Raw genomic sequence first — 230,686 nt, 5'->3', positions numbered from 1 at the left:
ACGCAGCATGTGGTCCACCGTAGCCCATCGGAACACCAAAGCGCTGAGAGGAACCAAACACCACATCAGCCCCCATAGTGGCCGGAGACTCCAGCAACACCAGCGACATAATATCTGCGGCCATACAGGTAATAACGCCACGCTGTTTTAACTGCTGCAATAACGCACTGTCATCATGTAACTCACCGGTAGTGCCGGTCAGTTGAACTAAAGCACCAAACAGATCGCTATGGTTTAACACATGGCTGGCAGGTCCAACGATCACATTAAAGCCAAAAGCCTCTGCGCGAGTTTTAACGACATCAATAGTTTGCGGATGAACATCCTCAGCCACAAAGAAACTGTTGGCCAGTTTTAATTTACTGGCTCGTTTAGCCATTGCCATGGCTTCTGCCGCGGCGGTTGCTTCATCCAGCAATGATGCTGAAGCTAAATCTAAACCGGTGAGGTCTTGAGTCATCTGCTGGAAATTGAGTAACGCCTCCAGACGCCCCTGAGAGACTTCCGGTTGATACGGAGTATAAGCGGTATACCAACCCGGATTTTCCAGCATATTACGCAAAATCACCGGTGGCGTCAGGACTGCGTTGTAGCCCATACCAATATACGATTTATAGCGTTGGTTTTGTTCTGCTATGGCTTTGAGCTCCGCCAGTGCCTGATGCTCCGTCTGGGCATCGCCCGTTGCCGGAGGATGTGGTAATTGAATATCGGCAGGAACAATAAACTGAGTTAACTCATCAAGACTTTTTGCCCCAATAATTTCCAGCATTTGCTGACGCTGCTCTGCGGATGGACCAATATGGCGCTCGATAAAAGATTCGCCGTACTCAAGCTGCTTAATTGTTCGATTCATTGGATAACCTTCCTGAATTTATTCGATAAGGCCGCCATGCCTGATATGGACTGATACCTGTGAAGGAATACGGATAGCGGAAATAAAAGCAAAACGCCCTGTATCTTAAGTACAGGGCGTTTTATCAGTTACTCATCATCCAGCGTTGCCAGGTAACCTGCCGCATCCAATAAACTATTGAGCTCATTAATATCATTGGCTCTGATTTTAAACAGCCATCCTTCAGCGTATGGCTCACCGTTAACTAATTCTGGAGCATCACTTAGTTGCTCATTTACCGCGATGATTTCACCGCTGAGAGGTGAATAAATATCTGAAGCAGCTTTTACTGACTCAGCAACCGCACACTCTTCACCAACAGAAACATTATCACCAACGTCCGGGAGTTCAACAAACACCATATCACCCAGCAAATGTTGAGCATGGTCAGTAATTCCAACGGTATACACACCCTCTTGCTCTTCACGCACCCATTCGTGTGACGTCGCATATTTCAAATCAGCAGGTACATTACTCATGTCGTTCTCCATTTTTATGGCTATTTTCAACTGACTCTGTTTAATTCAGTGGTTCAGGATAATTAATCTGGCTTATTCAGTAGGTGCCAACAGCGATTTGCCGTTACGCACAAATCCGGGTTTAACCACCCGTACCGGCATTTCACGATTACGAATTGGCACGATGGCTACATCACCAATACCTTGTGGAACACGCGCCAGTGCAATACTGCAACCTAATGTAGGGGAAAATGAACCGCTGGTGATCACGCCCTGATGCTCTTTACCTGCCGCATCGCAAAACATCACCGGTAGTTCATTGCGCAATACACCTTTCTCAGTCATGACCAGACCAACCAGTTTATCGGTGCCCTGTTTACGCAAAACTTCTAATCTTGCACGACCAATAAAATCACGATCTGCTGGCTCCCAGGCAATGGTCCAACCCATATTGGCGGCCAGAGGAGAAACCCCTTCATCCATCTCCTGACCATACAGGTTCATTCCCGCTTCCAGCCGCAATGTGTCGCGAGCCCCTAAACCACAAGATTTCACACCGGCGGCCATCAGTTTCTGCCACCAGTCATCCAGTTGGCTTGCGGGCATCATCAGTTCATAGCCCTCTTCCCCGGTATATCCGGTGGTAGCAATAAACAGATCGCCGGACTGAATGCCGAAGAAGGGTTTCATCTGGCTAACCGCCTGACGTTGTTCGTCCGTCAGTAAGGTGGCTACTTTTTGCTTTGCCTCTGGCCCTTGCACTGCAATCAAGCCCAGGTCTTCACGTACACGAATTTCAACGGCAAAGGGTTTGGCATGCTCGTTGATCCACGCCAGATCTTTTTCTCGCGTCGCGGAGTTCACAATCAAGCGGAAGAAATCTTCTGCCAGAAAATAAACAATCAGATCGTCAATCACCCCTGCTGAAGCATTTAGCATCGCGCTGTACAACGCTTTACCGGGCTGAGTTAATTTGACGACATCGTTTGCTAACAGGTAACGAAGAAATTCACGGGTATTAACACCGTGCAAATCCACGATGGTCATATGGGAAACATCAAACATGCCCGCATGTTGGCGTACGGCATTATGTTCATCGATTTGTGAACCGTAATTGAGTGGCATCATCCAGCCATGGAAATCAACCATGCGGGCGCCACAGGCGAGGTGTCTATCGTACAGAGGGGTCTTATTGGTCATTGCGTCCTCTTTAAATACTTCAGGGTGAATCCCGTAATAGATAAATCGGGTGCCAAAAACGGCATCTGACTTCATGTGATAATAAGTTAACGTAATTGTTAATAATTATCGCAACATGTGAACAATTGCTATGATGCAGCAGTTTTGATTCATAAACTGCGTTTTTCTGCACAGAAATCAGTATTGGTTTTATTAAAGTTGGATAGGGATTAGAGAGAGATATTTAACAACTATTTAATTAACAACTAGTTGAATCAATATTCGGATTAGATAAAGTAATGCTGAAACATTCAGAAGATTAGAATTTTTCATACCTGAACCACAATTTACCCTCTCAGCTTTTCTAAATTTTTACTGCATGCATCATGACCAAATGTCCAACTGCGCTTACCCCCAGCATAAGGCTCAATATCTTCTGCTTTTTAGTATATGATTACGGCTATTAAACGCACCACTTTCAGCCATACATGCATCGTTCTATCGCCATGTTGGCGGCGGTTCATCAGGGAAGTGTTCGCCTCGTCATAAACGAAGATATGGGAAGTTACAGTACGTTTTATGAAGAAAAAAGCTAAGGTTAGCAGCTCAGCTGCCACGCCACAGTCTCTGCAGCAGACGGTGACAGAACTAATTAACGCCGGAAAAATTGAAGAGGCCTTGAAAAAAATTCAGGTCCGGTTGATGTTTGCCCCTAAGGACACCTGGTTTTTACATGAAGCCGCACGTCTTTACCGTCGTAGTGAAAAACTGGATGAGGCTGAACGTTATTACTTACGAGTGCTGGCCGTGAACCCACACGACCTTGGCTCATTAAACGGACTCGGTCTTACCTACTACGACCGCGAAGACTTTGCCAATGCAGAAAAATACTATCAGATGGCGTTGTCGGTATTACCTTCTTATGCCGGTTGTCGCAATAACTACGGTATTATGCTGCATAAAATGGACCGCTATCAGGAGGCAGCTGAACAGTATCAGTTAGCCTTAGAAGCAGACCCAAACCATCTGGAAGCACGCTTCGGACTAAGTTCAGTATTGGCCCATATGCAGCAGTTGAAACCCGCAGCTGAACATATGCGCCGCCTTTTAGAACTCTCGCCGCAAGATGCCCGAACCCAATGCACCTTAGGCATGGTTTTAATGCAACAAGGAAATTTTGAACCGGGTTGGGCGCTATACCGCAGTCGTTATAGTAAAAATAACCCTCGCCGTTTTGTGAATCTGCCATCAATTAACCGCCCCTATTGGGAAGGTGAAGATCTGACCGGCAAAGCCATTTTGGTCCATACGGAACAGGGGATGGGGGATGAAATACAATTTTGTCGCTTCGTCACTCGCCTGAAGCAGGAAAAAGGGGCATCCGCAGTTTATCTAATGTGCCGCCCGGTGTTGCATACTCTGATGCAATCTCTACCTAATATCGACGGTGTTATCATATTAGATAAAGACAATCCTGCCACATTGCCGGAATTTGACGTCTGGAGTTTGCTGCTGGACTTACCGCGACACTTTGTTAACAGTCAGGACCCTTTCGCCCTGCAACCACCTTATGTGTTTGCTCCCCCTCAAATACCAGAACAATGGCGTTTGCCTTCGGCAAGTTTCCGTCGTTTACGTGTAGGCTTGGTATGGAAAGGTTCATCTCAGCACGCTAACGATCGCAACCGCTCTTTAGCCAGTTTGTCAGTACTGCACCCGCTATGGTCAGTGCCTGATATTGAATGGGTCAGTTTGCAGAAGGGAGAAGGCGAAGACGAAGCCCTTAATGCACCGGCAGAGTTCCCTATTCTGGCCTTAGGCCATCAGGTAACCAGCTATGCAGATACCACAGCAATTATCGATCAGTTGGATCTGGTGATTACCGTTGATACTTCTGTTGCTCACCTTGCCGGAGCCATGAACAAACCATGTTGGGTAATGCTCCCGGCCTTTGCCATTGACTGGCGATGGATTAAGGGGCAGGAAACCTCCCCCTGGTATCCGGCGATGCGTCTATTCCGTCACAGCGACGAAAAATCATGGACAGAAGTCATTGGCCGAGTTCGCGATGCCTTAGCCCAGTGGCATGACCAACAGACTAAGGCCTAATCACCAAAGATAACGCTGGCAGTGCTCTATAACGGGCTTGCCAGCCAGTCTGGTAAATCGCGCAGCCCCATGGCCTGATGAACCAGATGAGGTTTTACCCCCGGTAGGGTATCCGCCAGCTTTAACCCGACATCCCTGAGCAGTTTTTTAGCCGGATTATCACCATCGAACAGATCCCGGAACCCCTGCATTGCTGCCAGCATCATCGCTGCACTCTGCTTACGGCTGCGTTCATACTTTCGTAAATAGAGATAATTGCCTAAATCTTTGCCCTGCTTCTGTAAGCGACGAATCTCTTCTGTCAGGCAGGCTGCATCCATAAAACCAAGGTTAACACCCTGCCCGGCCAGCGGATGAATAGTATGCGCCGCATCACCAACCAGTGCCAATCGATGAGCAGCAAAGCTGCGCGCATAGCGAGCCGTTAAAGGAAATATTGCTCTGTCACTCACAACATGGCAGCGCCCCAGACGGTTATCAAATGCGATACCTAACTGGTGATTAAAATGTTGCTCATCCATTTGCTTCATTTGCTCAGCTTTTTCCGGTGGTAATGACCAGACAATTGAGCACAGATCTGTTTGCCATAGCGGCAGGAAAGCTAAAATGCCATCGCCATGAAATACCTGACGGGCACAGCGTTGGTGAGGCTCATCAGTGCGAATGGTGGCAACCAAAGCATGATGACCATAATCGCGAAACGTCAGCGGGATATCTGCATGCTGACGCACCCATGAGTTAGCACCATCGGCACCGACCACCAGACGACCACTTAACATTCGGCCATCCTCCAGCGTGATAAAGGCTTCGTTTTCACCTCTGATCACTTGCTTAAGTCGGGCGGGTGCCAGCAAAGTTATATCGCCACTGCTGTTAGCTTTATCCCACAATGCTTTATGAATCACATCATTTTCAATGATATGCCCCAGATGGGTATAACCGTAATCTTCTGCTTTAAAAGCAATACGCCCAAAGCTGTCCCGATCCCAGACATCCATGCCGGAATAAGGGCTTAGGCGTAAAGCCTCAATACCTTTCCATACACCCAGGTAATCAAGAAAACGCTCGCTGGCGGCATTAATTGCCGAAACCCTCAGACTTGGGTCGGTAGACAGGGATTCATCCGGCAATTGATTTTCAATAATAGCAATACGCAGGCCGCTGCCCTGTAATCCACAGGCCAGAGAGAGTCCAACCATACCGCCACCGGCAATTATTACATCATAAGAGTGCATGAACGATTGTCCTATCGTTTAACCCAGCCAAGGGTTCTGTGCGCTAAAGGCAGCCGGAGTAACTCACAGCTGTCCATGGCCATTAATCCAAGATTTCTTGCCACTACCAGTGGCCCATAACGATTAGCAAACAGGTGAATCAAGCCGTCCGTCAGGCCAATCGTTGCCTGCTGATCCGGCCGGCGGCGTTGATTATAACGACGCAATACACCATAACTACCCGGATCTTCCTGCTGTTCAACCGCCTGAGATAATGTCTCGGCAAGCGACATCACATCCCGTAGCCCTAGATTAAACCCCTGCCCGGCAATAGGATGCACCGTTTGCGAAGCATTGCCAACCAGAACCAAACGATGGCTCACCGACTGACGCGCAGTACGTAAACGTAGCGGATAGCTGGTCCGCTGCCCTGCCGAAACAATTTCTCCCAGACGCCAGCCAAAAACCTGCTGGAGTTGTTTAACAAAGGTTTGATCGTCCCATGCCATGGCCTGCTGCTGTTGAGCCGGTTCCATACACCATACCAGCGACATACGTCCTTTTGACATAGGCAGCAATGCCACTGGCCCCTGAGGTGTAAAACGCTCAAAGGCTTTTCCCTGATGGGGTAAGGCGGTAGTGACATTCGCAATCAGTGCGATTTGCTGATAATTCTCTTCGCTCCACTCCATACCCAGCGAGGTAGCCACCGAGGAGAAAGAGCCATCGGCTGCCACTAAAAGCGCCGCCGACAGGTTCTGACCATTATCTAATGTTACCTGAACCCGGGAAGTGTCACGTTGGGTTTCGACCACTTTAGCCGGGCAATGCAGTGTCACATTGGGTGCTTTTTTCAGCAGTGAAAACAGTCGATTACCAACATCGTGCAGTTCCACCACTTGCCCCAGCGCGGGTAAAGCATAATCGTCAGATCGTAATGTTACCATGCCGCTATGGCCGCGTTCGGTCACTAACACCGTTTTAATTGCCGTCGCACAATCCGCCAGTGCAGGCCAGATCCCAGCGCGAGCCAGTTGCTGACAGGTTCCCTGAGCTAGCGCAATGGCGCGAGCGTCAAATCCCGGGTGTTCTGCATTCTCGGGCAGTACGGCCTCCACTAAATCAATATGGATTCGGCCTTTACTCAGCGTTGACAGCGCTAAAGCCAGCGTTGCTCCCGCCATGCCGCCGCCAACAATAATCACTGAGTTCATTGCTGTGCTCCCGCCATCAGGGCTTCGATATCATCCGGATCTTTCACCACGCCCGCGGTTAAAATTTCACAACCCTGTTCGGTAATCAGAATATTATCTTCAATACGAATTCCAATACCACGGAACTTAGCCGGTACATCCGCATCGGGAGCAATATACAGCCCCGGTTCGACGGTCAGGACCATCCCCGGTTCTAACAGGCGATCGCGAGTGGAAGAGCCATAATTACCGACATCATGAACATCCAGTCCTAGCCAGTGGCTCAGACCGTGCATATAAAAGCGCTGATGAACTTTATCTGCCATCAGTTGTTCCACATCACCTTCCAGTACGCCAGCTTCCACCAGACCCTGTAACATAATGCGGATCACTTGCTCATTGGCGTCGCGAATACTGCGTCCTGAGGTAAGCAATGAAATGGCTTTATATTGAGAGGCTAATACAATGTCATAAATAGTGCGCTGTGCCGGACTAAACTTACCGTTAATCGGGAAGGTACGAGTGATGTCACCGGCATAACCGTAGTATTCACATCCGGCATCGATCAGTACTAAATCGCCCTCTTTTAGCGGTGATTCATTTTCGGTGTAGTGAAGAATGCAGCCATTTTCCCCTCCGCCAACAATGGTGTTATAAGCCGGATAGCGAGCACCATGGCGAGTAAATTCGTGGTGAATTTCAACCTCAAGGTGATATTCAAACATACCGGGACGGCATCGTTCCATGGCTCTGGTATGAGCTTTAGCGGTAATCTCACCGGCTTTGCGCATGACGACAATTTCTTCCGGTGATTTAAACAAACGCATCTCATGCAGCCATGGGCGCCAATCCGTCATGGTTGCCGGTGCGCGTAAGTTCTGGCGGCTGCCGCTGCGTAAAATATCCAGCGCCATAAATACGATGCTATCCGCATAGTCATACTGCCCCTGCGCGTGGTACACCACATCAAGGCCATTAAACAGTAAATGAAGCTGCTGATGGATATCATCATAAGGCAGTGCGCGATCGACCCCCAGCTTTTGCGGAGCCGCGTCCTGCCCCAGACGGCGACCAAACCAGGTTTCTGCATTTAAATCACGTACCCGATTAAACAGCACGCTGTGGCTGTGGGTTTCATCACTTTTAATCAACACCAGCGCGGCTTCTGGCTCATTAAAACCAGTGAGATACCAGAAGTCGCTATTCTGACGGAAAGGATACTCTGAATCAGCACTGCGGGTTCTTTCCGGCGCAGCAAAAATAATCGCCGCACTCCCCGAAACCATCTTCGAGAGCAGAGCCTGACGGCGGCGCTGGAATTCAGATAACGTAATCATAGTTGCTGTCCTTTCGCGGTTTGGATTGATGAAAATTTTATTGGACTGTTGCAAATTGCCACGGAGCCCAGCCGAAAGACCGGTTGTACTTTAGATCAGAGAACGTCGGGCCTAGCCCGCCGATGAACTTCTTTTACTGTTAGCTACTGTGGATATTCCGGCCGTAAAAACGGTGTTGCTCATATCGCCTTTGTGCCCGGCCGGAAGACCATCTGTATTCTGGTTCGGAGAGCGTCGGGACTGGCCCTCCGATGAACTTCTTTTACTGTTGGCTACGGTGGATATTCCGGCCGTAAAGATAATATTGCGCATATCGCCTTTGTGCCCGGCCGGAAGACCATCTGTACTTTAGTTCGGAGAGCGTCGGGACTGGCCCTCCGATGGATATCTTTTGCTGTTAGCTGCTGTGGATATTCCGGCCGTAAAAATAGTATTGCTCATATAAGCATGGTGCTCGGCCGGAAGACCGTCTGTACTTTAGTTTGGAGAGCGTCGGGCCTAGTCAGCCTAGGGGCGCTCCGGCAGCTAAAGCTGCTACGACCCCAACGGCAGCCTCTCCCTCCGATTAGCAATGCTAACTGCCAACCAAACATTTCATTCGGGCATTTAATATTTATATTTTGCCCTTTGCCCTTTGCCCTTTGCCCTTTGCCCTTTGCCCTTTGCCCTTTGCCCTTTGCCCTTTGCCCTTTGCCCTTTGCCCTTTGCCCTTCAGGTTAAAGCATCCGAATGTTGCCTCAGCCAATAAAAAAGTAGCACGACCAACATGGATGTTGGTCGAGGCGCAGCGACGTCGGGAGCGGCTCTGCGCCGGTGCGTCAGCTTTTTTATTGGCTGAGGTTGCCGCCGCAATGCGGCGGTCAACAGTCGGCTGCGCAGGCGCGGGGAGTGCAGAGGGGCGTTCGCCCCAACGCCCCTTTGCTCGACGCAAACTCCGCTGTCGAGACAAACACAGCTCTTAAAGCGGCGAAACCTACACTGAACCAAACAGCATCAGCTTTTTTATTGGCTGAGGTTGCCGCCGCAACGCAGCGGTCAACAGTCGGCTGCGCAGGCGCGGGGTGTGCAGAGGGGCGTTCGCCCTAACGCCCCTTTGCTCGACGCGAGCACCGCTGCCGAGACAAACACAGCACGTAAAGCGGCGAAACTTACACTGAACCAAACATTCAAACAACGACGTCGGGGCGGCTCTACGCTACTGTGTCAGCTCTTAAAGCAGCAAAATTCACACCGAGCCAAACATCAAAACATTAATGTAATACCGGCTTCTCCACCCCAGCCGTCCCCGGCTTAACAAACTCGTTATGACACAACATCGCTGCCATTCTCACATACTCATGAATCTCTGCCAGTGAGCGTTCCAGCTCATCCTGGTCTTCATCTTCTTCATACCCTAGCTGAGCAATATTACGCAGATCGTCAATCGCTTCGCCGGTTTCCCCTTTTACTTGTGCCAACTTAGGCTGCATCATTCCCAGCCCGAGTAAAAAGTGGTTAACCCAGCCTGACAGGGCGTCAATACGTTCAAAAACTGAACTTTCGTCATCGGGTACCAGCAGGTCGAAGTCAAAACCTTCATCTTCCAAATCCTGCTTGGTCACATCATACAGCTGCGTCACCATATCCTTTAGCGGATAACCAAACGCGATACCTTCATTGGTCAAATCATGGACCATCACTGTCCAGCTACTATCATTGCTACCACCGCACAGTAAACCACTAATCAGGCCGTGCATTTCTGATGCAGTCATCCCGATATGATGCTGTGTCAATGTTGTATTCAGTGTTTGATAAGAGGGAAGCGTGTTCTCGGCCATCATGAATGATTCACCACCATAGGTAAGGTCAGATAAGATAATGCTATGCTACCACCAACCGCAGATCCGATTCCATAAAAGGCATAAACCTTAAGTACTTTCTCCCTGTATTTGTCAGGGGAATATCTGTCTTTTAATCATAGTCTGAAGGTTGCGTCCCACACAAAGCGATAGTTTGGTATAATGGCCGTAGTTTGTTAGATTAGTGATATCTGTTTTATTTATTCGTCTCTTAGTTGATTGGGTCCTCCGGGTTTTCCATACAAAGAGCACAGGTCGAAATTCGGCAGGAAGGTGACATGTCAGCACAACCGGTAGATTTACAAATTTTCGGCAGATCGTTACGGGTAAACTGCCCACCAGAGCAAAAAGAGGCTCTGAATAAGGCCGCAGAAGACTTGAGTCAACGCCTACAGGACCTGAAGGTTCGTACTCGCGTGACCAATACAGAACAGTTGGTTTTTATTGCTGCGCTAAATATCAGCTATGAGCTGGCTCAGGAAAAAAATAAAACTGATGATTATGCTAAAAATATGGAAGAGCGAATCCGCACCTTACAGCATACAATTGAACAAGCTTTAGTCGAACAGAACCTGATATCGAAACGTCAGGGTGCAAAATTTGAATAAAACCCATATACTCTTTTATAAATGTTGTTATAGTTAATGTGTGGTTGGTCGAACAGATTAACTAACCAAGAATCATAGAAAACGTCATGTACGGTTTCTGAAAAAATTCTCTGAGGTGTGCGTTATCGGGCCAGTCCCCTGAGCCGATATTTCAAACCAACAGAATGTGGATTCCTACAATTTGTGTGCATGCCCGGTCCGTCCGGGAAGCCTGATAACTGTAAATTCATGTTCACCTTGAACCAAGGGTTCAAGGGTTACAGCCCGGGACGGCACCTCGGAGTCCTATCTTCTCTGTTCATCCTTTGATATAAGCGTATCCGGTATGACCTTTGAGATTTCCGCTCGTCAGGTACTCAGAAAAAAAGTACGCCAACTGCGCAACAGCTTAACCCCGGACCAACAACACTCAGCCGCTCAGATACTGTGCCAAAAGCTGTGCGATCATCCTAAAATTAAATCAGCTCAGCACATCTCCCTGTTTCTCTCTTTTGACGGTGAAATCGATACCCGCCCATTGATTCAGGCGCTCTGGCAACAAAAGAAATCGCTTTACCTGCCGGTTCTACATCCTTTTAGCCCAGGTCATTTGCTGTTTTTACACTACACGCCAGAAACGCCAATGATTTCACACCCTTTTGGCATTCAGGAGCCGCGGCTTAACGTTCAGTCGGTTTTACCCGTGTCACAGTTGGATGTCATTATTACGCCGTTGGTTGCTTTTGATGCACAGGGAAATCGTTTGGGAATGGGTGGGGGTTACTATGACCGAACGTTGAAAAACTGGCGTAATCATGGTTTCTGGCCCATCGGAATTGCCCACGACTGCCAACAGGTCGAGGCTTTATCTTGTGAGGACTGGGATATTTCTCTACCGGAAATTATCACTCCTTCTCGCGACTGGCGTTGGTAAAAATCATCTCAGGCAAAACGGCAAAATAAAGGCGGCTAATCAGCCGCCTTATTCACAATCAATCCCGATTAGAACAACAGTCTTGCACGAATGGTGCCCTGAATCGATTTCATGTGCTCCAATGCTTCATCTGAACGATCGGTTTCCACATCGATAACCACATAACCAATATCATTATTGGTTTGCAGGAACTGAGCTGCAATGTTGATACCCTCTTCCGCAAAGATATGGTTAATCTGATTCAGAACCCCTGGGCGGTTTTCATGAATATGCAGTAAGCGGCTGACATTTTCACTTGGTGCCGGCAGGGAAACTTCCGGGAAGTTAACCGCAGAAAGCGTTGAGCCGTTATCAGAATATTTTGCCAGTTTGCCAGCCACTTCATTACCAATGTTGGCTTGTGCTTCCTGAGTCGAACCACCGATATGCGGTGTAATCAACACATTATCAAAAGCAGTTAATGGCGATTCAAACGGATCCTGATTGGTTGCCGGTTCGGTTGGGAATACGTCCAGAGCGGCCCCTGCGATATGATTACTTTCCAATGCGCTACACAATGCCGGAATATCTACTACCGTACCGCGTGAAGCGTTGATCAGCACAGACCCAGGCTTCATCAGCGCCAGCTCTTTATGTCCCATCATATTCTTAGTACTGGCGGTTTCCGGTACGTGTAACGTCACCACATCGCTCATATTTAGCAGATCGGATAAGTGGCGTACCTGAGTAGCATTTCCCAACGGTAGTTTGTTCTCGATATCGTAGAACATCACGTTCATACCGATAGATTCTGCCAGAATACCCAGTTGGGTTCCGATATGGCCGTAACCGATGATCCCCAGGTTTTTACCCCGGGCTTCAAAACAGCCGACCGCCAGCTTGCACCACTCACCGCGGTGAGCTTTGGCGTTAGCTTCAGGAATACGGCGCAGTAACAATAGGATTTCCCCTAACACCATCTCTGCAACGGAACGAGTATTGGAGAATGGTGCGTTAAACACAGGGATACCACGTTTAGCGGCTGCATGCAGATCCACCTGATTGGTACCAATACAGAAACAACCAATGGCTACCAGCTTCTCTGCGGCGGCCAGAATGTCTGCACTTAAGTGGGTGCGGGAACGAATACCAACAAAATGCGCATCACGAATAGCGACTTTCAGCTCTTCATCATCCAGTGCACCTTTATGGTATTCAATGTTGGTATAACCCGCTGCACGCAGGTTATCCACCGTACTTTGATGAACACCTTCCACCAGGAGAAACTTAATTCTCTCTTTTTCTAACGATACTTTTACCATCTGCTGAACCTTGCCCTAGTGATTATTATATAGACCCTGTCTAACCAACATATCAAAAATAGAAGTTACGGCAATACAATCGATTGCTTATATATCAGTAGAAGGCGTAAGTGAATGTTTTAATTTAGGTGGTTTATTCTGCCGCTGATAGAGAAGAGCAGCGTCTTAACGTTAAGATAATGCTAAGTGTGATATATATCACCAAATTAATATTTTTTTAATTATATGTAATAATTTTTGAACATTTCCCCGAATTTTATAGGGTTATATAAAATTCGGGGAATCACATCATTACGACTCAATAACTTTTACACCATCAGCGGTACCAATCAACGCCACATCGGCGCCGCGGTTCGCAAACAATCCTACGGTTACTACACCAGCGATACTATTTATCTTATTTTCCATCGCCACGGCATCCATAATTTTCAGGTTATGCACATCCAGAATGATGTTTCCATTATCGGTAACCACACCCTGACGGTACTCCGGCATTCCTCCCAGTTTTACCAGCTCTCTGGCAACATAGGCTCTGGCCATAGGGATCACTTCTACCGGCAGAGGAAAAGCCCCCAGAATATCGACCTGTTTAGAACTGTCGGCAATACAGATAAATTTGCGGGAAATCGCTGCAATGATCTTTTCTCTGGTCAGCGCTGCCCCGCCACCCTTGATCATTTGCATATGGCCGTTAATTTCATCGGCGCCATCAACATAGATATCCAGTGAATCCACTTCGTTGCAGTCAAAAATCTGGATTCCTAACTTCTTCAGTTTTGCCGTGGAGTCGTTGGAGCTGGAAACAGCCCCTTCTATTTGATCTTTTATTGAACCTAACGCATCAATAAAATGCGCAGCAGTTGAGCCAGTTCCTACGCCTACAATGGTTCCCGGACGCACATATTTCAGTGCCGCCCAGCCTACTGCCTTTTTCAGTTCATCTTGAGTCATGGTGAAATCTACCTAAGCTGTCAAAAATGTGATTATTATAGAGTAACCCACGAGACGAAACAGTTAAACCTGTCAGAAACATACGATAATCTAAAAAGTATGGCATAGTGATAGAGAGACGGTCTGATTAAAACGGAGAATACTTAGGAATGAAACGCCCAGATTATCGCGTACTTCAGGCGCTGGATGCGGTTATCCGTGAGCGCGGGTTTGAACGTGCAGCGCAAAAATTATGTATTACACAATCAGCCGTATCTCAACGCATTAAACAGCTTGAATACCTGTATGGTCAGCCACTGCTGATCCGTACCGTTCCCCCACGTCCTACCGAACAAGGGCAAAAGTTACTGGCTCTCTTACATCAGGTAGAATTACTGGAAGATGAATGGCTAAGCGATGAAGGCAGTGCTGACTCTCCGTTACAGCTCTCCCTTGCCGTTAACGCCGACAGTCTGGCAACCTGGCTATTACCAGCGCTAAAGCCGGTATTATCTGATTCTCCGATTCGTTTAAATCTACAGGTTGAAGATGAAACCCGAACTCAGGAACGCTTACGTTTAGGGGAAGTAGTGGGTGCAGTGAGTATTCAACCTCAGGCGCTGCCGCGCTGTCTGGTGGATCAACTGGGAGCATTAGACTATATTTTCGTGGCATCACCTGACTTTGCTGAACGCTATTTTCCTAACGGCGTAACTCGCTCCGCATTACTTAAAGCGCCTGCGGTTGCGTTTGACCATCTGGATGATATGCATCAGGCATTCTTACAGCAGAACTTTGACCTGCCGCCAGGCAGCGTACCCTGCCATATTGTTAGCTCTTCAGAAGCCTTTGTACAGTTGGCAAAACAGGGAACCACCTGCTGCATGATCCCACATCTGCAAATTGAGCGAGAGCTGGCTAACGGTGAGTTAATGGATTTGACACCGGGCCTGTGCCAGCGCCGGATGCTTTACTGGCATCGTTTCTCGCCAGAAAGTAAAATTATGCGGGGAGTCACTGACGCCCTGTTAAGCTACGGGCGTCAGGTATTAAGACAAATCTGATTACGCGATTAACGTTGAATATCAAATACGACGTCAACCTGATCGTTAAAGCTGATGCTCTGCTGCTGGTATGTTTGATCAATACCGCTGGCAGAGACAGCATCAGATTTATAAGCACGCATCATCGGCACCGGCATTGGGTTAGCGGCACGATAGCGAATGCTAAACACCGGCCCCAACTTAACGCCAAAGTCTTTTGCTAACTCTTCTGCCTGCACTTTGGCATTCTCAACCGCTTTTTTGCGGACTTCATTACGATAAGTATCATCTTTAGCTACGCCCAGCGTCACATCGCGGATCTCATTCAGACCTGCGCTTAATGCGCCATCCAGCAAAGTGTTTAGCTTGTCCAGTTGACGAACGGTAACTTTTACCTGACGAACCGCCGCATAGTCTTTTACCACTTTGCTGCTGTCGCTACTGTTTGGATAGTTGTATTCCAGCCGGGTCTGGATATTAGCGGCATCAATATCCGCTTTGGCAATGCCATTTTTCTCCAGAAACTCCATATATTTAGCAACACGCTCATCGTTTTGCTTTTTCGCTACCGCAGCATCTTTATCAGATACTTTTACCTCGATCAGCAAGGTTGCCATATCCGGCTGAACTTCAATGGTTCCGGTACCTGAAGTTACAATATGCGGACCATCGGGCACTTCTGCTGCCTGCATCGTCATCGGTAACATGGCAACCACAGCTGCCATCGCCAGCGCTTTTAATTTCATGAACTCTCCTCGGAAAGAATAACCTGACGGCACAAAATCTGTGCCGTCAATGTATAACCGAACCAATGATAGAATTATCCGGCACAATGGCAACAGAATTTACAACATCCTGACGTTCCGTTTACTCAGGATGAATATTGGCTCAGGCAAGCAGCCCTGAAAACGCATGTCTGGCCAACTGTATGGCGATCACCCACATCACCGAGCCAACCACCAGATTGATACCACGCTGAGCCTGACTCTTCTGCAACCAGGGTGCCATCCATGCTGCCAGCAGTGCCAATGAGAAAAACCAGATAATTGAGGCCGTTACCGCACCGATGACAAACCACAATCTCAGGTCACCAAACTGCTCTCCCAAACTGCCTAATACCACCACCGTGTCCAGATAAACATGTGGATTTAGCCAGGTGACCGCCAGAACCGTGGCGATAATACGATAGCGCGTCTGCAAGGTCTGGTTATCCATACTGAAGGTATCAGAATTGGGTTTCAATGCCTCGCGAAAAGCCCCCCATCCGTACCAAATTAGAAAGGCGACGCCAGCCCAGGTTACCAGTTGCAGCAACAGCGGTGACTGAGCCAATAACGCCCCACCGCCAAACACGCCCAGAGAAATTAAAATGGCATCACTGATGGCACAGAGTGCTGCCACCATCACCGGATATTGACGACGAATTCCCTGGGACAACACAAAGGCATTCTGCGGCCCAATAGGCAGAATCATTGCCATCCCTAATATAATTCCCTGAAAATAGGCTACCAGCACGTTATTCCTCGCTTTAACTCTTCACAAATTACATCGGGCGATAGACTAACGGGTGACGATGATAATGAGAAATGGATAATTCTTATTACTCATTAGGTGAGGCTAATAATCAAATAAGAATGGTTTTAATGAATGCAAAAAAAACACCGGCTGTTTCCAACCGGTGTTGATTAATCAATTAAAGCAATAACGATTACAGTACGTTTTCGCAATTCAGTTCTTTGAATGCTTTTTCTAAACGAGAAATCATCGTTACCTGACCGGCACGTAACCACGCGCGTGGGTCATAGTATTTTTTGTTTGGTTTATCTGCGCCTTCCGGGTTACCCAGTTGGCCTTGCAGGTAGCCTTCATTTTTCTTGTAGTATTCCAGAATACCTTCCCATGTTGCCCATTGGGTATCGGTATCGATATTCATTTTTACTACACCATAGCTAACTGCTTCTTTAATTTCTGCTGCAGTTGAGCCAGAACCGCCGTGGAATACGAAATCCAGGCTGTTGTGCGGCAGGTTATGTTTCTTGGAAACATATTCCTGAGAGTTGTGCAGAATTTTTGGCGTCAACTGTACGTTACCTGGCTTATAAACACCGTGAACGTTACCAAATGAAGCAGCAATGGTGAAACGTGGGCTAATAGCACTTAACTTCTCGTAAGCGTAATCCACGTCTTCTGGCTGAGTATAGAGCGCAGAGTTATCCAGATGGCTGTTATCCACGCCATCTTCTTCACCACCGGTACAACCCAGTTCGATCTCCAGCGTCATGCCAATCTTAGCCATACGCTTCAGATATTTACTACAAATCTCAATGTTTTCTTCCAGCGACTCTTCTGACAAGTCGATCATATGGGAAGAGAACAGCGGCTTACCGGTTTCTGCAAAGTGTTTTTCACCCGCATCTAACAGACCATCTAACCATGGCAGTAATTTTTTAGCACAGTGGTCAGTATGCAGAATCACTGGCACACCATAATGTTCAGCAACCAGATGCACATGTTTAGCACCGGAGATTGAACCAACGATAGCATTGCCCTGACCTTCCAGTTTCATCCCCTTACCGGCCATGAATTGAGCACCGCCGTTAGAAAACTGAACAATGACCGGAGCACGAACTTTTGCAGCTGCTTCAATAACCGCGTTGATAGAATCAGTACCTACGCAGTTAACTGCAGGTAATGCGAAATTATTCTCTTTAGCAATTTTGAATACTTTCTGAACATCATCACCAGTGATAACACCCGGTTTTACGAAATCAAAAATTTTAGACATGATACTTGTCCTATTTTTCATTGGTTATTGATGGATAAAATAATTTTACCCTATAAATAATAGAAGAAACGGGAGGCAAGCCTCCCGTCTTATCGAATTAACCCTTTGCACGCTCTTCTAACATCACCACTGCTGGCAGTTTTTTACCTTCAACGAACTCAAGGAAAGCACCACCACCGGTTGAGATATAAGAAATTTTATCTGCGATACCAAACAGATCGATCGCAGCTAACGTATCACCACCACCTGCGATAGAGAATGCATCACTCTCAGCAATAGCCTGAGCAACGATTTCAGTTCCTTTACGGAAGTTAGGGAACTCAAATACGCCTACCGGGCCATTCCACAGGATAGTTTTTGCTTTTCTCAGGATTGCTGCCAGCTCTTCCGCTGAAGCATCACCTAAGTCCAGAACTTGTTCATCATCTTTAATGTCAGCAACAGATTTCATGGTTGCTGGCGCAGTTTCAGAAAACTCAGTTGCCACACGCACATCGGTAGGAACCGGAATATGGCAGGTTTCCATCAGTTTTTTCGCTTCAGGAATCAGATCGGCTTCATACAGTGATTTGCCCACATTGTGGCCTTGAGCCGCGATAAAGGTATTCGCGATACCACCGCCAACCACCAGTTGGTCAGCAATCTTAGACAGAGAACCTAATACCGTCAGTTTGGTTGATACTTTAGAACCACCAACGATAGCGACCATTGGACGAGCCGGATTACCCAGCGCTTTACCCAATGCTTCCAGTTCATCAGAAAGCAACGGACCCGCACAGGCAACCGGTGCATATTTTGCGACACCATGAGTTGACGCCTGAGCACGGTGAGCAGTACCAAAAGCATCCATTACAAACACATCACACAGCGCAGCATATTTCTTAGATAACGTCTCTTCGTCTTTCTTTTCGCCTTTATTGAAGCGAACGTTTTCCAGAACCACTAACTCGCCTTGTGCAACGTCAACACCATCCAGATAATCTTTAGCCAGACGAACCGGAGATTTGATGGCATCTTTCAGATAATTCACAACCGGTAACAGAGAAAACTCTTCGTTATATTCACCTTCAGTTGGACGACCCAGGTGAGAAGTTACCATAACACGAGCGCCTTGTTTTAAGGCTAATTCGATAGTTGGCAGAGATGCACGAATACGGGCATCAGAGGTTACTTTGCCATCTTTTACTGGTACGTTGAGATCTGCACGGATAAGTACACGTTTACCCGCTAAATCCAGATCGCTCATCTTAATTACAGTCATTGTGAATCCTCTTGTTAATTCTCTCAAAGTTACCTGAGCCCGGCACGCATTGCCGATACTCATATATTCCGATGGTTGACGCTTTCCGGCAGTATCCGGCTCTGTCTCACCAAAGATTGCTACTTTTAACAAAAATCACTTATCACACAGGACATTCGCGGTAGGTAAAACACGCGCACAAGCCCTATATATCAAAATATTTAACATACCGGACAAATCGTTGCAGCAAATGATAACACGAAAAGTATAGTTGAGATTAACCCGTCTATTCTAATCATAACAGTGCTGTCTGTCTGTGATACCGCTATCGGATTGATAGCCTTAAACCACGGGCCTTGCTCCAATATTACCGTTATTCTATACCTGAAACCATAAAAAACTGAAACGCTTCAGCACGTATCTACAGATTACGAAAATCCTGCCGCAATTACTACCGATTATATGCAGTTAAACTAAAAAACTTTGGCTTTGGGATGAGATATATGCTGTGAGATACAACGCCTCACGCCTGCTGGAAGGGAAATTAAAAAGCCCTGATATCGCTATCAGGGCTTTAGGTTTAACTAACAACTAAGAATAGTTAAACTTATTTCAATAACTCACGGCTATTCGCCACTACGTTATCAACCGTAAAGCCAAACTCGGCAAACAGTTGTTCTGCCGGGGCAGATTCACCGAAGCTGCGCATGCCTACAATACGACCGTTCAGACCGGTGTATTTGAACCAGAAGTCCGCAATACCCGCTTCCACGGCCACGCGTGCACTCACACCGGATGGCAGTACGGATTCACGGTAAGCCGCATCCTGACGGTCAAACACTTCGGTACAAGGCATCGATACCACGCGAACTTTACGGCCTTCCGCACTCAGTTTATCTGCCGCATCCACCGCCAGGCTCACTTCTGAACCAGTGGCAATCAGAATTAACTCCGGTGTACCGGTGCAGTCTTTCAGCACATAACCACCACGGGCCACGTTAGCCAGTTGCTCTGCGCTACGCGGCTGTTGGGTCAGGTTCTGGCGGGAGAAAATCAGCGCACTCGGACCATCCAGACGCTCAATCGCTGCTTTCCACGCTATCGCGGATTCAACCTGGTCACACGGACGCCAGGTACTCATGTTTGGCGTCAGACGCAGGCTGGCCATCTGCTCTACCGGCTGGTGAGTCGGACCGTCTTCACCCAGACCAATCGAGTCATGGGTATACACAAATACGCTGCGAATTTTCATCAATGCAGCCATACGTACCGCGTTACGGGCATATTCCATAAACATCAGGAAGGTGGCACCATAAGGCACAAAACCACCGTGCAGGGCGATACCGTTCATCATCGCCGACATACCAAACTCGCGCACACCGTAATGAATGTAGTTACCCGCCAGGTCATCCACAATGGATTTCGAACCGGACCACATGGTCAGGTTGCTTGGGGCCAGGTCAGCAGAGCCCCCCAGGAACTCCGGCAGCACTTTACCAAAGGCTTCCAGTGCGTTTTGTGATGCCTTACGGCTGGCAATATTGGCCGGATTAGCCTGTAAATTCTCGATAAACTTCTGAGATTCTGCCTGCCACTGCGCCGGTAACTCACCGCTGACACGACGGCTAAACTCTGCCGCCAGTTCAGGATGCGCAGCACGGTAGGCAGCAAACTGCTTGTCCCACTCGGCTTCAGCCGACTGACCGGCAGATTTGGCATCCCACGCGCTGTAGATTTCCTGAGGAATAACAAACGGCTCATATTTCCAGCCCAGCGCTTCACGGGTGGCGGCCACTTCTGCATCACCTAATGGTGCACCGTGGCTGTCGTGCGTACCCGCTTTATTAGGTGAACCAAAACCGATAATGGTTTTACACATCAGCAGTGAAGGCTTACCGGTCTCTTTCTGTGCCTGCTCTACTGCCTTGCGAATGGCGTCGGCATCATGACCATCAATACCGCGAATAACGTGCCAGCCATAGGCTTCAAAACGCATGGCGGTGTCATCGGTGAACCAGCCTTCAACGTGACCGTCAATGGAGATACCGTTGTCATCATAAAAAGCAATCAGTTTGCCCAGTTTCAGGGTACCGGCCAGTGAACAGGCTTCGTGAGAAACCCCTTCCATCATGCAGCCGTCACCCATAAAGGTGTAAGTGTAGTGGTCAACGATATCGTGACCCGGGCGGTTAAACTGGGCCGCCAGCGTACGCTCGGCAATCGCCATCCCCACGGCGTTACAGATACCCTGACCCAGTGGACCGGTGGTGGTTTCCACGCCCGGCGCATAACCATATTCCGGGTGACCCGGGGTGCGGGAATGCAGCTGACGGAATTGTTTTAAATCATCGATAGTCAGGTCATAACCGCTCAGGTGCAGCAGGCTGTAAATCAGCATGGAGCCATGGCCGTTAGACAGCACGAAACGGTCGCGGTTAGCCCACTGAGGATTGGTTGGATTATGTTTGAGGAAACCGCGCCACAGAACTTCCGCGATATCGGCCATGCCCATCGGGGCTCCGGGATGGCCAGATTTGGCCTTTTGAACAGCGTCCATACTGAGGGCGCGAATAGCGTTAGCGAGTTCTTTATGAGAAGGCATTATTAACTCCATTTTAGGCTTAGGATTCGAGGTTCAGATCCAGAATAGGAAAAACTTCCTTATCTTCTCAAGTCAGCGCTAAAACGGCAACCCCGATTGACGATACAAATGGTTGCAATAAAGGTGGGATTTTGTGTCACAGATCTTTTCAATTCCTCATGACACACTCTTTGATTATTGATATTATCGTCCAACTGGATAGGACCAGTCTTGAAGGCTAATAATCATATAATCACAGGAAGATAGTTTTATGAAAATGCGTTCTACTTTAATCGCTGTAACCTTAGCATCGGCTACTATGTTAGCAGGTTGTCAGAGCGGTAGTTTTGGTGACACCCTTCTGTCTGCTGTAACCGTTAGTGATGCAGAAGTTAAAGCGCTGTCAGATCAATCTTGTAAAGAAATGGATCAAACTAACAAAGTTGCAGGCAAGAGCAGCAAGTACACCAAACGTCTGAACAACATCTCCAAGAAGTTAGGCACCAACATCAATGGTCAACCTCTGAACTACAAAGTTTACTTAACTGATGACATCAACGCATGGGCAATGGCTAACGGCTGTATCCGTGTGTATAGCGGTCTGATGGATAAGATGACTGACGATGAAGTAATCGGCGTACTGGGCCACGAAATTGGTCACGTTGATTTAGGCCACACTAAGAAAGCATTCCAGGTTGCTTATGCAGCTCAGTTCGCTACCCAGGCAGCACTTCAGTACGGCGGCAAAACTGCAGCAGTTCTGAACGACGCTCAGGTTCTGGATTTCGCTAACGCACTGATCAACGCTCAGTTCTCTCAGTCTCAAGAATCAGAAGCTGATACCTTCTCTTACGACCTGCTGAAGCAGAAGAAACTGAAAACAGCTGCTCTGGCAACTGCGTTTGACAAACTGGCTCAGTTAGACGGTGGCGCAAGTGCTGGTATGATGAGCTCTCACCCGGGTTCTAAAGACCGTGCTGATGCAATCAGAGCTCGTATCGCTGCTGAAGGCAAATAATCTATTTATATAGAATTGGGCGGTAATTCGCTTATCTATGTATCTAAAACCGAGGTCATGACCTCGGTTTTTTTATTGCCTGAAGAAAACCACTCCGGCGAATATTTGGCACGAAATCATTAACACTCCAATATTAAGTGGCGTACAGTAAGAAGATTATTGGCAAAAAATAGAGATAATCTTTTCATTTATCAGGATTATTTTTTGCCAGTGCAGTGATTATCAACTATCTTTTATATCAATGCCGCACTTATGCGGAGTGTTCCGTTTTATCACTTATTCAGGTTGTAGTATTGAATGAATCGTCAATAAAATTCACCAAGGAGTCGTCTTATGAGTCAAGTGAAACACGTAGCCGTTTTGGTCGGTAGCCTGCGTAAAGAGTCAATTAATAGAAAAATTGCCCTGGCATTGACTAAATTAGCGCCTTCTTCAATCAAGCTGGACATCGTGGAAATTGGCGATTTACCTCTGTATAGCGAAGATATTGACGTCACTCCACCTGCCGCTTACACCACATTCCGTAATCAAATTAAAGCCGCTGATGCCGTGCTGTTTGTCACTCCTGAATACAACCGTTCTGTACCTGCAGCCTTAAAAAATGCACTGGATGTAGGTTCCCGTCCTTACGGACAAAGCGCCTGGTCAGGCAAACCTGGAGCGGTTGTTAGTGCATCACCGGGTGCAATTGGCGGTTTTGGGGCTAATCACCATCTGCGTCAGTCACTGGTATTTCTGAATATTCCATGCATGCAGCAGCCAGAAGCCTATATCAGTAACGCCGGTGCCATTTTTGAAGAGAACGGTGAACTGACTGAAAGAACCAAAACCTTCCTGCAAAGCTTTGTTGATGCTTATGCTGACTGGGTTCTGTTCCAGACCCGCCCACAAAAATAAGCGGTTGTAGTCAATATCTGAATGCAAAAACGGCTGATAAATATCAGCCGTTTTAATGTAATGACAACGTTTGATAGTTAATTTTTGTGTTTCAAAATAGTCAATTGTCGGGAGGGGCTCCCGTGGGGGTCGACTTGGCGTCAGCCAACGAAGTGCCCGTAGGGAGACCAGGCCCGACATACACTGAAGTTAAGTACTAACGGTCTTCCGGTCGAGTATAAAGCCAATATAAGCATTTTTGATTTTACGACCGGAATATCCATTGAGGCCAATTTATCAAGTTGGTCATCATTTTAAAACGACCGATATTTATCAGCCGTTTTTTATTAGTTTTATATTTGGATTAAATTACTTTTTCGCCGCCTGCATATACAGCATATCCAGTGCAACCGTCGCTGCTGCCAGCGCCGTCATTTCTGCATGATCGTAAGAAGGTGCCACTTCCACCACATCCATTCCCACAATATCCAATGACTGTAATCCGCGTAGAATTTTTAGTGCGCGGTCAGATGTTAATCCACCACACACCGGCGTACCAGTACCCGGAGCAAAAGCAGGATCCAGACAGTCAATATCAAACGTCAGATAAACCGGCATGTCCCCTACAATCTTTTTAACCTGAGCAACAACATCATCCACAGTGCGGTCGTTTACCTGAGCGGCATCCAGCACGGTAAAACCGTTGTCAGTGTCATGCTCAGTACGAATACCAATCTGTACTGAACGAGTTGGGTCAATTAAACCTTCATTTGGCGCATGATAAAACATAGTGCCATGGTCAAATTTACTACCGTTAGAGTAAGTATCGGTATGGGCATCAAAATGAACCAAAGCCATTTTGCCAAAATGCTTAGCGTGAGCTCTTAATAAAGGCAGCGTCACAAAGTGATCACCACCAAAGGTCAAACAACGCTTACCAGCAGCCAGTAAACGTTCGGTGTGAGCCTGAAGCTGTTCACTCATGTCCTGAGCATCGCCAAAATTAAACACCACATCACCACAATCAACAACCTTCAGCTTGCTTTGCAGTTTAAATGTCCATGGCCAACGGCAGGATTCCCAGGCCAGATTAGTCGATACCTGACGGATAGCTGCTGGTCCATGACGAGCGCCCGAACGACCAGAGGTTGCCATATCGAAAGGTACACCGGTGATAACCCAGTCAGCATCACTTTCATACGGTTGAAAATTGAGTGGTAAACGTAAAAAACCAAAAGCATTGGAGACCAGTGAATTATCAGGCTTATTGCCAAGCGTGCTATTCATTGTATTCCTCAAAATGTCTGCGTTATCTTTCCGTTATCCCATGCCATCGGCTGTGGGTCATAAACAGAAATCAACTAAGTCGCGAAAAAAAATCCCTCCGCGTCAGAATGGAGCGCCCGACGAGAAAGGGATTCATAGAATTCTTCAATTGTGCTGGGGTAAATTATGGAGTGTATTCCCCCCATCTTCAAGAAAAATCCCGAGCCGCATCGATTATCGCTACCGGGACTTTTCAGGCCTGCGAGCAGTTATAAAATTAACCCATCTTTCCGGCAGTTAAAGTTAGTATATAGTTAAACTAAATGCGCTAATCGGATTTACATATGGCAGAAATGACATCGGCAATAATTCTCCTTTTTCTTATTCTGGATCCGCTAGGAAACCTGCCGATATTTATGTCGATCCTTAAACATATCGATCCCAAACGCCGTCGCATTATTGTTATCAGAGAGATGCTCATCGCGTTGGTGCTGATGATGATCTTTTTGTTTACCGGCGAGAAAATTCTGGAAGTGCTGAATTTACGTACCGAGACAGTTTCTATCTCCGGAGGGATTATTCTGTTTCTGATTGCCATCAGAATGATTTTCCCTTCTTCTGAGAACGGGAGTACTTCAGGTTTACCTGCCGGGGAAGAGCCTTTTCTGGTGCCAATGGCCATTCCATTAGTCGCCGGACCTTCTATTCTGGCGTCATTAATGATGCTGTCACACCAGTATCCAAACAAAATGGGCTATCTGGCGATTGCACTGTTTATCGCCTGGGCACTTTCCGCCATGATTTTAATGATGTCTGATTTGTTTTTACGTCTGCTGGGAGAGAAAGGCGTTAATGCACTGGAACGGCTGATGGGATTAATACTGGTCATGATATCAACCCAAATGTTTTTGGACGGGATTCGTAGCTATTTATCGCATTAGAGATGCAGAAACAAAACAGGTGGTCAAATGACCACCTGTTTATCGTTTAATTACTCATCTTCAAGATAAGTATAACCATATAGTCCGGCTTCAAACTCTTCCAGGAACTGCTCTTCAAGTTCAGGGCTTAAATTGGCACTCTTGATTTGTTCGCGATAGCGAGTCATCAACGTTTCCGGGTTAAGCTGCACATACTCCAGCATTTCCGCAACCGTGTTGCCCTCTTCAGACTGCTCAACTTCAACACTACCATCGTTAAATACGAACACATCAACCGATGCGGTATCACCAAACAGGTTATGCATATTGCCCAGAATTTCCTGATAGGCGCCAACCATAAAGAAACCTAACAGCGGAGGATTTTCTGGATCGTAAGGCGGCATTGGCATGGTGGTTGCCATACCGTCACCGTCGATATAGTGATCAATAGCACCATCAGAATCACAGGTAATATCCAGTAATACCACACGACGCTCGGGATCTTTATCCAACCCACTCAGTGGCAATACAGGAAACAGCTGATCGATACCCCACGCATCCGGCATTGACTGGAACAGCGAGAAGTTAACGTACAGCTTATCCGCCATACGTTCATCCAGCTCATCAATGATTGGAAGGTGAGCACGATTGCTGGGCTCAAGCTGTAGCTGAATATGATGGCAAATGGTCAGATAGAGCTGCTCAGCATAAGCGCGATCGGTCAAATCCAGCATGCCGTGTGCATATTGAGTATGCACATCATTTAGATCCAGCTGGCTATCGTGCAGCCATTCACGCAGTGAGCGACGATTTTCCGGCTCTTGCATCTCCAGCCAAGTATCCCACAGGCTACATAACGCGCGGGGAGCATCTTCATTAGGTGGTTGCGGCACTTCAAATTCATTGCGCTCCACACCAATCACGTTTGAGACCAATACTGTATGATGCGCAGTCACCGCACGGCCTGATTCTGTAATTACCGTTGGATGCGGTAAACCATATTCATTACAGGCTTCACCGATGCCCCAGATAACGTTATTAGCGTACTCATTCAGGCCGTAGTTCACCGAACAATCAGACTGAGAGCGAGTACCTTCATAGTCCACGCCCAAGCCACCGCCAACGTCGAAGCACTGAATGTTCACACCCAGTTTATGCAGTTCCACGTAGAAACGCGCTGACTCACGTACGCCAGTGGCAATATCACGAATGTTAGATAGCTGGGATCCCAGATGGAAGTGCAGCAGTTGCAGGCTGTCTAAACGCCCGGCATCACGCAAAGTATCCACCAGCGTCAGTACCTGAGAAGCAGATAAACCAAATTTAGACTTATCACCACCGCTGGCCTGCCATTTGCCTGACCCCTGAGAAGCCAGACGAGCGCGAACGCCAAGGCGAGGAATAACATCCAGACGTTTAGCCTCTTCCAGAACGACCTTTATCTCGGACATTTTCTCAATGACCAGATAAACCTTATGGCCCAGTTTTTCACCGGTTAGCGCCAGGCGAATATATTCACGATCTTTATAACCGTTACAGACGATCACTGAACGGGTAAACCCGGCATGGCCTAATACCGCCATTAATTCAGCTTTGGAACCGGCTTCCAGTCCCAAAGGTTCACCGGAATTAACCAGCGACTCAATGACCCGACGCTGCTGATTAACCTTAATCGGATAAACTAAAAAATAGTTGCCTTCATAACCAAACGACTCACGTGCACGTTTAAACGCAGCGTTAATAGAACGCAAACGATGCTGAAGTATTTGAGGAAAACAAAACAACGATGGCAGGCGTTGCCCCTGTGCTTGCATTCCCTGAACTAACGTTGCCAGATCCACGTGTGCATCAGGTAAGTCAGGATCCGGGCAGACAGTAATATGGCCAAGTTCATTCACGCCATAATAACCACCACCCCAGTGAGCGACATTATAAGTACGCATCATTTTGCTTGCGGAACCGTTTGTCATAACAACATAAGCCTCTTAGAGCCCGGAACGGAAACAAACCGATCTGAGCAACTCAACAGTAAAAACTACCCGATTAGTTCGTATTTCACCATGCAGCACTGGAGGGTAACTACCCGGACCATACGACCGCATAAGAATAGACGATAATATTGCTATTTCATATTGTTAATGACGCATTCTGACAGTAGAAAACAAAATTTTTGTTTATAAATATGTCCGCAGGATAGTTAGGTATTACGGGGTTTAAAATTACTTAAAAATCAATCAATAAAGAAGATAAGTTCCATTTAGGGTACGGTGATAATTATCCGGATATATAACCAGATCAAAAACCTGATTATCTGCGGTAAAAAATCATTTTTTTCAGAACTAAATGATAATTAAACAGTTAATATTTTTACCTGAGATTGTCTGACCATTATTTATATTTCAACTTGGTATATCGGTACTTTACATGCGCCAGGCCACAGTCAAAACCACCCTCTGATTCCAGTTATAAAAAAAATGTAACTTATAACAATAGGTTGAATATTTTCAGATAAAAAACAACTGGCAATATTGTAGTAAATCTTTAGAATAGCCATCCAGATGTTAATCCGTCTATACTGATTAATGCACGTATTCATGAACTCCTTAATCTGCACATGCGTTGTCTCATGCCCAAACAAGCGGAGACATTGAACGATCTCCCCAATAGTAGAGATAACGCCGCTTTGCAGTTAAACCGTCTTAGAGGTAAGAGAAGAAATGGCCCAACACCTGTTTACTTCCGAATCCGTATCCGAAGGGCATCCTGACAAGATTGCCGACCAAATTTCTGACGCCGTACTTGATGCAATCCTTGAACAGGATCCTAAAGCGCGCGTAGCCTGTGAAACCTACATTAAAACCGGTATGGTTTTAGTGGGTGGTGAAATCACAACGTCCGCCTGGGTAGATATTGAGGAACTGACGCGTCGTACCGTATGTGACATTGGTTACACCCACTCAGATATGGGATTTGATGCTAATTCTTGTGCGGTACTAAGCGCTATCGGCAAACAATCACGGGATATTAACCAGGGTGTTGACCGCAGCGACCCGCTAGAACAAGGTGCCGGCGATCAGGGCATTATGTTTGGTTATGCGACTAACGAAACCGAAGTTTTGATGCCAGCGCCAATTACTTATGCCCACCGCTTAATGGAGCGTCAGGCAGAAGTGCGTAAAAATGGTACTCTGCCTTGGTTGCGTCCGGACGCCAAAAGCCAGGTCACCTTTATGTACGACAATGGCAAGATCAGCGGTATTGATGCAGTAGTATTATCAACCCAGCACTCAGACCATATCGGCCAAAAAGATCTGCAGGAAGCGGTAATGGAACACATCATTAAGCCGGTTCTGCCTGCTGAATGGTTATCTGCCAATACCAAATACTTCATTAACCCAACCGGCCGCTTCGTTATCGGTGGACCAATGGGTGACTGTGGATTAACCGGTCGTAAAATTATCGTTGATACCTACGGCGGTGCCGCTCGTCACGGTGGCGGGGCATTCTCCGGTAAAGATCCGTCTAAAGTTGACCGTTCCGCAGCCTATGCTGCCCGCTATGTAGCTAAAAATATCGTTGCTGCTGGCTTGGCGGATCGCTGTGAAATTCAGGTTTCTTACGCCATTGGTGTGGCTGAACCAACTTCAATCATGCTGGAAACCTTCGGCACGGAAAAAATTCCACACGACCGTTTAATTCAATTGGTTCGCGAGTTCTTTGACCTGCGCCCTTATGGATTAATCAAAATGTTGGATTTGATCAGACCTATTTATCAGCAAACCGCGGCCTATGGCCATTTTGGTCGTGAACATTTCCCATGGGAAAAAACCGACAAAGCGGCAATGCTGCGCGAAGCTGCCGGACTTAAATAATTTCCAGTAAGCACCGTAGATAATTTTAACGGCGTGATGGCACCAGCCTCGCGCCGTTTTTTATTGCTCATTTTATGGCGCCTCGCTATGCTAGCATCCATGACCACACTTCGCCTTCCTATCGCTACTCAGCAGGCCGTTATGCGCTGCCTACGCCATTATCTGGTATTAGCTAATCGTCATTTAGAAACGGAGTATTCAGAGCCCAAAGTCACCTATCGCCAGCGTGGTACTACAGCAGGAACCGCTCATCTTACCCAGTGGGAAATTCGTCTTAATGCCGTCTTATTGATAGAGAACGGCCAGCAGTTTATTGATGATGTGATTCCTCATGAGCTGGCTCATTTACTGGTTTATCGCCAGTTTGGCCGGGGATCTCCACACGGTAGCGAATGGCAATGGATGATGGAAAAGGTTCTGGGAGTTAGTGCAACCCGAACACACTGTTTTGATGTGATGTCGGTGCAGGGAAAAACTTTTACCTATAGCTGTAATTGCCAAACGCATCAGTTAACCGTACGCCGCCACAACAAGATCGTGCGAAAAGAGAGTGAATATCGCTGTAAACGCTGTGGTAGTCTACTAAAGCCAGCGGAACCTTAAACCACCAACATGCCCGATTCACTGAACTTTTCCTGCTTTTAATCGTGATAAAAACAACGCAGGGTTGAACAGTCTGTTCTACAATATTAAGCTTATCCGGTTCAGTTAACATATTTACGACTTCTTTGGCCATTTAGCCGGAAAAGAATACCCCTTGAATGCCTGTTAATTCAGGAAGATACCGGAAAACAGAATATAACTATGCGCATTCCCCGCATCTATCATCCCCAACCTCTTGCTATCGCTAATGATATCGCCCTGAGTGACGATGCGGCGAATCATGTTGGTCGCGTGCTGCGTATGCAGCCGAACCATCAGTTGACGCTGTTTGATGGTAGCAATCACGTTTTTGATGCTGTTATTACTCGGGTTGATAAAAAACAGGTACTGGTCAATATCGTTGACCAGCGGGAAGAGAACCTTGAATCACCGCTTAATTTTCACCTTGGTCAGGTGATTTCTCGCGGCGAGAAGATGGAGTTTACTATCCAGAAATCTATCGAGTTGGGAGTGAATGTAATTACCCCGCTGATTTCAGAACGCTGCGGCGTAAAACTGGATAAAGAGAGACTGGAAAAGAAAGTCCAGCAGTGGCAGAAGATTGCCATTGCGGCCTGCGAACAGTGCGGGCGTAACCGAATTCCCGAAATCCGCCCGGTAATGAACCTCGAAGATTGGTGTTCAGAGTCTGATGGTGGGATTAAATTGAATCTACATCCAAGAGCCAGCCAGAGCATTAATACGCTCACCATGCCGGTACAAAACATCCGTCTGTTAATTGGTCCTGAAGGGGGATTATCCCAGGACGAGATCGATATGACAGCGAATTACGATTTTACAGATATTCTACTCGGCCCCCGGATTCTGCGTACAGAAACCGCGGCGCTTACCGCGATTGCTGCACTACAGGTACGCTTCGGCGATCTGGGATAAGGAGAAAAAGATGATCAAACTCGGCATCGTGATGGACCCTATTACATCCATCAACATTAAGAAAGATTCCAGCTTTGCTATGCTGCAAGAAGCACAAAAACGCGGCTGGGAACTGCACTACATGGAAATGAACGATCTTTATCTGCATACCGGAGAAGCCCGCGCCCGGACGCGTACGCTAACGGTTCAGTATGACAAAGAGCACTGGTTCGATTTCCATCAGGAACAAGAGATCCCACTGCACGATCTTGATGTTATTCTGATGCGTAAAGATCCTCCGTTTGATACCGAATATATCTACGCAACCTACATTCTGGAACGTGCTGAAGCAAAAGGCACCCTGATCGTCAACAAACCTCAAAGCCTGCGCGACTGCAATGAAAAACTGTTTACCGCCTGGTTCCCGGAGCTGACACCATCTACCCTGGTTTCCCGCAGTGCAGAGCATATCCGCCGTTTCTATGGAGAGCATGGTGACATTATCCTCAAACCATTAGATGGTATGGGCGGGTCCTCTATTTTTCGCGTTAAGCCAAACGACCCTAACCTGTCAGTAATCATTGAAACCCTGACTGAATTGGGTACGCGTTACTGTATGGCACAAAACTTTGTTCCACAGATTTCTGATGGTGATAAACGCGTTCTGGTAGTGGATGGTGAGCCCGTTCCTTATTGTCTGGCTCGTATTCCAAAACAGGGAGAAACTCGTGGCAATCTGGCGGCTGGCGGACGCGGTGAAGCACGTCCTTTAAGCGAAAGTGACTGGAAAATTGCGCGTAGCGTAGCACCAATTTTGAAAGAAAAAGGATTAGTGTTTGTTGGTCTGGATATCATTGGCGATAAACTTACGGAAATTAATGTCACCAGCCCAACCTGTATCCGTGAAATTGAAGCAGCCTTCCCTGATGTTTCAATCACCGGTATGTTAATGGATGCCATTGAGCGCCGCCTTAAATAAGCTGCTAAGCTCAAACAAATAGGTCTGTTTAACTAAAATGACTCTGTCACCTGTAATTTAAGGGACAGAGTCAATTTTTTTACTACCAATAGTTATCATGCTAAGCATCGGTAGGCTAAATTTGTTATAATAATCAATGGGTGACAGCACCTACACTTCACATTTCCATTCAGCCAACGGTTTAATACCATGAACTTACAACACCATTTTCTTATTGCGATGCCTACCCTGGAAGATCCCTGCTTTAACCATTCGGTTGTGTACATTTGCGAACACAACCGGAATGGCACAATGGGATTGGTTATTAACAAACCTCTCGGAGAACTAACCGTCGAAGAAGTACTCACTAAGCTGGATATCTACCCCACACCAAAGGTATCCAGTATTCATTTAAACAACCCGGTCCTGGACGGCGGACCGCTGGCTGACGATCGGGGATTCATTTTGCATACTCCCCGCCAGAAATTTTCATCCAGTATTCAGATTAATGAACATGTTATGATTACCTCCTCAAAAGATGTCTTAGAAACCTTGGGTACTGCTTCTCAACCGTCCGAAGCACTGGTTGCTTTAGGCTATGCCGGGTGGGATGCTGGCCAACTGGAACGGGAACTGCTGGAAAATAGCTGGCTAACCGTTGAGGCCGATACCGATATTTTATTTCATGTTCCGGTCAATCAGCGCTGGCAAACAGCGGCGAGGAAGCTGGGTGTAAATATTCATACTATTGCAACACAAGTAGGTCATGCATAAATGTCTAACCGTACTGTATTAGGATTTGATTTTGGCACCAAGAGTATTGGCGCAGCTATCGGCCAGGAAGTAACCGGTACTGCTCGTCCTCTTGCTTCATTTAAGGCCAGGGATGGCAGCCCTGACTGGCAACAAATCGAAAAATTGCTGAAAGAATGGCAACCTGATTTAGTGGTAGTTGGGCTTCCGTTAAATATGGATGGGACTGAGCAACCGGTTACCGCTCAGGCAAAAAAGTTTGCCAATCGCCTACACGGTCGATTTGGAGTGCAAATCCAATTACACGACGAACGTTTAAGTACGGTAGAAGCTAAAGCTGACCTGTTTTCCCGTGGCGGTTTTCGCGCACTGGACAAAGGCAGCGTTGACGCTGCCTCTGCGGTAATCATTCTGGAAAGCTGGTTTGAACAGCAGCTTGGTTAACTTAATGCAACAGGTTATCCAACGTACTACCCCAGTTAATACTCATTTTAATATTGCAGGCCTGATTTGCCGCATAGTAAACGGTGTATCCCTGCCGGTTTGATGTGCCTTTATACTCCGGAATATCTCCGCATCCGGTAATCACATACTCAGTATTTGGCAATGGAATGGTATTACCCGTTCCCAGCAGAGCAAAATACTTGCCATACTCGCCCTAACCTACTTTTTGCACCAGCACATAATCGTTAGCATTCAACTGAGTTTTACTGACGATCTTTGCCGCACGGCCAGCTGAATCAGTAACGCCAAATAGCGGTTTCTTAAATGCGGGATCGGTTTCGGTATCCTTGGTGACGACCAGATAGAATGGGGTATCGACCATTGGCTGATTGGTTTTTGGCTCTAACAAACCCACGGTAATCTCAAACGCCCCTTCGGAACCATAGGTTGGCAAGGTATTTTTATAATACCAATAACCACCGCCACCAATGATTACCAGAAAAATAACCACTACAAGCCATTTAAATGCGTTCAAGATTCAATTTTCCTTTCTGTTTATAATACAAGTCGTTAAGCAAAAGGCAGTTCATCATACTTGGGAAGAATAGAAAAGAGGTTTAGCAAAACCTTTACGTTTACCATCCGGGAATCAGTCCATCTGCCAATAAACGACTTTTGCATTGCTCCATGGTCTGCATTCCGTTAATCGCCCCGGTCTGTAACAGCGTTAATAGCTGATGATGTTTGCCTTCCCTAATCATATTGCTCACCGCAGGGGTATTTACCAGTACTTCATAAGCAGCGATACGTCCACCTTTAGTGCAGGGTAAAAGCTGCTGACAAACTACCGCCTGCAAACTATTCGCTAATTGAGTGCTAACAAAGCGTTTCTCTTCTGCCGGAAACACATCAATAATGCGTTCAATTGATTGCACTGCTGAACGGGTATGTAAGGTGGCGAATACCAGATGTCCGGTCTCCGCTGCGGTTAAGGCCATATGGATGGTTTCCGCATCTCTCAATTCCCCCAATAAAATAATATCCGGATCCTGACGTAATGCCGCACGTAACCCCTGAGAGAAACTTTCCACATGCCTGCCAACCTCTCGCTGCTGAATCAGGCAACGATTACTGTGATGTATAAATTCGATGGGATCTTCCAGAGTAATAATATGACGATCCGACTGTTGATTAATCAGGCTTATCAGAGCCGCCAGAGTGGTTGATTTTCCACTCCCCGTTGCTCCCGCAACGATAACTAAGCCATCAAGACAGTTGCTCATGGCTATCAACGAATCCGGAATACCTAATGCCTTCGGCGGGGGGATATCATTTCGAATAAAGCGAAAAGCGGCAGAGATACCATCACACTGCTGAAAAAGGTTCACCCGCAGGCGTATGTCTTCAATCGCTAAAGCGAAATCTAGCTGCCCCTGTTGCTGAAATTGTATTTGTTGTTCACGGGTTAACAGCGCTAACAGCCGATCTGACAGCCATTCGGGCTCCAGTAAACTTTCGCCAAAGTAGTGTAAATCCCCGTTCACGCGCAATACTGGCAAATGGCCGGCAGAAAGGTGCAGATCCGAAGCATTTTGCTTTACACTATCAGTTATTAATTGGCATACACTCATAGCAGACTCCCTGAATAGACTTATGACAACTATCCAACAGAATCTAGAAGCCGTCAGGCACCGTATCGCTGAAGCAGCGCAACAATGCGACCGTTCTCCCAAAGAAGTTCAGTTACTTGCAGTCAGTAAAACAAAACCTGTGGAGGCGATTCAGGAAGCGATTGATGCAGGTCAGCGGCTGTTTGGTGAAAACTATGTGCAGGAAGGCGTCGATAAAATTCAGCACTTTAACAACACCTCTGAATCAGGACAGTTAGAGTGGCACTTTATTGGTCCATTACAATCGAATAAAAGCCGACTGGTTGCTGAGCACTTCCACTGGATGCATACTCTGGACAGAGAGAAGATTGCCCGCCGTTTAAGCGAACAGAGGCCAGCAACCATGCCGCCACTGAATGTACTTATTCAAATTAATATCAGTGACGAACAGAGTAAGTCGGGTATTAAGCTGGAAGCGCTGTCAGAACTGGCAGCCCAAATTCACGATCTCCCTCACCTGACGTTGCGTGGGCTGATGACCATTCCGGCGCCGGAAAGTGACCCGGCTCGTCAACTGGCAGTATTTCAAAAAATGACGCAGGCTTTTCATCAGTTGAAAAGTGCCTATCCGCAAATTGATACCCTCTCAATGGGAATGACTGACGATATGGATAATGCTATTCGTGCAGGCAGTACCATGGTACGCATTGGTACCGCGATATTTGGCGCTCGCGACTACACCCTGTAATCCGCCAGATAATCCGGGCTACTTACAATTATCTGAGCTTTAAACTGACAAAGTGAGATTTATCATGCAACACCGTAAAATTGCGTTTATTGGCGCCGGTAATATGGCAAAAGCGATTATTGCCGGATTGGTCAACGGTGGTTATCCGGCAGATTTAATTACCGCGACCTCACCATCAATGAAACAGGATGGCCCGCTGCACAGTCAATATGGTATTCACTGTAGTAATGATAATATTGAAAGCGCTCGTCAGGCCGATGCTATCGTGCTGGCGGTTAAACCTCAGATGATGGCCGACGTTTGCGCGCCGTTACATCAACAGGTGGATCTCAGCGGAAAATTAGTTTTATCCATCGCTGCCGGAGTTAGCATTTCCCGTTTCACCCAATTACTGGGGCCGGTTGATCTTATCCGCATTATGCCCAATACCCCCTCATTGATTGGTTTAGGCATGAGCGGTCTGTATGCACCGCCACAGGTCAGTGCTCAGGATAGAGAATTTACCGCCCAGCTAATGCAATCCGTTGGCGAAATCTGCTGGGTAAATGAGGAAAGTGGCATAAACAGTGTCATTGCTGCCGCCGGTAGTGCTCCAGCCTATTTCTTCCTGTTTATGGAAGCGATGCAAAAGGAGTCTGAACGCCTTGGATTTAAACCAGAAACTGCCCGTTTACTGGTTCAGCAAGCCGCTTTAGGTGCTGCACAAATGGTGGTGAATAACCCACAGCTGGATATAGGTACTCTCCGTCAGCAGGTCACCTCAAAAGGCGGTACCACCGCTGAAGCGCTTCGCGTTTTTAATGAACATGGATTAAGTGAAACGGTAGCCTCAGCCATGCAGGCCGCCATTAAGCGTGCAGATGAAATGGAAAAATCCCTTTAAAATGGCAATTCGGCAATGAATTAGCGGGTTCATTGCTATTTTTCCTTGATTTACTATATGCTAACCCCCAAATATACGGGTGTTGTTATAGCATAATACCGTTTTTCAGATTCCAGTCTGGCTAAGCCAGGGCAGACAATAACCAAGGGTTAACCATGCAATTTTTATCTTTTCTTATTGTAACCGTGCTCGATCTTTATGTATCGGTGCTACTGCTACGGGTATGGATGCAATGGGCAAGAGCCGATTTCTACAATCCATTCTCTCAGTTTGTGGTGAAAATCACCCAGCCGGTAATTGGGCCATTGCGTCGTGTTATTCCGTCTATTGGTCCCCTTGATACCGCTTCACTACTGGCTGCCTATGTCCTTATTCTGGTGAAGTATGTTGTTGGACTGTGGTTGATTAATCAGGTTCTACTCTTCCTTCCGGTCTATCTGCCACTTTCCTTGCTGGAACTGTTAACTGCTGCCGGTAAACTGGTGTTCTGGATTATTATTATCCGTGCGCTGATGAGTTGGATTAGTCAGGGCCGTAATCCAGTGGATCAATTACTTATCCAGTTAACTGAGCCACTACTCTCTCCGATTCGTCGCTTACTGCCTTCAATGGGAGGAATCGATCTGTCGCCAATGGTGTTGATCCTGATCCTTTATGCATTGAATTACCTGAAAGCTGATGTTCTGGCTCTGATTCTGTAATGAGCGCCGTAGAGCAACAGTCTGATGCGGTTATCCTTCGGCTATATATTCAGCCGAAGGCCAGCCGCGATCAAATTGTTGGCCTGCATGGTGAAGAGTTAAAAGTCGCTATTACCGCCCCGCCGGTTGACGGTCAGGCGAACGCCCATCTGGTCAAGTTTCTGGCTAAACAGTTTCGCGTTGCCAAAGGTATGGTAACCATTGAAAAAGGGGAACTGGGGCGTCACAAGCAGGTAAGAATTGATAATCCGCAGCAAATTCCTGCTGAAATAAAACTTCTGTTACCGGATGCCTGATGGCTCAGGCATCCTTCAATATCTGTTGATCATGAATAACTAGAATAAATTTTCAGTTTTCAGCAAGTCGCACTGATAATCTTGTATATCACCCGTATGTCCTGCATTCAGGCCAAAAACGTCCAGTCGATTTGCCAATAATAAATACATTGGCTTATTGCTATGGTCGGTATAAGCCACCAGCGCTAAACCATATTTCCCCATATTATCTGCCGCATCCGAAACTTCCATTGCCAGCCGCTGGAACGGACTGATCTCACGCAACTGAGACTCGGTTAATGTACGGGCAATATAATGATGGCCATTGATACCATAAGGCACCGATGACCATTTCTCGCTGAATTTATCTATCTGGCTTCCCAACTGCGCCTGTATTTCAGGTTTAATACAGGCGATATGAATATGCAGTTGCTCCTGACTGCGTCCATAAGCTGAATTAATCGCTAATGAGACCATTTCCCGGGAAATAGGTTTACCCGCCTGTTGAGCCAAATAGTGACGCGCTACCCAAGCCTGATAGAGATAATCGGTAGAGTCGGGCTGCTGTAATACTTTGCTCTCAATACCATCAATTTTTGCCGTAGGAATTAGCAAAAAGTGCAAAGGCCCGTTACGATCTTTAAATATGACGTATCCTCGTTGGGCATCCGGCGTCAAAACCACATTGATACAGGGAGAAGCTGCCGATGCGCTTAATTGCTGATGAGGGACACATTGCTCACTAACAATCTTCCATAATTCATTTGAGTGACTACGTACCCAGCCCCACCAGATAGCTAAAATTACCAGCGATACCATAATAATCGCGACCAGCCACTTCAGTAATTTTGGCAATCGTTTTTTTCGTTTCATTCTCATCTTCGGCGTGTTAATTGATAGTCGCTCCGGTCAATTATAACACATATGTAACAGTTGATTTTAATTCAATAAATTATGTTTCTGATTAATAAATGAGTAAAACCTATTGATAATAATGAATAAAAAACCATATCTGTTCATTAAATGTTCAAAAGAACACTCTCCCTTACCATTTTCGCTCATCTACTTACTTCAGTTTGAGTTATGCTATGCGGCTATCAGTATTGAAAAATGAAATTCTATTCTATTGCAGGTATACCCTGCCCTGATTAAAACTCGAAATAACAGGTGGACTCCACAATGCAGAAACTGGTGCTTGCAACCGGTAACCCCGGTAAAGTGCGTGAGCTGGCAAACCTTCTGGCTGATTTTGGCTTTGAAGTGATTGCTCAAACCGATCTCGGTGTCGATTCGGCTGAAGAAACCGGATTAACCTTTATTGAGAATGCCATTATTAAAGCGCGTCATGCCGCACAGATTACTGGCCTGCCTGCCATTGCGGATGATTCCGGTATTGCCGTTGATGTTCTGGGTGGTGCACCCGGCATCTATTCGGCACGCTATGCCGGAGTTGATGCCAGCGATCAGGCTAACCTGAACAAACTACTGGAAACATTGAAAGATGTGCCAAAAGAGCAGCGTCAGGCGCAGTTCCACTGTGTGCTGGTTTATATGCGCCATGCCAACGATCCTATTCCATTGGTTTTTCACGCCAGCTGGCCGGGTGAAGTGCTGTTTAGCCCGGCAGGTGAAGGTGGCTTTGGTTACGATCCTATTTTCTATCTTCCGGAACTGGGATGTACCGCCGCTGAATTAACCAGAGAACACAAAAGTAAGATTTCTCATCGCGGTCAGGCATTGACCATGCTGTTGGATGCCCTGCGTAATGCTTAATCCCCCGCCGCTGAGCCTCTATATCCATATTCCCTGGTGTGTGCAGAAGTGCCCGTATTGTGACTTCAATTCACACGCCCTGAAGGGTGATATTCCCGATATGGATTATGTGGAGCATTTGCTCACCGATCTGGATAACGATTTACCGCTTACCAGCGGCAGATCGGTCAGTACGCTGTTTATTGGCGGCGGCACCCCTAGTTTACTGGGCGCGGAAGCCATGCAAAGGCTGCTGGATGGGGTTCGTAGCCGATTAACGCTAGAAGATAACGCTGAAATTACGATGGAAGCCAATCCGGGAACGGTAGAGGCGGATCGATTTAAAGCCTATCAGCAGGCCGGAGTGAATCGCATCTCTATTGGCGTTCAGAGCTTTAGCCAGCCAAAACTGGAGCGTATGGGGCGGATACACGGCCCGGAAGAGGCAAAACGCGCAGCCCATCTCGCACAAGGTCTTGGTTTACGCAGCTTCAATCTGGACTTAATGCACGGTTTACCGGACCAGTCGCTGGACGAAGCGCTGGATGACCTGCGGCAAGCGATTGAGCTGAATCCTCCTCATTTATCCTGGTATCAACTCACCATTGAGCCAAATACCCTGTTCGGTTCACGCCCTCCGGTACTGCCGGACGACGATGCCCTGTGGGATATTTACCAGCGCGGCCATGAGTTACTCAGCGCGGCCGGTTATCAGCAGTATGAAACCTCAGCCTACGCTAAGCCCGGCTATCAGTGCCAACACAACCTGAACTATTGGCGTTTTGGTGACTATCTGGGTATTGGCTGTGGAGCCCACGGTAAGCTGAGTTTTAGCGACGGGAGAATTATACGCACTGTAAAAACCCGCCATCCCCGTGGTTATATGAACGGTAAGTATCTGGATAAGCAGTACAACGTTGAAACCGACGAACGCCCTTTTGAGTTCTTTATGAACCGCTTCCGCCTGCTGGAAGCCGCGCCAAAAGCAGACTTCAGCCGTCTTACCGGATTGGATGAGAGCGTTATCCGGCAGAATATTGATAGTGCGTTGAAGTTGGGGTACCTGACGGAGACCAGTGAGCACTGGCAAATTACAGAGAAAGGGAAATTATTCCTGAACTCATTGCTGGAACTGTTCTTGTAGTCAGAGAAAAAGGGCAATATTAAGTATTGTATCCATTTCGGCCATAAACAGTATTGTGTACAAATAGACTATTGTGCATGGCCGAGCAAGAGGCGTTAAGGCGAACGCCTCCTGCACCTCCACGCCTTCGCACACGAATCCAGGTCGCCTGCGGCGACTTCCTTCCTCCTTCGTTCGGGCTTACGCACCGGCGCAGAGCCGCTCCAGACGTCGCTGCGCCTCGACTGACATCCATGTCAGTCGTGCTACCCTCTCTCAGTCATCAGCTGAATTCCAGTGCTCAATAGAAAGGTCAAAAAGACCAAAAACATAAAGCCCGCATCAATGCGGGCTTTATTATAGAAATTGCTATGAAATTACTGCGGTAATGCCTTCAATAAATCGGCCCGCTGCTGCTCCAGCACCGTAACCTTACCGCATGCTTCTTTACCGAACTGGTTGAAGTCTTTCTCCTGCTTCTTCCATTCGTCTTTAATTTGCTGCTGTAAGCCACCCAGGCTGCCTAATACTGCCTGCAGAGGATTACTGGACTTACCAGCTTTAGCTACTTGCTGGATACCCAGCTCGTTAATGCTGTCCTGTAATACGCCACCCAGCGTATTTTGCATAATCACCTGACCATTCGCTTCAACTTGTGAAACGGCCTGATGGTGAAAAGCTAAACCTTCTGCACGGGGCTCCAGTACTTTTTCCATCTCTTTTGTCAGTTCTGAGCTCAGCGTAACTAAACGTTTACGCACATTACTCTCGGTACCCAATTGCTTAACAATCACGCTGTCCAGAGCACCCTGAGCAGTTTTCAGGCGAGAACGAACACCGTCGTTAATATAAGGCAAATCGGTACGCAAATTGGTTTGATAGCTCACTGCCTGAGCACGAGCTGCATCAGAAAGGGTTAATACTTTACCATTACGGGTCACATCACCATTCTTACCAATCACCAGCTCACCGCTGGCACCAGCAACTTTAACCGTATCCTGGTTAATAAAAATATCATCCTGTGGTTTTACATTACATTCATAAGCCGCTTGCGCCTGCCAGGCCATCAACAGCAAAAGGGCCGCGCCGGTTTTTCGTAACATAATTATTCCTCAATGGTTAATGCGAAATCGTACTTTTGTTGGTTCAACCAGACTATAGACATCAGAGTCCGTCAGGTGTTCATCACTTAAGGGGATTAACTGAAAAATAGCAGGATTAGTTAAAGCTGTTCAATAATAGGGATTATCAACCCTACCAAAAACTGAAAACAATCGGGGGAAGGCATTTCCCCCGATGTGACCATTACTCTTCGTAATAGTTAATATCCATCAGCTCACTGGCTTTCACATCCAGCATGCCTTTGTCTTCCAGCCAGTTCGTCACGATGCCACGATGCTCTTCGGTACATTTACCGATCTTTTGCAAGCATACCAGACCATCCCACTTCAGATAGCCGCCGCCCTCAAAGGAGAGGTCGTGGGCTTCAAACACGTCGTTGATAAAGTTATCAATTGTTGCGTCGATCTTCTCAACTACGGTTCCTTCAGGAAATGCCCAACTGATTAAAAATCCGATTTCCTGAAACTCATCGATACGCATTTTTTTACGTAAACGACGACTACGTTGATGTGCCATTATTCACTCCTCTCAAACATCAAATCCCATACGCCATGTCCTAAACGATGGCCACGTAACTCAAACTTAGTTAACGGGCGAGAATCAGGACGTGGCACATAAGTACCATCAACCGACAAATTACGATATGCCGGAATCGCGTTCATCACTTCTAACATATGCTCTGCATAATTTTCCCAGTCGGTGGCCATATGAAAAACACCACCCACTTTTAATTTTTTCAGTATCGCCATAGCAAACGGCGTCTGAAGAATTCGGCGCTTATGGTGGCGCGCTTTATGCCAGGGATCGGGGAAGAACAATTGAACCATATCCAGAGAAGCGTCAGGGATCATCTTATCCAGCACTTCAACCGCATCATGGCACATCACCCGTAAGTTACCGACTCCCGCTTCATGAGCGGAGGACAGACAGGCTCCAACCCCCGGACTATGAACTTCAATCCCCAGGAAATCCTGCTGCGGGTTATCCTGCGCCATTTTGACCAGTGACATCCCCATACCAAAGCCGATTTCCAGAGTGACTGGCGCTTCACGACCAAACAGTTCCGACAGGTTTAGCGCTTCTGGTTGAAACTCTACGCCCATTACTGGCCAGTAGTTATCCAGCGCATATTGCTGGCCTTTTGTCAGCCGCCCCTGACGGCGAACAAAACTACGAATGCGGCGCATCGCGCGGCCGTCTTCATTAAATTCAGGGGAAATAACATCGTTAATCATAAAAAATTCTGTTTATACCGGCCGCTGTTAATAATGAATATAAAAATTTCAGGCAGGCATCATACCCTATATTGCCTTAATCCTTAAACAATCCGCGACAAACCGTTCGGGTTATTCTGCGTGATTATCTCAGGTTAAGGTTTACTCTGGCTGATGTCTGTGCTGGAATCACGCCATCTGTTTTATTCTCCGAGAAATGTCACATTTATATGATGCAAGCAAAGCCATTTGCACAGGCCGTTTTGAACTGGTACCAAAAGTTTGGCCGTAAGACCCTCCCCTGGCAAATTGAAAAAACACCCTATCATGTCTGGCTTTCTGAAGTCATGCTGCAACAAACGCAGGTCACTACCGTTATCCCTTATTTTCAGCGTTTTATTGCTCAGTTCCCTGATATTAACTCACTGGCGGCAGCGCCAACGGACGAAGTATTACACCTCTGGACAGGTCTTGGTTATTACGCCAGAGCGCGTAATCTGCATAAAGCTGCAAAAACCATTGCCCAGCAACATCAGGGGGTTTTTCCAACGGATTTTGACACCGTACATGATTTGCCGGGCATTGGGCGCTCTACCGCCGGCGCGATACTCTCCCTCTCGCTGAATCAGCACTATCCGATTCTTGACGGTAACGTAAAACGGGTCATCGCGCGTTGTTATGCCATAGAAAGCTGGCCGGGTAAGAAAGAGGTAGAAAAACGCCTCTGGGATATCAGTACGGAAGTCACGCCTGCTGAGGGCGTGGCGCAATTCAATCAGGCGATGATGGATCTTGGTGCGCTGGTTTGCACTCGCTCTCGCCCTAAGTGTGAATTGTGCCCACTCAATTCAGGCTGTATTGCCTATGCCAATCAGAGCTGGGCGGAGTATCCGGGGAAAAAACCAAAACAAAAAATACCGGAGAAAAACACATGGTTCCTGTTACTTAAGAACAATGATAAAGTCTGGCTGGAACAACGACCGGATGTCGGGCTCTGGGGAGGTCTTTACTGCTTCCCACAGTTTAGCGATTGGAGCTCGCTGACCCACTGGCTGGAACAGCGGGAAATGTCTGTCGGTGATTTAAAACAGCAGACGGCTTTTCGCCATACTTTCAGCCATTTCCACCTGGATATTACGCCGATGTTGCTTAATATGGTGCCCGGTCAGCGCTGTCAGGAACAGAGTCAGGGTATATGGTACAACCTGAGCCAACCGCCATCCATCGGGCTGGCAACGCCAGTTGAACGATTACTTAATCAGCTTAAAAATGAACACGAGGATTAGCATGAGCAGAACCATTTTCTGTACTTACCTGCAAAAAGAAGCCGACGGGCAAGACTTCCAGCTTTATCCTGGTGAATTAGGCAAACGGATTTTTAACGAGATTTCGAAAGAAGCATGGGCGCTATGGATGAGTAAACAAACCATGCTCATCAATGAAAAGAAATTGAATATGATGGACCCGGAACACCGCAAATTACTGGAACAGGAAATGGTCAATTTCCTGTTTGAAGGTAAAGATGTCCACATCGATGGTTACACACCACCAAGCCAATAATCTTTGTTTTGAATAATGCGCCATTAAAAAATGATCATTAATTTAAAAAAAATCTGTGCGCTACTGCTGATAGCGCCGTTGCTGGTCTCGTGTGGAGGCGGCAGTAAGAAAAAACCTCAGGATGACGATAAATATATTAAAGACACCAATGCGTTCGATATTCTGATGGGCCAGTTTGCCCATAACGTCGAGAACATTTGGGGTATGCATGAAGTCCTGATCGCGGGTCCTAAAGACTATGTGAAATATACCGATCAGTATCGTACTCGTAGCCATATTAACTTCGATGCCGGTGTGATTACCGTGGAAACGCTGGCTACAGAGAACCCGGAAGCCAGTCTGCGTCAGGCGATTATTACCACTTTATTGATGGGCGAAGATCCGCAAACCACCGATCTTTATTCCGACGCTAACGATATTCAGATCAGTAAAGAACCTTTCCTGTATGGTCAGGTACTGGATCAGGATGGCAATACTATTCGCTGGCAATGGCGCGCCACGCATTTTGCCGACTATATCATCCAGACGAAGCTGAAGAAGCGTTCATCCGGACTGCGGGTAATTTGGTCGGTGGATATTCCTCTGGTTGCCAACCACCTTGATAAGCGGGCCCATAAATACCTGCCATTGGTGCGTAAAGCGGCGCGTAAATATAACGTTAAAGAGTCGCTGATTCTGGCAATTATGCAGACCGAATCCAGCTTTAACCCTTATGCCGTCAGCCGTTCCGACGCTCTGGGGCTGATGCAGGTAATGCAACATACCGCCGGTCGTGATGTCTTTAAAATGCAGGGTAAATCAGGACAGCCGAGTCGTAACTTCCTGTTCGATCCGGAAAGCAATATTGATACCGGTACGGCTTACCTGTCGATTCTGCAAAACAGCTATCTGGGTGGAATTACTAACCCTACATCGCGCCGTTATGCGGTTATTACCGCCTATAACGGTGGTGCCGGTAGCGTATTACGCGTATTCTCCAGCGATCGCAATAAAGCGCCGGATGTGATTAACCGTATGTCGCCGGGTGATGTGTATGAAACACTGACCACCAAGCATCCATCGGCGGAATCACGTAATTACCTGAATAAAGTGAATACGGCACAGAAGAACTATCGGAGATAATCCGCTCATGCCGCTGTCAGTTAAGTCTGCCAGCGGCATAAATTCAACAATAAGGAATCATGTTATGGGTGGTATCAGCTTACCGCAGATTATCGGCATCGTTGTCGCCGTTGCTATCGTTATCTTCTGGCAAAAACGTCAGCGTGAGAAAATGGCCGCACAACAACGTGAATTAGATGATAAGCAACAAAATAATCAAGAGTGATCTCAGATTTATTAATCTACTGACAAACCTAATAAATCAACATCAACGGATATTCCGTCCGTAAAAGCAAAATGGCTTATATCACCATCGAGTACGGCCGGAAGACAATCAGTACTTGGCTACGGAGTACGTTGGGCCTAGCCGGGTTAGGGGCACTTCGTTGGCTTACGCCAAGTCGACCCCAACACCCGTCTCTCCCAACGATTAGTCTCTTTAAAACATAAAACTGAACTATCTCGCCTTGTCATCAATCTGATTAATTATCAGATTGATGACAAATAAAACCGGCAAATAACAGATATTGCCGGTTTTTTTAATGGGTTTACGCCATCGTAGGCAAACGTATAAAACCTGATATTATTCTGTTTACGTTTTTCAATCACTCAACAATCACACCGTGACGTCAGAAGAGTCTCCGTCACAGCAGTATTAAAGGAATATACTGATGAATGTGGAATTAGATGTTAATGGCCTCAGCTATATCGCCACATTTCCGGATAAGGATATACGGGATCTTCATCTGCCTTTGCTGCGGATGTTGACCGAATTCCAACGACGCAAAAAACAGCGTCTGATTGTGTTTCTGGCTGCGCCTCCCGGTGTTGGTAAATCAACTCTGACCAGCTTTTGGCAAATCCTGTCCCGTCAGGATATGGCGCTAAAGGACCTGCAGGGATTGCCTATGGACGGTTTTCACCGTTATAACAGCTATCTGGATGAGCATAACCTTCGGGCCCGTAAAGGTGCACCAGAAACCTTCGATTTGGGCCTGCTGAAAGACTATCTCGCAACATTACAGCAACCGGACGCCCGTTGGCCTGCTTATGACCGTAATCTTCACGATCCGCTACAGGATGCCATTGAGGTTACATCGCCTATTCTGGTCATTGAAGGCAACTGGTTATTGCTGAAAGAACCCGGCTGGCAGGAGCTGCTCGCCCTGTGTGATTACAGTATCTTTATTACCAGCCCAATAGAAAACCTGAAGCAGCGCCTGATTGAACGAAAAATGAAAGGTGGATTAAGCCATCAGGATGCAGAAAACTTCTTTGAAACGTCAGACGCCCTGAACGTTCAACGGGTGTTAAATCATAGCCAAAGAGCAGATATGACACTAATGATGCTGCCTGATGGTTCTTATAGTACTGTCGATATCAACATCCTTGATTGATAAAAATCTGATGAGATAAGTCATTAACTCGTTGCTTTGGTAATATCAATAATCTCAGCAACGAGTTGTAAAAATATGATCAACGACAGGTATCAATCGCTTCATCCCAAAGCGTTTGTCTCATCAAGTCATATATTTTACAGATTGTTATTAGCAACGAACTATATTCTCCACCGCTAACAACCTGACGCAGCCAGTATTTTGACAGCGGCACCTGATTTTTGCTCAAATACTGAAACGTTTTTTCACTTTTATATGTTGGTTACCGGAGCAACCGCTAATGTCCCGTCCACTATTATTAAAACTATTATGCCTTTTGTCTGGCTTGATGATACCTGCCGCCAGTTTTGCTGCAGATATTGATGGTTCAACACTGAGTCTGGGATGGGGTATTCCATTTGTTGGTATTCTGTTGTCGATTGCACTCTGCCCATTGGTGATCCCGACTATCTGGCATCACCATTTTGGCAAAATCACTGCCTTATGGTCGGTACTGTTTCTGGTTCCGTTTGCCATCACATTTGGCATGAGCACCAGTATCGGATTAGTCGCTCACGCCATTCTGGCAGAATATATTCCTTTTATTATCTTGCTGTTCGCCCTGTTTACCGTATCTGGCGGCATTTTAGTTAAAGGTAACCTGCACGGTTCACCTAAATTAAATACCGCCCTGCTGGCCATTGGTGCAATTCTTGCCTCGCTGATGGGAACCACCGGAGCGGCGATGCTGCTGATTCGTCCTCTTATCAGAGCAAACGATAACCGTAAGCACCGGGTGCATGTAATTATTTTCTTCATCTTCCTGGTGGCTAATATCGGTGGTGGTCTTACACCGCTGGGAGATCCTCCCCTGTTTATTGGTTTTCTGAAAGGCGTCGACTTTTTCTGGACCGCTAAACATATGCTGCTACCGGTTTTAATCAGTACTCTGGTATTGCTTGCTCTGTTCTATCTGGTGGATAACCACTATTACAAACGTGAAGATGAGATTCTGCCGCACGATCCAACCCCCGATTCTAAATTACGCCTGTACGGTAAATTTAATTTTATTCTGCTATTGGCGGTAGTTGGCAGCGTTTTACTCTCCGGCTTCTGGAAGTCTGGCGTGGAGTTCAACGTACTGGGTGTGCATATGGAATTACAGAATATCACTCGTGACATTCTGCTACTGGTGATTGCCGCTCTGTCGATGATGTTAACCGCTAAACAGGTTCGCTCTGCCAATCAGTTCAGTTGGGAGCCAATTCTGGAAGTGGGCAAGCTGTTTGCCGGTATATTTATTACTATCGGCCCGGTACTGGCTATTCTACGGGCAGGACAAGATGGGCACATGGCGGGACTGGTTGCCATGGTTTCTGACTCAGAGGGTGCACCAATCAACGCCATGTACTTCTGGCTGTCGGGTGCGCTGTCCGGATTCCTGGATAATGCACCAACCTATCTGGTGTTCTTCAATCTGGCCGCCGGTGATGCCGCAACGCTGATGGGCCCACTACAGCAAACGCTGCTGGCAATCTCTATGGGTTCGGTATTTATGGGAGCGCTGACCTATATTGGTAATGCGCCAAACTTTATGGTGAAGAGTATTGCTACGCAAAGCGGCATCGCAATGCCAAGCTTTTTCGGCTATATGAAGTGGTCATTCGGTATTCTGATACCGCTGTTCCTGATACTGACGGTGATATTCTTTTTGATCTAACGATATTGTTACCAATAAAAATGCCGCATAAGCGGCATTTTTATTGTGGCGAAAACGGAGTTGTTTAAATCCCCATTGCCGACATCGACATAATAATAATGGCGAACAAAATACCAAACGCAACCAGTGCACCAACCAGATTTGTTCCACCTTTGGCTTTCAGTGCCGGAATGATTTCTGATTTTTGAGCAACCGCCAGCGTTTCAGCAATTTTCTTATCCATATGCTGTTTATACAGACGGTTAGCCAGGATACCGGCCCCGACTCCCATGCCGATACTGATAGCGTTGGTAATCACTTCGGATACGCCCAGCATTGACTGAATGCCGGTCAACAGGAAACCAAGCCCCAGATAAATCGCGGCATACAGATACATTTTGCGATAAATGAACCAGAATACGCCGATAAAAAATGCCGCCCAGTTCCAGCTTTTAGGAATGTCACGGCCATGGGGAAAGAAGGAGTAGTATTTGCTACCAACAAATATTTTTGAATATTCCTCTGCTTCAGGAGTAGAGGAAATATCATCGATAGGAAAACTATCGGTAACCGCAGCTGAAACTGCATAAGGATTGACGGATGCCGACTCATCACAAACAACGCACTCACCGTTGTCGTTGACCGACATATTCCCACACTTTTGACACTTCTCCATGACATCTTCCCGTATTTATCTGAGGTCTGTTTTGTCGTTCCGATCGACAAATATGATTAAAGTGAGCCTATAGTATCGTTCATGAAACGGGCTTTCAACACGCCTTTCACCGGATAAATAAATTGATTACTTATGTAACCAATTTATTCTTTGGATTGAATCGATTATGCACCCGGGTAGGTTTTAATCAGTTCAAAGACACCATTAATCATAAACTGTACTCCCATACATACCAACAGGAAGCCCATAACCCGAGAGATGGCTTCGATACCGCTTTTACCTACGCCTTTCATAATCAAATCGGAACTACGTAAGCATCCCCATAGCACCAGCGATAATATCACTGCGGTTAACACTACGGCGGTATAGACCATCCATTCACTGTAGTTTCCTACCTGATGCCAAGTTGAAGCCGCAGAGATAACCATAGCAATGGTACCCGGCCCGGCGGTACTCGGCATGGCAATAGGAACAAAAGCGATGCTTTGAGTGGTGGGTTTCAATACCTTTGTCTCTTCGCCCTCGATCTTTTCTGGTTTAGGCGGATGTGCAGGAGGAAACAGCATTCTGAAACCGATGTAGGCCACAATTAATCCACCGGCAATACGCAAACCAGGAATTGAGATGCCAAACAGCCGCATTACCAGCTCACCACAGAAAAACGCAATAACCAGAATCAGGAACACATAGAATGAGGCCATCATGGCCTGATTATGACGCTCTTCACGGCTCATATCGCCGCTCAGGCTGAGAAACAGTGCTACCGAAGTTAAATGGTTGGTCAATGGGATCAGCAGCACCAACCCAAGGCCAATCAAGTGCATAATTTGCAGTACATCATTCATACTTTAGAGAGTTCCATCTTGTATCGCGCAGGCCAAATGCCTGTGATGTTTCATTACCATTAGATTAGCGGATATTGAAGCAACATCAATTTGCCAATCAGACATTCATCATTATCAATGATAACCCTTCGTTATCATTTGAATCGCGCAGTATACAGACTAATAATGGATTTTTATTAGCAACCCGAGCCTGAAGCATGATTTATTCCGCTACTCTGCTGGTCTGAAAATCATTAAGTTAACGGCAGAACTGGTGGAAAAAAAGCCAGTTAGCTCAGTTTTATAGCCTTACTGGTTTAAAGTATTTGACCTTCGGCACGTAATCCGGTTTAATGTCGCTCCACTGCCCGGATAGCTCAGTCGGTAGAGCAGGGGATTGAAAATCCCCGTGTCCTTGGTTCGATTCCGAGTCCGGGCACCATCATTTAAGAACCCGCCTTTTGGCGGGTTTTTGCTTTTTGAGGTTTTCATCAACCATTCTTTATACGCCATACCTCTGCTTTTCCCGTACAGCAATATCACGCAAACTCAACGTACTTTCCCCACTCTCTTCTCCAGCAAGCACTAAATCTCTTAACTCACTCACCCGAGCTTCTCTTTGTTCCAACAAGCGAAGCGCCGAGCACACCACTTCATTAACCGAGCTATAACGCCCATCAGCAATCATCCGTTTCACAAAGTCGTCAAGCCTGTCATCAATATCAACACTGATAGTTCTTAGCATATACATTCCTTGCGTTATTCATTAACTACTACCACCTGACTCCAGCTTATTTTAGTATTGATAAAAAAGCAGCCTCCCCACACAAGAGACTCTAAAAATGTACTGGCAAGAAAAAATCCACCGCCTCAAACAGCAGTACCCTGCCCCTCAGTTTAATGACCCTTTCTGGCGGGGGAAAAATATCATCGCCACTATCGCTCAAACCTTCTTCCATTTTTCTCAGGAGGATATCTACTCTCATAAACTTGATGCTACGAAAATCAAAAACAGAGAACTGATAAAAACCTGTCCGACAAAAACACTCTATCAGGAAGAAATCGTTAAATTACCGGAAAATGTGAATTACTGGCTGCTACTGATGAACCCACCAATGGGTGCGGAATGTCAGATTTATGACTGCCAAAAAAACGCCTTGAGAGAACTGCTATATCTCTCCTCGGGTGCATCTGAACCTCAGTTTTATATCATTGATAAAAAATACCAATGGTTAGTCTTTTTCAACGTTAACCGGCAGCAGGATGTGGTAACCCTCTACAAAAGTGGTCAACAACCAACAATATGGGGCTGAACTGTCCGACTATTTTTAGCCATTTTTCCTCTCTCCTGTCACCATATTTTCTTGCTATATTAACCGCAACCCCATGCTGAACAGGAAATCAGTATATGAGTAGCGCTAAAAAGTTACATTTGCAGGATGTCAAAGACCTACTACCTTTTATGACGCCGTTCCCATCGGCTGAACAGGTTTTCGCGGGTGATATTAAAGCCCATCGCCGTCATCTGTTACCGCTGTTAACCCTCGACCTTGCCGCAATCAATCCTGAATGGTCTGGTAAAATTCATTTTATTAGCCCAAAAGAGCCTTATGAAGGCATGATTGGCGGTAGAACCACCGAATATCATGACTATTACAACCGGGAAAACTGGCTGGCATTTCGTCTGGAAAACGATCGCTATACCTTTCTCGGTGATTTTCGCTATTTCTATCTGGAAGGACGTGAAGACAGCGATCTTGCTGAATACTATGAAGATGGTGAACAGGGTCTTGAAAAAGCGAAAGCATTCTATCTGCAACACGGCATGCTTAACCCCTGGGACCAGACAGATAACCCACAGGCCTGGGTTGATGATATTGGCTCAGAGCCAAGCGTTGGAAACTGGTGTGATGGCTTCCCTCTGGAGTACGAGACAGGAAGCGACGGAGATGAAAATGCCTACCCACTCACTGAAGATGGCCGACGCTTTCATCTGATTGGCTGGCTGGCCTCATACTCTTACTGCGATACCGGGGCCGATGGCGTTCTGCTATTTTACGATCCGGTTGATAAGATTGTGCTGTTTACCTTTGACTGGACCTAATAGGTTTAGAAAATAACGCTGACCCTCTGATTCACATCAGACAAAAAGGCCATCCTCACGGATGGCCTTTAATTTCAATCAATAAACGACTATCAGAAGTTAATTCTAAAGCCGATATTTGCCTTCATTGGCGACTCAATATCACGGCCCTTCACGTAATCCACTTCGGCATAAACAGAGGTATGATTGTTTACCGCCAGATTCACCCCTACGCCATACTTACCCGCAGTACCGGAGTAATCATTAGTGAACTTATGGATCTCATTGATATACACATCGTTATCCGAGATAAACTCATGCTCTGCAGCCACTTTAATGTACGGGCTCAGGATAACCTTATCGTTTAAGGCAAACTCTGCACCAAACGAAACGCCGACTTCCCCTAACAGAGACTTCTGATCGTCAACTTTAGCTTTCATACCGTTATTAAAGCGGAATGATTTCCCTTCAATGGTCAGATAGCTCATACGACCGTAAGGTTCTGCAAACAGGCCATATGGCGAGTTAGCAAACTGATGCTTGTAACCCATTTCTAACGCAGCACCCAAACCGTTCTGCTTGTAGTCAGCATTGGCTTGTGAGCCGTTAGTGGTTTTCACACGCAGTTCATTATCAAAATGAGAGTACTTCACCAGACCATCAATATAGAAGTTATTCTCTGTTACATAGGTGGCATAGATACCGGCGGTATAAGCATTAATATCACTGTTACCACCGCGAGCGTGCTTCACACGGTTATCCGACATAGAGGCACTTAAACCAATCATCAGCTTATCATTGCCAATATCAAATGCTTTATCGCCTCCCAGCTCCATACCGCTACGGTAAAGCTTGTAGGCTGAATTTTCAGGACCATTCACCCGCAGGCTGCTGTTCAGAACACGGCCCCATGCGTTAGCACCTTCGCTATTGTTACGCGTGATGTCACCGCGGCGCAGACGTAAGTTATCCAACTCTTCGTTGAAAATGAACTGGGTCGCAGAAGCCATACTCAACACACCATCGGTTGATGGGCTGGTTTTAGGACGATCGGTACCCGGCTCCGGAGTTGGCTCAGGATCTGGTGTTGGTACGGGATCCGGCGTTTCGCCCGGTTCAGGATCTGGCGTCGGAGTTGGCTCAGGATCCACCACCGCGGCACTTTGCTGTGCCATAAACCAGGTATAACGATCACCGCTTTGTGCCGACTTCAGGTCGTAAACATAGGCGCCAATATCAACACCATTACCATCATTTAACAGAAACTGGCCGCTTTCGCCTTTAGCGACATAAATCAGCGCTAAACTATCCTGACTGGTTGGCTCATTCCCGCTGTCCTGAATGACCACGTTAAACTTACCCGTGGCCTGTTTAATATCCAGCAAGTCACCACTCAGGGTTGATACATCACTGTTCATAGCGATAACAGCAGTACCGTCTGAATTCATTTCATCAACGTATAAGTGCTTAAATGCCCCTACCGGAGAGAAGGCAAAGGTGGAACCACCGTTAATATTAATTTGATGAATATAGGAATCATCATAGTGTGGCGTTTTGATACCCGTTTGCTCATTCTCTTCCATGGCATAACGGTTACAGGTATCTGTACAATCACCTAAATAGTTAAAAACAGAACCGTTATTTAATGACAAAGAAGTATTGGTTAAACGCAGCCCACCGTGACGTTCGCTGTATATACCGGCAGTCACAACAGAGTTGTCTAAGTTGACCTGAAACTCATCCCGATCAAGATCGCCTTCAGTAGTATACTCTCCAACATGAGTTAACAAGTTTTTAAACTGACCGTTGCTGTTGGTTAAATTGATGGCAAAGGCGTTGTTACGATCTGTCCAGCCACTTGACTCGCCAAGCTCGATACCTGCCAGAGTCTCTGCTTTCAGCGTACTACCAACGATATTCAGGTTAGCGGTTAAGTTTTGCTGATTACGATCAAGCCAATCGTTATGCGAATTAATCGTGAATATGCTACCTAAACGTGTTGTCAAATATTCCGAATCAATAGCGCCATCATTATCTGAAATATGTTGTTTATTATTAATGATGGTTGAATCAACAATCGAATAGAGATTGATGTTATCAACGGTAACGTCTTCCTGGCTATAAGGCCTTAAAACAAAAACTGAATGCGCATCTACATTAATATTGGAGTTAACCAGAGAAATGAGTTCCGCCTTTTGAGCACTGGTATTGTTCAGATTAGACTCAAGAGAGAATAACGTGTTGATCTTTTGAGTAATATTGACATCCCAGGAATCCAGTGTAATACCGCCTGTATCAGGATTTCCATATGAATCACTGTAAACATAAATCAGCTCATTGTAGTCTCTTTCATCGTCATACCATTCCGCATTGATATTGGTATCTTTGATATTCAGATTATTAACCAGAAAGCGCTGATTAGAGTCAGAGTAATTCTCAATCCAATAGTTATTATCAATAAATATCGAGTGTCCGGTAAAATCCAGAACGTTATCGGTTTGATCATTAAACGAACAACCGTAGCTACTACAGTAGTCATCAGGTTGGCCAGCAAACACATGGCCAGAAAGAGGTGCGCTCAAGAGTGCTGTGAAAGCAAGATAATGGCGAAATTGGATCATAATAACTCCCTGAAATTATACGAAGTCCCTGGTGATAATTAAATATTTGTAAAGATGCTTCTATTAAAGACAAAATTATAATAGATCAAAAACGTGTCTTATTTAAATATCAATTGTGTTGTACATATTAATTTACAAATGCTCTAATAGCAACACTTTGGACATTCAATTAAAAATCAATTAGGTGGAAATTATAATAAATTTATTTTAATTCAATAAGTTATATATGAATTTAAAAATAGAAAATAAAAAGAAAGATATAATTGATATAATTGATATAATTAAAATAATGAATAAAAATAATATGGATAGTTAACTAATTAAATAAAAATAATTAATACAAGGTTAATTATTAGTTAATGAAATAAATTAATGTAAACATTCCCTCCCTCTACTGTCATTTTTGTAATAATTTCAATCAAAATAATTAGATATAATAATTACTGCATAGCCCTCCGCTGGCGGCTTTTAATTGACTATTAATTTCAATATAGATCTCCTCTTTTTGCTCAAAAAAGACACAAATCACAAATAAACGTCCCTATATATAAATAAAATAACTAAACCTATAACAGCAATTTTTTCCTGAAATAAAAAATTAAATAGAAATTAATTGGAAATTAAAAATAGAAACAAACTACTAAAATCATTATGATAAAAATAATAAAGAAACAAAAACCATAAATTAAAAAACAAAAAATCAACATGATTAAAAAAACAAAAAACACTAATAAAAACAATAGAAAACAATAGTTAAAATAATCAACACTATTTATTTCGCTAATTGACAATCGTCCACTTAACTATTAGCATCGCCACTGATAAGCATTCGCTTATATATTTAGTTATTTAACTTACATTCAAGCGTTATCTTATCAATTAATCATTAAGTATTTATTTATCGCTTTTAAATAAGGATTTTTACAATGCGTGAATTACATAGCCATGAAGTAGAAGAAGTATCTGGTGCTGGTTTTATTACTGATGCAGGTGCCGCTTTAGGTACTGGTATTGGTGCTGTTGTTGATGCAGCAACTAAAGGCAGCACGGCTACTGCTGCTGGTACCAAATTAGGTACAGGTATCGGTCAAGTTGTTGAAGCTAGCGTTACCGTAATCGGCGGCTTCCTGAAGAATCTTGGCAGCCTGTTCGGCCGTAAGTAATCGTTATTCTTCAATAAATAATAATGAGAGGCACCATGCCTCTCATTATTATTTATTGAAGAATAATGAGAGGCACCATGCCTCTCATTTTTGCTTTTTGTATTTTTCGCGCTAAATCACCGAGATGTCTTAATTGACAATCAGGATATACAGACATGGAAAAGCGTCGTTTATTTCGCCAGGAAGCGATTGAACATCAAAAGGCCAAGTGGTCGGGTACTGCACTGCTGATTACCGGTTATCCCGCATGGATTATTGCCTGCGCCTCTGCATTCTTTATTATCGTTTTAGTCATATCGTTAACCTTTGGTCATTATACCCGCCGTATCAACGTCGATGGTGAAATAGTCACTCAGCCCCGGGCGATTAACATCTTTGCGCCGCAACAAGGCTTTATTTCAAAGCTATTGGTTGATGCCGGCATTGAAGTCACCAAAGGCACAGCACTATATCAATTAGACGTTAGCCGTATCGCCCGTTCGGGTAATGTCACGATTCACACGACTGAAGCCATTGAAAAGCAAATTGTTCATGTTGAGAGCATTATTGCCAAGCTGGAAAAGAATAAGCAGGCAACGCAGGAAAATATAAAACAGCAAATCGCTCAATCCGAAGCCGCAAATAAAAAATCCCAGTCTCTGGTTGCTAATGCCGCAAAGGGCATGGAAGAGATGCGTCAAAGCATGAAGAATTATGAAGAGTATCAACGGCAGGGTCTGGTGAATAAAGAACAGTTTAACAACCAGCGTTATCTCTATTACCAGCAACAGAGTTCCTATCAGGCATTAAACACCCAAATCATTCAGGAAAACCTGAAGATCAGCAATCTGCAAAGCGAACTAACCACCAGTGCCGCCGATTTTGATAACCAGATAGCGCAATACCAGTATCAGCTCAATGAATTACAGCGCCAGTTAACCGAAGCCGATGCCGCCGGAATGCTGATTATTAATGCTCCCAGCGACGGCAAAATAGAGTCACTGAGTGTCACCGAGGGGCAAATGGTTAATCCGGGCGATAGTCTGGCACAGTTAATTCCCACCAGTATTAACGCCTATTATCTGGTGCTTTGGTTGCCTAACAACAGCCTGCCTTATGTATCGCCAGGCGACCGCATCAATATTCGCTATGATGCTTTCCCTTATCAGAAATTTGGTCAATTTCCGGGAACGGTTCAAACCGTTTCGGCAGTACCGGCTTCCGCTCAGGAAATGTCCACCTACAGCAGTGCACCTCGTGCAGCAAGCGGTGGGATCGATCAGTCTTACTATAAAGTCATTGTGGCGCTGGACAGCCACCACTTTATGTTAGCCAACAAAGAGCTGCGTTTAACCAGCGGCATGAGAGCACAAACCACCCTGTTTCTGGAGAAACGCCCCCTGTACCAATGGATGCTTTCGCCTTTTTACGACATCAAAAAGAGCATAACGGGGCCTGTAAATGGATAAGGTAACCTTCACTCATCTGCTAGAAAGCCTGAATTTTAGCATGCGAAAAAAAGTCCCTCAGATACTGCAAACCGAAGCAGCAGAATGCGGCCTCGCCTGTCTGGCAATGATCTGTCGCTATTATGGGATGAACGTCGATCTGTTCAATTTGCGACGTCGCTTTGGTATTTCATCCCACGGCGCCACGCTGGGTGTGGTTATCAATACGGCTTCTGAGATCAATCTGAAAAGCCGGGCATTAACGCTGGATCTCAATGAAGTAAATCAACTCAAAACCCCCTGCATTCTGCACTGGGATTTAAACCACTTTGTGGTTTTGGTGGCGGTTAAGCGCAATAAGTTTGTTCTGCACGATCCGGCGTTTGGCCGGCGGGTTGTCAGCGAGCAGGAGATGTCACAGCACTTCACCGGCGTGGCATTAGAACTCTGGCCGGGCAATGAGTTTGTTCCTTACAACCAAACCAGTCGTTTAAGCCTATGGAGCATGATGAGCCATATCGAGGGTCTGAAAGGATTCCTGATTAAGGTGTTTGCTCTTTCCATCGTTATCGAAGCGGTTAATTTGCTGATACCGGTAGGGACTCAGCTCGTCATGGACCATGTCATTCTGGCAGAGGATCACGATCTGCTGGGGTTGATTTGTCTGGGTTTACTGTTCTTTATTTTGTTCCGTACCTTTGTTGGTATGCTGCGCTCCTGGACCTCCTTAGTGATGGAGGCACTGGTTGGCGTACAGTGGAAAGCCGGTCTATTCGACCATTTAATGAAGCTTCCCCTCGCTTACTTTGAAAAACGTAAGCTGGGCGATATTCAATCCCGCTTTAGTTCGCTGGATACCATTCGCACCACGCTGACCCATAATTTAGTCAGCAGCATTATCGACAGTCTGATGGCCATTGGCGTCTTTATTATGATGCTGCTGTACGGCGGCTGGCTGGTATGGGTGGTGCTGGGCTTTACCGTGCTATATATGATCCTGCGTCTTTCCACCTATCAATACTATCGACAGGCATCAGAAGAGCAAATTATCAAAGGTGCAAAAGCTAACTCCCACTTTATGGAGACGCTGTATGGCATCAGTACCCTAAAAGCGCTGGGGCTAACCTCCACCCGGGGGCAATACTGGCTCAATCTGAATATCGATACCACCAATGCCAATATCCGTCTTACCAAGTTAGATATGGTATTTGGCGGTATGAATACGCTGCTGGGCATGGTGGATCAAGTGGTTATTTTGTGGCTGGGCGCATCCATGGTGATCGACGGACATATGACGCTGGGAATGTTCGTGGCATTTAACGCTTATCGTGGTCAGTTCTCTGAGCGTTCAGCTAACCTGATTAATCTGGCGCTGGAATTGAAAATGCTATCGCTGCACAGTGAACGTATCACCGATATTGTCTTCTCTGAGCCGGAGATTACCCAGCCCAACAATATGATATTTCCTGAGAATCAGCCGCTGGGCTTTGAAGTTCGCAATGTTGAGTTTCGTTATGACAATCTGTCGGCACCTATTTTTTCTAATCTGAATTTGGAGATAGAGCCGGGAGAAAATGTCGCTATCATTGGTCCATCAGGCATTGGTAAAACCACGCTAATGAAAGTAATGGCGGGATTACTGTCCCCCTCTCAGGGAGAAGTGCTTGCTAACGGTATTGATATCAACAAAGTCGGCGTTAACAATTACCGCAGGTATATCGCTTGCGTATTGCAGGATGACAAACTTTTCGCCGGTTCCATCGCTGATAATATTTCCAGTTTTGAAGCGCAAAAAGATGCCGACTGGGTAGTTGAGTGTGCCAAATACTGCAATATTCATGAAGAGGTCATGCGTATGCCAATGGGATATGAAACGCTGATCACCGAGCTGGGCGGCAGCCTGTCCGGCGGACAGAAACAGCGCCTGCTGATCGCTCGTGCTCTGTATCGTCGGCCAAGTTTGCTGTTTCTTGATGAAGCCACCAGCCATCTGGATACCGCCAATGAAGCGCATATTAACGCGGCAATTTCGGCGCTAAAAGTGACACGGATATTTATTGCCCATCGCCTTTCAACTATTGAGAGCGCCGATCGGGTGATTAATCTTGATCCTGTAGAAGAGTTTGTTGCTGTAACTCAGAACGAGTGAAACAACAACGGCTAAACGATAACGGCTTCCCAATCAGGAAGTCGTTATCACATCTGAAACTATCACGTCTCAAGCTGGTTAAGCGCACTGAACAAGGCTGCCATCTTTTCATGCAGAATAAACTGTAGTGACTCCTTCACAGCAGCCTGCTCACTATGAATCACCGCACTGGCAAGAGCCATACACTGCTCCGCTAGCTCCAGCGGATCCTTTGGGGCGATATCGGTAGCATCAAACATGATGACAACCTCCATTTCTCAGGCAACTTGCTGAAAACGAGGATCGTTTTTTCGATCCGGATCTGAAACTGGATCGAGGGTGAGGTATAAATTCAGGGTGAGTTTGGGTATGCTTCTCAATAGCCATGATGTTAGTCTCTGTAACGTTGTGGTCAGAAACCCCGTATGTGTTCCACCACTGCGGGGTTTCGCTATTTTAACCCGCCCGCTTTTATTCGCAGACAGTCATATTACGGTATATAGGCACCGCTAAAGGGTCAATGCCCAATCGCCGGAATTCACCAAAGAATGAAAACTTTTCGCACCGTACCGCAAAAATTTGAAAATTGCGGTGGGGTTTGCAGGGGTTTATCGACGAGTATTATTAATTATGATTAATACCATAAAAACAAAAAGCAGCACTTGCTTTAGGGCAGTGCTGCTTGTCTGGTAAACGGATAAATCAAATGGACTTATCCGCCGGATAGCTATTAAGCGACCATCATGGATGCATGGGCTAAGTAGTCATCGATAATTGAGGAGTTGCTTGCGGTTGGCATGGTTTGATTGGCCATGATGTCGGCTAAAGACTCAACTTGATTGATGGATAATGTAACACCATCCTGGGTTTTTATTTGTTCCAGTTTGGCGTTATTGGTATACCACCCCTCCACCTTCACTTGATCTGTTGTGCCAAGTACTTTTATCGTTAATGATTCTGAACCCCAAGATGTACTTTTAGTAAACCATAATTGATCAACAGAAATATCAGTAAATACTAAAACATCAGTATCTGTTACAGGTACTGACTTATTATTATATTCCCAGATAGTATCTTGCCCATCCCCTTTATTAAAAATGTAGGTATCACTACCTTTATATCCCTGTAATACATCATTTCCCTTGCCACCAACTAGAATATTATTACCAAAGTTACCGTTAATAAAATTATTCAGGCTATTTCCTTCAATATTGATATTATAGTCTAACATAGTATTCAGGCTAATATCTTCAACATTATCTGGCATAATATAGCTAATGGCTTTCATTACATTAAAATCTATTCTATCGTGCCCGCCATTTACCCCTTCAATAATAACTGGCAGCTCTGGCCCCCATATTTCATAGCGATCGTTACCATCACCACCATATAGTTTATCATTCCCAGTAGAAATCAATGTATCGTTACCGGCACCACCATACAGAATATTATTGCCTGAACCACCAGAAAGTACGTCATCGCCTTCATCGCCATACAGTATATCATCGCCATCACCACCGTTTAAGGTGTCATTACCGGCACCACCATACAGCGTGTCATTCCCTTTATTTCCATTAATAACGTTATTCAGTTCGTTACCATATATAATGTCATTACCTTGAGTACCGTTAGCATTTTCAATATTGGCACCATAAGCAATACCAATAGCATCCTTACCATTATATGCATTCATTCCTTCCTGCTTTTCTGTTAATTCTAAATAGACAGAACTCCGGGTTCCGCCATTTAAATTAATATCAGAACCATTTTTAAAAGCAGAAACATCAATCGTATCGTTACCACCACCATCCCAAATAGTTTCAAAGAAATTCAACGTTTCAGGATTATATGAATAAACTGTATCTTTAGAGTTATAGTCATAATTAGCACCATAGATATACTGTAAAGCTTGAATATCATAAATGCCATAAGTTTTAGTGTATGCATATGAGAGAAAATCTCCTTTCGCATCTCTAACTATTAGTCGCGGACCATTTTTATCATATGGATCCTCTAGTCCTGTATTATAAGACATTACTGTATCAATACGATTAAACTCAGGTCTACGAGGATCATCTACCCACTGACCATCAACTAATTTATGAGGGTGAGAAAGACCCATAACATGTGCTAATTCATGCCCCGCGGTATTCCAGTTAGGTACTGGTGAACCATCTACCCAATTTTTATATTCCAGTTCAGCATACTTCGCACCATCATTTGATACAGCAATCCCTTCATAAGATGCATTTTGGGCTGGTGAATAGACCAAAATATCTTTGGATAAACCAGTAGATGAATCTATCTCTTTAAAATTGACATTTGCTATATTACTCATTTGCTGTGTAGCATATCTCATATAGCCTTTAGATGAATCTGAAGTAATATCACCATGGAGATCTGCTGTTGCCGCCCGGCCGAAATTGGAAAAACCCCATGTATAAGTATTTGTTCCTTCTGAAGGCTCTAGCTTATTAAGCCCATATATTAAAAAATCAATATCTTTATTACCGGTAAGACTAATTGGAGTTGTATATATTGTCATTAATGTATCCTTTCTATTAAGAAAACAATCAATATAGGTAAAGCGCCAACTATATAAGTTAAATTAAATTAATTATATATCATCAAAGATAAAGTCAGGCTTTACAAATACTAATCAGATCGATTGTTATATCAAAATTATTATAATGGACTTTTTAGATACTCATTTATTAAAATAAAAGAATCGTTTCTAAATTAACTTAAATTACTTTATAAATAAAAAGTTAAATTTAAAAAACAATAATAATTTTCATAAAGAAACCAATCAGTAAGATAAAAATAAAGAAGTAATCTCATTTACAAATAATTTAATTATCTAAGATTAATATATTCATGGAAATATTAAGACATTAGTCTATTATAAAAAAATATAATAACTTAATATAACTAATTATATTTAGTAATTTTACTCACCATAAATACTATCAATAGCTATACCTGAAATATAAATTCTCAAACAAATAAAAACATCAACAACAGATTACATCAATTCCCTCGCCTCAAAAAACCACACATAATTTATAGCATAAGCCATAAACAAAGAGTAAAGTATATGGCATATGCCAATCAGGAGCCCCTATGTCGAGACCAAAAATCCCCCGAAAAATCTGCGGCCAGCCCGCTAACAGCTGTTTTAAACCCAACGGTATCCCGATGCGTTTACTGGATGAAGTACAGCTATATGACGACGAATTTGAAGCGCTTCGTCTGGTTGATTATCTCGGCATGCAACAGCAGGAAGCAGCGATACAGATGGGCGTTTCCCGACAAACGCTGGCCAACGTGCTCAAAGCCGGACGATTTAAAGTGGTGGAATGCCTGAGCCAGGGCAAGGCGCTGCTGATGAACCGAAAAATTGAAGATGAAAAAATAGAGAAGGAAAACTAACCATGATAACTGCCGTACCCATTAGCCATGACCGCATTGCCGGACACTTTACCAAAGCAGACAGCTTTATCTTTATCAACGGTGAAGGCCGTGTGATATGCCACCATATCAACCCCGCTCGTGAATCGGGCTGTGCCGGTAAAAAAGCCCTACTCAACCTGCTTGGCAAACAAAAAACAGAACGCGTCATCACCCGCAATATTGGTGAGCGCATGCTCGGCAAATTGCTGGATCGTAATCTGGAAGTGTTTCAAATCGACCATAGCCAGTTAGATACTCAGGTACCAGGTGCCTCTGAAACCCTGCCCCTAACCGCCCTGACAGACTCATCACAGGGTCGCCGTTCGGCAAACTATGAAACCAAAAAAGAGTCCGGCGGATGTGGTTGCCACCATGGCGAAGAGCATGAAACCGGCGAAAAAACCGAAGGCTGCCACCAACACGGCGGTAAACGCTGCTGCCAGCATTAGTTTTTAGTTAACAGAAAGGACGCAAAATTGCGTCCCTTAAACTGCTGACAAAGCCAGATGATTCAATTTTATGTTTTAGCATAGCCAATCGGAGGGAGAGATTGCCGTTGGGGTCGTAGCAGCTTTAGCTGCCGGAGCGCCCCTAGGGAATCTAGGCCCGGAGCACTCCTTAGCTAAATACAGATGGTCTTCCGGCCGAGCACAAAGGTGATATGAGCAATATCGTTTTTACGGCCGGAATACACACTAAAACCAATTCAAACAAACGCTACCACACTCAAAACGCAAAACAAGAACACCCTAACGCTCCCCAAAACGCCCCTTCGTCCGATACCGGAATCGATGAGCCTCTGGCAATATTGTGCTGATGCTGATGCACCTGACAAGGCCCACAACATTGATGCACCTGAGCGAACATTCCCACTTTGCTGGCGGCCGGTGGTGCCGGGCGATAATGGCCCGGAACCAGTGAAACCGGTGACCAGTCCGGCAGAATCGGTAATGCCGGTGGCGATAGCGGAGCAAAAGTACTGGTGGCATAGACTATTTTACCGTCTACCACCGTCATGACTGACTCAATACCTTTAATCTCCTCTTCTGCCACGCTAAAGTAATCTTTAGATAACACCGCCAAATCAGCCAGCTGCCCGGCCTTGATCTGCCCTTTCTTACCCTGATCGCTGGAAAACCATGAACTACCTGCGGTCCAGAGCTCTAATGCAGTATCGCGTGACAGCTTATTATTGCTGCTGTACATCTCCATACCGCCAACGGTACGGCCAGAAACCAGCCAGTAAAGCGCGGTCCATGGATTATAGCTGGCAACCCGTGTGGCATCGGTCCCCAAACCTACCGGCACGCCGGCAGCCAGCATTTTGGCTACCGGAGGCGTATGCTCCAGCGCCTCTTTACCATAGCGTTCAGCAAAATATTCTCCCTGAAACGCCATTCGATGCTGCACGGCAATACCGCCGCCTAATGCTTTCACCCTATCGATATTTCGCTCGCTGATGGTTTCAGCATGATCGAAGAACCAGTGCAGCCCGTTAAACGGAACTTCCCGGTTAACCTTCTCAAACACATCCAGCATACGACTGATTGATTCATCATAAGTGGCATGTAAACGGAACGGCCAGCGGTTCTCCACCAGATGATGAACCACGCGCTCCAGTTCATCTTCCATACCCGGCGGTAAATCAGGACGTGGCTGCAGAAAATCTTCAAAGTCCGCGGCAGAAAACACCAGCATTTCACCGGCACCGTTATGGCGGTAAAAATCACTACCGCTTCCCGGTTTCAACATATCTGTCCATTTTTCGAAATCATCCAATTCCTGTTTAGGCCGTTGGGTAAACAGGTTATAAGCGATACGCACCGTGAGTTGGTTCTCTTTTTCCAACTGCTCAATAATTTGGTAGTCCTCGGGATAGTTTTGAAAACCACCACCGGCATCAATGGCGCTGGTTAAACCAAGGCGATTAAGTTCACGCATGAACTGCCGCGTGGAATTAATTTGCGCTTCCAGCGGTAATTTTGGCCCTTTTGCCAGCGTGGCATAAAGAATGGTCGCATTAGGACGCGCAATCAACATGCCGGTCGGGTTGCCTTTATCATCACGCTGAATTTCACCGCCGGGAGGGTTTGGCGTATCTTTGGTATACCCAACTACCTGTAATGCCGCACGGTTTAGCAAGGCGCGATCGTAGAGATGCAGAACAAAAACCGGCGTATCCGGAGCCGCTTCATTAAGCTCTTCCAGCGTAGGCATACGGCGTTCCGCAAACTGAAACTCAGACCAACCGCCAACTACCCGCACCCACTGAGGTGATGGTGTTCTGGCCGCCTGATCTTTTAACATTCTTAGCGCATCCGCTAATGAAGGAACCCCTTCCCAGCGTAATTCAAGATTGTAATTCAGACCGCCGCGAATCAAATGGAGGTGAGAATCGTTTAAACCCGGAATCACCGTATGACCTTTCAGATCCACTACCGATGTTCCTTCTCCCGCATAACGCATCACTTCTGCGTCACTACCTACCGCAAGAAATTTGCCCGCTTTAATTGCAACAGCGCTGGCAAGGGGTTGAGTACGGTCAACGGTATGAAACTTACCGTTGGTTAAAATTAACGATGCATGTTCAGACATAATAATCTCCCTTAATTACTCTTATCGGGCTTTTAGCCATCGAGCTAATATTCGTGTCATCATCGGCATCCAGAAATAGACCATTAATCCGGCGACGGTGGCATCATTCAGAAAGTGACCCAGCAGGGTTCCTTTCAGTTGAGGAAAGAGAAATCCCCATACCAAAGGAACAACCAGGGTTGATGGAAAAATAACCGCAATAGAAATAATAAACTGTTTCCATTGCGCAGGTTTACTTACTCCTGCCTGAGGCGGTGTAAACCAGAATTCAGCACCCGGCCGAACCTCTAATACATCGTCTCCGGCCAAAATTGGCTTTATATCTACCACTAACTGTTTCCGCTCGGCCGATTGAGTCCAGCGGTACAGGTTATCCAGTGAGTTAAAGCGAATTAACACCGTATAGGTTTCATCATCTCCGGATGGGCGTATTACGTTAACCCCCATATGACCTTCGAAATGCTGAGCAATGGGTATAATGCGCTGTAACCACTGTTCATAATCCAGTCGGTGAGTAGCATGTATTTTATGGGTAATGACCAGCGTTGCTGGCTCGGAATTCGCCATCATAAAGAGATTTCCCCGAGAAAAGGGATGGCGCAAAGCGCCATCCGGGTGCATCACTTAGTGCGAGGCGCGGCTTTGTGTACCAGCGTATAAGCGTAGTCCACGCCCATACCATAAGCACCACTGTGCTCACGTACTAAATCCATCACCGCGTCATAAGTCTCTTTACGGGCCCAGTCACGTTGATACTCCAGCAAAACTTGTTGCCAGGTCACCGGCACGGCACCAGCCTGAACCATACGATCAATAGCGCGTTCATGGGCATCGACGGAAGTACCGCCGGAAGTGTCTGTCACGACATAGACTTCAAAACCTTCTTTTAAGGCCATCAATGCAGGGAAAGTCAGGCAAACTTCAGTCCACAGGGCTGAAATGATCAGTTTTTTACGGCCGGTAGCTTTTACCGCTTCAACAAACGCCTTATCTTCCCATGAGTTCATGGAAGTACGTTCGATTGGCTTAATTTCCGGATGTACCGCTAATAGTTCAGGCCAGATATAACCGCTGAAACTTTCAGTCTCAACTGAGGTATAAATGGTCGGTACATTAAAGATTTTTCCCGCTTTGGCTAATGCGACAGTATTATTTTTCAACTGTTGGCGGTCGATGTTGGCAACACCAAAAGACATTTGTGGCTGATGATCGATAAAAATGAGAGTCGAATTTTTTGGATCGATAAGTTCGTGAATAGACATGTTCATACCTTTTTCAAGAAACAAAAATACATGCAGCACTATTAAGAATAGTGCCAAATATTAAGTTAGCCATAAATCAAGCAACGCTTTACAAAATAATAAATAACTACTGAAAACGTTGACCAGAATACGCTTTAAAAAAGAAAAAGGAATGACAAATATCGCCTAACACATGAGTTAGAAAATGAGAAAAATAGATATAACTTATTGTATTAATAGCTAATAAAAATAACTTTTATCACATTCAATCAACAGCCCTGAACAACAACATCAGCCTGACTGATGAATATTCTAGCAGCAAATAGATCAACAAAAACAAATGTAAACAAAAGGATAGAAAGCACATACAACCCTAATCGTTAAACATGCCTCTATCCTGTCGCCAGTCACTGATTAACATACAACAGCACTGACATTCATACCAAAGAAGTCATTACTGTATTTATTCTTATTCATTTGATATTTCTTTAATGCCGCTTCTGTTCCTTCAGATAATATATGAACATTAGAGACAACAAATCCCTGATAAAGTAATGAACTAATAACTTCACCGCACTCTTTATCTTCTAAACATTGAGGAACAATAACTTCATCTTTTAATAAAAAAACATAATGTTTATTATTCATATATCCTCCGCAATAGGTTATAAATGTTCCACCTGAATCCGGCTGTCAGTGGTAAGCTTGCTACCGGGTAATGTTTTCATCGCGATAAGTGGATTACAGCAAAACCATGCTGTTATTTATAATGAATAATTATCCTTCGGTGATAACCAACAGGAATGGAATAATGGAAATACGCCAGTTGCATGCATTTGTGGTGCTTGCGGAATCCCTGAGCTTCAGAGAAGCCGCACAAAAACTGTTTATCACTCAACCTGCATTAACCAAACAGATTAAAGCGCTGGAACAATCGCTGGGTGCTCCTCTATTTACCCGTGGCCGTCATGGAGCCCAACTATCATCGTTTGGTCAACAGCTGTATGAAAAAGCCAGAGGGCTGGTTGTCCAGGCACAAGAATTTAAACAGTTTGCTCAAGATAGTGCTCGCCAAATCAAGGGAAATCTGGCCATTGGCTATGGTTTATCCGGAATAAAGCTCGTTCCTCAGTTAACCGCTCAGTTCAAAAAACGCTACGACAGCATCAGCATTAAACTGGTAGATATGACCTCTTCAAAGCAGACAGAAGCGCTACTGGAAAATCAGTTACAGATAGGCTTCTTACGCCAGCCGGTACACTCAGGTTTAGAGTGCCGCACATTGTTAACGGAAAATTTGGTACTGCTGGTTAATCCTCGCTTTTATCCTTCAACCGAGATCAACGCGCAAAACTATGTTCAGCAGCTAAATAAGCTCCCTTTTATTCAAATAGCCACCGGATTTTGTGCCGGTTTCTCCCATCTTTCTCATCAAATTGAAAAATTTCTGCAAGCCAACAGCCTGTCACCTAAAGTGATTCAATATGTTGAGGATATGCAAACCATGCTGGCGTTGGTTTCTACCGGGATGGGGGTAGGAATATTTCAGGGCAGTGCCGTTCACATCGCTCCGGCAGATGTGGATATTATTCCGCTATCCGGTGAGCACGCCAGCTGGAGTATGGGAATGTGCTGGAATGCAAAATTTGCTAATCCCGTCAGGGATATCTTTATCAATATGGTGATGGAACAACAGAAATCGATCGTAATAGCTAACAGCTAGCTACAGGTCTGTTGCACCATGTGGATAACGCCCAGTGGAAGACCTTCTGGTAATCGATAGCTAACCCGGCAAGACTGCTGATGCTCCTTGCCCCACTGAACCAGCACATCACCATCCTGCTCCAGACCGCTCAGGAAAACTTGCCCTTCTTCCCCCACCAAACCGCTTTGGGGTTGTTCACCGTTTTCCAGCGTCGCCACTGCACCAAAAGGGACCGGCCCGCCTTCAGTGCGCAGTAATGTCATCAACACCCGATAACCAGGATGGGCATCAAATTCCGTAACAGCCACTGCCCCTCTGGTCGGAACGATGGTGCGTATCTGCTCGATAGATTGGTCATTTTCCACGTCCCCTGATGAGGCGAGTGATATCTGATTTCTTCGATAAGGCTGCACGCTGGGTAATACGCTATAGCCCCGGAAATCGGTATAGACTCCCGTTTGATTATTGACGTTAACATGATTGAAACCCGGTGCTTTAATTAATGCAATTGTCTCGCCCAACGGCTGAGACAGAGTGATGCCATCCTGATGTAAAACTACTCCACCCGCTACACCATAATTAAGTTTTTGGTTATGGTCATCATAGCTATAAGTCGTATTGGCTTCGCCATATCCCCCCTTGTAGGTCATCCCCAGATTACCGGTGGTATTACGATTGTTATGGTCGTAGCCGGTTTGTGCATTCCAAATCAGCTTATTCCCCTCTAATCCACTACCACTTAAGCCGGCATTTTGAGTAACGCCACCTTTTTTACTGTTGCTGATGGAGTAATTAGCGCTGGTCCCCGTGCGCCAACGATCCAGAGGAATGCTGATATTCAGCGCAGAAATCTGGTCACTATCGGTATAGGAGGTTCCACTGCTCGCACTGGTATTGCGGCTATAGGTATAATTCAGTCCAAAACGAATGCGATCCCAACTGAAGTTGTAGCCAATTCCGGCAGAAGCAGTACTGCTATTATTCCAGTAATCTTCATTAATAAAGCTGAGGGAAAGCGCGCCTTCGCCGACTTTTTGAGAAACTAAGGCTTCCTGACGGTTACGCTGGCGATTCTGATAACTTTTACTGTTGTTGTAACTCTCCAAAACGTCTGTCAGACCATAAAATCCATCAGTAGAGTAACGATATCCCGCCACCGTAACATTGGTGCCCGTTTGTAAAATGTTCTTGTTATAACGCGCCCGAAAAGAGTGACCCGTATAGTTTTGAATAAAATGTTCACCCTGTCTGAGAACAGATTTAGCCTGAGTCGCATCAATAGATAGCGCCCCAAAAATCCCCATGCTTTTACCAAAACCCGCCTGTAGCGCATGATATTTACTACCGGCAATCTGGCTACCGCCATAGGCCGTCATTCCCCAGGGCAACCCATAACTTCCGGTCAATTGAGTAAACACCGTTGCTTCAATGCTGTTGTTGTAAGAGCGATATTGCCCGGAGGTCAGGCTATATTTCATTACCCCCTCACGTAACAACATGGCTAATGAAGCATAAGGCACGATGAGGTGCTGTTCGCTTCCGTCCGCCTCTTTGATGGTGACGTCTAAGTCCCCTGAGCTACCGGTAGGATAAATATCATTAATTTCAAATGCCCCAGGGGTAACATGTGATTGATAAATCACATAACCATTCTGGCGAACTGTCACTTCAGCATTACTACGCGCGATCCCACGGACCACCGGAACATAACCGTTTAAACTATCGGTAACCATATCCTCATCAGACATAATCTGAATGCCACGAAATGCCACGCTATCAAAAAGTTCTGAAGGCGTATTACTCTCACCAATCGTCAGCTGACTTTTCAGCGAGTGGATATCCCGCATAACGTAACTATAAATGGATTCCCAACGCTTATCCCGATCGCTGCTGTTCCAGGTTGAATAATGACGAAAGCGCCATACACCAAGATTAATACCCGGCTGTAGGCTAATAAACTGTGAGTCCGCAGCGGAGTTTGAGCTGACGATGTTATGTACTCCGGCCAGACTATAATTGAGCAAAACGGCGTTAATACCATCATCCCAGCGATCGACGGGAACGTACCCGCTGGGTACATTGGTAATAGCCTCTGTGGGTAAACTGATATTTAAACGCTGGGCGCTAAATTGTAATACCGCGTTGGCCTGAGGTATGGCCGACAGATTCATGCATTGTTCTGTATTGGTTTCGTCTGACTGCAGTTGGGGATAAATGTTAACGTTAATTCCCAATTGTTTAAGATTTTCCAGACTAAAACAGGGCTGCAGACTGCGTTCACCTTCAGAGTTTTCACGCAGTTGAAAAGGGACATACCAGGTATCAATCATTTTGTCGTTAATATAGATATCGACATAGTATGTATCACCCGGCTGAAACCGGTGATGTGCTGGTGCATCCGCCTTATTTGAACTGGTCACTCCCCTGACCAGAAAAGCAGGGTTAAAGGTATCTTCTGCAAAAGTACGGGGTATAGGGCCGGTGGTTACAATGAGTAACAAAATAAAAGCCATAGCCCAATAGCTATAACGATACCTATAATATAACCATCTATTAATCCTTATTTTTCCACTCAAGACTCATATTCCCTGTCTGATAGAATTATTATTGTGATAATAATTCTTAATAAGATGCATTATAAATACGATACAATTAAATTGTTCCAGAAAATGATTTTCGATTCAATAACCAATTAACTCATATCATTTAAATTAACAACACTGTAATAGTTATATTAAATACAACACCTGAACAATATACAAAAAACAAACACTAACTGATAAATAGCATCTATTTTAATAAATAGATAAGTAGTATATTTAAATGAAAATAAATAGGTAAGTGCCTTATATAAGACACTTACTAAAATAATGAGCTTAATATTTAGCAGGCAAATGATTTAATTCAATTAACCGCCCTTTTCTCAAGGTAATATAGCCCCCAGTTTTTAAATCTGATAATACTTTCATAATATAACTGCGAGATAAATTAGTTCGTTCCTGAATAAATTCAGCAATATTAATGCTATAACGTTTTTCCTTCGGCAGCAGATTAAGCTGCAACAGCAAGTGACGAACCACCAGATATGAGCTTTTGGTATGGGCGTAGCTATCGCGCCACAAGAAAACGGCGTGATAGTACGACAACACTGCGATAACATCCAACTAACGATGTTCTTTTTCCACCACTTGAAAAAATGCACTACGTTCAACAAGTTCAATATCGCAAATGCTATTAGTACGCAAATAACAAAACCGTTGATAGGTTTCACTCATTGGCAAACCAATAAGTTGACGATTCTCACTTGAGAATAATAATAGATCGTCAGACTTTCTTCTTAACTCAGCTTCACCTTGATAAAAAATAATAATATCAGGCCCGTCACTAGGAATTATCACCCCTGGCTTAATAAGTTCTCTTTTTCCCATTCCTTGCACTAAGGACATCAGGCCAATAATGGTCTCTTCGGGTCTTTCTGGCATAGGAAGCATCACTATTTTCCCTGAGTAATGTATTCTTATTATGGGTACAATTAATAAACATCGTTATCCGAGTATGTCCAGGATAAATTTAACTGAATTGAATAGAATATAAAAGCGCTAAAAAACAGGTTAATTACTGTTCTATTTATCATTCTGATATCTAAATAACATTCAACGCTTATTGCCTTAGATTCCTTGCTGTGCCTCATATTTATACCATTAGCTACTATTGTGTGTGGTCATTCTGAGATAACATACCGACAAGAAACAGAATGGATCCTTACTCAGAAACACCACCCCACAATATTCAGCAGTATTTAAAGGATTATCTATATGGATTTACTACGGTTTATATTGCGGCTTCCCTTCACACTTCTGCGTGCTATTTGGTGGACTATCAGTGCCATCTTTCGCCTTGTCAGTAAGATTCTGTCCCCTGTTATCGGACGAGTTCACTGGCAATTACCACGCTGGTCCAAATTCATTGGGCAACTATTTACCGCTGCGGAAACCTGGGTAAATCGCCATCCGAAAGGGATATCTCTGGCTATTGTTTTGCTTGCCGCCGTGGGAGGAGCATCTGTTTATGGCTATCACTGGAACCTTAATCGTCCTAAGCCGATAGAACCGGCGCCGATGGTTTATCAACAAACCGATATTCGTGTGATATCCCCTCGCGCTTATGACTATTCATCGACCAAGCCTTCACCTCAGCGCATAACCTTGCGTTTTTCACACTCCTCAGCACCCATTACGCTGGTTGGCAAAACGCTGTCACAGGGCATCAGCATAACACCTGCAATAGAAGGTGAATGGAAATGGGAAGATGAAAGAACCCTGGCCTTTACGGCCAGCAAAATTTTGCCCATGGGTCAGAAGTACCAGATAAAACTGGATGCCGACAAACTGGTTGCCCCGCAAATTAAGCTGAATAACACCAGTTATGATTTCACTACCGAGCCCTTTAAGTATGGCCTGAATCAGGCTGAATTTTATCGCGATCCACAAGATCCACAGAAAAAAAGCGCCATTTTTACCGTGAGTTTTAATGCTCCGGTTGATGTGGTCAGTTTCGAAAAACAGCTCTCTCTGTCTCTGTTACCTTCCCAACCGCTGAAATATTCAGTGGTTTATGATGATAAAAAAATGAAGGCCTGGGTACACTCAGAGTCGCTGTCGCTGCCGGATAATGCTGGTCAGGTAAAACTGTTGGTTGGCAAAGGGGTCAAATCCACCGTTACCGCTAATCAGGTTGAGCAGGCTCAAAGTAATTTGGTTAATGTTCCTGGTCTGTATAGCTTGCAGCTAACCGGCGTCAATGCCGTATTAGTCGATACTGATAACGGTAAAAGTGCCAAAGCGCTGATTGTTGAAACTAACGATAGCGTTAACGATAAGGCCATCAAAAAGTCAGTCACCGCCTGGTTATTACCACAGCATAATCCGGAAGATGATAATCAGAATCTGAAACCAACCGATTTTTACGGCTGGAATCTGGAAATGGTTGATGAAAAGGTCATGGCGCAATCAAAAGCTTTGGCCCTCACCCTGAATGATACCGAGCAAGAAAATCAGTCTGTATTCAGTTTTGCGTTTGATGCACCGGCTAATCGTTCGCTGCTGGTAGAAGTTGAAAACAATATAACCTCTGCCGGAGGTTATAAGTTTAAACAGAAGCAGTATCGGATTATTACCGTACCGGATTACCCTAAAACTTTGCGCTTTATGTCTGAAGGTTCTCTGCTTTCAATGCACGGGGAAAAACATATCACCGTTGCCGCGCGCAATATGCCGGGATTACAACTGGACATTAAGCGGGTTATTCCCAGCCAGTTACAACACATCGTCTCATTTAAATACCGTGAGTTTAGCTCTGTTGATTTTCGTCGTTTAGACAGTGAATATTTTACCGAGCACTTTACTCACCAAACCGCGTTGAAAAACGATCAGCCGGGTGAAATTAACTATCAGGGCATCGACCTTTCCCGTTATCTGACCAACGACCCTAACGCTAAACGCGGTATTTTCCTGCTGACGCTTTCCCAATGGGATCCGGCGAAAAAAGCCAAAAAGGCAGACGCTGAATATGACGGTAACGATCCTGATGCGATAGAAGAACAGTCAGATGAAGAGCAGGAAGAAAATCCTACTCTGGACTCGCGCTTTGTTGTGGTTACCGATCTGGGCATTATCACCAAGAAGTCTCTGGACGGCTCACGTGATGTATTCGTTCAGTCTATTTACTCTGGTAGCCCGGTTAACGGCGCTAAAGTCTCGGTGGTGGGCAAAAATGGCGTTGTGCTGCTGAGCCAGACCACCAGCAACGATGGTCATGCGCGCTTCCCGTCACTAGAAGAGTTCCGCAATGAGCGTTCCCCGGTAATGTTCCTGGTTGAAAAAGAAGGCGATGTCTCCTTCCTGCCAACTACCGCTTATTACGACCGCGAGCTGGATTTCTCCCGCTTCGATATTTATGGCGAAGAAAACCCAACGGACCCAAGAACGTTAAACAGCTATCTGTTCTCCGATCGTGGCGTATACCGTCCGGGTGATACCTTTAATATTGGTTTAATTACCCGTACCGTTGACTGGAAAACGTCGGTGGAAGGTATTCCTCTGCGGGCAGAAATTCGCGATCCGCGCGATACAGTGATGAGCACCATTCCTCTAACGCTGGACAAAGCCGGATTTAACGAACTCAGCTACACCACCAGTGAGAACTCACCAACCGGAGACTGGAGCATCTATCTGTATCTGGTTGGCAAAGATAACAGCAGTTCCCGACTGCTAGGCAGCACCACGGTTAAAGTGAAAGAGTTTGAACCAGACAAACTAAAAGTTGAACTGAAGCTAACGCCAGACCGTCGTCAGGGCTGGGTTAAGCCACAAGAGTTAAAAGCGGCCATTAACGTACAAAACCTGTTTGGGACGCCGGCTCAGGATCGTCGTGTCACCTCCAAACTGACGTTACGCCCTATTTACCCAAGCTTCGGTCAATTTCCGGACTATATGTTCTATGAAAATCGCCACAGCGATGAAGGATTTGATACCGAACTTGAAGAGCAGACTACCGATAAAGAGGGTAACGCAGAGATTCCTTTAGGCATCAATTCCTATGCCGCTGCAACCTATCAACTACAGCTGGTTTCTGAAGCATTTGAAGCCGGTAGTGGACGCTCAGTCAGTGCCGCTGCACGGGTTATCGTTTCACCTTACGATTATCTGGTGGGCGTAAAAGCCGATGGCGATCTGGACTATATCCATCATAATGCGGCGCGCCATCTGAACATCATTGCAATTGATCCTCAGTTGGCCTCTATTCCGCTAACGGATGTCAAAGTGTCGCTGGTTGAGCAAAAGTATCTGTCGGTACTCACTAAACAAGACTCCGGTGTGTACAAATATCAGTCCAAACTGAAAGAAGAGACGATCTCTGAACAGCAGATGTCCATCGCAGCGCAGGGTTCTGACTTTATCCTCGATACCAGTAAGCCAGGAAGTTTTGTTCTGGTGATTAAAGATGCCAACGATAAAGTGCTTAATCGGGTTGACTACACGGTTGCAGGTAATGCCAATATTTCCCGCTCGCTGGACCGTGATGCTGAACTGAAGATGAAGCTGGACAAAGCACAGTACCTGCCGGGTGAAGAGATAGAAATTGCTATCAATGCGCCTTATACCGGTAGCGGTATCATTACTATCGAGCGCGACAAAGTGTATAGCTGGCAGTGGTTCCATTCGTCCACCACCAGTTCTATCCAGAAGATCCGCGTGCCGGCAGAGATGGAAGGCAACGGCTATATTAACGTGCAGTTTATCCGCGACATTAACTCTGATGAGATATTTATGAGCCCGCTGAGCTATGGCGTAATGCCGTTTAAAATCAGCCATCAGGCGCGTCAGGCAAAAATGACTATCGAATCGCCGAATGTGATTAAACCGGGCGAAACGCTGGCCATCAAAGTCACCACAGATTCGCCACAGCGCGTTGCGGTGTTTGCGGTTGATGAAGGTATCTTGCAGGTTGCCCGTTATCAGTTAAAAGATCCGTTGGATTACTTTTTCCGTAAACGTGTTCTCAGCGTTGAAAGTGCCCAGATATTGGATCTGATCCTGCCAGAGTTCAGTAAGATCATGTCCCTGACCTCAGCACCGGGCGGTGATGCAGGTGAGAGTGTTGATCTGCATCTTAATCCATTTAAACGTAAAAGAGATAAGCCAGTGGCTTACTGGTCCGGTATTACCGACGTTAACGGTGAAGTGACCTTTAACTATCCGGTACCTGACTACTTCAACGGCAAGATCCGGGTAATGGCGATTTCCGTTACTCCGGAACGCATTGGCCGGGCGATGAACTACACCACCGTGCGCGATGACTTTGTACTAACGCCAAATCTTCCCATGATGGTTTCTCCGGGAGATGAGTTTGATGTCAGTCTGGGCGTAGCCAATAACCTGACCGACCTCAATGGTGCCAAAGCCGATTTGAAAGTGTCAATTACCCCACCGCCTCAGCTACAAGTGGTCGGTGAAGCAGAACGGGTATTAACACTGGCAGAGAAGCAGGAAGGGTTGGTTACTTTCCGCCTGCGCGCTCAGGATAACCTCGGTAATGCCTCCGTGGTGTTTAAAGCAGCCTATGGTGATAAGTCCGCTCAGCGCACGGTTAGTCTCTCTCTGCGCCCTGCAATGCCATACCGTACACAAACCGTTATGGGTCGTATGGATGGTTCACAACAGAGTGTGAAAGATATTCGTCAGATGTTCCCGGCATTCGCCCAGCGCGATGCCAGCGTAAGCCATTCACCGTTAGTGTTGACTAACGGCCTGGCGAAATACCTGATCGATTATCCGAATAGTTGCTCTGAGCAGATCATCAGCCGGGCAGTTCCACTGCTGTTCCAGAATAACCATCCGGAAATGAAAGGCACTTTGAGCCAGACTGAAGTACGCGACCAAATTAAGCAAACCCTGACGGTACTGCTATCACGGCAGAATAACCGGGGAGCCATTGGTGAATGGCGTTCAACGCCAAATCCTGATGCGTTTATTACTCCTTATGCTGTGCAATATATGCTGGAAGCAAAAGCGGCTGATTATCCGGTTCCTGAAGCACTACTGAAGTCAGCTAACCTTTACCTGCGCAGTCTGGCTGCAAATGACGCTTTCCGCAGTCTTAGCGAATTGCGTTTACGCGCCTTTGCCGCTTACCTGCTCACCAGACAGGGCGAGATCACCACCAATGAGTTAGCGGCAATTCAGAGCCGGTTACAAAATAACTATCCAGAACGTTGGCAGCAGGACCTGAGCGCGCTATATCTGGCGAGTGCTTATAAGATGCTGAAAATGGACCAGCAGGCTGAACAGTTACTACAACCAACCTGGAAGCTGCTCAGCAATGCTTATGATAAAGCCTGGTGGACACAAAGCTATCTGGATCCGCTGGTTCAGGACAGCACGCGTCTGTATCTGATCACCCGCCACTTCCCGGAAAAAGCGGCACAGATTCCTCCGCAACTGCTGGAGAATATGGTATTGACGCTAAAAGCAGAACGTTACACAACGCTCTCTTCTGCCATGAGTATTTTAGCTCTGGAACAATACTCGGCCTTAGTCGCGACCAATACCGATGGCGCGAATGGATTGACCATCAGTACCAGAACAGGTCAGGAGGGTACAGCACCACAAGTGGCCTCTACCCTGATGGGCTTTATTGCTAAAGCGCAGTTTGCTGAAGGTACCAAAGAGATCCTGTTTGATAACCCGGCTAAGGCACCGGCCTGGTATGTGGTTACGCAATCAGGTTATGACTTACAGGCACCAAAAGAGGCTATCACCCGTGGGTTAGAAATCACCCGCGATTATACCGATGAAAAAGGCCAGCCGGTGACTCAGATCACTCTGGGGCAAAATCTGTATGTCCACCTGAAAATTCGGTCCAACTCAGCAGAAGGCCTGGATAATCTGGCGATTGTCGATTTACTACCGGGTGGGTTTGAAGTAGTACAACAAACGCCACAGGCTTCAAACGGTGAAGAGGAGAGTGAAAGCACTAACGATGTATGGCTATCGCCAATCAGCGTAAGTGGCTCCAGCTGGCAGCCGGAATACAGCGACATCCGGGAAGATCGCGTGCTGATTTATGGTAGAGCAACCAATAAAGTACAGGAATTCATCTATCAGATTAAGCCAACCAATACCGGCGTCTTTACTGTTCCACCGGCTTATGGTGAAGCGATGTACGATCGTGAAGTTCAGGCGCTTTCCGTTGGCGGCACTACGCTGACGGTTACGCCACCGGCGGCAGAAAACGCCGTCAGTCAGCCCTCACAGTAAGAGGATTAAACGCTTACTGTGAGTCGCTTATGCAGCACAATGGGTAGCCGGATAGTCAATGCCATACGCAGGCAACTACAACCGGCTACCTTTAAGCGCAACCTGCAAAACCTTCTGATGGGCGTATTTCTGCTGGCGCTGTTTTGTATTGGTTTTCGCCTGTGGCCTCACCCACCGCTTTCTCAGGGCTTGCCCCTTTCTACTGCCTATTACGACCGTCATGGTTCGCTACTGCGTTTCTCTTTGGCTAATGATGACCGTTACCGGCTGTGGACCAAGCTGGAAGATATTTCACCGTTGGTGGTTGAAGGCATTCAACTGCATGAAGACCGCTGGTTTAATTATCATCCGGGATTTAACCCTTATAGCCTGATTCGCGGCTTCTGGGTCAGCTACATCAGCGGAGGGCGACAGCAGGGAGGTTCAACGCTGACCATGCAGCTAGCCCGAATGCACTGGCAGCTCAACACCAAAACCCCACAGGGTAAACTGGTGCAAATTGTAAGAGCGATTCAACTGGAACTCAGTTATTCAAAACGCGATATTCTGGAAGCCTATCTGAACTATGCTCCCTACGGCCGTAATATTGAGAGCATCGGTGCCGCCAGCCTCATCTACTTTGATAAACAGCCCAAGGATCTGACGCTACCGGAAGCCCTGACGCTTGCAGTTTTACCTCAGTCCCCCAGTTATCGTATTGATGTCAACACCGGCATTGTTGGAGAGGCGCTAACCAAAGCACGCAACCAGCTTTATCAACGCTGGCAGGTAGAACATCCATCAGATAACAGAATGTCAGCCCTGTTCCAATTACCGCTCTCTTTGCGTCAGCCAGAAAAACTGCCTTTTATCGCCCCCCATTTTGTTGAGCAAATACAGCAAGATAAGCAGCGTCGGGCAATAGCCAGTCAAAGAGTGACGACCACGCTGGACAGTAACTTACAGCTACTGGTTGAAAAACAGGTTAACGCCTTTATTGAACGCAATCAGAACAAAGGAATACATAACAGCGCCGTTTTACTGGTTGATACACGGGATATGGGGATCAGAGCCATGGTTGGTTCCGCGGATTACCATAACCGCAACATTCAGGGGCAGGTCAATGGAACCAACGCCAAACGCTCCCCCGGCTCTACGCTAAAACCGTTCATTTATGCCCTCGGCCTGGAGCAAGGCATACTCCATCCAATGACCATACTGAAAGATGTCCCTTCATCTTTCGGTGCTTATGCGCCGGAAAACTTCGACCGCCGCTTTCTTGGCCCTATTTCAGCCACCGATGCACTGAACTACAGCCGTAATATTCCCGCGGTTTATATCTCTTCGCACCTGAAACAGCCCAACCTTTATCAGTTTCTACAATTGGCGGGCATCTCAAATCTGGCCAGTGAAAAACACTATGGCTTATCTTTGATTTTGGGCGGTGGTGAAATTACCGTGCAGGAACTGGCGCGGCTCTATTCCATGTTGGCGAACCGCGGTGAACTAAAACCTTTGCGTCTGGAACAATCGACACCTGCCACTTCATCAGTGCGTCTGTTAAGCAATGAGGCCAGCTTTATTACGCTGGATATGTTGAGCCAACACCGCAGACCGGGAGATACTTTAGCCCAACAACCCACGTCGCTGCCGGTTTACTGGAAAACAGGCACCTCATGGGGGTTTCGCGATGCCTGGAGCGCCGGAATTTTTGGCCCTTATGTTTTGATTGTCTGGCAGGGTAATTTTGACGGTAAGGGTAATAATGCGTTTATTGGTGCGGATGCCGCAGCCCCGCTGTTTTTTAATATTATTGATAGCATACAGGCTGACTATCCGGCGTTAAAAGAGCCCAACCGTGGGTTGCCACCTGATATTAAGCAGGTAGAAATTTGTCTGGCCAGCGGCGACTTACCTACCCCCTGGTGCCAGCGTAAGGGGAAAACCTGGTTTATTCCCGGTAAGTCACCGATTAAAGTGGATACGGTTTATCGACCTGTAGTCATCGATAAAGCCAGCGGTCAGGTTGCCTGCCCGCCTTATCGGGATGAAGACGTCACTACCGAAATATTTGAATTCTGGCCTTCCGATTTAGCTAACGTATTTGCCCAAGCCGGATTACCTAAACGTACTCCCCCTTCTTCCGCCCATTGCAAAATAAGTGGAATAGTCACTACCGGACAAGCTCCACGTATTACATCGCCATTACGCAATACCACCTATACGCTGCGTAATGTTAAGCAACGCAATGACCCTATCGTTTTTAGCGCGATTACCGATGCGGATACCAAAGTTATTTACTGGTTTGTGGATGATATCTATCTGGGAAATACCGCCAGTAAACGCACCATTGAGTGGCGACCGGTCACCAGTGGACGCTATCGGGTACGCGCCATAGACGATCGGGGGCGGGCAGACAGCAGAACCCTGAACGTTGAATTGATCAACTAGATTAAGCCTCTGCGCCTTCCTGTTCAGATTGTTTAACCTTTTCAGGCCATACCAGAAAACCAGCCAATAGCAGTGCCAGTGCGGCAATATACAGTGCTGGTTCCAGCCGATGAGTTAATGTGGTGGACAACGCGGACAACACCGGACCAACCAACTGCCCCACGGCATAGCCAGTAGTGAGCAAACCCGCCATATAACGTGCATAGTCCGGCGCCAATTCCCTGCCATATTGCAGAGCAAGCTGAACCACACACAAAAATGCGCCGCCAACCAAAGTCGCACCTATCACCAACCCACTGATTCCCGGCACCAACTCAGCACAGGCAATACCGATGGCCTGTAACCAAAGGGCAATGGCTAAACGTACTGGCGTAGGGGTACTAAAATAGTGACGAGTCATAATCCCAATGGCAATCCCCACCACCGAAGCCGCGCCAAAAACCGGCCAGACAAATTGAGCAAACAAGCTGTCCGGAAAACGCTGAACCGCCATTTGAGATAAAAAAGTAGCCGGAAGAATATAACCAAACCCTGCCAGACTGTAGCTGAGAACCAGACGTTTTACCTGTCGCGTCATCACCAATGGCGATTGAACGGCTCCGCCGGCTCGATGTAACTCGCCTTTACGTGGAAAATTGACGGTGACGCAGGCAATCAAAATCAATGCGATGCAGCCATAACCAAACCAGGCCATCTGAGCGTCCCAACTAAACGTATGGAACAGTACTGCCAGCATGCCACTAAGAAAAATTCCGGCTCCCGGTCCGGCAAATACTGCCGCCGCCAGTGCCGGTTTTCCTAACGTTAATAATCGTTCATTAGTCCAGGCGGCAACCATCACCAGACCCCAGCCGCTGGCCCAGCCAATAGCAAAGCGAATCAGGCTATGCCAATAAATACCGGATACCACCCCTGATAACAGGGTCAGCAGCACCGCGCCCCAAACGCCACCCCACAAGCGATATTCCACATGGCGGGAAGAACGCATGGCATCATAAGAGCCACACAAGTATCCCAGATAGTTAAAAGCCGCGACAACACCTGCCCCAGTAAGAGAAAAATCACCTTCAGCCAACATCAAAGGAACCTGGGGCGTGAAAGCAAAACGCCCAATTCCCATCGCTACGACCAAAGCAATAAACCCACTGAAAGCAATACGCAACGCCATCGTTGTCTCCCGATATGTTTAAGGCAGCGGTATAACTATAGTTGAGATTCTAAGCAGAAATAGAAACGAAAGGCGAGCATGCGAGGAATATCACTTATTATTCATTGGGTAGTCATGCTTTCATCTTTTCATAGTACGCCAGAATTCAGCCTACAACAAAATGGGCATAACAGTACCCAAATAACAAAAAACCAGCCTTAAGCTGGTTTAGAATTTCTGGCAAAATCAATCGGAGGGAGAGACCGCCGTTGGGGTCGTAGCAGCTTTAGCTGCCAGACAAACAGGCAAAGCCTGTTTGAACAGCGCTCGCGCTGGCCCGACGCGCTCCGGACCTAAGTACTGATGGTCTTCCGGCCGGGCATAACGGCAATATGTGCAACATCGTTATTACGGCCGGAATATTCTCGAAATCAAAAACGTTCTGATTCAAAAAAATATTTTAATCCGCTGACTTCTGCGCTCTCATCGTATAAAGAATCCGCCCTTCACCTAACGAACGATACTCAATATCACGACTGGGTTTAGCAAATCCGCCTTCTTGTCCCTGATAGCTGGCGAACTGAACGTCACGAGTCTTTGAATTACCGAACGGGTTTCTGCCTGTATTGCCACTATTACTTGCAACACGGGTATTATCATAACCACCGTTAGGTAAATTGAAATTATTCACCAGAACCAAATCGCTGGAAAGTGGATCCACAGCACGATCATTGACTCTCAACTCATAGTGCAAGTGAGCACCGGTGCTGCGACCGGTATTGCCCGATAAGGCAATCTTCTGACCACGACTTACTTTTTGCCCCGGCTGCACCATCAGCTTACTCAAATGCATATAGTAAGTTTCATAGCTGTTCTTATGGCGAATTACAATGTAATTACCCGCAGACGGACTGTATTTAGCAATAACCACTTCGCCTTCACCCGTAGAGACTACGGTTGAACCAATGGGCATTGAAAAATCAATTCCTTCGTGTGGAGCACGCTTACGTGTAACCGGATTTAAACGGTAAGGATCAAACTGGGATGTCACTTTAAAAGGCTCAGCCGTTGGGTAGCGAAACATCGCGCTACTGCTAGGGCCCGTGGCTAAACTGTATGACTTAGCACCAGCAATGTTGGTCGAAGACAATCTTTCAGATGATACTTTGGTTGTTTTGGTCTTAGCCGTTTTTGTACCTGAAGATTTGGTTTTCGCCGTTTTAGTGACTGATACTTTTTTATCTGATGCTTTTTTACTTTTGGTATCTGTAGATTTAGCGGCTGATGCCGTCTTGGTACCAGAAGTTTTAGTATTCGATGTTTTAACGTTAGACGTTTTGGTTTTGCTATCAGCCGACTTAACCGAAACTTTCGCCGTTGACGCTTTATTTGATTTGCTACTTGAACTACTGCTCTGAGAAGCAAAAGAACTACTTGTTACCAATAACAGACAGCATCCAATAGCCTGACAAAATCGCTTATTAGAAACTTTCTTTATTATATTAAATCCTGCTGACATTGCACCTGTACCCCACTACAAACATCCATTTTCTATTGTGGATTCCGATTCAGTAATAAACTAAGTGTGCATTGTGCACTATTCGAACCAAGATTTGCGTATAATTTTGTAAATATCAGGGATAACCTCAACAAAAATTGAAGTTAGAAAGAGAGTGATAATAAATTTTTTATACAAATCAAAGAATAGCTTTACCCCTATTTATAATAAAAAATTTCACCCCAGAACCAGTTGTTTAGCGAAATAAGCCGCTAAACAGGTTATAAAATCGCTCAAAATTGTAGTAATTTAGTAAAATCTTAATATATCTCTACCAAACTACGATTTTCATATAATTAATCTCAATCAAAACTAATAATTAATGAATGTAATTATCTTCAGTCCGCCTCTGGATAATAGATCTTAACCGGCTCATTACCAACTTCAGCATCGTGCCATTGCTTATTCTTTGTTTTCACATTTCCCGCTCTCAGCGCCTGCTCAAAATAAGCGACATTGACCGTTGTCGGAGGGAAATAGGCATGACCAATATTCCGCCATTCTTCACGCAGCTTAGCAAAAACATGACAGCTGATATCTGAACCACGTTCAATATGGCATAGTAAGTATTCAGATATACCATCCTGATTTAAATCCAGTGAATTAACGATACACACATCGCTATCGCGCAAACATAAATCAACATCAACCTGTTGATTATTTTGTAACATGTTCCACCAACTCTCTTCCGGCATTGATGTACTTTCCGCGAGCACCAATTTTTGCTGTATAAAATCCGCTGTGAATTTTGGCTGTATCTCTTTCAACTCATCAAGCTCGCCATTAGTTTCCCAGCGGTTATGCTCCGTCATCATTTTTTCCAGTCGCTGCTTACGTTGTGTATTGCTGACAAACTCGGTGTCCTGATAGAGAAATATCAGCGCTTCCTGACCACGTTTACCGGTGTTAAAACGCAACAGGGTCAGGTCCAGATTATTTGCTGCCACTCTGCCAGATAAATAGCGCTCCATTTGATCGTTAACGCTAATACGGTAAGGGTCAATCAATGGTGTATTAACTAAAATTAACAGCACCACACAGCCAGGAAGCAAAATCCGATTAATCATGCCTAATGGATGTAACCAGCTTTTCCGACTACGTATTACCGCAATGGCATAGCCACAGGAGAAAAAGAACGATACGATGATTACCAGATATCCCCATACCCGGACCGGTGTCCAACCATACTCATTCACACGAATGGAAATAGCGTACAGCGCCAACCCCGCATACAAAGGCAAAACCAATAATGATGCATTAACCATCATTCTGACTGGGGTTGAATATGGCGGTATTTTTAATCCACTTTTATAAACGATATTGGTTGCTGTAATCAGCAGACCTACCATGATCATTAATAACGCCGAAGGTGACCAGGCTCCGGATAACGCATCCAGACCAACAAATGGCAAAGTCGTGATAAATATTAACGCCACAAAAGAGAGCACAGGCAACAGCCCCTTAACCATAAGGGTTAAAAGATTGCGTACTGCTTTCATCAAATGAGTCTGAAGGCGGCAGGTTCTAATTCCTACCCCAACCAAAAAACCATTGATGGTATAAATAAACAGATTGTTTCTGAAAAATAGATGATGGAAAAAATGAATATCTAACTGTTTAAACAGCTCAACGCATAACCACAAAATTCCCCAAAAGAGAACTATCAGCAATAGCGTGAAAATAACAGTGATGGCATTAGTACATAGGTGATCGTAAATAGTGGCATAGCTAACATGCCACTGCTTATTCTTAATACACGTCTGTAACCAGGGAAGCGCAATGAACACCAATACGCACAATGAACCGAGATAAGGCACAACAACACCGTCATATTGACTAATGTTATCTACCTCTTCCACATTCCAGTTGACCCAGGTAGTCGTGAGTAAAATGACCACTACGCAAATCGCCAGATTCTGCCATAGATAACGGTCTTTCAATCTCACAATAGTAAAAGCAAACACCAAAGGTAATACCAGCAAGAGCGCTTGCCAATATAGGATCGTGCTCTGTTGCAACAGCAACGAACTGATGCTGCCATGGTGAATCATATAGGTTAAAAAACCCTGCAGTATGCAGACAAATATGATGAAAAAGCGACTCAGTCTGGGTAAGGAATTATCACTCATAATGGCTGATTCCATCTGCCTGAAATAAAGTGAATAACGTATGGTGTTATCGATGGAGCTTATTACAACATCCCTGCCCCAAATCAATATCCGTTATTATCACGTAACAAAACTTTAAACCTATTTTAGTCGCTTCAAATTAAATAACGTACTGTACTTACGTGATATAGCAACGCAACAGAACCAAATACCCCTTAAAATATCTTAGTTATTTTGGATAACCGACCAATAGCGATCATAATGACTTGATATGGTTGAAATTTTGATCATTTATTTTGCAAAAACTACACGTTAATTATTTTGAAAGGCAATTGATCATAGAAATTCAAAATAAAATAATGTAGCCACATAAAATCGTCATATAAATCAAATGATTTAATCAGGACAGGAATTGTTTTATTGTAAAATACGATGAGTATCAGAAAAATAGCAGCAAGAATAAGATTTCACCAACAATAATTTCAAAAGTAATGATTACACATTAAGTTAACATTTATATTTTATCCATATGTGCGTTATTCCTCTGACAAAAAAAGGTCTCTCAGAGAGAGAAATCGCCTAACCTTTTGAGTTACCGGTCTCTTTAGACATAAAATTCTAGCAAGCGTCAAAATTGCCATTCATCTATCTGTAGAAAGCCCCCACATTTAATGGTAGCTTATCGATTAATTACATAAACATAAGTTATTTTTATCCTTGGACAACGATTGAAAAATTGAAAGGCACAGGATGAAGAACGCTATGGTTATTAAGATGTGTACAGGCCGTACCTGATAGCCAGCGTTATTCTCAGCCAAGCGTTACATTCCGGCTGTTTTGATTTTCAGTGAGATCGTCAACAAGTCCGCACTCTCTAATCGATATGGGATCATTTTTTAGAGGAGGTTGATTTACACCATGGCGTTTTATACTCCAGGTCATTATTTTGCCGGAATCGATGTAGGTTCAACGACGGTTAAACTGGTGCTACTCGATCAACAGCAGCAGCTTATTTATCATGACTACCAGCGTCACTTTTCTGATATCCGTCAAACACTGCTTGCTCTACTCGAACAGGTACAGCAGAAATACCCAACGATTTCCATCACGCCCGTCATTACCGGTTCCGGTGGCCTGGCGCTATCCGATTTATTAGCGATACCTTTCGAACAAGAAGTCATTGCCAGTTCTAAAACCATCACTACTCTGGTACCGCAAACTGATGTCGCAATAGAACTCGGCGGGGAAGACGCCAAAATTACCTATTTCGACCACCATAGCGTCGATCAGCGTATGAATAATAGCTGCGCTGGTGGCACCGGGGCTTTTATCGATCAAATGGCCTCACTGCTGGAAACCGATGCCGCGGGCCTGAATCAACTGGCTAACCAATATCAGACCATCCATCCTATTGCGTCCCGCTGTGGTGTTTTTGCCAAAACTGACGTTCAGCCATTAATTAATCAGGGCGCAGCAAAAGAGGATATTGCCGCATCAATTCTGCAGGCGATCGTAAACCAAACCATCAGTGGCCTGGCCTGCGGTAAACCTATTCGGGGAAAAGTGGCTTTCCTGGGCGGCCCCCTCTACTTTTTGGATAACTTACGTAAGCTGTTTATCAAGACACTACGCCTGAAAAAAGATGATGTTATTTTCCCCGAACATCCACAGTTGTTTGTGGCGATGGGCGCGGCATTACTGGCCAGACAGCAGGGAGATAGTCTGCCATTAACGCAGCTTATCGACCGCTTGCGTAGTGCACGGGAAAATACGGTTAAAGAGGTCGACCTATTACCCCCGCTATTTAATAATCAGGAAGATGTCGGGCAATTCCGTCAGCGTCATGCACAAGCTAACGTTAAACGTCTGCCGTTGGAAAGCTATTGCGGCAAAGCTTTTCTCGGTATTGATTCTGGCTCCACCACTACCAAAATTGCCATGATTGGCGAACAGGGTGAGCTGCTGTATGACTTCTACGGTAACAATAAAGGCAATCCGCTGAATATTGTCTGTGAAGTCATACAGGATATTTACCGACACCTACCGCAACAGGTCACCATCGCTAAAGTCGCCACCACTGGTTATGGTGAGCAACTGATTAAAGCCGCTTTCCGTGCCGATATTGGCGAAGTGGAAACCGTTGCCCACTATAAAGCCGCAGAACAGTTATTGCCCGGCGTAGAGTTTATTCTGGATATTGGCGGGCAGGATATGAAGTGCCTGTATATTCGCGATGGCGTTATCAACAGTATCTTACTCAATGAAGCCTGTTCTGCCGGATGTGGTTCTTTCATTGAAATGTTTGCCCGCTCGCTGAAAATTCCGGTAACGGAATTCTCGCAGCAGGCACTGCTTGCCACTCACCCCGTGGATTTAGGTACCCGCTGTACGGTATTTATGAACTCAAAGGTGAAGCAGGCGCAAAAGGAAGGCGCTACCGTTGCCGATATTTCAGCGGGCCTCTCCTACTCAGTAATTAAGAACGCCCTGTATAAAGTCATCAAACTAAAGCAGTTAGATATGCTGCCGAAAAAGATCATGGTTCAGGGTGGCACCTTCTATAACGAAGCGGTACTTCGCGCCTTCGAAAACCTGACGGAACGCCATGTTACCCGAGTCGATATCGCCGGATTAATGGGTGCTTATGGTGTCGCTTTAGTTGCCAGAGAATTGGGACAGCAAGATAGCCAACCTACGACTTTGCTACTGCCTGATGAACTGATTAATTTTGACGTTGAACAGAGCAGTGATCGCTGTCGGGAATGCAATAACCAGTGCATGCTAACCGTCAATACCTTTGATGATGGTCGGGAGTTCGTTTCCGGTAACCGTTGCGAAAAAGGGGCGCGAATTGAAATCACCCCCAGCCGATTACCTAACCTGTATGAGTATAAAGAGCATCGGGTATTTGACTATAAATCTCTGGCAAAAGAGCTGGCACCAAATGGCACGGTCGGGATCCCCCGGGTTCTCAACCAGTTTGAGAACTACCCGTTCTGGCATACCTTTTTTACCGAACTGGGCTTCCGGGTGGTATTGTCCCCCCCTTCTACCGAGCGCCTCTATCTGAAAGGAATTGAGACGATTCCATCAGAATCGGCTTGTTACCCTGCCAAACTGGTTCACGGTCATATCGAGCATCTGCTTGACCGAAAAGTTGATCGTATATTCTTTCCATCAGTGACCTATGAATGGCAAGAGGATAAGGGCAGCGATCACCACTTTAACTGCCCAGTGGTCAGTACCTACTCCGAAGTTATTCGCACCAACATGGACCCAATAAGCCATGGCGATATTCCATTCCATAATCCGTTCATCAACTTTAACCATCTGGAATCCGTGGAAAAGGTGCTATTTGATGAGCTGAAATCGCTGGGGCTTAAACGTAAAGCGGTCAAAAAAGCAGTACAGGCTGCCTGGCAAGAGCTACAGGCGGTACGTGATGATATCCGCAATAAAGGAAAGGAAGTGGTGACATGGCTGGTGGAAAATAACCTCCCGGGCATTGTGCTGGCCGGTCGCCCTTATCATGTTGACCCCGGTATTCATCACGGTATTGACCGAATTATTATTGAAGAAGGCATGGCGGTACTCACCGAGGATAGCGTGGCTCACTTAGGTGAGTCCTTGCTGCAACGTCCTTTACGGGTTGTTGACCAGTGGGCCTATCACTCTCGCCTCTATGCAGCAGGAGCCTACGTGGCAGCCAGCCCTCAGTTAGAGCTGGTACAACTTACTTCGTTTGGCTGTGGGCTGGATGCATTAACATCCGATCAGGTAGAGGAAGTGCTGAAAGCGGCCAATAAGGTTTATACCCTGATAAAAATTGATGAAGGGGCAAACCTGGGGGCGGTACGCATCCGTATTCGTTCATTAAAAGCGGCCATGACCGCTCGCCGCCTGCGTGGCGTTACCGCGACCGATACCCCTTACAAATCGAAAAGAAGCGCATTTACCGAAGAGATGCGCAGTACCCACACTATTCTGGCACCACAAATGGCGCCAATGCATTTCGATTTGATTCAGTCAGTGTTCCGCTCTGAGGGATACCGCCTGCATGTCCTGCCGACCGTCACTAAATCAGCCATTGAGCAAGGTCTGAAATATGTGAATAACGATGCCTGTTACCCCTGCGTATTAGTAACCGGCCAAATCGTTGATGCGTTGCAAAGCGGTGAATTTGATGCCGAAACCAGTGCGGCCATTATCACCCAAACCGGGGGAGCCTGTCGGGCAACTAACTATATCGCCTTTATTCGTAAGGCACTGGAAGATGCCGGTTTTCCACAGGTTCCGGTCATATCACTGAGCGCTTCAGGTCTGGAAGAGAACCCCGGTTTTCGCTACAGCTTTAGTATGATTAAAAAAGCTGTCATGGCGGTAATTTATGGCGACTTGCTGATGCGCACGCTGTTTCGTACTCGCCCTTATGAAGCTGAGGCGGGTTCTGCACAACAACTGTATGAACACTGGAACCAACGGGTTAAGCAGAATCTGGAAGGTGAAGGCAGCATGGGGCAATTTAAACAGGATGTGGCGGATATCGTCGCCGATTTTGATCAGTTACCCCTGCTGGCGGTACGCAAGCCAAAAGTAGGCGTAGTGGGTGAAATCCTGGTGAAATATCATCCTGGTGCCAATAACGATTTGGTTGGCCAGATTGAAGCCGAAGGCGGTGAAGCAGTCGTACCGGATATGCTGGACTTTTTCCTCTCCTGCACTTACGGTACCCGCTATGACCGCCAGCAGTATGGCCTGAATTTTCTGAGTATGGCGCTTAATCAGGCGGCCACGACCACCATTGAGTGGATGAGAAAATCCGTTAATAAAGCGCTAAAACGCAGTCAGCGATTCAGTGCACCTCCGGCGATTGCCGAACTGGCCTCCATGGCAGAAGAGGTAGTTTCCTTAGGTAATCAGGCCGGTGAGGGCTGGCTATTGACCGCAGAGATGTTGGAACTGCTGGAGATGGGCGTCAGTAACATTGTTTGCGTTCAGCCATTTGGCTGCTTGCCAAACCATATTACCGGCAGAGGCGTTATCAAAAGTCTGAAACAGCGTTATCCGACAGCAAATATTTTTGCCATTGATTACGATCCGGGAGCCAGTGAAGTTAACCAACTTAACCGATTAAAATTGATGATGTCTGTGGCACAAAACGCGATTGATGTTCGGGTCGCGAACAGTGAAGGTGAAAAAGGCTTAGGCTTTGGGAGTCCTACCGCCCAAAACCCTCCACCAGCTAACCATCAGTACCGGTTCAGAAATGAGCCGGTATCTTTTAGTCATAGAAGGACAAATGGTTCAAATAGCCAGATGCTGTCTGAACGCGTCTTCCCACGGAACAGGGTTATGCCCATTTAAGGACAAGATAATGAAAAAGTTTTCCCTGCTGCTGTTACCGGTATTGCTCTCCGGCTGCGTGGCTTCTGGCCCTTCATCTCCGGCAGTTGAAGCCTCTACCATTGTGCCAAACTCCATCATTCATCTGGACGATAAGATGAATGCCATGAGAAAAATAACGCTGACCAATGGCCAGGAGCATCAGCTGTGGTTTAACTACGACTGTACCAACAAGAAAATCTGGTCGCTATATCGCGATCAATATCAGAACGGCAAACTGCAACAGCGCTATTACGGTTATGGCAGTGGCACGCGTACCTCCCAATATACGGCTCCTGTCCTGATTGGTGGTGGTGCAGAAAACCCACAACAGGAAGCGGATATTGCCGCCATTTGCCAGATCAAAAGCATGAAAGTGAGCTGGGTTACGCTGTCTGAAAACAACGCATCTGATTATCGTCTGCTATTCGACCAAAAAAATAGCTCACGTAAAGGCGATCTATTTATGGCGAGATTAGGATTTCAGTTCAGCAAGAACCAATATATCTCTGCCTATAATGCGCCTTACTCACTTACCGTTGAAGACCATATATTTAATTGTAAAACTCAGGAAGATACCGTGGTCGCTACCTTTAATGTTGATCGGGAAAACTTTATTACTAATGCCGATATTGGTCGTCCATCCATTGCGGCCAGTGATACTCATCAGAACGTCGCTAAAAAACACCTGATCGCCATGTGTAAGGTGAATGATCTGAGTAACTACAAAAATAAATAAAATCAATTTATTAAATTAATAATATTTATCTCCCGGTTTAGTATGACTCTCAATACACTAAGCCGGGTGAAAAATACCTGTTAAAACTACCTGCATGAATAAATGATGTCAGCCAAATGGATTATTATTAGAATATTTGAATAACCATTTTATACGGACATCAGAATGAATCTCTTTCGAAAACTTTTCGGCAATAAAGAAAAGTCAGCCGCCCATCAAATACACCAATTTGAAGGCGAGTCAGCCTGTAAAAACCAGCAGGAATTACTGGAAAGATACGGTACCATTGCGTTAGAAAAGCAGAATACCTTGGGTAATATAGTCGAAGACTTATCCTGGGAAACAGACCTAGAAAAAGGCACCATTCAGTTCGCCGGTAAGGCGACATTTCCGATGCAAGTGCTGGGAACGTTGTCCCACTCTTCTGGAACATGGATGTGGGCATGGGCTAACGCGAAGTCGGATATTCCCCCCAATTTATTACAGCAATCACTCATCCTGAAGCAGTATGGTGAAGATAACGCTATTGATATTCTCACTAACCCGGAATTTGCCGCAGACGATCGTGATTTACATGTTATCGGCATGATTGCTTCAGGTATGTTCAATAACAGCGGTTATTATCTGGCAGACTACGGGCGTGGCATCATGTGCGTTACGATCAAATCTGAAGATATCGATCTGGATTATCACAACAGCCATCTTGATGCCTTGAGCACATTCCCCCGAATGATCTCCCTTTACGATATTAACCATCGTCGCGCTCTAATCTGTTATTTAAAGCAAAATGGTTATCAAATCACCGAGAATGGCGCACAGCTCACTGCAGTTCGCAATGATGAAACCATCACCGCATCGTTTGACGATCTTAACCGGTTATCACAGCTGAATGGGTAATTAGATAATAGCCATGGCAAAATTTAATTGTCGTTGTGGATATACCATTTCTGATGGTCTCGAATATATGAGCAACAGGGCTCACTATATTGCCAATCAGGATTATTGGGATCTGTTGGATAAATTGGAGCCAACCCAGGCATGGGAAGAAAACGCTCACCATCTGGCCCAATATTGCAGGCAAATCTATCAGTGTCCTCAGTGCAATAATTTAATATTTTTTGCTAAAGGAAGCCGTTTTGATTTTAACCCATTATCCGATAACACAAATAATTTGCTGTCTTCATATTTAGGCACACAGTGGAAAGGAATGCTAAGAGGTCACTACCGGAAGAATACGGGAGAAGTCTTCTGGCAAACCAATTTAGAAAGTGGATTTAAGCAGGGCCTGACACAAGCTGAACTTGAAGCGCTTTATTACCGTAAATTTGAACAATTAAATGCTCAACAGATATTGCGCGATGCCTTTTTAGAGATCGATGGTGAAACAGTTCATAAGTTTGATATCAATAAAATCTAACAATGATATATCTGTAGCTTTGTTCTTTATTGGTTAGTTCTGTAGAAACAGAGGGAGAAATATATCTCCCTCTGTTTCTGTAACTTGTTTAAAACGCTAGCGAAGCCTGTACAAAATAGATCCGTGGGTCGCCAACATACTTGCCAAAGTTATTATCATTGGAACGCGTGTAATAGCGCTGATCAAACAGGTTCTTCACGCCGGCGCCTACTTTCAGGTTTGATACCTGAGGGCCAAAGTCATACTCACCACGGAAATTCCATACCATGTAGCCAGGGATATCACCGAACTGACCATCGGCACTCTCCTGTGTAATGTAGTTCGGTCCGGTTCCCGGTGAACGCTGTTTCGACTGGGCGTAGCTGTCAACATTCCATACCCAGTTCCCCGTTTGATAGCGAGAGCCGACAGTCACAACAGAACGGGAGTAGAAAGGCAAATCTTTACCTGCAAAATCACCGTTATCGCTGGTCGCTTTGGTATAAGAGTAACTGCTGTAAATACTCGCGCCGTCTAAAGCACGGCTGAGATCGCTGAGATCATAAGTTAGTGCTAACTCCAGTCCCTTATGTTTTGTAGCACCCAGACTGGTCCAGCCAACGGTATTGCTGATGTACTGTAGCTGATTGTCGAAATCGATATAGAACAGAGTGAATTCGCCAGTCCAGACGGTGTCATCAAAGCGAGTACCTACTTCATAGGTATGTGCTTTTTCGGCACTCAACCCCGGAGCCGGATCGTTACCATTTCCCCCTTTAGATAACTGGAAGTACTGCATGCTACCAAAGGAAGTGCTGGCGTTAGCAAACAGCTTCCATTCGTCAGTCAGATGGTACATCGCATTCATTGAAGGCAACGGCTCGCTGTAGTGCTCTTTGCGGTGTGTATCGGCAAACGAATCATCAACATGCGTTCGGATATTCTCATAGCGAATCCCCGGAATCAGAGTCCAGTTTCCCACGTTAATGGTATCGTCCAGATAGACAGCATGCGCTTCGGTTCCACCCGAGGTGTGCTGGTAATAATCGGTAGCGTCCGGTGCCGAAGTAATAGTAGCCGGGTTATACCAACCGGAGCGGTATGCTTTCTCGTCCATTGTCTCTTTCAGATAGCGATAACCTACGGTTATCTCCTGAGTCGCATACTGGTGATGAAACACCTGTGAATAGCTTGGTTCAATGCCGTAGGTGGTGTAATTCCGAGGATAAGTCACCATACGCTTTTTACCCGCACTGGCACCACTGCCCTCAGACTCAATACCGCTCCCCCGGTAGCTATCAGTATAGTAAGAGAGCAGTTCAAACTGGCGATCGTCTTCCTGATGTTTATATTTTAATGAAACATCTTTACGACGGCCGCTAAATTCATCATAGGGTCGGGTAACCTGGAATGGGTCGTCAGCATATTGTGCACTGGTTAATCCACCGGGCATACCGGATTGTGCATCATAATAATGGAAGTTTGCCGCCAGCTGATCTTTCTCCGTCAGGGCATAGCTGGTTTTTAACATCACATCATCAATATCTGTATTGTCATTACTTGCCCGATAGCCCTGCCCGTGTAGTCCTGAGTAGAGTAATACCGCACCAAAACCGTTATCTGCCGTTCCTCCCACCGAGGTGCTGGTCAGCGTTTTTAATCCGCCCTTTCCTGCCCCCTGAGTTTGCACGCTGGCATCTCCGCCAAATTTTTTCGGAATTGATTTAGTCACAAAATTGATAACACCACCCACGTTTTGTGGCCCATAGCGTACTGAGCCGCCGCCGCGTATCACATCTACCGACTGTAAATTACCAATCGAGAGCGGAGCCATAGATAATTGAGGTTGACCATATGGCGCTACCGCCAGCGGTACTCCGTCCATCAAAATGGTGGAACGCGGTGAAAGACGAGCCGTTAACCCCCTAACCCCTACGTTTAGAGAGATATCACTACCTCCGGTACCGTTGCTATCCCGAACCTGTACCCCAGGAATCCCACGCAATACATCAGCGATGGTTTCACTGCCTTTCTCTTTCATTTTCTCTTCCGTGACAATGGTTCGGGCACCGGGATGGTTGAGCAATATGGAACTATTATCCTGGGCATCCAGCCAGTTACCAACCACGGTCATCGTCTCCTTCAGACCTGATGAGTCAGAATCAGTAGATTCTGTTACTGCATATGCAGAATGAGCCAGCAACACTGAGCCAGCCAGCAGAGATAAACGAAACATTGAGGACATTCTCGGACCTTAACGGGGAGATATTAATTGAATGCTTATAATAATCATTATCAGTTGCATGTAAAGATAATCACAAACAAAAAACGTGCTGAAACCCTTATTCCAGCACGCTTTGCAGGGTTATTTAGCATTAATCCAAAATAGCCCCTGATACTCCAGAGAAGAGAATTCGCGGTGCATCATTTTTAGATCGGCTAATGGGTCGAGATCCGGGAACAGCGTTGGATGAAGAAATTTAGCGATCGCCTCCACGGCAGCAATATTAAATGGGCTATCGTAAAACTGATGATAAAACGCCATCACTCGTCCCTCTTTCACCGCAGTGAGTACCCGCTGACTACGACGTTCCATTAATCCCTTCAGCATCTTTTGGGATATTTCCTCATCAGCACCATATCCCAAAGGAATAGAAACCGAACCTTTATGGGCGCTGCTCCAGTCTGCTGCGGTCATCAGATAAAAACGAGGCTGGCTAGTAATAAGCTGTTCTTCGTTAATCTCACCGCCCATGGTTTCAAACCACTGGCTTCCCAGGTTATTACCTCCGGCAGCCTGAATAAACTCACCAAAATTGCCTTTACCAAAAGTATGACAACAGCTTTCTGTACCTGTCATACCGGCATGGCGTTCAATAAATACCGTTGGCCGCTGCTGGGGAGCGAGTGTAGCAATCCGCTGTTGAATCAATGATAAACGCTGTTGGTAAAAAGAGATGTACTTTTCTCCATTTTTCTCTTCCCCGAATACCTTGCCCAACAATCGAATACTGGCAACGGTATTGGTCAACGGTTGCTGGCGGAAATCGATAAAAATCACCGGAACGCCTGACTTTTCCAACTGATTCAGCGTACCGCTATCCCTTAATTTACCCAGCAAACCGGTATCAAATATCACCAGGTCGGGCTTCATTTTCAACGCCCGCTCAACGCTGAAATCAGAAGCATAGGGATTGGCAAATACCGGAACCTTATCTATTGCCGGAAATTTTTTGCTGTACGCCTGTGCCATATCCGGCACTTTTACTTGTAATGCATTATCCCAGGCGATAATGCCATGCAGAGGATTTTGTGGATTCAGAATATTCAAGGCCACCAACGCCCTACTGTCTGCCAGTATGACTCGCGATACTGGCGCATTTAGCGTTACCTGCCTGTCGGCAATATCGGTCACCGTGATGGATGAAGCAAAACACGAGAAGGAAAAAGTCAGTGCGACCAGCAGCACCAACCGGTTTAAAACAGACAGTACAGGACACAGCATTGAATGACTCTTTAATCACAAGATGGTAATGAGAATGATAATTCATCTCTTTTGCTAAAACACCTAAAACAAGTCCACTGACTTATCAGGGTTTTTAGCTAAAAAATCACGATTGTGAGGCTAACATCGTCGATTATCTGAAAATCACAAAAAAGTATCGGCTATTTCTACCGATACTTTTTTCCGTCCAAAGGCGTTCAATAGATCTTTTTGTAGCACTTTATGATATTGAGTGTATCGTTACACCAAACAAAAAAACGAAACGGGTAAACATGCCATGAATAGTCAAAGCGTGTTCTGCCGACTTAACTGAAGATGAAAACAGGAAACAGACTTATGTTTAACGATCTCCAAGGTAAACGTGTTCTTATCACCGGTTCCACCGCAGGTATTGGTCTGGCAGCGGCTAAAGCATTCATCCGCAGCGGAGCAAAAGTGGGTATTAACGGCTCGCGTAATGAAAGCTGCCAGAAAGCCAGAGAAGAGCTGGCCGCATTGGGTGGAGACGTCGAATACTTTGTTGCTGACGTATCCAAATCCGAACAGTGCGAAAAGCTCGTCAGTGCGTTTGTTGAACGTTTTGGTGGAATGGATGTACTCATCAATAACGCCGGTGGCTTAGGTGGTCGCCGTGGGTTAGAAACGATCGATGATGAGTTTTACGACCACGTTATGAACCTTAATGCCCGCTCAGCTATGATGGTGACTAAGTTTGCCATTCCTCATTTGCGTGCGGCGGCAAAAGCCAGTGGAAAAACCACGTCAGTCATCAGCAGCGGTTCTATTGCCGGACGCGAAGGTGGCGGTATGGGTGCCAGCCTCTACGCCAGCTCTAAAGCCTGGTTACACAATATGCACCGCAACTGGGTAAAAGAGTTCACCAAAGACAACATTCGTTTTAACGTGGTTGCGCCGGGCAGCATTGATACCGCATTTCACAATGACAAGAGCCAGGAACTGATTGAAAAAATCAGCTCAACCATTCCAATGGGTCGCTTTGGTACCAGTGAAGAAGTCGCACCAACCTATCTCTTTCTGGCATCTCACGCCTGTAGCGGTTACATTACCGGTCAAATTATTGACGTTAATGGCGGCCAGATGGCACCTTAAGCGGTTGCTGGTTGGCAAATGAGTATCGACAGCCCGGTGTTTTCCGGGCTGTTCGCTATAAATCGGGGAAACATGGCAAACATACGTGATGTAGCACAGCGCGCTGGGGTTTCCGTCAGCACCGTATCTAACCTGCTCAATGGCCGAACTAATCGCATGAGGCCAGAAACACTGGCGCGAATTGAAGCTGCCATTATCGAATTGCAGTTTTCTCCTAATCGCGCTGCCCGCCAGCTAAAAACCGGACAGGTGAACATGCTGGGGTTACTGGTTCCCTCCATCGTGAACCCCAGTTTTGCTGAATTGGCCCATGAAATAGATATCGCTGCCAAACAACACGGCTATCGAGTCTTATTAGGTAATACATACCGTAATCAGGAAGAGGAACGTACCTTCCTTAACGATCTGCTTTCTCAGGGGATCCGAGGCATGATTGTTGTTTCTACCATGACCGAGCAATCTCATTTTCATGATGCGATTGCCCGTGGGTTAGTGATGGTCAATTACGATATGCAAACTCACCCCGACTCGCCAGAGCGCTCAGTGATTGGCGATAGTATTTCCATGGATAACTTTCAGGCGGGAAAAATTGCAGCTCAGCACCTGATAGATCGGGGCTGCAAAAATATCGCCTTCGTCACTGAAAGCGGTAAAACCGTGAGCCGAATGAACCGAATTAGCGGTTTTATCAACGCCGCCCAACAGTCTGGTTTATCAGATCATTATCGCATTATCGAAGGCAAAGCCCGCTCGGGTTATGGTGATGCCGAAATGACCGAATTGGGTAAAGCGTTGGCAAAAACCATTAGCCAGCAACCAACACCACCGGACGGTATCGTTGCGGTTAACGATGTGATGGCCATTGGCCTGATTGCCGGTTTTCGTGCTTCTGGCATTCGCGTGCCTGAAGATATCTCGGTAGTGGGTATCGACAATACCTTCCTCACCAGTCTGGTTACACCGGCGTTAACCTCTGTTGCTCCACCGCTCACCGAGATTGCGACCGTGATGGTCGACCGACTTATCGCCCGGCTGGATAATCCAGCCATTGAAGTAGAGGAATTTTTGTTTTTACCGGAGTTGGTGATTAGAGAATCAGTCGTTGGTTAGCTCTTTCAACTATAAAAAGTTACAGAGATAAATTGGGTGCTGTTGGAAAGTTTTTTATTTCAGACTCAGTGGATATTCCGGCCGTAAAAGCTAAATACCTATATCACTAATGTGCCCGGCCGGAAGACCATCTGTACTTAACATCGATGTGCGTCGGGCCTAGCCGGGCTAGGGGCACTTCGTTGGCTTACGCCAAGTCGACCCCAACGCCCGTCTCTCCCGACGATTGACTATTTAAAAACCATTACTCATCGAACAATAACAATTAACGGCATCCTCTTCCACCGTGCATACCCTGACCACTATGCATACCTTTACCACCCATGTGGTCGCCCATTCCCATACCCATGTGGCGGCCTGTCATTGGCATACCGGCTTTAGCCATTTCAATGTCCATTGCAACGCGGTTCTGGTGAAGAGCATTACGTAATTCATCGATCTCTTTACTTACCGCCTGAACCTTCTGCTCATCCAGCGGATTACTGGTTAACAGCGCTTTGTATTCATAGTTTTTAGACATCATTTTCTGACGCAGGTCAGCACTTTTAGTCTGGAACTCATTGAATATTTTCTGGCTGGTTGCTTGCTGCTCTGGCGTCAGGTTAGCCATAAAGCCACGGTGATAACCCTGACCTTGTTTCATTCCGTTATGTCCCATCATTGGCTGACCATTCATAACTGGCTGAGGTGCGGTTTCGCTTTGTGCCATAGCAACACCACCAAATCCGGTCAGGGCAGCAAGCGAAAGTACAGCAGCAATAGCAGTTTTATTCAGAGTCATAATTAATTTCCTTCTGTTGGTGTATCAATAAATAAGTGAAACGTCACTCTGTGGTTTAATCTGATATTGCAACTGGCGTGCCAGTTTTGCTCTGGCACGAAAATTGAATGGCTATAGGCACGCTTTAAGATACGTAATCTGGCCGTCAGAGCGCATTACAGCAGGCATTCACCCTAACCGCTGCGCTTTTATCGGTTAATCAATAAATTTTAGTTACCCTTGGCTTGAGGTTTGAATGATGAGATATGGTCAGGAAGATCGGGTAATTATTACCCGTTCAGTTTATAGTGTGAGTAATTATTACCCGCATGATACGTTAACCATGTCCGGTGATGATCTTCCTCACGCCAACGAAAAGGATACCTGTAGTGAAAGCGCTTAAGTGGAGACCGGGGCTACCCGCCATTTTACCCTCATGGTTCTTTATCGGCTCCGTCATTATTCTGATTGCCGTCATTATTACCGTGACGCTCAAAGATCTGAACCGGGGGCGTGATATTGAAATTCAAACGCTGCTGGAAAAAAGCACGGTATTAATACGCGCTTTCGAATCAGGTACCCGTACCGGAATGGGAATGCGTTGGCGTCACGACCAACGACAAACGCTACTGGAAGAGATGGCCTATCAACCCGGTATTCTGTATATCGCTATTACCGATACTTCCGGCAGGATCCTGGCCCACAGCGATCCGGATAAAGTAGGCTCTCAGCTTTACACCCTACAGGAAATGCAAAATCTGCATGTGGCTCAAACGGAACAGTGGCGCATTACACCTTTTGCTGACGGGCAAGACAAACATCAAAACGCCTTTGAGGTCTATCGTTTCTTTAAACCATTGAAACGTATGGCTGGCCATCGCATGCATATGGGGAACAAAAGGCCGGACACCTACTGGTCTGATGATATCGAGGATGAAGATCAGGATCGTAATGTGATCTTTACCGGCTTTGATACCTCCACATTAGAAGCCTCACAGGCAAAAGACATTCGCAATACGATAATCTTTCTGTCTATTCTTGGTCTGTTGGCCTTAGCCAGCATACTATCGCTATTTTGGGCCAAACGTTACCAGCGCTCCAGCCGTCAGTTACAGGACTCGAAAGCTTTCTCAACCGAGATCATCAGCAATTTGCCAATTGGATTAATCACCACCAACGAACACCGGCAAATTAGCGTGGTAAACCATACTGCAGAAAAAATTCTCGGACACAGCGCTATTGGGCTGTCTGGCCGTAATATCAAACAGGCGCTTCCCGACAGCTGGAACCAACTGGCTGGCAGTGAGCATAACCATCAGCCGGTGATAGAGCGCGAAATTAACTATACGCTGAGCTCGGGTCAGACCATCCCTCTTAGTATCAGCGTGGCTAACATCGTTAATAACAGCGGAAACTTTTTAGGTAACGTGTTTATCTTCCGGGATATGCGTGAAGTTCGCCAGTTGCAGGAAGAGATTCGGCGTAAAGAAAAAATGGCTGCTATCGGTAATCTGGCCGCTGGCGTTGCACATGAAATCAGAAACCCACTCTCCTCGATTAAAGGCTTTGCTAAATACTTTGAAGGTCGCTCAGAACAAGGCAGTGAAGAGCAAGAACTGGCGAAAGTCATGGCAAAAGAAGTTGACCGTTTAAACCGGGTTATAACCGAACTACTGGAACTGGTTCGCCCAACTGACTTAAGAATTCAGCGGGTGAATATTTGTGATGTGATTGAGCACTCACTTCATCTGATACGTCAGGATGCAGAAGCGAAACATATCAACATTCTGTTTAATGTTGAGCCCGATTTACCGCTGGTTGATATCGACCCGGATCGCTTTACTCAAGCGCTGCTAAACCTTTATCTGAATGCAATTCAGGCTATTGGCAGCAACGGTACCCTGGAAGTTCATCTGAATATCAATGCGGATTCAGAGCTACAGATCGTCATTAAAGATTCAGGAAAAGGTATTCCTGCTGACGATCTGACCAATATTTTTAACCCATACTTTACCACTAAAGCCTCTGGCACCGGCCTTGGCCTGACGGTGGTTCAAAAAGTGGTGGAAGAGCATCAGGGTAAAATAAGCGTTACCAGCCAACTCTCAACGGGCACCAGCTTTGAGCTGACGATTCCAGTGAAACACAGCCCATCAATACAGGAGGCATCTGACCATGACTACTCATAAAGCTCATATTCTGGTTGTTGATGACGATCTGAGTCACTGCACGATTATTCAGGCACTGATGAAGGGCTGGGGTTATCAGGTTACGCTGGCTCATAACGGCCTTGAAGCGCTGGAACAGGTCAGGCAAACGCCATTCGACCTGATTCTGACCGATGTTCGCATGTCTGAAATGGATGGTATTGAGGCATTGAAAGCCATCAAAGCCTACAATCCGGCAATTCCTATTTTGATTATGACGGCCTATTCAAATGTAGAATCCGCCGTAGAGGCCATCAAAGCCGGAGCATACGATTATCTCACCAAGCCACTGGATTTCGATATGTTGCAGCTAACGATCGAACGGGCGCTGGAGCACACGAATCTCAAAACGGAGAACCAGCAGTTACGCCAACAGCTAACGGTGGATAATCCAAATATGATCGGGCGAAGTCCGCAAATGCGACGGCTGATGGAAATGGTAGCGATGATCGCCCCCTCAGAAGCAACGGTATTGATATGTGGAGAATCAGGCACCGGTAAAGAGTTGATTGCCCGCTCAGTTCACGCCTACAGCTTACGTAAAGACCAACCGCTGGTGATCGTTAACTGTGCGGCTCTCAGTGAGTCTCTGTTGGAATCAGAGCTGTTTGGCCATGAGAAAGGTGCCTTTACCGGAGCCGATAAGCGTCGGGAAGGCCGCTTTATGGAAGCAGATAAAGGTACGCTGTTTCTGGATGAGATTGGTGAGGTCTCTCTGTTGATGCAGGCTAAGTTGCTGCGGGCCATTCAGGAACGGGAAATTCAGCGAGTTGGCAGTAACCAAACGTTGTCGGTGGATGTACGGCTGATTGCCGCTACCAACCGTGACCTCAAGGCCGATGTGGAAGCTGGAAAATTCCGTCAGGACCTCTACTATCGCCTTAATGTCGTTACCGTCGATACCCCAGCTTTAAGAGAACGACGGGAAGATATTCCTCCACTGGCGATGCATTTTCTGGAGAAGTTTGCTCAGCGTAACCGTAAGTCGGTGAAAGGCTTTACACCGCAGGCCATGGATATGCTGCTGAAATACAACTGGCCGGGTAATGTTCGCGAATTAGAAAATACGATTGAACGTGCGGTTATTCTGCTGACCGGTGACTTTATCAGTGAGAAAGAGCTACCGTTAAGTATTAACCAGTTCGCAGAAGAGCATCCTCACAGCCTTGATTTGGATAAACCTATTCAACCGCTGGAACTGGTAGAAAAAGAGGCCATTTTAACCGCGCTGGAGAAAACCGGCGGTAATAAAACCGAAGCGGCTAAACAGTTGGGTATTACCCGAAAAACGCTGTTGGCAAAACTGCAAAAGTAGCCAGCATTATCAGGATTGTCTGGGGCGTCAGGATAAGCGCCCCTACCCTATGTTTTCATTGGATTTATTCGTGCCAAATGCCACATTATCCGGTATATATAAATAAAACTGAAAAAACTCATAACGGAACCTTACTCAATGCCTCAAATTCATATCACTTATACTCCTAACCTGCCGTCACAATCACAGTTAGAGTCTTTTGTTATTCAGATCCATCAATCGGTATTACCGCTAATTTCATCTGATGCCTCTAACTTTAAAACCTACCTTACCCCAATAGAGAGATCGGTAATTGGCCTGGCAGATAGAGAAAAAGCCGTGATGCACATTGATTTCAGAATGTTTGCCGGACGCAGTGCCGCTATCAAACAGGACGTGGCAAAAACCATTCTGGCGCTGGCAAAAAGTACCTTTTCACAGCCAAATGGTGTTGAAACAGAAATTACGTTAGAAGTAGGAAATCTGGATAACGATAACTATCATAAAGTTATCGTTAATCAGTAACTATCGCTGGTTGATACAGAGTATACCGGTAACGCTCAGTCAGGGTTACCGGCATATAACTAGTTATCGTCTTTAGCAGGAAAAATAAAACTGCTCAAAATACCGATGGCTAACGCCGCTAATACCACACCAAGGCTAAGGGTTGCGCTGATCTCATACCCGTGATGCCATATATGCTCACTGGCATTCAGTGCCAGCTTAAAGCCAACAAAGAACAGTAAGAAGATTACTGCCTTTTCCAGATGAACCAGATGGTTACGTAACGCCTCCAGCACAAAGTAAAAGGTTCTCAAACCCAGTACGGCAAACATCATGGCTGAGTAGACGATTAACGGTTCACGGCTAACCGCAATCACCGCAGGAACGCTGTCAAAAGCAAACATCACGTCAGAAATTTCCACCACTGCTACGCATAAGAATAACGGGGTGGCGTAACGTACGTTTTTCTTCACGTGAAAAACAAAATCTTTATTTTCAGGACGGGCTAAATCCGCCTTTACTTCCTCAGCACTTAGCAAAAAGTGATTGCCTACCAGCTTTGGATAAACCGGAAAAAAGCGCCGTACTAGACGGTTTGCCGGGTGACGTGAATAATCTTCAATTTCGTCACCATCATGATTGGAACGTAACATCATAACCGCAGTAAAGAACACTATCACTGCAAATAACATCTCCACCCAAGGACCTAACGCCAATAAACCGGTACCAATCGCCACAAAAATACCACGGAAAACAATGGCACCCATGATGCCCCAGTAGAGCACCCGATGACGATATCCGTTCGGGATCTTAAACCAGGCAAAGATAGCCATGATGACAAACAGATTATCGACGGACAGCACCTCTTCCAGCGCATAACCCGTCAGGTACAGGCTGGCGATATCTGCACCATGCTGAACATAGAGAAAACCACCGAATCCGAGGCCGATAGACAGCCAAAACAGACACCAGATTGAGGCGTTTTTCAAGCTAATAGGCTTATCCTTGCGGTGTGCTATCAGGTCAATGGCCAGAGCAGAAACGGCAAGCACAATAAAAACCGTTACGGTTAACGGAGGAAAACCAAGGCTGGTTTGTTCCATTATGTGATGGGGCCTTTATTAAATTCGAATAAATTAAATACGATGGGATTCGTGCCACTGTCGATTATAGCACCGTTGATAAACAGGTGGGGAAAGAGTTATCGGTAAAAGAACCAACAAAAAATCGATATTAACAGGGGGAAACCTGAAGATTTCCCCCATTGTTTTTACTTCTTATAATTTCCAGCCAGTCGCATTTCCATCTTTCTGGCCCGGTGCTTAATCATCTTCTCCCTTAAGGTGTCATAAGCCAGATTGAAGATATAGGTATAAGGCAGAAAGAAAAGAAAGAAACCAATCTCCATCAGGAATGCTGTTTTAACACTCACGCCTAATATTGCCACCACTAACCCCAGACCGATGATGATAAATCCACCTTCAAAGCCCAGAGCATGGAAGGTTCGCACTTTGGCATTACGGGTAATACGGTTGGAAGGCCAGAAACGATCGAACAATGCGTTATAAATGACGTTCCAGATCATCGCGGTAGTCGAAAGCACAATTGCCAACGTTCCCATCTGCATGATGGAGCGATCCATCAACCACGAAAAAAGTGGTGCAGTAATAATAATGGCAATCACCTCAAAACAGACCGCGTGAAAAATACGCTCTGCTAATGTTTTCTTCTGCATAAATGACCTGCTTGTTACTTTAAGTTTAAAAAAGGCCGAACTATTCGGAATTGTCGATTATCATCGCTTTTTGGGATATATTAAAAATAGATACCATCTAAAAAATCGATACTTCATGAACTATTCCCCTGAAGCATTAGTCGCCTTTGTTGAAGCCGCTGCGCTGGGCTCCTTCTCTGCTGCGGCCCGTAAGCTACACAAAAGCCAGTCCACCATCAGCACTGCCATTGCGAATCTGGAAGTTGATCTCGGCCTGATGCTGTTTGATCGCAATAGTCGTCATCCGGTACTGACACCGCAAGGCCTCAGAGTGCTGAATCAGGTAAAAGAGATTTTGAACGCCAGCCAGCGTCTTGATGAACTGGCTATTCGACTTTCCACCCACATTGAGCCGCGCCTCAGTTTTGTTTTGTCTGATACCTATCAACCAACCCGTCATGAAGAGATCATGCAAAATTTTGAGCGCCGCTATCCCGATATTGAGTTCGAATGCCTGATTGCCGAAGATGAAGATGTGATTAATCTGCTGCAAACCGGCCGCGCCCATATTGGATTGATCGAAGTACAAAACAGCTATCCGCAGGACATTGGCTTCTCCCGACTGCTGGAACAGACAGAAATGAGTTTGTTCGTCGCCAGACAACACCCATTAGCCTCACTAAAGCAGGTGACTAAAGAGCAGTTAGCAAGTTCACGTCAGCTCTGTCTTAATACCTATCAGCGCACACAGGAGCGGATACCTCAGGGTCTTATCTGGTCAGCGCCCAGTTACTTAATGCTGCTGGAAATGGCAGAGCAGGGGTTTGGCTGGGCGATCCTTCCCCGCTGGCTGGTTCGTCAGTTTAGCCAGCGCCCACTGGTTGAACTCAAGGCCCGGGGTTGGCCAAAAACCATTTCGGTAGATGCCGTTTGGTCGAAAAACTCACCACCCGGCCCTGCCGGACGATGGTTTTTGGATCAATTGTTGGATCTGGATAAACAGCCCCTGTAAGGCGTTGCACAATGGCTTCACGATAAAAATAATCTCGATTAAATATTGAGAAACCATGGATTAATGCCTACTATGCTGCCGTTAATGTCAGCGGTTAAAGATTATCCACTGAACAATAATAAAACCGGTACCGACAGCAACGTTCGGTCCGAAACGAAAAATGTGGATAATAATCAATGATTAATACTTATACCTTACGAAGTGTACGTTACATGCTGGATCTCAGTGATGCACAGATGGTGCAAATCATTAAACTGGCAGACCTGGATGTCTCGGTAGCTGATATGGCTTGCTGGTTAAAAAAAGAAGACGAAGCGGGCTACAAAGCCTGTGACGATCGGGTAATGGGCCATTTTCTTAACGGTCTGATCTTCTTTAGACGCGGTAAAGATGAAAACTTCCCCGCTCCTGAAATTGAGCCCCGGATAACCAATAACATCGTATTAAAGAAATTGCGTATCGCTTTTGAGTTGAAAGATACCGATCTGTTGGATATTTATAAATCAGTAGATTTCCGCGTTTCTAAACCCGAACTCAGTGCGGTGTTCCGCAAACCGGGCCATAAGAATTACCGCGAGTGTGGCGATCAATTATTACGCTATTTCCTGAAAGGCCTTACCAAGCGCCTGCGTGGCTAATGAGATTCATTGTTAAATAATCAGGCCGGGCTCTCCCGGCCTGATGCTAATTATTGAAGTTGTAGGTAAAGGTCGCATTGAAGCGAAAGCCACGTTTATCACTGTCGCTGGGTATATCTCCGATTGGCCTTGCCCCTTCCAGAGAAAGAGAATAGTGCTTACTGTCCCCGATGGTGACACCCGCTGCATAGGATGCCAACTTTCTGTCATTCAACGCCCGTTGATTAAAGTAACTTCTGGCGCTGTCCACTAGCACATAAGGCTGAATAGTATTGAGCCAACGGCTTTCGCGACTATACATATAGCGCATTTCAAGCTGACCACCATAGCCATAATCACCGCTGGCATCACCGTCCGGATATCCCCGACCATAGCGTAAACCACCAAAACTGACGCGTTCCGGTTCGGGTAAATCGTTATCTGACCAGTCACCCTCAAGGCTGGCACTCAAGCGCCATTTTTCAGCTAACAAATAAGCTGCATCGTTATTCAACCGCCAACGGGTGAAAGCAAGATCGGTATCCGGTAAATCACTGTTAGCCATTGAGCCTTCAATACCCTGCCGTAAATTCAACCGGGTAGACCAGACTCCCTGACTATATTCCCGGTAACGCGCTAACGATAAATCAGCAGCCGGATAGCGTAGCTTAAATCCTTCCTTCGCCGAGAAAGGATCCCCCAATAGTCGGCCATGATAAGAAACGTCATACTGCTTATCCAAGTAGTCCAGGCCACCGCTTAAGGTCCACTGATTCTGTCTGGTTAACAACAGAGGATAATTAAACTGAATACCGCTGGTATATTGGGTCTCTTCTGTCTTGCTACCAATATCAACATCCAACTGGGGTAATACCAGTACCGGCGTATCCTTTTTCGGTTTCTTGTTGTAATAACTTCCTTTCAGCTGCACCTGTAAGCCATCATCATTCAAGTACTGTTGGTAGTTCATACCAACATAATTCTCTTTATTATCATTACTCCCCAGCGGTACCAGAGTAGCAATACCAAGCTGTTCACCATAAGACGTTAAACCGCTTAACGTGCCGTTAATGACTGCCTTTTGCTGGTCTTTGCGGCTATCTACCGTGGAACTCAGGTTCCAATAGTGAGGATGATCTGCTTTAACATCCAGTAGCGTAGCGCCATAAATATTATCCGGATTTTTTGCCGATGCGCTGACGGTAGTATCAGGCGTTCGGTTCATTAAAATACTGTAGCGTTCAAACCACGCTTGCGTCAGCGGCTTTTGCTCCATTATTTTACGCGACAGCCTTTCTAATCGATGGGCAACCGCCGTGTTATCACTTTGCACCCGGCTATTTGCAATATAGCCCTCTACTAACGCTACGCTTAGCGTACCCTGTTGGAAATTTTTCGATGGCAGATAGGCATAAGATAGGATATAGCCATCCTGATGGTATCTTTCAGTGATGGTTTGAGTAGCCTCAATCAGTTTCTTTAACGGAACTTTTTTACCAATAAAATCAGCATAGGGTTTCATTAATGCCTCATTGGTATAACGCGTTCCACCAATAAACTGCAGGTGTTTAACGTCGATGAGTGTTTCCAGTGTTAGCCCGGTAGTTACAGTCTGTTCATCGGAAGAAGGAACTGTGGCCTGTGCACCTCTTTCCCGTGGTGCACCAGGTTTAGCCACTTCACTGGCTAATTTTGCCGGGTTATTAGGGTCAATCAACGTGGGTAAAACGTCAGCCCACGCGCTGCCCACGCCAGATGTGAATAGACATAACAGGCCAATTTGTCTTATTTTCATAATCGATTTCTCGTGACATACCCAGATATTAAAGTGCCCCCACGAATGGGGGCACTAAGCATGATGATTAAAAATGATTATTTACCTGACTTATTTTGTGTCCCGCCGATGCTGATACCTGCACCTGCACCCGCACCCGCACCAAGACCCGCAGTAACATTACCGACCAGCCCTCCAACCGGATTAGTGTTGGTGCCACCTGCAGCATTACCAGAGGTAATACCACCAACCGTACTGGTTACACCGCTAACCAAACCACCAACCAGGCCACCAACACTGCCCGTATTACCCGCTGAAGAACCACCGGTAGAACCGGTTGCACCGGATGCCGTATTGGTCAGAGTGTTCACTACGCTACCCACTACGCCGCCACCAGATGCTGTTGAGCCCGAAGTCACCAGTCCGCCGGTATCCCCCACTTTTTGGGTGACGTTTTCCGTTGTGACAACCACCGGAGTAACAACGCCAGTTAATGCCGTCGTCACTTTAGCCGTAGTACCTGAAGTCAGATCTTTTGCCAATCCATCACCCACATCAGACACCACACCGCCAACTTTATTAACTACGCCACCCGTGGCATCCAGCACGCCGGTTTTACCAACGGTACCTAATAGTTTGGTATCACCTAAAGCAGCAACCGTATCACCTAAACCAGAAACACCATCACCCAATGAACTGACCGCTTTTGGCACACCGGCTGCGGTATCACCAAGGGCATTTGGGTTTGAACCTAACTTACCAACGCCATTTTGAATGCCGCTACCGACATCGTTAATCGCATTACCTGCTGAATCCACCAGTGAGACGGTCCCCTGAACAACAACGCCTCCGGCATCAGGCAATTTCACGTTACTGACCACATCACCCACACCTTTAACCGTGTCACCAACACCATTTACTGCACCGCCCACATCATTCAGCACATTTCCGGTAGTCGTAGAAGTCGTCTCGGTTCCGCCTCCACCGTTATTGCCACCATTATTACCACCGTTGTTTCCTCCGTTATTACCACCATTGTTTCCAGCGCCGCCATCTCCATTACCGCCGCTGCCACCACCGTTATTTGCACTACTACCATCATCACCACCAGAACTACCATCATTACCAACGTTCTGATTACCCTTATCTTTTAATGCGGAGCTAATTGATCCTCCTCCGCCCCCACTACACGCCGCAAGAGAACAGGCAAGCATAATTGCCAATGCAATGCTGCTCAGGCGGCCAATATTTGTCCGTCTCATATGAATAGCCTCTTATTAGAAAACGTCTGATGACGTAATTATAATTGTAGGAGCGGTTTTTAATTATTCCAGAATAGATTAGATATATTTACCAATATAACCCGTGCTGGTTAAAAGCAAATATTTATATTTTAAAATAACGAAAATTAGGCATGAAAATAATACATAAAAATATATTTAAAATTACTGAATGAAATAACTGTTAAATATATTTATATTTAAATATCATTATGATAGATAAAATTACTAATGATATTAATATATGCATTAATAATGAATGTTTAATGTCTTAAAAGATTCAAACAGAATGATAATTTATTATAAATATCTTGCATAAAATGAAGGGGCTTAAATATACCGGAATATCATTTGTTAATTAAAAAACGATAACTCTGTTAACAACGTCTCGATAATTTTCAGGGCCATATTGGCCCTGTTTTAACATTATTTGATTAACTAATATTTCACCCAGCTTTTCTTTATTGGCAGAATAAAAACTCGATGATATATCTTCTCTGAATTGATCAAAAAAGATCTGCCATAGAGTGACCAAATCCATTGCGTCAGGAAGCAGGAAACCAGCGCTACCATAAGGGCACCGACCATATCCATAGGCCAATGAACACCCAAATAGACTCTAGACCATGCAATACCTGATGCCCACGCCATAAAGAACAAACCAATACTTAAACGCCCCCAAAGCAGAAACGCCAGTGCAAATGTAAACGCTCCCGTGCCGTGATTACTTGGGAAAGATGGTGTATTGCCATGGCCCAGTAACTGATAGCCAACCCCCTGAATAAACGGGCGAACGTGAGGAAAGAGGGTACCTAACGTTTTAGCCAATATCACACCAAATGCTAAAGCAAGAAGTGTTTTTATCACCAACTCCCGACGAGGTACCCATAACCACGCAACCAGCAAAACAATCGGTATAATGTTTATCGCCTGTTTTGCCAAAAACTCAGCTAACTTAATAATCCAAAGAGGAGAGTCTGGCGTGACATTTATCATCATAAACAATTGATAGTTAATATTTTCCATAGAATTCTCTCGCTATTAATAACGCTGTCTGCGCCATACGGTAATACGCCCCACCAACCAATAGCACCCAAGCTGGCTTAACCACACCCACCAACCAGCCCAAAGGTTATGGGAAAGAAAATGCGCGCCTCTCATCACTTGTCCGTACCCCATCACCATTCCAAGAAAAATACCCAGTAACCAACAACACCAGGCCAACTTGGGGCGTTCCGGGTAAAACAAAAAAAACAGTGCCATCACAGCAAATCCACAGGATGAATGACCGCCGGGAAAACATTTGCCCGGTCCGGGATTCACTCCAGTAGAAACGGATTCAAACAGGTGAAGGTAAGCAGCCTGACCGCCAAATTCGCTCAGGCTCCAGGGGCATGAATGAATACTGGATGCTTTTAAAGCACCAACCACGGCAGTGCCAATACCAAGTAATACCATCGCCACAACTAAACGGGGATTTTTACGGCATATTCCCCAAAACAGGGCCACAACGGCGGATGCAATAATCGAAAACTTAAGTAGTTTGTGATTAATTAACTCCAGCCAAAAGTTGTCTTTCAGGGGAAAAGAGTGCGTTTCAACCTGATACCATTGCGCTGTGATCCAAAAATCCAGCCGGTCATACCAGGAGAGGCCCAAAAAAAGCGCGGCTGCAACCAAAAGAAATAAAACCTGACGTACATAGAAAGAGGATGGTAATACCTGAATACCACGACCAGTGATCTGAGTCTGATTGCTGCCTGTCATTAAATTACCCTGTTGAGAGTACAAAGCGATCTTTACCAATATGGCAACAAAGTATAGAGAGTAATTCTTAGTAAATTATTAAGCGCTAACTGTTTGACCTGAATTCATTGTTTATATCATTCAGGTATCGCACGTCAGGTATGTCGCGAAATGATTTTTCGATCTATTCTAAATGCCTGACACTCAATTCTCATTTCATAACATGATTAATCGTCTATCAGACTGAGGATGCTATATGCGAATTCTTATCGTAGGGGCAGGAGCCGTTGGTGGCTACTTTGGCGGCAAGTTGCTGCAATCAGGACAGGATGTGACTTTTTTAGTTCGCCCGGCCCGGGCACAAAAGTTAAAACAAAATGGATTAATCATTAAGAACCCGGGAAATCAGCTAATCTCACTGCCCTCACCTCCTTTAGTGACCACAGAGCAAATTAGCCACCCTTACGATCTGATTCTGCTTAGTTGTAAAGCTTACGATCTGGAGAACGCCATCGATTCATTCTCCCCTGCCGTAGGCCCAAACACCGCCATCCTGCCATTACTCAACGGTATGCGTCATATTCAAATCTTAGAGCAGGCTTTTGGCCGCGAAAAGGTGCTGGGTGGATTATGTAATATCGTTTCTACGGTAGAAGCCGATGGCACTATCTATCGTATGACGCCTATTCATAACATCATTTTTGGTGAACTTGACGGGGCCAAAAGCGACAGAACCAGCCGCATCGCTGACATTTTTAAACAGACTGATTTTCAGTCTGAGCATAGCGAGAATATTCTACTGGCAATGTGGGAAAAATGGCTGTTCCTTGCCTCTCTGGCAGCCAGCACCTGTCTGATGCGGGCACCAATTGGCGATATTATTGCTTCACCTGATGGAAAAACATTTATTTTAATGTTGATTGAAGAGATAAGAAGCATAGCGCTTAAAGCAGGCTATGCTCCCGGTGTAGAACGCGCACATCAGATGTTAACCGAACCAGGGTCTAAATTAACCGCATCGATGTATCGTGATTTGCAAAATGGCTCACGTATTGAAGCTGACCATATTGTTGGTGATCTACTGTTCCGCGCCGAACAATCCGGTATTGACCTTAATAGCCTGATACGGCTACGAGCAGCTTACACTCACCTGAAATCTTATGAGTTACAACGTTCCGCTGTTTAAGCTTATTGGTTAGCCTCCTTCCCGGCAATCCGGGGAGGATTATCCTTCCATCCTTAATAATTCATTTTTTGCTGCAACGGCCAAAAAATGGCTGCGGTCACGGTAATCTTCCTGAGTTTTAACGCGCGAATCAATTCGACGAATTAGCACATCCGGTAGAGAAATATTAATCCGCTGTGGCTTTCCTTCCAGCTCAGATAAATCAACCTCAATCACGAACCATTGTTGCCCGTCAAATTCAGGGTGCGTATTCTGATAAACTAACGGGCCACGATCGTTAATATGCTCCAGCGCATAATTTCCTGATTCAATCATATCTGTGATGGTTAGTAAGATGGCTTCCCGAGCCATTCCGGCGACATCTTCTATCTGGTCTGCCGCTGAAAAACATCCATAGTTTTCATTACATAATGCAGGCACCGTCAGCCCATAAGCCGTCTGTTCATCCTGTGGTACTTCAACAGCAATAGAAAATAACATATAGCCCCCTGATAAAACCTAAATTCCAGCCGCTCTTCTGATCGATCTAATCGTTCCCTCAGGCAAATTCTTTTTAGGATGAGGTACTGGAAATGTCTTTTTTGTTATTGGAGACCACCATATCTGATGACTTCCTCCATTATGGCGCCGCCATTCACACCCGGCAGCCCGAAGATCTTTAATCAAATCCGATGATTTCATTTATCACTTCCATTTCAATATACACACTAATACACACAATCGCAATAACTGTGTGTATTGATGTGTAATAAAAATTAAACACTATCGCTACAGCACAATACAATCTAATTGAATATACTGATAAATAAGAAGAAACAGATAATATGAATGGAATGCGCTCTAATTAAAAAAAGATCTGATGATGTAACTTACATTGTCTTTTTAGATATATATCGCAGCAAACAAGTTGAGATATCAATATTGGTACCATCTTGATAATGATTTAGGAGATAAGATCAGCGAAACGTATGACTCAAAACAGCATTGCTTAACAAGACAGACCGATTTAATGGAGTAATTGATTAAAGTCTCCAATTAAATCGGTCAGAAATGTTATTTCACATATCAAAAAACAGATCGCCTGTTATGACTGACCATAATAAGCATTTGGACCATGTTTTCTCAGAAAATGTTTATTTAATAAATAATTATCTATTGGTCGTAGATGAGGATTAATGCTACAGGCAATCCAGGCCATTTTTGCCACTTCTTCCATAACTACCGCATTATGTACTGCCTCATCAGCATTTATACCCCAGCTAAAAGGACCATGTTGATAAACAACGATACCCGGCGTGTATAAAGGGTTAGATTCACCTACCGTTTCAACGATCACTTTTCCTGTATTAAGCTCGTACTCGCTATTTACCTCATCGGCGGTGAGTGCCCGCGTACATGGAATATCACCGGAAAAATAGTCCGCGTGAGTGGTACCCAAGGCAGGTATTGACATTCCCGCCTGCGCCCAGGCCGTTGCATAAGTAGAATGAGTATGAACTATGCCCCCGAGTTGCTGATAACGACGATAAAGTTCGAGGTGTGTGGAAGTATCAGAAGAGGGTTTATAGTGCCCTTCTACTCTTTCTCCATCGAGATTAACCGTCACCATATCCTCAACTTTCATATCCTGATAGGCCACACCGCTGGGCTTGATGACCACCAATTGCCGCTCCCGATCGATAGCGCTAACGTTTCCCCAGGTAAAAGTCACCAAACCATGGCGCGGCAGGTCCATATTCGCTTCATATACCTGCTGTTTTAGCTGTTTCATCAGGCGATGGCCTCCATCAATAAACCCGCACTTAACATTCGTTGTTTAACCCAATCCCGTGCAGCTTTCACTTCTTTCACAGGATCGACTGCTGTTTCACTCCACATCTCGATTAAGTATGGCCCGCAGTAACCACTTTCCTTTAACGTCCTGAAGCAACGCTCAAAATCAACAACGCCAGTACCAAAAGGAACGTTTTTAAATATCCCCGGTAATGTGTCCTTAATATGTACAGCAACAATATGACCGCTCCCTGCTTTTAGCTCCATCTGCACATCATTGTCCCAGGCAGATAGATTGCCAATATCCGGATAGAGCTGAAACCATGGGTTATTCAAATAATGGGCATATCCCATCGCTTTGCTGATGGAGTTCATCAAGGGATAATCCATAATCTCCATCGCCAGTGTCACCTGAGCACGGCTGGCCATCTCGACAGCCAGCTGCAAACCATCCCGAAAGCGCTCACGGGTTTCATCATTGGCTTGTTGATAATAAACATCATAACCAGCCAGTTGAATCACTCGAATACCGACATCCTGCGCCAGCCGTATGGCTTTACGCATGATTTCTAACCCTTGATTACGTATAGCGTCATCTTCAGAACCAAGCGGAAAACGACGGTGGGCGCTTAAACACATAGAGGGAACGCGTATTCCCGTTATGGCTATGGCATTAACTAACGACAAACGCTGCTCACTGCTCCAGTCAAGCCGGGCCAGTCGGAAATCACTTTCATCTACTGACATTTCAACAAAGTCGAACTCCAGCTCTGCCGCTAACTGCAGGCGGCTTAGCCAGTCCTCACCTGCGGGTAATGCTTTTTCATAAATGCCTAAGGGCACGGCTTTTTGCAGCATAGCGTTTCCTTAACCCCAAATCAGAGCGATTGAACGTTTAAACTGGCGGGCAGCCTCTACCGGATCGGCGGCATCACGAATGCTACGACCGGCAATAAAGACATGAATTGGTATTCCTTTAAACAGAGGTAAATCTTCCAGCGCCAGTCCTCCGGTCACCGTCACTTTAAACCCCATATCTGATAACCGTTTAACAGCCTGAATATCTGCCTGTCCCCAGGCGATACCAGCCGCCTGAGCATCACGACTACGGTGATATACCACTTGCTGAATCCCTGCCTGATACCACTCCTGTGCCTGCTCCCAGGTCCAGTATCCGGTCAATTCGATTTGAACATCACCGCTGAACTCCTTTGCAACCTCCAGTGCTCCTTTCGCCGTATTAATATCCGCACAGCAAATGACCGTTACCCAATCGGCATTGGCTTCAAAACACATACGAGAAAGAATTTTGCCAGCATCAGCAATTTTGGCATCGGCTAAAACAATTTTATGAGGGTAGAGCGCTTTAAGATCGCGTACCGCACGCACCCCCTCACCCACACACAGAATGGTTCCCACCTCGATAATATCGACCTCTTCGGCAATCAGGCGGGTTGTCTGGTAGGCATGGTCTAATGTCTGGTTATCTAACGCGACCTGTAGCATAGGTAAAGGATGAGTCATATTTTTTCCTTTTAAATCAATGAAATTAATATCACCACTACGGTGAGCCTAAGCATTCACTCTGTCTATCAACGCCAGTACCTCTTCAGAAGTTCGGCAAGCCCGTAAATGCTCAAAATTGGCCTCGTCTTCAAACAGATTAACCACCTGCATGATCCCCACTTCCTGATGGGTGTGTGCATCAACAGCCGCTAAGGTGATCAAAATATCAACCGGATCGTTATCTTCATGATGAAAAACCAGCGGTTTCTTCAGCGTTACCAAAGCAAAACCCGTTTTTTTTACGCCTTCCTCAGGTCGCCCGTGAGGCATAGCTAAACCGGGCGCAATAACAAAATAGGGGCCAAAACGCTCGACTCCATCCAGAATGGCCTGATAATAGCGAGGCTCTACAACGTCAGCTTTCACCAGTAAATCAACGCCAATCTTTACCGCCTCTTTCCAGTTATTTGCCTCTGCCTGCAGGCAGATAGCGTTATTCTCAGCCAGAGAGTCACGCAGCTTCATATTCACCCCCCTATTTCATATCCTGTGGGAAATGGGTCTGAATCACTTCCATCAGTTTTGGTCCAAAATCAGCGGCTGATAGCATGTTTCGTACGCCGACCACATGCTTATTACCACTCACCGTGATTTCACTGGCTACATGGGTAGAAGCAACAATAATATCGGCTCCGCCTAACTCTGCTTTGTATTCACCTACCGCACAGCTATTGACCGAATGATTAACGCCCTGCTGCGTCAAAAACTGATCCACTTTCATTTTCATGATCATGGAACTACCCTGCCCACAACCACAGACTGCAAGAATACGTACCGTCATAATGAGTTCTCCTATCAGTTAACTGGCAGAATTTAATGAAGATTCTGTTAAGCGTTTTTCGGCGTCTTCTTCAGCCCGCAAGCTGCGTCCGGCAAAAAACATGTAAATCAAAGCAATCACAATGACTATCCCCATAAACCACAGGCCCAGCGTTAATCCCTGCATTAGAGGCGGCGCTAAAATAGACCAGTCAGCCATTCCCATCCATGCACTCAGCCCCGTTAACTTAACCGCCCATACGCAGCCAAAAATCTCAATCATGCCCATAACCAGACAGATCTTCAGTGCAGCACGCCATCCGCCAAAATGGTTGGCAAATACGCCGATAGTGGCATTAGAAAAGAACATAGGAATAAAGCCGGGAATAATCATGATGGAAGACCCGGCAGCTATCAGAATGGCTACTGCAATTAATTGACCAATGGTTCCCCACAGGAAGCCCCATACCACTGCATTAGGAGCAAAGCTATAAATTGCAGCACAATCGATGGCCAGTACGGCTCCGGGAATTAAGCGTTGAGAAATTCCATTAAACGCCTCAGACAGTTCGGCAACAAACATCCGCACGCCCTGAACGATAATAAAAATGGCTACTGCGAACTGAAAACCGGTTTGCAGAATATAGATGCTCCAGTGCACCTTTCCGGCCATTTTTTGCACGGTATCAATACCAAATGAGCAGAGAATGGCGCCGAAGAATAGCGTCATCACAATTGCCGTAGAGACGATATTGTCGTGAAAGATATTCAACCAGCCTGGAAGTTTCAGATCTTCAACGCTCTCGCCTTTTTTACCCAGATAGGGCGCTATTTTGTAGGCAATCCATGAGGCAAACTGTTGCTGATGACCAATAGAGAATCCACAGTTATCGGTCACTTCCTGGGTTGGTTTAAACATCATATTAGAGGTGATTCCCCAATACAGAGAAACCAACACGGCGGTACAAAGAATAGTGGTCCACATTGGGTAGCCGAGAATATAGAAAAATACGGCAATCAGCCCCGCCTGCTGAAACATGATATGGCCCGTCAGCATGATGGTACGAATACCCGTCACCCGACGTAGCAAGACATAGGTAATATTTAATGCCAGCGCCAACAGTACGGCATAACCAACCCAGCTGTAGGCATCCCCCATACGTTCTATTGTCGCCATCATTGAAGCGTAGGTATCAGATATCGCCCCGTTAATACCATAAACTTCTGACATCTTTGCAACGACAGGCTTAAAGGTGCTGGTCAAAATACCCGACCCAGCCTGCAATAGCATGAAGCCGATGATGGTTTTAATTGTTCCTTTGATGATCACCGTTGCGCTTTTACGCAGCAGCAAATAGCCAAGACAAGTCACAATGCCCAGTAACAACGGGGCATTAGTCATAACCTGATTAAAAAAAATGGTAAAGACGTTATAAAAGGTTTCCATAAAGCACTCCATTCGGCTTTTGGCATACTCGTCGCCCTTTAATATTTTTAAATTAAGGTGTGATATGACGAGCTGTGTTTATAATGCCCGACCACTCTAACAATCAAATTTAATCACATAAAGATTAAATTTGATTATTTGTGAATGAGATCGCAACTTAGTTTTCTGTCGTAATCATTTCATTTACCCACAACACAAAAACCAATCTTTACCCTTTAATTACAGATAAATAGAAAAAACTTCACCCAACAAATTAAGAAATAAAACAAATAGAACAGGAGAAAACATAATATAAAACACAAAAAAACATGGTTCCCATTCTCATAGGTTAATGATAGATTTCTCATAAACAATCTTAAATAATCTTTTTATGATTACTTGTGATTAAAATAAAGGCCAACATATATCAATCATTATTGGGAGTCATCGCTATGAGTAAAATTGCAAGCATCACCCGTGAATCCTGGGTTCTGAGTACTTTTCCGGAATGGGGAACCTGGCTGAATGAAGAAATAGAGCAAGAAATTGTCACTCCCGGAACCTTCGCTATGTGGTGGCTGGGCTGTACCGGTATTTGGTTGAAATCTCAGGGAGAGGCGAATATTTGTGTCGATTTCTGGTGCGGTACCGGTAAGCAAAACCATAGTAGCCCGCTGATGAAAACCGGCCATCAAATGCAACGGATGGCGGGAGTAAAAAAACTACAGCCAAACCTGCGAACGACACCATTTGTACTCGATCCTTTTGCTATCCGTAAGATTGATGCGGTTTTATCTACCCATGACCATAATGACCATATCGATGTCAACATTGCCGCCGCAGTGATACAAAATTGTGATAGCTCAGTTCCATTTATTGGCCCGCAAACCTGCGTTGATATTTGGGTGGGATGGGGAGTACCACGCGAACGCTGCATAGTGGTAAAACCAGGTGATGTTATAAAGATAAAAGATACAGAGATTCATGCGCTTGATGCTTTTGACAGAACCGCGCTAATTACTCTCCCGGCAGATGAAAAAGCCGCTGGCGTACTGCCCGACGGTATGGATAAACGAGCAGTAAACTACCTGTTTAAAACCCCCGGCGGTAATCTGTACCACAGCGGTGACTCTCATTACTCAAACTATTATGCCAAACACGGTAATGACCATCAGATCGATGTTGCTCTGGGTTCTTATGGCGAAAACCCTCGAGGTATAACGGATAAAATGACCAGCGCCGATATTCTGCGCATGGCTGAATCACTAAATGCCAAAGTGGTTATCCCCTTCCACCATGATATCTGGTCAAACTTTCAGGCCGACCCTCAAGAAATTCGCGTACTGTGGGATATGAAAAAGGATCGATTAAAGTACGGATTTAAACCCTATATCTGGCAAGTTGGCGGCAAATTTATCTGGCCACAGGATAAGGACGATTTTGAATATCACTACCCACGCGGCTTTGATGACTGCTTTACCATAGAGCCAGATTTACCGTTTAAATCATTCCTGTAATAACTTTGCTTTCAGTAGCCGGGTATTGCCCGGCTTTCATCCTGCTGGCGATAGGATAAAATGTTTTTTTCAAATATAATCATCAAATCGTCATCAGACATCTGGATTTTTCATGACAGAATCACAACGACATCAGATTTTACTGGAAATGTTGCAACAGACTGGCTTCGTTACCGTAGAGCAAGTCATCGATCGTTTAGGTATATCCCCTGCAACTGCACGCCGGGATATTAATAAACTGGGTGATAACGGCAAATTGAAGAAAGTGCGTAATGGTGCGGAAGTTATCAGCCAAAACCGCGTGGCCTGGACGCCAATGAATATTCATCAGGCACAGAACCATGAAGAGAAAGTTCGAATTGCCAAAGCCGCTTCCCGCTTAGTTCAGCCGGGAGAGAGCGTGGTGATTAACTGTGGTTCTACTGCTTTTTTACTGGGCCGTGAAATTTGTGGTAAAGATGCGCAAATCATCACTAACTATCTACCGCTGGCAAACTTTTTGATTGAGCAAGAGCACGACAGCGTAGTCATCATGGGTGGGCAGTACAATAAAAGCCAGGCCATTACCCTTGCCCCACAGGACGGCGATGCATCGCTGTATGCGGGTCACTGGATGTTTACCAGCGGTAAAGGATTAACGGCAGAAGGCCTGTATAAAACCGATATGCTAACCGCCATGGCAGAGCAAAAGATGCTGAACTATGTCGGTAAATTGGTGGTGCTGGTAGACAGCAGTAAAGTGGGCCAACGGGCAGGAATGCTGTTTAGTCGGGCAGAACAAATCGATATGGTGATCACCGGTAAAGAAGCCAACCATGAAGTTATTGAGCAACTGAAAGCTCAGGGCGTACAGGTCATATTAGTATAAATATTGATAACCTCCGGCCTGACTAATCTATGATAGTTACAGATTAGTCAGGCCGGAATCTTGGTTAAACAGATTTCCGTCCTGCTTTTCTGTATGTTGTTAAACCAGAAATAGCGTCGCCAACCCAAGAAAAATAAAAAATCCGCCGGTATCTGTAATCGCAGTGATCATCACGCTGGAACCAATGGCCGGATCTTTGCCCAGCCGGTTCATAGTAATTGGAATAATTACCCCCATTAAAGCAGCCAGCAGCAGGTTGAGCAACATCGCCAGTGTCATTACCCCCCCCATTAATGGGTTACCGTATAACAGCCAGGTAATTCCACCCATTACACCACCCCAAACCAGACCGTTAATCACCGCCACACCCAGTTCACGTAACAGCATAAATGGCATATCTTCGGAGCGAATATGGTGTAAAGCTAATGCTCGTACAATCATGGTAATCGTCTGGTTACCGGTGTTTCCCCCAATACCAGCCACAATTGGCATTAACGTCGCCAGTGCTACCAGCTCCGAGATCGTTCCTTCAAACAACCCAATGACCCGTGATGCGATAAAAGCAGTACAGAGATTAATCGCCAGCCATGCTGAACGCTGGCGAACTGAAGTCAGAATCGGGGCAAAGATATCCTCTTTCTCACTTAAGCCCCCCATACGGCGCAAATCATTATCGCTTTCTTCAATCACCACATTAACAACATCTTCTACGGTTAAACGCCCAATCAATTTGTTTTGATGATTCACTACTGCGGCGCTAATCAGGTTATAACGTTCGAAAGCACCGGCTGCCTCTTCAGCATTGTCATCGGGTAAAAAAGTAAGAGGTTCAGTATGCATCAGTGCGGAAACTTTGGTTTCCGGTGTATGCAATAAGATATCGGTAATCAGTAACTCACCCATCAGGCGGTTTTCTCTATCGATAACAAACAGTTTATCGGTAGAATCAGCGATGGTTTTACGCTTTTGCAAAAAGCGCAGTACTGTTGCCAGTGAAATATCATCACGAATGGCTATCAGTTCAAAATCCATCAGGGCACCGACTTTATCTCTCCCCAGATGAATCACTTCACTGATTCTTGCACGCTGATGTGCATCCAGAGAGGCCAATAATTGTTCAACCAGATCGCGCGGGAGATGACCAGCCAGATAGGCTTGCTCATTCAAATCCAGATGCTGCAACGCCGACAGTAACTGACGATCGCTCATATCCTCAATCAGGCTATCCCAAACGGCATCTGATGCTTCAATCAGCGTTTTACCGCGTTTTTTATCGCTCAACAGAGACCAGATAGCCTGACGTTTGCCCTTTGGCAAAGACTCCAGCAAATCCGCAAGGTCAGCAGCATGTAGCTTATTGACCAGCTGTCGAAGCTCATGCACGCCTTTCATCAGTGAAGGATCGGATAAACTGGAGGATTGTTTACCGTAATCAATCGCCGCCACCAGCAAATGGTCAGACAGTAACTGCATAATCCGCTGACGATTATGCTCCAGTTTTGAACCGGTCATTTTTTCATTATGTATCTGGTTATTGATTTCATTCTGCATCATAAAAATGGTGACTCTGTCGCTGTAAATTCATCGCCCGGAACCTTGTTACTCAGTCATTATTATCAGATTGGGCGGTCAATAGTGCCTTACCATAACGCTTTTCAATATAAATAGTAGTGAATGATTGGGATTAATCCGATTGAAAAGTCAGATTAATTTTTCTCAAACTGAAAAAAAAGCCAGCTCCACTACCTCAAAAGAGGTGAATTGAAGATTAATACGGGCAAACCCGATCTATCTCAATAAACATGCATTTATCATGCAATATTCTTTCATAACACACTCATTTCACGCCAATTAACCGGATGCCTGCATCCATTGCTGCTTGTGCCAGGTGATTATGAAAAATCTTCCCCAACACCAGTCAGAATCTGATGTTCATGCTTTATGTTCAACTGATGATATAGAGCAGGCGGCTTCCCGCTCCCGTATAAGGTTAGTTCGCCGTCCGGGTACCATCGCGGGTAAGCTGCCCTGGAATGATGTCCGCAATGGCAAACTTTGGCGACATGGCACACAGCTCATATTGGTGCTGATGAATGTTTATATCTGCACCACTTTCTACTTTTGGGTGAGATTTTATGAAACTGGCGGTGCGACCGCCTATGTCTCACGTCCGGCTGGCATTGAAGGCTGGTTACCCATAGCAGGTTTGATGAACCTCAAATACACGCTGGAGACCTGGAACATTCCCCCCATCCATGCGGCATCCATGCTGTTATTACTGGCCTTCTTGTTGATGGCACTGCTGTTGAAAAAAGCCTTTTGCTCGTGGTTATGCCCGGTGGGTACGTTATCTGAAATGTTAGGCAAACTGGGAAAAAAGCTGTTTGGTCAAACGTTCTTTCCACCGCGTTGGTTAGATATCCCTTTGCGCAGCCTGAAGTATTTATTACTGGGATTTTTCCTGTACCTGGTTGTTCCAATGCCGATTGAAGCTATTCAGGCATTTCTGATGTCCCCTTATGGTTTAATTGCTGACGTAAAAATGCTGAACTTCTTTCGTTTTATCGGGGAAACTACGCTAATTTCAGTTATTGTGCTGGCATTTGGCAGCCTGTTTATTCAAAACCTCTGGTGTCGTTATCTTTGTCCGTACGGGGCGCTGCTGGGGCTATTTTCACTACTCTCGCCGTTTAAAATTCGCCGTAACCCAGAAAGCTGTATTGACTGTGGCAAATGTGCCAAAGCTTGCCCTTCACGTATTCCCGTCGATAGATTGATTCAGGTTCGTACTGTGGAATGCACTGCCTGTATGAGCTGCGTTGAATCCTGCCCGGCAAAAGACACATTAGTATTTTCCATCGCAAAACCAACGGGAGCACCGGGTCAAACTCGCACCAGAGGAGTTTCCGGCATGGTGGTAGCACTACTGTTAACGCTTATTCTGGGGGGAACCATTGGCTATGCTAAATATGCCGGCCATTGGGAAACTAACCTGCCAGAACAGTTTTACTATCGTTTAATTCCCGGCAGCCAGATGCTGAGTCATCCTTGATAAATATAGCCCGCCAATCGGCGGGTTATATTTATTATTCGTAAAGAAATAATCCGTTTACTTCAGCCTAAAATAACGCTCTGCATTCCCATAACAGATATCTTCAATCATACTTCCCACCAGCTGATAATCATGAGGGATTTCACCGTTATGCATCCAGCCACCCACCATATCGCACAGAATGCGGCGAAAATACTCATGACGGGTATAAGAAAGGAAGCTCCTCGAATCGGTCAGCATACCGATAAATTGACTCAACAAGCCCAGCTGTGACAACTGCATCATCTGGCGCTGCATGCCATCTTTCTGATCGTTAAACCACCAGCCAGAACCAAACTGTACTTTCCCGGCAATACCACCGCCCTGGAAATTACCACACATGGTGGCCAGCACTTCGTTATCTGATGGATTCAGACAATAGAGAATAGTTTTCGGCAGGTTGTCGTCTTTATCCAGCTCATTAAGCAAGCGGGATAGCGACTCAGCAACCGGGCGATCGCCAATGGAATCAAAACCGGCATCTGCACCCAATCTGGCGAACATACGCTGGCTATTATTGCGTAACGCACCAATATGTAGCTGCATTACCCAACCGCGCTGGTGATATTGACGACCCAGCCAGACCTGAACAGCAGTGCTGAACTGTGCAATCTCTAATTCGCTTAACGTCTGGCCCGATAAACGCTGACGCAAGATACGGTCCAGTTCAGTTACTGCCGGTATTTCAGCAAAACGCACGATCTCCACACCATGATCGGCAGCAACACAGCCATGAGCAGCAAAGTGGTCCAGACGTTTTTCCAGTGCTTTCAGTAAATCAGTGAAACCATGAATACTGGTATCGGCAGCCTTCTCTAACAGCGGAAGGTAATCAGTAAATCCGGGTAAATCAATTTTGAAAGCGCGATCCGGCCGCCAGCTTGGGCATACCCGAATATCAAAAGAGTCATCCTTTGCAATACCGCGATGATATTCAAGAGTATCAACAGGATCATCAGTGGTACCGACCATTTTCACCTTCATCTGCTGCATAATTCCACGGGCAGAAAATTGAGGTTGTGCCAGTAATGTATTAGCCTGCTGCCAGACTTGCTCCGCAGTGTCAGAGCTCAGACAAATATTACTGATGCCAAACGGGCGTTTCAGTTCCAGATGAGTCCAGTGGTAGATTGGATTTCCTAAGGTTTTAGGAACCACTGATGCCCAGGCCAGATATTTCTCATAATCGCTGGCATCTCCGGTAATAAACCGCTCATCAATACCTGCGGTTCTCAGTACCCGCCACTTGTAATGATCCCCCGCCAGCCAGATTTCTGACAAGTTGCCAAAGCGACGGTCTTCCATAATATCTTTTGGCGGCAGATGACAGTGATAGTCAAAAATAGGTTGAGGTGCCGCATAGTCAAAATAGAGGCGCTGAGCCGCATCGGTGGATAATAAAAAATCATCCGCTAAAAAATCTTTCATCATTGAATACTCCCCTGACTAATCAACTGATGAACGGTATCTCTGGCCCCTTGTTCCATCAGTATTAGGTAACTATGAGTCACCGCCTCAACAAAGCGAGGTTCCTGCGGTAATACTGTGCCAAATATTTCTTCCAAGGCTAATAGGCCCTGCACTCTTTCAGTCCCATCCTTGGTTGAAGCACATATTTGTTTAAGACGCTCCACCATTGGGTCACGAACATCAATAGCGGCACCTGCATCATCAATCCCGCCAACGTAACGCATCCACCCTGCAATACCTAATGCCAGACAATCAAAACGACTGTTGTGGGCCAGATGCCAGCGAACGGAATCTAACATTCGCTGCGGCAACTTTTGGGTGCCATCCATCGCTATCTGCCAGGTGCGGTGCTTCAAAGAAGGATTGCTATAACGTTCAATCAAACGGTCAGCATAGCCAGCTAAATCAACATTCTTCAGGCTTAGCGTTGGTGCTTGCTCTTGCAGCATCAATCGGTGAGCTGCAGCACGATAAGCACTGTCAGTCATACAGTCGTTAATATGCTGATACCCTGCCAGATAGCCTAAATAGGCTAGGAAGGAGTGACTGCCGTTTAGCATTCTCAGCTTCATCTCTTCATAAGGCAGTACATTATCAACTAATTCAGCACCAATGGTTTCCCACTGGGGACGCCCGGCAATAAAGTTATCTTCCACGACCCATTGAATAAAAGGTTCACAGGCAATACCGCATGGATCGCTTACCCCTAATGCTTGTTCTATTTCTGCCAACGTTTCATCGGTAATGGCAGGAACAATTCTATCCACCATGGTACTGGGAAAAGGTACATTCTGCTTTATCCAGTCGGCCAGTTCAGCATCGCTGGCTTCGGCTAATCCAATGACTGCCTGCTTAACAATATGTCCATTCTCCGGAATGTTATCACAGGACAGCACGGTGAAAGGCACCAGCCCACGCTCACGACGACGGCGTAAAGCTTCAACAATGACCCCAATCGCAGATTTAGGTTGGTGTGGTTGCGACAAATCGGCCTTAATTAATGCGTTATTAACATCCAAACCACCTCCGCCGGGCAGTACACAATAGCCTTTCTCGGTGATAGTCATAGACACAATGGCCACCTGAGGTTCAGCCATTTTCTCAATAACGCTTTCTATACCATCCAACTCAGAGTGCAGGGATTCAGTCACTGAACCAATAATCAGCGCCTGATTACTTTCCGCTCCTTTCTCCAAGACGCTATACAAGTGATCCTGCTGACGAAGTGTTTCAATTAATGTTTCTCCCCCAAACAGATTCACTTCACAGATCCCCCAGTCACCACCAGACAGCTGCAAAACCCGGTTGGTTAACAATGCCTGATGAGCGCGATGAAATGCACCGAACCCTAAATGCACAATACGGCTTTTTAACTGATGGCGATCGTAAGTTGGCCGTTGTACCGAAGCAGGTAGCTGGCTGTTATCAATGGTTTTCATGTTACATCCCATAATTGTTCGAATAACAAATGGCGCAGAAACGGCGGTCAACCTGTTACCGGGAAACCGCCGTATCTTGTTTACTTCAGGTTAAATGTCGATAATTAACCGCCATATCCCAAAATAGTTCTTGGTAAATACAAGCTGATCTCCGGAATATAGGTCACCATCATCAGCGTAAATAACAACATGGCGAAAAACGGCAGTAACGGTTTCAGTACCTTATCAATGGGTACATCACCCACGCTACAGCCGACAAACAGCGCACTTCCCACCGGTGGAGTACAGATACCAATACACAGGTTAAAGGTCATGATGATGCCAAAGTGCACCGGGTCAATGCCCATCTGGTTGGCCATAGGCAAGAAGATTGGAGTAAAAATCAATAGTGCCGGTGTCATATCCATAAACACACCGATAATTAACAAGATAACGTTAATGATCAGCAGGATAATAATTGGATTCTCTGATACCGCATTCAGACCATCGCTGATCATATAAGGGATATCGGCATTGGCCATCGCCCATGACATCCCCATCGAAGTACCGATAAGCAGCAATACGATAGACGTTGTTACCGCAGAATCAAGAATCACTTTTGGCAAGTCCGCCAGCTTCATTTCACCGTAGATCATTGATAATCCGATGGTGTATACCACCGCCACCGCAGAGGCTTCTGTCGCGGTAAAAATACCAGCAATAATTCCCCCCATGATCACCACTATCAGGGCCAGGGAAGGCAAAGCATCTAACATACGGTAGAAGGCTTCTGAACAGGTGGCTTTCTCCGGACGACCGTATCCTTTGCGCTTGGCAATGATCCCCGCCACAATCATCAAACCAACCCCCATTAAAATACCGGGCAAATAACCGGCTAAAAACAGGGCGGAAATAGATGTACCACCAGAAATCAGGGAATAGACAATCAGAGTATTAGAAGGCGGAATCAACAAACCGGTAGGACAAGAGGTAATATTCACCGCCGCAGAGAACGCCGGATCGTACCCTTCTTTTTTCTGCATCGGAGACATCACGCCTCCGACTGCCGCCGCCGATGCTACCGCCGAGCCGGACAGTGCACCAAACATCATATTGGCTAATACGTTACAGTGAGCCAGCGGACCGGGCAAACGCCCCCCCAGCACTTTGGCAAAGTTAATCAACCGTAGCGCTATTCCGCCCCGGTTCATGATATTCCCTGCCAGAATAAAAAACGGAATGGCTAATAAAGCGAAACTATCCAATCCGGTTGCCATTTTTTGGGCAATAACGGCAATCGCCGGATCGAAAGGAAGCGACAGCATAATGGTCGCCAGCGAAGCCAGACCGATAGAGAAAGAGATCGGTACACCAATGATTAGCAGGAAAGCGAAAACGCCAAACAGCGTCAAAATAATATCCCATTCCATGATTAAGTTACCTTTTTCAATATTTAGTTATTAAACCCGTCAGCTATCCTGCCCCAGGCTACTAATGGAAAAGCACAGTTACCCTGCGGTATTGACAGAGGAATGCGGTGTAAACTTGTTCAGTAAATCGACCAGTGAATAAAAAATAATGGCGATGCCACTGAAAGGAATGGCGAAATAGATATATCCCATGGGAATACCTAAAGCCGGAGAGAGCTGTTGAGTGCTCAGGGTTTTCTGAACTAAGCCAAGGCCGCCGTACACCATAACCAGTCCTGCAAACAGGAGCGTCATTAAAATTATGACCACTTCAGAAACCAGCTTGCGTGTGCCGGTTAATTTTTGCGTCAGCAGATCGATGGCCAGATGGCGTTTCAGACTTACCGCATAGGCCGCCCCCACCAAACCAACCCACATAAACATAAAACGGGCAATCTCATCGGTAGCTACGCTGGGAGTTCCCAGACAGTAACGAGAAAATACCTGCCATAAAACACAAAGAACAAGCACGCTGGAAATAAGGATCACCGCCCACGCAAGAAATTGGTCAACCATTTTCTTAAGTGTATTCATCAAGTTTGACTCCCTACTGGTATTGCTGATTTAGCAGAGCTAACAAATTCATTCTATTTATTTAGCCACAACCACATGATTTAAATATAATTACTTTTATTAAGTCTAAATTTCACACAATATTGGTCCGTGTTATAAGACATTTTTTCTGTTTCTCGATCAATCAATTCAAGCGACCTAATTGCATTTTTGAGATATTGGTCAACCAATTCACATTATTATTGTATTTTATTTTGACTTTTTACCCCAAAGTGGTCAGCCTGCTGAGCATACCCTGCTATATCCACTCTGAAAAATACAACAACGACAGAAGGAGAGTTACATGACATTAAAGAAGGGCTTGTTGCCTCTGATTATTGGTTCCGTCATGATGGTGGCAGCACCAGCCTACGCTGCGGTAACGATGAAACTCAGCCATAACCATAACCGCAATCATCCGGTGCAAAAGGCCATGGAACAAATGGCAAGTCGGGCAAAAGAATTATCCGATGGAAATCTGGTTATCCGCATTTATCCGGATGCACAATTGGGCGACCAGCGAGAATCACTGGAACTGGTACAAAATGGCGCGCTGGCGATGGCAAAATCGAATGCTGCCGAGCTGGAAGCCTTCGCCAAAAACTATGGTGCCTTTAACATGCCTTATCTGTTCACCGATCGTGAACACTACTATCGCGCCATGTTAAGTGAATCAGGCAAATCCATTCTGCAATCTTCACGACCAAATGGTTTTATTGGTTTGACTTACTATGACGCCGGTTCTCGTAGCTTCTACGCTAAAAAAGCGATTAACTCACCGGACGATCTCAAAGGGTTAAAAGTCCGCGTTCAGCCAAGCCCAAGCGCAGTTGAAATGATTAAACTGTTAGGAGGCAACCCTACTCCTCTGGCATACGGTGAGTTATATACTGCACTGCAACAGGGTGTCGTTGACGCCGCAGAAAACAACCTGACTGCACTAACCCTGAATCGTCATGGTGAAGTGACCAAGTTCTACAGCGTTGATGAACACACCTCAATTCCTGACGTATTGGTGATTTCAGCTAAAGTCTGGGATGGCCTGTCAGAAAAAGACCAAAAAGCCTTACAGCAAGCGGCTGATGAATCCATGATGTTTATGAAAGATTTATGGGCTAAGTCTGATGCAGAAGAGAAAGTAAAAGCCGAGAAGATGGGCGTTCAGTTTATCTATCCGAAAAAGGCCAGTTTCCAGCAGGCTGTTCAACCAATGTATGACGGATTACAGAAAAGTAATCCTGAAGTTTATCAACTGGTTGATTCTATGAAAAAACTTTAATGGAACGAATCGCATAATTGGTCAACCAGTTAATTGATCTTGTGTTGGATATTGCTACAATTAGCCTGATACCTACCAAGACCATATAACGCTAAGGATATAACATGTCAGGTGCTAAACGCTCCTATCAAGAAATTGGTAAAGCGCTAAAAGCCATGTTGAGCTCAGGTAATTTTCCCGTGGGTTCACGACTACCGCCAGAAAGGGATATCGCAGCCCAGTTCAGCGTTAGCCGGGCGGTAATACGCGAAGCATTAATCATGCTGGAATTAGAAAATCTGGTTGATGTGCGTAAAGGCTCTGGGGTTTATGTGATAAACCTGCCTGACGATGTTAAGCAAGCTCCTCAGCAGAATAGTGACGATATCGGTCCTTTTGAAATGCTACAGGCGCGGCAACTGCTGGAAAGCAATATTGCCGCCTTTGCAGCCACTCAACTGGTTAAATCAGATATTGCCGAACTGCGACAGGCACTTGAGCAGGAACGTTCCGCACTGGAAAGCGGGCAAACCAATTATGACGGTGATGAGCTGTTCCATACCCTGATCGCTAAGGCCACTCAAAACTCGCTGCTGGAAGATATGGTACAAGACCTGTGGCGCCGCCGCAGAGACAGCGCCATGTGGCAAAAGCTACATACCCATATCTCTAATCAGGACTATCGGCGAGCTTGGCTTAGCGATCACAACAAGATCTTGCAAGCATTACAACGCAGAGATCCTCAGGGGGCTCGCCAGGCAATGTGGCAGCACCTTGAGAATGTGAAACAGAAGTTGATGGAACTTTCTGATTCGGATGACCCCTCTTTTGATGGTTATCTTTTTGAATCAGTTCCCGTTGAGAATCAGGATCCCTGATATCACGGGAAAAGCGAATAACTGCCGTGGCAGGTTCTTCTGTCATGGTCAGATAAGCGACATATAGCGCAACGCTGATGAGTCGATAAATATAATTTTATGTTTATACGCTATTTATGGCGGGGTTGCTGCTGTCTTTAACACCCTGATTTGAAGGTATTTATATATGGAACAAACATGGCGTTGGTATGGTCCTAATGACCCGGTTTCTTTAGATGATATTCGTCAGGCCGGAGCAACCGGTATTGTCACTGCATTGCATCATATTCCAAACGGTGACGTCTGGAGTGTCGAAGAGATCGAAAAACGCAAAAAGGTGATTGAAGAGAAAGGATTAGTCTGGTCAGTGGTAGAAAGTATTCCTGTCCACGAAGAGATCAAAACTCAGACCGGTAACTATAAGCAGCATATCGCTAATTATCAGCAATCTATTCGTAATCTGGCAGTCTGCGGTATTGATACCGTCTGCTACAACTTTATGCCGGTATTAGACTGGACGCGTACCGATCTGGAATATGTGTTACCTGATGGTTCCAAAGCCCTGCGCTTTGACCAAATCGCTTTCGCTGCCTTTGAGTTGCATATGCTAAAGCGCCCGGGAGCAGAAGCTGACTACACGGTGGAAGAAATCGCTCAGGCTAAAACCTATTATGACGCCATGAGTCAGGCTGATATTGATAAACTGGTACGCAATATTATCGCCGGTTTGCCGGGTGCTGAAGAGGGTTATACCCTAGAGCAATTCCGTAAGCACCTCGCTACCTATGATGGTATTGATAAAGCGAAGCTACGCGAGCATATGGCTTACTTCCTGAAGGCGATTGTTCCGGTAGCCGAAGCCTGTGGCTTGCGTCTGGCGGTACATCCTGACGATCCGCCGCGTCCAATTTTAGGTCTGCCACGTATTGTTTCCACCATTGAAGATATGCAATGGCTAAAAGAGACCGTCGACAGTATTCATAATGGTTTCACCATGTGTACCGGCTCTTATGGCGTACGGGCTGACAACGATTTAGTCAGAATGATCGAAACCTTTGGAGACCGTATCCACTTTACCCATTTACGCTCAACCTGCCGTGAAGGCAATCCAAAAACCTTCCATGAAGGCGCGCATTTAGATGGCGATGTAGATATGTATTCAGTAGTAAAAGCCATTCTGGAAGAAGAGTCTCGCCGTCAAAAAACCGGTGATATGCGTAAAATTCCAATGCGCCCGGACCATGGTCACCAGATGCTGGACGATCTGAAAAAGAAAACCAACCCGGGTTATTCCGCCATCGGTCGCCTGAAAGGTCTGGCAGAAATACGTGGTGTAGAGTTAGCGCTAAAGCGCACTTTCTTTAACGATCTTAAGTAATAGGTTGATTTTCTGATATCTCAAATGGCTCCGTACGGAGCCATTTCTTTTTGCTGGCAAAATCAAATGTCTTTGTTTTATGTCTTAACATAGCCAATCGGAGGGAGAAGGTGTCGTGGGGGTCGACTTGGCGTAAGCCAACGACAAACAGGCAAAGCCTGTTTGAACAGCGCCTGCGCTGGCCCGAAGGGTGAAACACCGCAAGGTGTTTCATAACTGCCGTAGGCAGCCTAAGCCCGACGCACCCCACAGCTAAGCATATGGCCCTTCCGGCCGGGCACAATAATGATATAAGTAAATTGTATTTACGACCGGAATATCCACTGTAAATGACATAGACAAGCCTATTCATAAACTAAAATGGCGCCATAAGGCGCCATTTCCATTTCAACGATCGGCAATCTTACCTCAACGACGATAGCGTTATCTCTTCAACGGCTTGACCATTGACATACAGGCTACGCTTTTCTCCCTGCGGTAATACCATCTTCAGAGTATCCCACACTGGAACATAGCTGCCTTTAGCCTCAATTTTCAGGTTAATGCGGTTTGTATCACTGGTTAACGTCCAGTTCAGCCACAGGGCTTTACCATCCCGATAACCAAAGCTTTCACCATCATCTTCGAAGATTTCACCACTAGTCTCTCCTGCAGCTACCAGAGGGTAGATATGCAGTTCGCGGACTTCTTGCTTAACCAATTGAGTAGAACCAATATGAGTCGATAGCGGTAATACTGCGCCCGCTTTCACTAACAATGGCAAACATTTCAATGGAGCTGGCAGCACAATTTTTTGTCCACCTTTATACCACTGACCTGTATAGAAACAGTACCAGCCACTCTGATTATCAGGCAAATAGACCGGACGTTCACGCTGGCCCTGCTCTACCACACTGGCCACCAGCAGGTCTTTACCAATCAGGAAATCATCGGTCTCGCTGAACGTATTGATGTCATGCTCATGGTCCAGAAAAGTAGCACGCAACATTGGCTCATCGTCACGATGGGCTTGCCACAGCAGATTATAGAAGTACGGCAGCAGGCGATACCGCAAGTTGATAGCATCACGGATAGCGGGAGTGGCTTCCGGATACATCCAGGGTTCATTAACCGTGTGGTCATCATTCCATGAATGGATGGTAAATCGTGGATGCATCACACCATTTTGTACCCAACGCACAAACAGTTCTGCATCCGGACGGTCACCGGAGAATCCTCCGACATCATGCCCCACGTTATACAATCCGGACAAGCTCATACCTACGCCCATACGCGTGTTATAGCGCAAGGTCTGCCAACTGGTGCGGTTATCTCCACTCCACGTCTGCACATAGCGTTGCATACCGGCACAGCCAGAACGGGAGATCAGATAAGGTCGTTTTTCCGGAGCAAATTTCTGCTGTGCTTCCATAGAAGAACGACACATCAGCAGCGGCATGACCGGACGAATATGCTTAATCGCAATCGGGCGACCAAAGCCGTGGCAAACCGCTTCGCCATCCCATACTTCATACTCGTTATTATCGTTCCAGGTTGAATTTATGCCCATTTCCAACAGTTGTTGAGTGACATTTCCCTGCCACCACTGAATAGCTTGTGGGTTAGTAAAATCAAGATGAGAACCCTCATCATCCCAGAAAACTGAACGCTCCGGCGAGTCGGACTCAGAGTCACGAATAAATAAACCCGCTTTCGCCACCTCCTGATATTTAGGGTGATCTTGCAGCAGACAAGGTTTGATATTCGCAGCCAGCTTCAAGCCAGCCTGATGAAATGCCTGACTCAACATTTTTGGCTGAGGTACTTTGTCGTAGTTCCAGTTAAATACGTAGCGTTTATTGTTAATGGAGGTATAGCCGGACGAAAGCTGGAAAGAGTCACAAGGGATCTGGTGCTCACTGCATAATGTGATGAACTTTTGCAGCTGTTGCTGAGCATCTGGTGCATCGGTGTAGTGCATGGTTGAGCCACTGTAACCCAGACTCCATTTGGGTCCAAAGAAGGTTTTTCCCGTTAGTTGGACAAACTTTTTAGTAACGTCCAATACCTTAGGACCAAGGAACAGATAGTAATCTAAATCTCCAGCCTCAGCCTGATAGCGGCGATATGGCAGATGATAGTTATCCAGCTCGTTCCCCAAATCCAGCCAGCAACTACTCAGGTTATCGTAAAACAAGCCAAAACTAACGTCATTACGACGAGTGATGGTAAATGGGATGTGCTTATACAGCGGATCGGTAGAGGCCGCGTTATAACCCATAGCATCAAGATTACGCATTTCAAACCGGCGACCATTGCGATTCAAGTCACCCGCCTTTTCCCCTAACCCATAAAATTGTTCATTGCCATAACGACGCTGGTAATGAGCAACACCATCGCCATGAGCGTTTAATAAATAGGCGCTGGTAGGACGGTCGGCCGCCAGCTGCTGCCAGTCGCCATTTTCAGTTTTGTATTCCCACTCCAGCCATAACGGTTGATGAATAGTAACCCGCAGTTTATCGGTACTCACGCGTAGCCATTCATCCTGTTGCTCCAACTGATAGCCGGGCAGAGAGAATCCCTCACAGCTCAGCCTGGAGCGACCTTCCCATGGGGTGTCACTATCCGGTGCTATCGTCCAGGTACGGTCCAGAGCTAATTGGTTATTTTGCTTGATCAAAACCCGAAATAGATCTGACTCCAGCACATACAGACAAAAGCAATGGCGATTATCAACATTGAGTTCGATACGATCGGGGAGCTGTTGCTGCAACGTCCAGTTCTTTAGTGTTTTCATGATGTTCGTCTTTATAGTTAGCAATAGTCACAGGTAATTGACGTTAGCTAACGATAAAAAAAGTTATGCCTCAACGGATTTTTTTGAAAAAAATTGCATAAATAAGTCATTAATCAGAAAAAAAATGAGTTACTCCTTATTCAGCTGGATATTATTTTTATGAAAATTCTTTCATTACCTTATTTGTGTGAGATCACAAAATGAGCGGAAAGTGAAAAACCAGAAAAAAACCGAATTCATCCGGTTTTATGATGACCATTTTCTGACTATCGCTAACAAACGGTCTGTAGCTCTGGCCTTGTATTGATAGATAACATTTGACGGGAATGTGACAGCAAAAACGGACAGATGGATTAGCCTGTCCTATAGTTAACAGGTGTGGTTAAGATATTTACGGGGGGATGCTATGAACTTATCCTGCTTTCGAGCCAACATGCTGGGGCTGGCAGATTTTTCGCTGCCAAGACTAACAACGCTGACCGATATCCGCTCAAATTCGGTTTCACCGAACGAAACTGACGAGCATCGACAAAAGACAAGATCGCGTTTTACATTTAAAACCGATAGCCGTTCAAAAACCTCATCGGGCAACCGATAAGTTATTCAGACTACTTTTTATTTAAGCGGGTGAATGTAATATTCACCCGCCTCACAAATTTCAGTCCTTAAAAAGACGGCTTTTTCCTGACTGAACTCTTCGATTTTCCACCTTTCGCAGAAGGTGCCGTTTCCTGCTTACCGCCTTGTGGTTTAACGCTTTTCGCTTTATTGGTTGGCTTATGCGCGGTTTCTGCGGATTGCTGCCCTTTTGCCGGATCTCTCTGGCGAGTAATATCCGTATGTTTGGTTAACGCAGGGCGCGTCTGACGCAAATTACGTTTAGCCGCTCTTTGCTCTTCAATGGTTGCCGCGGGTACCAGACAATCACGGCGGCTACCTATCAGATGTTTTAATCCCATCTCTTCCAGTGCGGTGCGAATCAATGGCCAGTTAGCCGGATCGTGATAGCGCAGCAGTGCTTTTTGTAACCGGCGTTGACGATCCCCTTTTGGAATGGTGACGTCTTCGCTTTTATAGTCCACTTTTGATAACGGGTTCTTACCGGTGTAATACATGGTGGTTGAATTGGCTAACGGCGACGGATAGAAGTTTTGTACCTGATCCAGACGAAAGCGGTTCTTCTTCAGCCACAGCGCCAGATTGACCATGTCTTCATCTTCAGTACCTGGATGAGCCGAGATGAAATAAGGAATAAGGTATTGCTCTTTACCAGCCTGTTTAGAGTAGGTATCAAACAGCTCTTTAAAACGATCGTAGCTGCCCATACCAGGCTTCATCATCTTGGATAGCGGCCCTTTTTCCGTATGTTCCGGCGCTATCTTCAAATAGCCACCAACGTGATGGGTTGCCAGTTCCTTAATATAGCGGGGATCCTGCACCGCCAAATCGTAACGAACGCCGGAAGCAATCAGGATCTTTTTGATCCCTTTTAAATCTCTGGCCCGACGATAGAGTTTGATGGTCGGCTCATGGTTAGTATCCATATGCTGACAAATTTCAGGATAAACACAGGAAGCCCGGCGACAGGTCTGCTCAGCTCTTGGCGACTGACAACGTAGCATATACATGTTGGCCGTTGGCCCGCCGAGGTCTGAAATAATACCGGTAAAGCCCGGTACGCTATCGCGGATCTCTTCGATTTCACGAATAATCGAATCTTCTGAGCGACTCTGAATGATGCGCCCTTCGTGTTCGGTAATCGAACAGAATGAGCAACCGCCATAGCAGCCGCGCATAATGTTAACGGAGAAACGGATCATCTCATACGCAGGTAGTTTCTGACCGTTATAAGCAGGATGAGGAACTCGCTGATATGGCAGCGCAAATACGCTGTCCATCTCTTCCGTCGACAGGGGAATAGCCGGTGGATTAATCCACACATAGCGATCCCCATGTTTTTGTAATAATGCCCGGGCACAACCTGGGTTAGTCTCATGATGCAAAATACGTGAGGCATGGGCATACATGATTTTATCAGCTTTCACCTTTTCATAAGACGGCAGCAAAACGTACGTTTTTTCCCATGGCTTTGGTTTAGCGGGTTGAACGATAACCGCTTTTGCCACCGGCTGTTTTTCGGGAGCAAACGGGCTGTCTTCATCAACACAAGGCAGGTCATCACCATAAGGATGAGGGATAGGATCGATACGTCCCGGCTTATCCAGTCGGGTAGAGTCTACCCCTGACCAGCCCGGCAAAGGCCCTTTACGCATTAACGCGGTGTTACGTACATCCTGAATATCGGCGATTGCTTCTCCGGCAGCCAGACGGTGAGCCAGTTCAACCATTGGTCGTTCACCATTGCCATACACCAGCATATCTGCCTTTGAATCCACCAAAACAGAACGGCGCACCGTATCAGACCAGTAGTCATAATGAGCAATACGACGCAGGCTGGCTTCAATTCCACCAAGAATTACCGGAACCTCTTTATAGGCTTCTTTACAACGTTGGGTATACACCAGCGTAGCGCGATCCGGCCGCTTACCGCCAATGTTATCCGGCGTATAGGCATCATCATGGCGCATACGTCGATCGGCGGTATAGCGGTTAATCATGGAATCCATGTTTCCTGCGGTTACCCCGAAAAACAAATTAGGTTTTCCAAGCCGCATAAAATCGTCTTTATTAGTCCAGTCGGGCTGAGCAATGATGCCTACACGAAACCCCTGAGCTTCCAGCATTCTCCCGACAATCGCCATACCAAAACTGGGATGGTCAACATAAGCATCGCCGGTCACGATAATAATGTCACAGCTATCCCAACCTAATGTGTCCATCTCCTCGCGGGACATCGGCAAAAAGGGCGCCGTGCCAAAACACTCCGCCCAGTAAGGCGTGTAGGAAAACAGGTCACGTTCAGGCTGGATCAGACTAATGCTGCTACTCATAGAAAACTCATTTAAACGTTATTAGGGGAACCGACGATACGGCAGGCCGGGAATTATACCGTTTTATTACGCTGAATCACGGACAAATAGTAATCACTTACGTAATTATTACCAATGCACTGAAATTAATAACAATAGATTTGATGAAAAAACACACTTTTTCCGATTATTTTCGCCTGAAGAATGAGCAAGTAATCAATTCCTTGTTCTTCGTCAAATAAATCGGCTTTTATTTGTGCTAGATACAATATATAGTGTACGCAATTTCGAACACGCCTATATATAGTGATTTATCCACATTCCATCCACAAGAACCCCCTCCCCGGAGGTAGTATTTCTTGTGGATAACTACGAATAAAGAAGACTAAACAGTCAGCTAGTGAAGGAGTCAATAGTGAAACCAGTTGTGATTAAACGTGATGGCTGCAAAGTGCCTTTTGATGAAGTACGAATCAAGGAAGCGATTGTACGTGCAGCCACTGCCGCCAATATCTACGACGACGACTATTGTGCCGACGTAGCAAAAGCAGTTTCAGAGCAAATGGAAGGCCGAACCGCTGTTGATATTAATGAGATCCAGCAGGCAGTAGAAAACCAGCTAATGAGCGGTAACTACAAGACGCTGGCCCGTACCTATATCGAATACCGCCACGATCGTGATATTTCACGGGAGAAACGTGGTCGTCTGAACCAAGAGATTCAAGGTCTGGTTGAGCAAAGCGATCTCGCCCTGCTCAATGAGAACGCCAACAAAGACAGTAAAGTTATCCCAACCCAACGCGATCTGTTAGCCGGTATCGTGGCTAAACATTATGCCAAACAGCATCTGTTGCCTCGCGATATTGTCATGGCCCATGAGCGTGGCGAAATCCATTATCACGATCTGGACTATTCCCCCTTCTTCCCCATGTTTAACTGCATGCTTATCGATCTGAAAGGCATGTTGACCAACGGGTTCAAGATGGGCAATGCAGAAATTGAGCCGCCAAAATCTATTTCTACCGCTACCGCAGTAACGGCTCAAATCATCGCTCAGGTCGCCAGCCATATTTATGGTGGCACCACCATTAACCGTATCGATGAAGTACTCGCGCCATTTGTCACAGAAAGCTATAACAAACATAAAAAAGTGGCGTTAGAGTGGAATATTGCGAATGCAGACGAGTACGCTCAATCCAGAACGGAAAAAGAGTGCTACGACGCCTTCCAGTCACTGGAATATGAAGTAAATACCCTTCATACCGCCAATGGTCAGACGCCATTTGTTACCTTTGGCTTTGGTCTGGGTACCAGTTGGCAATCTCGTATGATTCAACAATCTATTCTGAAAAATCGTATTGCCGGGTTAGGAAAAAACCATAAAACCGCGGTGTTCCCTAAACTGGTATTTGCAATTAAAGATGGGATTAACCATAGATTCGGTGATGCTAACTACGATATTAAACAACTAGCATTAGAATGTGCTTCTAAGCGGATGTACCCGGATATTCTTAACTACGATCAGGTGGTAAAAGTTACCGGTTCATTTAAAACCCCAATGGGCTGTCGTAGCTTCCTCGGCGTTTATGAAGAGAACGGCGAGCAAATCCACGATGGTCGTAATAACCTTGGTGTTATCAGCCTTAACCTGCCGCGTATTGCGCTGGAAGCACGTGGGGATGAATCCCGCTTCTGGCAAATTCTGGAGCAACGCCTGACGCTGGCTAAACGCGCCCTGATGACGCGTATCGAACGCCTTGACGGTATTAAAGCGCGTGTTGCACCCATTCTGTATATGGAAGGTGCCTGCGGCGTACGTTTGAAAGCTGATGACAACATTTCAGAGATTTTCAAAAATGGTCGCGCCTCTATTTCATTGGGCTACATTGGTATTCACGAAACGGTAAATGCGCTGTTTGGTAATAAAGTGCATCCTTACGATAGCCAGCAACTGCGCGACAAAGGTGTGGAAATCGTTCAACGCCTGAAAGTAGCTACCGAAGAGTGGAAAAAAGAGACCGGTTACGGTTTCAGCCTGTACAGCACACCAAGTGAAAACCTGTGCAACCGCTTCTGTCGTTTAGATACTACTGAGTTTGGCGTTATTGAAGATGTGACCGATAAAGGATATTACACCAACAGCTTCCATCTGGACGTTGAGAAAAAAGTTAATCCATATGACAAGCTCGACTTTGAAGCACCTTACCCGCCATTGGCTAACGGTGGTTTCATTTGTTATGGCGAATATCCAAACATTCAGCACAACCTGAAAGCACTGGAAGACGTATGGGATTATAGCTACAGCCGTGTTCCTTACTATGGAACTAATACGCCAATCGATGAGTGCTACGAATGTGGTTTCTCTGGTGAGTTTGAGTGCACCAGCAAAGGCTTCACCTGTCCGAAATGCGGCAACCACGACTCATCCAAAGTGTCAGTAACGCGTCGCGTTTGTGGTTACCTTGGCAGCCCGGATGCCCGTCCGTTTAATGCCGGTAAGCAGGAAGAAGTAAAACGCCGCGTGAAACATTTAGGCAATGGCCAGTTAGATCAAAGCGAGAGTCAGGCCAGCTAACAAAAACTCTGCTTTAACCTGACAAGCAGCAGAATCCAATATGTTATCGGGTTCTGCTGCAAGTTAACCGCTTCCCGGATACAGATATTTAAACTATGAATTACCACCAGTACTATCCCGTCGATATTGTTAACGGCCCCGGCACGCGCTGTACGCTGTTTGTCTCTGGCTGTGTTCATCAATGCCCTGGTTGCTACAACAAAAGCACATGGCGTTTGAACTCGGGAGTACTGTTTACCTCTGAAATGGAAGATCGCATTATTGCCGATCTCAACGATACTCGAATCTCTCGTCAAGGCCTTACCCTGTCCGGCGGCGATCCGCTACATCCGCAGAACGTTCCCGATATATTGAAACTGGTAAAACGAGTGCGACAAGAGTGCCCGGGGAAAGATATCTGGCTCTGGACCGGATACTTACTGTCTGAACTCACCCCTGAGCAGCAACAAGTAGTGGATTTAATTAATGTATTGATCGATGGTAAATTTGTTAAAGAGTTAGCCGATCCATCGCTATTGTGGCGCGGTAGCAGTAACCAGGTAGTGCATAAATTGCGATAAATATCACATCTTCAGTTTACCTTTCATTCAGTACAGAAATGTCGGTATACCTCGCAATCTGTATACTTTTACGCTCTAACCATCTGTTTCATCGTCAATCTTTCAACGAGAAAACAATAGATCTGGTGAAACACCAGTGAATTAATTTCAACCAGCATATTCAAACCATAAGTTTAGGCGGCGCGAACGCCGCCCGGAGGGAATTTATTCTTTTTGCTCTCTCACTCTATTACTTTTTACTTTTTACTTTTTACTTTTTACTTTTGCATCTTCTCTTATTTTGACGCTTCGAACATATGCTCTATTAAAACCAGCTTCAGCGGCTTGATCATAGTATTCCAGAGCTTGACGCAGGTTTTTCTTAACGCCAACGCCAGTTTCACTCATTACCCCTAAAACATATAAAGATTCAACATCATTTTGCTCAGCAGCCGCCAAAATCCACTTACGCGCTAAAGTGGCATTGGATTTAATATCTCTTGGTATCTTTTTATCAAGCATACGCCCATCAGCAGGAATATATAATAACCCTACTTGTTTCTGAGCCAGCACATAACCACCTTCGGCAGCTTTAAACATCAAGTCGATAGATTTTTGGCGATCCAGAGGTTCACCTTTCCCAAGCATATACATACGGGCTTGAAGATAAAGCGCCTCAGGACGCAACTGAATAATTGGATGATTGAGCACTTTTCGACTTTCATCATAATAACCACATTCAAAATAGAACTGGCCCAATAACGTCTGTGCTGTGGCATCGCTATTTTGAGCTCTGCTTTCTATATCATCAGGTTCGTTAAGGCTGGCCTTTCTGAAACCATCCGCATAACAGTCATAGGAAGTTAGTTTACCGTCTTTATAATTCTTTCCGGTTTGTAAGCCATTGACAGGTCTATCATCAGCATAAAGTACTTCATTCGCTAATTCGCCTGTTGTTTTATCGTATCCTTTCTGTATACCTTGACGTTTTCCCTGCTTAAAAAAACTCTCGCTAACGAGATGATTAGTTTCTTCATCCCATTGATTCCATGGACCATCAAATTTGCCATCAAGATAAGACCTTTCCTCTCTTATCTTACCGGTTTTCGCATCGTACTTTTTATATGCCCCATGGTATTCGCCGTTTTGATAGTTTTCTTCTTTAATCAGATTGCCTGTTTCTGCATCCCAACGTTTACTGCTACCGTGCTGTTTACCCTTGGCGTAGTGCTCTTCTTTGATTAGTTTCCCTGTTACGCGATCCCACTCTTTCAGTACTCCGTCTATTTCACCATCCTTATATTCAGAAAGAAAATTCTTATTACCATCTTCGTACCATTCCTGATTGGATACCGCCAGTCCCTTTGAATAAGACGTTTCTGACTTCAACTTACCATTTTCATACCACGTCTTGAAATCACCATACTTTTCACTTTCGCCTTCAGAAGTCTGCCGCCATTGTTCTTGTTCACGGCGGTTACCATTGTCATACCAAGATTTATGCGACAAATTGAAGCTATCTTTATAGATACTTTCAGTGATGAGAGTCCCTTCCTCATTAAAATTCTGTTGTTTACCGTCCCGATAGCCTTCTTCGTTATTACGCGAGATACTCCTTAATTGCCCTGACTGATAATACGCTTTGGATTCACCAACGAGTTTCCCTCCAGCATAAAATGACTCCGTTTCTATTTTCCCGTCAGGAAAATAATCAACATATTTACCATCGTATTTACCATTCAGATAAGCATGTTCACGCTCTAATTGCCCATCGGGACCATAGTGATTACACTGCCCATCAGCCGCTACACCTTGATGAAAACGCATTTTACTCTCTATGTTACCGTTTTCATGGTAAGTACTAACCACACCATCAACCTTACCGTTTTTATAAATAGCTATCTGATATAGTTTTCCATCTGCAAAGTAATTTTTCGTTTCACCATCCAGCTTCCCTTCAGAATCAAAATTGTTCTGAGATTTTATTGTGCCTGACGGGTAGTAAACGGTAAATTTAGAAACAAACTGTAGAGAACTAAAGTCTTTAGTATTGGTATAACCTTCAAATGCCTTAATTTTCTTGGCATTATTCGATGAGATGCCATTTTGAGTTTTATCCTTATCTACATACCACCCAGTCATCTTCCATATATTATTTTGCTTATCGAAAATAAATGGTTTTTCCATAAAAAAGCTGGCATTTCTCTTAACGGTCCGATCAAATGATTCATCCAGCCAAATTATGTTCTTATTAGTAATATATTTTTTTCCGCAGATTGCACTAGTACAGGGTCGAATTTTAGTGATAAATTGCCGTTTTTGGGATCTTTTAGCTCTATCGCACGAGCCTATTGTTATCTCATAATACTCATCGTTCTTCGCGGCCTGAGCGATATTTGTTAAGTGACTAACGTAAACTTCATCCTTCATACCCAACGATTTCGCATTGACAGCTATAGTAGATTCACCGCATGGTGACTCGGTACGGAAGGTTATTTTCTCGGCTGCAATAAGTTTTACATCATTATCAACAAATGTCATGACACCACGTCCAACAGAAATATCTTCGATTTGTGATATGAATTTTATTGATTTTTTATCAGATGCAACTGCATTAGATAACATTGAAGCTAGCAATAAGCTGCACAGCAGGAATTTTTTCGTGTTTAACATCTCTGTCATAAAAATTAATCCATGTTATTTATTAAAGTAACTTTTTTTTTAATACATTTTCAATTCAAATCTTAGATAAAGAGCAGAATGAATCCTTTCCCATACCAGACATTCCAAATGGTAATAAAACGCATTAAAAAAAATAAATTTATAATAAACCAATTATAAAAACAAAAAATAACACATATAAAATGAATCCAACAAAAAAACACACACATTAATAGATAAATCAAACTAAATTACGCATTATCGCGCAGCCAGTAAAACTTTTTACCAAACCCAAGCTTATTGTCAGTCATTTTGATTTCATCAAAACTCAATCGCCACAAAGGTGCACTAGTTAGCCTGGCTACAGGAAAACGTTGAACATATTTTTCCCGTGCATTTTGCTCATCTTCTCCACTCAGCAAATGAAGCTGGCCGGTATATTGAATACCCTGAATTAAGGCAATGTTTTTTGTCTGAGCCGAAATAGTACCTGCTACCTGAGGGTTTACCAGTGCCTGTTTGCCGTGTCGGGTATGAGGTTCTGACATCAAAATTAGCCCCATACTTTCCATATCAAACAGATAAAAACAGCTGGCACACCACAACTCATCGGAACTCATGGTACATAAGCTAACAACATGATTTCTTTTCAGATAGCGACAAATGGCTTTCATGCTGTATTCAGGATCGGTTGTCATCAGATTCATATCCCACGATGAAAATAAAATTCTGCCGCCAAGTTAACACAAAGGGTAATTCTGAGCACCAGCAAAGCCGTGCGCTGCTTTCAGACGATAAAATTGATAATATGCATGCTGATTTAGCAACCGAAAATGGAACTGGTGTGAAACAGAGCGACTCCCTGGCAGAAAACCGTGACTGGCATTTGTATATCTTACGTACCGCTGATAATCGCCTGTACACCGGGATCACGACCTGCATCGAGCGTCGTTTTAAACAGCATCAATCCGGTAGCGGAGCTAAAGCGCTAAGAAATGCCGGAGAGCTGATACTGGTTTATCAGATTAAAACAGCCGGGCACTCCGAGGCATTAAAAATGGAATATCGAATAAAGCAGCTGACTAAAGCCAAAAAAGAAAAGCTGGTCAAAGACCAGCCTTCCATAGAGCAGTTAACTATGTTGTTGAATCATTAAAAGCGGTCAAAGGGTGCGGAGTACTCTACCAATCCGGAAACCCCTTGTAAGGACTCTTCAGCCAAAGGATAGATTTGGAAAGCAGAAACGGTATCCGGCCACTTGCAGTGTAAGCCATACCCGGCTGCGGTTTTAAAACCTAAAGCGCCGTAATAGGCTGGTTCACCTAATACCGCAACGGCGGCATAGCCGAATTCATTAAGCGCATCTAATCCTTCGTAAACTAATGCTTTACCTAAACCTTTGCCACGGTATTTTTCAGATACGGCTAATGGCGCTAAACCAACCCACTGACGATCTTCCCCATTAACCATCACCGGGCTAAATGCCGCATAGCCAACCACACCACCGTAATCATCAGTAGCCACAATGCCCAACGTAATCAAACCATCTTCACGCAGATGATTAACCAGTTCAGCTTCACCGTCACTGGCAAAAGCTTTGCGCAACAGCTTATTTATGCCTGCCGCATCAACGGGTATTTCAACACGAATTAACACGATGCCGGTGCGCGCGAATGCTCTTCGCCGCCCTCTTTTAAACCGGCTTCAACAAAATCAGCCAGCTGCTGTAATCCGATTCGCAGGGGAGTCGGCATATTTTCCAGTTCAATTGCATCCATCAGGTTTTTTACGTACAGGCCCAGTTCAGTATCACCTTCAATCACTAAACGGCGCTGGAAGAATAGTGTATCCGGGTCCTGTTTACGGGCTGCAATCAGAATCAAATCGTTAGCATCTCCGCTAAAACTGACATCTTCCTGCTGCTCATCACTCACCAACAATACGCCTTCGCGCACAGTAACAAACCAACGCAGGCCAAGATCGCGAACTTCAACTTTCAACCAGCGTTGTTCAAGAAAATCTAAATCACCTTCTGCCAATGCATGGCGAAATTGCCAACCCAATAGCTGTTGCAAAACCTGTTTCTGTAAAGCAAACGGGGTTAACTTTATTGGTAAACGTAGAAGGGAAGGTCCCTGACGAACCAAACGGGCTCTCAGTTGTTCAAACACGGGCTGACTCCTGCAAAAAATAATTAAGCTATTTTGCCACAATGAGACATGAGATCATCGAGTCAGGTCAAAAAATTATCAAATTATCTACTGCTAAATGCCATAACCTCAGAATGAAAATACTTTTCCCTACGGCTCCTGTACTTTGGGACACCATAATTAACTGACCAATCAGCAATAAGCTGCCTCAAATCAAAAATCGTTATCAAAAGGTTAATTACAATCAGCCAACAGATTCAGGTAACGACTTCAATAGGTTATTAAGCGCTTCGCTTTAATAACCTTCTTACTTTTTGCAGGACGATAAGATGGAACTGCTGTGCCCTGCCGGTAATTTACCGGCGTTGAAAGCAGCCGTAGATAACGGCGCTGATGCCGTCTATATTGGCTTTAAAGATGATACTAATGCCCGTCATTTTGCCGGTTTGAATTTTACCGATAAAAAACTTGAGGAAGCGGTAAGTTATGTTCATCGCCATCGGCGCAAACTGCATATCGCCATCAATACTTTCGCCCATCCGGACGGTTATAGCCGCTGGCAACGGGCAGTGGATCAGGCAGCGGATATTGGTGCCGACGCCTTAATTCTGGCAGACATTGCCATGCTGGAATATGCATCAGAACGTTACCCACATCTTGAACGTCATGTCTCGGTTCAGGCATCCGCAACCAATGAAGAGGCAATTCGTTTCTACCAACGAAATTTTGATGTTGCGCGGGTCGTTTTACCACGGGTACTTTCTATGCATCAGGTTAAACAGCTGGCCCGTACCAGTCCAGTACCGCTGGAGGTTTTTGCCTTTGGCAGCTTGTGCATTATGGCTGAAGGGCGCTGCTATCTCTCTTCTTATCTTACCGGCGAATCCCCTAATACCGTCGGTGCGTGTTCGCCAGCCCGTTTTGTGCGCTGGCAGCAAACGCCACAGGGTTTAGAGTCTCGCCTGAATGATGTGCTGATCGACCGTTATAAAGACGGTGAAAATGCCGGTTATCCAACCCTGTGCAAGGGGCGTTATCAGGTGGGAGATGAGCTGTATCACGCTCTGGAAGAGCCAACCAGTTTAAATACGCTGGAGCTGTTACCAGACTTGCTAGCCGCCAATATTGCCTCAGTAAAAATTGAAGGTCGTCAGCGCAGCCCTGCTTATGTCAGTCAGGTAGCAAAAGTGTGGCGCCAGGCGATCGATCGCTGTCTGGCGGATCCACAAAACTTCAGCGTAGAGAAATCCTGGATGGAAACGCTGGGCGCAATGTCCGAAGGTACCCAAACCACTCTGGGTGCTTATCACCGTAAATGGCAATAACAGGAGGCAACAATGAAATATTCTCTGGGGCCTCTGCTCTACTACTGGCCTAAAGACCAAACCGAAGCTTTCTATCATTCGGCAATGGAAAGCAGTGCCGATATTATCTATTTAGGTGAAGCAGTTTGCAGTAAACGTCGTGAAATGAAGGTTAATGACTGGTTGGATCTGGCGAAAACGCTGGCCCAATCAGGTAAACAGGTGGTGTTATCCACACTGGCACTTATTCAGGCACCATCAGAATTAACTGAGCTAAAACGCTATATCGAAAATGGTGAATTCCTGATTGAGGCCAACGATCTGGGTGCCGTCAATATGGCATCAGAACATGGATTACCCTATGTCGCTGGCCCGGCCCTTAACTGCTATAACGCCTATACCCTACGTTCACTGCACAAACAGGGAATGATTCGTTGGTGTATGCCGGTGGAGCTTTCCCGCGACTGGTTGTCTAATTTGCTAAATCAATGCGAAGAGTTAGGTATTCGCCGTCAATTTGAAGTGGAAGTATTCAGCTATGGTCATCTACCTTTGGCCTATTCAGCCCGTTGCTTTACCGCCCGTTCAGAAAACCGTCCCAAAGATGAGTGTGAGACCTGCTGCATTAACTACCCAACAGGCCGCAACGTTATCTCTCAGGAGAACCAACAGGTATTTGTGTTAAATGGCATTCAAACACAAAGTGGCTATTGCTATAACCTCGGTAATAATCTGAAAGAGATGGATGGACTGGTGGATATCGTGCGCCTGTCACCACAGGACCACGACACTCTGAAACTGATCACCCAATTTCGCAATAACGAACAAGGTCAGTCACCGCTGCAACTGCAAAATCAGGCAGACTGTAATGGCTACTGGAAGCGTATTGCCGGACTGGAGTTGGTGGAGGAATAAGAATCTTTCCGCTCAGGTCGATGACAAAGTCTGATAGTTTAGTGTGATGGCTTAAAACAGCTCATTGTCGGGAAGGCGGTGGTTGGGGCGACCTGGCGTCAGCCAGGATGAGCACTCAAGCTGAGTATATGGCCCTTCCGGCCGAGCACGATGATGATTTTTCTCATAGCTTTTACGGCCGGAATATCTACTGAAATTGAAACAGACAAATTTGCTATCACTCTGAAGTTGGATAGATTCAAATCCCCGTAAGGGTATAGTCGACATAAATATTAACGTATATCCCACTGTAACAGGGGCTACAGGGTCGATCTTTCCTGTTTTTATGCTATGTTCAAATTAACGCTGGCTTCGTGCCTACTCAGAGTTCCGATGCTTTACCAGGCCAATCACCGGCGATAAGTTCAGGTTACAGAGAGCGTTCATCATGACAAATCCTACCATTCTTATTACCGGCGGAACGGGTAAGACCGGCCGGCGTATTGCATCCCAGTTAAAAGATGCAGGACATTCCTGCGTCATTGCTTCACGTTCTGGTTCATCGATTTATGGCCATCAGGCAATACGTTTTGACTGGAGCAACAGGCTTAATCATGCTGATGTTCTACAGGGTATTGATGCGGTTTATCTGGTAGCGCCACCCAATGTGGCCGAACCACTGACGGTGATGCGTCCCTTTATTGACCTTGCACTTAAACAGGGTATTCGCCGCTTTGTACTACTCAGTGCCTCCCTGCTAGAGGAAGGCGGCCCCATGATTGGCACTGTGCACAGCTATCTGAAACAAAATGTACCTGAATGGGCAGTTTTGCGCCCCACCTGGTTTATGCAGAATTTTTCGGAGGAGTATCATATGTCCTCCATTCTGGATGAAAGCCGTATCTACTCCGCCACCTTTGATGGACGAGTTCCATTTGTTGATACCAGTGATATTGCAGCGGTTGCCTGTTCCGCACTGTTACGCCCTGATTCATTAAACCGGGATGTGGTTATTACTGGCCCTAAAGCGCTTTCCTATTGTGAGGTGGCAAAGATTATTAGTGCCGCAATTGGACTGAAAATAGACCATATCAAACTGACCGAGGGAGGGCTGGCTAAACGTTTTGTGGCTCAGGGAATGAATGAGAATTATGCGCGTGCACTGGCTTCTCTGGATACAATGATTGCAGGCGGTGCAGAAACCCGGCTAACCAATGAAGTTGAAATACTAACGGGCAGAACACCGAAAAATCTGGAAACCTTTGCCAGAGAAATGCGCAGAGTCTGGCTGTCAGATTAGTCCGGTGAAAATCTGCCCTGATATATTTTTATTCTACTAATACCAATGAGATATCAGCGCGTTCAGTTAAACGATAAAGCGGTAACACGGGCAATGCCACTTCGGCATTAGTGGCCTGAGTTTTCGCTTTGGTTTTGGCCTTTTTCTTTTCTGTTTTTACTTTCGGTAGACTAATAATGCCATTTGCCACAAAACTGCTTTGCGTTTCTGGCTCCAGCGCCGCTATGGCCAGATTTGCCAAAGGCTGATTTAGCGGAATGTAATAGTACCCGGCAGACAAATCCAGTTCCCGATCGTCTATTCGGGTAGTGACCTGAATCATCTGATTCCCTTTTTGCCCTATGCTGCCGGTAACATCCTTTTTGGTACTTTCGTTACGATCTGCCAGAGTATATTGCTGAACCTTAACTTTTTGAGGCTGAACAATTTGGTAAACCTCTATTCCTAATGCCTGAAGGTTCTGTACCGCTTTTTTCTCCGTTGGCGCCAATAAATAAGCATAAGGACGGGTGCGGGTAATCACCGGCATAATGCTTAATGCCGAGCGCCAGTCAGCATTCACTTTGATGCCATCGGCTGTTTTGGCATCAATCATAGAAATAGTCCGTTTTTCTGGCGTCATTTCGCCTTTAACAACGATAGCGCCCTGTCCGGCCTGAGTAGCAATATCGTGGCGAATCTCTTGCCCATTATTAAGCAAATCAGCACTATTTTTAGCGCTGACTTTAACCATAGTTTGCATGGCTAAAAACTGGGTATACACCCGACGGGCAAAGTGCGCTTTCCCTAAACCCACACCCCGGTTTTCCAGCAAAAATGAAACTGAATTGCGTAGCCCGGCAATATTGCGCAACGTATCGGCTTCAATGCCCCCCATTGACAATGTTTTATCCTGCTTATCTAACTTATCCGTGGTGTAGTACCAGGAGTGGCTTAATCCATTGGTTTCAAAGGTACTGACGATACCTTCACGAAACGGTTTATCCATCATCTTGGTTAGTCGCGCTGGCAAATTATTCGTGGTCGCCTGTTGCAGCATGGCGTCATAACGTTGCACCGCACCAAATTTTTCCACCCAGCGACCAGCAACGCTATATTCATGGCTGTCTAACACTACATCCGGCTGATACTGAATAAATACCTGTGCAATGGCACGACTTTCCGGCGTACTCAACAGTAAATGGTCACGATTTAAATTGATACCGTTTGCCAAATCGCGGCTGAAACTTTCGGCACCGTCCGGATTGGCTCTGGGCATAATTAATACGTTAACCCGGGTAAGTACATCCCCTTCTTTCCCCTCAGCCAGGCTTTTTGCATAGGCCAGTGCGGCTTCTCCCGGAGCTGGCTCATTGCCATGCTGTAAAGCAATAATCAGTACCGTCGGTTTGCCATTTTTCAGCAAAACTTCCGGTGACGCCGTTTGTGAGCCAGAAAATACCAGTAGTGAAATTGATTTTCCCTGTTGGGATAATCCAATCTGCTTCACCCGCAATGTACCGGATGTCTTACTCAGGTCATTAATAAATTTTTCCATCTCCTGCTGGGAGGTGAAATCAGTTTTATCTTTATCAAAGGCGGGTGTACCCAGTTCTATCAGGCTGGGGGCCGGAAACTGTTTTACGATAGCGGGAATTTCCTGATAGTCTTTAGTGGGATCGTATTTTGCTAAACTAACTGAAGGAAAAACTAACCCGGACAACACACAGGGAAGCAGTACGGATACAACCGTGCGAGAAAAGCACTTCATTGAACTCTCCAAAATACGCTATCGATTATCAGCCTTGCTGCCGGCATGATTTTTTCTGTATGCCAATGATAAATCGATTTATCACGAATGTGTTATACAACGCATAAAAAAAACCACACAAAGAAAATTAAATCACTTCATCTATGCTTCACATAAAACACTTATGCTGAATTTCATAACCTCAGTAACTTATGCTTGTAGCGAGCTTTTACAGGATGTTGATATGCCAACGATTGTCACCCATGCCGCAGTACCTATCTGTCTGGGTATTGGATTAGGATCGCGTAAAATACCACCGGCGTTATTGATAACCGGAATTGCCTTTTCAATGATACCCGATCTGGACGTACTGGCCTTCAAATTTGGCATAGCCTACGCCAATGCTTTTGGTCATCGGGGATTTACCCACTCTCTGCTGTTTGCTTTTGCTCTACCAACTTTGGCGCTGTTATTCAAAAATGCGTTTAAAGTAGGTTACCGACGAATTTGGGGATTTTTAACCGTTTCACTGTTATCTCATAGTGTGCTGGATTCATTAACTACGGGAGGGATGGGCGTTAGCTGGCTGTGGCCGTGGTCAGAAGAGCGTTTTTTTGCACCAGTTCAGGTGATCAAGGTTGCGCCATTCCAGCTGGCACAGTACCTGAAACCTAATGGTATCGCGGTTATTCAGTCAGAATTACTGTGGGTTTGGCTACCGGGTGTCGTTATAATGTTAGCCCTGATAGCATTAAGAAGAATAAATAACCACTCAATAGCCTCATCATCGGTATAAGCTATCCCTTTGATAGTCTTTATATTCTGTTTAAGCTAATTCTACTTTCTGGTGAATAATATCGTTATTCGCCAGACGAGTCGTTTTTTAACAAATTTAACACTTTGGGCATAATCTTTTAGTCTGTAATATAAAAAACTGCAATAAATAATATTTAACTATTTTTGATAGAAAATAACTAAATAACCCCCTTTAAAGCAGGGCTTTATTCCTGATTCTTTCGAAAAATCCGCATCATCCGCTCAATTAAACCACAACAAAATGATATCATTTGATGACAACGATTTAATGATATTTACATATTTGTAACTTTTCCATAAAATTGCCGCACACCCGGAACCAATTTTCATCGGTTCTCAATACCACAAAGCGCTTATGTACTTTGTCATGAGGTCGTTCAATGAGACTCAAACAATGCAATAAGTTTTCTAAAGTGCTAATGCTCGGCCTGGCAGCGTTGCTGCTCACCGGCTGTGACATGGCTCTGATGAATCCTAAAGGCCAGATCGGGATGGAACAGAAATCCCTGATCATTACGGCTACTCTTCTGATGTTGATCGTTGTTGTTCCCGTTATCATTATGACTTTTCTATTCGCATGGAAATACCGCGAATCGAACAAAGAGGCTAAATACACACCTAACTGGGCCCATTCCAATAAAATTGAAATGGTCGTTTGGGGCATTCCCTGCGTCATTATTCTGGTATTAGGTACGTTAACCTGGAAAAGTACTCACGCGCTTGACCCGCGTCAGACCATTCCAAGTGAAGCCCAAACGATTACCATTGAAGCAGTCTCCATGGATTGGAAATGGTTATTTATCTACCCTGACCTCGGTATTGCGTCGGTTAACGAACTCTCTTTCCCTGAGAACGTGCCGGTGAAATTTAAAATTACCTCCGATACCGTTATGAACTCTTTCTTTATTCCTCGTCTGGGCAGCCAGATTTACGCCATGGGCGGCATGCAGAATATTCTACATCTGGTCGCTAATGAAAAAGGCGTTTATCCGGGCATGTCGGCTAACTACAGCGGCAAAGGATTCTCCGGAATGAAGTTCAACGCTATTGTTACTTCTCAGGAAGACTTTGATAAATGGGTTGAAAAAGTTAAGCAATCCCCAAATCAACTTCAATGGGAAGATTACAATCAACTTGCTAAACCAAGCGAAAACAATGCTGTTGAGTATTTCTCAACGGTTAAGCCTGGTCTGTATCTCGATATTATTAATAAATATATGAAAATGGATACCAGCAAGCACTCACATCATTCTGGAGGCGAGGAATAAACGATGTTAGGAAAATTAACACTTGAAGCGATTCCTTACCATGAACCGATTATTATGGGTGCTGTTGGCCTGATTGTCGTCGGCGGAATTGCCTTACTTGCTCTGATTACCTGGGCAGGAAAATGGAAATGGCTGTGGAATGAATGGCTCACCAGCGTTGACCACAAAAAAATTGGTGTGATGTATATTCTGGTCGCCATGGTGATGTTACTACGCGGCTTCGCCGATGCCATCATGATGCGTACTCAGCTGGCGGTGGCAGCTGCCACCAGTGGGGAAGGTTTCCTCCCGCCTCATCACTATGACCAAATCTTTACCGCTCACGGCGTTATCATGATCTTCTTCATGGCTATGCCGTTTGTTATTGGTCTGATGAACATTGTGGTGCCACTGCAAATCGGTGCCCGCGATGTGGCATTCCCATTCCTGAACTCCCTGAGTTTCTGGCTGTTCGTTGCCGGTGTGGTGTTAATCAACATCTCTCTTGGCGTAGGCGAATTTGCACAAACCGGCTGGCTGGCTTATCCGCCACTCTCGGGTAAGGTGTATAATCCAGGGGTCGGGGTCGATTACTGGATATGGAGCTTACAGATATCCGGGGTCGGTACCTTGCTTACCGGGGTTAACTTCTTTGCCACCATTCTGAAGATGCGTGCCCCTGGCATGAAAATGATGCAAATGCCGGTTTTCACCTGGACTGCATTATGTGCCAACATCCTGATTATTGCGGCGTTCCCGATTCTGACCGCTACCATCGCGATGCTCACCCTTGACCGCTATCTGGATTTCCACTTCTTCACCAATGACCTTGGTGGTAACCAGATGATGTACGTCAACCTGATCTGGGCATGGGGTCACCCTGAAGTATATATTCTGATTCTGCCTTGTTTTGGTATCTTCTCCGAAGTCGTGGCAACCTTCAGTAAAAAACGTCTGTTCGGTTATACCTCGCTGGTATGGGCAACGGTTGCTATAACCCTGCTCTCCTTTATCGTTTGGTTGCACCACTTCTTTACCATGGGTGCGGGTGCCAACGTGAATGCCTTCTTTGGTATTGCCACTATGATTATCTCCATTCCTACCGGCGTGAAGATCTTCAACTGGCTGTTTACCATGTATCAGGGCCGTATTAAGTTCTCTACGCCAATCCTGTGGACGCTAGGCTTCCTGGTGACCTTTACCGTGGGTGGTATGACCGGGGTTCTGCTGGCAGTACCGGGTGCCAACATGGTACTGCACAATAGTCTGTTCCTGATTGCTCACTTCCATAACGTTATTATTGGCGGTGTGGTGTTTGGCTGTCTGGCTGGTTTTAACTACTGGTTCCCGAAAGCGTTTGGTTTCAAACTGAACGAAACTTTAGGTAAATACGCCTTCTGGTTCTGGATTATTGGCTTCTTCGTTGCCTTTATGCCGCTGTACATTCTGGGCTTTATGGGCATGACCCGCCGCCTGAACTACAGCCTGCAACCAGAGTGGACATCGCTTCTGGTGGTTGCTGCCTTCGGTGCGGTACTGATTGCCTTGGGTATTGCCTGTCAAATCCTGCAGTTACTGGTGAGTATCAAAGATCGTAAGAAAAATATGGACGTTACCGGCGACCCATGGGGCGGCCGTACGCTGGAGTGGGCAACTTCTTCTCCGGCACCGTTCTATAACTTCGCGCATCTTCCGGTGATTAAAGGTATTGATGCTTTCTCTGATATGAAAGATGACGGTACTGTCTATAAGCGCCCGGCGAGTTATGAGCCAATTCATATGCCAAGAAATACCGGCACCGGCGTCATCATTGCAGCCTTTAGCGTGGTGTTTGGTTTTGCCATGGTCTGGGAAATCTGGTGGATGGCTATCGTTGGTCTGATTGGTATGGCGGTGGTCTATATTGCCCATACCTTCAATGATGATACCGACTACTACGTACCTGTTGAAGAGATTGAGAAAATCGAAAATCAGCGTTTTGAACAATTAAGCCAGGCAGGGGTAAATCATGGCAACTGATACCTTGATCAATTCTCACGCTCACCTTGATGAGCATGAGCACCACGATCACGATAGTGGTGCCAAGACCGTATTCGGTTTTTGGATCTACCTGATGAGCGACTGTATTCTGTTCGCCTCAGTATTTGCTACCTATGCCGTACTGGCAACCGGAATTGCAGATGGCCCATCAGGCAAAGAGATTTTTGAACTGCCTTATGTTATCGGTGAAACAGCCCTGCTGTTATTAAGTAGCTTTACTTACGGTATGGCTATCATTTCGATGTACAAGGGTAATAAGAGTCAGGTTATTGGTTGGTTAGCCATCACTTTCCTGTTCGGCCTTGGCTTTATCGGCATGGAAATCAATGAATTTCATCTGCTGATCAGTGAAGGTTATGGCCCATCGCGCAGCGCCTTCTTATCAGGATTCTTTACTCTGGTTGGTACTCACGGACTGCACGTTACCCTGGGTCTGATCTGGATGGCAATCATGATGATTCAGGTATCGAAGAAGGGTTTAACGCCAAAAAATAATGCGCGTTTAATGTGCCTCAGCCTGTTCTGGCACTTCCTGGATGTTATCTGGATTTGCGTGTTTACCGTGGTTTATCTGATGGGGGCAATCTAAATGAAACATACCTCTGTAGACGCTTCCGGCGCCAGCCATGGCTCGGTTAAGTCTTATCTTATCGGGTTTGTGCTCTCAGTTATTCTGACGGCAATTCCTTTCTGGATGGTTATGACAGGAGCCGCAGCACCAGCAACTCTGGCTGTCGTTATCTCTCTGTTTGCCGTAGTCCAGATCGTGGTTCATTTGGTCTATTTCTTACATATGAACACAAAATCAGAGGGTGGCTGGAACTTTGTCGCCCTGGTATTCACCGGATTGATAATCGCCATCGTCGTTGTAGGTTCACTATGGATTATGTACAACCTTAATACCAACATGATGGTTCACTAAGAGCTACTCAGATGATTAAGAAATATCTGTTAGTCACCAAACCGGGAATCATTTTTGGCAATATGATTTCAGTCATTGGAGGATTCCTGCTCGCCTCTCAGGGCAGCGTGGATTTCTCCCTGCTGTTTGCCACTATTATCGGCGTCTCTCTGGTAGTGGCATCCGGCTGTGTGTTTAATAACTATATTGACCGGGATATTGATTGCCTGATGGAAAGAACCAAGAACCGCGTTCTGGTTCAGGGATTAATCTCCCCTGCCATCACTATTCTCTACGCTTGCATGTTGGGAATTGCTGGCTTTGCCTTACTCTACGTCTATACCAATTTACTGGCGGTAGAGTTTGCTCTGTTAGGGTTCGTGGTTTATGTGGGGCTATACAGTCTGTATCTGAAACGTAAATCCGTTTACGGTACTCTGGTCGGAAGTCTGTCTGGTGCCGCTCCACCGGTTATCGGTTACTGTGCGGTGAGCAATCAGTTTGATACCGGGGCATTAATTCTGCTGGTAATTTTTAGCCTGTGGCAAATGCCTCATTCATACGCTATCGCTATTTTCCGCTATAAGGATTATCTGGCTGCGTCAATTCCGGTTCTGCCGGTAAAACGCGGGATTTCCGTAACCAAAAACCACATTACGCTGTATATCATCGGCTTTATTGTGGCGACACTGATGTTAACTATTAGTGGCTATGCGGGTTATAGCTATCTGTTTGTTGCAGCAGTGGTTGGTTTTGGCTGGCTGATTATGGCTTTAACCGGTTATAAAACAACAGATAACAAAATTTGGGCAAGAAAGCTGTTCATCTTCTCCATTGTGGCTATCACTACGCTAAGCATCATGATGTCGGTAGACTACTCTCAGGTGGCAGCACCTGAGTCGCTGCTTACCTTCGTCTGGCCATAACTATCTGTAATAGTTATCTGTAACATGGCGGCAGCCGCTCGATTGAGTGCGTTGTCGCTAATCCACCCTAAATCTTGTCGTTATCTCAATCTTTACCAGAAATATAAAGCAATTCACCCGGCTTACTACTATTCTATCCAACGCTATAATCCAGTGGCTTAATTAACCAGTGGCAGAATAAAAATAACAACAGGCCGTTCGTTTTCAGTTGAAAAATTCCAACAGTGAACGCGAAGTGATTTGAGGTGATATGAACGATTATGCAATGACTCCGGGAGAGCGCCGGGCTACCTTTGGTCTGGGATTAGTGTTCTCCCTGCGTATGCTGGGAATGTTTATGGTACTGCCGGTTCTTACCACTTACGGTATGGCTCTGGCAGGGGCAACTAAACCGCTCATTGGCCTTGCCATTGGCATCTACGGCCTGACACAGGCTATCTTCCAAATTCCTTTTGGCCTGATTTCCGATCGGGTTGGTCGTAAACCGCTAATCGTTGGCGGATTGTTGATTTTTGCTATCGGCAGCATGATTGCGGCTTTAAGTGACTCGATATGGGGCGTGATTCTGGGACGCGCACTGCAGGGCTCTGGCGCCATTGCTGCCGCAGTTATGGCTCTGCTTTCAGACCTGACCCGGGAACAAAACCGTACTAAAGCCATGGCGTTTATTGGCGTCAGCTTTGGTATTACTTTTGCCATTGCAATGGTACTGGGGCCTATTGTTACTCACGCTTTTGGCCTTAATGCACTGTTTTGGGGTATCGCCGTATTGGCACTGGCAGGAATAGTACTGACGCTAACGCTGATACCTACGCCTTCCGGTCATGTATTAAACCGGGAATCCGGTATGGTAAAAGGCAGTTTTAGTAAAGTCCTCAGAAATGAACGTTTGCTAAAACTGAATATCGGCATTCTCTGCCTGCATACTTTACTGATGGCAACCTTCCTTGCTCTGCCGGTAGCGATGGAAAATGCCGGTTTTATGCCAGCCGATCACTGGAAGGTTTATCTGGTCACGATGTTGGTTTCTTTTGTCGCAGTTGTGCCCTTCATCATAATTGCGGAAAAAAAACGCAAAATGAAGCAAGTATTTTTAACCTGTGTCGCACTGCTTCTTATTTCAGAGTCTATACTTTTTTCCAGCGGGCAACACCTGTGGACTATTTTTATCGGTGTTCAGCTATTTTTTATCGCTTTCAATATCATGGAAGCCATCTTACCTTCGCTGATAAGTAAAGAAGCCCCGGCAGGTTATAAAGGTACAGCGATGGGTGTCTATTCAACCAGCCAATTTATTGGTGTGGCTATCGGCGGAAGTTTGGGTGGATGGTTATTTGGCCTTAACGGAACAAGTGCAGTATTTACTGGCTGCGTTGTGCTCTGTGCGTTGTGGTTCATGCTCAGTACCACAATGAAACAACCACCTTATGTCAGCAGCCTGCGCATTGAATTACCAGCAACAGCATTGCAAGACGGTCTGTTAGAAAGTTACCTGAAAATGGTTGCCGGTGTGAATGATGTCGTCATTGTGCCGGAAGAACAGTCTGCCTATGTAAAAATCGATTCGGGTAAAACTAATCGAGCTAAATTGGAACAGTTAATCAGTTCGTATCACTCTCAACCGGCGTAATTCGGCGGGAGTATCTATTAAATAATAGCGATAACGGAGATTATCAGTATGTCTAATTCTTCCAGCGTACCACTTTCAGTGCTTGATCTCTCACCCATTATCCAGGGTGGCACCATCCCTCAGGCATTCACTCGCTCAAAAGAGCTGGCCATTCTGGCAGAACGTCTTGGTTATCATCGCTACTGGATGGCTGAACACCATAACATGGCGGGTATCGCCAGTTCAGCAACCTCCGTACTGGTTGGTTATATTGCCGGAGCGACATCAACCATTCGTGTTGGTGCCGGTGGCGTGATGTTACCTAACCATTCACCGCTGGTGATTGCCGAACAGTTTGGCACCCTGGCATCCCTCTATCCAAATCGTATCGATTTAGGTTTAGGACGTGCACCGGGTACCAATCAGGAAACGGCACAGGCTCTGCGCCGTAATGATCATGATACCTCAGAGAACTTTCCTGCCAATATTGCCGAGCTGACCGGTTATTTTGATGATGAAAAACCTACCCAGACCATCAAGGCAATTCCGGGTCAGGGATTACGGGTTCCCGTTTGGCTATTAGGCTCAAGCCTGTATGGCGCTCAACTGGCTGCACGTATGGGACTGCCTTATGCTTTCGCCTCCCACTTTGCACCGGATATGATGCTACAAGCACTTGAATTATATCGCCGTGAGTTCAAGCCTTCTGCCGATTTGAAAAAACCTTATGCCATGGTCTGTGTTAATGCCATTGCCGCCGATACCGGTGCTGAAGCAGAGTATATGTTTACCTCCTTACAGCAGCACTTTGTCAACATGCTGCGCGGAACACCAGGTCCATTGCCACATCCGGTCGAAGACATTAACTCAGTGGTGGCCAAACATGAACTTTACAGCGCTAACCATACCCTGAGCCTGTCAGTTATCGGTGATAAAAATGGTGTCCGTAACGGATTACAAAATTTGCTGAAAGAAACTGATGCAGATGAGATCATGATTAATGGACAGATATTCGATCACTCTGCCCGTATGCGCTCTTTTGAACTTATTGCGGAGATCTCTGCTGATTTAGCCAAATAACCGTCACAAATGCGAATAAACAGCAATGGGAGCAAACATTATCATCACTTTCTACATTAATGGACGTTCTGGTGAATTATGAAAATAGTTATCTTAGATGGTCATACCCTGAATCCGGGAGACATTTCCTGGACTGAGATTGAACAGCTGGGTCAGTTAACCGTTTACGATCGCACTCCGGCGGAACTCATTGTCGAACGAATCGGTGATGCTGACATTGTGTTAACCAATAAAACGCCGATTAGCCAGCAAACCATTGAGCAATGCCGCTCAATTAAAATGATTGGTGTATTAGCGACTGGTTATAACATTGTTGATGTTAAAGCGGCCCGTCAAAGAAACATACCGGTATGTAATGTTCCCAGTTACAGCACTATGTCAGTTGCTCAGTTAAGCACCGCACTGTTACTGGAACTATGCCACCACGTTGGCGAACACAGTAACGATGTTCGTTCTGGCGGCTGGTCGAAAAGTATCGATTTTTGCTATTGGCATTCACCGCTTATTGAGTTAATGGGTAAAAAACTGGGCTTGATTGGCTACGGTCAGATTGGTTCTGCCTTTGCTAAAATAGCACTGGCGATGGGCATGGAAATTTTGGTGTATACCCCAAGCCAGAGAAAGAGTATTGAACAACCTAATTTGCGTGTGGTTATGTTAGACCAACTGTTGGCAGAGTCAGATGTGATTAGTTTGCACTGTCCCCTGACCGAACAGAACACCGGTCTGATTAATCAGAGTAATATCGCCAAAATGAAGAATGGTGTGATGCTGATTAACACCTCGCGTGGTGGGTTAATTGTCGAACAGGATTTGGCAGATGCGCTGAACAGTGGAAAAGTTGCTGGTGCAGGACTGGATGTACTGTCCACCGAGCCGCCATCAGAAAACAATCCATTACTCAATGCCCGCAACTGCATTATCACTCCTCATATCGCCTGGGCCCCTAAAGAGGCTCGTCTGCGTCTGATGGAGATTACGGTAAACAATCTGAAGCATTTCATCGCCGGTAAGCTACAAAACGTGGTGAACTAAATCTGATGTGTTAACGGGGCAATGTGAGCCATCATCATTGCCCCGTTATTTTCTGTTATTTTCTGATTAAATAACGAATGGTTGGTCCATCCTGCTGAATATCCAGCACTTCATAGCCATGGTTTTTGGCATCAAGAGGGATATTATTAATGGATTGCGGGCAATCACTGATCACTTCCAGTACTTCCCCTTTCTTCAACTGAGGCATGGCTTCCAGTGTTGCTACCGCGGGATAAGGACAAGGCTCACCCACCATATCTAAACGGTAATCCGGAACTATATTTTGGTTATCCTGACTCATGCGGGTTCCTTACTGGTATCAAGGGAAATGGCGCTTTGGGCATTCTTTTTGGCAAAAAAGTGCTTCTCCCACCACAGCATGGCGACAAAGGCTAAGCCCAATAAAATATATGTCACTAGCAAACCGCCATAAGGGCCAAAGGTATCAAGCAGGTTCACTTTGTCATAGTTAGTTGCCAGTGCCGGCGCAATATCATCCCAATAATAGGCCAGAATAGTCGCACCAATAACGTTACCCAGGCCTACCCACCAATAGTGAACCTGCCCTTCAACTGCACGATACATCCAACCCGTTTCACAACCACCGGCTAATACAATACCAAAACCAAACAGTAAGCCACCCAATACCGCATTTGGCCCGGCCCACATAATTTTTGGATGGGCACCCATCTGGACATAGCTGAAGATCCCAATTGCGCTCACCGCCATACCGATAATAATGGCTTTCGCCATATGGGTACGTCCGGTGATCCACAGATCGCGAAAAGCCGATGTGAAGCAGATTTGGGCTCGTTCAATCAACAAACCAAACCCCAACCCAAATAGCATTGCAATTCCCAGCTTAGGACTATTGGTAATCTCCACCATTCCCCAGATAACCATCACCAGGAAGATAATCATCCCCATACGAAAGCGGCGACGAGCCTGAGCAGGTTTTTGAGTCAATGGTGATGCGGCACTGACCTTTTGCAATTTGACCGGGATACGAAATATTGGCAATAGAGTAAAACGAGCACCGAAGTAAGACCCTACTGCCGTAGCCAACGCAAAGAACCAGGCATGCAGTGAAAACTGAGGAATACCGGTAAAGAAAGCCGCCAGGTTACAGCCCATCGCTAAACGAGCACCGAAACCGGCAATAATGCCTCCCAGTACCGCCTGAAAAATACGGATACGATGCTGTGGTAAACGCAGCTTAATATTATTGGCCCATAGTGCCGCGGCAATACAGCCACCGAACATACCAATAATCATCATACCATCGATGCGATCCAGTGGCGTTCCTTCAAGGCCAATCACCTTGAAATAGCCCCATTGTTGAGGATCGGCACCAAATAGCTGAGCGATATGACCACCCCAGCGAGTGAATTCGCCCGTTACCGCCCAAAATGTGCCGGTTAAGCCAAAATAATAAGTAGAAAGAATACCTGCTGCAATAACCGCAGGGAGAGGTGCCCAGAATTTTATTAAATACTGGGTTTTAAAATCTTGCCAACGCATAGATTTCTTATCCTTGAAAAAATTATTTTAAATAAATAATTGTTCTCAATAGTGATAAATCAATCTTAATCAGGAACAGTATCAGCACTTGCCAGCCAGACGGCGACAAACAAGATAAGAATTGATGTATTGCAGTATTAAGTAACGAACACGCACTGAGCTATTAGCATCAGTGCCGCGCTATTTTACCCAATAACATGTAAAAAAACCGTGATATTTTTGTGTCATTAAGAAAAGTTTATCGCCATAAAAAAACGGCACTGAGGCCGTCTTTTTTTACGCTTATTACCGTAAACCTTATTTCAGTAACTCAGCAACTTTTGGTGTGAAGTAATCCACGTTCAGGTAGTGTTCCTGCCCCATAAGTTGACCACTGCCATACCAGTTAATGCCGCCCAATCTCAGGCTCAACCCATTAATATCATAGTTAAATACATAACCGTTTGAACTGGTAAAGGTGAATTGATTGTTTTGCATTTGTAATAGATTGAAAGTCAATCCATTGTGGAAATAGGCCTGAACGCGCTCCATATATACCGGCGCTAATAAACCAAACAGACGAGCGATTTCCGTACGGTAAGCTTCAACCGTTAGATTTTCTGGTAAAATTCGGGCAATTAATGCAAACACATCAACGTTAGCTAAAGCAACGGCCAGCTTAGTGGTTAATGAAGCATTCAAGCGTTCCTGATTAATCGAGAACTCTTGCTTATCATCTTTATTATCTTCGCTCTTATTTGCCGCAGGCTCCAGAAACTCACCAAAATTAGGCGGGATTAAAACTGTTGAAGCGATATACGCAGCACATGCCGCATCCTGCTCAGGACGACGCTCACCAACAAATAATGAGAATGCCTTATCATTAGAAGTATCAATAACGTTTTCTTTTAAATAGTTTGCTGCTTCCTCAGCCGTTTTTTCACCACGAACTAATGCACATAATACATTCATATGCCCATCATGACGTCCACCTGCAAAGGTCGGTGCTGAAGCTAAAACAGTACTTTGAATAATAGGTAATGCCGGAATAGGTAAAACGTTTGTTGCTGTATTCATGTGTTAATTATCCGTAAATTTAAAAAAATAAATAAAACCTGTCACCTCATTATATGCAGGAGTCGGGTTAATATCAGATTAATTCCATTAATAATGACAATAGGTGAATGCTCCTATTTATATAATAGCATAATAAAAAAAAGCACCTGATGAGAGTGCTCACAGGTGCTTTTTATGTAATTTTTAATGAATAATGGCTTACAAACCTTTACCCATATTCCTTACATCTTATTCATTACCAGAATATGAACGGCGACGTGGGGCGCTATTACCACCCTCACGGCTACCAGATTCACGACGTGGACCACGAGATTGACCGTCACGGCCGCGGCCCGCGCCACCATTACCAGAAGAACGACGTTCACCATTAAAAGGACGACGCTCACCACCAGCAGCAGGAGCACCATCACGACGACCACCGCCACCACGACGAGGTTCACTGGCAGGTGCATCACCCATCAGTTGCATATTTAATGGCTTATTCAGCACGCGAGTTTTGGTGAAGTGCTGTAACAGCTCTCCAGGCATACCTTTTGGCAACTCGATCGTTGAATGAGTGGCGTACAATTTAATGTTACCAATGTAGCGGCTGCTGATATCACCTTCGTTAGCAATAGCGCCAACGATATGGCGAACTTCAACACCATCATCACGACCCACTTCAATACGGTACATATCCATCTCGCCAACGTCACGACGTTCACGGCGGGCTGGTGCTTCACGGCCATTGCTGTTATCGCGCTCACGACGACCAAAACGGTCGTTGCTGCCACGATCGTCACGATCGCGCATTTCGCGACGTGGACGACGATCAACAGGTGCATCCGGTGGCAGAATTAATGGGCGTTCGCCCTGAGCCATCTTCAGCAGTGCCGCTGCCAGAGTCTCAATATCCTGCTCTTCTGCTGGCTGTAATTTAGCCAACAACGCACGGTATTGATCCAAATCGCTGCTTTCCAGCTGCTGGCTAACGCGTGTAGCAAACTTCTCTAAACGGCGCTTGCTTAACAGATCGCCTGAAGGTAAATCCACTTCAGGAATGGTAATTCTCATCGTACGTTCAATGTTACGTAGTAAACGACGCTCACGGTTCTCAACAAACAGTAATGCACGACCCGCACGACCCGCACGACCGGTACGACCGATACGGTGAACATAAGACTCTGAATCCATCGGGATATCATAGTTTACGACCAGGCTGATACGTTCAACGTCCAGACCACGAGCCGCAACATCAGTTGCAATCAAAATATCCAGACGACCATTCTTCAGGCGCTCCAGCGTTTGCTCACGCAGGGCCTGGTTCATATCACCATTTAACGCGGCGCTGTTATAGCCACTGCGCTCTAATGCTTCAGCAACTTCCAGCGTGGCATTTTTGGTGCGAACAAAGATAATTGCCGCATCAAAATCTTCCGCTTCCAGGAAACGAACCAGCGCTTCGTTTTTACGCATACCGTATACCGTCCAGTAACTCTGGCTGATATCTGGCGTATTCACTACGCTGGACTGAATGCGAACTTCCTGTGGATCCTTCATGAAACGACGAGTAATACGACGAATCGCTTCTGGCATAGTCGCAGAGAACAGTGCGGTCTGATGTTCAGCCGGAATCTGCGCCATGATGGTTTCAACGTCTTCGATGAAGCCCATACGTAACATTTCGTCAGCTTCATCCAGCACTAAACCTTTCAGTTTAGATAAATCTAATGTGCCACGTTTCAGGTGATCTAACAGACGACCTGGGGTTCCCACAACAATTTGTGGACCCTGACGTAAAGCACGCAGTTGCACGTCATAGCGTTGACCGCCGTACAGAGCAACAACGCGAATACCCGACATATTTTTAGCATATTCAGTACAGGCTTCTGCTACCTGAACCGCTAATTCACGGGTTGGAGCCAATACCAGAACCTGCGGACAGGCCATATCAGCTTGAATATTGTTAAGAAACGGCAATGCGAATGCCGCTGTTTTGCCGCTACCGGTTTGCGCCATGCCTAATACATCGCGACCTTCCAGCAGATGTGGAATACAAGCCGACTGAATCGGGGATGGTTTTTCATATCCCATATCGGTCAATGCTTTTAATAAAGGTGCTGATAAGCCTAAATCAGCAAAAGAGGTTTCTATCTCAGACATGTACACGTGCCTCACTAAAAATGGCGGCCAGTCTACATACCTTATTGAGAAAATACTCAGTCATTTTCATTTAAAAGTGTGAACCAGCTCAAATTAGATTAAAAAACGAACAGAAAAACCGCCCTCGTTTGTCATCAAGACACGCAAGGCCGCTTTGACTTAATCGTCAGTCTATTTTTTATCCGATTCTGATAGGTCGTCTTGCTCTAGCCCGAACAAGGCTAATTCCAACAGTGCATAGCGGTGCTCAACAAAGTTATGTACGTTGTTGGCAACCGTCAGTTTGAACAACGCCACGGCGGTGTTCTTGTCCCCCAGACTCAGGTAGTGTTTACCTAAATAGAAGTCAGTTTCACTGAGATGCTCAGCGAGCGAAGTGTTATCCGTTGCTTCTGCCTGTAGACGGTTAACCAGCGTTTTTTCGCTGATATCACCCAGGTAGAACTCCACAATATTCCAGCCCCACTCTCCTCGTTCAGCTTTAGCATAACGCTCTTTAAGAGCCTTCTTTGCTTTACCTGAATCAATCTCTTTTTCAGCTAAATACAGCCAAAGAGACCGGAAAGGATCGTTAGGGTCGTCATGATAAAACGCCAGCAGATCATCCTGCGCTAAAATGTAGCGACCGCCATAATATAAGGCAATCCCTCGGTTTAAACGCGCGTAGTTATAAGTTGGATCAAGCTCTAATACAGAATCAAACGCATCATAAGCAGCATCAAAGTTGCCGCCCTGCGTCAGATATATTCCTAAGTAATTGAATGCCTCTGGAATATCAGGACGAATCATCAACGCTTGCGAAAAGTCATTACGTGCCAATGCCCGCAGTCCAAGACTGTCGAACAATACACCACGCTCATACAATAGCTGCGCTCTTTCATCACCTGATAAGACCTGACTCGCAAGGATTTGTTCCATACGGGCCAGCATCACTTCCTGTTGCAGCGTTGGCTGCAATGGAATTGCCAAAACGCCATATTTACGCCCTTCAAGGCTGCTACATCCTGTTAACAGAATGGCTGTTGCAACAATGTAGCACCAGCGCAAAATAGGCTTCATTTCAACTCCCGGAGACAAACATGGGATAGGTATCCTACCATCCACTTGCTTTTACACAAGAACTCCCTGTCCCAGTCATACACATGGTGACTTGCCATTATACAACAACAAGACACCATGTAATTAATTACAGTAATAATAAATATTACCGTTATTGCTCTTCAGATGCTGCTGGAGCGTCTTGACTCGGCGCAGTCGCTTCTTTAATGCTTAAGCGAATACGGCCTTGACGATCAACTTCCATCACTTTCACCTGAACTTCCTGACCCATTTGCAGGTAGTCTGATACTTTCTCTACGCGCTTATCCGCGATTTGAGAAATATGAACCAGACCTTCTTTACCACCAACGATGGATACGAAAGCACCAAAGTCAACGATACGGGTCACTTTACCGGCATAAATGCGGTTAACTTCAACATCAGCGGTGATCTCTTCAATGCGGCGAATAGCGTGTTTCGCTTTATCACCGTCAACTGCTGCGATCTTCACTGTACCGTCATCTTCGATTTCGATAGTTGTACCGGTTTCTTCAGTCAGAGCACGAATTACCGCACCACCTTTACCGATCACATCCTTGATTTTCTCAGGATTAATCTTGATGGTGTGGATACGTGGAGCGAACTCAGAAATATCACCACGTGGTGCAGAAATAGCCTGTTCCATCACGCCAAGAATGTGCAAACGAGCACCTTTAGCCTGATTCAGAGCCACTTTCATGATCTCACGGGTAATACCTTCAATTTTAATATCCATCTGCAGTGCAGAGATACCTTCGCGGCTACCTGCTACTTTAAAGTCCATATCGCCCAGGTGGTCTTCGTCACCCAGAATATCTGACAGAACAACAAAGCTTTCATCATCTTTCACCAGACCCATTGCGATACCCGCAACAGCAGCCTTAATTGGCACGCCAGCATCCATCAGTGCTAATGAAGCACCACAAACAGAAGCCATAGAAGATGAACCGTTAGATTCAGTAATTTCTGACACTACACGAACGGTATATGGGAATTCAGTCTGGTCAGGCATCACCGCTAATACACCGCGCTTCGCCAGACGACCATGACCAATCTCACGACGCTTAGGTGAACCAACCATGCCGGTTTCGCCTACAGAGTACGGAGGGAAGTTATAATGGAACAGGAAGCTGTCCGTACGCTCACCGGTCAACTCGTCAATGTTTTGAGCATCACGGGCAGTACCCAGCGTTGCGACAACCAGAGCCTGAGTTTCACCACGGGTGAACAGTGCTGAACCATGAGTACGTGGTAATACGCCTGTGCGTACATCCAGACCACGAATCATATCTTTTTCACGGCCATCGATACGTGGCTCACCGCGCAGTACGCGACTACGAACTACGTTTTTCTCAATGCTGCCCAGCATATCGCCGATTTCGCTTTGGTTTAAGTCTGCATCCTGCTCTAACAGGGCTGCAACCACATCAGCTTTAATCACGTCGATTTGAGCATAACGCTCTTGTTTATCAGTAATACGGTAAGCATCACCTAAGCGAGCAGAAGCTAAAGCTTCAACCTGAGCATACAGCGCCTGATTAGTTTCAGGTGCTTGCCATTCCCACTTAGCTTTACCTGCTTCTGCTGCCAGCGCATTAATGTTATCAATCACAACTTGTTGTTGCTCATGACCAAACATTACCGCACCCAGCATTTGTTCTTCGCTCAGTAATTCAGCTTCGGATTCAACCATCAATACTGCGCTTTGGGTACCTGCAACGACCAGATCCAGACGGCTCTCTTTCAGCTCATCGGTGGTTGGGTTCAGAACATATTGATCGTTAATAAAACCAACACGTGCAGCACCAATTGGACCGTTGAATGGAATACCCGACAGCACTAATGCTGCAGAAGTACCAATCATTGCCACGATATCCGGGCTTACTTGTGGGTTAACAGAAACTACGGTTGCGATAACCTGGACTTCATTCAGGAAACCTTCCGGGAACAGAGGACGAATCGGACGGTCAATCAGACGAGCGATCAGTGTTTCACCTTCGCTAGGACGACCTTCACGACGGAAAAAACCACCTGGGATACGACCAGCAGCGTAAGTACGCTCTTGATAGTTAACGGTTAATGGGAAGAAAGATTGACCTTCTTTTGCTTTTTTCGCACCCACAACGGTAACAAATACTGCAGTGTCATCAACGTTTACCATCACAGCAGCCGTTGCCTGACGAGCCATCATACCGGTTTCTAACGTCACGGTATGTTGACCATACTTAAATTTACGAACAATCGGATTTAGCAAGCTATTTTCCTTTATTTTCATACGAGCCCATCAAGCATTTGCTTCAACGGGCTAATTTTAACTTTCTTCTAACTGCATCCTCGCGACTAATGAAAGTCCTGATTTAACATAGCATTAGTTATAAAAATAACCACCACTCTATCAATACTTTCATTAGCCGCGCGAATCTCTGCACCAGAAGGCCCAAAAACCAGCGTTCTATAATACTGCTATTCGTCGTCTAATCCTAGAAGAAAGGGGCCACATTTGGCCCCTTTCTCCTGAAACTCATCGACTTAGCGACGCAGACCCAGACTAGCAATCAGTTGAGTATAACGTGAGCTGTCTTTACGCTTCAGATAGTCCAGCAACTTACGACGCTGAGAAACCATACGCAGCAGACCACGACGACTGTGGTGATCTTTTTTGTGCTCGGAGAAATGGCCTTGCAGGTGGTTAATTTGTGCAGTCAGCAGGGCTACCTGAACTTCTGGTGAACCACTGTCGTTTGCGCCACGACCATACTCAGCAACAATTTTAGCTTTCGCTTCAACACTTAGAGACATTATAGAACTCCAACTCTTAGATATAAATAAAACAGGCGCCGATCTCTAATTCAGCCACCCAATGCATAAGCCGACATATACTACTCCCCACTCTGCCATATAGCAAGCCAGCGAACGGGGCAGGCTGTAAAATTTATTTAACAAACGCCAATAGCCGTTAACGACGGACATTGCCAACCATTTATATTTTCACCTAACTATTAGTTGCTGAATGAGTTTTATGGAAAAGAGTGGGATATTATATCAAAAACGCACAAATACTCTTTTCATAAAATCCCTTGGCGGGTATGATTATCGTTCCTCAATCCCCCGCTATATTTGATTTTCTGGGTGCTGAGGGCTTTGGCTAAAATAATTTTTTGGATATATGGATTTGGTCAATACTTTATAGACCGAAAACTCCCTAAGGAAAGAGAAACATACTATGACTCAACAAGACCATAACCCTTACACACCACCAGAATCTAACGTCGAAGACGTAGCTGTGGTACTTGATAAAGCGGGTGAAACCTTTATCCCTGGCGGTCAGGCTGTTCCTGCCGGTGAAGGCGTGAACTGGATTACTCAAGCTTGGAACTTCATGAAACCTAAATTAGGTATGTGGGTTGTTCTGGGTATCGTCCTGTTCGTAATTCTGATGATTATCAGTTTTATTCCATTCCTGAACATTTTAACTGCCGTTATCATGCCAATTTTCGTTGGTGGCATTATTGCTATCTGTGAAAAACAACGTATGACGGGTGAAGTTGACCTTGGCCTGCTGTTCTCTGGTTTCCAAAAGAATCTGGGTTCACTGCTGGGTGTTGGCGCTATCATGTTCGGTATCATGATTCTGGCGATTATTGTGATGTTCGTTGTTGGCGGTAGCGCTATGCTGGCAATGGCAGTAGGTTCACAAGCGGGTGGCGATCCTTCAATGGCAATGGCTGGCGCAAGCGGCGGTATGATGTTCCTGGCTTTCCTGCTGATGATGGTTATCTATCTGGTTGGTTATGCATTAACCTGGTTTGCTCCTGCATTAATCGTTGTTCACAACCTGCCTTTAGGTCAGGCTGTTTCTATGAGCCTGTCTGCTGTTAAAAAGAACATCGTTCCCGGCCTGCTGTTCTTCCTGGTAATGGGTATCATCATGTTCGTTTCAGCCTTACCTTTCGGTTTAGGTCTGTTAATCACCATGCCTCTGTTCCTTGTTACTTACTACACGACTTACCGTAGTCTGTTTATCGCTAAGTAATTTTCAGAGATAAAGCCGGGCCTCTGCCCGGCTTTAATATATGATGCTTGATACGGTTCGTGACATCACTACGCCGGAGCTGATTGAGATCCGATTACACCCTGCCGGATTTCTGCCCCGCGGCTTTGCTTTTTTTATTGATACCATCCTGCGCTGGCTCTTAATGCTGCTTATCGCAATACCCTCTATGTTTATTGGTGATTTGGGTATTGGGCTATTTCTGATTTCGATTTTTCTTATTGAATGGTTTTACCCGGTTTTTTTTGAAGTGGTATTTAAAGGAAAAACACCTGGTAAACGCCTTGTAGGCCTAAAAGTACTTAATGACAATGGAACACCAATTAGTCTGAGTGCTTCTATCATTCGTAATTTTTTACGCTTTGCTGATTTCTTCCCGCTTTTCTATTTGTTTGGTTTGATATCTATGTTAACCAACAAAGAGTTCCGCCGTTTAGGGGATATTGTCGCGGGTACCATCGTGGTTTATACCGAACCTGCAGCCAGACGCTTTAGCATACCGGAAGCAATGCCGGTTCCTCCTGATTTTCCACTATCACGTGATACACAAAAAACTATAGTCTCTTTTGCTGAACGTTCTGTAGGTTTAACCAAGCCAAGGCAGGAAGCAGGAACGCTTCGAGGCATTACATCAGGCGGAATGGGAAGCCTTTGAAAACTGGTTAGGCCACCATCTGAGAATTATAAAAAATCAGGATGGAACTGCCTCTCAGCAGCCTTTTGCCAACCACGAAATGCCACAACGCTACCGAAACCTTTGCCAACATTTGGCTATCGCCCGCGATCGCGGTTATAGCCTGTTACTGGTTGAACGGTTACATAATTTGGTTCAGTCAGGGCATGACATCTTATATCGCACCAACAGTGGTATAAGTGGCCGAATGCTGAACTATATTGCCGGAGGATTCGCCGCCGACCTGCGCGCCAATCTTCGCTGGGTACTTCTCTCTACCCTTCTTATTATTGGGCCATGGATCATTATGATGGTGGTTATCCGCCTGTGGCCTGATTTTATCTACGTGGTTATTGCTCCTGATGATATTCACCAGATGGACGACATGTACAACGGTGACGATGCCTTTGACTATGGCGCCAGTATCTTGCGTGACTCTGGTTCTAACTGGAAAATGTTTGGCTTCTACATTTATAACAATATCAGCATAGCCTTCAGGGCGTTTGCTGGGGGTCTGTTAGCCGGTTTGGGTACGGTGTATACGTTGGTATTCAACGGTATTCATATGGGAGCCATCGAGGCCAGACTGGTTAATATTGGTGCCGGACGCAACTTTTATTCATTTGTTCTTGGTCATACCGCATTTGAAATTGGCGGAATCATTATTTCTGGTGCCACCGGGCTAAAACTGGGTTGGAGCTTGATTATGCCAGGCCGCCTGAGTCGCCCTGATTCATTAAAAACTACCGCGCGTTCGGTGTTGGGGCTGATTTGTGGTAGCGGCATAATGTTACTGATAGCCGCTATGATTGAAGCATTCTGGTCGCCACATAATTTCCCTCTACCAATAAAAATTGCCGGTGGTGTCTTTACGCTACTTCTGTTGCTTGGCTATTTTATTTTTACAGGGCGTCGCCATGCAGCTTGATCGTTTAGTCATTGTGCTACGTACCAGACCAGCCAATGAGGCCATCGATTTAGGCGTTCGCATGGCAATGCATTGGTTCAAGCCTCTCTATATTGCATGGTTATGTTTTTCGTTACCGGTGATTGGCCTGTTGTTTGGTTTGTCCTATTGGGCTGAATTTAGTTATACCGCTATCTATCTGCTGATATGGTGGATAAAACCAATGCTTGACCGTATGGCGCTGTTTGTTATCAGCAGAGCAGTGTTTGGCTCTGCCCCAACCTTACGTCAAAGCCTGAAAGCGATTCCCACTATACTATTCAAAACCCGGTTAATTCGTGCTCTCACCTGGGCCCGTTTCTCACCCTATCGATCGCTGACGCTACCGGTTGATGTGCTTGAAGGTATTAAAGGTCGCAATGCCAGAATAAGACGTAAAGCGATTTCAAACTACATTGGTATTAATGCTGCCGTATTAACGCTGTTTGGTTTTGTGGTAGAAAAGATTTTTCCTGTTTGTGCTATTGCATTTGTCGCCATGATATCTATTGATAACAATAGCTATACCGACGACCTGCTAAAAGATCTGTGGTTTAACAATGTTAGTTACCACTCACTGATGGCTTTGGGATTCTATATTCTTGGTATTTTATTGTGGGAACCTATCTATGTTGCCGCTGGTTTTTCTCTTTATTTAAAGAGACGCAGTGATATCGAAGCCTGGGATATTGAACTGGAATTTCGCAAAATAGAAAAGCGAAGCCGTATTGCTTCATCGACTCTGTTTGGTGCTATGTTGCTTGTGCTGACCATCGGTATCTCCGGCTACTCTTCTCACAGTTATGCCAGCCAAAGCAATTCAACCGTCAGGCAGGAAACGATTAACGACGCGCCTGAAAAATTACAGCAAATTCTGAAACAACCCGAGTATGGCGGTAAAGAAGTCAGAAAGCGTCTGAAGTTTATGCAGGAAAAGAAGGTGAAGAAGCCCAATAAAAAACCGGATTTTTCACCTCCTCCCGTTTCCGCCAATCCTAACAATGCGTTGCTGGCTTTAACGGGTGCTGGCCAATGGATGCTCTGGGGGATTCTGGCGCTGGTGGTCATTGCTATTGCCTATTTTATTATTATGCGGTTACCCGATATGCGGGGACAAAAAGGTCAGAAAGAGGCCCCTCCGGCACAAATTGCCGGGTTGGATATTCAACCCGAATCTTTGCCTGAGAATATCGCCGAAGTTGCCCTGTCGATGATTCATTCCGGCGATTTGCGTTCTGCTCTCAGCCTGCTATTTCGCGGTTCGTTATCGGTGCTTGCCCATCGGGATCGGGTGATGTTTCGCTCTTCAGATACCGAACAGGACTGTATCCGTTTAGTCAAACGAGCTGAACTTAACAGCGCGGCATTTTTTATTAAATTAACTCAGCTTTGGCTGGCACAGGCTTATGCGCACCGCTCTCCTGATATCACAAAGTTAGAACAACTTTGTCGTGAATGGCCGACTCACTACGATCACCAATCTCAGTGGGAGGCCAGTTAATCATGTCCACAAATGATGTAAAGAAAAGCAGCAATCCATGGCTGATTTTGGGGATTATATTTGCCGTCATTGCCGGGCTGGCAATCTATTACTATCAACAACTCGAGTGGGAAGAACGAGAAGTTACCACACCACCCAGTTGGAAAGTTATCGCCAATAATTACTACACCGCAGAACAATTGCTGAATAAGTCTGGCTATCAGGTCAAGACCGTTGGTGATTCGTTGTCATTGAATAAGTTACCGGCAAAATCAACCCTGGTGTTATTCAATCCTGATGGCTTACTTAAAGAACCCACACAAAAAACTAAACTGATGGACTGGGTGAGTAACGGCGGTCATCTGGTTATTGCACCCCTGGAAGATAAAAACAGTATCGATCTGCAGGAACTGTTTGATATTTATCTGAAGGATGAATGTGATGATGATAAATGCAAAACCGCAAAAGCACCGGTTGAGCTGGTTACGGTTAAATTACCGGAAAAAGAAAAAGAGAATGATACACCAGCCAAAAAACGAGATGGCGTGTCCATCGTTTTTGAAAAAGACAAAATGGTGGCTGATGTCGCTGATACACCTCGTTTCTACGTAGACTGGAAAACCACGGAAAACGTTCCGGAATCAACGAAAAGTGAATGGGACATCATCAGCCGTTTTCAGTTTGAACAGGGTTGGGTTACGGTTGTTCCACTCAGGCTATTTGGTAATGACAATATTAAGCAATATGACCATGCCAAACTTTGGCTACATGTTGCTACCTTGCCAGACAGAAACGACATGCTCTATCTGGTTCGTTATGCCACTTTACCAAATCTGTTAAGCTGGCTGATTGAACATGCGCTTTACACATTACTGGCATTTGGGCTTTGCATCTTACTGGTGTTGTGGCGCTATATCCCCCGGTTTGGTGCGCTTATCCCTACACCACCACCTGCTCGCCCCAGCCTTACTGAACATTTAAGGGCCGTCGCTGACTTCCATCTGCATAATTACGACTATGAACGACTGGTCGCCCCATTGAGGGAAGAGGTGCTACGCCTGCTGCAACCGTTGCGCATTCAATATCCCGGCAGACGCAGCGACGCTCAACTTATTGAACATATTACTCATTATGACATCGGGCTTATTACTCAGGCGATGGAAGGGGAAGTTCAGCACCTGAACCAATTTACCCAATCGACCCAAACCCTGTGCCTGCTGATTGACCGATTAAACTCACTGCAAAGCAGTTCGAGTAGGAGACTAAACTATGGAATTTAACTCAACGGATAGTTATTTTTCACCATCCGCTCCGATACCGACTATCCCGACTACTCCTCAGGATGCAACGGATATTGTTCTGCGTATTCAGGAACAGATCCGTAAGGTATTTATTGGTCAGGAACATGTTGTAGAACAGATCCTTTGCGCCCTGCTGGCTGGCGGTCATGTGCTACTTGAAGGGGTTCCGGGGTTGGGGAAAACGTTGCTGGCTAAAGCGCTGGCGCAGGCTTGTAGCTGTCATTCATCACGTATCCAGTTTACTCCGGATTTAATGCCTGCCGACGTCACCGGCCATATGTTTTATGATATGAAGGCATCTGAATTTGTGGTGCGTCGTGGCCCGGTATTTACTAACCTAATGCTGGCAGATGAAATTAACCGAGCTCCGGCAAAAACTCAGGCCGCGTTGTTGGAAGTGATGCAGGAAGGCCAGGTGACTATTGAAGGGGAAACGGCTCAGCTTTCTCCTCCTTTTTTAGTTATTGCGACTCAAAACCCGATCGAGCAGGATGGAACCTATGCCCTGCCGGAAGCTCAGCTGGACAGATTTTTACTTCATGTGATGTTTGACTACCCTACCGAGCATGAAGAGCTGGCATTAGTGGCCGCCAGCACCTTTGAACGCGTTGGCGATCGTCTGGACGTTGATAAAATCGAAGCGGTTGCCAGCCCGGAAATGATCGTTGCCTTACAAAAAATTACTGCGGGTATTCGGGTTGATGACAGCGTGCTGAATTACGCATTAAGCATTGTCAGAACAACACGTAACTGGCCAGGTATCAGCACTGGCGCTGGCCCGCGTGGTGGTATCGCACTTATTCGTTCAGCTCGTGCCAGTGCTATATTGGCAGGTCGCGACTTTGTAACGCCTGACGACGTGAAACAACAGGCAATACCGACACTGCGCCATCGTATTGCCCTTTCGCCTGATGCTGAAATTGAAGGGCTGACGGAAGAGCACATTCTTAACCGCCTGTTAGATCAAATTGAGGCTCCGCGCAGATGATTCTGCCTTCTAACCGGCTACTGGTACTTGGAGGTCTTTGGTTCTGTGGGTCTATTCCCGCAGCGATTGTACCTTCGCTGTTTCCTGTCTGGCTGATAGGCGGCGCAGCACTGTTGCTGCTGATTACTCTGGATGCTATCGGTTTATATCGACAGCCGCTACCGGTTATTGAACGCGAGGTTGCAGGCAGTCTTCCGCAAACTATTTGGCGTAATGTGACTTTATCTGTCACTTCTCAGGTATCTGTGCGGCAAAAAATTCAATTAAAGGACAGCCCGCCGGAGAAGTGTGAGTACGATGACAGAACCATTCATCTGATACTTACTCCCCCGCAGGTTTCTCAGGTTGTTTACCGCATCAAGCCGCTAATGCGAGGCGATTTATGGTTTGGTCGCGTCCATCTGCGTCTGTTTTCCCCTTTGCAGCTATGGCAACGTCAGGCACTGGTTGGTTCAACACAAAAAGTGAGTGTCTTTCCTAACTTTGCACCAATAACGCAAATGGCACTGCAAACGACCATTACTCAGGCAGGGATGGGATTCCATAAATTCCGTAAACGCGGTCAGGGTATGGAGTTTGAACAACTGCGTGAATATCGCAGTGGTGATGCGATGCGACAAATAGACTGGAAGGCCACCACCCGAATGAGAAAAATGATCTCTCGGGAATATCAGGATGAGCGCAATCAGCGCATTATCATGATGCTGGACTGTGGACGCCGCATGGGTGCCAGCGAAGGTGAGCTAATGCATTTTGACCATGCGTTAAATGCCGTATTGCTACTCTCTTATGTTGGGCTACGTTATGGTGACTCCGTCGGTTTGATAACGCTGGGGGGGCCGGAGCGCTATTTGCCGCCGGTTCGTTCAGTTAATGCAATTAACCGGGTACTGCATGAGGTGTACGACCTGCAACCGACTCTGTCCAGTAGCGATTTTGAAGTAGCCGCCCAGTCACTCATTACCCGGGAACGTAAGCGCTCACTGGTCGTACTGTTTACCAACTTAAGAGATGAAGATGAACAGAGCCTGTTGGCGGCAGTAAAACTGCTAAGTAAGCGCCATCTGGTACTGGTTGCCAGCCTGCGGGAAACCGAGCTGGATAATGCGGCTTCAATGCCGATTAATAATCAACAGGATGCTGCGCTGCGCGCTGCGGCCGCGAGCTATCAATCTAAACGTCAGGCCGTCCTGACTCGCTTACGTAGTGCGGGTGTACTCTGTCTGGACGTTCAGCCGCAGCAACTGGCGGTTGAAAGTGTGAATAGGTATCTGGCGATTAAGGCGGCGGGACAACTGTAGTTTGAGATTGGGTGATTGATACTGTCATTCAAATTGGCTACTGAGGGTATTCCGGCCGTAAAAGCCAAATTGCTTATATTATCTTTGTGCCCGGCCGGAAGACCACCTGTACTCAACTTTGGTGCGCTTCGGGCCTAGATTTCCTACGAGCACTTCGTTGGCTTACGCCAAGTCGACCCCCACGGAAATCTCTCCCTCAGTTTGAATTTGCTAATAATAAAAAGGCACGAATATGAAGTGACCCCCAATAGTTGGACAATCAATTATTGGGGGTCTTTTTGTTATTTAATTAACGAGACTACTCAACCGGATTTTCAACTACCAGACGGCGGGGGGCTACGCGGCCATCGTCATCGATTTGGCCGACGCCGATAAACTCACGTTCATCGCCTACGGTAATGCGCACTAATCCACTACGTGGAGCACCGGCGGCTTGTACTGCTTGCCCTTGTTTAACGTATACGCCCATTACTGGTAATAGGTTAACTTCAGGGAAGTCAGCAACGGCGCTGTCCATTGGTAGCAGCAGTGGATCTAAGTCCTCTGCCGGAGCGCGTTCTTCCGCCTGAGCGTTATTAACAATTTGCTCAAGCTGAGTCAGCGTTACCATTCGTTCTGTTGGATAGTCAGCCACATTCAGGCGGCGCAGGAAAATCACGTGGGCACCACAGCCCAGCAGCTCACCTAAATCGTCAACGATGGTGCGGATATAAGTACCTTTGGAACAGTGAATTTCCAGCTCCAGCTCATTACCTTCCCAGCGAATAAATTTCAGCTCATACACTGTAATTTTTCGGGATTCGCGTGGAACTTCAATACCCTGACGGGCATATTCATACAGCGGTCGCCCCTGATATTTCAATGCAGAATACATTGATGGGATCTGATCGGATTCGCCGCGGAAAGTATCCAGAGCGCTATCAAGCTGAACCTGAGTAAAATTAACCGGACGTTCAGAAATGATAGCGCCATCAGAATCAGAGGTATCGGTTCGTTGTCCTAACCGCGCAATCACCCGATAACGTTTATCAGCATCCAATAAGAACTGAGAGAACTTGGTCGCCTCTCCCAGACAGATTGGTAGCATACCCGTCGCCAGTGGATCAAGTGCACCAGTATGTCCTGCTCTGTTAGCGTTAAAGATACGCTTTACTTTCTGCAGCACATCGTTAGAACCGATGCCCGTTGGCTTATCCAGCAGCAGAACACCATGTATATCGCGACCGCGACGACGAGGACGTCCCATTACTCTTTTTCCTCATCCTCACCGGCAGCAGCACGGCGCTCGGCATCATTCTTCACTACGCTGGTAACCAGGTTTGACATACGCATACCTTCTACCAGTGAATTATCATAAGCAAAGGTCAACTCAGGAATAACCCGCAGACGCATCGCCTTTCCTAACAGTGAACGGATAAAACCAGATGCATCATGTAAGGCTTTCAAACCACCAGCAATAGCATCTTCGTCGTTGTCATTCAGAAAAGTCACGAATACTTTGGCGTAGGCCAGATCCCGTGAAAGCTCTACACCAGAAACCGTTGCCATTCCAATGCGCGGATCTTTTACTTCGCGCTGTAAAATGATGGCAATCTCTTTTTGCATCTCCTGAGAAACGCGCTGAGTACGGCTAAATTCTCTTGCCATAACTATATTCTCCAAAACAATGAGGGGGGCGCCAGGCCCCCCAAATGGATACTACTTTAAGCCATCAGAATTAAGCGATAGTACGCTGAATCTCGATAACTTCAAACACTTCAATCAGATCGCCTACGCGAACATCATTGTAGTTTTTCACGCCAATACCACATTCCATACCGTTACGCACTTCGCTGGCATCATCTTTGAAGCGGCGCAGAGATTCCAGCTCACCTTCATAGATAACCACGTTGTCACGTAAGACACGGATTGGGTTATGACGTTTAACAATACCTTCAGTTACCATACAACCCGCGATGGAACCAAACTTCGGTGAACGGAATACGTCACGCACTTCAGCCAGACCAATGATCTGCTGTTTGTATTCAGGTGCTAACATACCGCTCATGGCTTGTTTCACTTCGCCAATCAGGTCATAAATAACCGAGTAGTAATGCAGATCCAGGTTCTCAGCTTCAATGACTTTACGAGCAGAAGCATCTGCACGAACGTTGAAGCCTAAGATAATAGCGTTAGAAGCTGCTGCCAGAGTAGCATCAGTTTCAGTAATACCACCTACGCCTGAACCAACAATTTTCACTTTCACTTCATCAGTAGACAGGTTCAGCAGTGATTCACAAATCGCTTCGGTAGAACCCTGAACGTCCGCTTTCAGAACGATATTCAGTTCAGAAACATCACCTTCTTCCATGTTAGCAAACATGTTTTCCAGTTTAGACTTCTGCTGGCGAGCCAGTTTCACTTCGCGGTATTTGCCCTGACGATATAAAGCAACTTCACGCGCTTTCTTCTCATCACGAACCACAGTCGCTTCATCACCTGCCGCAGGAACCGCTGACAGACCCAGAATTTCTACTGGAATAGATGGACCGGCTTCATTGATTTCATGACCCACTTCATCACGCATTGCGCGAACGCGACCATATTCAAAACCACAAAGAACGATATCGCCTTTACGCAGTGTACCTTCCTGAACCAGAACCGTTGCCACCGGGCCACGACCTTTATCCAGGAACGATTCGATAACTACACCGCTCGCCATACCTTCACGTACTGCTTTCAGCTCCAGAACTTCAGCCTGTAGCAGAATTGCATTCAGCAGGTCATCAATACCGGTACCGACTTTTGCAGAAACAGGGATGAACTGAGTATCGCCGCCCCACTCTTCAGGCAGAACGTTGTGCTGAGACAGTTCGTTCTTAACGCGATCCATATCTGCTTCTGGCTTATCGATCTTGTTCACTGCAACCACTAAAGGAACTTTCGCGGCTTTAGCATGCTGAATAGCTTCGATAGTCTGTGGCATCACGCCATCATCTGCCGCAACCACCAGAACAACGATATCCGTTGCCTGAGCACCACGAGCACGCATTGAGGTAAATGCGGCGTGTCCCGGAGTATCCAGGAAGGTGATCATGCCGTTTTCAGTTTCAACGTGGTAAGCACCGATATGCTGGGTAATACCACCCGCTTCGCCGGAGGCTACTTTGGTTGAACGGATATAGTCCAGCAGTGATGTTTTACCGTGGTCTACGTGACCCATGATGGTAACAACAGGTGCACGAGGCTCCAGTGCTGCATTGGTATCACGGTCGCTCATCAGCGCTTCTTCAAGCTCGTTCTCACGACGCAGAATAACTTTGTGGCCCATCTCTTCAGCAACCAGCTGAGCGGTTTCCTGATCGATAACCTGGTTGATGGTCGCCATGGCACCCAGTTTCATCATGGTTTTAATAACCTGAGAACCTTTAACTGCCATTTTGTTTGCCAGCTCGGCAACGGTGATAGTTTCACCAATCACTACGTCACGGTTTACTACCTGAGCCGGTTTATTAAAGCTGTGCTGTAAGGTGCTTGGCTTACGTTTACCTTTACCACCACGGGTAACGGCACGCGCCTCTTCACGGTCAGCTTTCGATTCAGAGAGTTTATTCCCTTTCTTCGGCTTGCCTGATTTTCCACCGCGAGCACGACGATCGCCTTCAACTTTACGATCGTTCTCGTCTTCAGCTTCACGAGCGTGATGGGAAGTCGTCACGTGGTAATCTTCAGCCACTTCTTCTTCCACAGATTCAGACGCCCAACGGCCTTCATTCTCTTCAGCCATTTTGCGCGCTTCTTCCGCTACGCGTTTTGCTTCTTCTTCAACTTTGCGCTGTATTTCTTCTTCAGCTTTACGCTTCAGTTCTGCTGCTTCTGCTTCACGACGGGCTTTTTCCGTCTGGGCTGGTTTTTCAGCCTTTTCTGCAGGTTTATTCGCTGTTGTCGCCACTTTAGCTTTCTCTTCAGCCGCTTTCTTAGCAGCAGCTTCACGCTTAGCTTTCTCTTCAGCTTCGCGTTTCGCCTGCTCTTCTGCAGCACGTTTGGCTTTCTCTTCTGCTTCGCGTTGAGCTAATTCTTCAGCTTCGCGAGCAGCCTGTGCTTCCGCTTCCTGAGCTTCTTGTGAGTCACGGTTTACATAAGTACGCTTTTTACGTACTTCAATCTGGACAGATTTACTTTTGCCACCGGTACTTGGAATACTCAGAGTGCTACGGGTCTTACGTTGCAACGTAAGTTTGCTCGGCGCACCACCATGTTCATGGTTTAAATGCGCCAGCAAGGTCTCTTTTTCCTGCTGGGTCACGGAGTCCGAGGCAGACTTTTTAATACCTGCATCAGCAAACTGCTGTAACAGGCGGTCTACCGGAGTTTGGATCTCTTCGGCCAGCGATTTTATGGTTACTTCTGACATGCTGTTCCTTCCTGCTACAGTGATTACTCTTGATCGCCAAACCAACAAATATTGCGAGCGGCCATAATTAATTCACCAGCTTTTTCGCTGGTCAGGCCTTCAATATCTGTCAAATCGTCAACACCTTGCTCTGCAAGGTCTTCTAACGTGCAAACGCCTTTTGCAGCTAATTTGTACGCCATAGAACGATCAAGATTAGGCAGACCTAATAAATCTTCTGCCGGCTTGTTGTCGCCAAGGCTCTCTTCCTGCGCTAATGCCAGCGTAGTTAACGCATTTTTAGCACGGGTACGTAACGCTTCAATGGTGTCTTCATCCAGACCATCAATTTCTAACAGCTCTTTTACCGGCACATAGGCCAGTTCTTCCAGAGATGAGAAACCTTCCTGTACCAGTACGGTAGCGAAATCTTCATCGATATCCAGATACTTGGTAAAGGCATCAATCGCAGCGTACGTTTCTGCCTGATGTTTTGCATGTAACTCTTCAGTTGTCATTACGTTCAGTTCCCAGCCAGTTAGCTGAGCAGCAAGACGAACGTTTTGACCGTTACGACCAATCGCCTGAGCCAAATTGCCGGCTTCTACAGCGATATCCATGGTATGTCTATCTTCGTCAACGACGATAGAGGCCACATCTGCGGGGGCCATCGCATTAATCACAAACTGCGCCGGGTTATCATCCCATAACACGATATCGATACGCTCACCGCCCAGTTCACCTGAAACGGCTTGTACACGCGCACCGCGCATACCAACACAGGCACCAACCGGATCGATACGCTTATCATTGGTTTTCACGGCGATTTTCGCACGAGAACCAGGATCGCGAGCTGCGGCTTTAATTTCGATAACTTCTTCGCCAATTTCCGGTACTTCAATGCGGAACAGTTCGATCAGCATTTCCGGACGTGAGCGGCTGATAAACAGCTGAGCACCACGCGCTTCCGGACGAACGATATACAGCACGCCGCGTACACGGTCACCCGGGCGGAAGTTCTCGCGTGGTAACATATCTTCACGACCGATAACCGCTTCTGCGTTGTTACCTAAATCGAGAATGATGCTGTCGCGGTTAACTTTTTTAACTACGCCAGTAACGATTTCACCTTCGTACTCGCGGAATTGTTCAACCACCATCGCACGCTCAGCTTCGCGTACTTTCTGTACGATAACCTGTTTCGCGGTCTGGGTTGTGATACGGTCAAAGGTTACCGATTCAATTTGATCTTCAACGTAATCGCCAACCTGAATTTCAGGTTCATCAAGACGAGCTGCATCTAACGTAATTTCACGCGTTGGTTGAGTAACCGTTTCAACCACCATCCAGCGACGGAAAGTATCAAAATCACCTGAACGGTGATCGATGCTTACGCGTACGTCAATTTCTTGCTCATACTTTTTCTTAGTTGCCGTTGCCAGAGCTGTTTCAAGCGCCTCGAAAATTTTCTCACGAGGAAGCGCCTTTTCATTAGAAACCGCTTCAACAACAGCCAGAATCTCTTTATTCATCTAGTTGCCTCATATGAGCTCTAAAAGTGGGGGACCAGATTCGCCTTCTGAATATTGCTCAGAGCGAATACTTCATCTTTACCTTCCACATCAAGAGTTATTATTTCACCCTCGACGGATTTAATCTTGCCTGCCCATCTACGACGGTTTTGTACACCCATGCGTAAAGTCAGGGATACGTCTTCATTGATAAAGCGCTCATAGTGAGCCGCTGTGAATAACGGTCTTTCCAGACCCGGAGACGATACCTCCAGGTTATAGGCCGTGGTAATTGGATCTTCAACATCCAGCACCGCACTGACCTGATGACTGACATCGGCGCAATCATCGACATTAATACCGTTTTCGCTGTCAATGTAGATACGCAGTGTCGATTGACGCCCACGGATGAACTCAATACCAACCAGTTCAAAGCCTAATGCTTCCACCGGTGCGCTTATCAACTCTGTCAACTTCTGCTCTAGCGTGGCCAACCCCACCCCCAAGACATAAAAAAAGGGCATAAAGCCCAGTGATTCTGCTGTCTAATAACAAAAAACCCCGATAAGTCGGGGCTTTTTGCAACTGGACCCTGTTACTGAGAAAGCGATTGAGCTACTGACTCAGTGAGTATCTTTTCAAATAAACAGCCACAACAAGCCGTTGCTGCTCTATTTGAAAATAAACTAGGGAAAATGGTTGCGGGGGCCGGATTTGAACCGACGACCTTCGGGTTATGAGCCCGACGAGCTACCAGGCTGCTCCACCCCGCGTCCGAACGATGCGTATAATACGCTAACCACCTGCAAAACGCAAATGTTCAAAAGGTAATGCTTATGGAACAGGCCTTAAATACTAATGCGGTTGGTTTAATAATGATAAATAACCACTAACCGGCTTTGCCTGTCGGAACCCAATGACTGCATCTTTTATATTTGCATACGATAACTTAATGACAATATAAACACCTTAGATGCGCTGATAATACGGATTCCCCAAGAAGAAATCAAAATTTTATCCGTTATCCGTTGGTACAACACTTCATTTGATTTTAAAGATCGCCAGACTAAGTCATACCCCCACAAAAACACGCTATTCGATTAATCAGCCACCATTGTTCTACCGGTAAACCAAACACTCAACCACTCACCATTCGATTTTGACCGCTTAGCCTTAAGAACAAACCGCTGACCCAAATTGAGATGTTATCCCTTGACGCGGGTCATGATAATGAGACGTCACTATTATATTCCCCCCTTATTATTAGGGTGGAAATGACATTTGTCCGGATCAGGCAACGACTTGCTTAAAACGACATATAACCGGGCTAATCACTCAATTTATTACAGATAGGAAGAAAAAGGATACCTCATGAAAAGAGAGGGAATATTAAAACATATCCCATGGATATTGTTGGCGATACTCGGTGCATCTTGCCTCGGCGTAGTTGCTCTGCGCCGTGGTGAGTCCATCAGTGCCCTGTGGATTATCGTTGCTTCGGTATCGGTTTATCTGGTGGCATATCGCTACTACAGCCTTTATATTGCTTCTAAAGTGATGCAATTGGATCCAAACCGTGCAACCCCAGCCGTGATTAATAATGACGGTCTGAACTACGTACCTACTAACAAAAAAGTACTGTTTGGTCACCACTTTGCCGCTATCGCTGGTGCGGGTCCTTTAGTTGGTCCTGTATTGGCCGCGCAGGTTGGTTATCTGCCAGGTACCCTATGGCTGCTAGCCGGTGTGGTATTAGCAGGTGCAGTACAAGACTTTATGGTACTGTTCATCTCCTCACGCCGTAACGGTGCTTCACTGGGTGAGATCATCAAAAAGGAAATGGGCCCGGTTCCGGGAACTATCGCGCTGTTTGGCTGCTTCCTGATTATGATCATCATTCTGGCTGTACTGGCTCTGATCGTTGTTAAAGCCTTAGCCGAAAGCCCATGGGGTGTGTTCACCGTATGTTCTACTGTACCGATCGCGCTGTTTATGGGGATTTACATGCGCTTCTTACGCCCGGGTCGTGTGGGCGAAGTTTCGGTGATCGGTATCGTACTGTTAGTTGCATCCATTTGGTTCGGTGGCGTTATTGCCCATGACCCATACTGGGGCCCTGCGCTAACTTTCAAAGACACCACTATTACCTATACGCTGATTGGTTATGCCTTTATCTCTGCCTTACTGCCTGTATGGTTGATTCTGGCACCACGCGATTATCTGGCAACCTTCCTGAAAATCGGTGTTATCGTTGGCTTAGCAATTGGTATCGTGATCCTGAACCCAGACCTGAAAATGCCTGCGGTAACTCAGTTTGTTGACGGTACTGGTCCGGTTTGGAAAGGTTCACTGTTCCCATTCCTGTTTATTACTATTGCCTGTGGTGCTGTTTCTGGCTTCCACGCATTGATCTCTTCTGGTACTACACCAAAACTATTAGCTTGCGAAACCGACTCTCGCTTTATCGGTTACGGCGCAATGCTGATGGAATCTTTCGTAGCTATCATGGCTCTGATCGCGGCTTCTATTATTGAACCAGGTCTGTACTTTGCAATGAATACCCCGCCAGCGGCGTTAGGCATCACCATGCCAGACCTGCACAGACTGGGTACTGCAGATGCACCAATGATCATGGAATCACTGCGTGATGTGACTACCCATGCTGCGGCAACCGTTAGCTCATGGGGCTTCGTAATCAGTCCTGAGCAAATTCTGCAAACCGCTAAAGACATCGGTGAACCTTCAGTACTGAACCGTGCTGGTGGTGCTCCAACATTAGCTGTTGGTATTGCACACGTGTTCCATCAAATCATTCCTGCTGCGGACATGGGCTTCTGGTACCACTTCGGTATTCTGTTTGAAGCACTGTTCATTCTGACTGCTCTGGATGCTGGTACTCGTTCTGGCCGCTTCATGCTGCAAGACCTGTTGGGTAACTTCATACCATTCCTGAAGAAAACCGATTCTCTGGTTGCCGGTATTGTCGGTACAGCAGGTTGTGTTGGTCTTTGGGGTTACTTACTGTATCAAGGCGTCGTGGATCCATTAGGCGGCGTGAAGAGCCTGTGGCCTCTGTTCGGTATCTCCAACCAGATGCTAGCAGCTGTTGCACTGGTTCTGAGTACCGTTGTACTGATTAAGATGAAGCGTACCAAGTACATTTGGGTTACTGTGATTCCAGCGGTTTGGCTGCTGATCATTACCACTTATGCACTGGGCTTAAAGCTGCTGAGCGACAATCCACAGCTTGAAGGCTTCTTCTTCCAGGCTAACAACTATAAGCAGAAGATCGCTGAAGGTGGCGCTAATCTGACAGCACAACAGATTGCTAACATGAACCACATTGTAGTCAACAACTACACTAACGCTGGTTTAAGCATCCTGTTCCTGTTAGTGGTTTACAGCATCATTTTCTACGGTATCAAAACCGCGATGGCTGCACGTAAGAAACCAGAACGTACCGATCAGGAAACGCCTTTTGTGCCAGTTCCTGAAGGTGGAATTCAGATTTCTTCACACCACTAATATGATGTAATGGATATGTTTCATGTAAATGGTGTCATATTCAAAACAACTTAGATCTGATATTCATGGGCGCAGCAAACACTGCGCCCATTATCCATCAGGTTTATCGATAATCTCTGTAGCGTATTTTCCTGGAGAACAACATGTTTGGAAATCTCGGTCAGGCTGGTAAATATCTGGGGCAAGCAGCACGTATGTTAATTGGCGTGCCTGACTATGATAATTACGTTCAGCATATAAAGCTCACTCACCCGGAGCAAACGCCGATGACTTATGAAGAGTTTTTCCGCGAACGCCAGGATGCCCGCTATGGTGCAGACGGTAAAGGCGGAATGCGCTGCTGCTAATAAATACTAAGGATGCGATATGAAACCCATTGCAGTCACGATCCTGACAGGCTTTTTGGGTGCAGGTAAAACCACACTGTTACGCCACATTCTGAATGAAAATCACGGTTATAAAATCGCAGTTATTGAAAATGAATTTGGTGAAGTACCGATCGACAACACCATTATTGGCGATCGTGCCAGCCGTATCACCACCCTCAGCAACGGCTGTATTTGTTGCAGTAAATCAGATGAACTGGAAAACGCCCTGCTGGATTTGCTAGATGGCGTAGATAAAAATCAATTGGAATTTGACCGTCTGATTATCGAATGTACCGGTATGGCCGATCCGGGTCCCATTACTCAAGCGTTTTTTGCCCATGAGCTTATTTGCCAACGCTTTCTATTAGATGGCATCCTCACATTAGTCGACGCAGTACATGCCGACCAGCAATTGAGCCAGTTTACTATCTCACAAGCACAAGTAGGCTATGCCGATCGCATTTTGCTGACCAAAACCGATGTAGCAACCGATAACGACGCCCTGATCCAACGGCTACAGTTCATGAATGCTCGTGCCTCCATTCATAAAGTGACACATGGCAATATCGATCTCAGTGTGTTATTCAATATCGAAGGTTTTGTGCTCAATGACAAAATAGATGTTGCAGCACCAACACCGATCTTTCGTCGTATCCCCCTACCGCAGAATAATATTCAGTCAATAGTGATCTATCACGATCAACCGGTTGAGCTGATGCAAATATCAGAAGTTATGGAAAATCTTCTGGTGAAATTTGCTGATAATTTGCTGCGTTATAAAGGAATTTTGCTGATAAAAGATGAACCACGCCGTTTGCTATTTCAGGGCGTGCAACGCCTGTATAACGCTGACTGGGATCGTGAGTGGCTTTCAGATGAAGAACAGAAAAGCACCATGGTATTCATCGGTATTGATTTACCGGAAGAAGAGATTCGAACCAAATTTGCTGAGTTATCAAACTGATAATTGCCATCAATAATACCAATTTAGAACACAAAAAAGTCCTGCAATTATGGGACTTTTGTTTTAATTAACAGTATATCAACTTAATTACCATGATAGAAAATCAGCTTATTAAACTGTTTCATATAATAAAATAACACACATTTAAATTGATATTATACAAATGTATTTTCTGATAACTTAATGATTTTATTAAAACAATTAAATAAATATAGAAAATTCCAATAGCGAAATTAAAAAAATAACATAATCTCAACAAAATATAATCATTCAAGACTGAATAATACATAAACATCATTGAGTAAAATTAAGTAAATAATGCCGTTATCTATCCAAAGAATAGATAAGAACTATTGATATTTGACTAACATTTATTCTATTATTATAAAAGCGTTGCTATACAGATGAATTAATCACCTACTCAATCTTGTTGATATATATAATTCAATGGAAGCTACATAAGGATATAAATTTGATAAATAATGAATTATTTACAAAACACACCTCCTGCAAACATGTTGAACATGAAATCAAATGAATTGATTTCTATTTCATAATTTATTATTAGCCGACTAATAAGCTAAAGCTAAACAGTTGCGACTCTGACTTTTTAATGAAGCATCATTCCGATCATAGATGAGTCTGTGCGGAGAGAGATTATGACTTCATTTTTTATCAGGTCATTTGGATAAATTTTTCTATCGTTGTGGAGAGTATCAGGGATGAAAAAAATCAAAAAAACGGACATCGCCATCTTAGTGATGACCGCATTGTCTATCTATCCTGCTACCAGTAGCGCTTCTTTCAGCGCAGAGTGGAACAATACTGGCACCGATTATCACGAAGAGGATAGTTGGAATATCAACTACGATGACAGTGAAAAATCAACCATCATCATCGGTAATACTGACCAAACCATTCACACCCCTATTGATGGATGGGATTGGTTTAATCCCCATTCTATAGGTAGAGCCGAGAGATATATTGTTGGCCATGCCGGCGGAAACGCCTCTATCATTTTTGAAAAGGCGCCCGACTATTTGGTCTGGAGTCAGAACAGCAGTGAAATCACTATTGGTAGTGGCACCAACAGCGTAGGTGAAGTCACCCTGCTAAGCTCCGGTAAAACTTTAGCCCAACAGAATCCAAACTCTCATTCTATGGAGACAAGAGAGGATATTACCGTCGGTTATGATGGCGGAGACGGCAAGTTCAATATTATTGGTACGGGCTTTGGAATTAATGCTGATTCAAAACTGTTTATTGGCGATGGCACCAACTCATCAGGACAAGTCTCCGTATTAAGCGGTGGCAAACTGCTGGGTGGCGGATATTCAGCCTACCTACCTCCTGATAGTGAAATCTTTGACGAAACCAATATTGGTACTGCACAGGCTATTGTTGGATACAACGGTGGTCAGGGAACGCTGATTGTTAGTGGAAAAAATAGCGATGGAACGGCAACCAGCCGTGCAGCCTTATATACCGGTACCATTGTTGGCTCCGGAGAGAACAGCGTTGGACAAGTATTCATTAACGATGAAGCCTATATCAATGCCGTCGGATATTACGAAGGTAATGATACGCCAACAATAGATGCACTGACGCCTGAAAAAGCGGCATTTGTTATTGGTCATAACAGCGGTACCGGTTTTGTCACCGTGGATAATGGCACGCTGAATGTTGCCGGCATCATGGGCAAAAAAGAGCTTGCTGATTATGATGGCGACGGTATTAACGAACATGACGTAATTAATACTGAATCCATAGTTGGTGAGATCAATGTTGGCTACTCTGGTCAGGGAACCTTGGTGGTTAAAAATCAGGGTACGGTTAATGCAACCCAGATGTATGAATTTGCTACCTATGATCCTTTACTTGGTTCCTACTATGACCATCAGGTCACTGGTGAACAAGGCTTGCTTTCTATAGCCAAAAACACCAACTCCACCGGCGCTCTCTATATTGGATCTCTGCTGGGTGATGCCGTCAGTGAAGCTGGTTATCTTAATGTCAGCAAAGTTCTGTTTGGAGAAGGCCAGGGAAGCGTTAACTTTAACCATAGCAATACTGACTATATTTTTGATACGCCAATGGAGAGCACCGTTCAGGGCTTAGGTGACGTTAATGTTTATAGCGGCGTAACTATTCTTAATCCTGTTGATGAAACGCTGGCTGAAGTTAGTAATACTTACTCTGGTTCAACCACCGTTCATGGCGGTGAGCTACAGGCAGCCAGAGTTAATGTATTCAGTGCTAACTCATTCCATGACGTTCAGCAAAACGGCCTGTTGAATCTGAACGACTACGATCAAACTATCGACTCGATGCACAACGCAGGGACAGTATCCCTGAGCGGAACGGGTGCGCAGACCAATACTCGCCTGACCATCTCACATGATTATGTGGGTAATGGTGGCTCGCTGATACTGGACACAGTTTTAGGCGATGATAACTCTGAAACTGACAAGGTGATTATCGAAGGTCAGGCGTCTGGTCTGACATATGTGATGATCAATAACGCGGGCGGGATTGGCGGAGAAACCGTTGACGGTATTGAAATTATTACTACTCAGGGCTCAACGGATGATGCTTTTGTTAAAGGTGGACGTATCGTTGCCGGTGCTTATGAATATGATGTAGCAAAATCAGGTAACAATTGGTATCTGGTGAATTACGTGCCGCAGCCGCCAACTGAACCTGAAGTACCTACCGATCCAGAAACGCCAGAACCACCTGTTGAACCAGAAACACCAACACCAACCCCGGAGCAGCCGGATGAAGGTGATGGCGGAGGCGACGGTGGTATCAAGGTTATGCGTCCGGAAAGTGGTGCCTATATTGCTAACCTGGCAGCAGCCAACACCATGTTCCTGTCTCGTTTACACGATCGGTTAGGCGAAACTCAATATACCGATTACTTAACTGGTGAAACCAAGGTCACCAGTATGTGGTTACGCCAGGAAGGTGGTCATAACCGCAGCAGAACTCAGTCAGGTCAGGCAAAAACTCAAACTAACCGCTATGTGGTACAGATCGGTGGAGATGTCGCGCAGTGGAGCACCGATGGCCTCGATCGTCTTAACTTAGGCGTTATGGCTGGTTATGGCGACTCGCATGGTAATACCGATGCCAAATACAGCGCTTACCGTTCCAAAAACAAAGTGGATGGTTATGCTCTGGGTCTGTATGGCACCTGGTACGCCAATCAGGCTGATAAGTCCGGACTTTATGTTGACAGTTGGGTGCAGTATGCCTGGTTTGATAACACGGTTCAGGGCGATGGCCTGGCACAAGAGAACTACGATTCTAAAGGCTGGTTAGCTTCGCTTGAAACGGGCTACAGTTTTAAAATGGGCCAAAGTGAACGCGTGAGTTACTGGTTACAACCAAAAGCTCAAGTCACCTGGATGGGTATCCATGCGGATAAACACTATGAAGCAAACGGCACCAAAGTCACTGGTAACGGAGACAATCTGTCGACCCGCTTAGGTTTACGCGCTTATCGTCAGGGGCACAGCGAAATTGACGATAGCACCGGTCGCGTATTCCAACCGTTTGTGGAAGCCAACTGGATCTATAACAGCAAAAACTTTGGCGTAGCGATGAATGGCGTATCCGACTATCAGGCCGGAACCCGTAATATCGGGGAAGTTAAGGTTGGTTTAGAAGCTCACCTGAACAACAACCTGAATATGTGGGGTAGCATTGGCCAGCAAATCGGCGGCGAAGGCTATAGCGATACTCAGGCAATATTTGGGATTAAATATAGTTTCTGATTGGCTTCTCTCTGAACAGGGTATAAAGCCGTTTTAAAGGCTTTATACCCAAAGAGGACACTATTAAGTGTCCTCTTTTTTTTAGATAAGCAAACCCCATCATATATCTACATGTATATGTTTTCCTGAACTAAACTATTATCCAGCCCCAACGATACGCTATGGTATACATCAAAAGATTGACTCTCTACCGTATGCTGAACGCTGGCATTTCTGATTTCTTCTGAACTGTTAAATAGCGTGATATAACCGCTATCTTCATCTTCAGCAGAGATTAGGAGAGTGCTGTGCAATCCTTCTTTGTTTTCAGTGCTATCAGACAAATGAGGTGATAACTCTCCTGAACTGGCACTATTAACCGAGCGGTTAGCTTGAGATCCACTTTGTGTCGGCTCAATCAGGTCGATAAGAGAATAACCCAACGTCTGGTCATTCATGCCATTAAGATTAACGTCAGTATTTTCACCGGCTGTTTTTGGATCTTCATTAAGGTGATAACTATCAATATTCTGCTCGGTAGCCATCAGAGAAAATAGTGTTGATAATTTCGCGGCGCTGGTATCAACAATAAAATTACCATTTTGTGTGACAGAATTTCCCGCTATATCTTGCGCAGTCACCTCAAAAGCCACTGTGCCTTGTGGTAATGCTTCCAGCGCAGCGACCGGTACCGCTATCTGCCAGCTACCGTTACCACCTATCTGACCTGAATAAATCTCGCCGTTTAGCGTTACCAGAATATTCAGCCCTGGATGAATATGAGTACTGGTTCCGGTAATAATTAAGTCGCTGGTTATCTCGCTTGCACTAAGCGTGTTATCTGCTGTCACCAAATTTATACTCAGCGTTGGCTGGTTTACGGTTTCAGTCATAAAGGTTAATACTCTGCTGGTATCCGCCTCACTGCCCCCAAGCGTACTGACGGTAGCCGTTATCTGGTAAGCATTATCAGACAAGGCTTGTATATCTCCGATCGGAATATTCATACTCCAACGGCCATCGGCCTCGACTACAGCCGTATAGGCGATATTATTCAGCGTAATGGTTACTGTCTGTCCCGCTTCTACGCCTATGGTACTACCACCAATAGCAATAGGTGAATTAACTTCCAGTGCATTGATATAGTCATCTCCGGTAATGGGGTCGATAGCCAATGCCGGCGTGCTGGTATTAATCGTAAAATGGTGGTCAATCTCTATGGTGTTACCAGATAAATCACCCATAGTGGCATGTAATACAAAATTTCCGCTACCAAGGCTCTGTAAATCAGCAGCAGGAAGATCAAAACTCCAGGCACCGCTAAGATTTGGGTTGATAGTATAGGTAAAAGATCCCATGGTCAGAGTGATAACCGAACTAACATCATCTCCGGAAGCAATACCGAATATTCTTACCGGTCCGGTTAGCTCTGCAGAGTTAATAATGTCATCTCCGGTTAACGGTTCAATTGTTAAAGCGATGTAAGTATCTACGATAACCACATGCTCAGCGGTTGCTTCAGTACCGCTGCTGTTAGTCACGCTTGCGGATACAACATAAACATTATCCGGAGTTGCTCCCACAGCCAAAGCAGGAATAGTAAAACTCCAATTACCATCTGACTGAACGGTAGTCGTATACTCAATATCGTTGAAAGTAATAGTGACGGTTCGACCTGCCGCTACACCAGTAGAGGTGCCACTAATCAGTAAATCCTGATTAATTTCAGTGGAGTTTATATAGTTGTTATCACTAATATCGTTAATCGTCAGCGTAAGAGGGGCTGATGCATCAATGGTAATGTTGTGATCGACAGTAATGCTATTTGAGGCAAAATCAGTATAACTGGCTGTCAGAGTATAAGGGCCATCGGGAAGAGCCTGAATATCCTCCGCCGGGATATCTACACTCCAGAGGCCTCCTGCTTGTATCCTGGTCGTGTAGTCCACACCATTAAGCGTTATCGTAACAGTCGCATTAACATCATCTGCCGATGCAGTTCCGCTAATCGTCACGGGCGAGGCTGCTTCAGTATTATCAATAATATCGTCACCGGCAACAGTATCAATCACCAACGCAATCTGAGTATCTACCGTAAGTCCACCCAAAATCGTTACTGAATTGCCAACCACATTCGAGACGCTACCTGTTACAGTATAGGTTCTGTCCAATAAGGCTCCCATGTCCCCTGCCGGAACCACTAAGCTCCAGGTTCCATCTTCCTGTACTGTTGCCGAATAATTCTGACCGTTAAGGTTGATAGTGACTATTTGGCCCTCTTCGACGTTGTGTGTAGTCCCTGTAACCGTCATCGGCTGAGTGATCTCCAACACGTTAATGTAGTTATCTCCGGTAAACGCATCGATGGTCAAAGCAGGCAGATTAGTATGTACATCTATCGTGATGTCATGCTCCACCAAAATAGTATTGCCTACCGCGTCAGCCAGACTGGCATTGATTGTGTATTTACCATCGGTCAGCGCACTGATATCCGCCGACGGAATCGACAGACTCCAGCGACCATCGCTCTGTACCGTGGTGGTATAGCTGGTCCCTTCCAGCGTCACCGTGACTATACGACCGCTGTCGGCCACATCTGCGGTACCGCTGACCACCACCGGTGCACCGGCTTCGGCGGCGTTAATGATGTCGTCGCCCGCCACCACACTCACCGTCAGGTTAACCAGCGTATCCACCATAAAGCTGTCTGAAGTGCTGGCCGGGTTACCGGCGATATCCTGCGCTTTCACTGCGATGGTCACGCTGCCCTGCGACAACGCCTGCACATCGGCGGCCGGCACCGTCACGCTCCAGCTACCGTTGGCTCCTGCGGTGCCGGTGTAATCAATGTTGTTAATGGTGACGGTCACCGTCTGCCCCTGCTGTAAGTGAGTACTGCCACCGCTGACGGTCAGATCGCTCTGACTCTCATTCGCCGAGACAATATCGTCCGCCGTCACCGGATCGACGCTCAGGGTTGGCAGACTGGCGCTGTCGGTGATCAATACCAGCGGCTTACTGTCCGACGCCGGATTACCCGCCGCGTCGCTCACCGTTGCCGTCACCTGATAATCACCGTCAGTAATATTGTTCAAATCCGCCACCGGCACCGTGGTGGTATAGCTGGTGCCTTCCAGCGTCACCGTGACTATACGACCACTATCAGCAGCATCAGCGGTACCGCTGACCACCACCGGCGCACCGGCTTCGGCGGCGTTAATGATGTCATCACCCGCCACCACCCCCACCGTCAGGTTAACCAGCGTATCCACCATAAAGCTGTCTGAAGTACTGGCCGGGTTACCGGCGATATCCTGCGCTTTCACTGCGATAGCCACGCTGCCCTGCGACAGCGCCTGTACATCGGCTGCCGGTACCGTTACGCTCCAGCTGCCGTTGGCTCCCGCGGTGCCGGTGTAATCAATGTTGTTAATGGTGACGGTGACCGTCTGCCCCTGCTGCAGATGAGTGCTGCCACCGCTGACGGTCAGATCGCTCTAGCTCTCATTCGCCGAGACAATATCGTCCGCCGTCACCGGATCCACGCTCAGGGTTGGCAGACTGGCGCTGTCGGTGATCAATACCAGCGGCTTACTGTCCGAGGCCGGATTACCCGCCGCGTCACTCACCGTTGCCGTTACCTGATAATCACCGTCGGTAATATTGTTCAAATCCGCTACCGGCACCGTGGTGCTCCAGTTGCCGCTGGCGTCCACGGTAGCGCTATAGGTAACACCGTTCAGGGTCAGGATAACCATCTGCCCCTCTTCCACATGGGTGGAAGTTCCGCTTAACGTCAGCGGCGAACCGGCTTCGCTGGCGTTCAGGTAGCCGTCGCCGGAAACCGGGGAAACCGTCAGGGTCGGCAGGTTAGCCGCCCCCGCCGACAGGGTGATGGTATGGTCAACGCTAATACTGTTACCCGCCGCATCGCTCAGGCTGGCATTCAGGGTATACGGGCCATCCGCCAGTGCAGCGATATCCACTGACGGAATGGACAGACTCCAGTTGCCATCGCTCTGTACCGTGGTGGTGTAGCTGGTCCCTTCCAGCGTCACCGTGACTATACGACCACTATCAGCAGCATCTGCGGTACCGCTGACCACCATCGGCGCGCCGGCTTCGGCGGCATTGATGATGTCATCACCCGCCACCACCCCCACCGTCAGGTTAACCAGCGTATCCACCATAAAGCTGTCTGAAGTACTGGCCGGGTTACCGGCGATATCCTGCGCCTTCACTACAATGGTGACGCTGCCCTGCGACAACGCCTGCACATCAGCTGCCGGTCAGATCGCTCTGGCTCTCATTCGCCGAGACAATATCGTCCGCCGTCACCGGATCCACGCTCAGGGTTGGCAGGTTGGCGCTGTCGGTGATCAATACCAGTGGCTTGCTGTCCGACGCCGGATTACCCGCCGCGTCGTTCACCGTTGCTGTCACCTGATAATCACCGTCAGTAATATTATTCAAATCCGCCACCGGCACCGTGGTGTTCCAGTTGCCGCTGGCGTCCACGGTGGCACTATAGCTAACGCCGTTCAGGGTCAGGGTGACGATTTGTCCTTCTTCCACGTGGGTGGAGGTGCCGCTTAACGTCAGCGGGGAGCTGGCTTCGCTGGCGTTCAGGTAGCCATCGCCGGAGACCGGCGAAACCGTCAGGATCGGCAGGTTAGCCGCCCCCGCCGACAGGGTGATGGTATGGTCTACGCTAATGCTGTTACCCGCTGCATCACTCAGACTGGCGTTCAGGGTATACGGGCCATCCGCCAGTGCAGCGATATCCACCGACGGAATCGAGAGACTCCAGCGGCCGTCGCTCTATACCGTGGTGGTATAGCTGGTCCCTTCCAGCGTCACCGTCACAATCTGACCGCTGTCGGCCACATCTGCGGTGCCGCTGACCACCACCGGTGCACCGGCTTCGGCGGCGTTAATGATGTCGTCGCCCGCCACCACGCCCACCGTCAGGTTAACCAGTGTATCCACCATAAAGCTGTCTGAAGTGCTGGCCGGGTTACCGGCAATATCCTGTGCTTTCACGGCGATGGCGACGCTGCCCTGCGACAGTGCCTGTACATCGGCGGCTGGTACCGTCACGCTCCAGCTGCCGTTGGCTCCTGCGGTGCCGGTGTAATCAATGTTGTTAATGGTGACGGTGACCATCTGCCCCTGCTGCAGATGGCTGCTGCCACCGCTGACGGTCAGATCGCTCTGGCTCTCATTCGCCGAGACAATATCGTCCGCCGTCACCGGATCCACGCTCAGGGTTGGCAGATTGGCCGTCCCCGCCGACAGGGTAATGGTATGGTCTACGGTAATACTGTTACCCGCTGCATCACTCTGCGTAACACTCAGGTCATACGGCCCATCCACCAGCGCGGTAATATCTGCCGACGGAATCGACAGACTCCAGGTACCGTCGCTCTGTACCGTGGTGGTATAGCTGGTCCCTTCCAGCGTCACCGTTACTATACGACCGCTATCCGCAGCATCTGCCGTTCCTCTGACCACGATAGGAGAAGCCGCTTCTGCGGCATTAATAATATCGTCACCCGCGACCGGAGCTACAGTCAGAAATATCTGTGTATCTACTGAAATTAACTTGGTTTGCGTACTGTTGTTCTTCGCCAAATCGCTGGCGCTTAATATAATATCGGTCTCCCCTTGGGGAAGGGCTATTAAATCTATTGATGGGATCTCAATACTCCACAAACCACTGCCATCGGCAATCGTGGTATAAGTGATGCCATTTAACACCAATGTGATAGGCTGTCCGATTTCCAGATCGGCATAGCTTCCAGTTATAACGAGAGGATTAAGACTTTCAGGCCCGCTAATAATGTTATCTATTGCTATCGGATCCAGAGTCAGAATAGGTGGTATGGTATCCACATAGAAATTCTTTTGAGGTGCAACACCATAGTTTCCCAGTCCATCCGCAGCAACAACCGTTATGGTAGTCGTTCCGTTATCAAGCTGTTGGAGGATCTCTGGAGGTAAATCTAATACCCAGTTACCATTAACATCAACCTGAGCAATATAAGTGTGGCCACCGGCTTCAGGATCAACACGTATTTCCCATTTACCACTGCTATTTCGCTGCGTGATGGCATATTGCTCAATATGTAAACCACCAATATTCACAACAACCGTCTGGTTTTCCCCATAAGAATTAGTTACGCCACGAAGCTGTTGTACATGATTAACATCGTTGCTGTTAAGAATATCGTCATCAAAAGGTAAGTCGATGGTAGGGGATGGAGGAACAAGCGCCATTGTTACGGACTGACTGGCACTGTTTCCTGCAGAGTCCGTAGCCACTGCCGTTAATGTATATATTTCATTACTCATGCCGCTTAACGCATCGGGTGGGAGCTCTATACTCCAAATACCTTGCGCATCCGTTTTAGTCATATATTGTTGATTATTATAAGATACCAATATGGATACCCCTGGCTCAGAGGTTCCGGTAATGAAGATAGAATTGTGTGATTCCGCCAGATTAACGATATTATCCGGTGTCATGGGATCAACAGTAACCACAGGTGGAATAGTATCGACTAAAAAAACCGTTGAAATCGTTCCTGTCAGGCCATCACTATTCGTTGCCAACACTATTAGGGACTGCTCCCTTGTGCCAGAGAAGCTAAGATGGATGGCGAAAGCGTTAAACTCCAGTTACCGTTATCATCCACAGTTGCCATGTATGTATTTCCGGCAATAGATACGGTCACACTTTGTCCGGAGCCTGTTATACCTGTTGTACCACTAATCATCTGGTCGCTTTGACTTTCAACCAGATTTAACAGGCTATCAGTAAAAGGTGAAACTATTGTCGGTACAGGGGGAATTGAGGGTTGAGGCTCATCAGTAGATATATCGACAAAAGATCCCTTGCTGTTACTGTTAGCAATAGCAATACCAGTCCCCAGAATGGCTAAAGCACCAACGCCTAATGGGAGGAAATAATCTGAACTATGTTGCGCCACCAGATAAAGAGAAGAAATGTCCTCTATCGGTTGATATTCCGGGATAAGTACACCTACTTCCTGACTTTCTGGAAATGCTACATGTACAATCCCCTGAGAATCATCAGTAAAAACTAATTCACTATGTGTTCCATCTACTTCAAAAAAGTAATCTTTACATATTACGACAGAGCCATCCGCCATATGTATAATAAGATCATTACCTTGACGCTCATAACGAGCCACCATTTTCATATCACTATGAATATTAACAATCGATGGTTCCGTTAATATTACAGTCTGAGTTCCGGTAAAAAGTGTAACTGAAGAAATAAAAGTCCCACCTTCTCTGGATAAGATATTAATTTCATTATTTATTGAGCTAATTGAATTATTAACGTTATCCATACCATTCCCCAAAATATAAATTTATTGCAGGCAAAAATAATTTACCAACACTTAATGAGATAAATTATGGTATGAGTTAAAAATAATTCCATCACGCTTAAAAAGCACAAATAAAAAACAAAGAAAATAAAAATACTTAATTCAATAAAATCAATTATGAACAGAGCCAACTCATATTAAAAATCAATTTTTAGCACACAAAAAACAAATGCCAACCTTATGATATTAAATGCTTTAATAAAAATTAGATTGATTAATTTTAAAAAAATCATCAATAAAATAATCTAATCAGCCGATTGACAAGATTCAACCTATTAATTAATCAATACATAAAAATAAAACTATCAAAATAAAACCACAGATAAAAATTGATTTGAATGATTAATATTTACTAACAATAATAAACTTTGCTTTTTTAGACATCATATCAGCCCTCACATATCACAATAAAAAACCATATAGAGACAGAAACTAACTTTAGTATTAGTTTCTGTATCATCACAGTCATATTTAACTGATAAGCAAAATCAATAAATCAGGAGTGATATAAATATCATTATTAAGAATAGAATTTCAGAAAAATAATTTGCTATAAAAGTATAAAAATCATCTATTGATAACACGACAATACGGTCACTCCCTGCAAGGATAAATTTAAAGCAACTATATAGTATAAATGTCTTAGTGTTAAATTCTGAGGACTTAGTACAGAGCTGCATATTTAACAGGGGAAAAACTCATTGAACATGTAGATTAGCTCATTTTTTAAGCTAATTTTAATAAAGACAAAGTGCTGCCGTTAAAGCCAGCATTTTGTTAGCGATCAGAGAGGGCATATATGATGCCCTCTTGTTATAACTAATTAAAAATTGTAGCGATAGCCTGCGTTAATTTGACGCTGGTTAAAATTATGCCCCGTAGAACTATCCACTTCCATATAGAAATTGTGTTGATTCTTGATAACCGTCGTTATACCAAGGCCATTATTCCACCATCCACCACTATTATCATGACTCTCGCTTGAACCATTTAATCGATAATCAATCTTTCCATCAAATTCATACACATATCCAGTTTTCAGATAAATATTTGTTGGAGTAGCCTCATTGATATTATAACCAAAGAGTATACTGGTTCGGCCAAGTGTCGAATTATAAGAATTACTATCAATTACCAAGCCGTTAGTCGCTTTAACATTTATTCCTTCCTGATATGCATAACTTATCTGGGCCTGCGGCTCAATATAAAAACCAAATTTCTTATCCTGACCAGGGTAAAAGCGTTGACCTATTTCCAGCGAGGTAGCGATACCATTAGTAGAATCATTACCCCCAACGCGATGATTATCACTGTCATTCACACTAAATGAATGTTTAAAGTGGGTATATTTAACTAATGCATCTACATACAAACCATCAGCCGACATATAGCTGCTATACAGACCAACATTCTGACTGCTTAAACTAGCATCACCGTTGTTCTTACTTAAATCCTGACTGGAATTTGATAAACCAACCATTAAGCCAACGTATAAATTGTCATCATTCAAATCAAAGCGTTTATCACCGCCAAACTGAACGCCATGGTAATTCATAGTGAAGCCACTTAACTTACCTTGAGCAAAATTATCAAATCGTCCGGCAAAACTTCGGGCCCATAAATTACCATCTCCATTACTATCACGCAGATCGCCCATACGCTGTAATAAAGTCTGAGTTTCAGCATAATTCATCAGGTAAGAGGAATTAATGAAGTTAGCAGCTGCATCAGCAGTGGACGTTATATTTTTGCCTCCTGACGTGTCGGGCTCAGCTGTTGGTGCCGTTGGTTCTTCTGGCGATGTTGGTTGTTCCGGCTCTTCTGGAACGGGGTCCGCCATGTTGGCCGATAATATCCAATCTTGCGGATTGGCGGCACGACGCAGATAATAATTATAACCACCAAACTCCACTGTTGTGTTACCGCTGGCCAAAGTAAAACTAGCATTATTACTGTCGTTCGCATTAACGACTACCAGTGATTCCGTTCCCTTGGTATTTTGGCTTGCATCACTCTGTATTTTTAGTAAATGCCCGCCATCAACAATATCAGCACGGATCAAATCGCCCTGCTCAGTGGCCATATTAACGCGCATATCAAAGGTACCCCCCCCGGTTACATTGCGCGTAGTTAATGTATTAAAACTATTTTCCGGACGAGTCTGTTCACCAAAAATGATTGATCCGCTATTAGTTAGATTTGCTACCGTTGAGTTATCCGTCATAACCCATTCAGCACCAGCAGATTTAAGCGTGACATCATTAGTGTTAGTCGCTGATCCAATCCAGAGCGTAGTTCCGCTAGTACTATCACTACGATTTAACGTAATATTAGCCAGACTACTGCTATCAGCAACAACATCCCCAGTGAACGTACTACCATTATCGATGGTGAGTAATGCATTCGCGCCTTCAGTACTACGAATATTACCGATTAGTATACTGTTATGATCGGCGGCAACCCTGATATTTGTTGCTGTAGATCTGGCATTAATTAAATTATCACTTTGAGTAACTTGTACTGCATCCAACACGGCAGTAATTCCAGCTCCAGTGTTAGCCGAAAATACATCGGCCTGAGCGCTGATTGTCCCACCTAATTGTGTAAGATTTACCGTTGTAGCATCACCCGACGCTAATATTGCATTAGAGCCAATACCTTGAGCCTGAATCTTACTGGCCGCATTCCCTGTAAAAGCCGAGGAGTTCCTTATATTGATAGTACCCCCCCCCCCCCGCTAGCAACCACGGCATGAGCATCCATAGTGGTTAGCTGATGACCATCACCAGTAATATCAATCACTCCACCGTTACTAACAAGATCGCTGGCACCAGCACCGACTGTTTTAATAGTCTGCCCATCGCCATAAAGTTTAATTTCACCTTTTGGCGCAGTAACAATACCGTGCGCATTTATACCTTGCGTAGTGATAGCAATCGTACCTTTGGCTGATGTTTGTTCATCACCAACAAAAATACGCGAAGTTCCATACGTAGTTTTTCCCGTAGCCAATGCATAAGAACTATTGCCGATAATATCAATGGCGTTCTCCAGTCCATATATTCGCATTACACCATCTTTCGCATCAGTAGCTATGGCAGAGTCATTAAGTACATATACACCGTGCCCCTCATTACCTTGCAGTTGGATAAGCAACTGACCAGATGTTGTAACGGTTGTATCCTGAACATTGCTATTACCATGTTCAATCAATATCGCATTTGTACCTGTTAACGTAGAGTTTGCATAATCCCGAGTCGGGAACAAATTGATTTGAGCGCCTTCCACAGTTACGGTTGCACCAGAAATAGCATGAATACCTGTAACTTTACCCGTCATCTCATTAGAAGAAGCTGTATGAGCAACAAACCAACTGTTTAAATTATTAAACGTGCCTTCTGAAACAAATAAGCCTGTTGACCCAGGTGCTTCTCCTAAATTAGCTCTAAGCCCTCTGTTTATGACATCAATACGAGAATTGGCACCGGTAACTAAAATAGAATATCCATTCAGGTCATAGGGTAATGCTGTAATACTGGAACTGGTTGTTAATTTTCCGCCATTCATAACAGCAATCGCTGCAGGATTATTAACAGTTCCTTCATAGGTGTATGCACCTGTTATGCTGCCTGAAGCCGTTGGTCCATCAAGAATATACTGTTGTGCGAATACCTCACTTCCCGCAGTTAGCAAAGCAATCGACAGTGCAATTTTATTGAATTTTTGAGATGGGCTGGAGATACGGTTTAACACCGTTAGCTTTTCCTTGCTCATGGTATTCCTTTATCTTAATAAAAATTTAATTTATTTTTGAATTATTTTCTTGGCAACAATTAACAAAAAATATATTCAGCACTTCCTTTAACACAACTTTGATATTTGAAAATTAAAAAAATTTCCCGCATTAAATAATTATTATGAATACAATTCTGCCAATCTGAATGAATAAAAATTCATTCACATAAAAATTAAGCCAGCAAAAGACCATAAAAAAATTATGGACAATAAATCAATTGGATAGAAATAAAATCATGCAATATAAAGAGGTGAAATTAGTAGGGGCAACTTTAAAAACCAAACACACCAACGCATTTTAAATTTCAATTTATCATTATTAATCTGCACATAATTACAAATAATAAATTTAAAAACACGCAATGGCAATAAAAAAATAACTCTATTCTATCTGGTTAAGTTATTTCAAACTCACCAGGGAAAACAAGCTATTTCATAATATGAATTCTATCAATAAGCTATAGAAGATATGAGATGGCAGAAAAACAGATACAAAGGGGGAATTTCAGACATAAAAAAAGACGTCCATAGACGTCTCTTTATTTGTAATTGGTACGAGGACGGGACTTGAAAATTAAAACTAACTAACTGAAATATCTCGAAAACGACGCTGCCCGGTTTGCAACAGGACTACCAGGCACTCAAAGACGCAGGTCTAGGTCTTGGCGCTGGCATGGGTAGTGGCGCAGCACTAGCTTTCGGCGCTTACAACGGCACCATGTTGCTGGCAACGGCCACCACGGGTACGGCTATATCATCCCTGTCGGGCGTTGCAGCGACCAATGCCACACTGGCTTGGTTAGGCGGTGGCTCTCTGGCGGCTGGTGGATACGGTATGGCTGGTGGAATGATGGTGCTGGGTGGGATTGTCGCAGGCCCTGCATTGGCGATTTTCAGTCATATCCTGGGGAATAAAGGTGAAGAAGCTCTGAACAATGCCTGTAGCAATATGGAACAAGCTAAAACAATTTGCGATCACGGTGTTCTGATGGTGGAAAAACTTCAGGCTATCGCACAAGTAGCGATGCTGGCTAATCAAACTTTGTCCCTAACCAGTGGATACCTACGCGGCGCAGTCCGAGATATGAAAAAAGCGATTGATGAATATGGCGAATCATTCCCAACCTTCTCTCAAGAAAGCCGGGAAGTCGTTTTCTTGTCCATCAAATATGCTCAGCTAATTAAAGCCATCATTGACACACCAATACTCGATCAGGACGGGAATTTAGTGTTGTCTACGGAAAAACGTATCACTGATATTTCTGCTGTTGTCGACGGTAAAAAACCATCACTTGATGTACTAATTGCCTAATCTTGATAAAGGCTCGCGATAGTCCGCGAGCCTGAGTTATTAACCCATGATGTCCTGTAACAAAAACAATACCCCCTTTCCCTGTACTCAGTGCGGACTATGCTGCCAGCGCGTCAATCTAGCACAGGAAACCCGCTATCTCGATCGGGGCGATGGCTTCTGTAGGTATTATGACGTGGCTAGTAAAGGCTGCCGCATTTATCACGAGCGCCCAGACATTTGTCGAGTAGACCGGCAATACCATCTTAACTACGCACATCTCTACTCATGGGAAGAGTTCATTGCCTTAAACCAGGCGGTTTGCCAACAACTGATTGACGAATATCGCAGCGGTAACAGTGTAATGCTGCTCGAGGATTAACTGAACTTATTCAAATTTGAACTTAGGGGAAAGTTTATCATCCTTATTTAGTATCCAAGATCATTAGGTTACAACAGAGTAAGGGAGTCTCAGAACGTTTAATCAAAGAAATAATCCCAAGTATTACTTATCCAGTAAAGAAGCTTATCCTTGCATTTATGAGCAATTTCCTTATGAGTTGGTGTCATGCCATGATGTTTGTTACTACCATATCAAAAGAGATTAAGGGGAATGATCGTTTATTCCGATCAGTTAAGTGATATTGATCGCTTTGAGCAATCGGTCTACCTGCTGCTTATATTTAATATTAAATAGGCATTAAAAATCATAATGTTAATTATCTCCTAATATCCGTCAGAAAAAGAAAGACCAGAGAGATCTCATTGCAGAAACAACCGCACCTTTCACTTTAACTATCAGGTAGGTGAAAACTTGAGGTAGTGAAGCGCTCTGAATCATACTTTCCAGCAATTCATCGACTGAGTCTCCAAAGTCAGATTGAGCCTTTGCTATTACCGTTTCTGTTTTGTACTGGTCTTGAAGTTGTGTGGTGATGGCACTGCTCGCCTGCTTAGGTAAGCAATGAATCATCGTTTCAACAAACGCCGTCAGGTTGTAGTTGTCTTTGGCTGAGATAAGAATGATGGGATGATACTGAGCATGATGAGCAATGTGCCAATAGAAGTATTCATCTGAACTATAAGCCCGATCGTCAGCTTTGAGCACCCAGATGACTAAGTCAATTGTTGGTAAGAGCTGATGATAGAGTTCTCGATACTCTTCATCACGAGCCTGATTTTCACCTACACCAGGTAAATCAATCAACGTTAAAGTTCGATGACCCAATGTCAAATTGAATCGTTGGGGTTCTCGTGTGCATGATTTAGTATCACTGACTGATGATAATTCTGCTTTAAAAAGGGCATTGCACAAACTGGATTTACCAACGCCTGTTTTACCCATAATACCTATAACGGGGTCATAGTCGATGATGGATTCCAGGCGTTTTAGGATACGTTGGGTAATGTCATACGGGAGTGTAGTTAGTTGCTCTTCAATCAAACTTAAGCGGGTGTGATGTGTTTTCATAAATAACCTTTCGTGGATTCAATATTTCATTGAAGAAACATATCCCTATCAAGAGATACATCTCATGGGTGATATACACGTTGGTTATATAGGGTTAAAAGTGTTTCTAAGTTAGATGAGAAGGAGTTAGTAGAAAGCCACAACTTAAGCCGAGAGAGCCAGTAGCGTTTCCAAGCATGGTGTGAAACAGCAGAAACTATCGAAGGTGATTTCCATATAGCGGGTAAAGCGGTAACATCTTTTATATTACGTTTTCGTCTTTATTTTGAAGCGATGTTATTGGCAACGCTGATTAAGGCTTTAGGACGGGGATGTTTTGCATTAGCCTGCTTCATACGTTATTGGACGGCGATATTAATAGCGGTCTGACCGCCTCTGGCGAAAGTTTGATACTCGAGGTGTAATGCGGAACTATTGATTAATGCATTGTTTTTTAAAGAAACATTATGGTTCCATTAGCCTGATGATGAACATCTAGACGTATATTAGACGATAGTCTGTTTTCATTAAAATTAATATCGAAAGGAAACCAAGCAGGATCATTGATAATAGCAGACATGCTCTTGCTTGAGTTCCCTTCAGCTCTCACTGATACTTCAACCAACCAGGCAATCACATTATCATGATTAATTGATATAGATTTACGCAACTGATATGTACCAGGTTTAGGGTTAGATAATAATTCTAGATTCATCAAGGTTCGTACAACAAATTGGAGGCAACGTTTAATAGTTGATGTATCTCCATAGCTCTCAGTAACGCGTTGTTCTAATTGGTTGTATATGAATAGACCTTCATGTTTAGTCATTCTACCAATTTGTACGACGATGTTATAAAAAAAAGGGTACTTAGCGAGCATTATACCCCAATGAATGGCAATATTTATTTCACTGTGTTCAATGAGTAATTTGCATGCATCGGAATGAAATGATTTGGGTACGGATTTGGATTCTGAATCCCAAATTCCAAAAAGAAGGTTCCTAGTTTTATCTTGCGCTACTTTACTTTCAAAACTAGGTGTAAGCAAACTATCAATTTTATTTTTTAATGCTTGTCCGTGAATCCCATTCGCCGACCAGGATGCGGTTTGAACAAGCCAATCCATCTCTAAATGCCGATTGAATCCAATAATGGGTTTCATGAGTAAAGATTCCTTTTGAAAACGACTATTGAGTTTCCTTGCTGCAAGTATTCAAATGTTGATACATCAAGTGTATTCAAGTTGATATCAACTTGAAATGGGAAGAACACTTGATCCGTTAATACTTCATCAAGACTAATGCTCACTTTGTTCGATGAAATCATAGCAGCGGTAGTTAACCAATTTGCAATATGGTTGCTAACTTTTTCCTGAAATGGAACGACCGAATATGATGTTAGTTTATCACTTCTATTTAACACTCCTAGCTCGATCATAGTCCTTAAAACAGCACTGAGCGCTCTACTGGTTGCTTGTGTCTCGCCATATAACATACTCATTCGGCGAAATACTTGAGAAAATGTAAATGCGTCATTTAGCCTGGCTTGTCGGCCGATAAAACGAGCTACTTCAGCAAAGAAAGGTTTTTTTGCAATTAACATTCCCCAATGAATAGGCAATGAAAATGCATCAATATCTTGATATAACTGAATGCTTGTATCAAAAAAAACATCTCTATTTTTTGGTCGCATCCAAATTGAAGTTAGTAGATTTCGAGCTTTACGTCGATTTTCTTTAGTTGCTATATATGCACCAAGAAATACTTCCAGGTTTTTATTTAATTGCACACTATCTGCTTCACTAGCAATCCAGCGGAGCGTTTGTTCAAGCCATTCTTTCTCGACATGGCGGCAGAAACCTGGGGTTTTAACCATAACTAACTACTTTTTGTTAACAATAATGAAAGGCACTATTGCTTCATGGAGGCTGATTCCCCCATGCCCTACAACAACATCACCTTTACTTTTAAAGGCTTTATCAGAGCAGGCTAGCAAAGGGTATGTCCCTTTTGGTAGCCCCATCTCAGGACCGGGCCATACTATCACAAAATCTTGATAGCTTGCAGCAGAGCTGTCTCGCAAACTGGGGTCATTATAAATTCGTACTCGTTCTCCCCGAGTCTCAGCTTTTACCCCTTCATTGATATATCCCATACCGATAGCCTCTTGGTTACCATGGTCTGAAGTAATTATAACTTCAAACCCATTCTCCAGTAGGTCTGAAATTTTATCTTTGAATTTCCATTCGGCCAGCCAGCTATCAACTACTACATTTAATCCAGCCATTCCCATTTTCATGCCGTGCATCTGTTCATCGATAAAATTTATGACTAAACCGGCAATTTTAACTGGTAGTGACCCAACTAGTGATTGCCATTCATCGACTGAATAGTTCTCAATTTTCTTTGCATACTTAATTTCTCGTTTATTTAAGCCTTTATCCATCCAATAATTAAGCCATAGTTGTTCTTCTTTATTTGTAGTAAGTAAAGATTCGCCAAACAAAAATGGACGCTTCCCTGAGAACAAGGTTTGCCGTGAAATTGACGTTATCGTCGGCACCCAAGCAAAACAAGAATGCTCTTCTATTGAAATATTTTCGCATATTTGCAATTGCTTACGTAATAATGGCCATTGGCGAGCCCCCATACCATCTAAAACAAGCAAACAAATTTTATTACCAGAATCTATCCTGCGTGATATCCAGTCAGGAACTTTATGCAACATAGATGGATAACGAACAGTTGGTATGGTTTGTATTTTCGCATAGTTTATTAGTAACCAATGTTGAAATAATTCATCTACATCAGTGTTAATATTTTTAATGTCATCAAACAAAACTTCAACTGCAGGCAATTTTTTATTTTGATAAAAAAGGGCGTTCATGATACCAAGTGAACGTGACTGCTCAAGCCAGAAATCTGCATTTGCACTTTCATCTGAGTATTGGTTGAATACTTTTTTGGCATTATTAAGTAGGTGTAGTATTCGTTCTTTTTCTGTTATTTTTGGTTCTTTTAGTACAGCAAATGATGCCCAGTGTTCAGGAGGTAAGTTTTTTATCGCCACTGGTTTTATAATGCCTTCAGCAAACAGATTATCAATGAAAACGCGAACATCACTATCAGCAAAAGGAACAATTAGTTGAGTGTTACGCTGAGATGCGATGGAAATAGAATTCTTTTCTTCATCTTGCAAATATATTTCCCATTGCTTTTGAAGAAAATCAAAAAAATAAGCTTTATTGGAAATCAGTTGATTGAAATCCCATAGGCTAAAAATTGGCACTAAACTCAGTAGATGAATAAGTCTCTTTTCAATTTGAACAGGCATTTCAATGCCAATATAATGCTTCCTAATCAATAACCTAACAAGGTCCGCACTGGATTGGATTATCTCAGGTGCAATTCTGTATATATGGCGCAATAAGAAATCTAGACTGGATTGTGGGCTAAGCCTACCCGGTGAAAATGACTTCAGTGCATCCATGACTGACTGATAAAACACAGCTGGTAGTAATCTTAGTATATCTGAATCAATATCCTGGAAAAATTCTGATAGATGAAAATCAATCTCTTTTGACTCACGTTGGATATCATGAGGTATAAAAATATCACGCTCTGCCGCCAGTCGAATCAGGAAAGGTGTTTTATTCTCACTACTACGCCATGTCTCATATGCCAGACGTAATGCTAATGGGTCATCATCATCAACTATGAGCGCATTTTTTTCTTGAAGTGAGGTTGCTATAACAGGCTCGTATAGTAGTCCATCTGGATCGTTTATGATGTAACTAAAAGATCCATCCAAATTTACTTTATGAATAACGTCATCCTGCCAGGTCATATTCATCCTTTAATTTCAATAATGGTGTGTAAAACCATGTCAGGAAACACTCTGCGTTTTTTATCTATATCCTCGAGCCACAGAGCATATTCACTACTTAATTGACGCAAGCGAAATTGGCGAACCTCTGGTAATCCAACTCGTTCTATTGCTTTTTTTCTTGCATTAAATGAGTATTCACCTTTTTCAAATTGGTTATCTAAATCGGTTTGATTGGCTGTCAACATGCTTTCGAAGATAGCTTTTCCTTCCTCTTGTGCCACCTTATGCATAAGGGCATAGATCGACTGATGTAAAGAAGACTCGACTGCTAAGTCTTGAGGTAAAATCTCAAATTCTTTACTACAGACAGCATCCCAGACTCTTTGGGATGCTGTTGCGTAATATTGACCGTTGGGCTTGATATAGACTGGCATATATTGGCAGCGTCGCTCATGGCCAGCCACAAGGCGGATACTCCATAATGCCCAATAACCATTCGCTCCGGCTGGTAGTGACTTAACAGCAACACTGGGGATGGGTTGTGCTTCACTCCAGACAGGTAATTGACTACACAGCCCTTTTATCTTGGGGTTTTCGAGCGTTAGATGCGTGAAACTTGGCTGTTGCTGGGCGATTTTTCCAATAAAGGTTATTCCACTCCATGTTGCACCATCTGGCCAAGTTAGAGTATGGCTGCCATCATTTTCGCCAGTAAAATCAGCTGTATGCTGCATACTACGTTGCCAGCGCAAGTAACTAGCGACCATGCTCTGTACCCAATAGGGTAGTGGGTGGTTCAAGGCTTGTCGATAGTCCTCAGTAGATAAGGGATCTCCGCCACCAAACAGTGCATCCTGTTGCCGCTTGTCCACTGCACCGTCTCTTAAGGTGACCAGGGCTTTAGCTAACTCCTGATCCATTAAAGCAGGATCAGTGATAGATGTGATAAACAACTCATCAAACAGATGATTAGCAGCAGAGGAATCCAATACATCGCTGGTCTTATCAACGCCAAACTCGTCGAGGATAATCTGTAACTTCGCTTCGAGCACTTCGCGAACTCTGTGCTCAACGGTATCTTCGAGCACAAAGTTCAGTGCGCGAACGATATGCTGTTGTCCGATACGATCGACGCGGCCAATACGTTGTTCCATGCGCATCGGATTCCAGGGCATATCGTAATTAACAATCACATGGCAGAACTGAAGGTTTAGACCTTCTCCGCCGGCATCGGTTGAAATCAGAATGCGAGTATCACTGGCGAAGGCAGCTTGTACCTTTTTACGCTCTGACAGATCCATTGAGCCGTTGAGACTAACGACACTGATGCCTCGTTCAACAAAGAACTGCGCCAACATTTCTTGGGTCGGCACAAACTCTGTAAACACCAGCATCTTCAGGTATGGATCTCCCTCTTCTTGCTGTAGGCGGTAGAGCCAATCGAACAAGGCTTCGGCTTTGGCATCATTTTCGGCACTTACACATTGCTCCGATAACGCTAGCAAGCGACGCACTTCATTTTTTTCATTCTCCAACGATGTTTGGCACTGAGCTAATAATTCGTCCAGCTGGGTTTGACCATCCAGATCCGCCCACTCATCGGCAAACGCCAAAGGTAGTTCTTCTTCTACCCACTTATTTTCTAGTACTTTTAGCCGACGGGCGAGGGTTCGTGAGATGGCCGCACTACTAGAACTCACCAAACGCTGCATTAGTATCATCAAAAAGCCAATGGCATTTTGTTGTTTGGCTTGCGCCTGGTTGTAGCCTTCTTTAATGTACTCAGTCACCTCTTCATAGAGGTGACGCTGTAATCCATGCTGGGCTTGCCAGGCAACGGCAACCATTTCTGTTTGCCGAGGACAAAAAAGTGGCTTACCTTCGCCATCGATGGCGATCCGTTTTTCAGTACGCACCACAAATGGCTGGACCCGCTCTTGTGAGACCGAGCTTACATCTGGAAAGGCTTCGGCATCGAGCAGTGCCATCAAACGGTGGAAAGCATCACTTTTACCTTGATGTGGTGTGGCTGATAACAACAATAAATAGGGAGCAGCCTCGGCCAAACCTTGGCCTAGCTTGTAGCGGGCGACCTGGTCGGTGCTTCCACCGAGCCGATGGGCTTCATCAATGACGATAAGGTCCCAACCTGCGGCTAACAGGTCATCAAAACGCAGTTTGTTGTACTCATTTAGTTGTTTTTGTGACCAGCCTTTGCGGCTTTCAATTGGCTTGATACTGTCGACAGGGCAGACAACCTGATCATAACGTGACCAGATATTGTCATGTTCATTCTGTGGTTTTTGTTCACCGGGCAGTATCAATTGGAATGACTCGTTAAAGTGAGTTTGCATTTCATTTACCCATTGACTAACCAACCCTTTCGGTGCACAAACTAGAATTCGCTTTGCCAGCCCGCGCAACTTCAATTCACGCATGACTAGCCCCGCCTCGATGGTTTTGCCCAGGCCTACTTCATCCGCAAACAGATAACGCACCTGTTTTTTGCTCATCGCCTTAGTGAGCGCCTTAAGCTGGTGCGGCAAAGGAATGACATTCGATTCTATTGGTGCCAGTAGGGTATCTTCCTGCTGGACGTTGGCAATTTTGGCTGCCGTGGCCAAGTAGCATAACGCATCAGCCGTCACGATGGTCTGTGCTGGTTGGTTGCAGAGATCGGAGCCTAATACCTTGAGTACTACATCTTGTTGTTGCAACCAGATGTGATAAAACTGCTGGCCCCAGAGACCAGCAGCTTCAATCACTTTGACATATTGTTGATGGGCCTGACTCCAGGCCCAGTCCCCTACTTGCCACATCGTTTATCACCATTCGTTATCGGTATCGACTTGACTCAAGGTAACTGCTTGGTCGAAATACATCAATAACACTGGGTCTTCTTCCAATATGCTGTTTGGTAATTTATCGGCTACGGCGATTAAAGCAGGATACTCCTGCCGTTCCCATAACATCTTAAAGCCAGCCCGCACTGCTTCGATGCGGAAGACTTTTAGTTTTTTCTTGGTGTCCCTGTACTCTTCAAACTCTTTTAGCAACGATTTTTCACGTAGCCTTTCTAAATCACTAGCTTTGTTTGGATCTGGTAGGTACCATCGATCTTTGGCCTTGGCAATTAGTGCGGGATCGTTTTTCGGCAGGTTTCTAAGTTCTTTCCAGTTGCTGGATAGATAGCTATGAATTTGATCAGGCACTTCGTCTTGCCCGTCATAGCAGAGAAAGTTTTGTGTTAAAAGTTCACGCAGATCCAGAACAATCTCATTTTTACTCCATCCTCCTAGTTGCTGCATAAATAGTGGGTTCACATCTGAAAAAACTGAAGGTTTTCTCTTAAGTAATTGAGTTAACCAACTAATAGCTGTTGCTTCATCTTTAACAAATAAAGATGCTTGAATGAGTTCTTTTGCCAAAATCTTCTTTCTGGCGTATTCTGCGGATTGTTCAGGTAAAAATACCATTCCATCTTGTATAACAAGCCGTTGTTCTATAGACGTTTGGAACTCTATACTAGACATTGGCACAGGGTGGCCACTTCTAACGTAATATGCGACAAGTTGATCATAGAGAATCCTCGGATCCCTTTCTGAAATATAAACTAGTGTACCATTTTGCTGCTTTGTTACAGGTAAGTAATTCAAGTGTGTGAAAATGAAATCCCAAACGCCATCCGGGGTATTAAGCTCAGCTTTGAAACGTTGTTCAAAATCTGAATTTGGTTTATAAGCGGAGATAACAAGGTCTTGTTTTACCGCTGTTGTTGTGTTGACGGCTTGGAATGTATTAGTTATTTTGTCTAGTATAGAAACACCAGCAACAATAAAGCCAGCATTAGATAATGCAGTTTGAATTCCATTCCAAACAGATGACTGTGTATTAGAAAATTCCACTGTTATCCATTTCCCCGGTTTCAATACTCTGAAATATTCTTTAAAACTATCACACATTATATTTATATAGGTGATTAGGTCTTTTCCTTTAACTCGGTCAATAATGGCTTCTTTTTCCACATTCGTGAAAACACCTCTCCATGCCTCTATGAAGAAATTTAGATCAGAATAGTAAATATTCTCACCGAATGGAGGATCTGTAAAAATATAATCTATTGTATTGTTGCGTATTTTTAGATTGCTAGCTGAACCACAGCTTATCACAAAGTTATCTTTGCATTTTTCGATAGAATTGAATGCTGTTAGTATTCTCTCTAGCTTATTTTCATATGCAATAAAAGGATTTGCTTCCGAACTCATCATTGGCACATAAAAAACCCCCGCCATTGGATTATAAGGAAACGAAACTCCCGGCCTAAACCTATTCCTTAAAGATAAATTTACGAAATGAGAATCTAGCCAATAACATAGGGCTTCTCTTATTCCAAAGTCATCAATGGAGTTAGCTTCTTGCCATAAATAAGACAAGATTATTCTTATTTTATCATAATAGAAATGATTGATTTGACTAATTTTTGATGGTTTCATCCTCCCTACTCGCATCATTTGCATGTCGGGGATTTCATTACTAGGGAAGTAAATGCTCTCACTTAACTTCATGACTTCATTGATAATATTTAGATCGTGCTCATCAGGTTTTTTAATGATATTTCTTCGTTTTCTTGAAAAACACACTAGAGTCATGACTCTTTTTGGTCTTTCAAGCATTTTTTTACTATATTGGTCAATGTATTTTTCGTAGACAGGTATTAAATCTTTCTTGTTGAGAGTCACTCCACAGTGTTTACATTGAAAGTTATCAGAAACTTTCGAGTAATCCTCGGATAGTGCATTGTCAGAAAAAACAACATCGTTAGAGCAGCTACTACACTGTAGCACCTCACTCCATACATAGTATTTGACATCGACAGTATTTCCAGTTTCAGGATCGTTAGTCTTGAACATCCATGAATACTTCTCCTTGGCCGAAGATAAAATGCTATTTGCAATTTTGTGCAAACGAGTGACATCAATTGGACTGTTGCTTCCAAAAGCAATATTGTTGGCGGAAGGGGAAAGGTCATTTAAAATACATTTTCTAGCGCCAACATGGCTGAAAACAACTCCGTCAGAACTAACCGAACCATCTTGAGTATCGACGATGTAGCCTAGTTTTCTAATTTCTTCTTGACTGGCGCACATCTGTGCTGCCACCCCGGCCATGCCTGAGCCGCTAAACCCATCGAGGACAATATCACCAGGTTCAGTGTAATGAAGAAAATATCTCATTATTGCTTTATGGGGGACTTTAGTATGATAAGAATGGGCATTGTAAATAGGTTCTTGCTTACCTTCGCTAACATCTGCGACAAATGGCTCCCTATGATATTTTTCTTCTCTGAATAGGCTTTTTGATTCCCATTCTGCAACAATGTCCTCTATCCATGGGTTAGGGCAGGCCGTGTAAAACGGTGGATCACTTAGGTTCAAAATGTTCTCATCACTACCGATGGGAAATCCTTCTATTTTGCGAAATTCTGGGTCTTTAAGTTTTTCCGCTAGCAAAGCCAAAAAATATTCTCGACGAACTTGATCGTTATCGAAAGTTTTTCCCAAGCAGGTCACTTGACCTACTTTCTGTTCCTGTAATGAGTTCTCGTTGGAGAATAAGCTGTCTTGTTGCATAATGCTTCCTATGGCGGATATGAACTATGTTCTACCCGCAAGTCGATATTAATCGATAATGATACGAACTTTATTGATGTCCTTACCCTGACAAAGCTTGTCGAGCAGCCGATTAAAGCGCTCAGCTACTTCGTCACGACTCAGGGGAAGGCCTTTTCCCAGGGCATTAATAAGTTCGACCGAGTTAATTCTTAACTCTTCCAACCCTGCTAGTACTTGGTTTACCGCTTGTATAAAGGTTGCATCAAGTGACTCAGGGAGCTGACCGTCCTGAATAAAATCGCGAATTAACTGTGTTTGATTGGGTTTGAGCAGCCCGAGATTAATAAACGGATCATCGAGCAGGCTATTCAGATTACTAAGCCAATCGCTTTGTAAACTGTCTAATCGTTGTTCCAGATTTTTTAATTGCTCACTGGCCGGAGCCTTGCTGCTTTCTTGACGAGCATTGAATTCTACCGGATTGGCATTCATCGCCAGTTGGTTGGGATCAATAGGCTTAGCCGCTTGTAATTGTGCTACCTCTTTACGCCAATCAACTAACTGTTGGGCAGGGAGCAAGGTGATGCCACTCAATATATCCAATTCTGCAAGACGATCGTCGCTTAGCAGTTTGGATTTAGTTTTCTCTTCACTGCTGTCGAGACGAGCCCGAATATAGAGTTCAATATAGTACTTCGCATAATCCGTTTTTAGCCCAGACAGAATAGCGATCTGCGTTGCTTTGAAGTTCTCATCACATCGTAATGATGGATCCGCAAAACCTTGTCTTAGCCCATCTCGAGCCAATTTCACTTGTTCTTGCCATATGTGCTGCTCTGGCAGTACCAACTGAGCCTCTTTGAGGTAAGTGCATAATGGGGTCAGATCGTTAACTGCCGCCTTGAGTTGCACAAAATTACGCCATGCGTGAAGCATTTGGTGGAAACAGGCAATTTCTGAAGCCGTCACCTTGAGGTTTTTCAGCTTACCTGGTTTGTCATAGCGCTGGATTGTTTCCAAAAAGTTTTTAAGCTCAGCTAGTTGTGTTGACAGCGTTTGCTCTTCACTTTCTTCCAGAACTAATTGTCCCCATAACGGCAAACGTTCTTTGACACTCTGCTGCCCCTTGACTAGTTCGTTAATCAGCAATTCTGTGCGCTTTAACATTTCACGTACGATGCTCTCGTCACCTTGCTGGATCGTGGTAGCTAAGCCGTCATTCATGTCCAACAAAGTGAGTAGGGCTTTTAATGCGGTGACATTAAAATCCTTGGGCGATTGGATATGTTTAAAGTCTTTCAGTACATCAAATGAAATGGATTTGAATTTGACGGCATCACTGGCAGTCAGGGTATGGCCGACTACTACTAATTCAAGCTCGCCGCTATAAACCAAACAGGCGATCAGGACTAGCAGCCATTCCGGTTCTAGTCGAAAGCTTTCTGGTTTAAAATAGAGTCGTGAATTGATGGCCTCCAACAGTTCTGCCTGGTTAACCACCTGGCCTTGTGGCTTGCTTTGCAAAACAACTAAAACCGCTTGGGCATAGTGTGATTGTAGCGGAGAAATTTTATCGCCATCCAGTAATTCAAGTGCGTCAAGGACGGCATTGGCTCTCTTGGTCGCAGCGCCACCAGATACAACGCTTAACGCATCTTTGGCTGCGCTCTCTATGTTTTCATAGGTGATCCACTGACTAAAAGTAGGATACTCGGGTGCTAATGAAACAAAGTGATTAGCCAAGATATGACTGGCAACGGATTCAAAAATATCCTTGAGACTGCCAATTTGACTCTCGCCGAGTCCAGAAATGTTGCGAACAGAAGTCCCTTTGAGCCAGTCCATCATCGGCTTGCTTTGCCCATTGTATTGAGCAATGTAGGCATCTTTGAAATGGCCTTTTAGCCAAGTCTGCATTTCTCTCAGATAACCATCCGCCTTAAGTTTGTAGACATTCTTGGCGTTACCTGTAGCAGAAGCATGCAAATCGATAGCTGCTGCATAGTAGTTCAGGCTGCGATCAAAATCAGAGTCAGCATTTTGCAGTATAAACAGCACTTCATCGCTGCGGATGAACTCTTTTTTCTGCTTAGGTGGATTGTAGGGCGGTATAAAGTACATGTAATAGTCGAGCGGTGGCTTGGCAGTTTCTCGCTCATTAGGTGAACCAAGGAACATCCAACCAGGACGATTAACATTGCGATCCAACCATTTTAGCTCGTGCCGCCACATTTGAACATTAGGTTGCTGCATATCAGTTTCTTCTAGGATCTGCAGCATAGCTTCACGATAGGCTCCGTTACGACTATCATCCGTAAGCAAGGGAATCTTGTTTTCGATATAAGCATCAAAGTCTTCAGTCTTTTTCAAATCTAAAAAGAACTGATCGTTTGCCTTGTTCTTTGAAAAGAACTGACCATTGACGGTTTTTCGGATCTTATTCAATACAGCAACAATCTGAGTTTCAAGGTTTTTACTCTTTTCGCCAGACAACTGCTCGATACCTGGCAGATAGAGGCAGAGTGAATCACGCAACTCAGCGGCGGTTGCTCCCATCTCGTTATAAACATCGCCAACAGTCAAACGATGGATTGCCAAACCGGCTACAAGGCGTTTGGCAAAGTCTACTTCGTTTGCGGTTGGATAGGCTTGGTCAATACGAGTAAACAGAGTTTCACCGACATCAATGACCTGACCGACATCAGGGTTGGTCTTAGCGCTGGGATCACTTCTGAGTTCATCCCAGTAGGTGTCATATGAAAATACGCCCGGCTTATTAAAGGGGACTTGCTGCTCCATTAAAGCTTGCATTTGCCGTGAGAGGCTACGCAATACCTGGCGTTGTTCGATGCCTGCGCCATGCACTCGCTCGAAAGTATTGATGTAGTCAGGATGAACAGGAAACATCCGAACAAATTCGTCAAGCCGTTCATTCATGCGATCAAAACAAGGCGTGAATTGTTGCAGATATTCACGGATCCAGTGCAACTGCAGGGCATTTTTTTTGAGTAGACGTTCAGCAACCACATATTTGATATCGTCACGTGTGATCGGTACCTGCTCTGCACGATCACGAATGCGTTTGACTTCCTGCGTTGCAAAAGCGAGCTGAGTGCTGTCGAAAATGGCTTCCTGAACGCCACAAATAAATCGGAAGCGTGTGCCATCAATCACTTCTCCCATAACGCGCATCATCGCCATATCTAACGGCAGTTGCTGCTGATTACGAGAGCGGAGGTAGTCGAGGATTTCATCGCAAATCAAAAGCAAACCTTGTTCTGGATAACGTTGATGAAATAACGCCATCATCTCTTCAAAGTAGGGCTTATGATTGGATGAAATTTCATCCATTGAGGGAAATTGGTAATCGATCCCCATCTCCGCCAAGCTGGACGTCAAGTTGTCTGTGACGATATCAGCAAAGGCTTTTTTGCTAGCACCAACTTCAAATCGGATAACTTTAAATTTTCCGGCAATTTTACCCGCAGCGTGGCGAACCTTGTCGTTAGTTATAAATTTTGCAAGTTCTGGAAACTCAGCAACTGCCGAGACCACCGACATCAGATGTGATTTACCTGAGCCGTAGTTACCAACAACCCAGAGAGATTTGTTATCAACTGATTCTTCAAACTGCAACTGTGGAATAATGATGTCCGCCAGCTTTAGTGCCATCTTTTCTGAGATAACATAAGACGCCACCAACTGCTGAGCTTTGTGCTGTTCAGCAGACTCTTTGAGTTTAATAATAGTTGTGACGGGCTCAAACTGAATGAGCTCTCCGTACTTTTTCATTTATATTCCCTCTGCTCGACAAAGTGAATGATGGGCAGATTTGCCAGCTCATTCGCTGTGTAAGATTGATAGTCGGCCCTTCCCGGAACTGAAAAGGTTAAAAATTGTTCTGTAATCTGCCCTGGCCAGATGGCAATGATAGGCTTGATACGCGCCAGCTCTTGTAGTTGACGCAAAGGATCTAATTCCAAAGATGGTTCAAATAGAGTTTGAATCCTGTCAATCCACACTACTTCAGACACTATGCAATTTAGCATTTGAGTGAGGATATTTGGTGCATTACGAGATCGATCACTACGTGATAGCGGTAGCAGGTGTTCACATAGCTTTTCAGATAGCTCGAGCAATGTTATCTCTTCTGACTGCTGAGAAGGCCATATAGCTTGCTCAGTTGAGTTGACGATTAGTACCAACGAGCTAGATTGGTCACACAATCTCAAAAGGGCTGAGTTGGTTTCCGTAAGTAGATCGTAATTCGAGGATACGATTGTAGTATGGATGTTTTGACCAATCATTTATCTGGCTTTATAACGTGAATTGATGGGCATATTCTAGCGAGTTAGTAACTGCTTGTCTCAATAGAAACTGAGTACTCTGATGGTCATTCGTACTACTACTTTCATTTTTCCCATGATTTGGATCTCCATGGCAGACACTCCTGACTCTATAGTTGGATAAAATTTAGTTCGTTGTTTTAGTCAATTTACTAAACCCAAATAGACTAACTCCCTTCACCAGATTCTCATCTAAATAATCCGCCTACCATTGCATTACTAATCTCCGCTTATCTAAGAGCCCTGCCTTATGGATATAAACGGCAAGAATACTGTTACATTTTTGTGGTCACTTATAAGAATAATAGCAACCTAATAGTTTAACCTCATTGATTTACCTATCAAATTTATAATTACTAGTAATATTACCAGCTGCAATTTCCCTCTCTTTCCTATTGAATACACACTATAAATAGTTGGTTATGAATCCATGACAAATAAGGATGTTGGGTATGGAAAAAGGATTGTATTTCGCATGTGAGATAGGCGGACTATCTGAGTCAGTCCTTGATGTTGTTGATTTCACCCTTGAAGAAGCGCTTTCGACCTTATTTACCCTACAAGTTAAAGTGGCAAGTAGTGATGCTGATATTGATTTAGATGCCTTACTACTGCAAAAAGCGTCGTTGACCATTAAGACGGATGGTATTGTTAAGCGAACCATCAATGGGATTGTATCCCAGGCATATCGGGGTAATAGTGGATTTAAGCGAACACATTATACCTTCCTTATCCGGCCTGAGTTATGGCTATTAACCCTGACGCAGGACAATCGAATCTTTCATCAAAAGGCAATTCCGGCAATCCTTGAAGAATTGTTGCAAAAGCATCATGTTCGTGCTGAATCTAAGCTGATAGATACTCATAAACAGTGGGAATACACCACCCAGCGTAATGAAACCGATTATGACTTTTTTTGCCGCCTGGCGGCAGAAGAAGGAATCGTCTTCTGGTTTGAAGAAAATCAGATGTTTTATAGCGATAGCCGTGTCGGTATGACAGGTGGTGAAAGCTTACTGTATAACGCACATATTCAGAGCGCGAATCGGGAGTCGGTGATCCATAGCCTTGAGTATGGGGCAAAGATGCAGCCTAACGCGGTACATCTTAAAGATTATAAGTATACCCATCCTGATGTCGGGCTAAGTGCTAAAGCTAAGAACACCGGATCGCGTCCTCAGTACACCATGTATGAAGGATACGCCCGTTATGACGATGATAGCGTTGCACAGCAATATGCCAGATATCGTCTGGAAGCTTACCAGGCTGACAGTTTATCGGGTGCAGCAGAAAGTAACTGTATTCAAATGATGCCCGGAAAGATTTTCACTATTTCAGAGCATCCCTCTCAGTCAATGAACAGTAGCTGGCAAATTGTTCGCATTACCCATCGGGGAAGTTTGCCCCAGTCTGTCGCCGACGAATCGCACGATAGTGACAGAGCTGCTGCTATCACTAATCATTTTTCTTTTATTCCCGGTTCAGTGGACTGGCGTGCACCATTCATCCCTAAACCAACCGTACATGGTAATGAAACCGCGACCGTTGTCGGGCCTGCTGGTGAAGAGATTTATGTGAATGAACATGGTGAGGTAAAAGTTCATTTTCACTGGAATCAGTATGACGCCGGGGATGAAAACGCTTCGCTCTGGGTTCGTGCAGGGCAGGCGTGGAATGGCGATGGATTTGGCTTTATGGCCATCCCGCGTATTGGTCAGGAAGTGGTTATCTCTTACCTGAATGGCGATATCGATCAACCGATTATTGTGGGTACCGTCTACAACGGTAAAAACGCCACGCCGGTTAAGCTTCCGGCGAAAAAGACCCGGATGACTATTCGTTCTCAAACCCATAAAGGACAGGGTTTTAATGAGATTGGTTTAGAAGATGAAGCCGGGCAGGAAGAGTTCTATATGCATGCCCAGAAAGATATGAATACCGACGTTCTGAATAATAAAGGAACCCACGTTATCAACGATCACAATGAGAACGTTGATAACAACCAGACCATGGTAGTTGGTGTCGACCAGAAGCTGAATGTGGGGAATAACCAGGCTCATGCTATTGGTGTCGGCCAAACATTGGATGTAGGTAATGACCAGACAAATACGATAGGCAACAACCAGAGCTCCAGTATTGGCGTGGATCAAAGCTGGACTATTGGTAACAACCAAACCAATACCATCGGTATCAATCAAACATCTTCCATCGGCAGTAACCAGACAGATAACATTGGTGCCAATCGCAAAGCCACAGTCGGTGGTAATGATGTTTTAACCGTACAGGGCAATCAGGCAGAGACGGTACTGATTGCCAAGGCTGAAACCATTGGCGCGGCCAAAGCATTGACTGTTGGCGGGTTGTATCAGATATCGGTTGGCGCGGCGATGAATACATCGGTTGCGCTGAGTCAGAGCGAGCAGGTGGGGCAAAATAAACGCATCGATATTAGTCAGAATTTCAATGTCAGTAGTGGCGATAATGTAAAAATCGATGCTGGAAACGTACTGGAACTGACATGTGGCAAGAGCACGATAAGAATGGATAAGGGCGGTAAGGTCACTATCACAGGGACAGAATTTCTGTTTAGCGCCAGCGGCCCGGTGCAGATTAATGGCAAGGATATCGACTTGAACTAAGGAGAACGATATGGAATTTCGCAATCTGACGCCGTTTTCATCGCTCAACTATTTCATGCTCAATCAGGCAAGAGATGAATTTCACGTTGTCGTTGCCAAAGTTGGCTACCGACTGCATCAGCAATTAGATGGGGTCTGGCAGGCGGTTGTGATGGATGATGCTGCGATTCCTTTATGTATACAGGATGAATACCGTGGCGAGATGAATATCTCTCAAGTAGTACAGGAAAGTGATCTGGCACCCCTGAAACCCCGCTGCGATGTCATTATCAACGGCACCGCTTATGCACCGGGCGGTGTTGCCTGCCCGCAGTTTCCAGTATCGGTGCGCCTTGACGCGCCGGATATGAATATTTTATTGGAAAAAACGCTGCTGGTGACGGGAGAACGTTATTTTTATCCGGTCTTGCCGGGCCGGGTGAAGGGAACGTGGAAGTTGAGTAAACCAGAACCGTTTACTTCTTTACCGCTGGATTACCGCTACGCTTTCGGCGGTGAATGCCGGATTGCTCAGGGGGACAAAGCGGCGAATAGGGTCGAGCAGTCAAACCGCTTAACCGAAATGCAGCAAAAAGACCATCCCGACCAGGAAAACATCCCGGTGGCGCACACCGCTTTTCAGGGAAACCCGCTGGGACGAGGATATGTTGAGGGTTGGTATCTGAACGCACTTCGTCTGGATAAGGTGGCCGCACCGCGCATTGTCACACCACAAGCTCCCTATTCCGCACAGAATTTCACAACCCTGTTGCAGGGTAAGGCTGACCTGTCGTTGCCTGTTTATCAGCCAGCGGGGTTGGGGATTGTTGGCCGCACCTGGCAGCCCAGACTAGCGAAAGCGGGCACCTATGACGATATCTGGCTGAAAGAGCGCCACCCCTATTTACCGGACGATTTTGACTTTGGTTACTGGAATAGTGCACCACAAGACCAGCAGATCGCATTTCCCCCAGCCAATCTCACGCTGACACTCACAAATCTAACCCCGGAAGGCGAGCTGGTCTGTGAATTGCCTAACCACATGACTTTTATCTTGTTGCGCATGTCTAGCGGAGAAGTCATCCCGCAAACAATGTTTCTCGATACACTGCTGATTGATGCGGATAACTTAACGGTTTCCGTCAGCTACCGCTATGTACTGCCCGTAGAGAGGCCCGTGCGGGTGATGGAGTTGCGCTATGAAGTTGATCCTGCTCGTTTGCTTGCAAAACTTTCACCCCCAAAAAGCAAGGAAGATATAGTAATGGCCGATAACTACATGGCAAGAAAGGATGGGGTATGGAAAGTAGTCAGTATCCTGCCTGATGTTTGCAAAACACCGATGGGGTCAGCGACACCGCCAGTGCCGTATCCAGTCATCGCGGAACTGAATGCTGCAGCGCAGGTGGTTCCATCGGTTAAAGTCAACGGCAAGCCGTTGGTTGTCCTTAATCAGAGTTATATCCCTACGACCATCGGTGATCAGGCCGGTGTGGCCAATGGTCTGGACAGCGGGACGGTGGGCGGGAAGTGTCACCCCAAAAAACACAGCGATACGGTCAAGGCGGGTAAACGCCATATACTGCGTCACGGTGATGAGTTCTGGATGAATGGGAAGTAACTCATGAGCGAAGGGAATACGGTCGGTAAAATCGTAGGCCAGCCGCCTATGATGGGAAACAAGGCTGAGGAAGCGAACCCTGCGGTATCGCCAGAAACACCTGAAGAAGAAAGTAGCTGGTTGGATTATTTTCAGACCGGCCTTGATGTGGTGGGGTTGGTCCCTGGCTTTGGCGAAATTGCCGATGGCTTGAATGCGATTATTTATGGAATAAAGGGAGACTACGTCAATGCGGGCTTATCGGTTGGAGCAATGATCCCTTTTGCTGGCTGGGCTTCAACAGGTACGAAACTTGGGATAAAAGCCACCAAAGAGATTGCTGAAAACAGCACACAAAAAACAGTAAAAAATGTGACAGAAGAGGCTGCGGACAAAACGACAAAGAAAGCGCAGGACGCAAACAGCGGCGGAAAATCTAAAGGTAAAGGCGATAAAGATGGCCCTTGTCTGATTGGCCCATATAATTCGTTAAAATGTCCACCGGGTAATGACGCGCATCATATCATTCCCGATTACACACTACGTTATGGTACCCGACTAGATTCAACCAAAAGGATACAGACCAAACCCAGCCTTCCTACGCTGAAGGAGGGAATGTGTATTTGCCTGAACAAAAAAGAAGGTAAGGGTTTCAATGAACATAAAGAAGTGCATAAGGCGGATGGTGCCATAAAAGCTGCAGGAGCGCTTTCCAAGGTTCCCGGAACGGTTAAGTTATCTACAGTAAAAAGACTTAGCACTGGTGCAGTGGGTATTGTTAAACCAGAATGCGCAATTCAAGTTACAGCAGCAGTAGAAGCCCAATTCTTTGGTATTGATGGCGATACTCTCCTTCGTTCCACTCATCGCCTTCCTTCAACTGAGGCCATTAAAGTTCTCGGAACTCTGGCGCGTTAATTTTCTATAGTTATGCAAAATTAGGATATCAGTAATGATTGTTGATAAATACATTCAGTTGGCAGGCGGATGCATTGCGGATGACAAGACAATTTATTTGTTATCTCGCGATGGTGAGTTGGAATATGGACAAAAGCACACTGAGGTAAACATCTGGAACGGCGATAAGTCCAAGCCTCTTTTGGAGTCCCAAATAATTAAAGCGACAGTTGAGGCTGTGGTCAGATATAAAAACTTGCAGGAGAATTTTGATGGTTTGTGCGTACTCTCTTCCGACTGTGAAATATTTTTTATCCAGCGCGGTAGCGTATATAAAGAAAAAATAAAGGATGTGCCATCGGGAAATGAGATTAACTCGTTGGCTGTTATAGATGATGTTCTTTATGGCTGCGGAGATGGAGCCGTTGTTTATAAGAGAACCGCAAAGAAACAATGGATGGCCATTCACGAGGCTATAAGCGAAAAATTCTCTACGCTCGACCTCATCATTAAAATGGATGAGTACTGTGATAAAAGGGAAAAAACAGACGGTGTTGATTCAATGACCGCTACTTTGGAATGGAATCAGTCTGAGCGATTCAAATATACAGATTTTCGGCGACTGTGGTCAATAAATGGAAACCGACAAAATAATATCTATGCTTGCGGCAGTGTAAATACCCCAAAGAGTAAAGATGGCGTTCTCTTCAACTATGATGGGGAAAGCTGGAAACGGCTGGCTATCCCTGAAACCAATACCCTTAGTTCGTTGTTCGTCGGCGACGATGGTCGGGTGCTGACAGGAGGGCTGGAAGGCCATCTTCTGATGAGTCAAGACGGAGTGCATTTTCGTGATGTCAGTACACCTGAAGACTTAATGGTAATCAACTATATCAAGTCATACCGCGACAAAATTTATCTAGGCACCTCTGATGGCCTGTTTCAGTATCAAAATGAAAGCATTGTGACACCAGATATTGCTCAAGACCTGAACAAAGTTGACGAAAGTATTCTGACCGAATGCTGGTCTATTGATATCTGTGGAGATTATCTGCTGCTGATGTGTGAATACTCCGCTTGGCGCTATTGTTTTACCACTGGCGTTTGTGAGCTGCTGATCAAATTCACCGGGCGACCTGAAGAGGATGATGATGAGTGATTTAACATCAGAACATTCTCTTACTGCGTCCCATCCTACACTTGCCGATGCAATATGTGCCAAAGTAGGCAAACGAGATATTGCGCTGTGGGCGACAGCGCTTGAGCGGCACTTTACCCTGTCGCCATTCTCGTTATTGCCGGAAAAACTGGAAAAGGAACACCATGTTGAGATCTCAGTAGCAGGTCTGATATTGGTGTTTTCGCATCCTCACGCCGTTTACAGTGATACGGGTGATGTTGCACGCTGGTTTTTAAAAAGCGTCGAGTTTTCCTTTATGTCCAGTGACCATACCTGCTGGAAGGCGTCCGCCCCTTTTGGCCTGACGCCAAAAGAAGAAACACACCAAAGTATTGAATCAAAGCTTGGCGATGATGCCACCGACATTCGAAAAGAGGATTTAAGGCAATCATTTTATCTTGATGATGGATTGGTTGCCTGTGTAATGTGGCACCCTTCGGGTAAAGGGATACAGTCATTAACTGTCGTACGGCTTGGCAGTGAGATGGATTATGAACCACTTAATGTGGAATTAAGTCTGCGATAGATACAGCTTATTCAGTATGGGGGATGATGAGGAATTGATTCGTTATGTCATGGAGATTAATTAGTGGGTCTGAAAGGCTATCCCCGAGTAAACATACATACTTCTTTTTAATACAAGCATGACAAAATGTTGTTAAGGGGATGTTTAAATTTCTTATTAACACTCCATAGACGGTTTGAATATAAAGTAGGATCAATCTAGTAATGGACAGATCCTACCTCGGTAGGGATACTACATTCTATGGTTAGTTCTTAGCGTTCCATGGGAATAGGATCAAGCATCTGAATCGTATCGAAAGAATTATTCAATAACTCATAATGTGGTAATTTAAGTTCAAGAGATAGTTTGTTTTGAATTGATAGAAGCTGGGACTGAATCTCTAGAGTTTTAAAATTTTCAACATCAGTTTTTAAAATGAGCAGTGTCTCTTCACTTATTACATGGGGACTGAACGCTCCAGTTTTCTTCAATGACTCCAGTCGAGAACGTAAAGCAAGGTTTGAATCTGTATTTCGGTCAAAATATCCTTGAGCAATATCATCCTCGCCGAGACGAATGTGTGTCTGCCCTAGTACAAATGAAGTTTTATTTTTAAGGTCTGTAATCAACATTAAAAAATGAATACCATCAATAAATTTCTTATTACTGAATTCACTCAACATATCCATCAAAATTGTATGAAGAGAGTTAAAAGTATTTCTAAGGGGGATGATATGTAATCGGATAAATTGAGGATCTTTCTGTACCTTGTTTGCATATAATGCTTCGTCAATGGACGCAAACGATAAGCTTTTTATCTCACTGAATTTAATGAGTTTACTAAGAATGATTTCATCATGTACCTCTGCTAATTTTTTATCCAGATGGTCAATTTTATCACTTATCTCTTCAAGTTTTTTTCCGAGCGTTTCATTAGTGCTATGTGCAGTCATGATATTGACAGCAGCCAGAATAGCCGTCTGATTAGCTAGCTGGCCCATAATCTCTGTATGTGACTGATTAAGCGTCGTATTGATTTGCTGGGAAAGTTTATCCAGATTATTACTCTGATTATTTTGCCCACCTTGTGGGAAAATCAAATGTTTGACAATTCTGCCCGCTTGATCACGAATTGTACCGCCGAAAACCTTTAACTCACCAGATGCTATACGATCAAGAATATCTTTGGAAAGCGGCAATGTGCGTTCAAGAAGTATTGATATATTCATAGTTCCACCTGTGCTGAAAAATTTTCGGCTATCAAACGAGAACGAATACTACCAACAATTAATACTGAAGGAATGGTCACGCTGTAAGCCGTCCCTGTGAAGGCCAGAGCAACACTAGCAACTCCTGTGAGCACCCCGAGGAATTGGCCAGCTACAGGGATCGCTACAACCGCTCCACGCTGTAGTATCAAACCACCGACAGCCAACAGAATTGGTGTTATTCCTATTAGACTACGAGCAGCAGCATTTTTTGCGTCCATTGCCAGATTCTGGTCTTCAAAACATTCCCGAAGTACCTTTTCAAACTCATCTCGTTCTTTTTCTGAAAGTTTTTCCTTATAGCCCTCAATCACTTTTTCAGCGATCAATTCTTCTATCTTTATGATGTCGCCTTGCAAGTCAATTTTTACACCAACTTTACCGGCAACATCGGCAACAATCTCACGGTAACCGACTCCACGCTGACGAAACAAGTTCATCAAACTATCACCACCCATACTTTGTAATTCGATAGCCAGCTTCAGAGCATCACGTTCGTTTTTATCTATGTTGGAAGAGTGTTTACCTGCAATAATTTCAGCTAGGAAAGCTTTTTCATCAGAGGAGGCCTGTTGCAACACGGGATAGAGGTCTTTGTCATTACGTGCGAAATCAATTCTTTTCATCTGAATTTTCATCTATAGAAGGAGGGATAAGCAAAAATGTTACTTAAAGAAGATATCAAATCAAGACATTGTTTAAATATAAATTAATTGGCCTTGATCTGCTCCCTCACTGTCAATGGCGTATTTGCTTATAAAATATTCATTATGACACTACAGCCTTAATCTCGGGATACTAGTCAGCTTCTCGTTCATTGCAGACCTGACGACTTTTCAGTTTGACCGTTTTATGCCAAAAGTTGATATCGTTTAATTCATGCGGTATGCGGTTGAAATACGAGTTTGTCTAGCTCAAATTAAAAGTCCATTTCAATGAGTATAAGGATATTTTAAATTGAAAATATTAGATGTAGTTCACGACTTTGGTGATAACCGAACTTCTGGCGTTAGTGGAGTTTGCAGAGCCAAGTGTTATATAAATAAAAAAGATATTATTGTGCTTTTAACCGGACTTAGGTGCATTAAATGATGGTCAGTAACTAATGCTGTAGAAAAGATAATAAGCTCAGTTACTGAACATGGGTTAGTTATGCAACCTGCCATTTTCATAGAGCATTATGAAAGAAGTTTATACGTACTTTATGCTTCCTCAATACTGATTTTGCACTGATAGGTATCATATGAATGGTAACGACAGAAGTTACGTTGCCAGAGGCTGAACAGCGGCCCGTAGGCAGCAATAGGTTCCGAAGTCATACCTAATTGGTAACCGATGCTCCGGCTAAAGTCAAAATCAATGGCGTAAGTTGATTCGAGGCCAAATGGTGTTGGTATATAGGTAAACTCAGTGACGTAACAAATATGCCAGCGATTATCCTGTTTCCTTTCTAGTCTAATCTCAACAGGGCGGTAACCGCCCGATTTTGCCGTATAGTCCGGATTGCTGTAATTGAGCGTTATGCTAAAGACCTTATGGTGTTGTTCAATAACGTTGGCCAATAGCGTAATAAAAGGTTTAAAAATCGGTAAATCACAGGTAATAGTTAAGTGTGGAACTTTTCTCTTTAGTCGAGTAGATTTCAATTTCATAAATGCTTCTTATTCGTATATTTGGTTATGAATAAAAAAAAGGCAGCACAGGCCACCTCTTGATTTAGATAAAATTTACTGTTTAGTTAGTCAGGTCAATTTAGCGAATTCGAATGGACTAGTTTCTTTCTTTCGATTCACATCCAAAAAATCCGCCCACCATTGCACCATCAATCGCCGTTCCTCCAAATGTTCAGCCTTATGAATATAAGCTGCACGAACCCCGTTACGCTCTTGATGGCTCATCTGCCGCTCTACCGCATCCCTGGACCACAATCCCGATTCAATCAGTGAACTACAAGCCATTGTACGGAAACCATGCCCACAGATTTCTGTTTTTGTATCGTAACCCATGTTTTGCAGTGCTTTATTTACTGTCCCTTCACTCATCGGCTTATGAACAGAATGATCGCCGATAAAGACTAATTCACAGTGACCACTTACTTCATGGATTTTCTTCAGTATTTCCAGTGCCTGACGACTAAGCGGTACAAGGTGTGGCGTATGCATTTTCGAGCCTCGCTCTGAAAACTTAACGCCTGGGAGAGGCTCACGCTCGGCAGGGATTGTCCATAAAGCACGATCAAAATCTATTTCAGGCCAGCGGGCAAAACGGAGTTCACTGGACCGGATAAACAATAATAGGGAAAGCTTGATAGCCCATTTAGTAAACTCTCTCCCTTTATACTTATCAATCCTCTCCAAAAGCTCAGGAAGACGGTCGAGTGGTAAAGCAGGCCTATGAGTAACCTTACCTGAGATAATTGCGCCAGCCATATCCTGAGCTGGGTTATAGTCGATCAACCCGTTCTGTACAGCATAAGTCATAATTGCTGTTGTTCGTTGCTTTAAGCGCATAGCAACTTCTAAACACCCAGAACGTTCAACAAATTTTATCGGTGCAAGTAAGTCTTTAGTTTTGAGATCGGCAATGTGGATATTACCGAGTGAGGGAAAAAGGTGCTCTTCAAGCCCTTTCAAGATGCGCTCACTATGTAGAGCTGACCATTTCTTGTTCTCAGAGTGCCAGGCTCTGGCTACAGCTTCAAAAGTCTTAGCTTCATCCTCTAACTCAGCTTTTACGGCTCTTTTATGCTCATTTGGGTCTGTACCTACAGCAACCAGCTTTCTGGCTTCATCTCGTTTCTGACGAGCATCCGCTAAAGAAACCTCAGGATAAACGCCTAAAGCCAGTGTCTTTTCTTTACCACCAAAACGATAACGTAAACGCCAGTACTTGGATCCATTAGGATGAACCAGAAGAAACATGCCATCGCCATCAGTAAGCTTATACGCTTTTGCCTCAGGCTTTGCCGACCGCACTTTAATGTCCGTCAGGGCCATGATGTATACCTCTAAAATCGTTATTGAGGGTACAAGGTTTTTTGGGGTAAGAATGTACCCGCAAATGTACCCTCATAGACAAATTGATGTCAGTTGAATTAAGTATACGTAGGGAGAGTATGGAATGAAGAAAAACGGTGTAAAAACGTGAGGTTAAGACAAAAAATAGACGTCCATTGACGTCTATTGATTTGATATTGGTACCGAG

The 230,686-nt window shown here is 45.4% G+C and carries 187 protein-coding genes, 3 tRNA genes, 1 other RNA gene and 1 pseudogene (2 of these 192 only partly in view); 91 read left to right on the top strand and 101 right to left on the bottom strand.

Annotation, left to right across the window (positions count from 1 at the left end; genetic code table 11):
• The 3 genes from gcvP to gcvT form a co-directional block, all read right to left on the bottom strand.
• Positions 1 to 856: the start of an aminomethyl-transferring glycine dehydrogenase gene (gcvP, locus tag EKN56_RS02890; RefSeq protein WP_130590433.1), read on the bottom strand. Its footprint begins 2,024 nt before the window's first position; only the first 856 of its 2,880 coding nucleotides appear in the window; it begins with the start codon at positions 854 to 856; its stop codon lies off the left edge, out of view.
• 128 nt (positions 857 to 984) lie between these two features.
• Positions 985 to 1,374, bottom strand: a complete 390-nt coding sequence (gene gcvH / locus EKN56_RS02885; RefSeq protein WP_130590432.1) for a glycine cleavage system protein GcvH — start codon at positions 1,372 to 1,374, stop codon at positions 985 to 987.
• A gap of 72 nt (positions 1,375 to 1,446) precedes the next feature.
• Positions 1,447 to 2,553 carry a glycine cleavage system aminomethyltransferase GcvT gene (gcvT, locus tag EKN56_RS02880; protein ID WP_130590431.1) on the bottom strand — a complete coding sequence of 369 codons (1,107 nt, stop codon included), beginning with the start codon at positions 2,551 to 2,553 and terminating at the stop codon, positions 1,447 to 1,449.
• A gap of 558 nt (positions 2,554 to 3,111) precedes the next feature.
• Here gcvT and EKN56_RS02875 point away from each other — a divergent pair.
• Positions 3,112 to 4,641 (top strand): tetratricopeptide repeat protein, encoded by a 1,530-nt coding sequence (locus EKN56_RS02875; RefSeq protein WP_130590430.1) that lies wholly within the window; start codon positions 3,112 to 3,114, stop codon positions 4,639 to 4,641.
• A gap of 26 nt (positions 4,642 to 4,667) precedes the next feature.
• Here EKN56_RS02875 and ubiI read toward each other — a convergent pair whose 3' ends face one another.
• From ubiI to EKN56_RS02850, 4 genes are all read right to left on the bottom strand, one after another.
• The gene (ubiI, locus tag EKN56_RS02870; RefSeq protein ID WP_130590429.1) at positions 4,668 to 5,876 is read right to left on the bottom strand and encodes an FAD-dependent 2-octaprenylphenol hydroxylase; all 1,209 of its coding nucleotides are present in this window, start codon (positions 5,874 to 5,876) and stop codon (positions 4,668 to 4,670) included.
• A gap of 11 nt (positions 5,877 to 5,887) precedes the next feature.
• A complete protein-coding gene (gene ubiH / locus EKN56_RS02865; protein WP_130590428.1) occupies positions 5,888 to 7,069 on the bottom strand; it encodes a 2-octaprenyl-6-methoxyphenyl hydroxylase in 1,182 nt (393 codons plus the stop codon).
• On the bottom strand, positions 7,066 to 8,382 hold the full coding sequence (gene pepP / locus EKN56_RS02860) for a Xaa-Pro aminopeptidase (protein WP_130593574.1): 1,317 nt from the start codon (positions 8,380 to 8,382) through the stop codon (positions 7,066 to 7,068). Before pepP ends, ubiH begins: the two co-directional genes overlap by 4 nt.
• Positions 8,383 to 9,635: 1,253 nt before the next feature.
• The gene (locus tag EKN56_RS02850) at positions 9,636 to 10,205 is read right to left on the bottom strand and encodes a YecA/YgfB family protein (RefSeq protein ID WP_130590426.1); all 570 of its coding nucleotides are present in this window, start codon (positions 10,203 to 10,205) and stop codon (positions 9,636 to 9,638) included.
• 296 nt (positions 10,206 to 10,501) lie between these two features.
• On the opposite strand from EKN56_RS02850, the gene zapA reads away from it, so the two are divergent.
• From zapA to EKN56_RS02835, 3 genes are all read left to right on the top strand, one after another.
• Positions 10,502 to 10,831 (top strand): cell division protein ZapA, encoded by a 330-nt coding sequence (gene zapA / locus EKN56_RS02845; RefSeq protein ID WP_130590425.1) that lies wholly within the window; start codon positions 10,502 to 10,504, stop codon positions 10,829 to 10,831.
• A 104-nt stretch (positions 10,832 to 10,935) separates the two neighbouring features.
• Positions 10,936 to 11,119, top strand: a non-coding RNA gene (gene ssrS / locus EKN56_RS02840) — 6S RNA.
• A 37-nt stretch (positions 11,120 to 11,156) separates the two neighbouring features.
• Positions 11,157 to 11,744: a 5-formyltetrahydrofolate cyclo-ligase gene (locus EKN56_RS02835; protein ID WP_130590424.1), complete on the top strand. Its 588-nt coding sequence runs from the start codon at positions 11,157 to 11,159 to the stop codon at positions 11,742 to 11,744.
• Between the two features lie 68 nt (positions 11,745 to 11,812).
• Here EKN56_RS02835 and serA read toward each other — a convergent pair whose 3' ends face one another.
• Positions 11,813 to 13,045, bottom strand: a complete 1,233-nt coding sequence (gene serA / locus EKN56_RS02830; RefSeq protein WP_130590423.1) for a phosphoglycerate dehydrogenase — start codon at positions 13,043 to 13,045, stop codon at positions 11,813 to 11,815.
• Positions 13,046 to 13,336: 291 nt separating this feature from the next.
• Entirely contained in the window at positions 13,337 to 13,996 is a 660-nt protein-coding gene (gene rpiA / locus EKN56_RS02825) for a ribose-5-phosphate isomerase RpiA (protein WP_130590422.1), read from the bottom strand.
• Positions 13,997 to 14,145: 149 nt separating this feature from the next.
• Here rpiA and EKN56_RS02820 point away from each other — a divergent pair, with 149 nt between their 5' ends.
• Entirely contained in the window at positions 14,146 to 15,039 is an 894-nt protein-coding gene (locus EKN56_RS02820) for a LysR family transcriptional regulator ArgP (RefSeq protein ID WP_130590421.1), read from the top strand.
• Between the two features lie 8 nt (positions 15,040 to 15,047).
• On the opposite strand, the gene EKN56_RS02815 is transcribed toward EKN56_RS02820, so the two are convergent.
• From EKN56_RS02815 to tkt, 5 genes are all read right to left on the bottom strand, one after another.
• Complete coding sequence (locus EKN56_RS02815; protein ID WP_130590420.1) at positions 15,048 to 15,764, bottom strand: oxidative stress defense protein; 717 nt, start codon at positions 15,762 to 15,764, stop codon at positions 15,048 to 15,050.
• Positions 15,765 to 15,906: 142 nt separating this feature from the next.
• Positions 15,907 to 16,533 carry an arginine exporter ArgO gene (gene argO, locus EKN56_RS02810; protein ID WP_130590419.1) on the bottom strand — a complete coding sequence of 209 codons (627 nt, stop codon included), beginning with the start codon at positions 16,531 to 16,533 and terminating at the stop codon, positions 15,907 to 15,909.
• Between the two features lie 193 nt (positions 16,534 to 16,726).
• The gene (gene fbaA / locus EKN56_RS02805) at positions 16,727 to 17,803 is read right to left on the bottom strand and encodes a class II fructose-bisphosphate aldolase (protein ID WP_130590418.1); all 1,077 of its coding nucleotides are present in this window, start codon (positions 17,801 to 17,803) and stop codon (positions 16,727 to 16,729) included.
• Positions 17,804 to 17,900: 97 nt separating this feature from the next.
• A complete protein-coding gene (pgk, locus tag EKN56_RS02800) occupies positions 17,901 to 19,064 on the bottom strand; it encodes a phosphoglycerate kinase (RefSeq protein WP_130590417.1) in 1,164 nt (387 codons plus the stop codon).
• Positions 19,065 to 19,650: 586 nt separating this feature from the next.
• Positions 19,651 to 21,645: a transketolase gene (tkt, locus tag EKN56_RS02795; RefSeq protein WP_130590416.1), complete on the bottom strand. Its 1,995-nt coding sequence runs from the start codon at positions 21,643 to 21,645 to the stop codon at positions 19,651 to 19,653.
• 250 nt (positions 21,646 to 21,895) lie between these two features.
• Between tkt and EKN56_RS02790 the strand changes: the two genes are divergently transcribed.
• Both EKN56_RS02790 and EKN56_RS02785 read left to right on the top strand, forming a co-directional pair.
• Positions 21,896 to 22,642 carry a M48 family metalloprotease gene (locus tag EKN56_RS02790; RefSeq protein ID WP_168189590.1) on the top strand — a complete coding sequence of 249 codons (747 nt, stop codon included), beginning with the start codon at positions 21,896 to 21,898 and terminating at the stop codon, positions 22,640 to 22,642.
• A 333-nt stretch (positions 22,643 to 22,975) separates the two neighbouring features.
• Positions 22,976 to 23,539 (top strand): NADPH-dependent FMN reductase, encoded by a 564-nt coding sequence (locus tag EKN56_RS02785; RefSeq protein WP_130590415.1) that lies wholly within the window; start codon positions 22,976 to 22,978, stop codon positions 23,537 to 23,539.
• A 348-nt stretch (positions 23,540 to 23,887) separates the two neighbouring features.
• On the opposite strand, the gene speB is transcribed toward EKN56_RS02785, so the two are convergent.
• Complete coding sequence (speB, locus tag EKN56_RS02780) at positions 23,888 to 24,805, bottom strand: agmatinase (protein WP_130590414.1); 918 nt, start codon at positions 24,803 to 24,805, stop codon at positions 23,888 to 23,890.
• 323 nt (positions 24,806 to 25,128) lie between these two features.
• Here speB and EKN56_RS02775 point away from each other — a divergent pair, with 323 nt between their 5' ends.
• Positions 25,129 to 25,725 (top strand): YhgN family NAAT transporter, encoded by a 597-nt coding sequence (locus tag EKN56_RS02775; RefSeq protein ID WP_130590413.1) that lies wholly within the window; start codon positions 25,129 to 25,131, stop codon positions 25,723 to 25,725.
• A 50-nt stretch (positions 25,726 to 25,775) separates the two neighbouring features.
• On the opposite strand, the gene speA is transcribed toward EKN56_RS02775, so the two are convergent.
• On the bottom strand, positions 25,776 to 27,674 hold the full coding sequence (speA, locus tag EKN56_RS02770) for a biosynthetic arginine decarboxylase (RefSeq protein WP_130590412.1): 1,899 nt from the start codon (positions 27,672 to 27,674) through the stop codon (positions 25,776 to 25,778).
• A gap of 747 nt (positions 27,675 to 28,421) precedes the next feature.
• Between speA and metK the strand changes: the two genes are divergently transcribed.
• From metK to ruvX, 6 genes are all read left to right on the top strand, one after another.
• Positions 28,422 to 29,576: a methionine adenosyltransferase gene (gene metK / locus EKN56_RS02765; protein ID WP_130590411.1), complete on the top strand. Its 1,155-nt coding sequence runs from the start codon at positions 28,422 to 28,424 to the stop codon at positions 29,574 to 29,576.
• Positions 29,577 to 29,675: 99 nt separating this feature from the next.
• Positions 29,676 to 30,179 carry a SprT family zinc-dependent metalloprotease gene (locus tag EKN56_RS02760; RefSeq protein WP_130593572.1) on the top strand — a complete coding sequence of 168 codons (504 nt, stop codon included), beginning with the start codon at positions 29,676 to 29,678 and terminating at the stop codon, positions 30,177 to 30,179.
• 201 nt (positions 30,180 to 30,380) lie between these two features.
• Complete coding sequence (rsmE, locus tag EKN56_RS02755) at positions 30,381 to 31,112, top strand: 16S rRNA (uracil(1498)-N(3))-methyltransferase (RefSeq protein WP_130590410.1); 732 nt, start codon at positions 30,381 to 30,383, stop codon at positions 31,110 to 31,112.
• A gap of 10 nt (positions 31,113 to 31,122) precedes the next feature.
• Complete coding sequence (gshB, locus tag EKN56_RS02750; protein ID WP_130590409.1) at positions 31,123 to 32,070, top strand: glutathione synthase; 948 nt, start codon at positions 31,123 to 31,125, stop codon at positions 32,068 to 32,070.
• Between the two features lie 189 nt (positions 32,071 to 32,259).
• The gene (locus tag EKN56_RS02745; RefSeq protein WP_130590408.1) at positions 32,260 to 32,823 is read left to right on the top strand and encodes a YqgE/AlgH family protein; all 564 of its coding nucleotides are present in this window, start codon (positions 32,260 to 32,262) and stop codon (positions 32,821 to 32,823) included.
• On the top strand, positions 32,824 to 33,246 hold the full coding sequence (ruvX, locus tag EKN56_RS02740) for a Holliday junction resolvase RuvX (protein ID WP_130590407.1): 423 nt from the start codon (positions 32,824 to 32,826) through the stop codon (positions 33,244 to 33,246).
• 1 nt (position 33,247) lies between these two features.
• Here the strand turns inward: ruvX and EKN56_RS20835 are convergent, their stop codons facing one another.
• The 3 genes from EKN56_RS20835 to EKN56_RS02730 all read right to left on the bottom strand — a co-directional run bounded on the left by EKN56_RS20835 (position 33,248) and on the right by EKN56_RS02730 (position 34,877).
• Positions 33,248 to 33,409, bottom strand: a complete 162-nt coding sequence (locus tag EKN56_RS20835) for a hypothetical protein (protein ID WP_168189589.1) — start codon at positions 33,407 to 33,409, stop codon at positions 33,248 to 33,250.
• A 51-nt stretch (positions 33,410 to 33,460) separates the two neighbouring features.
• A complete protein-coding gene (locus EKN56_RS02735) occupies positions 33,461 to 33,781 on the bottom strand; it encodes a hypothetical protein (RefSeq protein WP_130590406.1) in 321 nt (106 codons plus the stop codon).
• A gap of 100 nt (positions 33,782 to 33,881) precedes the next feature.
• A complete protein-coding gene (locus EKN56_RS02730) occupies positions 33,882 to 34,877 on the bottom strand; it encodes a type IV pilus twitching motility protein PilT (RefSeq protein WP_130590405.1) in 996 nt (331 codons plus the stop codon).
• Between the two features lie 22 nt (positions 34,878 to 34,899).
• Between EKN56_RS02730 and EKN56_RS02725 the strand changes: the two genes are divergently transcribed.
• From EKN56_RS02725 to yggU, 4 genes are all read left to right on the top strand, one after another.
• Positions 34,900 to 35,604 carry a YggS family pyridoxal phosphate-dependent enzyme gene (locus EKN56_RS02725; RefSeq protein WP_130590404.1) on the top strand — a complete coding sequence of 235 codons (705 nt, stop codon included), beginning with the start codon at positions 34,900 to 34,902 and terminating at the stop codon, positions 35,602 to 35,604.
• 64 nt (positions 35,605 to 35,668) lie between these two features.
• Entirely contained in the window at positions 35,669 to 36,487 is an 819-nt protein-coding gene (proC, locus tag EKN56_RS02720; RefSeq protein WP_130590403.1) for a pyrroline-5-carboxylate reductase, read from the top strand.
• Positions 36,488 to 36,642: 155 nt separating this feature from the next.
• The gene (locus EKN56_RS02715) at positions 36,643 to 37,188 is read left to right on the top strand and encodes a YggT family protein (protein ID WP_130590402.1); all 546 of its coding nucleotides are present in this window, start codon (positions 36,643 to 36,645) and stop codon (positions 37,186 to 37,188) included.
• On the top strand, positions 37,188 to 37,484 hold the full coding sequence (gene yggU, locus EKN56_RS02710; RefSeq protein WP_130590401.1) for a DUF167 family protein YggU: 297 nt from the start codon (positions 37,188 to 37,190) through the stop codon (positions 37,482 to 37,484). Before EKN56_RS02715 ends, yggU begins: the two co-directional genes overlap by 1 nt.
• A gap of 39 nt (positions 37,485 to 37,523) precedes the next feature.
• Here the strand turns inward: yggU and EKN56_RS02705 are convergent, their stop codons facing one another.
• Entirely contained in the window at positions 37,524 to 38,336 is an 813-nt protein-coding gene (locus tag EKN56_RS02705) for a CDP-diacylglycerol diphosphatase (RefSeq protein ID WP_168189588.1), read from the bottom strand.
• A gap of 306 nt (positions 38,337 to 38,642) precedes the next feature.
• Between EKN56_RS02705 and EKN56_RS02700 the strand changes: the two genes are divergently transcribed.
• Positions 38,643 to 39,236 (top strand): XTP/dITP diphosphatase, encoded by a 594-nt coding sequence (locus EKN56_RS02700; RefSeq protein ID WP_130590399.1) that lies wholly within the window; start codon positions 38,643 to 38,645, stop codon positions 39,234 to 39,236.
• Positions 39,229 to 40,359 (top strand): radical SAM family heme chaperone HemW, encoded by a 1,131-nt coding sequence (hemW, locus tag EKN56_RS02695; protein WP_130590398.1) that lies wholly within the window; start codon positions 39,229 to 39,231, stop codon positions 40,357 to 40,359. The genes EKN56_RS02700 and hemW overlap by 8 nt, the downstream gene beginning before the upstream one ends.
• 356 nt (positions 40,360 to 40,715) lie before the next feature.
• Here the strand turns inward: hemW and EKN56_RS02690 are convergent, their stop codons facing one another.
• The 3 genes from EKN56_RS02690 to trmB all read right to left on the bottom strand — a co-directional run bounded on the left by EKN56_RS02690 (position 40,716) and on the right by trmB (position 42,695).
• On the bottom strand, positions 40,716 to 41,441 hold the full coding sequence (locus EKN56_RS02690) for a DUF2884 family protein (protein ID WP_130590397.1): 726 nt from the start codon (positions 41,439 to 41,441) through the stop codon (positions 40,716 to 40,718).
• A 202-nt stretch (positions 41,442 to 41,643) separates the two neighbouring features.
• Positions 41,644 to 41,976, bottom strand: coding sequence for a YggL 50S ribosome-binding family protein (locus EKN56_RS02685; RefSeq protein ID WP_130590396.1), 333 nt, complete (start codon positions 41,974 to 41,976; stop codon positions 41,644 to 41,646).
• Positions 41,976 to 42,695, bottom strand: a complete 720-nt coding sequence (trmB, locus tag EKN56_RS02680; RefSeq protein ID WP_130590395.1) for a tRNA (guanosine(46)-N7)-methyltransferase TrmB — start codon at positions 42,693 to 42,695, stop codon at positions 41,976 to 41,978. The genes EKN56_RS02685 and trmB overlap by 1 nt, the downstream gene beginning before the upstream one ends.
• 209 nt (positions 42,696 to 42,904) lie before the next feature.
• On the opposite strand from trmB, the gene mutY reads away from it, so the two are divergent.
• From mutY to EKN56_RS02655, 6 genes are all read left to right on the top strand, one after another.
• The gene (gene mutY, locus EKN56_RS02675) at positions 42,905 to 43,960 is read left to right on the top strand and encodes an A/G-specific adenine glycosylase (protein ID WP_130590394.1); all 1,056 of its coding nucleotides are present in this window, start codon (positions 42,905 to 42,907) and stop codon (positions 43,958 to 43,960) included.
• Between the two features lies 1 nt (position 43,961).
• Positions 43,962 to 44,234 (top strand): oxidative damage protection protein, encoded by a 273-nt coding sequence (locus EKN56_RS02670; RefSeq protein WP_130590393.1) that lies wholly within the window; start codon positions 43,962 to 43,964, stop codon positions 44,232 to 44,234.
• Positions 44,235 to 44,264: 30 nt separating this feature from the next.
• Positions 44,265 to 45,356, top strand: a complete 1,092-nt coding sequence (gene mltC / locus EKN56_RS02665; protein ID WP_130590392.1) for a membrane-bound lytic murein transglycosylase MltC — start codon at positions 44,265 to 44,267, stop codon at positions 45,354 to 45,356.
• 64 nt (positions 45,357 to 45,420) lie between these two features.
• Positions 45,421 to 45,561, top strand: coding sequence for a hypothetical protein (locus tag EKN56_RS20830; RefSeq protein WP_168189587.1), 141 nt, complete (start codon positions 45,421 to 45,423; stop codon positions 45,559 to 45,561).
• Positions 45,562 to 46,006: 445 nt separating this feature from the next.
• Positions 46,007 to 46,732: a nucleoside/nucleotide kinase family protein gene (locus EKN56_RS02660; RefSeq protein ID WP_130590391.1), complete on the top strand. Its 726-nt coding sequence runs from the start codon at positions 46,007 to 46,009 to the stop codon at positions 46,730 to 46,732.
• A 280-nt stretch (positions 46,733 to 47,012) separates the two neighbouring features.
• On the top strand, positions 47,013 to 48,431 hold the full coding sequence (locus EKN56_RS02655) for a sodium:proton antiporter (protein ID WP_130590390.1): 1,419 nt from the start codon (positions 47,013 to 47,015) through the stop codon (positions 48,429 to 48,431).
• Between the two features lie 64 nt (positions 48,432 to 48,495).
• Here the strand turns inward: EKN56_RS02655 and EKN56_RS02650 are convergent, their stop codons facing one another.
• Both EKN56_RS02650 and EKN56_RS02645 read right to left on the bottom strand, forming a co-directional pair.
• Complete coding sequence (locus EKN56_RS02650; RefSeq protein ID WP_130590389.1) at positions 48,496 to 49,086, bottom strand: DUF2628 domain-containing protein; 591 nt, start codon at positions 49,084 to 49,086, stop codon at positions 48,496 to 48,498.
• A gap of 164 nt (positions 49,087 to 49,250) precedes the next feature.
• Positions 49,251 to 49,931: a MarC family NAAT transporter gene (locus EKN56_RS02645; RefSeq protein ID WP_130590388.1), complete on the bottom strand. Its 681-nt coding sequence runs from the start codon at positions 49,929 to 49,931 to the stop codon at positions 49,251 to 49,253.
• A 345-nt stretch (positions 49,932 to 50,276) separates the two neighbouring features.
• Between EKN56_RS02645 and EKN56_RS02640 the strand changes: the two genes are divergently transcribed.
• A tRNA-Phe gene (locus EKN56_RS02640) sits at positions 50,277 to 50,352 on the top strand.
• A 60-nt stretch (positions 50,353 to 50,412) separates the two neighbouring features.
• Here EKN56_RS02640 and EKN56_RS02635 read toward each other — a convergent pair.
• Positions 50,413 to 50,655, bottom strand: a complete 243-nt coding sequence (locus tag EKN56_RS02635) for a type II toxin-antitoxin system ParD family antitoxin (protein WP_130590387.1) — start codon at positions 50,653 to 50,655, stop codon at positions 50,413 to 50,415.
• Between the two features lie 97 nt (positions 50,656 to 50,752).
• Here EKN56_RS02635 and EKN56_RS02630 point away from each other — a divergent pair, with 97 nt between their 5' ends.
• A complete protein-coding gene (locus EKN56_RS02630; RefSeq protein ID WP_130590386.1) occupies positions 50,753 to 51,223 on the top strand; it encodes a DUF6756 family protein in 471 nt (156 codons plus the stop codon).
• 95 nt (positions 51,224 to 51,318) lie between these two features.
• Positions 51,319 to 52,014, top strand: coding sequence for a hypothetical protein (locus EKN56_RS02625; RefSeq protein WP_130590385.1), 696 nt, complete (start codon positions 51,319 to 51,321; stop codon positions 52,012 to 52,014).
• A 92-nt stretch (positions 52,015 to 52,106) separates the two neighbouring features.
• On the opposite strand, the gene EKN56_RS02620 is transcribed toward EKN56_RS02625, so the two are convergent.
• Positions 52,107 to 54,614, bottom strand: a complete 2,508-nt coding sequence (locus tag EKN56_RS02620) for an autotransporter outer membrane beta-barrel domain-containing protein (protein WP_130590384.1) — start codon at positions 54,612 to 54,614, stop codon at positions 52,107 to 52,109.
• A 926-nt stretch (positions 54,615 to 55,540) separates the two neighbouring features.
• On the opposite strand from EKN56_RS02620, the gene EKN56_RS02615 reads away from it, so the two are divergent.
• From EKN56_RS02615 to EKN56_RS02605, 3 genes are all read left to right on the top strand, one after another.
• The gene (locus tag EKN56_RS02615; RefSeq protein ID WP_130590383.1) at positions 55,541 to 55,777 is read left to right on the top strand and encodes a hypothetical protein; all 237 of its coding nucleotides are present in this window, start codon (positions 55,541 to 55,543) and stop codon (positions 55,775 to 55,777) included.
• A gap of 155 nt (positions 55,778 to 55,932) precedes the next feature.
• A complete protein-coding gene (locus tag EKN56_RS02610; RefSeq protein ID WP_130590382.1) occupies positions 55,933 to 57,225 on the top strand; it encodes an HlyD family secretion protein in 1,293 nt (430 codons plus the stop codon).
• Positions 57,218 to 59,353, top strand: coding sequence for a peptidase domain-containing ABC transporter (locus EKN56_RS02605; protein WP_130590381.1), 2,136 nt, complete (start codon positions 57,218 to 57,220; stop codon positions 59,351 to 59,353). The genes EKN56_RS02610 and EKN56_RS02605 overlap by 8 nt, the downstream gene beginning before the upstream one ends.
• Before the next feature lie 62 nt (positions 59,354 to 59,415).
• Here EKN56_RS02605 and EKN56_RS20825 read toward each other — a convergent pair whose 3' ends face one another.
• Both EKN56_RS20825 and EKN56_RS02600 read right to left on the bottom strand, forming a co-directional pair.
• A complete protein-coding gene (locus tag EKN56_RS20825) occupies positions 59,416 to 59,592 on the bottom strand; it encodes a hypothetical protein (RefSeq protein ID WP_168189586.1) in 177 nt (58 codons plus the stop codon).
• Between the two features lie 470 nt (positions 59,593 to 60,062).
• A complete protein-coding gene (locus EKN56_RS02600) occupies positions 60,063 to 61,877 on the bottom strand; it encodes a M10 family metallopeptidase C-terminal domain-containing protein (RefSeq protein WP_130590380.1) in 1,815 nt (604 codons plus the stop codon).
• 578 nt (positions 61,878 to 62,455) lie between these two features.
• On the opposite strand from EKN56_RS02600, the gene EKN56_RS02595 reads away from it, so the two are divergent.
• Positions 62,456 to 62,764 (top strand): DUF134 domain-containing protein, encoded by a 309-nt coding sequence (locus tag EKN56_RS02595; protein WP_130590379.1) that lies wholly within the window; start codon positions 62,456 to 62,458, stop codon positions 62,762 to 62,764.
• Between the two features lie 2 nt (positions 62,765 to 62,766).
• Positions 62,767 to 63,234, top strand: a complete 468-nt coding sequence (locus EKN56_RS02590; RefSeq protein WP_130590378.1) for a NifB/NifX family molybdenum-iron cluster-binding protein — start codon at positions 62,767 to 62,769, stop codon at positions 63,232 to 63,234.
• A 277-nt stretch (positions 63,235 to 63,511) separates the two neighbouring features.
• On the opposite strand, the gene EKN56_RS02585 is transcribed toward EKN56_RS02590, so the two are convergent.
• The 4 genes from EKN56_RS02585 to EKN56_RS02570 form a co-directional block, all read right to left on the bottom strand.
• On the bottom strand, positions 63,512 to 65,380 hold the full coding sequence (locus tag EKN56_RS02585) for an amidohydrolase (protein ID WP_130590377.1): 1,869 nt from the start codon (positions 65,378 to 65,380) through the stop codon (positions 63,512 to 63,514).
• A gap of 21 nt (positions 65,381 to 65,401) precedes the next feature.
• Entirely contained in the window at positions 65,402 to 65,947 is a 546-nt protein-coding gene (locus EKN56_RS02580) for an antibiotic biosynthesis monooxygenase (RefSeq protein WP_130593571.1), read from the bottom strand.
• A 53-nt stretch (positions 65,948 to 66,000) separates the two neighbouring features.
• Entirely contained in the window at positions 66,001 to 66,642 is a 642-nt protein-coding gene (locus tag EKN56_RS02575) for a hydrolase (protein ID WP_130590376.1), read from the bottom strand.
• 393 nt (positions 66,643 to 67,035) lie between these two features.
• On the bottom strand, positions 67,036 to 67,269 hold the full coding sequence (locus tag EKN56_RS02570) for a hypothetical protein (protein WP_130590375.1): 234 nt from the start codon (positions 67,267 to 67,269) through the stop codon (positions 67,036 to 67,038).
• Between the two features lie 163 nt (positions 67,270 to 67,432).
• Here EKN56_RS02570 and EKN56_RS02565 point away from each other — a divergent pair, with 163 nt between their 5' ends.
• Positions 67,433 to 68,344 carry a LysR family transcriptional regulator gene (locus tag EKN56_RS02565; protein WP_168189585.1) on the top strand — a complete coding sequence of 304 codons (912 nt, stop codon included), beginning with the start codon at positions 67,433 to 67,435 and terminating at the stop codon, positions 68,342 to 68,344.
• Here the strand turns inward: EKN56_RS02565 and EKN56_RS02560 are convergent.
• The 3 genes from EKN56_RS02560 to EKN56_RS02550 all read right to left on the bottom strand — a co-directional run bounded on the left by EKN56_RS02560 (position 68,341) and on the right by EKN56_RS02550 (position 71,817).
• Positions 68,341 to 70,839 carry a fimbria/pilus outer membrane usher protein gene (locus EKN56_RS02560; protein WP_130590373.1) on the bottom strand — a complete coding sequence of 833 codons (2,499 nt, stop codon included), beginning with the start codon at positions 70,837 to 70,839 and terminating at the stop codon, positions 68,341 to 68,343. The genes EKN56_RS02565 and EKN56_RS02560 overlap by 4 nt on opposite strands.
• A gap of 363 nt (positions 70,840 to 71,202) precedes the next feature.
• Positions 71,203 to 71,490: a helix-turn-helix domain-containing protein gene (locus EKN56_RS02555; RefSeq protein ID WP_130590372.1), complete on the bottom strand. Its 288-nt coding sequence runs from the start codon at positions 71,488 to 71,490 to the stop codon at positions 71,203 to 71,205.
• Complete coding sequence (locus EKN56_RS02550) at positions 71,491 to 71,817, bottom strand: hypothetical protein (RefSeq protein WP_130590371.1); 327 nt, start codon at positions 71,815 to 71,817, stop codon at positions 71,491 to 71,493. It abuts the gene before it with no gap.
• A 324-nt stretch (positions 71,818 to 72,141) separates the two neighbouring features.
• Here EKN56_RS02550 and EKN56_RS02545 point away from each other — a divergent pair, with 324 nt between their 5' ends.
• The gene (locus tag EKN56_RS02545) at positions 72,142 to 78,144 is read left to right on the top strand and encodes an alpha-2-macroglobulin family protein (RefSeq protein ID WP_130590370.1); all 6,003 of its coding nucleotides are present in this window, start codon (positions 72,142 to 72,144) and stop codon (positions 78,142 to 78,144) included.
• A gap of 39 nt (positions 78,145 to 78,183) precedes the next feature.
• Entirely contained in the window at positions 78,184 to 80,574 is a 2,391-nt protein-coding gene (pbpC, locus tag EKN56_RS02540; protein WP_130593570.1) for a penicillin-binding protein 1C, read from the top strand.
• Between the two features lies 1 nt (position 80,575).
• Here pbpC and EKN56_RS02535 read toward each other — a convergent pair whose 3' ends face one another.
• Together EKN56_RS02535 and EKN56_RS21590 are read right to left on the bottom strand one after the other, a co-directional pair.
• Positions 80,576 to 81,742, bottom strand: a complete 1,167-nt coding sequence (locus tag EKN56_RS02535) for a YbfB/YjiJ family MFS transporter (protein WP_130590369.1) — start codon at positions 81,740 to 81,742, stop codon at positions 80,576 to 80,578.
• A gap of 439 nt (positions 81,743 to 82,181) precedes the next feature.
• A complete protein-coding gene (locus EKN56_RS21590; RefSeq protein ID WP_407656519.1) occupies positions 82,182 to 82,805 on the bottom strand; it encodes a peptidoglycan DD-metalloendopeptidase family protein in 624 nt (207 codons plus the stop codon).
• 19 nt (positions 82,806 to 82,824) lie between these two features.
• On the opposite strand from EKN56_RS21590, the gene EKN56_RS21085 reads away from it, so the two are divergent.
• A complete protein-coding gene (locus tag EKN56_RS21085; protein WP_246019946.1) occupies positions 82,825 to 83,139 on the top strand; it encodes a hypothetical protein in 315 nt (104 codons plus the stop codon).
• A 478-nt stretch (positions 83,140 to 83,617) separates the two neighbouring features.
• Here the strand turns inward: EKN56_RS21085 and EKN56_RS02525 are convergent, their stop codons facing one another.
• On the bottom strand, positions 83,618 to 85,408 hold the full coding sequence (locus EKN56_RS02525) for a DUF4153 domain-containing protein (protein WP_168189584.1): 1,791 nt from the start codon (positions 85,406 to 85,408) through the stop codon (positions 83,618 to 83,620).
• 897 nt (positions 85,409 to 86,305) lie between these two features.
• Here EKN56_RS02525 and EKN56_RS02520 point away from each other — a divergent pair.
• The 4 genes from EKN56_RS02520 to EKN56_RS02505 all read left to right on the top strand — a co-directional run bounded on the left by EKN56_RS02520 (position 86,306) and on the right by EKN56_RS02505 (position 92,925).
• Entirely contained in the window at positions 86,306 to 90,751 is a 4,446-nt protein-coding gene (locus EKN56_RS02520) for a 2-hydroxyacyl-CoA dehydratase (protein ID WP_130590366.1), read from the top strand.
• Positions 90,752 to 90,761: 10 nt separating this feature from the next.
• Positions 90,762 to 91,508: a hypothetical protein gene (locus EKN56_RS02515; protein ID WP_130590365.1), complete on the top strand. Its 747-nt coding sequence runs from the start codon at positions 90,762 to 90,764 to the stop codon at positions 91,506 to 91,508.
• A 165-nt stretch (positions 91,509 to 91,673) separates the two neighbouring features.
• Positions 91,674 to 92,405, top strand: coding sequence for a DUF6882 domain-containing protein (locus EKN56_RS02510; protein WP_130590364.1), 732 nt, complete (start codon positions 91,674 to 91,676; stop codon positions 92,403 to 92,405).
• Positions 92,406 to 92,418: 13 nt separating this feature from the next.
• Entirely contained in the window at positions 92,419 to 92,925 is a 507-nt protein-coding gene (locus EKN56_RS02505) for a hypothetical protein (RefSeq protein ID WP_130590363.1), read from the top strand.
• 88 nt (positions 92,926 to 93,013) lie between these two features.
• On the opposite strand, the gene EKN56_RS02500 is transcribed toward EKN56_RS02505, so the two are convergent.
• Positions 93,014 to 95,038, bottom strand: a complete 2,025-nt coding sequence (locus tag EKN56_RS02500) for a TonB-dependent receptor family protein (protein WP_407656545.1) — start codon at positions 95,036 to 95,038, stop codon at positions 93,014 to 93,016.
• A 231-nt stretch (positions 95,039 to 95,269) separates the two neighbouring features.
• The gene (locus tag EKN56_RS02495; protein ID WP_130590361.1) at positions 95,270 to 96,409 is read right to left on the bottom strand and encodes an ABC transporter substrate-binding protein; all 1,140 of its coding nucleotides are present in this window, start codon (positions 96,407 to 96,409) and stop codon (positions 95,270 to 95,272) included.
• Between the two features lie 336 nt (positions 96,410 to 96,745).
• On the opposite strand from EKN56_RS02495, the gene EKN56_RS02490 reads away from it, so the two are divergent.
• Positions 96,746 to 97,519, top strand: a complete 774-nt coding sequence (locus EKN56_RS02490) for an SDR family NAD(P)-dependent oxidoreductase (protein ID WP_130590360.1) — start codon at positions 96,746 to 96,748, stop codon at positions 97,517 to 97,519.
• A 72-nt stretch (positions 97,520 to 97,591) separates the two neighbouring features.
• Positions 97,592 to 98,629 carry a LacI family DNA-binding transcriptional regulator gene (locus tag EKN56_RS02485; RefSeq protein WP_130590359.1) on the top strand — a complete coding sequence of 346 codons (1,038 nt, stop codon included), beginning with the start codon at positions 97,592 to 97,594 and terminating at the stop codon, positions 98,627 to 98,629.
• A 265-nt stretch (positions 98,630 to 98,894) separates the two neighbouring features.
• Here EKN56_RS02485 and EKN56_RS02480 read toward each other — a convergent pair whose 3' ends face one another.
• Positions 98,895 to 99,410 carry a periplasmic heavy metal sensor gene (locus tag EKN56_RS02480; RefSeq protein WP_130590358.1) on the bottom strand — a complete coding sequence of 172 codons (516 nt, stop codon included), beginning with the start codon at positions 99,408 to 99,410 and terminating at the stop codon, positions 98,895 to 98,897.
• 235 nt (positions 99,411 to 99,645) lie between these two features.
• Here EKN56_RS02480 and EKN56_RS20820 point away from each other — a divergent pair, with 235 nt between their 5' ends.
• From EKN56_RS20820 to EKN56_RS02465, 4 genes are all read left to right on the top strand, one after another.
• Entirely contained in the window at positions 99,646 to 99,792 is a 147-nt protein-coding gene (locus tag EKN56_RS20820) for a hypothetical protein (protein WP_168189583.1), read from the top strand.
• Positions 99,779 to 101,578 carry an ATP-binding protein gene (locus EKN56_RS02475; protein WP_246019944.1) on the top strand — a complete coding sequence of 600 codons (1,800 nt, stop codon included), beginning with the start codon at positions 99,779 to 99,781 and terminating at the stop codon, positions 101,576 to 101,578. The genes EKN56_RS20820 and EKN56_RS02475 overlap by 14 nt, the downstream gene beginning before the upstream one ends.
• A complete protein-coding gene (locus EKN56_RS02470; protein WP_130590357.1) occupies positions 101,565 to 102,911 on the top strand; it encodes a sigma 54-interacting transcriptional regulator in 1,347 nt (448 codons plus the stop codon). The genes EKN56_RS02475 and EKN56_RS02470 overlap by 14 nt, the downstream gene beginning before the upstream one ends.
• 138 nt (positions 102,912 to 103,049) lie before the next feature.
• The gene (locus EKN56_RS02465; protein ID WP_130590356.1) at positions 103,050 to 103,415 is read left to right on the top strand and encodes a 5-carboxymethyl-2-hydroxymuconate Delta-isomerase; all 366 of its coding nucleotides are present in this window, start codon (positions 103,050 to 103,052) and stop codon (positions 103,413 to 103,415) included.
• A 59-nt stretch (positions 103,416 to 103,474) separates the two neighbouring features.
• Here the strand turns inward: EKN56_RS02465 and EKN56_RS02460 are convergent, their stop codons facing one another.
• Positions 103,475 to 104,497: a TerC/Alx family metal homeostasis membrane protein gene (locus EKN56_RS02460; RefSeq protein WP_130590355.1), complete on the bottom strand. Its 1,023-nt coding sequence runs from the start codon at positions 104,495 to 104,497 to the stop codon at positions 103,475 to 103,477.
• Between the two features lie 167 nt (positions 104,498 to 104,664).
• Positions 104,665 to 105,129, bottom strand: a complete 465-nt coding sequence (locus EKN56_RS02455) for a multidrug/biocide efflux PACE transporter (protein WP_130590354.1) — start codon at positions 105,127 to 105,129, stop codon at positions 104,665 to 104,667.
• A gap of 115 nt (positions 105,130 to 105,244) precedes the next feature.
• On the opposite strand from EKN56_RS02455, the gene EKN56_RS02450 reads away from it, so the two are divergent.
• Both EKN56_RS02450 and EKN56_RS02445 read left to right on the top strand, forming a co-directional pair.
• On the top strand, positions 105,245 to 106,120 hold the full coding sequence (locus EKN56_RS02450; protein ID WP_130590353.1) for a LysR family transcriptional regulator: 876 nt from the start codon (positions 105,245 to 105,247) through the stop codon (positions 106,118 to 106,120).
• Positions 106,121 to 106,296: 176 nt separating this feature from the next.
• Positions 106,297 to 106,758 carry a YehS family protein gene (locus EKN56_RS02445; protein WP_130590352.1) on the top strand — a complete coding sequence of 154 codons (462 nt, stop codon included), beginning with the start codon at positions 106,297 to 106,299 and terminating at the stop codon, positions 106,756 to 106,758.
• Between the two features lie 46 nt (positions 106,759 to 106,804).
• Here EKN56_RS02445 and EKN56_RS02440 read toward each other — a convergent pair whose 3' ends face one another.
• The 4 genes from EKN56_RS02440 to EKN56_RS02425 all read right to left on the bottom strand — a co-directional run bounded on the left by EKN56_RS02440 (position 106,805) and on the right by EKN56_RS02425 (position 111,558).
• On the bottom strand, positions 106,805 to 108,532 hold the full coding sequence (locus tag EKN56_RS02440; protein ID WP_130590351.1) for a ShlB/FhaC/HecB family hemolysin secretion/activation protein: 1,728 nt from the start codon (positions 108,530 to 108,532) through the stop codon (positions 106,805 to 106,807).
• A gap of 77 nt (positions 108,533 to 108,609) precedes the next feature.
• A complete protein-coding gene (locus EKN56_RS21430; RefSeq protein ID WP_130590350.1) occupies positions 108,610 to 109,773 on the bottom strand; it encodes a collagen-like triple helix repeat-containing protein in 1,164 nt (387 codons plus the stop codon).
• Positions 109,774 to 110,229: 456 nt separating this feature from the next.
• Positions 110,230 to 110,817, bottom strand: coding sequence for an undecaprenyl-diphosphate phosphatase (gene ybjG / locus EKN56_RS02430; protein ID WP_130590349.1), 588 nt, complete (start codon positions 110,815 to 110,817; stop codon positions 110,230 to 110,232).
• Positions 110,818 to 110,832: 15 nt separating this feature from the next.
• Positions 110,833 to 111,558 (bottom strand): phosphatase PAP2 family protein, encoded by a 726-nt coding sequence (locus EKN56_RS02425; protein WP_130590348.1) that lies wholly within the window; start codon positions 111,556 to 111,558, stop codon positions 110,833 to 110,835.
• Positions 111,559 to 111,793: 235 nt separating this feature from the next.
• On the opposite strand from EKN56_RS02425, the gene panE reads away from it, so the two are divergent.
• The gene (gene panE / locus EKN56_RS02420) at positions 111,794 to 112,723 is read left to right on the top strand and encodes a 2-dehydropantoate 2-reductase (RefSeq protein WP_130590347.1); all 930 of its coding nucleotides are present in this window, start codon (positions 111,794 to 111,796) and stop codon (positions 112,721 to 112,723) included.
• Positions 112,724 to 112,762: 39 nt separating this feature from the next.
• Here panE and EKN56_RS02415 read toward each other — a convergent pair whose 3' ends face one another.
• The 8 genes from EKN56_RS02415 to ulaA form a co-directional block, all read right to left on the bottom strand.
• Positions 112,763 to 113,203: a type II toxin-antitoxin system HicB family antitoxin gene (locus tag EKN56_RS02415; RefSeq protein ID WP_130590346.1), complete on the bottom strand. Its 441-nt coding sequence runs from the start codon at positions 113,201 to 113,203 to the stop codon at positions 112,763 to 112,765.
• Between the two features lie 18 nt (positions 113,204 to 113,221).
• Complete coding sequence (locus tag EKN56_RS02410) at positions 113,222 to 113,404, bottom strand: type II toxin-antitoxin system HicA family toxin (RefSeq protein WP_130590345.1); 183 nt, start codon at positions 113,402 to 113,404, stop codon at positions 113,222 to 113,224.
• Between the two features lie 403 nt (positions 113,405 to 113,807).
• A complete protein-coding gene (locus tag EKN56_RS02405) occupies positions 113,808 to 114,494 on the bottom strand; it encodes an L-ribulose-5-phosphate 4-epimerase (protein WP_130590344.1) in 687 nt (228 codons plus the stop codon).
• Entirely contained in the window at positions 114,494 to 115,354 is an 861-nt protein-coding gene (locus EKN56_RS02400) for an L-ribulose-5-phosphate 3-epimerase (RefSeq protein WP_130590343.1), read from the bottom strand. The genes EKN56_RS02405 and EKN56_RS02400 overlap by 1 nt, the downstream gene beginning before the upstream one ends.
• Before the next feature lie 9 nt (positions 115,355 to 115,363).
• Positions 115,364 to 116,020: a 3-keto-L-gulonate-6-phosphate decarboxylase UlaD gene (locus EKN56_RS02395; protein WP_168189582.1), complete on the bottom strand. Its 657-nt coding sequence runs from the start codon at positions 116,018 to 116,020 to the stop codon at positions 115,364 to 115,366.
• A gap of 48 nt (positions 116,021 to 116,068) precedes the next feature.
• Positions 116,069 to 116,527, bottom strand: a complete 459-nt coding sequence (ulaC, locus tag EKN56_RS02390; protein ID WP_130590342.1) for a PTS ascorbate transporter subunit IIA — start codon at positions 116,525 to 116,527, stop codon at positions 116,069 to 116,071.
• A gap of 10 nt (positions 116,528 to 116,537) precedes the next feature.
• Positions 116,538 to 116,843 (bottom strand): PTS ascorbate transporter subunit IIB, encoded by a 306-nt coding sequence (gene ulaB, locus EKN56_RS02385; protein WP_130590341.1) that lies wholly within the window; start codon positions 116,841 to 116,843, stop codon positions 116,538 to 116,540.
• Positions 116,844 to 116,861: 18 nt separating this feature from the next.
• Positions 116,862 to 118,268 carry a PTS ascorbate transporter subunit IIC gene (gene ulaA / locus EKN56_RS02380; RefSeq protein ID WP_130590340.1) on the bottom strand — a complete coding sequence of 469 codons (1,407 nt, stop codon included), beginning with the start codon at positions 118,266 to 118,268 and terminating at the stop codon, positions 116,862 to 116,864.
• Positions 118,269 to 118,699: 431 nt separating this feature from the next.
• Between ulaA and ulaG the strand changes: the two genes are divergently transcribed.
• Both ulaG and ulaR read left to right on the top strand, forming a co-directional pair.
• Positions 118,700 to 119,764: an L-ascorbate 6-phosphate lactonase gene (gene ulaG / locus EKN56_RS02375; protein ID WP_130590339.1), complete on the top strand. Its 1,065-nt coding sequence runs from the start codon at positions 118,700 to 118,702 to the stop codon at positions 119,762 to 119,764.
• A 112-nt stretch (positions 119,765 to 119,876) separates the two neighbouring features.
• Positions 119,877 to 120,632: an HTH-type transcriptional regulator UlaR gene (ulaR, locus tag EKN56_RS02370; protein WP_130590338.1), complete on the top strand. Its 756-nt coding sequence runs from the start codon at positions 119,877 to 119,879 to the stop codon at positions 120,630 to 120,632.
• 99 nt (positions 120,633 to 120,731) lie between these two features.
• On the opposite strand, the gene mgtE is transcribed toward ulaR, so the two are convergent.
• The gene (mgtE, locus tag EKN56_RS02365) at positions 120,732 to 122,186 is read right to left on the bottom strand and encodes a magnesium transporter (protein ID WP_130590337.1); all 1,455 of its coding nucleotides are present in this window, start codon (positions 122,184 to 122,186) and stop codon (positions 120,732 to 120,734) included.
• Positions 122,187 to 122,526: 340 nt separating this feature from the next.
• Here mgtE and EKN56_RS02360 point away from each other — a divergent pair, with 340 nt between their 5' ends.
• A complete protein-coding gene (locus EKN56_RS02360) occupies positions 122,527 to 123,684 on the top strand; it encodes a 4Fe-4S binding protein (protein ID WP_130590336.1) in 1,158 nt (385 codons plus the stop codon).
• A gap of 57 nt (positions 123,685 to 123,741) precedes the next feature.
• On the opposite strand, the gene uxaC is transcribed toward EKN56_RS02360, so the two are convergent.
• From uxaC to EKN56_RS02340, 4 genes are all read right to left on the bottom strand, one after another.
• The gene (gene uxaC, locus EKN56_RS02355; RefSeq protein WP_130593567.1) at positions 123,742 to 125,151 is read right to left on the bottom strand and encodes a glucuronate isomerase; all 1,410 of its coding nucleotides are present in this window, start codon (positions 125,149 to 125,151) and stop codon (positions 123,742 to 123,744) included.
• Positions 125,151 to 126,632 (bottom strand): mannitol dehydrogenase family protein, encoded by a 1,482-nt coding sequence (locus EKN56_RS02350; protein WP_130590335.1) that lies wholly within the window; start codon positions 126,630 to 126,632, stop codon positions 125,151 to 125,153. The genes uxaC and EKN56_RS02350 overlap by 1 nt, the downstream gene beginning before the upstream one ends.
• Before the next feature lie 104 nt (positions 126,633 to 126,736).
• Positions 126,737 to 128,041, bottom strand: a complete 1,305-nt coding sequence (locus EKN56_RS02345) for a TRAP transporter large permease (protein WP_130590334.1) — start codon at positions 128,039 to 128,041, stop codon at positions 126,737 to 126,739.
• 78 nt (positions 128,042 to 128,119) lie between these two features.
• The gene (locus EKN56_RS02340; protein ID WP_130590333.1) at positions 128,120 to 128,614 is read right to left on the bottom strand and encodes a TRAP transporter small permease; all 495 of its coding nucleotides are present in this window, start codon (positions 128,612 to 128,614) and stop codon (positions 128,120 to 128,122) included.
• Positions 128,615 to 128,936: 322 nt separating this feature from the next.
• Here EKN56_RS02340 and EKN56_RS02335 point away from each other — a divergent pair, with 322 nt between their 5' ends.
• The 3 genes from EKN56_RS02335 (at position 128,937) to uxuA (ending at position 132,125) form a co-directional block, all read left to right on the top strand.
• Complete coding sequence (locus EKN56_RS02335) at positions 128,937 to 129,911, top strand: TRAP transporter substrate-binding protein (RefSeq protein ID WP_130590332.1); 975 nt, start codon at positions 128,937 to 128,939, stop codon at positions 129,909 to 129,911.
• 104 nt (positions 129,912 to 130,015) lie between these two features.
• Entirely contained in the window at positions 130,016 to 130,768 is a 753-nt protein-coding gene (locus EKN56_RS02330) for an FCD domain-containing protein (RefSeq protein WP_130590331.1), read from the top strand.
• Positions 130,769 to 130,934: 166 nt separating this feature from the next.
• Positions 130,935 to 132,125 (top strand): mannonate dehydratase, encoded by a 1,191-nt coding sequence (uxuA, locus tag EKN56_RS02325; protein ID WP_130590330.1) that lies wholly within the window; start codon positions 130,935 to 130,937, stop codon positions 132,123 to 132,125.
• Between the two features lie 403 nt (positions 132,126 to 132,528).
• Here the strand turns inward: uxuA and EKN56_RS02320 are convergent, their stop codons facing one another.
• On the bottom strand, positions 132,529 to 134,904 hold the full coding sequence (locus EKN56_RS02320; RefSeq protein ID WP_130590329.1) for a glycoside hydrolase family 31 protein: 2,376 nt from the start codon (positions 134,902 to 134,904) through the stop codon (positions 132,529 to 132,531).
• A 406-nt stretch (positions 134,905 to 135,310) separates the two neighbouring features.
• Here EKN56_RS02320 and EKN56_RS02315 point away from each other — a divergent pair, with 406 nt between their 5' ends.
• On the top strand, positions 135,311 to 135,502 hold the full coding sequence (locus tag EKN56_RS02315; RefSeq protein WP_130590328.1) for a hypothetical protein: 192 nt from the start codon (positions 135,311 to 135,313) through the stop codon (positions 135,500 to 135,502).
• Between the two features lie 67 nt (positions 135,503 to 135,569).
• Here the strand turns inward: EKN56_RS02315 and EKN56_RS02310 are convergent, their stop codons facing one another.
• The gene (locus EKN56_RS02310) at positions 135,570 to 137,855 is read right to left on the bottom strand and encodes a YgiQ family radical SAM protein (RefSeq protein ID WP_130590327.1); all 2,286 of its coding nucleotides are present in this window, start codon (positions 137,853 to 137,855) and stop codon (positions 135,570 to 135,572) included.
• A 394-nt stretch (positions 137,856 to 138,249) separates the two neighbouring features.
• Between EKN56_RS02310 and nrdD the strand changes: the two genes are divergently transcribed.
• Positions 138,250 to 140,409 carry an anaerobic ribonucleoside-triphosphate reductase gene (gene nrdD / locus EKN56_RS02305; protein WP_130590326.1) on the top strand — a complete coding sequence of 720 codons (2,160 nt, stop codon included), beginning with the start codon at positions 138,250 to 138,252 and terminating at the stop codon, positions 140,407 to 140,409.
• 95 nt (positions 140,410 to 140,504) lie between these two features.
• Positions 140,505 to 140,969, top strand: a complete 465-nt coding sequence (gene nrdG / locus EKN56_RS02300) for an anaerobic ribonucleoside-triphosphate reductase-activating protein (RefSeq protein WP_130590325.1) — start codon at positions 140,505 to 140,507, stop codon at positions 140,967 to 140,969.
• A 243-nt stretch (positions 140,970 to 141,212) separates the two neighbouring features.
• Here the strand turns inward: nrdG and EKN56_RS02295 are convergent, their stop codons facing one another.
• On the bottom strand, positions 141,213 to 143,630 hold the full coding sequence (locus EKN56_RS02295; RefSeq protein WP_130590324.1) for an SEL1-like repeat protein: 2,418 nt from the start codon (positions 143,628 to 143,630) through the stop codon (positions 141,213 to 141,215).
• 230 nt (positions 143,631 to 143,860) lie between these two features.
• Positions 143,861 to 144,307 carry a YhbP family protein gene (locus tag EKN56_RS02290; RefSeq protein WP_246019942.1) on the bottom strand — a complete coding sequence of 149 codons (447 nt, stop codon included), beginning with the start codon at positions 144,305 to 144,307 and terminating at the stop codon, positions 143,861 to 143,863.
• A gap of 110 nt (positions 144,308 to 144,417) precedes the next feature.
• Between EKN56_RS02290 and EKN56_RS02285 the strand changes: the two genes are divergently transcribed.
• Positions 144,418 to 144,765: a GIY-YIG nuclease family protein gene (locus EKN56_RS02285; protein WP_130593565.1), complete on the top strand. Its 348-nt coding sequence runs from the start codon at positions 144,418 to 144,420 to the stop codon at positions 144,763 to 144,765.
• Here EKN56_RS02285 and EKN56_RS02280 read toward each other — a convergent pair.
• Together EKN56_RS02280 and ubiT are read right to left on the bottom strand one after the other, a co-directional pair.
• Positions 144,762 to 145,265 carry a GNAT family N-acetyltransferase gene (locus tag EKN56_RS02280; RefSeq protein WP_130590323.1) on the bottom strand — a complete coding sequence of 168 codons (504 nt, stop codon included), beginning with the start codon at positions 145,263 to 145,265 and terminating at the stop codon, positions 144,762 to 144,764. The two genes, EKN56_RS02285 and EKN56_RS02280, sit on opposite strands and share 4 nt — an antisense overlap.
• Positions 145,259 to 145,780, bottom strand: coding sequence for a ubiquinone anaerobic biosynthesis accessory factor UbiT (ubiT, locus tag EKN56_RS02275; RefSeq protein ID WP_130590322.1), 522 nt, complete (start codon positions 145,778 to 145,780; stop codon positions 145,259 to 145,261). Before ubiT ends, EKN56_RS02280 begins: the two co-directional genes overlap by 7 nt.
• 308 nt (positions 145,781 to 146,088) lie before the next feature.
• Between ubiT and ubiU the strand changes: the two genes are divergently transcribed.
• The 3 genes from ubiU (at position 146,089) to EKN56_RS02260 (ending at position 149,257) form a co-directional block, all read left to right on the top strand.
• Entirely contained in the window at positions 146,089 to 147,084 is a 996-nt protein-coding gene (gene ubiU / locus EKN56_RS02270) for a ubiquinone anaerobic biosynthesis protein UbiU (protein WP_130590321.1), read from the top strand.
• Positions 147,085 to 147,096: 12 nt separating this feature from the next.
• Entirely contained in the window at positions 147,097 to 147,978 is an 882-nt protein-coding gene (locus EKN56_RS02265) for a U32 family peptidase (protein ID WP_130590320.1), read from the top strand.
• Between the two features lie 427 nt (positions 147,979 to 148,405).
• A complete protein-coding gene (locus EKN56_RS02260) occupies positions 148,406 to 149,257 on the top strand; it encodes an ergot alkaloid biosynthesis protein (RefSeq protein WP_130590319.1) in 852 nt (283 codons plus the stop codon).
• A 28-nt stretch (positions 149,258 to 149,285) separates the two neighbouring features.
• On the opposite strand, the gene EKN56_RS02255 is transcribed toward EKN56_RS02260, so the two are convergent.
• Positions 149,286 to 151,007 carry a M14 family metallopeptidase gene (locus EKN56_RS02255; RefSeq protein WP_130590318.1) on the bottom strand — a complete coding sequence of 574 codons (1,722 nt, stop codon included), beginning with the start codon at positions 151,005 to 151,007 and terminating at the stop codon, positions 149,286 to 149,288.
• 223 nt (positions 151,008 to 151,230) lie between these two features.
• Between EKN56_RS02255 and EKN56_RS02250 the strand changes: the two genes are divergently transcribed.
• The 9 genes from EKN56_RS02250 (at position 151,231) to EKN56_RS02210 (ending at position 160,640) form a co-directional block, all read left to right on the top strand.
• Entirely contained in the window at positions 151,231 to 151,782 is a 552-nt protein-coding gene (locus EKN56_RS02250) for a metal-dependent hydrolase (RefSeq protein WP_130590317.1), read from the top strand.
• Positions 151,783 to 152,182: 400 nt separating this feature from the next.
• Entirely contained in the window at positions 152,183 to 153,070 is an 888-nt protein-coding gene (gene cyoA, locus EKN56_RS02245; RefSeq protein ID WP_130590316.1) for a ubiquinol oxidase subunit II, read from the top strand.
• A 3-nt stretch (positions 153,071 to 153,073) separates the two neighbouring features.
• Positions 153,074 to 155,068, top strand: a complete 1,995-nt coding sequence (gene cyoB, locus EKN56_RS02240; RefSeq protein WP_130590315.1) for a cytochrome o ubiquinol oxidase subunit I — start codon at positions 153,074 to 153,076, stop codon at positions 155,066 to 155,068.
• Positions 155,058 to 155,678, top strand: a complete 621-nt coding sequence (locus tag EKN56_RS02235; RefSeq protein WP_130590314.1) for a cytochrome o ubiquinol oxidase subunit III — start codon at positions 155,058 to 155,060, stop codon at positions 155,676 to 155,678. Before cyoB ends, EKN56_RS02235 begins: the two co-directional genes overlap by 11 nt.
• Positions 155,679 to 156,011, top strand: coding sequence for a cytochrome o ubiquinol oxidase subunit IV (locus EKN56_RS02230; protein WP_130590313.1), 333 nt, complete (start codon positions 155,679 to 155,681; stop codon positions 156,009 to 156,011).
• Positions 156,012 to 156,022: 11 nt separating this feature from the next.
• Positions 156,023 to 156,916, top strand: a complete 894-nt coding sequence (gene cyoE / locus EKN56_RS02225) for a heme o synthase (protein ID WP_130590312.1) — start codon at positions 156,023 to 156,025, stop codon at positions 156,914 to 156,916.
• 250 nt (positions 156,917 to 157,166) lie between these two features.
• Positions 157,167 to 158,546 (top strand): MFS transporter, encoded by a 1,380-nt coding sequence (locus EKN56_RS02220; RefSeq protein WP_130590311.1) that lies wholly within the window; start codon positions 157,167 to 157,169, stop codon positions 158,544 to 158,546.
• A gap of 48 nt (positions 158,547 to 158,594) precedes the next feature.
• Complete coding sequence (locus tag EKN56_RS02215; protein ID WP_130590310.1) at positions 158,595 to 159,605, top strand: luciferase-like monooxygenase; 1,011 nt, start codon at positions 158,595 to 158,597, stop codon at positions 159,603 to 159,605.
• Between the two features lie 78 nt (positions 159,606 to 159,683).
• Positions 159,684 to 160,640: a D-2-hydroxyacid dehydrogenase gene (locus tag EKN56_RS02210; RefSeq protein ID WP_130590309.1), complete on the top strand. Its 957-nt coding sequence runs from the start codon at positions 159,684 to 159,686 to the stop codon at positions 160,638 to 160,640.
• Positions 160,641 to 160,695: 55 nt separating this feature from the next.
• Here the strand turns inward: EKN56_RS02210 and yedF are convergent, their stop codons facing one another.
• The 8 genes from yedF to rpsO all read right to left on the bottom strand — a co-directional run bounded on the left by yedF (position 160,696) and on the right by rpsO (position 169,235).
• Positions 160,696 to 160,941 carry a sulfurtransferase-like selenium metabolism protein YedF gene (gene yedF, locus EKN56_RS02205; RefSeq protein ID WP_130590308.1) on the bottom strand — a complete coding sequence of 82 codons (246 nt, stop codon included), beginning with the start codon at positions 160,939 to 160,941 and terminating at the stop codon, positions 160,696 to 160,698.
• Positions 160,938 to 162,161, bottom strand: a complete 1,224-nt coding sequence (gene yedE, locus EKN56_RS02200) for a selenium metabolism membrane protein YedE/FdhT (protein WP_130590307.1) — start codon at positions 162,159 to 162,161, stop codon at positions 160,938 to 160,940. Before yedE ends, yedF begins: the two co-directional genes overlap by 4 nt.
• Before the next feature lie 297 nt (positions 162,162 to 162,458).
• Complete coding sequence (locus EKN56_RS02195; RefSeq protein WP_130590306.1) at positions 162,459 to 163,217, bottom strand: hypothetical protein; 759 nt, start codon at positions 163,215 to 163,217, stop codon at positions 162,459 to 162,461.
• 228 nt (positions 163,218 to 163,445) lie between these two features.
• A complete protein-coding gene (locus EKN56_RS02190; RefSeq protein ID WP_130590305.1) occupies positions 163,446 to 165,359 on the bottom strand; it encodes a DEAD/DEAH family ATP-dependent RNA helicase in 1,914 nt (637 codons plus the stop codon).
• Complete coding sequence (yrbN, locus tag EKN56_RS21585; protein WP_407656544.1) at positions 165,352 to 165,423, bottom strand: protein YrbN; 72 nt, start codon at positions 165,421 to 165,423, stop codon at positions 165,352 to 165,354. Before yrbN ends, EKN56_RS02190 begins: the two co-directional genes overlap by 8 nt.
• A gap of 107 nt (positions 165,424 to 165,530) precedes the next feature.
• The gene (nlpI, locus tag EKN56_RS02180) at positions 165,531 to 166,418 is read right to left on the bottom strand and encodes a lipoprotein NlpI (protein WP_130590304.1); all 888 of its coding nucleotides are present in this window, start codon (positions 166,416 to 166,418) and stop codon (positions 165,531 to 165,533) included.
• 151 nt (positions 166,419 to 166,569) lie between these two features.
• Entirely contained in the window at positions 166,570 to 168,690 is a 2,121-nt protein-coding gene (gene pnp / locus EKN56_RS02175; protein ID WP_130593564.1) for a polyribonucleotide nucleotidyltransferase, read from the bottom strand.
• A 275-nt stretch (positions 168,691 to 168,965) separates the two neighbouring features.
• Positions 168,966 to 169,235: a 30S ribosomal protein S15 gene (gene rpsO, locus EKN56_RS02170; RefSeq protein ID WP_047779836.1), complete on the bottom strand. Its 270-nt coding sequence runs from the start codon at positions 169,233 to 169,235 to the stop codon at positions 168,966 to 168,968.
• A gap of 424 nt (positions 169,236 to 169,659) precedes the next feature.
• Between rpsO and EKN56_RS02165 the strand changes: the two genes are divergently transcribed.
• The 7 genes from EKN56_RS02165 (at position 169,660) to EKN56_RS02135 (ending at position 177,176) form a co-directional block, all read left to right on the top strand.
• The gene (locus EKN56_RS02165; RefSeq protein WP_246019940.1) at positions 169,660 to 170,469 is read left to right on the top strand and encodes a BPSS1780 family membrane protein; all 810 of its coding nucleotides are present in this window, start codon (positions 169,660 to 169,662) and stop codon (positions 170,467 to 170,469) included.
• Between the two features lie 40 nt (positions 170,470 to 170,509).
• Positions 170,510 to 171,142 (top strand): RDD family protein, encoded by a 633-nt coding sequence (locus EKN56_RS02160; RefSeq protein ID WP_130590303.1) that lies wholly within the window; start codon positions 170,510 to 170,512, stop codon positions 171,140 to 171,142.
• 79 nt (positions 171,143 to 171,221) lie between these two features.
• Entirely contained in the window at positions 171,222 to 172,088 is an 867-nt protein-coding gene (locus EKN56_RS02155) for a stage II sporulation protein M (protein WP_130590302.1), read from the top strand.
• Positions 172,078 to 173,607, top strand: a complete 1,530-nt coding sequence (locus EKN56_RS02150; protein ID WP_130590301.1) for a DUF4129 domain-containing protein — start codon at positions 172,078 to 172,080, stop codon at positions 173,605 to 173,607. Before EKN56_RS02155 ends, EKN56_RS02150 begins: the two co-directional genes overlap by 11 nt.
• A 2-nt stretch (positions 173,608 to 173,609) precedes the next feature.
• Positions 173,610 to 174,866 carry a DUF4350 domain-containing protein gene (locus tag EKN56_RS02145; protein ID WP_168189581.1) on the top strand — a complete coding sequence of 419 codons (1,257 nt, stop codon included), beginning with the start codon at positions 173,610 to 173,612 and terminating at the stop codon, positions 174,864 to 174,866.
• Positions 174,856 to 175,875, top strand: coding sequence for an AAA family ATPase (locus EKN56_RS02140; protein WP_130590299.1), 1,020 nt, complete (start codon positions 174,856 to 174,858; stop codon positions 175,873 to 175,875). The genes EKN56_RS02145 and EKN56_RS02140 overlap by 11 nt, the downstream gene beginning before the upstream one ends.
• Positions 175,872 to 177,176 (top strand): DUF58 domain-containing protein, encoded by a 1,305-nt coding sequence (locus EKN56_RS02135; RefSeq protein ID WP_130590298.1) that lies wholly within the window; start codon positions 175,872 to 175,874, stop codon positions 177,174 to 177,176. Before EKN56_RS02140 ends, EKN56_RS02135 begins: the two co-directional genes overlap by 4 nt.
• 298 nt (positions 177,177 to 177,474) lie before the next feature.
• On the opposite strand, the gene truB is transcribed toward EKN56_RS02135, so the two are convergent.
• From truB to EKN56_RS02105, 6 genes are all read right to left on the bottom strand, one after another.
• On the bottom strand, positions 177,475 to 178,422 hold the full coding sequence (truB, locus tag EKN56_RS02130; protein ID WP_130590297.1) for a tRNA pseudouridine(55) synthase TruB: 948 nt from the start codon (positions 178,420 to 178,422) through the stop codon (positions 177,475 to 177,477).
• Complete coding sequence (gene rbfA / locus EKN56_RS02125; RefSeq protein ID WP_130590296.1) at positions 178,422 to 178,823, bottom strand: 30S ribosome-binding factor RbfA; 402 nt, start codon at positions 178,821 to 178,823, stop codon at positions 178,422 to 178,424. The genes truB and rbfA overlap by 1 nt, the downstream gene beginning before the upstream one ends.
• 70 nt (positions 178,824 to 178,893) lie before the next feature.
• Positions 178,894 to 181,569 (bottom strand): translation initiation factor IF-2, encoded by a 2,676-nt coding sequence (infB, locus tag EKN56_RS02120; protein WP_130590295.1) that lies wholly within the window; start codon positions 181,567 to 181,569, stop codon positions 178,894 to 178,896.
• A 23-nt stretch (positions 181,570 to 181,592) separates the two neighbouring features.
• Positions 181,593 to 183,080 (bottom strand): transcription termination factor NusA, encoded by a 1,488-nt coding sequence (nusA, locus tag EKN56_RS02115; RefSeq protein ID WP_130590294.1) that lies wholly within the window; start codon positions 183,078 to 183,080, stop codon positions 181,593 to 181,595.
• A 20-nt stretch (positions 183,081 to 183,100) separates the two neighbouring features.
• Complete coding sequence (gene rimP, locus EKN56_RS02110) at positions 183,101 to 183,553, bottom strand: ribosome maturation factor RimP (protein ID WP_142665283.1); 453 nt, start codon at positions 183,551 to 183,553, stop codon at positions 183,101 to 183,103.
• 202 nt (positions 183,554 to 183,755) lie between these two features.
• A tRNA-Met gene (locus EKN56_RS02105) sits at positions 183,756 to 183,832 on the bottom strand.
• Between the two features lie 598 nt (positions 183,833 to 184,430).
• On the opposite strand from EKN56_RS02105, the gene EKN56_RS02100 reads away from it, so the two are divergent.
• From EKN56_RS02100 to EKN56_RS02085, 4 genes are all read left to right on the top strand, one after another.
• Positions 184,431 to 186,584, top strand: a complete 2,154-nt coding sequence (locus EKN56_RS02100; RefSeq protein ID WP_130590292.1) for a carbon starvation CstA family protein — start codon at positions 184,431 to 184,433, stop codon at positions 186,582 to 186,584.
• 143 nt (positions 186,585 to 186,727) lie between these two features.
• Positions 186,728 to 186,931: a YbdD/YjiX family protein gene (locus EKN56_RS02095; protein ID WP_130590291.1), complete on the top strand. Its 204-nt coding sequence runs from the start codon at positions 186,728 to 186,730 to the stop codon at positions 186,929 to 186,931.
• 19 nt (positions 186,932 to 186,950) lie between these two features.
• Positions 186,951 to 187,916 carry a GTPase gene (yjiA, locus tag EKN56_RS02090; RefSeq protein ID WP_130590290.1) on the top strand — a complete coding sequence of 322 codons (966 nt, stop codon included), beginning with the start codon at positions 186,951 to 186,953 and terminating at the stop codon, positions 187,914 to 187,916.
• 722 nt (positions 187,917 to 188,638) lie between these two features.
• Positions 188,639 to 191,695 (top strand): autotransporter outer membrane beta-barrel domain-containing protein, encoded by a 3,057-nt coding sequence (locus EKN56_RS02085; RefSeq protein ID WP_130590289.1) that lies wholly within the window; start codon positions 188,639 to 188,641, stop codon positions 191,693 to 191,695.
• 107 nt (positions 191,696 to 191,802) lie between these two features.
• Here EKN56_RS02085 and EKN56_RS02080 read toward each other — a convergent pair whose 3' ends face one another.
• From EKN56_RS02080 to EKN56_RS02050, 6 genes and pseudogenes are all read right to left on the bottom strand, one after another.
• Complete coding sequence (locus EKN56_RS02080) at positions 191,803 to 195,165, bottom strand: Ig-like domain-containing protein (RefSeq protein ID WP_313770511.1); 3,363 nt, start codon at positions 195,163 to 195,165, stop codon at positions 191,803 to 191,805.
• A 6-nt stretch (positions 195,166 to 195,171) separates the two neighbouring features.
• Positions 195,172 to 195,951 (bottom strand): Ig-like domain-containing protein, encoded by a 780-nt coding sequence (locus EKN56_RS02075; RefSeq protein ID WP_130590287.1) that lies wholly within the window; start codon positions 195,949 to 195,951, stop codon positions 195,172 to 195,174.
• Position 195,952: 1 nt separating this feature from the next.
• A pseudogene (locus tag EKN56_RS02065) lies at positions 195,953 to 198,292 on the bottom strand (Ig-like domain-containing protein).
• Between the two features lie 2 nt (positions 198,293 to 198,294).
• Complete coding sequence (locus EKN56_RS02060) at positions 198,295 to 199,053, bottom strand: BapA/Bap/LapF family prefix-like domain-containing protein (RefSeq protein WP_130590284.1); 759 nt, start codon at positions 199,051 to 199,053, stop codon at positions 198,295 to 198,297.
• Positions 199,054 to 199,915: 862 nt separating this feature from the next.
• Positions 199,916 to 201,625 carry an autotransporter outer membrane beta-barrel domain-containing protein gene (locus EKN56_RS02055; RefSeq protein ID WP_130590283.1) on the bottom strand — a complete coding sequence of 570 codons (1,710 nt, stop codon included), beginning with the start codon at positions 201,623 to 201,625 and terminating at the stop codon, positions 199,916 to 199,918.
• A 176-nt stretch (positions 201,626 to 201,801) separates the two neighbouring features.
• The gene (locus EKN56_RS02050; protein ID WP_130590282.1) at positions 201,802 to 202,866 is read right to left on the bottom strand and encodes a hypothetical protein; all 1,065 of its coding nucleotides are present in this window, start codon (positions 202,864 to 202,866) and stop codon (positions 201,802 to 201,804) included.
• A gap of 640 nt (positions 202,867 to 203,506) precedes the next feature.
• On the opposite strand from EKN56_RS02050, the gene EKN56_RS02045 reads away from it, so the two are divergent.
• Positions 203,507 to 204,199, top strand: coding sequence for a hypothetical protein (locus tag EKN56_RS02045; protein WP_246019938.1), 693 nt, complete (start codon positions 203,507 to 203,509; stop codon positions 204,197 to 204,199).
• A 46-nt stretch (positions 204,200 to 204,245) separates the two neighbouring features.
• Positions 204,246 to 204,560 (top strand): YkgJ family cysteine cluster protein, encoded by a 315-nt coding sequence (locus tag EKN56_RS02040; protein ID WP_246019936.1) that lies wholly within the window; start codon positions 204,246 to 204,248, stop codon positions 204,558 to 204,560.
• 354 nt (positions 204,561 to 204,914) lie between these two features.
• On the opposite strand, the gene EKN56_RS02035 is transcribed toward EKN56_RS02040, so the two are convergent.
• The 8 genes from EKN56_RS02035 to brxF form a co-directional block, all read right to left on the bottom strand.
• A complete protein-coding gene (locus EKN56_RS02035; RefSeq protein WP_130590281.1) occupies positions 204,915 to 205,649 on the bottom strand; it encodes a YfjP family GTPase in 735 nt (244 codons plus the stop codon).
• A 433-nt stretch (positions 205,650 to 206,082) separates the two neighbouring features.
• Positions 206,083 to 206,790, bottom strand: coding sequence for a hypothetical protein (locus EKN56_RS02030; protein WP_130590280.1), 708 nt, complete (start codon positions 206,788 to 206,790; stop codon positions 206,083 to 206,085).
• Positions 206,787 to 207,503, bottom strand: a complete 717-nt coding sequence (locus EKN56_RS02025; RefSeq protein WP_130590279.1) for a hypothetical protein — start codon at positions 207,501 to 207,503, stop codon at positions 206,787 to 206,789. The genes EKN56_RS02030 and EKN56_RS02025 overlap by 4 nt, the downstream gene beginning before the upstream one ends.
• 6 nt (positions 207,504 to 207,509) lie before the next feature.
• On the bottom strand, positions 207,510 to 209,474 hold the full coding sequence (gene pglZ / locus EKN56_RS02020) for a BREX-3 system phosphatase PglZ (RefSeq protein WP_168189579.1): 1,965 nt from the start codon (positions 209,472 to 209,474) through the stop codon (positions 207,510 to 207,512).
• 2 nt (positions 209,475 to 209,476) lie between these two features.
• Complete coding sequence (locus EKN56_RS02015; RefSeq protein ID WP_130590277.1) at positions 209,477 to 212,275, bottom strand: DEAD/DEAH box helicase; 2,799 nt, start codon at positions 212,273 to 212,275, stop codon at positions 209,477 to 209,479.
• A gap of 6 nt (positions 212,276 to 212,281) precedes the next feature.
• The gene (locus tag EKN56_RS02010; protein ID WP_130590276.1) at positions 212,282 to 215,086 is read right to left on the bottom strand and encodes a DNA methyltransferase; all 2,805 of its coding nucleotides are present in this window, start codon (positions 215,084 to 215,086) and stop codon (positions 212,282 to 212,284) included.
• 48 nt (positions 215,087 to 215,134) lie between these two features.
• Entirely contained in the window at positions 215,135 to 218,860 is a 3,726-nt protein-coding gene (locus EKN56_RS02005; protein ID WP_130590275.1) for a DUF6079 family protein, read from the bottom strand.
• On the bottom strand, positions 218,857 to 219,375 hold the full coding sequence (gene brxF, locus EKN56_RS02000; RefSeq protein WP_130590274.1) for a BREX-3 system P-loop-containing protein BrxF: 519 nt from the start codon (positions 219,373 to 219,375) through the stop codon (positions 218,857 to 218,859). The genes EKN56_RS02005 and brxF overlap by 4 nt, the downstream gene beginning before the upstream one ends.
• Positions 219,376 to 219,866: 491 nt before the next feature.
• Between brxF and EKN56_RS01995 the strand changes: the two genes are divergently transcribed.
• Genes EKN56_RS01995 through EKN56_RS01970 form a run of 5 tightly spaced genes read left to right on the top strand, consistent with a single transcriptional unit; the run spans position 219,867 to position 226,235 of the window.
• Complete coding sequence (locus EKN56_RS01995) at positions 219,867 to 222,053, top strand: type VI secretion system Vgr family protein (protein WP_168189578.1); 2,187 nt, start codon at positions 219,867 to 219,869, stop codon at positions 222,051 to 222,053.
• Between the two features lie 10 nt (positions 222,054 to 222,063).
• Complete coding sequence (locus EKN56_RS01990; protein ID WP_246019934.1) at positions 222,064 to 223,653, top strand: DUF2169 domain-containing protein; 1,590 nt, start codon at positions 222,064 to 222,066, stop codon at positions 223,651 to 223,653.
• A gap of 3 nt (positions 223,654 to 223,656) precedes the next feature.
• A complete protein-coding gene (locus EKN56_RS01980; RefSeq protein ID WP_130590272.1) occupies positions 223,657 to 224,550 on the top strand; it encodes a hypothetical protein in 894 nt (297 codons plus the stop codon).
• A 34-nt stretch (positions 224,551 to 224,584) separates the two neighbouring features.
• On the top strand, positions 224,585 to 225,688 hold the full coding sequence (locus tag EKN56_RS01975; RefSeq protein ID WP_130590271.1) for a beta propeller repeat protein: 1,104 nt from the start codon (positions 224,585 to 224,587) through the stop codon (positions 225,686 to 225,688).
• The gene (locus EKN56_RS01970; RefSeq protein WP_130590270.1) at positions 225,675 to 226,235 is read left to right on the top strand and encodes a hypothetical protein; all 561 of its coding nucleotides are present in this window, start codon (positions 225,675 to 225,677) and stop codon (positions 226,233 to 226,235) included. Before EKN56_RS01975 ends, EKN56_RS01970 begins: the two co-directional genes overlap by 14 nt.
• Positions 226,236 to 226,486: 251 nt before the next feature.
• Here EKN56_RS01970 and EKN56_RS01965 read toward each other — a convergent pair whose 3' ends face one another.
• The 5 genes from EKN56_RS01965 to EKN56_RS01945 all read right to left on the bottom strand — a co-directional run.
• Positions 226,487 to 227,443 carry a hypothetical protein gene (locus EKN56_RS01965; protein ID WP_130590269.1) on the bottom strand — a complete coding sequence of 319 codons (957 nt, stop codon included), beginning with the start codon at positions 227,441 to 227,443 and terminating at the stop codon, positions 226,487 to 226,489.
• Positions 227,440 to 228,108: a hypothetical protein gene (locus tag EKN56_RS01960; RefSeq protein ID WP_130590268.1), complete on the bottom strand. Its 669-nt coding sequence runs from the start codon at positions 228,106 to 228,108 to the stop codon at positions 227,440 to 227,442. The genes EKN56_RS01965 and EKN56_RS01960 overlap by 4 nt, the downstream gene beginning before the upstream one ends.
• Positions 228,109 to 228,684: 576 nt before the next feature.
• Positions 228,685 to 229,134 carry a DUF2787 family protein gene (locus tag EKN56_RS01955; RefSeq protein ID WP_130590267.1) on the bottom strand — a complete coding sequence of 150 codons (450 nt, stop codon included), beginning with the start codon at positions 229,132 to 229,134 and terminating at the stop codon, positions 228,685 to 228,687.
• A 90-nt stretch (positions 229,135 to 229,224) separates the two neighbouring features.
• Positions 229,225 to 230,478, bottom strand: coding sequence for a tyrosine-type recombinase/integrase (locus EKN56_RS01950; protein WP_130590266.1), 1,254 nt, complete (start codon positions 230,476 to 230,478; stop codon positions 229,225 to 229,227).
• 198 nt (positions 230,479 to 230,676) lie between these two features.
• Positions 230,677 to 230,686, bottom strand: a tRNA-Leu gene (locus EKN56_RS01945) (it continues 77 nt past the right edge of the window).

It is taken from the genome of Limnobaculum zhutongyuii (assembly GCF_004295645.1).
Lineage (GTDB): Bacteria > Pseudomonadota > Gammaproteobacteria > Enterobacterales > Enterobacteriaceae > Limnobaculum > Limnobaculum zhutongyuii.
Note: the sequence above shows the minus strand (reverse complement) of the source record. Positions and strands in the feature narration are given on the sequence as shown.

What these genes read in the sequence shown, in the direction of transcription:
- gcvH (WP_130590432.1), bottom strand. Translation starts at nt 1,374, where the DNA reads ATGAGTAATGTACCTGCTGATTTGAAATATGCGACGTCACACGAATGG.
- gcvT (WP_130590431.1), bottom strand. Translation starts at nt 2,553, where the DNA reads ATGACCAATAAGACCCCTCTGTACGATAGACACCTCGCCTGTGGCGCC.
- EKN56_RS02875 (WP_130590430.1), top strand. Translation starts at nt 3,112, where the DNA reads ATGAAGAAAAAAGCTAAGGTTAGCAGCTCAGCTGCCACGCCACAGTCT.
- ubiI (WP_130590429.1), bottom strand. Translation starts at nt 5,876, where the DNA reads ATGCACTCTTATGATGTAATAATTGCCGGTGGCGGTATGGTTGGACTC.
- ubiH (WP_130590428.1), bottom strand. Translation starts at nt 7,069, where the DNA reads ATGAACTCAGTGATTATTGTTGGCGGCGGCATGGCGGGAGCAACGCTG.
- EKN56_RS02850 (WP_130590426.1), bottom strand. Translation starts at nt 10,205, where the DNA reads ATGATGGCCGAGAACACGCTTCCCTCTTATCAAACACTGAATACAACA.
- zapA (WP_130590425.1), top strand. Translation starts at nt 10,502, where the DNA reads ATGTCAGCACAACCGGTAGATTTACAAATTTTCGGCAGATCGTTACGG.
- EKN56_RS02835 (WP_130590424.1), top strand. Translation starts at nt 11,157, where the DNA reads ATGACCTTTGAGATTTCCGCTCGTCAGGTACTCAGAAAAAAAGTACGC.
- serA (WP_130590423.1), bottom strand. Translation starts at nt 13,045, where the DNA reads ATGGTAAAAGTATCGTTAGAAAAAGAGAGAATTAAGTTTCTCCTGGTG.
- rpiA (WP_130590422.1), bottom strand. Translation starts at nt 13,996, where the DNA reads ATGACTCAAGATGAACTGAAAAAGGCAGTAGGCTGGGCGGCACTGAAA.
- EKN56_RS02820 (WP_130590421.1), top strand. Translation starts at nt 14,146, where the DNA reads ATGAAACGCCCAGATTATCGCGTACTTCAGGCGCTGGATGCGGTTATC.
- EKN56_RS02815 (WP_130590420.1), bottom strand. Translation starts at nt 15,764, where the DNA reads ATGAAATTAAAAGCGCTGGCGATGGCAGCTGTGGTTGCCATGTTACCG.
- fbaA (WP_130590418.1), bottom strand. Translation starts at nt 17,803, where the DNA reads ATGTCTAAAATTTTTGATTTCGTAAAACCGGGTGTTATCACTGGTGAT.
- pgk (WP_130590417.1), bottom strand. Translation starts at nt 19,064, where the DNA reads ATGACTGTAATTAAGATGAGCGATCTGGATTTAGCGGGTAAACGTGTA.
- tkt (WP_130590416.1), bottom strand. Translation starts at nt 21,645, where the DNA reads ATGCCTTCTCATAAAGAACTCGCTAACGCTATTCGCGCCCTCAGTATG.
- EKN56_RS02790 (WP_168189590.1), top strand. Translation starts at nt 21,896, where the DNA reads ATGAAAATGCGTTCTACTTTAATCGCTGTAACCTTAGCATCGGCTACT.
- EKN56_RS02785 (WP_130590415.1), top strand. Translation starts at nt 22,976, where the DNA reads ATGAGTCAAGTGAAACACGTAGCCGTTTTGGTCGGTAGCCTGCGTAAA.
- speB (WP_130590414.1), bottom strand. Translation starts at nt 24,805, where the DNA reads ATGAATAGCACGCTTGGCAATAAGCCTGATAATTCACTGGTCTCCAAT.
- EKN56_RS02775 (WP_130590413.1), top strand. Translation starts at nt 25,129, where the DNA reads ATGGCAGAAATGACATCGGCAATAATTCTCCTTTTTCTTATTCTGGAT.
- speA (WP_130590412.1), bottom strand. Translation starts at nt 27,674, where the DNA reads ATGACAAACGGTTCCGCAAGCAAAATGATGCGTACTTATAATGTCGCT.
- metK (WP_130590411.1), top strand. Translation starts at nt 28,422, where the DNA reads ATGGCCCAACACCTGTTTACTTCCGAATCCGTATCCGAAGGGCATCCT.
- EKN56_RS02760 (WP_130593572.1), top strand. Translation starts at nt 29,676, where the DNA reads ATGACCACACTTCGCCTTCCTATCGCTACTCAGCAGGCCGTTATGCGC.
- rsmE (WP_130590410.1), top strand. Translation starts at nt 30,381, where the DNA reads ATGCGCATTCCCCGCATCTATCATCCCCAACCTCTTGCTATCGCTAAT.
- gshB (WP_130590409.1), top strand. Translation starts at nt 31,123, where the DNA reads ATGATCAAACTCGGCATCGTGATGGACCCTATTACATCCATCAACATT.
- EKN56_RS02745 (WP_130590408.1), top strand. Translation starts at nt 32,260, where the DNA reads ATGAACTTACAACACCATTTTCTTATTGCGATGCCTACCCTGGAAGAT.
- ruvX (WP_130590407.1), top strand. Translation starts at nt 32,824, where the DNA reads ATGTCTAACCGTACTGTATTAGGATTTGATTTTGGCACCAAGAGTATT.
- EKN56_RS02730 (WP_130590405.1), bottom strand. Translation starts at nt 34,877, where the DNA reads ATGAGTGTATGCCAATTAATAACTGATAGTGTAAAGCAAAATGCTTCG.
- EKN56_RS02725 (WP_130590404.1), top strand. Translation starts at nt 34,900, where the DNA reads ATGACAACTATCCAACAGAATCTAGAAGCCGTCAGGCACCGTATCGCT.
- proC (WP_130590403.1), top strand. Translation starts at nt 35,669, where the DNA reads ATGCAACACCGTAAAATTGCGTTTATTGGCGCCGGTAATATGGCAAAA.
- EKN56_RS02715 (WP_130590402.1), top strand. Translation starts at nt 36,643, where the DNA reads ATGCAATTTTTATCTTTTCTTATTGTAACCGTGCTCGATCTTTATGTA.
- yggU (WP_130590401.1), top strand. Translation starts at nt 37,188, where the DNA reads ATGAGCGCCGTAGAGCAACAGTCTGATGCGGTTATCCTTCGGCTATAT.
- EKN56_RS02705 (WP_168189588.1), bottom strand. Translation starts at nt 38,336, where the DNA reads ATGAAACGAAAAAAACGATTGCCAAAATTACTGAAGTGGCTGGTCGCG.
- EKN56_RS02700 (WP_130590399.1), top strand. Translation starts at nt 38,643, where the DNA reads ATGCAGAAACTGGTGCTTGCAACCGGTAACCCCGGTAAAGTGCGTGAG.
- hemW (WP_130590398.1), top strand. Translation starts at nt 39,229, where the DNA reads ATGCTTAATCCCCCGCCGCTGAGCCTCTATATCCATATTCCCTGGTGT.
- EKN56_RS02690 (WP_130590397.1), bottom strand. Translation starts at nt 41,441, where the DNA reads ATGTTACGAAAAACCGGCGCGGCCCTTTTGCTGTTGATGGCCTGGCAG.
- EKN56_RS02685 (WP_130590396.1), bottom strand. Translation starts at nt 41,976, where the DNA reads ATGGCACATCAACGTAGTCGTCGTTTACGTAAAAAAATGCGTATCGAT.
- trmB (WP_130590395.1), bottom strand. Translation starts at nt 42,695, where the DNA reads ATGATTAACGATGTTATTTCCCCTGAATTTAATGAAGACGGCCGCGCG.
- mutY (WP_130590394.1), top strand. Translation starts at nt 42,905, where the DNA reads ATGATGCAAGCAAAGCCATTTGCACAGGCCGTTTTGAACTGGTACCAA.
- EKN56_RS02670 (WP_130590393.1), top strand. Translation starts at nt 43,962, where the DNA reads ATGAGCAGAACCATTTTCTGTACTTACCTGCAAAAAGAAGCCGACGGG.
- mltC (WP_130590392.1), top strand. Translation starts at nt 44,265, where the DNA reads ATGATCATTAATTTAAAAAAAATCTGTGCGCTACTGCTGATAGCGCCG.
- EKN56_RS20830 (WP_168189587.1), top strand. Translation starts at nt 45,421, where the DNA reads ATGGGTGGTATCAGCTTACCGCAGATTATCGGCATCGTTGTCGCCGTT.
- EKN56_RS02660 (WP_130590391.1), top strand. Translation starts at nt 46,007, where the DNA reads ATGAATGTGGAATTAGATGTTAATGGCCTCAGCTATATCGCCACATTT.
- EKN56_RS02655 (WP_130590390.1), top strand. Translation starts at nt 47,013, where the DNA reads ATGTCCCGTCCACTATTATTAAAACTATTATGCCTTTTGTCTGGCTTG.
- EKN56_RS02650 (WP_130590389.1), bottom strand. Translation starts at nt 49,086, where the DNA reads ATGGAGAAGTGTCAAAAGTGTGGGAATATGTCGGTCAACGACAACGGT.
- EKN56_RS02645 (WP_130590388.1), bottom strand. Translation starts at nt 49,931, where the DNA reads ATGAATGATGTACTGCAAATTATGCACTTGATTGGCCTTGGGTTGGTG.
- EKN56_RS02635 (WP_130590387.1), bottom strand. Translation starts at nt 50,655, where the DNA reads ATGCTAAGAACTATCAGTGTTGATATTGATGACAGGCTTGACGACTTT.
- EKN56_RS02630 (WP_130590386.1), top strand. Translation starts at nt 50,753, where the DNA reads ATGTACTGGCAAGAAAAAATCCACCGCCTCAAACAGCAGTACCCTGCC.
- EKN56_RS02625 (WP_130590385.1), top strand. Translation starts at nt 51,319, where the DNA reads ATGAGTAGCGCTAAAAAGTTACATTTGCAGGATGTCAAAGACCTACTA.
- EKN56_RS02620 (WP_130590384.1), bottom strand. Translation starts at nt 54,614, where the DNA reads ATGATCCAATTTCGCCATTATCTTGCTTTCACAGCACTCTTGAGCGCA.
- EKN56_RS02615 (WP_130590383.1), top strand. Translation starts at nt 55,541, where the DNA reads ATGCGTGAATTACATAGCCATGAAGTAGAAGAAGTATCTGGTGCTGGT.
- EKN56_RS02610 (WP_130590382.1), top strand. Translation starts at nt 55,933, where the DNA reads ATGGAAAAGCGTCGTTTATTTCGCCAGGAAGCGATTGAACATCAAAAG.
- EKN56_RS02605 (WP_130590381.1), top strand. Translation starts at nt 57,218, where the DNA reads ATGGATAAGGTAACCTTCACTCATCTGCTAGAAAGCCTGAATTTTAGC.
- EKN56_RS20825 (WP_168189586.1), bottom strand. Translation starts at nt 59,592, where the DNA reads ATGTTTGATGCTACCGATATCGCCCCAAAGGATCCGCTGGAGCTAGCG.
- EKN56_RS02600 (WP_130590380.1), bottom strand. Translation starts at nt 61,877, where the DNA reads ATGACAATATATACAACTCCAATTAGTCTTACCGGTAATAAAGATATT.
- EKN56_RS02595 (WP_130590379.1), top strand. Translation starts at nt 62,456, where the DNA reads ATGTCGAGACCAAAAATCCCCCGAAAAATCTGCGGCCAGCCCGCTAAC.
- EKN56_RS02590 (WP_130590378.1), top strand. Translation starts at nt 62,767, where the DNA reads ATGATAACTGCCGTACCCATTAGCCATGACCGCATTGCCGGACACTTT.
- EKN56_RS02585 (WP_130590377.1), bottom strand. Translation starts at nt 65,380, where the DNA reads ATGTCTGAACATGCATCGTTAATTTTAACCAACGGTAAGTTTCATACC.
- EKN56_RS02580 (WP_130593571.1), bottom strand. Translation starts at nt 65,947, where the DNA reads ATGGCGAATTCCGAGCCAGCAACGCTGGTCATTACCCATAAAATACAT.
- EKN56_RS02575 (WP_130590376.1), bottom strand. Translation starts at nt 66,642, where the DNA reads ATGTCTATTCACGAACTTATCGATCCAAAAAATTCGACTCTCATTTTT.
- EKN56_RS02570 (WP_130590375.1), bottom strand. Translation starts at nt 67,269, where the DNA reads ATGAATAATAAACATTATGTTTTTTTATTAAAAGATGAAGTTATTGTT.
- EKN56_RS02565 (WP_168189585.1), top strand. Translation starts at nt 67,433, where the DNA reads ATGGAAATACGCCAGTTGCATGCATTTGTGGTGCTTGCGGAATCCCTG.
- EKN56_RS02560 (WP_130590373.1), bottom strand. Translation starts at nt 70,839, where the DNA reads ATGGCTTTTATTTTGTTACTCATTGTAACCACCGGCCCTATACCCCGT.
- EKN56_RS02550 (WP_130590371.1), bottom strand. Translation starts at nt 71,817, where the DNA reads ATGCTTCCTATGCCAGAAAGACCCGAAGAGACCATTATTGGCCTGATG.
- EKN56_RS02545 (WP_130590370.1), top strand. Translation starts at nt 72,142, where the DNA reads ATGGATTTACTACGGTTTATATTGCGGCTTCCCTTCACACTTCTGCGT.
- pbpC (WP_130593570.1), top strand. Translation starts at nt 78,184, where the DNA reads ATGGGTAGCCGGATAGTCAATGCCATACGCAGGCAACTACAACCGGCT.
- EKN56_RS02535 (WP_130590369.1), bottom strand. Translation starts at nt 81,742, where the DNA reads ATGGCGTTGCGTATTGCTTTCAGTGGGTTTATTGCTTTGGTCGTAGCG.
- EKN56_RS21590 (WP_407656519.1), bottom strand. Translation starts at nt 82,805, where the DNA reads ATGTTTCGCTACCCAACGGCTGAGCCTTTTAAAGTGACATCCCAGTTT.
- EKN56_RS02525 (WP_168189584.1), bottom strand. Translation starts at nt 85,408, where the DNA reads ATGAGTGATAATTCCTTACCCAGACTGAGTCGCTTTTTCATCATATTT.
- EKN56_RS02520 (WP_130590366.1), top strand. Translation starts at nt 86,306, where the DNA reads ATGGCGTTTTATACTCCAGGTCATTATTTTGCCGGAATCGATGTAGGT.
- EKN56_RS02515 (WP_130590365.1), top strand. Translation starts at nt 90,762, where the DNA reads ATGAAAAAGTTTTCCCTGCTGCTGTTACCGGTATTGCTCTCCGGCTGC.
- EKN56_RS02510 (WP_130590364.1), top strand. Translation starts at nt 91,674, where the DNA reads ATGAATCTCTTTCGAAAACTTTTCGGCAATAAAGAAAAGTCAGCCGCC.
- EKN56_RS02505 (WP_130590363.1), top strand. Translation starts at nt 92,419, where the DNA reads ATGGCAAAATTTAATTGTCGTTGTGGATATACCATTTCTGATGGTCTC.
- EKN56_RS02500 (WP_407656545.1), bottom strand. Translation starts at nt 95,038, where the DNA reads ATGACCGTGGTTGGTAACTGGCTGGATGCCCAGGATAATAGTTCCATA.
- EKN56_RS02495 (WP_130590361.1), bottom strand. Translation starts at nt 96,409, where the DNA reads ATGCTGTGTCCTGTACTGTCTGTTTTAAACCGGTTGGTGCTGCTGGTC.
- EKN56_RS02490 (WP_130590360.1), top strand. Translation starts at nt 96,746, where the DNA reads ATGTTTAACGATCTCCAAGGTAAACGTGTTCTTATCACCGGTTCCACC.
- EKN56_RS02485 (WP_130590359.1), top strand. Translation starts at nt 97,592, where the DNA reads ATGGCAAACATACGTGATGTAGCACAGCGCGCTGGGGTTTCCGTCAGC.
- EKN56_RS02480 (WP_130590358.1), bottom strand. Translation starts at nt 99,410, where the DNA reads ATGACTCTGAATAAAACTGCTATTGCTGCTGTACTTTCGCTTGCTGCC.
- EKN56_RS20820 (WP_168189583.1), top strand. Translation starts at nt 99,646, where the DNA reads ATGATGAGATATGGTCAGGAAGATCGGGTAATTATTACCCGTTCAGTT.
- EKN56_RS02470 (WP_130590357.1), top strand. Translation starts at nt 101,565, where the DNA reads ATGACTACTCATAAAGCTCATATTCTGGTTGTTGATGACGATCTGAGT.
- EKN56_RS02465 (WP_130590356.1), top strand. Translation starts at nt 103,050, where the DNA reads ATGCCTCAAATTCATATCACTTATACTCCTAACCTGCCGTCACAATCA.
- EKN56_RS02460 (WP_130590355.1), bottom strand. Translation starts at nt 104,497, where the DNA reads ATGGAACAAACCAGCCTTGGTTTTCCTCCGTTAACCGTAACGGTTTTT.
- EKN56_RS02455 (WP_130590354.1), bottom strand. Translation starts at nt 105,129, where the DNA reads ATGCAGAAGAAAACATTAGCAGAGCGTATTTTTCACGCGGTCTGTTTT.
- EKN56_RS02450 (WP_130590353.1), top strand. Translation starts at nt 105,245, where the DNA reads ATGAACTATTCCCCTGAAGCATTAGTCGCCTTTGTTGAAGCCGCTGCG.
- EKN56_RS02445 (WP_130590352.1), top strand. Translation starts at nt 106,297, where the DNA reads ATGATTAATACTTATACCTTACGAAGTGTACGTTACATGCTGGATCTC.
- EKN56_RS02440 (WP_130590351.1), bottom strand. Translation starts at nt 108,532, where the DNA reads ATGAAAATAAGACAAATTGGCCTGTTATGTCTATTCACATCTGGCGTG.
- EKN56_RS21430 (WP_130590350.1), bottom strand. Translation starts at nt 109,773, where the DNA reads ATGAGACGGACAAATATTGGCCGCCTGAGCAGCATTGCATTGGCAATT.
- ybjG (WP_130590349.1), bottom strand. Translation starts at nt 110,817, where the DNA reads ATGGAAAATATTAACTATCAATTGTTTATGATGATAAATGTCACGCCA.
- EKN56_RS02425 (WP_130590348.1), bottom strand. Translation starts at nt 111,558, where the DNA reads ATGACAGGCAGCAATCAGACTCAGATCACTGGTCGTGGTATTCAGGTA.
- panE (WP_130590347.1), top strand. Translation starts at nt 111,794, where the DNA reads ATGCGAATTCTTATCGTAGGGGCAGGAGCCGTTGGTGGCTACTTTGGC.
- EKN56_RS02415 (WP_130590346.1), bottom strand. Translation starts at nt 113,203, where the DNA reads ATGTTATTTTCTATTGCTGTTGAAGTACCACAGGATGAACAGACGGCT.
- EKN56_RS02410 (WP_130590345.1), bottom strand. Translation starts at nt 113,404, where the DNA reads ATGAAATCATCGGATTTGATTAAAGATCTTCGGGCTGCCGGGTGTGAA.
- EKN56_RS02405 (WP_130590344.1), bottom strand. Translation starts at nt 114,494, where the DNA reads ATGAAACAGCTAAAACAGCAGGTATATGAAGCGAATATGGACCTGCCG.
- EKN56_RS02400 (WP_130590343.1), bottom strand. Translation starts at nt 115,354, where the DNA reads ATGCTGCAAAAAGCCGTGCCCTTAGGCATTTATGAAAAAGCATTACCC.
- EKN56_RS02395 (WP_168189582.1), bottom strand. Translation starts at nt 116,020, where the DNA reads ATGACTCATCCTTTACCTATGCTACAGGTCGCGTTAGATAACCAGACA.
- ulaC (WP_130590342.1), bottom strand. Translation starts at nt 116,527, where the DNA reads ATGAAGCTGCGTGACTCTCTGGCTGAGAATAACGCTATCTGCCTGCAG.
- ulaB (WP_130590341.1), bottom strand. Translation starts at nt 116,843, where the DNA reads ATGACGGTACGTATTCTTGCAGTCTGTGGTTGTGGGCAGGGTAGTTCC.
- ulaA (WP_130590340.1), bottom strand. Translation starts at nt 118,268, where the DNA reads ATGGAAACCTTTTATAACGTCTTTACCATTTTTTTTAATCAGGTTATG.
- ulaG (WP_130590339.1), top strand. Translation starts at nt 118,700, where the DNA reads ATGAGTAAAATTGCAAGCATCACCCGTGAATCCTGGGTTCTGAGTACT.
- ulaR (WP_130590338.1), top strand. Translation starts at nt 119,877, where the DNA reads ATGACAGAATCACAACGACATCAGATTTTACTGGAAATGTTGCAACAG.
- mgtE (WP_130590337.1), bottom strand. Translation starts at nt 122,186, where the DNA reads ATGATGCAGAATGAAATCAATAACCAGATACATAATGAAAAAATGACC.
- EKN56_RS02360 (WP_130590336.1), top strand. Translation starts at nt 122,527, where the DNA reads ATGAAAAATCTTCCCCAACACCAGTCAGAATCTGATGTTCATGCTTTA.
- uxaC (WP_130593567.1), bottom strand. Translation starts at nt 125,151, where the DNA reads ATGAAAGATTTTTTAGCGGATGATTTTTTATTATCCACCGATGCGGCT.
- EKN56_RS02350 (WP_130590335.1), bottom strand. Translation starts at nt 126,632, where the DNA reads ATGAAAACCATTGATAACAGCCAGCTACCTGCTTCGGTACAACGGCCA.
- EKN56_RS02345 (WP_130590334.1), bottom strand. Translation starts at nt 128,041, where the DNA reads ATGGAATGGGATATTATTTTGACGCTGTTTGGCGTTTTCGCTTTCCTG.
- EKN56_RS02340 (WP_130590333.1), bottom strand. Translation starts at nt 128,614, where the DNA reads ATGAATACACTTAAGAAAATGGTTGACCAATTTCTTGCGTGGGCGGTG.
- EKN56_RS02335 (WP_130590332.1), top strand. Translation starts at nt 128,937, where the DNA reads ATGACATTAAAGAAGGGCTTGTTGCCTCTGATTATTGGTTCCGTCATG.
- EKN56_RS02330 (WP_130590331.1), top strand. Translation starts at nt 130,016, where the DNA reads ATGTCAGGTGCTAAACGCTCCTATCAAGAAATTGGTAAAGCGCTAAAA.
- uxuA (WP_130590330.1), top strand. Translation starts at nt 130,935, where the DNA reads ATGGAACAAACATGGCGTTGGTATGGTCCTAATGACCCGGTTTCTTTA.
- EKN56_RS02320 (WP_130590329.1), bottom strand. Translation starts at nt 134,904, where the DNA reads ATGAAAACACTAAAGAACTGGACGTTGCAGCAACAGCTCCCCGATCGT.
- EKN56_RS02315 (WP_130590328.1), top strand. Translation starts at nt 135,311, where the DNA reads ATGAACTTATCCTGCTTTCGAGCCAACATGCTGGGGCTGGCAGATTTT.
- EKN56_RS02310 (WP_130590327.1), bottom strand. Translation starts at nt 137,855, where the DNA reads ATGAGTAGCAGCATTAGTCTGATCCAGCCTGAACGTGACCTGTTTTCC.
- nrdG (WP_130590325.1), top strand. Translation starts at nt 140,505, where the DNA reads ATGAATTACCACCAGTACTATCCCGTCGATATTGTTAACGGCCCCGGC.
- EKN56_RS02295 (WP_130590324.1), bottom strand. Translation starts at nt 143,630, where the DNA reads ATGACAGAGATGTTAAACACGAAAAAATTCCTGCTGTGCAGCTTATTG.
- EKN56_RS02290 (WP_246019942.1), bottom strand. Translation starts at nt 144,307, where the DNA reads ATGACAACCGATCCTGAATACAGCATGAAAGCCATTTGTCGCTATCTG.
- EKN56_RS02285 (WP_130593565.1), top strand. Translation starts at nt 144,418, where the DNA reads ATGCATGCTGATTTAGCAACCGAAAATGGAACTGGTGTGAAACAGAGC.
- ubiU (WP_130590321.1), top strand. Translation starts at nt 146,089, where the DNA reads ATGGAACTGCTGTGCCCTGCCGGTAATTTACCGGCGTTGAAAGCAGCC.
- EKN56_RS02265 (WP_130590320.1), top strand. Translation starts at nt 147,097, where the DNA reads ATGAAATATTCTCTGGGGCCTCTGCTCTACTACTGGCCTAAAGACCAA.
- EKN56_RS02260 (WP_130590319.1), top strand. Translation starts at nt 148,406, where the DNA reads ATGACAAATCCTACCATTCTTATTACCGGCGGAACGGGTAAGACCGGC.
- EKN56_RS02255 (WP_130590318.1), bottom strand. Translation starts at nt 151,007, where the DNA reads ATGAAGTGCTTTTCTCGCACGGTTGTATCCGTACTGCTTCCCTGTGTG.
- EKN56_RS02250 (WP_130590317.1), top strand. Translation starts at nt 151,231, where the DNA reads ATGCCAACGATTGTCACCCATGCCGCAGTACCTATCTGTCTGGGTATT.
- cyoA (WP_130590316.1), top strand. Translation starts at nt 152,183, where the DNA reads ATGAGACTCAAACAATGCAATAAGTTTTCTAAAGTGCTAATGCTCGGC.
- cyoB (WP_130590315.1), top strand. Translation starts at nt 153,074, where the DNA reads ATGTTAGGAAAATTAACACTTGAAGCGATTCCTTACCATGAACCGATT.
- EKN56_RS02235 (WP_130590314.1), top strand. Translation starts at nt 155,058, where the DNA reads ATGGCAACTGATACCTTGATCAATTCTCACGCTCACCTTGATGAGCAT.
- EKN56_RS02230 (WP_130590313.1), top strand. Translation starts at nt 155,679, where the DNA reads ATGAAACATACCTCTGTAGACGCTTCCGGCGCCAGCCATGGCTCGGTT.
- cyoE (WP_130590312.1), top strand. Translation starts at nt 156,023, where the DNA reads ATGATTAAGAAATATCTGTTAGTCACCAAACCGGGAATCATTTTTGGC.
- EKN56_RS02220 (WP_130590311.1), top strand. Translation starts at nt 157,167, where the DNA reads ATGAACGATTATGCAATGACTCCGGGAGAGCGCCGGGCTACCTTTGGT.
- EKN56_RS02215 (WP_130590310.1), top strand. Translation starts at nt 158,595, where the DNA reads ATGTCTAATTCTTCCAGCGTACCACTTTCAGTGCTTGATCTCTCACCC.
- EKN56_RS02210 (WP_130590309.1), top strand. Translation starts at nt 159,684, where the DNA reads ATGAAAATAGTTATCTTAGATGGTCATACCCTGAATCCGGGAGACATT.
- yedF (WP_130590308.1), bottom strand. Translation starts at nt 160,941, where the DNA reads ATGAGTCAGGATAACCAAAATATAGTTCCGGATTACCGTTTAGATATG.
- yedE (WP_130590307.1), bottom strand. Translation starts at nt 162,161, where the DNA reads ATGCGTTGGCAAGATTTTAAAACCCAGTATTTAATAAAATTCTGGGCA.
- EKN56_RS02195 (WP_130590306.1), bottom strand. Translation starts at nt 163,217, where the DNA reads ATGAATACAGCAACAAACGTTTTACCTATTCCGGCATTACCTATTATT.
- EKN56_RS02190 (WP_130590305.1), bottom strand. Translation starts at nt 165,359, where the DNA reads ATGTCTGAGATAGAAACCTCTTTTGCTGATTTAGGCTTATCAGCACCT.
- nlpI (WP_130590304.1), bottom strand. Translation starts at nt 166,418, where the DNA reads ATGAAGCCTATTTTGCGCTGGTGCTACATTGTTGCAACAGCCATTCTG.
- rpsO (WP_047779836.1), bottom strand. Translation starts at nt 169,235, where the DNA reads ATGTCTCTAAGTGTTGAAGCGAAAGCTAAAATTGTTGCTGAGTATGGT.
- EKN56_RS02165 (WP_246019940.1), top strand. Translation starts at nt 169,660, where the DNA reads ATGACTCAACAAGACCATAACCCTTACACACCACCAGAATCTAACGTC.
- EKN56_RS02160 (WP_130590303.1), top strand. Translation starts at nt 170,510, where the DNA reads ATGATGCTTGATACGGTTCGTGACATCACTACGCCGGAGCTGATTGAG.
- EKN56_RS02155 (WP_130590302.1), top strand. Translation starts at nt 171,222, where the DNA reads ATGCCACAACGCTACCGAAACCTTTGCCAACATTTGGCTATCGCCCGC.
- EKN56_RS02150 (WP_130590301.1), top strand. Translation starts at nt 172,078, where the DNA reads ATGCAGCTTGATCGTTTAGTCATTGTGCTACGTACCAGACCAGCCAAT.
- EKN56_RS02145 (WP_168189581.1), top strand. Translation starts at nt 173,610, where the DNA reads ATGTCCACAAATGATGTAAAGAAAAGCAGCAATCCATGGCTGATTTTG.
- EKN56_RS02140 (WP_130590299.1), top strand. Translation starts at nt 174,856, where the DNA reads ATGGAATTTAACTCAACGGATAGTTATTTTTCACCATCCGCTCCGATA.
- EKN56_RS02135 (WP_130590298.1), top strand. Translation starts at nt 175,872, where the DNA reads ATGATTCTGCCTTCTAACCGGCTACTGGTACTTGGAGGTCTTTGGTTC.
- truB (WP_130590297.1), bottom strand. Translation starts at nt 178,422, where the DNA reads ATGGGACGTCCTCGTCGTCGCGGTCGCGATATACATGGTGTTCTGCTG.
- rbfA (WP_130590296.1), bottom strand. Translation starts at nt 178,823, where the DNA reads ATGGCAAGAGAATTTAGCCGTACTCAGCGCGTTTCTCAGGAGATGCAA.
- infB (WP_130590295.1), bottom strand. Translation starts at nt 181,569, where the DNA reads ATGTCAGAAGTAACCATAAAATCGCTGGCCGAAGAGATCCAAACTCCG.
- nusA (WP_130590294.1), bottom strand. Translation starts at nt 183,080, where the DNA reads ATGAATAAAGAGATTCTGGCTGTTGTTGAAGCGGTTTCTAATGAAAAG.
- EKN56_RS02100 (WP_130590292.1), top strand. Translation starts at nt 184,431, where the DNA reads ATGAAAAGAGAGGGAATATTAAAACATATCCCATGGATATTGTTGGCG.
- EKN56_RS02095 (WP_130590291.1), top strand. Translation starts at nt 186,728, where the DNA reads ATGTTTGGAAATCTCGGTCAGGCTGGTAAATATCTGGGGCAAGCAGCA.
- yjiA (WP_130590290.1), top strand. Translation starts at nt 186,951, where the DNA reads ATGAAACCCATTGCAGTCACGATCCTGACAGGCTTTTTGGGTGCAGGT.
- EKN56_RS02085 (WP_130590289.1), top strand. Translation starts at nt 188,639, where the DNA reads ATGAAAAAAATCAAAAAAACGGACATCGCCATCTTAGTGATGACCGCA.
- EKN56_RS02060 (WP_130590284.1), bottom strand. Translation starts at nt 199,053, where the DNA reads ATGGATAACGTTAATAATTCAATTAGCTCAATAAATAATGAAATTAAT.
- EKN56_RS02050 (WP_130590282.1), bottom strand. Translation starts at nt 202,866, where the DNA reads ATGAGCAAGGAAAAGCTAACGGTGTTAAACCGTATCTCCAGCCCATCT.
- EKN56_RS02040 (WP_246019936.1), top strand. Translation starts at nt 204,246, where the DNA reads ATGATGTCCTGTAACAAAAACAATACCCCCTTTCCCTGTACTCAGTGC.
- EKN56_RS02035 (WP_130590281.1), bottom strand. Translation starts at nt 205,649, where the DNA reads ATGAAAACACATCACACCCGCTTAAGTTTGATTGAAGAGCAACTAACT.
- EKN56_RS02030 (WP_130590280.1), bottom strand. Translation starts at nt 206,790, where the DNA reads ATGAAACCCATTATTGGATTCAATCGGCATTTAGAGATGGATTGGCTT.
- EKN56_RS02025 (WP_130590279.1), bottom strand. Translation starts at nt 207,503, where the DNA reads ATGGTTAAAACCCCAGGTTTCTGCCGCCATGTCGAGAAAGAATGGCTT.
- pglZ (WP_168189579.1), bottom strand. Translation starts at nt 209,474, where the DNA reads ATGACCTGGCAGGATGACGTTATTCATAAAGTAAATTTGGATGGATCT.
- EKN56_RS02015 (WP_130590277.1), bottom strand. Translation starts at nt 212,275, where the DNA reads ATGTGGCAAGTAGGGGACTGGGCCTGGAGTCAGGCCCATCAACAATAT.
- EKN56_RS02010 (WP_130590276.1), bottom strand. Translation starts at nt 215,086, where the DNA reads ATGCAACAAGACAGCTTATTCTCCAACGAGAACTCATTACAGGAACAG.
- EKN56_RS02005 (WP_130590275.1), bottom strand. Translation starts at nt 218,860, where the DNA reads ATGAAAAAGTACGGAGAGCTCATTCAGTTTGAGCCCGTCACAACTATT.
- brxF (WP_130590274.1), bottom strand. Translation starts at nt 219,375, where the DNA reads ATGATTGGTCAAAACATCCATACTACAATCGTATCCTCGAATTACGAT.
- EKN56_RS01995 (WP_168189578.1), top strand. Translation starts at nt 219,867, where the DNA reads ATGGAAAAAGGATTGTATTTCGCATGTGAGATAGGCGGACTATCTGAG.
- EKN56_RS01990 (WP_246019934.1), top strand. Translation starts at nt 222,064, where the DNA reads ATGGAATTTCGCAATCTGACGCCGTTTTCATCGCTCAACTATTTCATG.
- EKN56_RS01980 (WP_130590272.1), top strand. Translation starts at nt 223,657, where the DNA reads ATGAGCGAAGGGAATACGGTCGGTAAAATCGTAGGCCAGCCGCCTATG.
- EKN56_RS01975 (WP_130590271.1), top strand. Translation starts at nt 224,585, where the DNA reads ATGATTGTTGATAAATACATTCAGTTGGCAGGCGGATGCATTGCGGAT.
- EKN56_RS01970 (WP_130590270.1), top strand. Translation starts at nt 225,675, where the DNA reads ATGATGATGAGTGATTTAACATCAGAACATTCTCTTACTGCGTCCCAT.
- EKN56_RS01965 (WP_130590269.1), bottom strand. Translation starts at nt 227,443, where the DNA reads ATGAATATATCAATACTTCTTGAACGCACATTGCCGCTTTCCAAAGAT.
- EKN56_RS01960 (WP_130590268.1), bottom strand. Translation starts at nt 228,108, where the DNA reads ATGAAAAGAATTGATTTCGCACGTAATGACAAAGACCTCTATCCCGTG.
- EKN56_RS01955 (WP_130590267.1), bottom strand. Translation starts at nt 229,134, where the DNA reads ATGAAATTGAAATCTACTCGACTAAAGAGAAAAGTTCCACACTTAACT.
- EKN56_RS01950 (WP_130590266.1), bottom strand. Translation starts at nt 230,478, where the DNA reads ATGGCCCTGACGGACATTAAAGTGCGGTCGGCAAAGCCTGAGGCAAAA.